209 protein-coding genes and 7 pseudogenes (1 of these 216 running past the window's edge) are annotated in these 227,639 nt (G+C 60.2%); 100 read left to right on the plus strand and 116 right to left on the minus strand.

What is annotated here, in order from left to right; all coding sequences use genetic code 11:
* Positions 1-436 precede the first annotated feature (436 nt).
* Positions 437-844: a cupin domain-containing protein gene (locus C5J26_RS15160; protein WP_172745870.1), complete on the minus strand. Its 408-nt coding sequence runs from the start codon at positions 842-844 to the stop codon at positions 437-439.
* A gap of 98 nt (positions 845-942) precedes the next feature.
* Between C5J26_RS15160 and C5J26_RS15165 the strand changes: the two genes are divergently transcribed.
* The gene (locus C5J26_RS15165) at positions 943-1,836 is read left to right on the plus strand and encodes a LysR family transcriptional regulator (protein WP_105402506.1); all 894 of its coding nucleotides are present in this window, start codon (positions 943-945) and stop codon (positions 1,834-1,836) included.
* A 235-nt stretch (positions 1,837-2,071) separates the two neighbouring features.
* Here C5J26_RS15165 and C5J26_RS15170 read toward each other — a convergent pair whose 3' ends face one another.
* The gene (locus tag C5J26_RS15170) at positions 2,072-2,290 is read right to left on the minus strand and encodes a hypothetical protein (protein WP_105402507.1); all 219 of its coding nucleotides are present in this window, start codon (positions 2,288-2,290) and stop codon (positions 2,072-2,074) included.
* A gap of 85 nt (positions 2,291-2,375) precedes the next feature.
* Here C5J26_RS15170 and C5J26_RS15175 point away from each other — a divergent pair, with 85 nt between their 5' ends.
* Positions 2,376-2,993, plus strand: a complete 618-nt coding sequence (locus C5J26_RS15175; RefSeq protein ID WP_105402508.1) for a TetR/AcrR family transcriptional regulator — start codon at positions 2,376-2,378, stop codon at positions 2,991-2,993.
* 35 nt (positions 2,994-3,028) lie between these two features.
* Here C5J26_RS15175 and C5J26_RS15180 read toward each other — a convergent pair whose 3' ends face one another.
* Positions 3,029-3,355, minus strand: coding sequence for an isochorismatase family protein (locus C5J26_RS15180; protein ID WP_105402509.1), 327 nt, complete (start codon positions 3,353-3,355; stop codon positions 3,029-3,031).
* 27 nt (positions 3,356-3,382) lie between these two features.
* Between C5J26_RS15180 and C5J26_RS15185 the strand changes: the two are divergent.
* Positions 3,383-4,386 (plus strand): annotated as a pseudogene (locus C5J26_RS15185) (GlxA family transcriptional regulator).
* Between the two features lie 44 nt (positions 4,387-4,430).
* On the opposite strand, the gene C5J26_RS15190 reads toward C5J26_RS15185, so the two are convergent.
* The 4 genes from C5J26_RS15190 to C5J26_RS15205 form a co-directional block, all read right to left on the minus strand.
* Positions 4,431-5,687: a sodium:proton antiporter gene (locus C5J26_RS15190; protein WP_105402510.1), complete on the minus strand. Its 1,257-nt coding sequence runs from the start codon at positions 5,685-5,687 to the stop codon at positions 4,431-4,433.
* 64 nt (positions 5,688-5,751) lie between these two features.
* Complete coding sequence (locus C5J26_RS15195; RefSeq protein ID WP_105402511.1) at positions 5,752-6,483, minus strand: alpha/beta fold hydrolase; 732 nt, start codon at positions 6,481-6,483, stop codon at positions 5,752-5,754.
* Positions 6,484-6,621: 138 nt separating this feature from the next.
* A complete protein-coding gene (locus tag C5J26_RS15200) occupies positions 6,622-6,840 on the minus strand; it encodes a hypothetical protein (RefSeq protein WP_105402512.1) in 219 nt (72 codons plus the stop codon).
* The gene (locus tag C5J26_RS15205; protein WP_105402513.1) at positions 6,837-7,139 is read right to left on the minus strand and encodes a hypothetical protein; all 303 of its coding nucleotides are present in this window, start codon (positions 7,137-7,139) and stop codon (positions 6,837-6,839) included. The genes C5J26_RS15200 and C5J26_RS15205 overlap by 4 nt, the downstream gene beginning before the upstream one ends.
* Before the next feature lie 794 nt (positions 7,140-7,933).
* On the opposite strand from C5J26_RS15205, the gene C5J26_RS15210 reads away from it, so the two are divergent.
* The gene (locus tag C5J26_RS15210) at positions 7,934-8,293 is read left to right on the plus strand and encodes a response regulator (protein ID WP_105402784.1); all 360 of its coding nucleotides are present in this window, start codon (positions 7,934-7,936) and stop codon (positions 8,291-8,293) included.
* A gap of 87 nt (positions 8,294-8,380) precedes the next feature.
* On the plus strand, positions 8,381-9,454 hold the full coding sequence (locus C5J26_RS15215; RefSeq protein ID WP_105402514.1) for a sensor histidine kinase: 1,074 nt from the start codon (positions 8,381-8,383) through the stop codon (positions 9,452-9,454).
* Positions 9,455-9,726: 272 nt separating this feature from the next.
* Here C5J26_RS15215 and C5J26_RS15220 read toward each other — a convergent pair whose 3' ends face one another.
* Both C5J26_RS15220 and C5J26_RS15225 read right to left on the minus strand, forming a co-directional pair.
* Positions 9,727-10,716: a TIGR03885 family FMN-dependent LLM class oxidoreductase gene (locus C5J26_RS15220; RefSeq protein WP_105402515.1), complete on the minus strand. Its 990-nt coding sequence runs from the start codon at positions 10,714-10,716 to the stop codon at positions 9,727-9,729.
* Positions 10,713-12,356 (minus strand): alpha-amylase family protein, encoded by a 1,644-nt coding sequence (locus tag C5J26_RS15225; protein ID WP_245441180.1) that lies wholly within the window; start codon positions 12,354-12,356, stop codon positions 10,713-10,715. The genes C5J26_RS15220 and C5J26_RS15225 overlap by 4 nt, the downstream gene beginning before the upstream one ends.
* A 1,185-nt stretch (positions 12,357-13,541) precedes the next feature.
* Here C5J26_RS15225 and C5J26_RS15230 point away from each other — a divergent pair.
* Positions 13,542-14,765, plus strand: coding sequence for an ATP-binding protein (locus C5J26_RS15230; RefSeq protein ID WP_105402517.1), 1,224 nt, complete (start codon positions 13,542-13,544; stop codon positions 14,763-14,765).
* A 139-nt stretch (positions 14,766-14,904) separates the two neighbouring features.
* Here the strand turns inward: C5J26_RS15230 and C5J26_RS15235 are convergent, their stop codons facing one another.
* Positions 14,905-15,825 carry a LysR family transcriptional regulator gene (locus C5J26_RS15235; RefSeq protein ID WP_105402518.1) on the minus strand — a complete coding sequence of 307 codons (921 nt, stop codon included), beginning with the start codon at positions 15,823-15,825 and terminating at the stop codon, positions 14,905-14,907.
* 193 nt (positions 15,826-16,018) lie between these two features.
* Between C5J26_RS15235 and C5J26_RS15240 the strand changes: the two genes are divergently transcribed.
* The 8 genes from C5J26_RS15240 to C5J26_RS15275 all read left to right on the plus strand — a co-directional run bounded on the left by C5J26_RS15240 (position 16,019) and on the right by C5J26_RS15275 (position 25,840).
* Positions 16,019-17,482 carry an MmgE/PrpD family protein gene (locus C5J26_RS15240; RefSeq protein ID WP_172745871.1) on the plus strand — a complete coding sequence of 488 codons (1,464 nt, stop codon included), beginning with the start codon at positions 16,019-16,021 and terminating at the stop codon, positions 17,480-17,482.
* 78 nt (positions 17,483-17,560) lie between these two features.
* A complete protein-coding gene (locus C5J26_RS15245) occupies positions 17,561-19,141 on the plus strand; it encodes an ABC transporter substrate-binding protein (protein WP_105402520.1) in 1,581 nt (526 codons plus the stop codon).
* Between the two features lie 63 nt (positions 19,142-19,204).
* Positions 19,205-20,176: an ABC transporter permease gene (locus C5J26_RS15250; protein WP_105402521.1), complete on the plus strand. Its 972-nt coding sequence runs from the start codon at positions 19,205-19,207 to the stop codon at positions 20,174-20,176.
* Entirely contained in the window at positions 20,176-21,090 is a 915-nt protein-coding gene (locus C5J26_RS15255) for an ABC transporter permease (RefSeq protein WP_105402522.1), read from the plus strand. Before C5J26_RS15250 ends, C5J26_RS15255 begins: the two co-directional genes overlap by 1 nt.
* Positions 21,090-22,091, plus strand: a complete 1,002-nt coding sequence (locus C5J26_RS15260) for an ABC transporter ATP-binding protein (RefSeq protein WP_105402523.1) — start codon at positions 21,090-21,092, stop codon at positions 22,089-22,091. Before C5J26_RS15255 ends, C5J26_RS15260 begins: the two co-directional genes overlap by 1 nt.
* An 8-nt stretch (positions 22,092-22,099) precedes the next feature.
* Positions 22,100-23,116 carry an ABC transporter ATP-binding protein gene (locus C5J26_RS15265; protein WP_245441181.1) on the plus strand — a complete coding sequence of 339 codons (1,017 nt, stop codon included), beginning with the start codon at positions 22,100-22,102 and terminating at the stop codon, positions 23,114-23,116.
* Between the two features lie 2 nt (positions 23,117-23,118).
* Positions 23,119-24,366 carry a M20/M25/M40 family metallo-hydrolase gene (locus C5J26_RS15270; RefSeq protein WP_105402525.1) on the plus strand — a complete coding sequence of 416 codons (1,248 nt, stop codon included), beginning with the start codon at positions 23,119-23,121 and terminating at the stop codon, positions 24,364-24,366.
* A gap of 16 nt (positions 24,367-24,382) precedes the next feature.
* On the plus strand, positions 24,383-25,840 hold the full coding sequence (locus C5J26_RS15275) for a M20 family metallopeptidase (protein WP_105402785.1): 1,458 nt from the start codon (positions 24,383-24,385) through the stop codon (positions 25,838-25,840).
* A gap of 104 nt (positions 25,841-25,944) precedes the next feature.
* On the opposite strand, the gene purU is transcribed toward C5J26_RS15275, so the two are convergent.
* From purU to C5J26_RS15305, 6 genes are all read right to left on the minus strand, one after another.
* Complete coding sequence (gene purU / locus C5J26_RS15280; RefSeq protein WP_105402526.1) at positions 25,945-26,829, minus strand: formyltetrahydrofolate deformylase; 885 nt, start codon at positions 26,827-26,829, stop codon at positions 25,945-25,947.
* 114 nt (positions 26,830-26,943) lie between these two features.
* Positions 26,944-28,026: an ABC transporter permease gene (locus C5J26_RS15285; protein ID WP_105402527.1), complete on the minus strand. Its 1,083-nt coding sequence runs from the start codon at positions 28,024-28,026 to the stop codon at positions 26,944-26,946.
* Between the two features lie 21 nt (positions 28,027-28,047).
* On the minus strand, positions 28,048-29,601 hold the full coding sequence (locus C5J26_RS15290) for a sugar ABC transporter ATP-binding protein (RefSeq protein ID WP_105402528.1): 1,554 nt from the start codon (positions 29,599-29,601) through the stop codon (positions 28,048-28,050).
* Between the two features lie 63 nt (positions 29,602-29,664).
* Positions 29,665-30,588 (minus strand): sugar ABC transporter substrate-binding protein, encoded by a 924-nt coding sequence (locus C5J26_RS15295; RefSeq protein WP_105402529.1) that lies wholly within the window; start codon positions 30,586-30,588, stop codon positions 29,665-29,667.
* Between the two features lie 112 nt (positions 30,589-30,700).
* Entirely contained in the window at positions 30,701-31,513 is an 813-nt protein-coding gene (locus tag C5J26_RS15300; RefSeq protein WP_105402530.1) for a TIM barrel protein, read from the minus strand.
* Between the two features lie 157 nt (positions 31,514-31,670).
* Complete coding sequence (locus C5J26_RS15305) at positions 31,671-32,702, minus strand: LacI family DNA-binding transcriptional regulator (RefSeq protein WP_105402531.1); 1,032 nt, start codon at positions 32,700-32,702, stop codon at positions 31,671-31,673.
* Positions 32,703-32,874: 172 nt separating this feature from the next.
* On the opposite strand from C5J26_RS15305, the gene C5J26_RS15310 reads away from it, so the two are divergent.
* The 4 genes from C5J26_RS15310 to C5J26_RS15325 are packed head-to-tail and all read left to right on the plus strand — an operon-like array spanning position 32,875 to position 36,367.
* Entirely contained in the window at positions 32,875-33,966 is a 1,092-nt protein-coding gene (locus tag C5J26_RS15310; RefSeq protein WP_105402532.1) for a fatty acid desaturase family protein, read from the plus strand.
* A 44-nt stretch (positions 33,967-34,010) separates the two neighbouring features.
* Positions 34,011-34,325: a MocE family 2Fe-2S type ferredoxin gene (locus C5J26_RS15315; RefSeq protein WP_105402533.1), complete on the plus strand. Its 315-nt coding sequence runs from the start codon at positions 34,011-34,013 to the stop codon at positions 34,323-34,325.
* A 1-nt stretch (position 34,326) separates the two neighbouring features.
* Entirely contained in the window at positions 34,327-35,547 is a 1,221-nt protein-coding gene (locus tag C5J26_RS15320; protein ID WP_105402534.1) for an NAD(P)/FAD-dependent oxidoreductase, read from the plus strand.
* Positions 35,548-35,572: 25 nt separating this feature from the next.
* A complete protein-coding gene (locus tag C5J26_RS15325) occupies positions 35,573-36,367 on the plus strand; it encodes a 3-methyl-2-oxobutanoate hydroxymethyltransferase (protein ID WP_105402535.1) in 795 nt (264 codons plus the stop codon).
* Positions 36,368-36,563: 196 nt separating this feature from the next.
* Here C5J26_RS15325 and C5J26_RS15330 read toward each other — a convergent pair whose 3' ends face one another.
* From C5J26_RS15330 to C5J26_RS15360, 7 genes are all read right to left on the minus strand, one after another.
* Complete coding sequence (locus tag C5J26_RS15330) at positions 36,564-37,412, minus strand: transporter substrate-binding domain-containing protein (RefSeq protein ID WP_105402536.1); 849 nt, start codon at positions 37,410-37,412, stop codon at positions 36,564-36,566.
* A 42-nt stretch (positions 37,413-37,454) separates the two neighbouring features.
* Entirely contained in the window at positions 37,455-38,237 is a 783-nt protein-coding gene (locus C5J26_RS15335) for an ABC transporter ATP-binding protein (RefSeq protein ID WP_105402537.1), read from the minus strand.
* Positions 38,234-38,956: an ABC transporter permease gene (locus C5J26_RS15340; RefSeq protein ID WP_105402538.1), complete on the minus strand. Its 723-nt coding sequence runs from the start codon at positions 38,954-38,956 to the stop codon at positions 38,234-38,236. The genes C5J26_RS15335 and C5J26_RS15340 overlap by 4 nt, the downstream gene beginning before the upstream one ends.
* Entirely contained in the window at positions 38,956-39,675 is a 720-nt protein-coding gene (locus C5J26_RS15345; protein ID WP_105402539.1) for an ABC transporter permease, read from the minus strand. The genes C5J26_RS15340 and C5J26_RS15345 overlap by 1 nt, the downstream gene beginning before the upstream one ends.
* Positions 39,676-39,769: 94 nt before the next feature.
* On the minus strand, positions 39,770-40,615 hold the full coding sequence (locus C5J26_RS15350; RefSeq protein WP_105402786.1) for a transporter substrate-binding domain-containing protein: 846 nt from the start codon (positions 40,613-40,615) through the stop codon (positions 39,770-39,772).
* Between the two features lie 41 nt (positions 40,616-40,656).
* A complete protein-coding gene (locus tag C5J26_RS15355) occupies positions 40,657-42,333 on the minus strand; it encodes a M28 family peptidase (RefSeq protein ID WP_105402540.1) in 1,677 nt (558 codons plus the stop codon).
* Positions 42,326-43,747, minus strand: coding sequence for a M20 family metallopeptidase (locus C5J26_RS15360; protein ID WP_105402541.1), 1,422 nt, complete (start codon positions 43,745-43,747; stop codon positions 42,326-42,328). The genes C5J26_RS15355 and C5J26_RS15360 overlap by 8 nt, the downstream gene beginning before the upstream one ends.
* A gap of 120 nt (positions 43,748-43,867) precedes the next feature.
* Between C5J26_RS15360 and C5J26_RS15365 the strand changes: the two genes are divergently transcribed.
* Positions 43,868-44,497, plus strand: a complete 630-nt coding sequence (locus tag C5J26_RS15365) for a GntR family transcriptional regulator (RefSeq protein ID WP_105402542.1) — start codon at positions 43,868-43,870, stop codon at positions 44,495-44,497.
* Between the two features lie 295 nt (positions 44,498-44,792).
* On the opposite strand, the gene C5J26_RS15375 is transcribed toward C5J26_RS15365, so the two are convergent.
* From C5J26_RS15375 to C5J26_RS15390, 4 genes are all read right to left on the minus strand, one after another.
* Positions 44,793-45,152 carry a DUF4189 domain-containing protein gene (locus C5J26_RS15375; RefSeq protein ID WP_105402544.1) on the minus strand — a complete coding sequence of 120 codons (360 nt, stop codon included), beginning with the start codon at positions 45,150-45,152 and terminating at the stop codon, positions 44,793-44,795.
* Positions 45,153-45,690: 538 nt separating this feature from the next.
* A complete protein-coding gene (locus tag C5J26_RS15380) occupies positions 45,691-46,608 on the minus strand; it encodes an RNA polymerase sigma factor (protein WP_105402545.1) in 918 nt (305 codons plus the stop codon).
* Complete coding sequence (locus C5J26_RS15385) at positions 46,605-47,348, minus strand: SDR family oxidoreductase (RefSeq protein ID WP_105402546.1); 744 nt, start codon at positions 47,346-47,348, stop codon at positions 46,605-46,607. Before C5J26_RS15385 ends, C5J26_RS15380 begins: the two co-directional genes overlap by 4 nt.
* A 550-nt stretch (positions 47,349-47,898) precedes the next feature.
* Positions 47,899-48,852 carry an aldo/keto reductase gene (locus C5J26_RS15390; protein WP_105402547.1) on the minus strand — a complete coding sequence of 318 codons (954 nt, stop codon included), beginning with the start codon at positions 48,850-48,852 and terminating at the stop codon, positions 47,899-47,901.
* A gap of 173 nt (positions 48,853-49,025) precedes the next feature.
* Between C5J26_RS15390 and C5J26_RS15395 the strand changes: the two genes are divergently transcribed.
* The 3 genes from C5J26_RS15395 to vapC all read left to right on the plus strand — a co-directional run bounded on the left by C5J26_RS15395 (position 49,026) and on the right by vapC (position 50,943).
* Positions 49,026-49,925 carry an AraC family transcriptional regulator gene (locus C5J26_RS15395; RefSeq protein WP_105402548.1) on the plus strand — a complete coding sequence of 300 codons (900 nt, stop codon included), beginning with the start codon at positions 49,026-49,028 and terminating at the stop codon, positions 49,923-49,925.
* A 374-nt stretch (positions 49,926-50,299) separates the two neighbouring features.
* Complete coding sequence (gene vapB / locus C5J26_RS15400) at positions 50,300-50,530, plus strand: type II toxin-antitoxin system VapB family antitoxin (RefSeq protein WP_105402549.1); 231 nt, start codon at positions 50,300-50,302, stop codon at positions 50,528-50,530.
* Positions 50,530-50,943, plus strand: a complete 414-nt coding sequence (gene vapC / locus C5J26_RS15405) for a tRNA(fMet)-specific endonuclease VapC (protein WP_105402550.1) — start codon at positions 50,530-50,532, stop codon at positions 50,941-50,943. The genes vapB and vapC overlap by 1 nt, the downstream gene beginning before the upstream one ends.
* Before the next feature lie 660 nt (positions 50,944-51,603).
* Here vapC and C5J26_RS15415 read toward each other — a convergent pair.
* The gene (locus C5J26_RS15415; RefSeq protein WP_172723923.1) at positions 51,604-51,834 is read right to left on the minus strand and encodes an RloB domain-containing protein; all 231 of its coding nucleotides are present in this window, start codon (positions 51,832-51,834) and stop codon (positions 51,604-51,606) included.
* A 376-nt stretch (positions 51,835-52,210) separates the two neighbouring features.
* Between C5J26_RS15415 and C5J26_RS33665 the strand changes: the two are divergent.
* Positions 52,211-52,340 (plus strand): annotated as a pseudogene (locus C5J26_RS33665) (IS3 family transposase); the annotation flags it as partial.
* Positions 52,341-52,435: 95 nt separating this feature from the next.
* On the opposite strand, the gene C5J26_RS15420 reads toward C5J26_RS33665, so the two are convergent.
* From C5J26_RS15420 to C5J26_RS15445, 6 genes are read right to left on the minus strand one after another with little or no spacing between them, the layout of a single operon-like run.
* Positions 52,436-53,881, minus strand: coding sequence for a hypothetical protein (locus C5J26_RS15420; RefSeq protein WP_105402553.1), 1,446 nt, complete (start codon positions 53,879-53,881; stop codon positions 52,436-52,438).
* Between the two features lie 9 nt (positions 53,882-53,890).
* Positions 53,891-55,495, minus strand: coding sequence for a GMC oxidoreductase (locus tag C5J26_RS15425; protein WP_105402554.1), 1,605 nt, complete (start codon positions 55,493-55,495; stop codon positions 53,891-53,893).
* Complete coding sequence (locus C5J26_RS15430) at positions 55,495-55,947, minus strand: hypothetical protein (RefSeq protein ID WP_105402555.1); 453 nt, start codon at positions 55,945-55,947, stop codon at positions 55,495-55,497. Before C5J26_RS15430 ends, C5J26_RS15425 begins: the two co-directional genes overlap by 1 nt.
* Complete coding sequence (locus C5J26_RS15435) at positions 55,944-56,633, minus strand: phytochelatin synthase family protein (RefSeq protein ID WP_105402556.1); 690 nt, start codon at positions 56,631-56,633, stop codon at positions 55,944-55,946. The genes C5J26_RS15430 and C5J26_RS15435 overlap by 4 nt, the downstream gene beginning before the upstream one ends.
* Positions 56,630-56,968, minus strand: coding sequence for a c-type cytochrome (locus C5J26_RS15440; RefSeq protein ID WP_105402557.1), 339 nt, complete (start codon positions 56,966-56,968; stop codon positions 56,630-56,632). The genes C5J26_RS15435 and C5J26_RS15440 overlap by 4 nt, the downstream gene beginning before the upstream one ends.
* A gap of 2 nt (positions 56,969-56,970) precedes the next feature.
* Positions 56,971-58,506 carry a multicopper oxidase family protein gene (locus C5J26_RS15445; protein WP_172724475.1) on the minus strand — a complete coding sequence of 512 codons (1,536 nt, stop codon included), beginning with the start codon at positions 58,504-58,506 and terminating at the stop codon, positions 56,971-56,973.
* Positions 58,507-58,660: 154 nt separating this feature from the next.
* Between C5J26_RS15445 and C5J26_RS15450 the strand changes: the two genes are divergently transcribed.
* Positions 58,661-58,864 carry a hypothetical protein gene (locus C5J26_RS15450; protein ID WP_105402558.1) on the plus strand — a complete coding sequence of 68 codons (204 nt, stop codon included), beginning with the start codon at positions 58,661-58,663 and terminating at the stop codon, positions 58,862-58,864.
* Positions 58,865-58,971: 107 nt separating this feature from the next.
* Here C5J26_RS15450 and C5J26_RS15455 read toward each other — a convergent pair.
* Positions 58,972-59,445: pseudogene (locus C5J26_RS15455) on the minus strand (methyl-accepting chemotaxis protein); the annotation flags it as partial.
* Between the two features lie 867 nt (positions 59,446-60,312).
* On the opposite strand from C5J26_RS15455, the gene C5J26_RS15460 reads away from it, so the two are divergent.
* The 9 genes from C5J26_RS15460 (at position 60,313) to C5J26_RS15500 (ending at position 70,202) form a co-directional block, all read left to right on the plus strand.
* A complete protein-coding gene (locus C5J26_RS15460; RefSeq protein ID WP_105402560.1) occupies positions 60,313-61,500 on the plus strand; it encodes a lactonase family protein in 1,188 nt (395 codons plus the stop codon).
* Between the two features lie 228 nt (positions 61,501-61,728).
* Positions 61,729-62,862, plus strand: a complete 1,134-nt coding sequence (locus C5J26_RS15465) for a transporter substrate-binding domain-containing protein (RefSeq protein WP_105402561.1) — start codon at positions 61,729-61,731, stop codon at positions 62,860-62,862.
* A 1-nt stretch (position 62,863) separates the two neighbouring features.
* Positions 62,864-63,487, plus strand: coding sequence for an ANTAR domain-containing response regulator (locus C5J26_RS15470; protein WP_105402562.1), 624 nt, complete (start codon positions 62,864-62,866; stop codon positions 63,485-63,487).
* A gap of 188 nt (positions 63,488-63,675) precedes the next feature.
* Positions 63,676-64,521: a nitrilase family protein gene (locus C5J26_RS15475; RefSeq protein WP_105402563.1), complete on the plus strand. Its 846-nt coding sequence runs from the start codon at positions 63,676-63,678 to the stop codon at positions 64,519-64,521.
* A 29-nt stretch (positions 64,522-64,550) separates the two neighbouring features.
* Positions 64,551-65,699: a substrate-binding protein gene (locus C5J26_RS15480; RefSeq protein WP_105402564.1), complete on the plus strand. Its 1,149-nt coding sequence runs from the start codon at positions 64,551-64,553 to the stop codon at positions 65,697-65,699.
* A gap of 51 nt (positions 65,700-65,750) precedes the next feature.
* The gene (locus tag C5J26_RS15485; protein ID WP_105402565.1) at positions 65,751-66,584 is read left to right on the plus strand and encodes a branched-chain amino acid ABC transporter permease; all 834 of its coding nucleotides are present in this window, start codon (positions 65,751-65,753) and stop codon (positions 66,582-66,584) included.
* Positions 66,577-68,331 (plus strand): ATP-binding cassette domain-containing protein, encoded by a 1,755-nt coding sequence (locus tag C5J26_RS15490; RefSeq protein ID WP_245441182.1) that lies wholly within the window; start codon positions 66,577-66,579, stop codon positions 68,329-68,331. The genes C5J26_RS15485 and C5J26_RS15490 overlap by 8 nt, the downstream gene beginning before the upstream one ends.
* Positions 68,324-69,028: an ABC transporter ATP-binding protein gene (locus C5J26_RS15495; protein WP_105402567.1), complete on the plus strand. Its 705-nt coding sequence runs from the start codon at positions 68,324-68,326 to the stop codon at positions 69,026-69,028. Before C5J26_RS15490 ends, C5J26_RS15495 begins: the two co-directional genes overlap by 8 nt.
* A gap of 13 nt (positions 69,029-69,041) precedes the next feature.
* Positions 69,042-70,202: an amidase family protein gene (locus C5J26_RS15500; protein WP_105402568.1), complete on the plus strand. Its 1,161-nt coding sequence runs from the start codon at positions 69,042-69,044 to the stop codon at positions 70,200-70,202.
* Between the two features lie 113 nt (positions 70,203-70,315).
* Here the strand turns inward: C5J26_RS15500 and C5J26_RS15505 are convergent, their stop codons facing one another.
* The 7 genes from C5J26_RS15505 to C5J26_RS15535 all read right to left on the minus strand — a co-directional run bounded on the left by C5J26_RS15505 (position 70,316) and on the right by C5J26_RS15535 (position 77,846).
* The gene (locus C5J26_RS15505; RefSeq protein WP_105402569.1) at positions 70,316-71,275 is read right to left on the minus strand and encodes a dihydrodipicolinate synthase family protein; all 960 of its coding nucleotides are present in this window, start codon (positions 71,273-71,275) and stop codon (positions 70,316-70,318) included.
* 86 nt (positions 71,276-71,361) lie between these two features.
* On the minus strand, positions 71,362-72,138 hold the full coding sequence (locus C5J26_RS15510; protein ID WP_105402570.1) for an ABC transporter ATP-binding protein: 777 nt from the start codon (positions 72,136-72,138) through the stop codon (positions 71,362-71,364).
* Positions 72,135-72,992, minus strand: coding sequence for an ABC transporter ATP-binding protein (locus C5J26_RS15515; protein WP_105402571.1), 858 nt, complete (start codon positions 72,990-72,992; stop codon positions 72,135-72,137). Before C5J26_RS15515 ends, C5J26_RS15510 begins: the two co-directional genes overlap by 4 nt.
* Positions 72,989-73,921, minus strand: a complete 933-nt coding sequence (locus C5J26_RS15520) for an ABC transporter permease (protein ID WP_105402572.1) — start codon at positions 73,919-73,921, stop codon at positions 72,989-72,991. The genes C5J26_RS15515 and C5J26_RS15520 overlap by 4 nt, the downstream gene beginning before the upstream one ends.
* 5 nt (positions 73,922-73,926) lie before the next feature.
* Positions 73,927-74,955, minus strand: a complete 1,029-nt coding sequence (locus tag C5J26_RS15525) for an ABC transporter permease (RefSeq protein ID WP_371681925.1) — start codon at positions 74,953-74,955, stop codon at positions 73,927-73,929.
* Between the two features lie 91 nt (positions 74,956-75,046).
* Positions 75,047-76,630: an ABC transporter substrate-binding protein gene (locus tag C5J26_RS15530; protein ID WP_245441191.1), complete on the minus strand. Its 1,584-nt coding sequence runs from the start codon at positions 76,628-76,630 to the stop codon at positions 75,047-75,049.
* A gap of 76 nt (positions 76,631-76,706) precedes the next feature.
* Complete coding sequence (locus tag C5J26_RS15535) at positions 76,707-77,846, minus strand: mandelate racemase/muconate lactonizing enzyme family protein (protein WP_105402575.1); 1,140 nt, start codon at positions 77,844-77,846, stop codon at positions 76,707-76,709.
* A gap of 487 nt (positions 77,847-78,333) precedes the next feature.
* Here C5J26_RS15535 and C5J26_RS15540 point away from each other — a divergent pair, with 487 nt between their 5' ends.
* Positions 78,334-79,050, plus strand: coding sequence for a FadR/GntR family transcriptional regulator (locus C5J26_RS15540; protein WP_105402576.1), 717 nt, complete (start codon positions 78,334-78,336; stop codon positions 79,048-79,050).
* Between the two features lie 604 nt (positions 79,051-79,654).
* Here the strand turns inward: C5J26_RS15540 and C5J26_RS15550 are convergent.
* Complete coding sequence (locus C5J26_RS15550) at positions 79,655-80,365, minus strand: TetR/AcrR family transcriptional regulator (RefSeq protein ID WP_210201864.1); 711 nt, start codon at positions 80,363-80,365, stop codon at positions 79,655-79,657.
* Between the two features lie 69 nt (positions 80,366-80,434).
* Here C5J26_RS15550 and C5J26_RS15555 point away from each other — a divergent pair, with 69 nt between their 5' ends.
* The gene (locus C5J26_RS15555) at positions 80,435-81,043 is read left to right on the plus strand and encodes a hypothetical protein (protein WP_105402577.1); all 609 of its coding nucleotides are present in this window, start codon (positions 80,435-80,437) and stop codon (positions 81,041-81,043) included.
* Positions 81,044-81,194: 151 nt separating this feature from the next.
* Entirely contained in the window at positions 81,195-81,911 is a 717-nt protein-coding gene (locus tag C5J26_RS15560; RefSeq protein WP_172723921.1) for a glycosyltransferase family 87 protein, read from the plus strand.
* Here the strand turns inward: C5J26_RS15560 and C5J26_RS15565 are convergent.
* The 6 genes from C5J26_RS15565 to C5J26_RS15590 all read right to left on the minus strand — a co-directional run bounded on the left by C5J26_RS15565 (position 81,893) and on the right by C5J26_RS15590 (position 89,129).
* Entirely contained in the window at positions 81,893-83,449 is a 1,557-nt protein-coding gene (locus tag C5J26_RS15565; RefSeq protein ID WP_105402789.1) for a hypothetical protein, read from the minus strand. The genes C5J26_RS15560 and C5J26_RS15565 overlap by 19 nt on opposite strands.
* Before the next feature lie 17 nt (positions 83,450-83,466).
* A complete protein-coding gene (locus C5J26_RS15570) occupies positions 83,467-85,026 on the minus strand; it encodes a hypothetical protein (RefSeq protein WP_105402579.1) in 1,560 nt (519 codons plus the stop codon).
* Between the two features lie 130 nt (positions 85,027-85,156).
* Positions 85,157-85,906 (minus strand): SDR family oxidoreductase, encoded by a 750-nt coding sequence (locus tag C5J26_RS15575; protein WP_105402580.1) that lies wholly within the window; start codon positions 85,904-85,906, stop codon positions 85,157-85,159.
* On the minus strand, positions 85,903-87,225 hold the full coding sequence (locus C5J26_RS15580; RefSeq protein WP_105402581.1) for an FAD-binding protein: 1,323 nt from the start codon (positions 87,223-87,225) through the stop codon (positions 85,903-85,905). The genes C5J26_RS15575 and C5J26_RS15580 overlap by 4 nt, the downstream gene beginning before the upstream one ends.
* Positions 87,226-87,232: 7 nt before the next feature.
* Entirely contained in the window at positions 87,233-87,664 is a 432-nt protein-coding gene (locus C5J26_RS15585) for a GtrA family protein (RefSeq protein ID WP_105402582.1), read from the minus strand.
* A 10-nt stretch (positions 87,665-87,674) separates the two neighbouring features.
* Positions 87,675-89,129: a UbiA family prenyltransferase gene (locus tag C5J26_RS15590; protein WP_371674249.1), complete on the minus strand. Its 1,455-nt coding sequence runs from the start codon at positions 89,127-89,129 to the stop codon at positions 87,675-87,677.
* A 236-nt stretch (positions 89,130-89,365) separates the two neighbouring features.
* On the opposite strand from C5J26_RS15590, the gene C5J26_RS15595 reads away from it, so the two are divergent.
* The 12 genes and pseudogenes from C5J26_RS15595 to C5J26_RS15655 all read left to right on the plus strand — a co-directional run bounded on the left by C5J26_RS15595 (position 89,366) and on the right by C5J26_RS15655 (position 100,404).
* The gene (locus tag C5J26_RS15595) at positions 89,366-89,665 is read left to right on the plus strand and encodes a DUF1236 domain-containing protein (protein WP_172723920.1); all 300 of its coding nucleotides are present in this window, start codon (positions 89,366-89,368) and stop codon (positions 89,663-89,665) included.
* 744 nt (positions 89,666-90,409) lie between these two features.
* A complete protein-coding gene (locus tag C5J26_RS15605; RefSeq protein WP_105402586.1) occupies positions 90,410-91,420 on the plus strand; it encodes a LacI family DNA-binding transcriptional regulator in 1,011 nt (336 codons plus the stop codon).
* 42 nt (positions 91,421-91,462) lie between these two features.
* On the plus strand, positions 91,463-92,737 hold the full coding sequence (locus C5J26_RS15610) for an ABC transporter substrate-binding protein (RefSeq protein WP_046665849.1): 1,275 nt from the start codon (positions 91,463-91,465) through the stop codon (positions 92,735-92,737).
* Between the two features lie 181 nt (positions 92,738-92,918).
* The gene (locus C5J26_RS15615) at positions 92,919-93,770 is read left to right on the plus strand and encodes a carbohydrate ABC transporter permease (protein WP_046665764.1); all 852 of its coding nucleotides are present in this window, start codon (positions 92,919-92,921) and stop codon (positions 93,768-93,770) included.
* Positions 93,767-94,624, plus strand: coding sequence for a carbohydrate ABC transporter permease (locus tag C5J26_RS15620; RefSeq protein WP_046605761.1), 858 nt, complete (start codon positions 93,767-93,769; stop codon positions 94,622-94,624). Before C5J26_RS15615 ends, C5J26_RS15620 begins: the two co-directional genes overlap by 4 nt.
* A gap of 13 nt (positions 94,625-94,637) precedes the next feature.
* Complete coding sequence (locus C5J26_RS15625) at positions 94,638-95,696, plus strand: ABC transporter ATP-binding protein (RefSeq protein ID WP_105402587.1); 1,059 nt, start codon at positions 94,638-94,640, stop codon at positions 95,694-95,696.
* 19 nt (positions 95,697-95,715) lie between these two features.
* Positions 95,716-96,972 carry a trehalase family glycosidase gene (locus C5J26_RS15630; RefSeq protein ID WP_105402588.1) on the plus strand — a complete coding sequence of 419 codons (1,257 nt, stop codon included), beginning with the start codon at positions 95,716-95,718 and terminating at the stop codon, positions 96,970-96,972.
* A 162-nt stretch (positions 96,973-97,134) separates the two neighbouring features.
* Positions 97,135-97,227: pseudogene (locus tag C5J26_RS15635) on the plus strand (IS5/IS1182 family transposase); the annotation flags it as partial.
* A gap of 226 nt (positions 97,228-97,453) precedes the next feature.
* Positions 97,454-98,614, plus strand: a complete 1,161-nt coding sequence (locus C5J26_RS15640; RefSeq protein ID WP_105402589.1) for an iron-containing alcohol dehydrogenase — start codon at positions 97,454-97,456, stop codon at positions 98,612-98,614.
* A 503-nt stretch (positions 98,615-99,117) separates the two neighbouring features.
* Positions 99,118-99,727 (plus strand): annotated as a pseudogene (locus C5J26_RS15645) (carbohydrate ABC transporter permease); the annotation flags it as partial.
* 20 nt (positions 99,728-99,747) lie between these two features.
* Positions 99,748-100,203: an RbsD/FucU family protein gene (locus C5J26_RS15650; protein WP_105402590.1), complete on the plus strand. Its 456-nt coding sequence runs from the start codon at positions 99,748-99,750 to the stop codon at positions 100,201-100,203.
* A gap of 3 nt (positions 100,204-100,206) precedes the next feature.
* Positions 100,207-100,404 carry a hypothetical protein gene (locus C5J26_RS15655; RefSeq protein WP_105402591.1) on the plus strand — a complete coding sequence of 66 codons (198 nt, stop codon included), beginning with the start codon at positions 100,207-100,209 and terminating at the stop codon, positions 100,402-100,404.
* A gap of 25 nt (positions 100,405-100,429) precedes the next feature.
* Here C5J26_RS15655 and C5J26_RS15660 read toward each other — a convergent pair.
* Positions 100,430-100,645 (minus strand): annotated as a pseudogene (locus tag C5J26_RS15660) (nucleotidyl transferase AbiEii/AbiGii toxin family protein); the annotation flags it as partial.
* The gene (locus C5J26_RS15665) at positions 100,626-101,366 is read right to left on the minus strand and encodes a DUF6088 family protein (protein WP_105402592.1); all 741 of its coding nucleotides are present in this window, start codon (positions 101,364-101,366) and stop codon (positions 100,626-100,628) included. The pseudogene C5J26_RS15660 and the gene C5J26_RS15665, both read right to left, overlap by 20 nt.
* A 189-nt stretch (positions 101,367-101,555) precedes the next feature.
* Here C5J26_RS15665 and C5J26_RS15670 point away from each other — a divergent pair, with 189 nt between their 5' ends.
* From C5J26_RS15670 to C5J26_RS15680, 3 genes are all read left to right on the plus strand, one after another.
* Positions 101,556-102,146, plus strand: a complete 591-nt coding sequence (locus C5J26_RS15670) for a TetR/AcrR family transcriptional regulator (protein WP_105402593.1) — start codon at positions 101,556-101,558, stop codon at positions 102,144-102,146.
* Between the two features lie 74 nt (positions 102,147-102,220).
* Positions 102,221-102,850: a hypothetical protein gene (locus tag C5J26_RS15675; protein WP_206051192.1), complete on the plus strand. Its 630-nt coding sequence runs from the start codon at positions 102,221-102,223 to the stop codon at positions 102,848-102,850.
* 114 nt (positions 102,851-102,964) lie between these two features.
* Entirely contained in the window at positions 102,965-103,540 is a 576-nt protein-coding gene (locus C5J26_RS15680; RefSeq protein WP_105402594.1) for a DUF308 domain-containing protein, read from the plus strand.
* A gap of 80 nt (positions 103,541-103,620) precedes the next feature.
* On the opposite strand, the gene C5J26_RS15685 is transcribed toward C5J26_RS15680, so the two are convergent.
* A complete protein-coding gene (locus tag C5J26_RS15685; RefSeq protein ID WP_105402595.1) occupies positions 103,621-104,262 on the minus strand; it encodes a dihydrofolate reductase family protein in 642 nt (213 codons plus the stop codon).
* 148 nt (positions 104,263-104,410) lie between these two features.
* On the opposite strand from C5J26_RS15685, the gene C5J26_RS15690 reads away from it, so the two are divergent.
* Together C5J26_RS15690 and C5J26_RS15695 are read left to right on the plus strand one after the other, a co-directional pair.
* Positions 104,411-104,767, plus strand: coding sequence for a helix-turn-helix transcriptional regulator (locus C5J26_RS15690; RefSeq protein ID WP_105402596.1), 357 nt, complete (start codon positions 104,411-104,413; stop codon positions 104,765-104,767).
* Positions 104,751-105,230: an SRPBCC family protein gene (locus C5J26_RS15695; RefSeq protein WP_105402597.1), complete on the plus strand. Its 480-nt coding sequence runs from the start codon at positions 104,751-104,753 to the stop codon at positions 105,228-105,230. Before C5J26_RS15690 ends, C5J26_RS15695 begins: the two co-directional genes overlap by 17 nt.
* Positions 105,231-105,462: 232 nt before the next feature.
* Here C5J26_RS15695 and C5J26_RS15700 read toward each other — a convergent pair whose 3' ends face one another.
* The 3 genes from C5J26_RS15700 to C5J26_RS15710 form a co-directional block, all read right to left on the minus strand.
* The gene (locus tag C5J26_RS15700; protein ID WP_105402598.1) at positions 105,463-105,954 is read right to left on the minus strand and encodes an SRPBCC family protein; all 492 of its coding nucleotides are present in this window, start codon (positions 105,952-105,954) and stop codon (positions 105,463-105,465) included.
* An 83-nt stretch (positions 105,955-106,037) separates the two neighbouring features.
* On the minus strand, positions 106,038-106,709 hold the full coding sequence (locus C5J26_RS15705) for a hypothetical protein (protein ID WP_105402599.1): 672 nt from the start codon (positions 106,707-106,709) through the stop codon (positions 106,038-106,040).
* Complete coding sequence (locus tag C5J26_RS15710) at positions 106,706-107,230, minus strand: TetR/AcrR family transcriptional regulator (RefSeq protein ID WP_245437558.1); 525 nt, start codon at positions 107,228-107,230, stop codon at positions 106,706-106,708. Before C5J26_RS15710 ends, C5J26_RS15705 begins: the two co-directional genes overlap by 4 nt.
* Positions 107,231-107,353: 123 nt before the next feature.
* Between C5J26_RS15710 and C5J26_RS15715 the strand changes: the two genes are divergently transcribed.
* The 3 genes from C5J26_RS15715 to C5J26_RS15725 all read left to right on the plus strand — a co-directional run bounded on the left by C5J26_RS15715 (position 107,354) and on the right by C5J26_RS15725 (position 108,697).
* Positions 107,354-107,731 carry a nuclear transport factor 2 family protein gene (locus C5J26_RS15715; protein ID WP_105402601.1) on the plus strand — a complete coding sequence of 126 codons (378 nt, stop codon included), beginning with the start codon at positions 107,354-107,356 and terminating at the stop codon, positions 107,729-107,731.
* 128 nt (positions 107,732-107,859) lie between these two features.
* Positions 107,860-108,225, plus strand: coding sequence for a nuclear transport factor 2 family protein (locus C5J26_RS15720; RefSeq protein WP_105402602.1), 366 nt, complete (start codon positions 107,860-107,862; stop codon positions 108,223-108,225).
* A 103-nt stretch (positions 108,226-108,328) separates the two neighbouring features.
* Positions 108,329-108,697, plus strand: a complete 369-nt coding sequence (locus tag C5J26_RS15725; RefSeq protein ID WP_245441183.1) for a putative quinol monooxygenase — start codon at positions 108,329-108,331, stop codon at positions 108,695-108,697.
* Here C5J26_RS15725 and C5J26_RS15730 read toward each other — a convergent pair.
* Entirely contained in the window at positions 108,644-109,408 is a 765-nt protein-coding gene (locus tag C5J26_RS15730) for a GntR family transcriptional regulator (protein ID WP_105402603.1), read from the minus strand. The genes C5J26_RS15725 and C5J26_RS15730 overlap by 54 nt on opposite strands.
* 116 nt (positions 109,409-109,524) lie before the next feature.
* Here C5J26_RS15730 and C5J26_RS15735 point away from each other — a divergent pair, with 116 nt between their 5' ends.
* From C5J26_RS15735 to C5J26_RS15765, 7 genes are all read left to right on the plus strand, one after another.
* Positions 109,525-110,838 (plus strand): M20 family metallopeptidase, encoded by a 1,314-nt coding sequence (locus C5J26_RS15735; protein ID WP_105402604.1) that lies wholly within the window; start codon positions 109,525-109,527, stop codon positions 110,836-110,838.
* Positions 110,839-110,857: 19 nt separating this feature from the next.
* Positions 110,858-112,408, plus strand: a complete 1,551-nt coding sequence (locus C5J26_RS15740) for an ABC transporter substrate-binding protein (RefSeq protein ID WP_105402605.1) — start codon at positions 110,858-110,860, stop codon at positions 112,406-112,408.
* A gap of 61 nt (positions 112,409-112,469) precedes the next feature.
* Entirely contained in the window at positions 112,470-113,417 is a 948-nt protein-coding gene (locus C5J26_RS15745) for an ABC transporter permease (protein WP_105402606.1), read from the plus strand.
* Positions 113,410-114,234 carry an ABC transporter permease gene (locus tag C5J26_RS15750; RefSeq protein WP_105402607.1) on the plus strand — a complete coding sequence of 275 codons (825 nt, stop codon included), beginning with the start codon at positions 113,410-113,412 and terminating at the stop codon, positions 114,232-114,234. Before C5J26_RS15745 ends, C5J26_RS15750 begins: the two co-directional genes overlap by 8 nt.
* Before the next feature lie 10 nt (positions 114,235-114,244).
* Positions 114,245-115,876: an ABC transporter ATP-binding protein gene (locus tag C5J26_RS15755; protein WP_105402608.1), complete on the plus strand. Its 1,632-nt coding sequence runs from the start codon at positions 114,245-114,247 to the stop codon at positions 115,874-115,876.
* A gap of 22 nt (positions 115,877-115,898) precedes the next feature.
* Positions 115,899-117,119 carry a M20 family metallopeptidase gene (locus C5J26_RS15760; RefSeq protein ID WP_105402609.1) on the plus strand — a complete coding sequence of 407 codons (1,221 nt, stop codon included), beginning with the start codon at positions 115,899-115,901 and terminating at the stop codon, positions 117,117-117,119.
* 2 nt (positions 117,120-117,121) lie between these two features.
* Positions 117,122-118,255 (plus strand): Xaa-Pro peptidase family protein, encoded by a 1,134-nt coding sequence (locus C5J26_RS15765; RefSeq protein WP_105402610.1) that lies wholly within the window; start codon positions 117,122-117,124, stop codon positions 118,253-118,255.
* Between the two features lie 57 nt (positions 118,256-118,312).
* On the opposite strand, the gene C5J26_RS15770 is transcribed toward C5J26_RS15765, so the two are convergent.
* A complete protein-coding gene (locus C5J26_RS15770) occupies positions 118,313-119,335 on the minus strand; it encodes a LacI family DNA-binding transcriptional regulator (RefSeq protein WP_105402611.1) in 1,023 nt (340 codons plus the stop codon).
* Positions 119,336-119,501: 166 nt separating this feature from the next.
* Here C5J26_RS15770 and iolG point away from each other — a divergent pair, with 166 nt between their 5' ends.
* The 6 genes from iolG (at position 119,502) to C5J26_RS15800 (ending at position 125,566) form a co-directional block, all read left to right on the plus strand.
* The gene (gene iolG, locus C5J26_RS15775) at positions 119,502-120,494 is read left to right on the plus strand and encodes an inositol 2-dehydrogenase (RefSeq protein ID WP_105402612.1); all 993 of its coding nucleotides are present in this window, start codon (positions 119,502-119,504) and stop codon (positions 120,492-120,494) included.
* Between the two features lie 147 nt (positions 120,495-120,641).
* Positions 120,642-121,565 carry a sugar ABC transporter substrate-binding protein gene (locus C5J26_RS15780; RefSeq protein ID WP_105402613.1) on the plus strand — a complete coding sequence of 308 codons (924 nt, stop codon included), beginning with the start codon at positions 120,642-120,644 and terminating at the stop codon, positions 121,563-121,565.
* 66 nt (positions 121,566-121,631) lie between these two features.
* On the plus strand, positions 121,632-122,738 hold the full coding sequence (locus C5J26_RS15785) for an ABC transporter permease (RefSeq protein ID WP_105402614.1): 1,107 nt from the start codon (positions 121,632-121,634) through the stop codon (positions 122,736-122,738).
* Position 122,739: 1 nt separating this feature from the next.
* Positions 122,740-123,519, plus strand: a complete 780-nt coding sequence (locus C5J26_RS15790; protein ID WP_046635831.1) for an ATP-binding cassette domain-containing protein — start codon at positions 122,740-122,742, stop codon at positions 123,517-123,519.
* Positions 123,520-123,530: 11 nt separating this feature from the next.
* Positions 123,531-124,664 (plus strand): Gfo/Idh/MocA family protein, encoded by a 1,134-nt coding sequence (locus C5J26_RS15795; protein ID WP_105402615.1) that lies wholly within the window; start codon positions 123,531-123,533, stop codon positions 124,662-124,664.
* Between the two features lie 113 nt (positions 124,665-124,777).
* Positions 124,778-125,566, plus strand: a complete 789-nt coding sequence (locus C5J26_RS15800; RefSeq protein ID WP_105402616.1) for a TIM barrel protein — start codon at positions 124,778-124,780, stop codon at positions 125,564-125,566.
* Positions 125,567-125,656: 90 nt separating this feature from the next.
* Here the strand turns inward: C5J26_RS15800 and C5J26_RS15805 are convergent, their stop codons facing one another.
* Positions 125,657-126,442 carry an AraC family transcriptional regulator gene (locus tag C5J26_RS15805; protein ID WP_245441184.1) on the minus strand — a complete coding sequence of 262 codons (786 nt, stop codon included), beginning with the start codon at positions 126,440-126,442 and terminating at the stop codon, positions 125,657-125,659.
* Between the two features lie 60 nt (positions 126,443-126,502).
* Here C5J26_RS15805 and C5J26_RS15810 point away from each other — a divergent pair, with 60 nt between their 5' ends.
* A complete protein-coding gene (locus tag C5J26_RS15810; protein ID WP_105402618.1) occupies positions 126,503-127,039 on the plus strand; it encodes a peroxiredoxin-like family protein in 537 nt (178 codons plus the stop codon).
* 75 nt (positions 127,040-127,114) lie between these two features.
* Here the strand turns inward: C5J26_RS15810 and C5J26_RS15815 are convergent, their stop codons facing one another.
* From C5J26_RS15815 to C5J26_RS15840, 6 genes are all read right to left on the minus strand, one after another.
* Positions 127,115-127,402, minus strand: a complete 288-nt coding sequence (locus C5J26_RS15815; RefSeq protein WP_105402619.1) for a YciI family protein — start codon at positions 127,400-127,402, stop codon at positions 127,115-127,117.
* Between the two features lie 36 nt (positions 127,403-127,438).
* Positions 127,439-128,020, minus strand: a complete 582-nt coding sequence (locus tag C5J26_RS15820) for a TetR/AcrR family transcriptional regulator (RefSeq protein WP_105402620.1) — start codon at positions 128,018-128,020, stop codon at positions 127,439-127,441.
* Between the two features lie 233 nt (positions 128,021-128,253).
* On the minus strand, positions 128,254-128,751 hold the full coding sequence (locus tag C5J26_RS15825) for a DoxX family protein (RefSeq protein ID WP_105402621.1): 498 nt from the start codon (positions 128,749-128,751) through the stop codon (positions 128,254-128,256).
* Positions 128,748-129,530, minus strand: a complete 783-nt coding sequence (locus tag C5J26_RS15830) for a DUF2063 domain-containing protein (protein WP_105402622.1) — start codon at positions 129,528-129,530, stop codon at positions 128,748-128,750. The genes C5J26_RS15825 and C5J26_RS15830 overlap by 4 nt, the downstream gene beginning before the upstream one ends.
* The gene (locus C5J26_RS15835; protein WP_105402623.1) at positions 129,527-130,408 is read right to left on the minus strand and encodes a DUF692 domain-containing protein; all 882 of its coding nucleotides are present in this window, start codon (positions 130,406-130,408) and stop codon (positions 129,527-129,529) included. The genes C5J26_RS15830 and C5J26_RS15835 overlap by 4 nt, the downstream gene beginning before the upstream one ends.
* A gap of 63 nt (positions 130,409-130,471) precedes the next feature.
* On the minus strand, positions 130,472-130,759 hold the full coding sequence (locus tag C5J26_RS15840; RefSeq protein WP_046665609.1) for a DUF2282 domain-containing protein: 288 nt from the start codon (positions 130,757-130,759) through the stop codon (positions 130,472-130,474).
* Between C5J26_RS15840 and C5J26_RS32735 the strand changes: the two genes are divergently transcribed.
* Positions 130,758-130,940 carry a hypothetical protein gene (locus C5J26_RS32735; RefSeq protein ID WP_172723919.1) on the plus strand — a complete coding sequence of 61 codons (183 nt, stop codon included), beginning with the start codon at positions 130,758-130,760 and terminating at the stop codon, positions 130,938-130,940. The genes C5J26_RS15840 and C5J26_RS32735 overlap by 2 nt on opposite strands.
* 18 nt (positions 130,941-130,958) lie before the next feature.
* On the opposite strand, the gene C5J26_RS15845 is transcribed toward C5J26_RS32735, so the two are convergent.
* From C5J26_RS15845 to C5J26_RS15855, 3 genes are all read right to left on the minus strand, one after another.
* Positions 130,959-131,417, minus strand: a complete 459-nt coding sequence (locus C5J26_RS15845) for a hypothetical protein (protein ID WP_105402624.1) — start codon at positions 131,415-131,417, stop codon at positions 130,959-130,961.
* A 173-nt stretch (positions 131,418-131,590) separates the two neighbouring features.
* Positions 131,591-133,639, minus strand: a complete 2,049-nt coding sequence (locus tag C5J26_RS15850; RefSeq protein WP_105402625.1) for a TRAP transporter permease — start codon at positions 133,637-133,639, stop codon at positions 131,591-131,593.
* 95 nt (positions 133,640-133,734) lie between these two features.
* Positions 133,735-134,718, minus strand: coding sequence for a TAXI family TRAP transporter solute-binding subunit (locus C5J26_RS15855; protein ID WP_105402626.1), 984 nt, complete (start codon positions 134,716-134,718; stop codon positions 133,735-133,737).
* A gap of 552 nt (positions 134,719-135,270) precedes the next feature.
* Between C5J26_RS15855 and C5J26_RS15860 the strand changes: the two genes are divergently transcribed.
* The 6 genes from C5J26_RS15860 to nhaA all read left to right on the plus strand — a co-directional run bounded on the left by C5J26_RS15860 (position 135,271) and on the right by nhaA (position 142,448).
* A complete protein-coding gene (locus tag C5J26_RS15860) occupies positions 135,271-136,653 on the plus strand; it encodes a cache domain-containing protein (RefSeq protein ID WP_105402627.1) in 1,383 nt (460 codons plus the stop codon).
* Positions 136,650-137,318 carry a response regulator transcription factor gene (locus tag C5J26_RS15865; protein WP_105402628.1) on the plus strand — a complete coding sequence of 223 codons (669 nt, stop codon included), beginning with the start codon at positions 136,650-136,652 and terminating at the stop codon, positions 137,316-137,318. The genes C5J26_RS15860 and C5J26_RS15865 overlap by 4 nt, the downstream gene beginning before the upstream one ends.
* Before the next feature lie 98 nt (positions 137,319-137,416).
* Positions 137,417-137,965: a TRAP transporter small permease subunit gene (locus tag C5J26_RS15870; RefSeq protein WP_105402629.1), complete on the plus strand. Its 549-nt coding sequence runs from the start codon at positions 137,417-137,419 to the stop codon at positions 137,963-137,965.
* A 15-nt stretch (positions 137,966-137,980) separates the two neighbouring features.
* Positions 137,981-139,606, plus strand: a complete 1,626-nt coding sequence (locus C5J26_RS15875) for a TRAP transporter large permease subunit (protein WP_105402630.1) — start codon at positions 137,981-137,983, stop codon at positions 139,604-139,606.
* 77 nt (positions 139,607-139,683) lie between these two features.
* Positions 139,684-140,799 carry a TRAP transporter substrate-binding protein gene (locus C5J26_RS15880; protein WP_105402631.1) on the plus strand — a complete coding sequence of 372 codons (1,116 nt, stop codon included), beginning with the start codon at positions 139,684-139,686 and terminating at the stop codon, positions 140,797-140,799.
* Between the two features lie 425 nt (positions 140,800-141,224).
* Complete coding sequence (nhaA, locus tag C5J26_RS15885; protein ID WP_105402632.1) at positions 141,225-142,448, plus strand: Na+/H+ antiporter NhaA; 1,224 nt, start codon at positions 141,225-141,227, stop codon at positions 142,446-142,448.
* 86 nt (positions 142,449-142,534) lie between these two features.
* Here nhaA and C5J26_RS15890 read toward each other — a convergent pair whose 3' ends face one another.
* The 3 genes from C5J26_RS15890 to C5J26_RS15900 form a co-directional block, all read right to left on the minus strand.
* Complete coding sequence (locus C5J26_RS15890; RefSeq protein ID WP_105402633.1) at positions 142,535-143,791, minus strand: glycosyltransferase; 1,257 nt, start codon at positions 143,789-143,791, stop codon at positions 142,535-142,537.
* A gap of 168 nt (positions 143,792-143,959) precedes the next feature.
* A complete protein-coding gene (locus C5J26_RS15895; RefSeq protein ID WP_105402634.1) occupies positions 143,960-144,601 on the minus strand; it encodes a 3-oxoacid CoA-transferase subunit B in 642 nt (213 codons plus the stop codon).
* Positions 144,601-145,314, minus strand: a complete 714-nt coding sequence (locus C5J26_RS15900) for a CoA transferase subunit A (RefSeq protein WP_105402635.1) — start codon at positions 145,312-145,314, stop codon at positions 144,601-144,603. The genes C5J26_RS15895 and C5J26_RS15900 overlap by 1 nt, the downstream gene beginning before the upstream one ends.
* 77 nt (positions 145,315-145,391) lie before the next feature.
* Here C5J26_RS15900 and C5J26_RS15905 point away from each other — a divergent pair, with 77 nt between their 5' ends.
* Positions 145,392-145,982 (plus strand): PAS and helix-turn-helix domain-containing protein, encoded by a 591-nt coding sequence (locus C5J26_RS15905; RefSeq protein WP_245437561.1) that lies wholly within the window; start codon positions 145,392-145,394, stop codon positions 145,980-145,982.
* A gap of 144 nt (positions 145,983-146,126) precedes the next feature.
* On the opposite strand, the gene C5J26_RS15910 is transcribed toward C5J26_RS15905, so the two are convergent.
* The 5 genes from C5J26_RS15910 to C5J26_RS15930 form a co-directional block, all read right to left on the minus strand.
* Positions 146,127-147,791, minus strand: coding sequence for an iron ABC transporter permease (locus tag C5J26_RS15910; RefSeq protein WP_105402636.1), 1,665 nt, complete (start codon positions 147,789-147,791; stop codon positions 146,127-146,129).
* A 62-nt stretch (positions 147,792-147,853) separates the two neighbouring features.
* Positions 147,854-148,876 carry an extracellular solute-binding protein gene (locus C5J26_RS15915; protein WP_105402637.1) on the minus strand — a complete coding sequence of 341 codons (1,023 nt, stop codon included), beginning with the start codon at positions 148,874-148,876 and terminating at the stop codon, positions 147,854-147,856.
* A 123-nt stretch (positions 148,877-148,999) separates the two neighbouring features.
* Complete coding sequence (locus tag C5J26_RS15920; RefSeq protein WP_105402638.1) at positions 149,000-150,055, minus strand: ABC transporter ATP-binding protein; 1,056 nt, start codon at positions 150,053-150,055, stop codon at positions 149,000-149,002.
* 406 nt (positions 150,056-150,461) lie between these two features.
* On the minus strand, positions 150,462-151,469 hold the full coding sequence (locus tag C5J26_RS15925) for an aldehyde dehydrogenase family protein (RefSeq protein WP_371681923.1): 1,008 nt from the start codon (positions 151,467-151,469) through the stop codon (positions 150,462-150,464).
* 201 nt (positions 151,470-151,670) lie between these two features.
* Positions 151,671-152,585, minus strand: a complete 915-nt coding sequence (locus C5J26_RS15930; protein WP_105402639.1) for a LysR family transcriptional regulator — start codon at positions 152,583-152,585, stop codon at positions 151,671-151,673.
* Between the two features lie 106 nt (positions 152,586-152,691).
* Here C5J26_RS15930 and C5J26_RS15935 point away from each other — a divergent pair, with 106 nt between their 5' ends.
* A complete protein-coding gene (locus C5J26_RS15935) occupies positions 152,692-153,861 on the plus strand; it encodes a mandelate racemase/muconate lactonizing enzyme family protein (RefSeq protein ID WP_105402640.1) in 1,170 nt (389 codons plus the stop codon).
* A 9-nt stretch (positions 153,862-153,870) separates the two neighbouring features.
* Here the strand turns inward: C5J26_RS15935 and C5J26_RS15940 are convergent, their stop codons facing one another.
* Entirely contained in the window at positions 153,871-154,674 is an 804-nt protein-coding gene (locus C5J26_RS15940; protein WP_245437571.1) for a substrate-binding domain-containing protein, read from the minus strand.
* A 48-nt stretch (positions 154,675-154,722) separates the two neighbouring features.
* A pseudogene (locus C5J26_RS33245) lies at positions 154,723-154,905 on the minus strand (LacI family DNA-binding transcriptional regulator); the annotation flags it as partial.
* A 228-nt stretch (positions 154,906-155,133) separates the two neighbouring features.
* Between C5J26_RS33245 and C5J26_RS15945 the strand changes: the two are divergent.
* The 4 genes from C5J26_RS15945 (at position 155,134) to C5J26_RS15960 (ending at position 158,944) form a co-directional block, all read left to right on the plus strand.
* On the plus strand, positions 155,134-156,114 hold the full coding sequence (locus tag C5J26_RS15945) for a tripartite tricarboxylate transporter substrate binding protein (RefSeq protein ID WP_105402641.1): 981 nt from the start codon (positions 155,134-155,136) through the stop codon (positions 156,112-156,114).
* 58 nt (positions 156,115-156,172) lie between these two features.
* Positions 156,173-156,652, plus strand: coding sequence for a tripartite tricarboxylate transporter TctB family protein (locus C5J26_RS15950; protein ID WP_105402642.1), 480 nt, complete (start codon positions 156,173-156,175; stop codon positions 156,650-156,652).
* Between the two features lie 39 nt (positions 156,653-156,691).
* Complete coding sequence (locus C5J26_RS15955; protein WP_172723918.1) at positions 156,692-158,191, plus strand: tripartite tricarboxylate transporter permease; 1,500 nt, start codon at positions 156,692-156,694, stop codon at positions 158,189-158,191.
* Positions 158,192-158,380: 189 nt separating this feature from the next.
* On the plus strand, positions 158,381-158,944 hold the full coding sequence (locus C5J26_RS15960) for an FGGY-family carbohydrate kinase (protein ID WP_105402644.1): 564 nt from the start codon (positions 158,381-158,383) through the stop codon (positions 158,942-158,944).
* A 408-nt stretch (positions 158,945-159,352) separates the two neighbouring features.
* Here C5J26_RS15960 and ehuA read toward each other — a convergent pair whose 3' ends face one another.
* The 11 genes from ehuA to C5J26_RS16020 form a co-directional block, all read right to left on the minus strand.
* Positions 159,353-160,135, minus strand: coding sequence for an ectoine/hydroxyectoine ABC transporter ATP-binding protein EhuA (gene ehuA / locus C5J26_RS15970; protein ID WP_105402646.1), 783 nt, complete (start codon positions 160,133-160,135; stop codon positions 159,353-159,355).
* Positions 160,132-160,824 (minus strand): ectoine/hydroxyectoine ABC transporter permease subunit EhuD, encoded by a 693-nt coding sequence (gene ehuD / locus C5J26_RS15975; RefSeq protein WP_105402647.1) that lies wholly within the window; start codon positions 160,822-160,824, stop codon positions 160,132-160,134. Before ehuD ends, ehuA begins: the two co-directional genes overlap by 4 nt.
* Positions 160,825-160,837: 13 nt before the next feature.
* A complete protein-coding gene (ehuC, locus tag C5J26_RS15980) occupies positions 160,838-161,503 on the minus strand; it encodes an ectoine/hydroxyectoine ABC transporter permease subunit EhuC (RefSeq protein WP_105402648.1) in 666 nt (221 codons plus the stop codon).
* A 59-nt stretch (positions 161,504-161,562) separates the two neighbouring features.
* Positions 161,563-162,414 (minus strand): ectoine/hydroxyectoine ABC transporter substrate-binding protein EhuB, encoded by an 852-nt coding sequence (gene ehuB, locus C5J26_RS15985; RefSeq protein WP_105402649.1) that lies wholly within the window; start codon positions 162,412-162,414, stop codon positions 161,563-161,565.
* A 59-nt stretch (positions 162,415-162,473) separates the two neighbouring features.
* Entirely contained in the window at positions 162,474-163,490 is a 1,017-nt protein-coding gene (doeB, locus tag C5J26_RS15990) for a N(2)-acetyl-L-2,4-diaminobutanoate deacetylase DoeB (protein WP_105402650.1), read from the minus strand.
* A gap of 4 nt (positions 163,491-163,494) precedes the next feature.
* Entirely contained in the window at positions 163,495-164,673 is a 1,179-nt protein-coding gene (doeA, locus tag C5J26_RS15995) for an ectoine hydrolase DoeA (protein ID WP_105402651.1), read from the minus strand.
* Positions 164,670-165,683, minus strand: a complete 1,014-nt coding sequence (gene eutC, locus C5J26_RS16000) for an ectoine utilization protein EutC (protein ID WP_105402652.1) — start codon at positions 165,681-165,683, stop codon at positions 164,670-164,672. Before eutC ends, doeA begins: the two co-directional genes overlap by 4 nt.
* Complete coding sequence (eutB, locus tag C5J26_RS16005; RefSeq protein WP_105402653.1) at positions 165,680-166,699, minus strand: hydroxyectoine utilization dehydratase EutB; 1,020 nt, start codon at positions 166,697-166,699, stop codon at positions 165,680-165,682. Before eutB ends, eutC begins: the two co-directional genes overlap by 4 nt.
* 68 nt (positions 166,700-166,767) lie before the next feature.
* A complete protein-coding gene (locus C5J26_RS16010; protein ID WP_105402654.1) occupies positions 166,768-168,216 on the minus strand; it encodes a PLP-dependent aminotransferase family protein in 1,449 nt (482 codons plus the stop codon).
* 143 nt (positions 168,217-168,359) lie between these two features.
* Positions 168,360-169,763 (minus strand): aspartate aminotransferase family protein, encoded by a 1,404-nt coding sequence (locus tag C5J26_RS16015; RefSeq protein ID WP_105402655.1) that lies wholly within the window; start codon positions 169,761-169,763, stop codon positions 168,360-168,362.
* Between the two features lie 14 nt (positions 169,764-169,777).
* A complete protein-coding gene (locus C5J26_RS16020; RefSeq protein WP_105402656.1) occupies positions 169,778-171,256 on the minus strand; it encodes an NAD-dependent succinate-semialdehyde dehydrogenase in 1,479 nt (492 codons plus the stop codon).
* A gap of 120 nt (positions 171,257-171,376) precedes the next feature.
* Here C5J26_RS16020 and C5J26_RS16025 point away from each other — a divergent pair, with 120 nt between their 5' ends.
* Entirely contained in the window at positions 171,377-171,844 is a 468-nt protein-coding gene (locus tag C5J26_RS16025) for an Lrp/AsnC family transcriptional regulator (RefSeq protein WP_046666233.1), read from the plus strand.
* Between the two features lie 319 nt (positions 171,845-172,163).
* Here C5J26_RS16025 and C5J26_RS16030 read toward each other — a convergent pair whose 3' ends face one another.
* The 5 genes from C5J26_RS16030 to C5J26_RS16050 all read right to left on the minus strand — a co-directional run bounded on the left by C5J26_RS16030 (position 172,164) and on the right by C5J26_RS16050 (position 176,736).
* The gene (locus C5J26_RS16030; RefSeq protein WP_105402657.1) at positions 172,164-172,454 is read right to left on the minus strand and encodes a type II toxin-antitoxin system RelE/ParE family toxin; all 291 of its coding nucleotides are present in this window, start codon (positions 172,452-172,454) and stop codon (positions 172,164-172,166) included.
* On the minus strand, positions 172,451-172,696 hold the full coding sequence (locus C5J26_RS16035; RefSeq protein WP_105402658.1) for a CopG family ribbon-helix-helix protein: 246 nt from the start codon (positions 172,694-172,696) through the stop codon (positions 172,451-172,453). Before C5J26_RS16035 ends, C5J26_RS16030 begins: the two co-directional genes overlap by 4 nt.
* A gap of 187 nt (positions 172,697-172,883) precedes the next feature.
* Positions 172,884-174,542 (minus strand): GMC oxidoreductase, encoded by a 1,659-nt coding sequence (locus tag C5J26_RS16040; protein ID WP_105402659.1) that lies wholly within the window; start codon positions 174,540-174,542, stop codon positions 172,884-172,886.
* 129 nt (positions 174,543-174,671) lie between these two features.
* Positions 174,672-175,661, minus strand: a complete 990-nt coding sequence (locus C5J26_RS16045; protein ID WP_105402660.1) for a sugar phosphate isomerase/epimerase — start codon at positions 175,659-175,661, stop codon at positions 174,672-174,674.
* 142 nt (positions 175,662-175,803) lie between these two features.
* Entirely contained in the window at positions 175,804-176,736 is a 933-nt protein-coding gene (locus C5J26_RS16050) for a LysR family transcriptional regulator (RefSeq protein WP_046665616.1), read from the minus strand.
* 396 nt (positions 176,737-177,132) lie between these two features.
* On the opposite strand from C5J26_RS16050, the gene C5J26_RS16055 reads away from it, so the two are divergent.
* The 5 genes from C5J26_RS16055 to C5J26_RS16075 all read left to right on the plus strand — a co-directional run bounded on the left by C5J26_RS16055 (position 177,133) and on the right by C5J26_RS16075 (position 181,958).
* Positions 177,133-178,491, plus strand: coding sequence for an ABC transporter substrate-binding protein (locus C5J26_RS16055; RefSeq protein ID WP_105402661.1), 1,359 nt, complete (start codon positions 177,133-177,135; stop codon positions 178,489-178,491).
* A gap of 62 nt (positions 178,492-178,553) precedes the next feature.
* Positions 178,554-179,522 (plus strand): carbohydrate ABC transporter permease, encoded by a 969-nt coding sequence (locus C5J26_RS16060; protein WP_105402662.1) that lies wholly within the window; start codon positions 178,554-178,556, stop codon positions 179,520-179,522.
* Positions 179,523-179,524: 2 nt separating this feature from the next.
* Complete coding sequence (locus tag C5J26_RS16065) at positions 179,525-180,415, plus strand: carbohydrate ABC transporter permease (RefSeq protein WP_105402663.1); 891 nt, start codon at positions 179,525-179,527, stop codon at positions 180,413-180,415.
* 86 nt (positions 180,416-180,501) lie between these two features.
* Complete coding sequence (locus tag C5J26_RS16070) at positions 180,502-181,560, plus strand: ABC transporter ATP-binding protein (protein WP_105402664.1); 1,059 nt, start codon at positions 180,502-180,504, stop codon at positions 181,558-181,560.
* Between the two features lie 185 nt (positions 181,561-181,745).
* Positions 181,746-181,958, plus strand: a complete 213-nt coding sequence (locus C5J26_RS16075) for a hypothetical protein (protein WP_105402665.1) — start codon at positions 181,746-181,748, stop codon at positions 181,956-181,958.
* A 215-nt stretch (positions 181,959-182,173) separates the two neighbouring features.
* On the opposite strand, the gene rfbA is transcribed toward C5J26_RS16075, so the two are convergent.
* Genes rfbA through rfbC form a run of 4 tightly spaced genes read right to left on the minus strand, consistent with a single transcriptional unit; the run spans position 182,174 to position 185,622 of the window.
* Positions 182,174-183,037, minus strand: coding sequence for a glucose-1-phosphate thymidylyltransferase RfbA (rfbA, locus tag C5J26_RS16080; RefSeq protein WP_105402666.1), 864 nt, complete (start codon positions 183,035-183,037; stop codon positions 182,174-182,176).
* Complete coding sequence (gene rfbD, locus C5J26_RS16085; RefSeq protein ID WP_371681926.1) at positions 183,034-183,978, minus strand: dTDP-4-dehydrorhamnose reductase; 945 nt, start codon at positions 183,976-183,978, stop codon at positions 183,034-183,036. Before rfbD ends, rfbA begins: the two co-directional genes overlap by 4 nt.
* Positions 183,978-185,039 (minus strand): dTDP-glucose 4,6-dehydratase, encoded by a 1,062-nt coding sequence (rfbB, locus tag C5J26_RS16090; protein WP_105402668.1) that lies wholly within the window; start codon positions 185,037-185,039, stop codon positions 183,978-183,980. The genes rfbD and rfbB overlap by 1 nt, the downstream gene beginning before the upstream one ends.
* Positions 185,040-185,049: 10 nt before the next feature.
* Positions 185,050-185,622 carry a dTDP-4-dehydrorhamnose 3,5-epimerase gene (gene rfbC, locus C5J26_RS16095; protein WP_105402669.1) on the minus strand — a complete coding sequence of 191 codons (573 nt, stop codon included), beginning with the start codon at positions 185,620-185,622 and terminating at the stop codon, positions 185,050-185,052.
* Between the two features lie 372 nt (positions 185,623-185,994).
* On the opposite strand from rfbC, the gene C5J26_RS16100 reads away from it, so the two are divergent.
* Positions 185,995-186,948, plus strand: a complete 954-nt coding sequence (locus C5J26_RS16100; protein ID WP_105402670.1) for a hypothetical protein — start codon at positions 185,995-185,997, stop codon at positions 186,946-186,948.
* Positions 186,949-187,030: 82 nt separating this feature from the next.
* On the opposite strand, the gene C5J26_RS16105 is transcribed toward C5J26_RS16100, so the two are convergent.
* From C5J26_RS16105 to C5J26_RS16145, 9 genes are all read right to left on the minus strand, one after another.
* Positions 187,031-188,350, minus strand: coding sequence for a glycosyltransferase family 4 protein (locus tag C5J26_RS16105; protein ID WP_105402671.1), 1,320 nt, complete (start codon positions 188,348-188,350; stop codon positions 187,031-187,033).
* Positions 188,347-190,617 (minus strand): glycosyltransferase family 2 protein, encoded by a 2,271-nt coding sequence (locus C5J26_RS16110; RefSeq protein ID WP_105402672.1) that lies wholly within the window; start codon positions 190,615-190,617, stop codon positions 188,347-188,349. The genes C5J26_RS16105 and C5J26_RS16110 overlap by 4 nt, the downstream gene beginning before the upstream one ends.
* Before the next feature lie 17 nt (positions 190,618-190,634).
* Complete coding sequence (locus C5J26_RS16115) at positions 190,635-191,366, minus strand: hypothetical protein (protein ID WP_105402673.1); 732 nt, start codon at positions 191,364-191,366, stop codon at positions 190,635-190,637.
* Positions 191,363-192,625, minus strand: a complete 1,263-nt coding sequence (locus C5J26_RS16120; protein WP_105402674.1) for a glycosyltransferase family 4 protein — start codon at positions 192,623-192,625, stop codon at positions 191,363-191,365. Before C5J26_RS16120 ends, C5J26_RS16115 begins: the two co-directional genes overlap by 4 nt.
* The gene (locus C5J26_RS16125) at positions 192,622-193,461 is read right to left on the minus strand and encodes a class I SAM-dependent methyltransferase (RefSeq protein ID WP_105402675.1); all 840 of its coding nucleotides are present in this window, start codon (positions 193,459-193,461) and stop codon (positions 192,622-192,624) included. The genes C5J26_RS16120 and C5J26_RS16125 overlap by 4 nt, the downstream gene beginning before the upstream one ends.
* Positions 193,458-195,713: a glycosyltransferase family 2 protein gene (locus tag C5J26_RS16130; RefSeq protein ID WP_105402793.1), complete on the minus strand. Its 2,256-nt coding sequence runs from the start codon at positions 195,711-195,713 to the stop codon at positions 193,458-193,460. The genes C5J26_RS16125 and C5J26_RS16130 overlap by 4 nt, the downstream gene beginning before the upstream one ends.
* A 65-nt stretch (positions 195,714-195,778) precedes the next feature.
* Positions 195,779-196,438 (minus strand): calcium-binding protein, encoded by a 660-nt coding sequence (locus tag C5J26_RS16135; RefSeq protein ID WP_105402676.1) that lies wholly within the window; start codon positions 196,436-196,438, stop codon positions 195,779-195,781.
* 272 nt (positions 196,439-196,710) lie between these two features.
* The gene (locus tag C5J26_RS16140) at positions 196,711-198,111 is read right to left on the minus strand and encodes an HlyD family type I secretion periplasmic adaptor subunit (protein ID WP_105402794.1); all 1,401 of its coding nucleotides are present in this window, start codon (positions 198,109-198,111) and stop codon (positions 196,711-196,713) included.
* 17 nt (positions 198,112-198,128) lie between these two features.
* On the minus strand, positions 198,129-199,889 hold the full coding sequence (locus tag C5J26_RS16145; protein ID WP_105402677.1) for a type I secretion system permease/ATPase: 1,761 nt from the start codon (positions 199,887-199,889) through the stop codon (positions 198,129-198,131).
* A gap of 255 nt (positions 199,890-200,144) precedes the next feature.
* Between C5J26_RS16145 and C5J26_RS16150 the strand changes: the two genes are divergently transcribed.
* The 7 genes from C5J26_RS16150 (at position 200,145) to C5J26_RS16180 (ending at position 209,851) form a co-directional block, all read left to right on the plus strand.
* Entirely contained in the window at positions 200,145-200,657 is a 513-nt protein-coding gene (locus tag C5J26_RS16150; protein WP_371674243.1) for a MarR family transcriptional regulator, read from the plus strand.
* Between the two features lie 43 nt (positions 200,658-200,700).
* Positions 200,701-201,948 carry a glycosyltransferase family 4 protein gene (locus C5J26_RS16155; RefSeq protein ID WP_105402678.1) on the plus strand — a complete coding sequence of 416 codons (1,248 nt, stop codon included), beginning with the start codon at positions 200,701-200,703 and terminating at the stop codon, positions 201,946-201,948.
* Between the two features lie 179 nt (positions 201,949-202,127).
* Positions 202,128-203,609 (plus strand): DUF6212 domain-containing protein, encoded by a 1,482-nt coding sequence (locus C5J26_RS16160; protein WP_105402679.1) that lies wholly within the window; start codon positions 202,128-202,130, stop codon positions 203,607-203,609.
* Positions 203,599-206,277 (plus strand): glycosyltransferase, encoded by a 2,679-nt coding sequence (locus C5J26_RS16165; protein WP_105402680.1) that lies wholly within the window; start codon positions 203,599-203,601, stop codon positions 206,275-206,277. Before C5J26_RS16160 ends, C5J26_RS16165 begins: the two co-directional genes overlap by 11 nt.
* 39 nt (positions 206,278-206,316) lie before the next feature.
* Complete coding sequence (locus C5J26_RS16170) at positions 206,317-207,495, plus strand: polysaccharide pyruvyl transferase family protein (RefSeq protein ID WP_105402681.1); 1,179 nt, start codon at positions 206,317-206,319, stop codon at positions 207,493-207,495.
* Positions 207,496-207,549: 54 nt separating this feature from the next.
* A complete protein-coding gene (locus C5J26_RS16175) occupies positions 207,550-208,722 on the plus strand; it encodes a polysaccharide pyruvyl transferase family protein (RefSeq protein WP_105402682.1) in 1,173 nt (390 codons plus the stop codon).
* A gap of 22 nt (positions 208,723-208,744) precedes the next feature.
* Positions 208,745-209,851: a glycoside hydrolase gene (locus tag C5J26_RS16180; RefSeq protein ID WP_172745878.1), complete on the plus strand. Its 1,107-nt coding sequence runs from the start codon at positions 208,745-208,747 to the stop codon at positions 209,849-209,851.
* A 64-nt stretch (positions 209,852-209,915) separates the two neighbouring features.
* On the opposite strand, the gene C5J26_RS16185 is transcribed toward C5J26_RS16180, so the two are convergent.
* The 10 genes from C5J26_RS16185 to C5J26_RS16230 form a co-directional block, all read right to left on the minus strand.
* Positions 209,916-210,674: a GGDEF domain-containing protein gene (locus tag C5J26_RS16185; protein WP_105402684.1), complete on the minus strand. Its 759-nt coding sequence runs from the start codon at positions 210,672-210,674 to the stop codon at positions 209,916-209,918.
* A 268-nt stretch (positions 210,675-210,942) separates the two neighbouring features.
* A complete protein-coding gene (locus C5J26_RS16190; protein ID WP_105402685.1) occupies positions 210,943-212,319 on the minus strand; it encodes a M20/M25/M40 family metallo-hydrolase in 1,377 nt (458 codons plus the stop codon).
* A gap of 1 nt (position 212,320) precedes the next feature.
* Positions 212,321-214,369, minus strand: a complete 2,049-nt coding sequence (locus C5J26_RS16195) for a hydantoinase/oxoprolinase family protein (protein WP_105402686.1) — start codon at positions 214,367-214,369, stop codon at positions 212,321-212,323.
* Positions 214,356-216,242, minus strand: coding sequence for a hydantoinase B/oxoprolinase family protein (locus C5J26_RS16200; protein ID WP_105402687.1), 1,887 nt, complete (start codon positions 216,240-216,242; stop codon positions 214,356-214,358). Before C5J26_RS16200 ends, C5J26_RS16195 begins: the two co-directional genes overlap by 14 nt.
* Complete coding sequence (locus C5J26_RS16205; protein ID WP_105402688.1) at positions 216,239-217,246, minus strand: NADPH:quinone reductase; 1,008 nt, start codon at positions 217,244-217,246, stop codon at positions 216,239-216,241. The genes C5J26_RS16200 and C5J26_RS16205 overlap by 4 nt, the downstream gene beginning before the upstream one ends.
* Positions 217,247-217,258: 12 nt before the next feature.
* Complete coding sequence (locus tag C5J26_RS16210) at positions 217,259-218,263, minus strand: ABC transporter ATP-binding protein (protein ID WP_105402795.1); 1,005 nt, start codon at positions 218,261-218,263, stop codon at positions 217,259-217,261.
* Positions 218,260-219,276 (minus strand): ABC transporter ATP-binding protein, encoded by a 1,017-nt coding sequence (locus C5J26_RS16215; RefSeq protein WP_105402689.1) that lies wholly within the window; start codon positions 219,274-219,276, stop codon positions 218,260-218,262. Before C5J26_RS16215 ends, C5J26_RS16210 begins: the two co-directional genes overlap by 4 nt.
* Positions 219,273-220,187, minus strand: coding sequence for an ABC transporter permease (locus C5J26_RS16220; RefSeq protein WP_105402690.1), 915 nt, complete (start codon positions 220,185-220,187; stop codon positions 219,273-219,275). Before C5J26_RS16220 ends, C5J26_RS16215 begins: the two co-directional genes overlap by 4 nt.
* Positions 220,180-221,157 (minus strand): ABC transporter permease, encoded by a 978-nt coding sequence (locus C5J26_RS16225; RefSeq protein WP_105402691.1) that lies wholly within the window; start codon positions 221,155-221,157, stop codon positions 220,180-220,182. Before C5J26_RS16225 ends, C5J26_RS16220 begins: the two co-directional genes overlap by 8 nt.
* A 121-nt stretch (positions 221,158-221,278) precedes the next feature.
* Complete coding sequence (locus tag C5J26_RS16230; RefSeq protein ID WP_105402692.1) at positions 221,279-222,931, minus strand: ABC transporter substrate-binding protein; 1,653 nt, start codon at positions 222,929-222,931, stop codon at positions 221,279-221,281.
* A 285-nt stretch (positions 222,932-223,216) separates the two neighbouring features.
* Here C5J26_RS16230 and C5J26_RS16235 point away from each other — a divergent pair, with 285 nt between their 5' ends.
* From C5J26_RS16235 to C5J26_RS16245, 3 genes are all read left to right on the plus strand, one after another.
* Positions 223,217-224,017, plus strand: coding sequence for an IclR family transcriptional regulator (locus C5J26_RS16235; protein ID WP_172745873.1), 801 nt, complete (start codon positions 223,217-223,219; stop codon positions 224,015-224,017).
* A gap of 178 nt (positions 224,018-224,195) precedes the next feature.
* Positions 224,196-225,917 carry a M28 family peptidase gene (locus C5J26_RS16240; protein ID WP_105402694.1) on the plus strand — a complete coding sequence of 574 codons (1,722 nt, stop codon included), beginning with the start codon at positions 224,196-224,198 and terminating at the stop codon, positions 225,915-225,917.
* A gap of 289 nt (positions 225,918-226,206) precedes the next feature.
* Positions 226,207-227,639, plus strand: partial view of an SARP family transcriptional regulator gene (locus tag C5J26_RS16245; protein WP_205412833.1) — the 5' portion only. The gene runs 520 nt beyond the window's last position; 1,433 of the gene's 1,953 nt are visible here — the first part of the coding sequence; it begins with the start codon at positions 226,207-226,209; the stop codon falls past the right edge of the window.

Consider the following 227,639-nt stretch of genomic DNA (forward strand, 5'->3'; position numbering starts at 1 on the left):
GCTCGCGAAGATCATTGGATAAAGGTGCCGTCATGAGATGCTGGCCTCCATCCAGCCAGCACCAATGAATCAGATCAAAACTGATTTGGGAATCGACCACGATTCAGAAAAAGGCGGAAACGCTCTAGAACCTCCGCGCTCGTTTCGGGACGGGGAGAAATATCATTTGGATAGGCAACAGGTAATCCTTGCAATCCCTTGTGCCGGAGCTTCGACTTCGGTGGAAAGCTTGGTGGAAGCATGGGGGGCGGGTCTCAGAGGCGCGCAGTATTTGGTCTCAAGGAAATCTGGACCGTCAAGTTGCAGCGGCAGATCGCGAATAGCAACTTGATGGCTGCCCTGATCGAAGCCGGCGGGGGTCGCGAGGGCATATTCGTGGGGAGCGAACAATCTAACGTGGGGACGGGGTTTGCCCTCGCGACTTCAAGCTCGGCAATCAGACCGGATCGGCAAACGGCGTTTCGGGGTCGCTGATGTAGAACAGAACCATAACCGCCGGACTGTCGGAACTGAGATTCCGGCCCGTCATTCTCACGCCCGAGGGTTCGACGAAAACTTCACCTGCTCCGATAGGGATCGGGTCGTGGCCGTCCAGCTCGAGGGTAAAGACCCCCTCGAGCATGTAGACGGTGACTGGAAAACGATGGGAGTGGTACGGGGTCCTGTCGCCGGGCTCGAGCCTGGCGATGATCACCCGAATTTCCTGAATGCCCCCGGTCGGGAGTGCATCCGTCAACTGCTTGTGGAGGACCGTGAGTTTCGCCACACCGGTGATCCCGGCGGAGGTGGTCACCCCCAGCTGTGTTCCGGCAATTGCTTTGTCGACGTCCATAACCTTGTGCATCGCGTGTCTCCCTGAGTGTGAGACAAATCTACGCCTGATCCCAGGATACCGGGAGCCGCAGACTTGCAAAGGCTCGCCGCAAAAGCGCATAACGAAACATGTTCGACTGGAACGATCTCAAATACTTTCTTGCCGTGGCCCGTCATGGCAGCACGACGGCTGCCGCCAAGGCAACCGGAGTCAACCAGTCAACGGTGCAGCGCCGAATGGTCGAACTCGAACGCCAGATAGGGCAGCCTCTCGTCCACAGGCACGCCAGCGGCTACCAGCTCACGGAGTTCGGGCAGCTGCTTCTGCCGAAGGCGCAAGAGTTGGAGCAGGCGGCGCTCGCGATCGAGCGGCAGACACAGCTTTATGTCAGCGAATTGAGCGGCGTTGTCCGGCTGACCTGTCCCGAGCCGCTGGTGTCACGCATCAACGGATCGCAACTACTGGAGCAGTTTCAACTGCAATATCCGGAAATTCGCGTGGAGTTCGTGATGAGCGATGGCTATCTCGATCTTTCAAAAGGAGAGGCCGATGTCGCCTTGCGCTCGGGCGAACCTTCAGATGAAAATCTTGTAGGCAGGAAAATCGCCGACTCGATCTGGGCGGTCTATGCGAGCCGGACCTACGTCGAGCATCACGGCGCGCCGAATACCGCAGCAGACATTGGGCGACACGCCATTGTCGGATTCGACGGGGCGCTTGCCAACCATCGGGCTGCGAAATGGTTTGCGTCAGTGGCTCCAACTGCAAGAGTCGGCGCGCGGAACAACAGCGTTTTGGGTGTGCTTCACGCGGTCAAGTCGGGATTGGGCGTAGCCCCGCTGCCGACCACGATTGCGCAAATGCATGATGACCTCGTGCAGGTGCTTCCTCCGGTAGAGGAATTGAACCGGGGCTGGTACCTTCTGGCTCATCCAGACATCCGGAAAACGCCGCGGGTTAGAGCCTTCTTCGAGTTCGTCAGCAATCATAATTCGCTGGTCCGCCCCATACTCATGGGCTAGGTTCACGGGATCCTGTTGGCCGGGCGACAGACGAGATGGAATAGCCATAGAGCTTCAAATCCTGAGTCTCGATGTTTTTCTCCGGTTCTCAAGATCGTTTTCATCGGTATCTCCACAGGCTGAATTCGTGCGTCCGCTAATTGAGAATTACCGTCATGTGTCGTGGTCCAGGGCCACAACCTCCATCTGAGCGTTGGCAAATCCGGACATGAGTTCAGAGCCGCGCGAAAGGAAGCTAAATCGCGCAGCACGCTGCCCCAATGGGACGGTCGTTTCTCGACGAAGCTCGGGTTACCGTGGCATCGAGGTCGCCGGGCTCACGCTTCAGCTCTTTCGATGCCCAAATCATCTCCTCTCGAAACTCGGCCGTCGACCATCCGTCCGCGCGAGCCAATAAGAGGATCATCGGGTCGGAGAGGATTTGGTTGAGCGTCAGATCGTCATGTCGTGCCATTTTCAATCCTCTCCCGATCCTTGACTGAGCTATGGTGGGGTGTTACCGGTAAGTAACATCAGAACGTTACCGACCGGTCACACCCATGTCAAGTTCGAAATCTCCAGATAAAGCCGCCGATCCTTCCTCTCCGACGGCCATTCCTCCCCGTGAGCGCATCGTGTCTTCAGCAGCGGACCTTTTTCGAAAATTCGGGATTCGAGGGATTGGCGTAGACGCCATTGCGGAGGCCGCCCAGACGAACAAGATGACGCTCTACCGAAAATTCGGTTCAAAAGACGAGCTTCTTTGCGCAACTCTGCGCCAGGTGACGCAACGGGCGGGGGCCATCTGGGACGAGCTGGAGAGAGATTTCTCAGGAGACGCTGCCGCGCAGTTGAAGCGATGGGTCGAATTCCAGGTGGACCGTCTGGAGCAGGAACCCGGCGGTTGCGACCTGGCGAACGCTGCCGTCGAGTTGCGTGACAGCGATCACCCAGCCCACGCGGTTGTTCAGGAATTCAAGAATTCCCAGCGCAACCGACTCGCGGCGGTGTGCGAGGCAGCAGGTTCGTCGAACCCAGAGCTGCTGGCGGACACGTTATCCCTTCTGCTTGAAGGCGCTCGCGTCAGCGTCCAGACAAGTGGGCCTGAAGGGTCGAGCCGACGGTTCAGGGAGTCGTGCGAGGCGACTATCGCGGCGTTTCATCGAAGTAGGGTTTGACGACAAGTTCTCGATCGCCGTCAACTCAGTATCGACTAGTTCGCCAGATATTCTTCGGTTGACACTACCCGCCCGTAACCAAAGGCCAGCGCGGACATGTACGCGGCGTGGACCTTGTCGGCGGACACGACTTCGCCTCTGAACTCCAGGTCGCGCTCCGCTCCCTCCGTGCCCACGGCAAAGAAAGGGCCGTCGGCTGCGCTCTCGTGGCGAACATTGATGACGAGATCACCGGACCGGCGAGCGGCGTCGACGACGCGTGCTGCGTTTTCCAGTGCTGCATCTATTCCTACCAAAGGAAACCTTCCCGCCGCCAGATAGTCATTCTGCAGGTCAACAACGATGATTGCTCTCTTGCTCATAGGACGTCCTTTCAAAGAAGCGGGCGTATGGACAAACCAGTAGATTTTACGGAAATCGCAATTCTCGCCTACGAGGGCGCTCAAACTGCGGCTGTGCTGGGCATGACTGATTTGCTGACTGCCGCCGCAGGCATCGCCTGTCAGCGACATGGCGTCAGCGAGCCTGCCCTCGGTGTGAGCCATTGGACACGTGCAAACGGAGATGATGCGCCCGCGAGAGTGTTCTCTTCCGACCCTGCCGGACAAGCGGGCCATCCGACTGTAATCGTAGTCCCTCCGGGCCTGGGGGATCCCTTGCCGGAGACGGAGGCGCGGTACTACGCAGCTTGGCTTCGCTCCGAGCATTCGCGAGGAGTGGGCCTGTGCTCAATCTGCAAAGGCGCATTCTTGCTAGGGGAGACAGGGCTTCTCGCCGGCCGAACGGTGACGACCCACTGGACCTACGAGGAGAACTTCGTCGCGCGTTTTCCCGACGTCAACCTGAACACCGACCGTCTAATCATCGACGATGGAGACATACTAACGGCTGGCGGCGTAATGGCCTGGGTCGATCTTAGCCTGATACTGATCGAGCGGTTTCTCGGATCGATGATCATGCTCGAAACCGCGAGAGCTTTCCTTGTTGATCCGCCCGGCAGAGAACAAAGCTACTACAGCGCCTTTTCTCCTCGGCTCAACCATGGTGACAGTGCAATCTTGAAGGTTCAGCACTGGCTTCAGGCCAGCGGCGGCAAGGAAATGAGCCTCGCTGGCTTGGCAGGCCATGCTGGGCTAGATCCGCGAACCTTCATGCGAAGATTCAAGAAGGCAACTGGTCATATAGCAGGCGAGTATATTCAGCGTTTGCGTATAGAATCGGCTCGTGACCTTCTCCAGTCTTCTCGCGAGCCGGTGGACGCCATTGCGTGGAAGGTCCACTACAGCGATCCCAGCTCCTTCCGGAAATCTTCACCCGCATTATTGGTCTCACCCCCGCCGAATATCGTCAGCGTTTTCGCATGCGCTCGCTTCGGAACCTGGCTCGGGGTTGAAGGTGCCTCCGCTGTCCGAGCAATGCCTGTAGATAGACATGAGCTCAGTCAGCCTCCCGGCCGTGCCGCCGATCCAGCCAACGCATCGCGGGCGTCACAGTGAGCCCGTGCATTAGGATCGAGACGAAGACGACGAGCGAGAGGATGACCCACAACCGGCCGCCGTCCTCGAACCGCCCGTGATTGAGGCCATAGGCGAGATAATAGAATGAACCGACGCCCCGAATGCCGAAGAAGGCGATGGTGATTTTCTCGGTGAGCGTCGCGCGAACCCCGATAAGCGCTAGCAAGCCGGTTACAGGGCGAACAACCAGCAATATGAGCACGACGGCGACAATCTCTATCCAGCCGATACTGGACAGCAAGCCATTGACGATAGCGCCGCCAAAGGCGAGCAGCAGGAGCATCATTGCGATGCGTTCGATCTGCTCGGTGATGTCGTGCATGTCGCGCTGGAAGTCGTGGCTCCGATGGGAGTTGCGCAGTGTCAACGCGGTAACGAAGACGGCGAAGAAGCCATAGCAGTGCAGCAGCTCGGACACGCCATACGACACGAAGGTCGCTGCTATCGCTACCAATCCGTCGCCTGTCTTTGCCAGCGTATCACCGGGCATTTTGAAGGTTGCCCAACCAAACACACGGCCGACAAGCCACCCACAGCCAACGCCAGCGATCGTCTCCCAGAGGACATTCAAGGTCAGCCAGCGAGCGAACCAGGGTTCTCCCGTTGTGGCCGCAAGGCTTAAAACGATGGCCAGATGCACGAATGGAAACGCGAAGCCGTCGTTCAGGCCCGCCTCCGACGTCAGCGCAAAGCGAACAGTGTCTTCACCCCCTTCCTGTGGGCCTGCAACCTGGATGTCGGCCGCAAGAACAGGATCGGTGGGCGCAAGGCTTGCTGCCAGCAGCAGCGCGGCCACAACGCTTAGGCCAAGGATTGTCGTGCCGATGAACGCTATCGCGATGATGCTCATCGGCATCGTGATCAACAACAGCCGCCAAGTGGTTCCCCACCCTTTAAATGAGAACCGGCGGTCAATCTTCAGGCCTGCGCCCATCAACGCAACAAGAACCACGAACTCCGTCAAACGTTCGGTGGCGTAGGGGTATGCACCTGGCGATGGGTCCAACGTCACATACGGGGAGGTAAAGATCAGGCCACCAATCGCCAGACAGACGATTGGAAGCGAGAGCGGAAGTCGGCGAAGAGCCAGCGGCAGCCACGCCACCAATGCGATGAGAAGCCCCGCGCCTGTAAGCGCCACTGCATAGGGGTCTGGTTCCCAGCCGTGAATCAACAAGGGTTGGACCTAACTCGCCGTTGCATGAGGTGTGACCCCTTGGGCCATGCAAACCGTGAAATGGTCACTTGGGGGCAGCATCAAGACGTTGCTTCAACAACCAGTCCCATAATTCTGGATCGTTTAGAGTCGCCCATTCGATGTCCGAGTGGTCCACGCCTTCCAGGACACTCAGTCGAGCACTACGTTTCAGCGCCTTGAGGCGTTCGTACATGATGACGGAATCTGATAGGAGGATGACGTCGTCGTCTGTCCCGTGGAAGACCCAGAAGGCAGCCTTCTCATTCGTCCTGCTGAGATAGTGACGATTGCCACCACCTGCAATCGGAACCACTGCGGCAAACTTGTTCGGAAACTGTTCTGCCATGGCCCAAGCCCCAAAGCCGCCCCGACTGTAGCCGACGACGTAGATACGGGAGCGGTCAACCCGGTACTTTGAGATTACCTCCTCAAGTGCCGCTTCTACCTTCTCGATGGGGTAGAGCAGTTCCTCGCTCGGGTTTTGAGGCGAGAAGACCAGGAACGGGAACTGCTTGCCGTCTTCGATCAGTTTCGGCATGCCGCTCGATTTGACCTTCTCGATATCGCCTCCACCTTGGTCACCTCCATGAAGCCATACGACGAGCGGGTAGGAGTCGTTGGACGTCTCATATCCGTTCGGCGTGTACATCAGATACTTGAGGTCGTTTTTCACGGTTGCTGTCGAGGTCATGGCAATTTGATCAGCATGTGCCGCACCAAGCGTACATATCGCCAGCGCGGCGACCAAAGCTGTAGACAAAATCCTTCTCGTCATCCGTTCACTCCTCAATGGCGGTTAACAATGGTCGCATGTGGACCTGCACCCGAACACTCAGCCTCCGTAGGTTGCTTTCCCGGACTTCGACTAGTCATACGGGAAATCGATTATGCTGCCGACAACCCGGCTAGGTCGTTACCCTGGGTTTATGTTCGGGAGGTTCGTCTCAATCTCTCGACGTTTGCTTTCCGGCAAACTGTCGATCTTGTCACGCCAGAAAGCTGCCGCCTCGTCCGGTTCGTCATCCCACAGTCTGGTGTCGACGATGTTGTCATCGAGCTTGGCTCGGCGCTTACCACCAAGCCGAACATATTCGGCAGCGAGGCGAGCGGCTTCCGTCGATGGCCCCGTCATCGTGCAATCCCATAAACAAAGCCGACGATTGCCGCCAAGGCAACCGACGCTATTGGCTGAAGGCGAATCTGATACTCCACTTCCTCACGCATTGTGCGTGGGGCACCGGCAACGGCTGGTGACCGTGGCGTGATTGGACGGCGACGCACTGCCCTCTGCAGACTCCGAAGCTCGGCCTGCAACTCTTCGAGTTCCTTGCGCTGCTCGTAGGCAGGAGATGTGCCCGCCTGCGTTCCCATACTTTCATCGACTTCGTTTGAGGAGGCGGTGACGATTGTCTTGTCGGAGGTACTAGCCATTTCGAACCCTTCCTGAGCGTTGCGTGGAGAACGGTGCTTCGAGCGGAGAGTTCCGGGGACGGAACGCTTCTTCATACAGGGACGGATTGGTGCTACCCCGGATGTGGCTCCCCGCGATGGGAAAACATTCACGACCGCCTATAATGGAACAGAGAGGGATGCCGTTTCGATTGAAGAACCCATTCGATCTCGATAGCAGTTATACACGCTGGCGACGGGATCGATCGGCTCAAGCAGCCCTCAGGTAGAGGTTAGGCAGATAAGTCAGAACTGCCCGATTTGCCTTCATTTCTGGTCGAGCCGGGTTCGCATCCAGGGCGAACTTGGTCACCTTGACGGTCTAGTCCGCCGTGACCCTATCCGCAACCCGAGCCATGGACTCACCATCGCCCGCGTCGTCCTGAAGACCTGCCTGTGTTTGACGCTCTGACGGGGCGGTCCTCATCGTTGACGGCTTATGGGCACGCAACAAAGCGGATATTTGTGTCGTGACAGACGGTATCGAAACGGAGTCACAACCCAGCCGGCTTTCCCTCATTTGGTAGATGGGACAAATGGATGCGAACCCTTCGGCAATCACTCCGGGCTCGGCCTTTGAAGAAGTTAAAGTTACAACACGGTGAGCGCCCCTGCGGCAATCAAAGCTGAATTGCTTGCCGCCGGCGATCACGCAATGACGGTTACCTCGCACGTCCAGTTGAGCTAAACGCTGTTGCAGTCGAACAGGAACATGTTGCTCCGCCAGAGAGTTTGCTTGCGTGACACAGATCAGATCGGTGCAAATGGTGCAAATAATGTCGCGGACGACCATACTGGTGATCGAAGATGAGCCATTGATACGCATGGCGATAGCGGACGATTTGCGCGACGCCGGCTTCCACACCCTGGAGGCAGCAAATGCTGACGATGCCCTTGGTATTCTTTCTACCGAGGCATCGATCGGCGCGATCTTCACCGACATCGATCTGCATGGCGAGTTGGACGGGTTGACGCTTGCCTGGATTGTCAAGGATCGGTGGCCGCCGATCGGGATCATCATAACATCTGGAAAGCGGCGGGTAGAACGGGACCAGATGCCGGACCAGTCGCTTTTCTTTCCGAAGCCCTATGCCCATCGAGCAATCATTGCGGCATTGGCGCGGCTAGTGTCGTAAGCCACCGATCGTTGTGCGATAAATCCCCTAGCCCTTTCTTTTGATGGCGTGTTATGGACTCCCGCTGCCCGACACTGCGGATACTCCATGACAAAGCCCGACGATCCGAACCCGCCGTCTCCGACCCCTTCCGATCTCCCGCATCTCGCGGAAGCGCTCGACGACAACCGGTTTCGGCAGTTTCTCGATCACGTCCCTTTCGCGGTCGCGGTCGCGGAACTTGGTCACAATGAAACCCTCATCTATGGAAACATCGAATTCGAACGCCTGACCGGAATTTCGGCTGAACAGCTGCAGGGGAAAACCTGGTCTGTCCTTCCCCCGGCTGCCCCCCTTGCAAATGGACCGGAACTCGCTGAGGCTTTGCTCGAAACCGAAGAATACCTCGGTGCTTTCAGCCTCCCGGGCGCCGCGGAAAACCGGGTCGTCGACGCCTGGTCGAATACGATAGTCGATGACGCCGGCCAGCCTCTCTTTCGGCTGTTGGCGATGTCGGCGCGCGACCGCTCCGAGGACCAAGCGGCCATGACCGAGGCGCTGGCGGAAAAGGATGTTTTGCTGAAAGAACTTCAGCATCGTGTCAAGAACAACCTGCAGATGATCACGGCGTTGATCCGGATGGAGGCGCGAAACGCACAGCGTCTCGAAGAGAGTGAACGCTTTCATGGCCTAGCGGGGCGGATCGAGGCGCTGTCGATCCTGTACCGGTCACTCTATGCCGGCAACGACACCGAAACCGTCGATCTCGGAACTTATGTCAGCCAGATAGCTTCATCGGTGATGGCGGTCCATGCGGTCGAGGGCATTCGCCTGGACATGAAGGTCGATACGTGGCCGGTCTCGGTCAATGTCGCCATGCCGGTAGGCCTTGTTGTCAATGAGCTCATGACAAATGCCCTGAAACACGCTTTCAGTGGTCGTGACGGCGGTGAGATCAAGGTGCGCTGCACCGTCGATGATGAAGGCTGTAAGGTTCTCGTCGCTGACGATGGTGTTGGACTTTCGGATAAAGCCGATTGGCCGAGACGAGGCAAGCTCAGCGCCATGATTGTTCAGTCGGTTAAGCACAACGCGAATGCCGAGATAGAAGTAGATTCTGGACCCGGCAAGGGCATGGCGGTAACGATTGCGTTTAGACGGCGGGACGCTGTAGACGCCTGACTAGGGCATCCTCCGTCCATCGCGGGTGCAGTGGATCACGCGGCGGTTCGCCATGCCGCGCGCGCTTCTAGCAGTTTATACGCTGCTCCTAAAGATATCATGATGCGCCAATTTCCAATCGCCGCCGCCCCTGTCTTAGTCAAGGAAGCGGGCGAGAGCGCAAAAGTCTGATCCACGCGGCGCAACTCTCATGTTCGAATCCGGACAGGAAGCGGCAACTGATCCCGCAGGACGTTCTGCCTTACTGAAGGACCCCGCTCGCGGGCGACCGCTCATCTGCCAGTATCGCGTGTCCCGCTGAACTGGTTCAAGACGCTCTTCCCGAAAATATTGATGAATTCACGCTGATTGCGCCCGACATTGTGGATATAGATCTGTTCGAAACCCATGGCGATATCGGCCTCCAGCCACTCGACATGCTGCCGCAGATCGGCCGAGATGCGTGCATGCTTGTCCATGTCCTCGGGCCGCACATTCGCACAGGCACCGTCGAACTCCTCCGGCAACCGAAGCGTTTGCGACACGGCTGCAGACACAGCATTGCTTCGCCATTGATCGAAGGCGTTCGCCCGGGCCTCATCCTCGGAATCGGCATAGGATACATGGACCTGCAGGTAGAGCGGCTTTCCTATCCCGCCCCCTCTCCGGAAGGCATTGATGATGTCGCTGAGGTTTTCCCGCGGCTGGTTGATCGTGATCAGCGCATCTGCCCAGCGTCCCGCCCATTCCGCGGTCTCGGGCGACAAAGCGCCCGCCACGAGGCGAGGCAGCTCCCCGGGAAGAGTGTGAATTCGCGCCTCGTCCACCTTGATCGGACCATCTCGGTTGACAAGCTTGCCCGACCACAGATCGCGTATGATCCCGACTGCAGATTCCAGCCGTTCATTGCGCTCCCGTTTTGAAGGCCAGCGCTCGCCGGTGACGTGCTCGTTCATTGCCTGGCCGCTGCCGACAGCCATCCATGGCAACCTTCCGGGAAACATCTCCGCAACCGTGGCGGCCGCTTGCGCCGTAATCGCGGGATGATAGCGCCAGCCCAAGGGAACGGTGATGATGCCGAATGGAATGGATTGCGTTGCCTGCAGCGCTGCACCCAGCCACGCCCATGCGAATCCCGATTGACCTTGTCGCTCGCTCCAGGGTGTAAGGTGATCGGAGGACATCACCGCTTTGAAACCTGCGGCTTCCGCAGCCTGGACATAGGTGACGAGTTCGCTTGGCGAAAACTGCTCATGGGAAGCGTGATAGCCAATGAGCGTCATGATCCGTTACCCTCCGAAATAAGCCAGCGATAAGCATAGGGCTCAAGTTCCAGGCGCGGATTCTTGGCGATGTCGAATTCAAAGTAACCAATCAGATCACGGAAATGTCTGGGCTGCATGCCGCCGAAATTGATTTCGACCCTGCTCGTTCGGCCAGCCAGATTGTGCACGAGCAACAGCAGGTCGCCCGCATCCTCAAAGCCGTGAACGAGAACTGCTGGATCGGTCGCGCCGAGCCTCACCGACCGTCCCTTCGCGAAAATCGGCTGGTTTCGACGAAGCGTGATGAACCGTCGAACCCTGTTCAACAGAGAATTGGGGTCGTTCTGCTGATCGGCTACATTCACTTTCCGGTAGCAAAACGGTCCGTCTGTCAGCACCGGCTGACAAAGCTTTCCGGAATTCGCGGTTGAGAATCCTCCATTTTTCCCACCCGACCACTGCATCGGTACCCGAACCGAATTCCGTCCGGTTTGAGAAAGATCCTCGCCGATACCGATCTCATCCCCATAAACGATAAGAGGCGGTCCCTTCAGCGAGAAAATGATGCTCAAGGCCAGTTCGATCCGGCGCTGCTCGCCATTCAGCATCGGGGCGACACGGCGCCGGATGCCACGTCCGAAGACCTGCATTTCTTCTTTCGAGGCGAAGGCTTCGAATACCGACTGCTTCAGATCAGAGGGGACGCGAGAAAAATCGAGTTCGTCGAGATTGCGAAGGAAATTGACCCAATCGCAACCGGGTGGCGGCTCCGGAAGAAGGCTCAGCCCTTGGTTGATGGGGGCGGCTTCTTCTCTGGCAAACCCTGCGAACAGATAGCAGGCAAGCATGAAGTTGAGCAGAAGCTGGAGCTGCTCACCCTCACCAAAGAAGGAGTCGGACGCCTGCGGCGGAAGATTGACCTCTCCGAGAAGAACCCCACCCGGTCGGCGGTCCTGAACGTACGCCCCGATTTGCCTAAGAATGCCGTGCGGATCGCGGGGATTGGCGTGTTCAAGCCCCTTATCCGCAATGATAAGCGGAGCTGCATCCAGCCGAAACCCGCTGACGCCGAAGGCAATCCAATAATCCACGATGCGGAGGATTTCTTCGCGCACCTGGGGATTGGCGGCGTTCAGCTCCGGCTGAAATTCGTAGAAATTGTGAAAATAGTAGGCTCGCGCTACCTCGTCATAGGTCCAGAGACTATCCACCTCGCCGGGAAAGATTGACTTGGCGCCTGCTGCGACGGGCGGAGGGTCGCCGCTCCAGACGTAATAATCGCGATAGCGTGTCTTATCGTCTCGCCGGGCCGCCTGGAACCAGGGATGCTGATCGGAGGTGTGATTGACGACCAGATCGATGATGACGCGGATGCCGTGTTCCCCAGCGTTGTGCAGAAAGGCCAGGAAATCATCAAGCGATCCGACCTTGGGGTTAATGCTATAGAAATCGCTGACGTCGTAACCGTTGTCGCGGTCGGGGCTGCGGTAGAACGGCAGGAGCCAGATGCAGGTGATGCCAAGTTCGGAGAGATAAGTCACCTTCTCGGTGAGCCCTATGAAGTCACCGATACCATCACCATTTCCGTCGGCGAACTTCTCGACATCGACGCAGTAGATAACGGCTTCCTCATACCAGCTGTTGCCTCTGTCCGGCACGCCTCCGTCTCCTGTCATTCTCTTATCGAAAGTGCTTAACGGCCGGGAGGTTGGCATGTTCCATGGGGACGTTCGCCCATGTCGATCAATGCCCTGCTCAGGCCTGGAGCCAAGGTGGCCAGAAAATGTTCTCCGCTCAGGCATGGTTCCCCAAGACAGAGGAATAATCAGGCCTCGGCGTCCGGCTATGGAGCAGTTCGCCCCGCTCCTTCAGAACCAAGTAGGCTGCTGCAGCAACCAGATCTGCCTGAGATCGCGGATCAGTCGAGATGCAGAGAACTGCGCAGAGAACCCGGCCGGCCCCGCCATCGCCTGCATCGACGCAGCAATCGCGCTGGCAGAATTCTTGAGCCACTACCCGATCAAACAGCGAAGGCGGGCGCATCCAAAGGATTCGTGGTGCTGCGCGGTATCGGACCGAAGTCGCAGAGCGCTGGGAAGCCTTGCGAAGCAAGTAGCTGTGTCTAGAGCCGATTGGGTTTCAGACTCCACACCCCGGCAGCAGCACTGGAGCCATCCTCTGAACGGCAGCGGACGATCGAATTTGTTTCTCTCATCCGTAGGCCACTGCTGGAGCGGTGATCATTTGAAGCAAGACCTATAGTCCGCATTGACTAGTAGTAGCATCTCCGCGATTTCGCGCTACTAGATCTTCGCGAAAAGCGTTGACGAGCCGGCGGCCGGGGGAGTGTGGATCCTTGGGTCGCCGATCCATTTTGGCGTTAGCCTGCACTCCAGCACCTTTAAGCAAAAGCGCCTTCGGCAACGACGCCCACGAGATCGGTTGACGAAGGCCGACGCTGATGCTGGTATCAGCCAGTCGGTCATTCAGTAGCTTAGGAAAGTGACGAGTGGGTCGACGGTTCGAGTCGGTTCAAGAACTTGGATTCCTTCCATTTGTCAAAAGCTGCTCGGCTTGGCGGTGTGATGGAAAGATGCACAATTTTGTTTTCGCTTCGCTCCGGATACCCCTCCGCTGAGGATCAACTAAGCCAGTTCCGGTGCCAATGAGCGAAGGTTCAGCAGTGCCTGCGTGACCTCACACCTCCTCCATGCCGCAATCCGGCGTGCTACCTTGTTTTGGTTCTGGTTTCAATCAGTCGCCATGTGGATTTCAGATAGTCATTCCTTGACTTTCAATCGGTCATCTCCATAGTTTCAAACGGTTATCGAAGGAACGAAGCTATGCCGCTGTATCCAAGGCTCGTTGAGCAACGCGTTGCCGACGCCATGTCAGACACGCGAGTCGTGCTGATCGTGGGTCCCCGACAATCCGGAAAAACAACGTTGGCGAAGAAGATGGCCAACGAAGGGATGGAGTATTACACGCTGGACAATGCGACGACGCTCAGTGCCGCGCGACGGGATCCAGTTGGCTTTGTAAGAGGAATGGATCGCGCCATTCTCGATGAAATTCAGCGCGCTCCCGAGCTGTTGTTGGCGATCAAGGAAAGCGTGGATACTGACAAGCGTCCAGGGCGTTTCCTCCTGACCGGTTCAGCCAATCTCATGACGCTGCCACGCGTCGCAGACTCGCTCGCGGGGCGTATGGAGGTCGTCCGCTTGCTGCCGCTCGCTCAAAGCGAGATCAGAACGGCCGGTGGGAGTTTTTTGGTCGACGCCTTCCGAAACGAAGCTAAAGCCGGACAACCAACCGTCGGTGACGACCTGGTGGCTGCAGTTCTGGCAGGTGGATATCCGGAGGCATTGGGTCGCAAAACCTTGAACCGCAGACAGGACTGGTATGGGGATTATATCCAAGCGATCGTTCAACGCGACGTTCGCGATGTCGCGCAAATCGAGCAGATCGCGCAGATGCCGCGCCTGCTACGCATTCTGGCGGAACATTCGGGACAACTCGTGAACTATTCCGGAATTGGCGCCGCCATCGGGATGAACCACGTCACCACGCAAAAATACGTTGCCATATTCGAAAGCCTATTCCTCGCCAGAACGATCCAACCCTGGTTTTCCAACAAACTGAAACGCCTGACTAAGACCCCCAAAATACATTTCCTCGATTCTGGTCTTCTCGCCTCCCTTCGCGACCTCTCTCTCGAGAGACTCCGGGATGACAGAGGGCCGTTCGGAGCGTTGCTAGAGACTTTCGTCTTTGCCGAGGTCCTTAAACTCGCCAGCAGCGGACATACCCGCTTTGAGTTTTCACACTTTCGCGACAAGCAGCAGAACGAAGTCGATATCGTCATCGAAGACAGAAGAGGGAGGGTTGTCGGTATCGAGATAAAAGCGGCAGCATCCGTCTCGACTTCCGATTTTTCCGGATTGCGAATGTTAGCCGAAGCATGTGGAGAGCGGTTTGTTTCAGGCATGGTCCTGTACGACCATGACAAGGTGGTCCCGTTCGGGGAGCGCCTGTCCGCCGTGCCAATTTCGGCATTGTGGCGTTAGCGCGTAGGAATTTAGCTTCAGCCTCCAGACTAGAGCATTCTTGAAACTTCGACCGTTTCGATAAAAAATGGACCTCCGGTTCGGTTCCCGTCAACTGCAAGCAAGATGTAGAATGACGGGGTCGCAAGTTCTACTCCCATCAAGGTGGGAGATAGTCTTGTCGGGGTGATTTCGCGCAGAGTGCTTCCAGTTCCTTGGCAAAGGACATCACCACCGGCCGCAGGACGCTCCGGCGTCGGTAGGCTATGCCGATATTGCGGGTCCACGTCCGGCTGTCGAGCTTCAGGGCCACAAACTGCGCATCGCGTCCCTGCACAAACACGCTGGTGCGGGTGAGATAACTGAGCCATTTTGAGCCGGCGATCATCGACATCTGGAATGTCGATGAGGTTGTTTCGCAGATCGCGAGAGGGCGAGGAAGCTGCGCGGTAGCAAACAGGGCCTCGAGCGCCAGCCGGTCCGGTTCCGGCCGGGCAGGGATCACCCAGCGATATTCTATCAGATCGACAAGGCTCACTTTGGCAAGCTTCACCAGTTCATGATCGCGGTCCGCGACGATGTCGACTGGAATTTCAAGCAAATTGAGAAACTCGATCTCTTCGGAAATCTCCTTCGGCCGAGCCATCACGGCAATGTCGATGGCGCCATTGAGCAGGGAAGCGTAAAGCGCTGAGCTGAGTTCCTCGTTGAGTGAAACATCGACTTCCGGCTGGGCTTTGAGAAATCGCTTGATCGCGGTCGGCACGATTTCCCGCATTGCCGTTGCAACCGCACCGATGCGTAGCCGGCCTCGACGGGCACCCCGCATCGCGTCCAATTCGTTCCGCGCCTCGTCCGTCAAGGAGAGCACGAGCTCTCCATATTCAATCAGCCGCAGTCCGTAGTCAGTTGGTTTGACGCCCCAGGGACCACGATCCAGGAGACGAACGCCCAACGACTCTTCCAGTGCGCGAATGCTCTTGCTGAGCGCGGGCTGTGTCACATTTAATCTCTCGGCTGCGACCCCGAAGCTGGCATAACGCGCCACCAGAACCAGATTTCTCAACTGCCTCAGATCCACGGTCTCTCCAATCGCATGTCCAATAACTTCCGGTTATCCAAATAGCTTCTGGCATCGTCTATTCTCTCGAAGGCCGCAGTTCTTGTGGCGCGTCGCTCTCATATTGGGAGGTTCAAAGCCCGTCCGCAGTCATTCTATTATAACTAAAATTCATCATGCACGACCATTTAGTTTCTTGCCGATGCCTATCCCTTTGGCCAAGATCGACCTCAATAACCGGCAACAAGGCCGGATGGGAACGACGATGCACGCGGTGACGGCGCAAAGAGCCTCTCAAATGGGCGACCAACGAAAACCAGCATTTCGGGCATTGTCCGAATGGGCGGCCGGTGCTTGCCACTTCAGTCCGTCTGCCTACCGTCGCGGTGAAGGCGCGTTCTTGGATATCTCGGCGTGTATGATCGCCGGAATGAATGACGTTTCGACCCGTTCCGTCGTCAACGTGATAGCCGAAGATGGCCTGGGGCAATGCTTCGCGTTCGGAGCATCCGGCAGAGTGAGCGCGCCCTGGGCGGCCCTGATCAATGGAACCGCGGCGCACGCACTCGATTTCGACGACAATTTCGCGCCAGCTTTTACTCATGCGACGGCGGTCCTCGCTCCCGCGCTTCTATCTTTGGTGAACGATCGTAAGGTCGGCGGGACCGCGCTCATCGATGCATTCATCGTCGGGTTGGAACTCCAGGGGCGCATTGGCCGCCTGATGCAGCCTGCCCACTATGAGCGCGGCTGGCATTCCACCTCGACAATCGGAGCTATCGGCACTGCCGGAGCTTGCGCGCGGCTGCTTGGCGCCACTCCGGACCAGGTGCTCGCTGCAATGAGCGCGGCAACCAGCATGGCTGCCGGTTCGAAGCTGCAGTTCGGTTCCATGATGAAGCCGATCCATGTCGGGCTCGCAGCGAAAAATGCCGTTCTTGCGGCTCGGTTTGCCATGGCTGGCATCAGCGCAAATGACGACCCTCTTGCCGGCGACTGGGGTTTTGCCGCGCTGACCGGGGCGGGCGACATTGGCGCCGAGGTCATGATCGAGGGTCTGGGCGAAACGCTGGAAATCGAGGTGAGCGGATTGCTCGTAAAGCGTTTCCCCTGCTGCGGAGCGGCCCATCGCAGCGTCGATGCCTTGGAAGTCCTGCAAAGAGAGCCGGGTTTTTCGATGGAGGCGATCGACCGGATCGAGACGTCTCTGCCCGAGATGGCAAAACGGAACCTGCGCTTCGACAGTCCCACCGATGAAATGGAAGCGCGGTTCAGCGGCACCTATTGCATGGCGCGAATGCTGGTCGACGGAGGGCTGGAACTCAAGCACTTCACGCCGGAAAGCGTTAGGGATGAGCGGATTGCCGCGTGGCTGCCTCGCATCCGCCTGATCGCCTACGACAATGCCCTGATGGTCGACGGCGCGAATTTCAAGACGATCACACGAGTATATCTGAAGGACGGCGGGGTCATGGAGGCGACGGTCAGCCATCCGAAAGGTTCGCCGGAGAACCCGCTGAACGAGGATGATCTCTTGGCAAAGTTTCAGGCGTGCTGCGCCTGGAGCGGCCACGCCGCAGCGGCTGAACCGCTCTTCGAGCTCGCCAGCGCGTTGGGAGCGGCGACCGACGTCGGTGACGTCATGGCGAGGATTGAAAGGATCCTGCGCATCCAATAGCCGGCCCATCCGGGTCGATCGGTAAAGGGAACTTCTTCGAAGAAATACAAAAACGAAGACAGAAAACGGAGTGAAATCATGAATAGCGTGAAAACCAGGCTGGCCGCTTCCGCAGTCTTCCTGCTTATGGGTGCATTTTCTCTTTCTGCGGCGGATCTGAAGATCGGTGTCAAATCGGAGCCCTCTTCGCTCGATCCGCAGTTCCACGTTCTCGTGCCGAACGTGCAGGTGACCTTCGCCATGTTCGATCCGCTTGTGATGATGGACCCGAAGCTGGTGCCCCAGCCTGCGCTGGCCGAGAGCTGGAAGCCGACCAGCGACACGGTCTGGGAATTTACCCTGCGGAAGGATGCAAAATTCTCCGATGGTTCGCCGCTGACCGCCGATGACGTGGTTTTCACGTTCGACCGCATTCCGAAAGTTCCGAACAGCCCCACGGCTTTCACGCTGTTCACCCGCCAGATCGCCAAGGTGGAGGCAGCGGATGCGCACGCGGTGCGCATCACTACAAAGCAGCCCTATCCGCTGCTGGTCACCGACATTGCCAACCTGCCGATCCTGTCAAAGGCCGCCGCATCCGGCCCGGCTCCGGAAGGCAAGACGACCGTCGAGTTCAACCGCGGCGAAGGACTTGTCGGCACCGGGCCGTTCAAGTTCGTTTCCTGGCAAAAGGGCGCGGATCTGGTTCTGGAGCGCAATCCGAATTATTGGGGCAAGCCGGCGGCATGGGACAACGTGATCTATCGTCCGATGACCAATCCGGCGGCCCGCGCGGCTGCCCTCCTGTCCGGCGACATTGACATGATGGAAGACCCGCCGACGACGGACCTGGAACAGTTCAAGACGAACCCCAAGCTCTCGGTCGCGGAAGCTCCCGGCACCCGTATCGTCTATATCGCTCTGGACCAGAAGGGCGAACCAAGCCCCGGCATCCCCGGCCAGGGCAACAAGAACCCGTTGATGGACAAGCGGGTCCGCGAAGCGCTTTCGCTGTCCATCGATCGCAAGGCGATCGCCGAACGGGTGATGGGCGGGGTCGCCGTCGCAACGGGAGACCTGCTGCCCGAGCCGATGTTCGGCGCGGTCAAGGCACGGCAGGCCGCACCGGCGGTCGACACCGCCAAGGCCAAGGCGCTGCTTGCCGAAGCCGGTTATCCCAACGGCTTCCAGATCACGCTCGGCACTCCGAACGGCCGCTACGTCAATGACGCCCGCATCGCGCAGACGATCGCCGCCATGTGGACGCGTGCCGGCGTCAAAGCCGAAGTCGCCGCCGCCGCTCCGCCGGTGTTCTTCAAGAGCCGCGACAATTTCGAATACAGCGCCTATCTCGCCGCCTGGGGAAATTCCACGGGCGAGATCTCTACGACGCTGCGGTCGCTGGTCGGAACCCGCGAACCGTCCAAGGGATCCGGCACGTCGAACGGTGGGCGCTATTCCAATCCGGACCTCGACGCGCTTCTCGACAAGGCATCCGCCACGATGGATGACAAAGCCCGCAAAGAGCTGCTGCAGAAGGCCGACGAGATGGTTCTGTCCGACTACGGCATCATTCCGGTACATTTCGAAGTGCCGGTCTGGGCGCTGCGCAAGGGCCTGAGCTACGCTGCCCGCGCCGATCAGTATACCCTGCCTCAGGACGTCACGTCCGCGAAGTAATCAAGTTTCCGGCCTGCTTCGCGATGCGCAGCAGGCCGGAACACGCGAAAGAAGGACAGGCGAGTGCCCGTTTTTATCATCAACAGACTGTTTCAGGCGCTCGGCGTGATCCTTGTCATGTCGGTCCTGGTCTTCGTCGGCCTTTACCTGATCGGTGATCCGACGTCGATGCTGGTGAGTCCCGAGGCAACGGAGATCGAACGGCAGGCGCTGCGCAAGGCGCTTGGTCTCGATCAATCGATATGGCTTCAATACCTGACGTTTCTTGGAAATGCCGCGCAGGGTGATTTCGGTCGCAGCTTTCTCACCGGCCAACCGGCGCTGCAGCTGATCATCGAGCGCATGCCCGCGACCGTCGAACTCGTGATCGTCGCCATGACATTTTCCGTCGTCGGCGTTCCCCTGGGCATACTGGCCGGGTTGCGGCCAAAGGCGCCGTCCAGCAAGGCGATCATGACGGGCTCGATTCTCGGCTTCAGCCTGCCGAATTTCTGGATCGGCCTCATGCTGATCATGCTGTTTGCGGTCTATCTCGGTGTCCTGCCGGCCTCGGCACGCGGAGAAACCGTCAATGTCGGTCCGGTCGCATTCAGCATATTGACGATCGATGGCTGGCAGCATCTGGCGCTGCCGGCGCTCACGCTCGGTCTGGCCAAAGCCGCGCTGATGATCCGCGTCACCAGAGCTGCCACCCGCGAAGTCCTGCCGATGGATTACATCAAATTCGCCCGCGCCAAAGGACTGCGCCCCTCTCGCATTCTCAACGTCCACCTGCTGAAGAACATCCTGATCCCGATCATCACTGTCGCAGGTTTGGAATTCGGCCAGGCCATCGCATTTGCGGTGGTCACCGAGAGCGTCTTCTCCTGGCCCGGGATGGGCAAGCTGCTGATCGATTCCATCATCACCCTCGATCGTCCCGTGGTCGTCGCCTACCTGATCATGATGGTGTTTTTCCTGGTGATCCTGAACCTCGTCGTCGACATTCTCTACATGGCGATTGACCCGAGTGCCCGCGAAAAGGTGCGCGACTGATGAGCACGCCAACCACCGTTTTACCCACGACAACCGTCGAGGAATCGCCCTTCCGCCGTTTTGTGGTCCAGTTCAGGGAAAACAAGCTGGCTATGGCGGGACTGATCCTGATGATCCTGCTTGCGATTCCAGCCTTTGGGGCGCCGTGGATCGCTCCTCAGAACCCCTATGATATCGGTGCGCTTGATATTCTGGATTCGCAGATGCCGCCAGGCAGCGTCGCCGAGGTTAGCGGCATCACCCATTGGCTCGGCACGGACAGCCAGGCCCGCGACGTCCTCTCCGCCGTTCTCTACGGCATGCGGACGAGCCTGCTGGTTGCGTTCTTGTCCGTCACGGTTTCACTTCTGATCGGCTCGACGGTCGGCCTCTGCGCGGCCTATTTCGGCGGCTGGCTGGACGCCCTGCTGATGCGCATCGTTGACATCCAGCTTTCCTTCCCGGCGATCCTCGTGGCGCTGGTGATGCTTTCGGTCCTCGGCCAGGGACTGGACAAGGTGATCATCGCGCTCATCATCGTGCAATGGGCTTATTTTGCCCGGACCGTGCGCGGCACCGCCCTTGTGGAGCGCAATCGCGAGTACGTTCTCGCGGCCCGCTGTCTCTCGCTCGGCTGGCGGCGCATCATTGCCCGCCACCTGTTGCCGAACTGTCTTCCGCCGCTGATCGTCATCGCCACGATCGATCTTGCGAACGCCATCGCACTGGAGGCGACGCTTTCCTTCCTCGGCGTTGGCGTTCCGGTCACCCAGCCGTCGCTTGGCATGCTGATTGCCAACGGTTTCGAATTCATGCTGTCCGGTCAGTATTGGATTTCGTTCTTCCCGGGGATCGCGCTCGCTCTCGCCATCGTCGGCATCAATCTCGTGGGCGATCATCTCCGCGACATTCTCAACCCGAGGAATGCCCTGTGATGGACGTAAGCAGCATGCAAGCAACTGCGACGGCCAGACGGGAGCCGCTGCTCTCGATCAAGGGGCTGAAAACCCATTTCACCACGAGAACAGGCGTTGTGAAAGCAGTCGACGGGGTCGATATCGAACTCGGTCGCGGCGAAATCCTCGGCCTTGTCGGCGAGTCCGGTTCCGGCAAGTCGATCACCGGCTTCTCCATTCTGGGTCTGATCGATCCGCCCGGCCGTATTGTGGACGGCAGCATAGACTATGACGGCCTCAACCTGGTTTCGATGGGCGAGGAGGCGCGCCGGCAACTGCGCGGCAACGACATCGCGATGATCTTCCAGGATCCGTCGATGACGCTCAATCCGGTTCTACGCATCGACACGCAGTTGATCGAAACGGTCCAGGCCCATGCGCAGGTCAGCACGGCGGAAGCCCGGCAGCGGGCCAGGGATGTGCTCGTGCAGGTCGGCATTCCATCTCCCGATGAACGCCTGAAAGCCTATCCCTACGAACTCTCCGGCGGCATGCGGCAGCGTATCGCCATCGCCATCGCTCTTATCAACAAGCCGAAGCTCATCATCGCCGACGAGCCGACGACCGCGCTCGACGTGTCGATCCAGGGCCAGATCATCTATGAGGTGAAGCAGCTTTGCCGCAAGACTGGCACCGCGCTTATCTGGATCACCCACGACCTCGCGGTCGTTGCCGGTCTCGCCGACCGTATCTCGGTCATGTATGTCGGCCGCATCGTCGAGACGGGCGCTACTGCCGACGTAATCAAGAGGCCTTTGCACCCCTACACGCAAGGGCTGATCGATTCCGTCCCTTCGCATGCCACGCGTGGCCACCGACTTCACCAGATCAAGGGCATGACCCCGTCACTGCTCAACCTGCCACAGGGCTGCGCCTTTCGCGAACGATGCGAGAAGGCGACACCCGAATGTCTGGTCGCACCCGAACCGACGCCGTTGCCGGGCGGGAGATCGGTGCGTTGCTGGAATCCAGCTCTATGAGACAGGACATGACGACAGAAAAAAACCAGCAGGAACCGATGCTGGAACTTCGTTCCCTCGCCAAGACGTTCACCAAGCCGGTCGGCGTGGCCGGGCACATCGCCAACCTCTTTGGCGCCGGGGTCAAGAGGATCGACGTGCGCGCCGTCGCAGGCATCGATCTTTCCGTCAGAAGGGGGGAGGTCGTCGGGATCGTCGGCGAGTCCGGCTGCGGCAAGTCCACCGTCGCAAGGATGATCGCCGGTATCAGCAGTATCAGCGCCGGCACCATCAGCTACAAAGGGGTTCCGTCCGCGACGATGACGCCCCAGCAGCGCCAGGATTTTGCGCTGAGCGTCCAGATGATTTTTCAGGACCCGTTCGCCTCGCTTAATCCGCGCATGCGCGTGATCGACATCATCGGTGAAGCGCCCGTCGCCCACGGGTTGATCCGCAAGGCCGAGCAGCGGGCCTACGTCGTCGACCTCATGGAAAAGGTTGGACTTTCCGGCGCCTATGCCAATCGCTACCCGCACCAGTTTTCCGGCGGTCAGCGGCAGCGCATCGGCATTGCCCGTGCTCTTGCGGTCAAGCCATCATTGATCATCTGCGACGAGGCGGTCGCGGCACTCGACGTATCGATCCAGGCGCAGGTGCTGAACCTCTTCATGGATCTGCGCGACGAGCTGGACCTGACCTATCTGTTCATTTCGCACAATCTCGGGGTCGTCGAACATATCTCCGACCGTGTGGTCATCATGTATCTCGGCCGGGTGGTGGAAATCGCACCGACGGAAGAGCTCTTTTCCACGCCCAGCCATCCCTATACGCGGCTGTTGCTGGAGCAGTTGCCGGTGCTTGAAGCCGGGGAACGCGACTACAAGCCGATCCAGGGCGAGCTCCCGTCGCCGCTCAATCCTCCATCGGGTTGTCCGTTCCATCCGCGCTGCCCGCGCGCGATGGATCGCTGCAAGCGAGACATTCCCGAACTCAAAGCGATTGGCCCTGGGCGCCTTTCAGCCTGTCATCTCAACGAAGCGGCCTGACCATGCAAATCTTTAAAACCACCCCGCTCGCCGGAGACACCTTGATCCCGGCGCTCCTCGTCAGCGCGCCTTTCAGGGCTGCAGTCAATTCACTCGCACAAACGCATGATCGTTTCATCAGCGAGCTCGTAACACTCACCGAAATTCCGGCACCTCCCTTCAAGGAAGAAGTCCGCGGGCGGGCGTACCGGGACATGCTGGAGGCTGCGGGCTTGAAGGATGTCGCGATCGATTCCATCGGCAATGTCACGGGCGTTCGCCGGGGAAAGGCTTCGGGCGGGCGTATGATCGCGGTTTCCGCTCACGTCGATACCGTGTTTCCCGAGGGGACCGATGTTACCGTCCGGCGTGAGGGTTTTCGTCTTTCCGCACCGGGCGTGGGCGACAACACCCGTGGCCTTGCCGCCATCCTGGCCTATCTCCGTGCTCTCGATGCCGTCGGAATGGAAACTCGGGACGACATTCTCGTTCTGGCGAGCGTTGGCGAGGAAGGCGAAGGCGATCTGCGTGGCATGCGGCACTTCTTTGCCAACAGCGCCTATCGTGGCCGAATTGCCGCTCTCATATGCCTTGATGGCCCGACGCCGGCCGATACTATCGTTTCCGCGGGAACGGGATCGAAACGCTACCGGGTGACGTTCCGAGGGCCGGGTGGCCATAGCTTTGCTGATCATGGCATCGTCAATCCGATGATTGCCGCAGCCCGTGCTGTTGTCGAACTCGGGCGTCTTTCCTTGCCGGACGACCCGAAGACCACGTGCAGTTCCACGGTCATAAAAGGCGGCAGTTCCGTCAATGCCATCCCTGCTGAGGTTTCGCTGATGGTGGACCTGCGTTCCAATTCGGCATCTGAACTGGTGGACCTCGATACCCGTTTTCGCCAGATCGTGCTGCAATCCTGCCATGTCGAGAACGATAGCCGCTCTATCGAGAAGGGCTCAATTGCTGTCGAGATCGTGCTGATAGGCGATCGGCCGGCCGGGTTCACCACCGATGGTGAACTGACGCGATCTGCAGCGGCCGCCATCGCAGCGATTGGCCAGACCCCGGTGTTCAGCTCGTTTTCGACAGATGCCAACGTCGCCATGAGCCTCGGCGTTCCAGCCGTTACCCTTTCGTGGGGAGGGAAGGGCGGCGACGCCCATACGCTGGGCGAGTGGACGGACGTGGATCCGGCGACGACTCTTCCGGAAATGTCCGTCGGACTGGCCGTGCTGCTCGCCTGCGCGGGCGCCGATATTCTGAAGTGATCGAGGAATGACCGATATGCAGGACAAGGCTGACGCGACACGGCGCAACGACGTTCTCGACGCCGACCATATTTCACGCTGCGCCGACGCCAAGGCTCCGGCCTTCATCGATCTCAGCGATCGCGTCTGGGGCATGCCGGAGCTGCGTTTCGAGGAGTTCCGATCGGTGGAGGAGCATATTGCCGCTATGGAAGCCGAAGGCTTTCGTGTCACCCGCGGGATCGCAGGAATGAAGACCGCCTTCGTGGCCCAAGCAGGCGAAGGTGACGTCACGATCGGGTTCCTTGGGGAGTTCGACGCTCTGGCCGAGCTTTCCCAGGAAGCCGGCATCACGGAGCAGCGGGCTGCCGAGCCGGGCGCCAATGGCCACGGATGTCATCACAACCTCCTGGGCGCCGCATCGCTTCTTGCGGCAGTCGCCCTCCGGGACGCTTTGGCCGAAAGCGGTGTGAAGGCACGGGTTCGATATTATGGGTGCCCTGCCGAAGAGGGGGGATCGGGTAAGACCTATATGGCGCGCGCAGGCGCATTTGATGATCTGGATGCCGCCTTCTGCTGGCACCCTTGCGTCTACAACGCCGTCATGTCCTCTTCGACGCTCGCCAATATCCAGGCCTATTTTCGCTTCAGCGGTCGTGCGGCGCATGCCGCGATGAGCCCGCAGGTCGGTCGCAGCGCTCTCGACGCCGTCGAGCTGATGAATGTCGGCATCAACTATATGCGCGAGCATATGCCCTCGGACGCCCGTGTGCATTATGCGATTACCCAGACTGGCGGCATTTCTCCCAATGTCGTGCAGGCTTCCGCAGAAGGTCTCTACCTGGTCCGTGCGCCAAGCCTCGGTGATGTCCGCAGCCTTTTTGAGCGGTTGCGCAAGATCGCCGAGGGTGCTGCGCTCATGACCGAGACGAAGGTCGAGATGGTGTTCGACCGCGCCACTTCGAATATCCTCCCCAACCGTACCCTGGAGGAGGTGATGCATGAGCAGTTTACGAGGCTGGGTGCCCCCGATTTCGATGAGGCGGACTTCGACTTCGCCGACAGGTTACGGGCCGCCGCACTGACGGATGACGACGTCCGCGCGAGCGCCGAAGCCTTTGGCGGGCCGGCCGATTATCCGAAAACTCTGCATGATGGGATTCTGCCGCTGCCAGAAAAGCCCGGCCTGCTCTTTGGTTCGACGGATGTGGGCGATGTCAGCTGGGTTGTGCCCACCGCGCAGTGCCTGACAGCGACCGCGGCGATTGGCACGCCGTTTCATGCCTGGCAGACCGTAACACAAGGCAAGCTGCCGGCCGCCCACAAGGCCATGGTCACGGCCGCCAAGGTGATGGCGGCAACCGCTGCAAGGGCGATTGCCAATCCGGCATTGTTGTCGCGCGCCAAGGAAGAATTGCACGGACGGCGTGGTGGGCTGGCGTATCGGACCCCGCTCCCCAAAGACAGTGAGCCACCGATCCGAGCCGACCGATAGGTAGTTCTAAATAGAAGCGGCTCACCTGGTCGCCGGCAGCTCGTGAGGTTTCCGCTTCGATCACGGCAGCAGCGGTGGTCGTCCCTCGATGACAATGGCCACGTTCACCCCATGCGCTCGGAGGCATAGGAACCCGGGCTCGCCGGGAAGACGACGGTGCGATGTCCGTTAATGAAGGTGCGGTGGTGGATATGGGCGTGGATGGCGCGCGCCAGCACCTGGCTTTCGACGTCGCGGCCGAGAGAGACGTAGTCATCCGGAGACTGCGCATGAGTGACGCGCACGGTGTCCTGTTCGATGATCGGACCTTCGTCGAGATCGGCGGTGACGTAATGGGCCGTGGCGCCAATCAGCTTTACGCCACGTTCGAAAGCCTGCTTGTAGGGATTGGCGCCCTTGAACGACGGCAGGAAGGAATGATGGATGTTGATGATCCGGCCGGACATCTTCTGGCACATCTGATCGGACAGGATCTGCATGTAGCGGGCAAGCACGATGAGTTCGGTGCCGGTCTGCCCGACGAGGTCCATGATGCGCGCTTCGGCCTCAGGCTTGTTGGCCTCGGTCACCGGAATATGATGGAAGGGGATATCGTGATTGACCACGACCTTCTGGTAGTCGAAGTGGTTGGAGACCACGCCGACGATCTCGATCGGCAGTGCGCCGATCTTCCAGCGGTAGAGCAGGTCGTTCAGGCAGTGGCCGAAACGCGATACCATCAGCAGGACCTTCTCCCGCTTGGCGGCATCATGCAGGCTCCAGGTCATGCCGAAACGCTCGGCGATAACGGGGAAGCCCTGTGCGAGCTTCGCTTCATTGGCCTCTTCCTCGGAGATGAAGGAGACGCGCATGAAGAACCGACAGGTGCCGAGGTCGTCGAATTGGGATGAATCCACGATGTTGCAGCCCTGATCGGCGAGATAGCCGGAGACCGCAGCGACGATGCCGCGGGTCGACGGACAGGAAATGGTCAAAACATAGGTCTTCATGGTCATCTCGCGAATGGCCTGTGACGGCGTCATCTGAATTGTAGGACGGGTGCATAGGGGGAGGCGGTGCAGGTTGCTCGCAACCAGCACCGCCTCGGCGCCTGGGGAGGTTCTTCAGGCGCGGGATTTCTTGCGTTGGCGGTGCACGTCGATGACGACTGCCGCGACGATGATCGCGCCCTTGACGATCTCCTGGTAGTAGGCGCCGACCTTGAGGAAAGTGAAGCCGGAGGTCACCACACCGAGAATAATCGTACCGATTACCGTCCCGGTGATCCGGCCGACGCCGCCGGAGAGCGAAGCGCCGCCGATGACGGCCGCCGCGATGGCGTCGAGTTCGAAGGAGACGCCCATGTTCGGCTGGCCGGACTGGGCGCGGGCAGCGAGCATGACGCCGGCGAGGCCGGAGAGCAGGCCGGCCACCGCATAGACCTTGATCAGGTGCTTGCCGATATCGATCCCCGAGACGCGTGCAGCCTGGCTGTTGGCGCCGATGGCATAGGTGAACTTGCCGTAGCGGGTATAGGACAATGCGACGTGGAAGATGATTGCCACGGCGAAGAAGACGATGACCGTTCGCGGGACGGGAAAGCCCCAGAGACTGAAGCTCTGGCCGAGCCAGGCGAAGTTTTCGTTGAGCAAAGCGACGGGTTGGCCTTCGGTATACCATTTGGCCAGGCCGCGGACTGAAACCATCATGCCAAGAGTGGCAATGAAGGGCGGAATGCCTGTCTTGGCGATGAGAAGGCCGTTCAGATAACCCAGGAATGCGCCGAGCAGCACGCCGACCAGAAGCGGCCAGAACGGGCTTGAATCGATGAACCAGTCCAGGCCGAAAGCGGCGTATTCCGGTTGCAGGAAAACGGCCCGAGCATTCAGCGAGGTCTGGGCGAAGCTCGCAGCCACCATGGCGATAAACCCGACCATGGAGCCGGACGAGAGATCGACCCCGCCGGTGATGATGACCTGCGTCACGCCGACGGCGATGATCCCCGTGACGGCGACCTGCAGGACGATGATGGACAAGCGCTGCTTGTTCGCCAGAAAGCTTTCGCCCACGACGTACCAGCCGATCACTTCGAAGATAAGGGCGATCCCGATCAGGACGGCCAGGATCGAGAATTCCGGTGGAAGTCGCCGAATTTTCTTCAAGCCCGTCTTGGAGGTCTCCCCCAGTTCGTTGATGGCATCAGACATGATATCCTCCCGGCTGTGCCGTCAGCGCGACGCCAGCTCCATTATCTTGACTTGATCGGCTTCGGCCCTGTCCAGGATGCCTGTGACCCGCCCCTCATGCAGCACGACGATGCGATCACTCATGCCGAGCACCTCAGGCATCTCCGACGAGATCATGATGATCGCCACACCCTGGCCCGCGAGCTGCGAGATCAGCCGGTGGATCTCGGCCTTGGCGCCGACATCTATGCCGCGGGTGGGTTCGTCGAGGATCAGGATCTTCGGATTGGTCATCAGCCAGCGACAGATCAGGACTTTCTGCTGGTTGCCACCCGACAGGTTGATGATCGGCTCCCGCATGTCTGGCGTGCGAACCCTGAGGCGGTTGGCCATGTCGGTGGCCGCCTTCCGCAGCTTTTCCTGCTCTACGAAGCCGAGCTGCACATAGCGCTGTTGCAGCACCGCCATCTGCGCGTTTTCCTGGATGTCGAGCAGCAGGAAACAACCGGTTTCCTTTCGATCCTCCGTCAGAAACGCCATGCCGTGCGCCATGGCGACGGACGGCGAGGAGACGGTCAATTGCTTGCCGAAGAGCTCGATCGTCCCGGAACTTGCGGGCGTCACGCCGAAGATCGTCTCCGCGACGTTGGACCGGCCCGAGCCGACGAGGCCGGCAAAGCCGAGGATCTCGCCGGCCCGGAGATCGAACGACACGTCGCGGAAGACGCCGTTCAGCGTCAGCCCTTTTACCGACAGCACGACGTCGCCGATCTGCGCCGGTTCTTTCGGGAACATCTGGGTGATCTCGCGCCCGACCATCATGCGGATGATGTCTTCGCGGGTCACCTCCGAGGAATTGCAGGTCGCAACGTACTTGCCGTCGCGAAAGACGGAGAACTCGTCAGCGATCTCGAAGAGTTCGTTCATCTTGTGGGTGATGTAGATGATGCCCTTTCCTTCCTCGCGGAGGGAACGGATGATCCGGAAGAGGTGGTTCACCTCCCTCTCGGTGAGGGCCGATGTCGGTTCGTCCATGATGAGGACATCGGAATCGAAGGATACGGCCTTGGCGATCTCCACCATCTGGCGGTTGGCCACGCTGAGCTTGCCGACCTTGATTTCAGGATCGATCTCGATCCCGAGGCGCTCAAACAGCGCGTCCGTCCGACGGTTCATTTCGGCATGGTCCACGATACCGAAACGTCCGAGCGGCTCACGGCCGATCCAGATGTTTTCCGACACGGTCATGGGCGCCATCAGATTCAGTTCCTGATGGATCATCGCGATTCCGTTCTGAAGCGCGTCGAGCGGATTCTTGAGGCGGATGTCGACGCCACGCAGTTTGAACGAGCCGCTGTCGGGCGTGTAGATGCCCGCGAGGATCTTCATCAGCGTGGACTTGCCGGCGCCGTTCTCGCCCATGAGGGCATGCACCGTCCCGCGTTTCAGCTTCAACTGCACGTTGTCCAGAGCAACGACCCCTGGAAATTCCTTGCGCACGTCCTCGACTTCGAGAAGATATTTGCTGCCCGGAACAGCGCCGCTCCTGCGAACGGCCTCCATGGTCTGGGGACTGATGATGCGTTCAGCCGACATGGTGGTCCTCCTCCACGAGAGTGATCCGCTGCCTCGCAAGGCAGCGGATCGGCCCATTCTCGGTCAATTCTTCGTCGTGAACTTGGTCATGTTTTCAGGCGTCACGAGCTGGAACGGGATCCAGACCTTGGCGTCCACCTTCTCACCCTTGGCGAGCTTTATGGCAGCGGCGACCGCACCCGAGCCCTGGCCGAAGGCATCCTGGAACACGGATACATCCAGATTGCCTGCCTTCATGTAGGCGAGCGCTTCCTGGGTGGCATCGATGCCCGCAACGACCACGTCCTTCATATTCCAGCCGGCGGATTTCATGGCGTTGATCGCGCCAATCGCCATGTTGTCGTTGTTGGCGATGACAGCCGCCGGCTTGTGACCGGCCGCGATCCAGTTGGTCATCAGGTCCTGCGCCTTGACCGGATCCCATACGGCGGTCTGCTGGTCGAGGATCTTGATGCCCTTGCAGTCCGGCGTTGCGATCACGTCGTGGATGTCCTTGGTGCGCTGGACGGCAGCCTGGTTGGCAAGATCGCCGACCATGACAAGGATATCGCCCTTGCCGCCCAGGAGGCGACATACTTCCTTGGTCTGCAGCGTGCCGGACTGAACTTCGTCGGAGGCGACGAATGCCCCCTTGGGGCCAAGCTTGTCGACGTCTGCCGGCATCCGGTTGACGTAGACGATCGGGATGCCGGCATCGTTCGCCAGCTTCGTCATCGGCGCCGTTGCCGTGGTATCGACGGCATTGACGATGATCGCATCGGCCTTCGAGGCGATGAAGTTCTGGATCTGGGAAAGCTGCTTCTGAACGTCATCATCCGCGATTTCGATCTGGACCGGCTGTTTTGCATCGGCCGCAGACTTTTCGATACCCTTGCGCAGAACGGTCAGGAACGTGTCGGAGTTGGCCATGGACACGCCAATATTGCCCGCATAGGCGCTCGATGCCATCAGAACGCCGAGCGCGGCACCCGCCAAAAATTTCTTCATCTCTTCCTCCTCTGAAACGGTGCCCGGCGAACACCTCAAAAAGCCGGTCGCCTCCTCCCCGAAGGCAATCTCACGAACCAGTCCGGTCACTGCCACCGGATCGGTGAAGACGTCAAAGTCTGTCCCGGATCCGCTCCATGCTATTGCGGACCATCGCTTGCGGATCGCTCGATGCGTGAACGGATGACGCGAACGGTTCGAACGAGAACGGGCCGGGATAACCAGCGTCGACGAGCGCACGGATTTGACCGATATTGTCCAGCCGGTCCCGTGCCGTCACCATCACGCGATGCGGGTCGCGCATGGCGTCGATTCTGACGTCCTGGTCATCGACGCCTGAAATGTGCACCAGCCCCGTCAAATCCGGGAAGATATCCGGCTCGCCAGCCAGCACGTGGTGGAAAGTATCATGAACCAGCTTGAAGCTCTGGCGGCCATTGATCGCGGCAATCGCTTCCGCTGCTTCTTTCTTGGAGCGAAGCGAGCAGATCTGGAAACCGAGCGGCTCCACGAGGCCGATGAGGTTATTGGCCTGCAGGATGGGTTTCAGTGCCTTGAGCGCAACGCGCAAATTCCCCTGACGCTCACCCTCCAGCCTGCCGCTTCCGTCGTTGACGGGTACCAGAACCAGAGCTTTTGCGCCGCAGGCAGCGGCATAAGCGGCCAGTTCCCGGGCTTCCGCTTCCCGTTCCGGCGTCCATTCGTTGAAGCGCTGCAGGGCATTGATCGAAATGATCTCGGTTCCGCGCGTCTTTGCCAGGTCGCGGACCGTCTCGGGTGAAGTCCCGTCGAGTACGGCATTACCCGCAAGATCGTTGCGGATTTCGAATTGCCGAACACCGAGCGACATGCCCAGTTCGAAAAAAGCGCCGAGCGGCATGTGTGGCGCAACCATGTGGTTGAGCGCGAAGGTAAGCGCGGCCATGAGTTCTCCCGAAGTTTGGCGCGGCCGGCTTTCCTCCTCCGTCCCGCCGAACGAAGTCATCAGGTTTCGTGGCGTTGGTCAAAGAAGAAATAGCAATATTCTATTTCATTCATGAAAGAATTTGCAGATTGTTATGATGGATTTCCATCATCGCGGCTCAGATGTTTTCCGGCACATAAATTTCGAGCGGCAGGAAAGTCTGGCCTGGCGCCGTCGCGGGGCCGGTATCCACCGCCTCGACCATCAGCTGGACGAGTTCGCGGCACAGATTGGCAAGCGGTGTCGCAATCGCCATGGTCACGATCTCATCGGCCAGCGCTGCGCGGGAAATTGGCGTCAGTTCGTTGACGACGATAACATGCTTGCCGCCGAGCTTTTCTTCCCGGATGGCGGAAATGGCGCCTTCCATTCCGCCGCCGGCAACATAGAAACCCACAAGATCCGGATGGCGGTGCAACAGATCCAGCGTTGCCTCGTGGGTGATTTCCACCGTTTCCAGGTTCACCAGCGTGTCGAGAACCTCGAAGTCGGGGGCGTGTTCGCGGAAGTAGGACCGAAAGCCGATCTCGCGCAATTCGTGACCGTGAAAGCGGTGACTGCCGACGAAAACAGCCACTTTCCCAGGGTTTTTTGCAGCCCTCGTGATCATCCAGGCTGCCGTCCGGCCGGCCTTGCGGTTGTTGAGCCCGACATAGCCCTCGCGGATGCCGGAGGCGAAATCGGACAGGAGTGAGAATACCGGGATGCCCTTTGCCTTCAGTTCTTCCGCTGCCACCGTCAGGGCCGGATAGTCCGGGGATGTCATGGCGACCGCCTGATTCCTGACACCTACCTCTCTCAGCTTGTCGGCCAATTCGCTCGGTGTCTGGTTGGCGCAGAATTCGATCTGCGCCACGCCGCGAATGCCGGGATGATTCTGGACGGCGATCTCGAGTTCCCGCTTGAAGCTCTGGTAGAAATGGTGGTTGGGCTTCTGCAGGATGAAGCCCAGCCGGTATTGCGGCAGCCCCTCGAACACTCGCTGCCGCAGCAATCCTACGGCATGGAAGCCAATCTCGTTTGCCGCGTCATAGACGCGCCGCGCCGTGTCCTCGCGCACCTTGTGCCGCCCGTTCAGCACGCGGTCCACGGTTGCGACGCTCACTCCCGCAGTCTTGGCCAGATCCGCGATCGTCGGTCTTGATCCCATCTGTTCCTCCCTCAAGTGAGAGGTTTCTATCATGGAATAAATCAAGAATGATAGCTTTTGATAGAATATATCATGCGTGGATTGTGATCCGTCAGAACAACGATAATCCTCAAGATCAGATTCCATGCGGCGCCTTTGATGGCGACCGCATCGAAACCGATGGAGGAGATCTATGGCGAGGACAGCGGCAAAGCGTGACTACAGCCTGCTTGGGCGCGATGCGCAGGCGGCGGTGGCCAATGGGCTCGCGGCGGCGCAGTGGTATCATACCGAGGTTCCGCGCAAGCAGATGAAGGAATTGATGAAGCGGGAGGATGGGCCAGCCCTCCGGGACACGGCGATCTGGCTTGGCTGTATAGTCGTCTTTGCAGCGCTTGGCATCTATTTCTGGGGCAGCCTCTGGGCGATCCCTTTCTTCCTCGCCTACGGCGTGTTCTACGGGTCCGCCTCGGACAGCCGCTGGCATGAATGCGGTCATGGCACGGCATTCAAGACGATGTGGATGAACAACTTTGTCTACCAGATCGCCTGTTTCATGATCATGCGCAATCCGGTGACCTGGCGCTGGAGCCATACCCGGCACCACACCGATACGGTCATTGTCGGCCGGGATCCGGAAATCGCGGTGATGCGTCCGCCGGATCTCCTGCGGCTGATCCTCAATTTGTTCGGCCTGCTGGATGCCTGGCATGCGGTGATCGACATGGTCCGAAACGCGTTTGGCGTCATCAGCGCCGAAGAGAAGATCATCATTCCGGAGACGGAGCAGCCGAAGGCGATCCGCGTCGCGCGCATCTGGCTCGCGATCTATGTGGCGACCGTTGCGCTCGCGATCGCCCTGAATTCGATCCTGCCGCTGATGCTGATCGGCATGCCGCGCCTTTATGGTGCCTGGCACCATGTCATGACCGGCCTGTTGCAGCATGGCGGCCTTGCCGACAACGTCACCGACCACCGGCTAAACAGCCGCACGGTCTACATGAACCCGATCAGCCGCTTCATCTACTGGAACATGAACTATCACGTGGAGCATCACATGTTCCCGATGGTGCCCTATCACGCGCTGCCGAAGCTGCACCAGACCATCAAGGACGATCTGCCGGCACCCAATCCGTCGATCCTCGACGGTTATCGCGAGATGATCCCTGCCTTCCTGCGCCAGCTCCGAAACGAGGATTATTTCCTGAAGCGCGAGTTGCCGCCGACGGCAAAGCCCTATCGCGAAGACTTCCACAGCGACGCAATGGCGCCAGCGGCGGAGTGACGCCGGCATCCGACAAAATAAGCTATAAAGGGGAGGAGAGCTCGATGAGCACCTGGATCGACGTCTGCGACAAGGACGAGATCGACGAAGAGGATGTCATCCGCTTCGATCACGCCGGCAAGAGCTACGCCGTCTATCGCAGCCCGGAAGACAGTTTCCACGCGACCGACGGACATTGCACGCACGAGAATGTCCATCTGGCCGATGGTCTGGTGATGGACGATATCATCGAATGTCCGAAGCACAACGGCCGCTTCAACTACAAGACCGGCCAAGCCAAGGGCGCGCCTGTCTGCGTCAACCTCAAGACTTATGCGGTCAAGGTCGATGGTGGCCGCGTCTTCATCCAGGTCGGCTGAGATGGGTGACAAAGGCATGGTGATCGTCGGCGCCGGCGAAGCGGGCGTGCGCGCGGCCTTTGCCCTGCGGGAGCGGGGTTACCAGGGGACCGTCACGCTGATCGGCGACGAACCGCATCTCCCTTACGAACGTCCGCCCCTGTCGAAGGGGGGCGAGGAAGCCGGGACCGTCCGGGCGATCGTCGCAAGCGAACGTTTTGCCGAGGCCGGGATCACCTTCCTGCGAGGGCAGCGGGCTATCTCGCTCGACCTGGCACGCCATGCGCTGCGACTGGAAGCGGGCGAAATACTGTCCTACGAACGGCTGCTGCTCGCAACCGGCGCCGCGCCGCGCCGGTTTCCAGGCCTTGCCACGAGCGATCGTATCCATGTGCTGCGGACCGTCGAGGACGCGTCCGCCATTCGTCGCCACATGCGGGAGGATGGCCGCGTGGCCATTCTCGGCGGCGGCTTCATCGGGCTCGAACTGGCCGCGATGGGCCGGAAACTCGGGACGGCCGTCACCTTGTTTGAGGCGCAACCGCGCGTGTTGATGCGCGGTGTTCCCGAAAAGCTTGCGCTCGCCTTGCAGGCACGGCACGCGGCAGAAGGCGTGGAACTCCTCTGCGGCGTGGGGATCGAGACCATCGCCGATGGCGAGAGCGGCGTTACCATCGGGTTCGCCGATGGTCGCCGGATCGAGGTCGATGCGGTCGTGGTCGGGATCGGTGCCCAGCCCAACACCCGTCTTGCCGCAGAAGCAGGGCTTGCGATCGACAACGGCATAGCCGTCGATCGCCATCTGGCGACCAGCGATCCGCACATTTTCGCGGCCGGCGACTGCTGCTCCTTTCCCGTCACCGCCTATGGCGGCCGGCGCGTCCGGCTTGAATCCTGGCGCAACGCACAGGAACAGGGCAGCGTCGCGGCGGCCAACATGCTGGGAGAGGCCGCATCCTTCGATGCGGTGCCCTGGTTCTGGTCGGACCAATACGACCTGACGCTGCAGGTGGCCGGCCTGTCCGACGGCGCGACATCGACCGTCGGCCGGACGCTGTCGCCGGAGGCCGAGATCCTGTTTCACCTCGACGCGGAGGGGCGATTGCTGGCAGCCAGCGGGCTTGGCCCCGTCGGTGCCGTTGCCCGCGACATTCGACTGGCCGAAATGCTGATCGCCAGGGGCACGCGCGCCGATCCTGCGGCACTCGCCGATCCTTCCGTCAAACTGAAATCCCTTCTGTGAGCGCCTGGCGCCAAAGGATGCATCGATGAAATCCAACCGTCCCACCGTTGCCGATATCCTGGCGCTCAAGGGCAAGCGCCAGCTCAGCATGCTTCGTGTCGTCACGCTCGAGGAGGCGGAAGCCGCCGATAAGGCCGGGATTGAAATGGTCTCCGCGCCGCCAGCGCTCCTGGGGCCTGCGTTCCGCGAGGTGGCGCCAAGTGTCTTTGCCGTGCCGGGGCTCGAATATGGCGACTTCGTCACGACGGAGGAATATCTGCGGGGGGCCTTCAAAGCGATGCGCGCCGGTGGCGACGCCGTCTATTGCGCGGCGAACCTCCGGATCATCCGCGAGCTCAGGGACGAGGGCATTCCCGTCTGCAGCCATGTCGGCCTCATTCCCTCGAAGGCGACCTGGACCGGTGGCTTCAAGGCGGTCGGCAAGACCGCCGACAGCGCGATGGCGATCTGGAATGCCGTCAAGGCCCTCGAGGAGGCTGGCGCCTTCGCCGCCGAGATCGAGGTGGTTCCTGCCGAAGTTGCCTCGCTGATCAGCGCCCGGACGTCTCTCTTCATGATCTCGATGGGGGCGGGCGCCGGTTGCGACGCGCAATATCTCTTTGCCGATGACGTGCTCGGACAGAACCGCGGGCATGTGCCCCGACATTCGAAGACCTATCGCAACTTTGCCGCAGAGTTCGACCGCCTGCAGCACGAGCGCATCGCAGCGTTCCGGGAATTCCGTCAGGACGTCGAGAGCGGAGCCTATCCGGCAGAGCCGCACAATGTCGGCGTGGCGAGCGAGGAACTTGCCCGCTTCCGCGATATGATCAACGGCTGATCGGACGCCGGCCGCCTACGCGCTCCAGAAACTCCTCGTGGCTCTACGGCGCTCGCGGCGTTACGAACGGTAGCTGATCCGGAACGCGCAGCTTCCAAGTCAAGCAACCGAAACCAGCCTCGTGTTCGTGACTGCCGTAACACGAAGGTCCGGTTGTGAAAAGGCCGCGGGATGCCGCGGCCTTCTGATTAGAAGATTATTGCGGTGTCATGTCGAAGCCGAACCACTTCATGGACAGCTTCGTCGTCGTCCCGTCCGCTTTGGCGGCGGCGATCGCCTCGTCGAATTTCTGCTTGAGCCCAGTATCCCCCTTGCGAAGACCGACCGAGCTGCCGGCGCCGAGGAAACCACCCTGGAAGCGAGGGCCGACAATCGTCAGGTCGCTGTTTGTCGGCTTCTGCACGGCGGTCATCAGGTAACCCATTGATGCCATGACAAAATCGACGCGGCCGGAAACGAGATCGAGGTCATGCTGTTCCGTGGTCTTGTACTCGCGAACCTGCACGACGCCCTTCAGATATTCGTCGATGAAGCGTGCGGCGATCGAGGCCGTCTGGACGCCAACCGTCTTGCCCTGCAGCAGCGGCTTCAGCTGTTCGACAGCCTTGCGGGCGCCGGCCTCATTGGAGGCGAGCGAAAAGAGTTCGTCCTTCAGGGGCATTTTTGCCAGGGGGCTGTCCTTGAGCGTCGCGAAGGACTGGCCGGTGCTACCGTAGGACATGGAGAAGTCGATGACTTCCTTGCGCTTTTCCGTGGCCGACATGCCGGCCATGATGGCATCGAACTTGCCGGCATTGAGGGCCGGGATGATGCCGTCGAAGGCTTGCGCGACGAACGCGCACTTGATTTTCATGCGCTCGCAGAGGTTCTTGCCAAGATCGATGTCGTAGCCGTCCAGCGTGCCGTCCGGTCGGGTCAGATTGTAAGGCGGAAAGGCGCCCTCCGTGGCGATGACGATTTCCGTTTTGTCCTGCGCCGCGGCGGCCGTCGCCATCAGCGTCATGGCGGTGAAAGCAGCGGCGATTGCCGTGTTGACGAATTTCATCTGTCAGTTCCCTCTCTTTGTTTGGGTAGAATGTCGAGCGGCTCAGCCGCTGATGAATTTCCGGAAGCGCTCGGACTTCGCGTTGGTGAACATGTCCTGCGGCCGGCCTTCCTCCTCGATCGCGCCCTGGTGCAGGAAGATGACCCGGCTCGAGACATCACGCGCGAAGCCCATTTCGTGCGTGACGACCAGCATGGTCCGGCCTTCTTCGGCAAGCGCCCGCATTACACGCAGCACTTCGCCGACAAGTTCCGGGTCAAGCGCCGAGGTCGGCTCGTCGAACAGCATCACCTTCGGCCGCATGGCGAGCGCGCGGGCGATGGCGGCCCGTTGCTGCTGCCCGCCGGAAAGATGCGCCGGATAGTGATTGCGCTTTTCGGCAATGCCAACCTTGGCAAGCAGAGCTTCCGCCTCCTCCAGGCATTCGGCGCGCGAACGCTTCTGCACGTGCAGAGGCGCTTCCATGATGTTTTCGAGCACGGTCTTGTGGGACCAGAGATTGAAGCTCTGGAACACCATGCCGAGTTCGGAGCGGATACGCTCCACCTGCCGGCGGTCGGCAATGCGGCTCTTGCCGGAGCCGGTCGGCTTCATGCGGATGGTTTCGCCGGCAACGGTGATTTCGCCGGCATCGGGTGTCTCCAGCATATTGATGCAGCGGAGCATGGTAGACTTGCCAGAGCCGGAGGAGCCGAGGATCGAGACGACCTCGCCCTCGCATGCTTCCATGTCGATACCCTTCAGCACTTCGATGGGACCGAAACTCTTGCGAAGCCCGCGCACGGTGATCGCCGCCGGTGCGGGTGGATTGGTCGAACGCGTCATCTAGTGGCTCCCGTGGACGTGCTGGGCAAGGCCGCAGGCTGGCGCAGGTGCGGGCTCAATTGATACTCGGCGAGGGCGACAAGCCGGGTGAGGATGAAGTTGATGGCGAGATAGATGGCGCCGGCGACGACGAAGACTTCGATCGCCCGATAGGTCTCGGAGATCAGTTTGGCCGCGACGCCGGTCACCTCCATGATGGTGATGATCGAGGCAAGCGACGTCGCCTTCACCATCGAGATCATCTCGTTGGAATAACCGGGCAGAGCCTGGCGGATCGCGAGCGGCAAGGCAATGCGCCGAAAGGCCATGAAATGGGACATGCCGCAGGCGCGCGCCGCTTCGATCTGGCCGAACGGGACCGAGAGCAGGCCGCCACGAATGATTTCGGCGGAATAGGCGGCGGTGTTCAGCATCAAGGCGATGACAGCGCACCAGTAGGGATCGCGCAACACCACCCACAGCATGCTCTGGCGGACATCACGGAACTGGCCAAGGCCGTAATAGATCAGGAAGATCTGGACGAGCAGTGGCGTGCCGCGGAAGACGAAGATATAGGCCCTCGCGAACCAGTCGAGCGGCAGGATACCGGACAGCCGGCTGAGTGCCAGGCCAAGGGCCAGGAACACGCCGAGTACGATTGCGCTCGCGGCAAGCTGCAGCGTCAGCGGTACGGCAGCAATCAGGCTGAGGAAGGTTTCCCAGAGAAACGGCAGATCCATCAACCCCTCCTGACGCCGCGCGTGAAGCGCTTTTCGCTGAATTGCAGGAGACCGCCGGAAACCGTTGAAATAGCCAGGTAGACGGCAGCGGCGATGACATAGAAATTAAAGGGCAGGCCGGTGGAGCCGGCGCCGATCTGCGACTGCCGAAGGAGCTCGACGACGCCCGTAACCGAAACCAGCGCGGATTCCTTCAAGACGACCTGCCAGACATTCCCCATGCCGGGAATCGCGTGGCGCAGCGTCAGCGGCGCGAGGATCCTGCGAAACCGCAGGGAGCGCGACATGCCGCAGGCGATCGCCGCCTCCAACTCGCCGGAATGGACCGCTCGATAGGCGCCGCGAAAGACCTCCGTCTGCTGTGCGCCGGAGGTAATGCCGACAGCGAGCGCGCCGGCCAGGAAGCCCGGAAACCCGATGAATCCTTCAGCGCCGAATAACCTGCCGATCGCTGTCACTGCGGCACTGCCCCCGAAATAGAAGAGATAGATGACCAGAAGATCGGGTATGCCGCGCAGAACGGTGGTGTAGAAACCCGCGATCCCGCGCGTCAGCGGGCCGCCCGAAACTTTTGCCCAAGCACCGAAGACGCCGATCACCGCACCGATCGCGAAACCGGCGATGGCGATCAGGACGGTCATGACGGTGGCCGCGGCGAGCGCCATGCCCCAGCCATTCGGGCCGGTTCCGATCAGATCCAGTATTGTCGGCTGGTTCATGGAGACCTCATCCACATGGAGGTTTGTTCGTATCCAGACGCCGGCGTCACGGCACGGGGACGCAACTTTCGTACCCCGCGCCGGGTCCACAGGGTCAGAACGATGGCGTCAGGTCCAGCTTGCTCCATTTTTCGGAGAGCTTTTTGATGACGCCATCCGCGGCCGCCGACTTGATGGCTGCGTCGAACTTCTCCTTCAGATCGGTCTCGCCCTTGCGCATGCCCATGGCGACCTCCGTCGCCAGCATGGCGCCCTTCATCAGCGGTCCGGCCATCGCCAGATCCTCGTTCCCAGGTTTGGCAAGTGCGGTGGTGCCGTAGACGCCGCTATCGAAACCGGCGTCGATGCGGCCGGCCTTGAGGTCGAGATCGCGTTCGCCGGAATTCTTGTAGGTGCGAACGGTGACGCTTTTGCCGAAATAGGCATTGATCAACTGCTCTTGGCTGGTCGATTGCACGACGCCGATCGTCTTTCCGGAGAGAACACCGCCGATCGTCTTCATCACTGGATCGGCCTTGTCCTTGTCGTTGAGGCTCAGTCGTTCGCCGGTCATCGGCAGCTTGCTGACCGGGCTGTCCTTCAGCGTGATGAAGGTCGCCACGCCGCTTGCATAAGGCACCGTGAAATCGACGACTTCCTTTCGCTTTTCGTTGATGCCGAGCGTCATGATAAGATCGAACTTGCCGGCATTGACGCTGGGGATCATGGCGCTCCATTCACCGGCGATCAGCTCGCATTCGACCTTGGCGCGCTGGCACAGGTCGTTGATGAGGTCGATATCGAGTCCGGTCAGGTTGCCCTTGGAATCCAGTGCGTTCCATGGCGGAAAGGCGCCTTCGATACCGACCTTTACACGGGTCCAGTCCTTGGCTTCTGCGCCCGGCAGCATGATGGTGAGAGTGGCAGCCAGCGCGGCCGCCCAGAGTTTCCCGGTTTTCATGTCGTTGTTCCCTTGTTTGTTCGTTGTGCTGGAGAGGAAGGTCATACTCCTTCGAGTGCAAGCACCGCGCAGGCTTGTCGGAGCACGGAGAGAAGCCGGTTGCGCGTCTGGCGCCCATGAACCGTGAAGAACGCGATATCGGCATGCCCTTCCGGCAGGGCGGCCAGTTCGCGAAGCCCTGATAGCGACGGCCAGGCCGGATGCGGAAGCGCATTGTCGTGATGGAAACGGTCACCGTACGTGTAGTTCAACGGAACGAGGAGGCGGGACGCCTGCCGAAGGCGGTCGTTGATTGCATCTGCGTTCGCCGTTCCCTTACGCGCGGCCTCATTGATGGCATCGGCGCGCCGATGCAGTTCATCGGCCACCGATATCAGCTTGTCGATATCCAGCCGGCCAGCGAGTTTGCCGTTCAGGCTGCTCAACTCATCCTTGAGCGACGCTGCGTAGGCGGTGTAGTCGAGCGGCAGAACGCGGGCATCGAGCAATTCACCGAGCACGCGCAACACGATCTCGGTGTCGCGCTGAAGATTGGCCGGATCGATATGCTCTTCCGTATCGTGCGGCGTGTGCCACCACCACCCGAGCGCCGTCAGCATCTTCACAGGCCCTGGGGGCTGATGGCTGAGGCTGCCGAACATCGAGGGAATACCGACGCCCCAGAAGGACTGGTCGGCAGCGCGCCCGTGACGACGGCCGCGATGCACCTGGCCGGTCACCGTTTCGACGGCCCTTGCCGCGACCGCCTTCAATTCGTCGATGACGGTCGAATTCGTCAGGATGTCCGCGCCTGCACCGCCGGTGGAATCGACGTTCACATGCGCCACGCAGCGCTGTTCCAGCTCATCCCAATATTCGTCCGCGTACCAGGCGGAGCCGGAATAACGGCCGTGGGAATGGCCGGACCAGAAGCAGATGCGCAGGCCCCGCTGCCAGTTTTCGCGCCGCTCGGCCAGGAGACGCGCGGCCTCCAGCATCGTGGCGTTGGCTCCACCATTGTCCATCACGCCGTAATGCCAGGTATCGTGATGGCCGGAAAACAGGATGAAAGGTGCATCCGGCCGGTTTTCCGGGAAAAGCTCCGCGACCAGGATAGGCGTCTTGCGCCAGCCCGTATCCACCTCGGTCGTCAGGCGGGCGACAGGCGCCTTGCGTGCGCGGCAGGCCTGACGGAGCCGTGCGCCGTCGTCGTGGGCGATCGTGCAGATCGCGGTCCTTGGCAGCTGCTTGCGGGTATGTTGCGACGGACTGCCCCAGACAGGCGAGACGCACATTTCGTAAAGATGTTCGTTGGGGCTGACATGAATCTGTCCGATCGCGCCGCGGGCACTTGCAAGGGCCGCGACGTCTTCGGTCGCGATACCGTCGACAAGGATGATGTGCCCCTCGACATCGATCCCCTCCAAATCGGCTTCAGCGCCTTCTGCGACATAGATGACTTCCGCCGAGATGCCTTCTCCAGGCGTCGAAACCGACATGGAATGGGTGATGCAGCGGACAGCGTTTCCACCGATTTCGACCGCTGCGCTGCCCGGCAGGCTAATATAGGCGTCGTGCAGGAGAAGCTTGGTCCGATAGCCGTAAGAGGCTATCTGCCTTTCCAGATATTTAAAGCTTTCCAGCTCTTCCGCCGTGCCCGAGAGTTTCACCCGTTTGCCAAACTCGCGGATGTGGCCCATCAGGATCTGGCGGTCGGGCTGGAGCGGCGCGTCAGACATCCCGCTTCTCCCGAATGTCGGGCTGAACGTCATCGGGAATCGGATTGATGAAGGGAGTACCTTCGAGCCGCGCCGTAAAGTCGGCTTTCGCTTCTGCGATCAGTTCCGGCTTCAGGATGAGATCGACGGCGGTCGATGCCATTACCTTGGCCGCATGTGTCATGCCCTTGTGCGCGGGCAGCTTGCCCTGGGCGACGAGCTGCCAGGAATGCCCGGGCGTGCCGATCGCATAGGTGGCGCCGCGCATCTGGACGGTTGGCACGACCCAGCTGACCGTTCCGACATCGGTGGAGCCGACCAGCGTTCCGTCGCCGCTGTCCGGCGGGAAGATGACATCGCAGAGCGACACGCCCTTGCGGACCTTCAGTCCGAACCGTCCGAAGGACGTGGCGATATCCGCCTGGCTGAAGGTTTCCTGGAATTTTGCGGCGGTCGCCTTGTCCGCCTCGTCGAAAGCCGGCAGGCCGACGCGCTCGATGTGGCTGTGCATCAGCGTTTCGAGCGGCGTGTTGCCGACCAAGTTCGCATCGCCGCTGACGATCCGGCTGCGCACGGAGGTGCCGGTCATCAGGGCCGCGCCGGCCGCCACATCCTTCACTCGGGCCACCAGTTCCAGAAGTTCGGGAAGCGTGCGCGACCGGATCAGATAACGCACTGAGGCTTTCGCCTGCACGACGTTCGGGGCATGGCCGCCCGTATCGGTAATGGCATAGTGGATCCGCGCCGTCGACGGCATATGCTCGCGCAGGTAATTGACGCCGACATTCATCAGCTCGACTGCGTCGAGTGCGCTGCGTCCGAGATGCGGCGAGGCGGCGGCGTGCGACGCACGGCCGGTGAAGTGGAAATTGAGCTCGTTGCAGGCAAGCGAGATCGGATTGTTGACGCCGACGAATGCGGCCGGATGCCAGGAAATCGCGATATCAACATCGTCAAAAACGCCGGCCCGGACCATGAAGCCCTTCGAGGAGCCGCCCTCTTCGGCAGGACAGCCATAATAGCGGACGCGGCCCTGGAGATTGTTCGCCTTGAGGTAATCCTTGACGGCGGCGGCGGCCAGCAGGGAGCCGGAGCCAAGCAGGTTATGGCCGCAGCCGTGCCCATTACCGCCTTCGGTGACCGCTTTCTGTTCGGCAAGGCCCGCGACCTGGCTGAGGCCCGGCAAAGCGTCATATTCGCCGAGAATGGCGATGACCGGACCGCCTTCGCCAGCCTCGCCCATCACCGCCGTCGGGATGTTTGCGACATTGCGGGTGACCCTGAACCCTTCCGCTTCCAGAAGTTCCGCATGGGCCGCCGAGGAGCGATATTCCTCGTAATTGGTCTCCGGGACGTCCCAGACATAGTCGCTCAGTTCTGCAAAGCGAGGCGCCTTGTCGTCAACCAGATCTGAAATGTCGTCAGAATTTTTCATCGCTGCCTGCTTATTTTATCCAATATTGGTACCAATTTATGGGAAGATTCTTCTTTCAGCAACCGGAATTTATGGCTAGTTATTGGGCAAATTGCCCGCAGATGATCAAGGCTTTTTCAGATGGACAACCTGCCCGAAGAAACAATCGCGCATGACGAACCCGACGCCACGCAACTTATTCTGACGGATATCCAATCCGGCCTATTTCCGCCGGGCGTCTGGTTGAAACAGGTCGATCTGGAAACACGTTACGGGCGCGGGCGCAATGAGATCCGCCGCGCACTCGACCGCCTGGCGCAAAAGCGTGTTGTCGAGCACGTGCCGAACCGCGGCTATCACGTTTACAAGGCCGACGGAAAGCTAGCGGATGACATTGCCGAGATCCGCATCATACTGGAAACCGGGGTGGTGCCGAAAGTTGTGGCGATGGCGACTGACGACGATCTCAGCAGCCTGCGCGTCCTGGCCGAGCGGTTCGAAAGCCTGATCCTGCACGGGACCGTGCTGGAACTGTATGAAGCCAATCTGAACTTCCATCGGGCCTTCGTGCAGCTATCTGGTAACGACGAACTGGATGGGATTATCGCCGAACTCCGACAGCGCACGTCTTCCGCTCCCGTTTCCCAGTGGAAGACGCGGGCGCGAATCGAGCAATCGGCTCGGGAGCATCATGAGATGGTTGATCTTCTGCAGGCGCGCGACGGGAAGAGGCTGAAGGCGCTCATTGAAAGACACATCCGACAAAGATGACGCGGTGATAAGGCAACCTCTCAGCGCAAGTGTAACGCCGCGGCCGCCACAAAGATGGACAAGCAGTCTGACGGCGGCCATCTATCCGGCAGCTGTCACTCAAGCAAGATTTCGTCCGGCCAAAAGACTGTCGAGGCGTCGAACCGAAAAAACGAGTGAGCCATCTTCTTTTGAACCTGCGCACCTGGCGCATCAGTGTGGCCTTGTCGGTTTGATAAACAGCGGAGGAAAGAGGCCGCAAAACGCAATAGGTTGTCTGGCAGCCCGCCGGTTTGAAGCCAGGGGGCTTGCTCCATCAATGGCAGTCAGAGACGATGAGCTTGCACTCGGGGCATTCGGCCTTCGCAGCCTTCTGCGCTGCTGCTTCTGTGCTACCCACGCCCGTCGCGTAGCTCGCCTTGTTGCCTACATAGGCGCCGCACTGTTCGAAGGTCAGCATGACCTCGCACGTCGCATTACCGGCGGCCTTGCATTCCTTCATGGCATTCGAAGATGCTTCCTTCTTCGAACCACCATACCCAACGGCATAGCCAGCATCTTCCGCTGCCGTGCCCGATGCGTCATTCACAGCAATAGCGCCGGTAGCGAGAGCTGATGTCGCGCAAGCGCAGGAAAGAACTGCGGCGGCGAACGCGGCGCGGATAGCGAATTTCATTTTTGGAAGTTCCCCTAGGCCACCGAATTGCGGCGGGTGAGGAATATCAAAGCTGCTCAATGCTTCAAGCGGTTATGCCCGTTAGTGTTAACTTAGAGCCCGCATCCGTTGGTGCGCCGGCGATTGGACCTGAGGTAGGTCAGCGCCGCGTCCCACGAAGATTTAGCGCACGCATGTCGGCGGCACGCGCCTCAAGCTTATTACTCGAACACGTCCACCACAGAAGCTTTTGTCTGGCGCCTACAGGGTTGGGCCTGAAGACATGTTTCGAGCTCGAGGCTTGGGCCTTGTCGAGCTGGATGCAAAGTTCGCGAACTCACGGCTAAACTGACGGTTGCCGGAAGCGACCACCACCGGGAAACAGAGCTAGGTCACGAAACAGGTAATTTCGAGTATTGGCGGTTATTCGAATCTCATCAAGAGCTTTACGACAGCTCAGCAATGACAACCTCGCACCTTCTTGTTGGTCATAGAGGCAGTTGTTGCCTCGGTCGAAAGCGGTCATCGCATTGGTTTGACACAACGAGACCATCAGGCACTAATATTCGCGTTGCGATGTGGCCCGCGTCACAGCCGCGTCCTCCATGACGTAGGTCGCATATCGATGGTCGCGGATCAATGTTATCTTTTGGTCCTTCCATTCAAGCAGCATGAAGTAAGCAGGAGCAGCGGACGGCGCGGCCGAGACCAGCAATATTTCCCTGCCCTCCAGACAAGCCGGTTCGATCCAAACCCGCGGATAATCCGCATAATAGGAAAAGAATCGGCCAACGTTCGCCGCACCGGAGACCTGCGGCCGCCGTGCCTGACGAAGCCGAACATCCTCGGCAAGCAGGCTGCGCAGGGCCGTCCAATCCCTCGCGTTGAAGAGCGCTGCGAAATTCAGAACCTCGGCACTTGGGGGCAGCGGAACTTCGGACTCTGCCACGGCGATGGATCGCAATCCTGCCCGACCACGTGAGAGATGGGCTTTGACAGCATCGATACTCAGGCCCAATAGCGCGGCGATGTCTGCGATAGACTCTCCCAGCACATCCTTGAGGATCACGGCGCTACGCTGCGGCACCGGCAATTTGGCAAAGTGAGCCATGGCGATCCGCACCGTGTCCTGCCGGATCAGGGCATCCTCTGGATCCGCAGCTCTGACATCAGCTAGATCAAAGGCCGTCTCCAGCGGCTCCGAACGGCGGGTATTTCGCTGGCGCAGAGCATCAATGGCGCGATTGTGAACAATGCGAAACAGCCAGGGTCGCAGCGGCGTGCCGGACGAGATCGAACCGACCATCGCGAACGCACTGACCAACGCGTCCTGTATCACGTCCTCGCCGTCGATCACCGAGCCGACCAATCGGGCAGCATAGCGATGCAGTTCCGGGCGAACTGCATCCGCCTCCTTGGCCAGCGCCGCGTAGAGTGTGTTCTTCGCTTCCGCTTCAAAGGCAGCGTCATCCATCATTCGATGACCGTCACGCCCGTATCTCCACGCACGGCGTAGATCATAGCCTCTTCCAGCGGCGTGTTGCCAATCAGTTCGGCTACCGTATCGCCAAAGCCACGCGGTGTCATGTCCGGCCAGGTAGCGGCCTGTTCGGCGAATGTCCGGCCCGCCGCCGCCGCGTAGCCGGAGATTCCGGCGTTGCCCACGCCGGTTCCTGCGAACATCTGCCGGGGGACAATGACCCGGAAACGCAGACCCAGGCCGAGCTGGGTCGACAGGCCCTCAGCATATTTTGCGATGAACCACTGCGCCCGTTTTGCTCCCGCATAGCCTCCCGATAGCGGCGAACCCTGCACCGCGGCTCCGCTGGAAATGAGAACGACCAGCCCGCCTGATGCCATCGGCAACGTCAGAGCGGCCTGGACCCAATGCAGGGCGGCCTTCACATCGACGTTCCAGTTGGTCGTGAACGCCTCCCAGCCAACACGGTCGATACGTTCCATGGGCGGTTCCGCGCCGGCGTTCATGATGACAACATCAGGTCGTGTCTCTGACATGATCCTCTTCGCGGCGTCGGCATTGGTCGCGTCAGCAGACACAGTTGTCACGGCTAGTTGCTCTCCCAGCGTTTGCAAAGTCGTCGTGTCGCGAGCCACGACGATCACTTTAGCTGCGCGCGCTACAAACGCCTCGGCCATTCCGAAGCCCAACCCGCGGCTACCACCGACGACAACTATTCGTTTTCCATCCAAATCCATGTTCTTTCCTCATTCGATCCAACCGCGCAAAGGCAGTCGCGACAAGGACGTTCGAATGAGCTGAAAAGAGTCATCATTTTCGCGCCTGGGCGTGGACAATGAAAAGTTTGATTGGGCGCGACTCAACTCAGACAGATTTCGGTCTGTGCCGGCTCCAGCTGCAAATGTGAAATGTCAATTCCTCAACCATGCGGACGTTCGGGACGGAAAAAGCGAAACCACTCTGGGCCGCTTCAGGATCTTGATAGGAGGAGGGTAACTTCGCACTAGCCGCCGCCAAGACCCCACGGCAACTTTGGCTCGAACCTCACACATTCGGTCCAGCCTTGCTATCGCTTCTCGGGCACCAAAAGCCGACCGCCCGCACTCAGCTCGGTTCCGCCGTCGAACTGCCCGTCAGCAGAGCGCCTCCCTTCTGGTCATTGAGCAGGCGGCGGACCGAGCCCGAAAGCGGCATCTGGCACAAGTAGGCCTATCGGCCCATTGCGCCAGAGGCGGACGCGAGATCGCCCTGTCATATTGCCCAGAACTGCAGTCCGAGGACTTAGACTTACATCTCTTGTTCCCAGAAGCCGCGGGTGTTCACGTTAGCGGCGTCGGCAAGAGCTTCCAGCTCGGCGATGTCATCGCTGGTGAGCGTGATGCTGCTGGCGCGGACCAGACCATCGATATAGTGGGGCTTGGTGACGCCGATGATCGGCGTCGTACCCTTGGTGATGGCCCACGCTGTCGCGACATCGGGCGTTGCTGCATCCTGGCTCTGGCCGATCGAGGCGAGCTTGTCCGTCAGGCCCTTCAACTGAGCCAGCATGCCGTTGTAAATCTTCGCCCGGCTGCTGCCTTCCGGCAGCGGGTTCTCGGTATGGTACTTGCCGGTCAAGGCGCCCTGTTCGAGCACCATATAGGCGAAGAAGCGGATTCCTTGGCTGCGGCAGTGATCCAGGATGCCAGCATCCTCAGAGTTCCGGTAGAGGAGGCTATAGTGGTTCTGGACGGCTTCGACCCGGAACCCGGCTTCGCCCAGGATCTGGTCGGCAAGCTTGATTTCGCTGAGGTTGTGGTTCGAGACGCCGACATGTCTGACCTTCCCGCTTTTCAGCAACGGGATCAGGTGCGGAGTCCACCGCGGCACATCGGCTGGATTGTGAATCCAGTAGAGGTCGATGTAGTCGGTGCCGAGGTTGGCGAGACTCTGCTCCAGCATGTTCGCCATCGGCGTGTCGCTGGTTCCCGCGATCCGCGGGTTGAACTTCGTGGAGAGCTGGTAATCGCTGCGAGCGTAGCGCTTCAGTACCTTCCCGAGCACGGTCTCTGAACGGCCCATACCGTACACAATGGCGGTGTCCCACAGGGTAAACCCGGCCGCATGTGCCTTGTCCGCGACCTCTTCCAGGCCAGCCTGGGTGAGGCTGCTGCCGAAGTAACCGTCGCCAGTCTCGCCGCTGTCGCCCCAGGCCCAGGTGCCCAGTGCAATGGTGGGGCTCTTCATTTTTTCGCTTGTCATGTTTACTCCATCTTGTTCTGCGGCCAGGGTTGCTGTGACCCCGGCGCCGCTGACACTGTGACGCGCGGCGACGCCCAACCGTTAGCCTGATGCGCCGAAATTACTGCCCGATCCTCCAGAGGTCGCGTGGATCTGCCTTGCCGACTTCCGGCGCGGGTGCGATGGTCCGGTACATGGAAACACTGACCGAAATTGCCGCCGTGATTGCCCGCCACGTCTCGAAGGATGGCTTCCACGCCACCCCCATCGAACGGGTGACGCTTGTTCAATCCTCCACAGTGACGATGCCGATGCCGAATGTTTATCGGCCGCAACTATGCCTCGTCGCGCAGGGGCGCAAGGAGGTCACGCTGGGCGACCATGTCTTCAGATATACGCCAGGGCGCTATGGCGTCGTGACCTACGATCTGCCCGTGATAGGCCATGTGGTCGAAGCGACGCCTGACGAACCTTATCTGTGCCTGTACCTCGATTTCGATCCGGTCATGCTGGGGGACTTGGCGTTGCGCGTGCCGCCTCCGCCGGGAGCGCCATCTCGGCCCATAGGCAAGACGGTGTCCGACGCCGGTGCCGCTCTGCTCGACGCAGCGCTACGCCTGCTGCGCTTGCTCGACGATCCGGTAGCGCTGCCCGTGCTCGGGCCGCTTGTCGAGCAGGAAATTCTCTATCACCTGCTCGCCGGCCCGGACGGCGCCAGGATGCGCCACATCACTTCCGGCCAAGGTCCTGTGGCCCAGGTCGGCCGCGCCATAGCCTGGATAGGCAAGAACTTCCGGGAAAGGTTCAGCATCGAGCGGCTTGCCGCGGAAGTCGGCATGAGCCCGTCGAGCCTGCACGAGCATTTTCGCGCCGTGACGGCGATGACGCCGCTGCAGTTTCAGAAGCAGCTCAGGCTGCAGGACGCGCGCAGCCTGATGCTGGTCCAGAACATCGACGTCACGACCGCCGCCTTCCAAGTGGGTTACGAAAGCCCGTCGCAGTTCACTCGCGAATATCGCCGCCACTTTGGAGAACCGCCGGCGCGCGACATAGCCCGCTTGCGCGCTTCGCCGGGCTTGGCAGTGGTAGCTTAAATTCAGCTTGAGAGAAGTCGGCGTCGTGACGTTTATTAAAATATTCTGAGGGTGACCGACGAGAACGCGTTCGAAAGGGCGCGCTATCGTTTTTCCTGATACCATAAGCTGCCGGCCCCCTTTCGGCCCCATTTCGGCGCTCACAGCGGTCATTCGTACAAGCCAAGTTCAAGCGGCGCCTATAGAAGCCGCTTAAAATCGGGAAATGAACAACAGGTCGTTGGTTCTGCCCGGTTCGAGAGCGCCTCAAGTGCGTCTGCGAAGCCGTCCAGCGCGTACGACCATTTGGCCAACATGATGTATATCCCATTGACATATCCCAAAATGCCGAGCTAGATGAATAAAGCGTTTCTTAGATGTCGGAAGGATTAGAGATGGAGCAAGGCGCCGTATTTCAAAGCAATCGTAGCCAGGCAGTTCGACTACCGAAGGCCGTTGCTCTGCCTGATGATGTTAAACGCGTCGACATCGTTGCAGTCGGACGCACTCGGATTATAGCTCCTGCTGGTGAAGTTTGGGACAGTTGGTTCGAAGGTGAAGTGGCAACATCTGATTTCATGGGCGAACGTGATCAGCCAGCCTTGCAGGAGCGCGAGGCATTTTAATGCTGAAGTACATGCTGGATACCAACATCTGCATTTTTACGGTGAAGAACCGACCGCAGCAAGTACGCGAGGCTTTCAACCGCCACCATGGTCAACTTTGCATTAGCTCTGCCAGCTTGATGGAGCTGATCTACGGCGCGGAAAAGTCAGCAATTCCAGAACGAAATCTGTCCGTTGTCGAAGGCTTTGCCGCTCGGCTCGAGGTACTTGCATACGACCAACTGGCCGCAAGCCATACAGGTCAGTTGCGCGCCGAACTTGCACGCAGCGGAACCCCGATCGGGCCCTACGACCAATTGATTGCCGGTCACGCGCGCTCAACAGGCCTGATATTGGTTACCAATAATCGGCGTGAGTTCGATCGCGTGCCGGGCTTACGTGTGGAAGACTGGACAGCTTCGGCGCCTAATTGATGTGAGGGTCGATCGCAGACCCTGTAAGCAATGTAACAAACTCAGAAATCGTTGGAATCTGCCTCGATCTAGATAGCATAGCCGCTGGTTCAGATCGCATGAAGGCGACCGTTCTGCGGTGGGACCAGCTCCTCTTTTGGGTCCCAAAGAGGACACGTGAGAGCAAGACGCTGGACGGCTTGATTACCAGTTGGAACGGGGGCGCGAAGCGCCTGTTTGGCTTCACAACGGCGGAGATGATAGGCAAGCCTGCCATGAGTTTTTCAGATAATAGCCTAGAAGGTCAGCCGCATCGCCACGGGCGCTCCCCGGGGAACCACTGAAGGCCGATCGGCAACTTGTCCGACGGCGTCCGTTCAATCGCGGCCCGAAACGCCGCGGCCGCTTTTGCAAGCTCGTCCATCTAGGAGAACCGTCCGGCAATCTTCATAAGCTCGCCGGTTAGCACGTCGGCGTCCGTGTATGGATCCGTGCCGCTATGTGCGGTTAAACTGCGCGCGAAGATTGACCGCGCGGGCCGTGGCGGCAGGAATCCGGTCCTTGGTGTCTTCGTATACTGTCTTGCTGTTCTTGGCGCGCGTAGTGCGCCGGCTTTCGCAACTCGGCATAGACCTCGGCCCGGTGGATGGGAGCGAGAACGTCGCGGAAGTGCAACAGCACCTACAGCTCGAGATTCGGAACCGACGGGATGGCGGTAAACGGAACCGCTTTCCCCTCGACGCTTTTCAGCTTTTTGTCAGTGGCCTCGGCTTTGGCGAGGGCATTGTGGTAGCTCAGATGGTCGTCCCGGTCGAAGACGACGTAGACGTGGTCGAAGGCCCTGGTTTCGTTGAACAGGTCGATCGCATACTTGAGGATGTTTAACGGGGAGGTTCCGTAGTCGGACGGCACAATACGGATATCGGCGTTGGAGAGCCGTTTTCGCGGCGGATCGCCTCGAAATAATTGACCTCGGTCTTTTCGCCTTCGCACACGATCAGCGTCCGGTCATAGGACCTCTTGCGACCCGGTCGGCGTGTCAGGCGTGCTTCGGGACGTTCAAAGCGGTGCTTCTTGCCCGAATCTTACTCTTTACGAAAGTGAAGTTCGAGCCCGCAGCCCGCGCTCAGGTTCGGCAGAGGCAAAGCTGCCTTTCGCTCGCGATCCGGCAGTCCGGCGAAGTGAATGGTTTGGCTTGCCGTGGCAATATCTCCTAGATTGCCAATATAGCGTCCGCAGCCAGTAACTGCATGAACTGAAAATTTACGAAAATTTGATCGACTGAACGGAATTCGCCACTCCGGAATGGGTCGACTGGTTCAATCACCGGCGATTTCTGGAGCCAATCGGGAATAGACCCGTCGGCCGAAGCTGAAGAGCGGTATTGCGCCATACCGGACGAACCAGCCATAACCGCATATGGGACGCTAACCGTATGGGTTCGCGAGGCGTTTCTTGAGACCAGCAATTGCCGCGATCAAACATCTATGACGGCACCGCTCTGGTCGCGGTCTCAGGCGGCCGGGCCGCCCGAAAGTGCCGATGGCGGCAGGCCGGGTGCGACGCGTTTGCCTGTCAGCCAGTGCAGCATCAGTGCAATGGCCACGAGCACAGCGACGATCTGGACGGCAAACACCACCTCATAGGCGCTGTTGATATCGAGGCCGGCGAGCTTGCTCGACTGGAAGACGATCTCGAGGATCTCGATCCCGACTTCGGTGCCGAACATGATGATGAAGGCCGGCGCCAGCGCGACGATCTTGCTTTGCGCGCCCAGCCCGGCGACGACGCCGATGACGGCCGCCGTCGCCGTGCCCATGCCGATGCTCGACAGCATCTTGGAGATGTAGAACAGCGGAACGTTGATCTCCTGATAGGGGTAGAAATAGATCGCCACCATGCCGGCCAGCAGAAACGGCAGCGACAGGCCCACCATGCGCGTGCCCCAGTGTGGGTAACGCACCAGAATCGCTCCGGTGGCAAACACCGAGATGATCTGGCTGGCGGCAGAAAGCGTCGCGCGGTTGTCGATCAGATCCGCCGAGCACAGGTGCCGGACCAGATAGGCGGTGTCGTAAAGGCCGGTGGTCGGGATCTCCAGCACGAACAGGACGCAGAGCAGGAAGATCGCCAGATGCGGGACCTCGCCGGCGCCGCGGGTCAGGTGCTTGCGCTTCAAGAACAGTGCTACGACGATCGCAACGAACACCGCCATCAGCGTCAGACTGATGATGCTGTCGATGCCGACGAAGGAATTGGCGGCGGTCCAGGCCTCGAAGGCGATAACGGCAATGATCAACGGCAGCGCCCGCTTCCAGGCCTTCGGGGCATCGGCGGGTACCGGTGCAAGCGTGTCGTCCGCTTTGCCCTTCTCGCCGAAGACGAAGGGAATGAAGATCAGGAAGACCAGCGGCAGGATGGCCATGATCAGGAAGTAGTTGCCGGTGCCGATGTCGAAGGCGACGTATTTGACCAACTGTGGCGTCACCAGGAATGCGATCGGCTGGGCCGAGATCCACACCGTGGTGAGCCGGGAGCGCATCGCCGGGTCCTTCTCGTCGTTGATCGCCAATTGCGCCAGCGGCGCGAAGAAGGCGACGGAAAAGCCGCTGAAGGCAAAGCTCGCAATCACCACGGCTTCGCGGATCTCCAGCGCCGGATCGACCAGCATGGTCACGCCGACCAAGGCATAGCATGCCGTGGTGATGACGGCGAAGATAACGGCGATCTTCTTGGCGCTACGCACCGAGATGACGAACGGAGCCAACGCCAAAGCCAGCACCGCGCCGCCCAGCAGCAGCTCGATCAGTACGTCGGTCTTTTCCACCGAGATGTTCAGGAAGCTGGCGAACTCGCTCTGCGACACCGATACCGTGGTGGTGCTGATTGAGCGCAGTCCGTTACCGAGCAGCACGAACATCGCCAAGATGAGACCTTCAAGCGCTAGGAGCCTGTGCATTCTGTTCTCTCAGTTCTTGAGGTTCTGGATCATCCGGCCGGCGGCGCGGATCGCCAACGCGGCGATCGTCAGCGACGGTGCGTTGACGGGGGCGGTGACATGGGCGCTGGAGCCGAGGATGTAGAGATTGCGGTGATCATGGGCGACGAGGTCGGTGTCGACTACGGATGTCTTAGGGTCGTAGCCCATACGGGCGGTGCCGCCGATGATGGCGTTGGAAAGGTAGGGATCGTTGCTCTCAACGTCGGTCGCACCCATTGCCGAAAAAATCTGCCGGTTGATCTTCAGTGCCTTGGCGAGCCCCGCCTTGGTGTAGTCGTCCATCGTGAAGGTGACCTTGGGCTTCGGCACGCCGGAACTGTCCATCACATCGGCCAGCTCGACCCGGTTATTCCAATCCGGCAGGACTTCGGCGGACGAATTCAGGCGCAAATGGCGGGCGACCTGGCGGTTGATGCTGCGGGCCAGTTCTGCCCCGGTCATGCCTTGGGCGATCAGTTTCCTGGCGAGCCCCGTGGCATCCGAATTGCCCGCCCAACCGCTGTTCATGAAGGAGGTACCGGCGGCGGCATACTGGCTGCGGAACGCGCCGTCGCGCAGCTCCAGCAGCCCGCCGGTCTGCTGCGGACCGCGATAGGGATAGACCGGCTCGGGCATCATCGCCCAGGCGTCCTGATTGGCTTGGGTCAGCAGATAGCGGCCGACGGCGCCGGACGAATTGGCGACGCCATTTTGCGCACCCGCCTGCTTGGAATTCAGCAACAGCCGCGGATTTTCGATCGCGTGGCAGCAGAGCGCAAAGACGTCGCCTTCGACCCAGAATGTTTCGCCATCCGGCCGGCGGACCTTTACCCGTGTGACATTGCCGTCAGGGCCGAGTTCTATGTAGGTGGCCAGGGCGTCGGTGAGAAATTTTGCGCCCGCGGCCTCGGCCTTTTCGGCATGCACCGAGGCATCGTATTTGGCGCCGATCGGACAGATCGGCACGCAGGTATTGTTGCCGCAGCAGGCCGGGCGGTCGTCGAAAATCTCGGAATTGCGGGCATGGGAAAAGCGGCCGGCATGCAGGCCGAGCGTATCCAGCGCCTTGATCACCTGGTGGTCCATGTAGCTGTGCGGGATCGGCGGCATCTGGTACGGGGTGTCGCCGCGCGGCGCGCCCCAATTGAACGCCGGATCGCCGGCCACGCCCCAGCGCTTTTCCGCTTCCTCGTAGAAACCGACGAGCGACTCGTAGGTGATCGGCCAATCTTCGGCCAGCGCATAGTCGGTCTTCATCCGGAAGTCGGCCGGGCGAAGACGGTCGGCAAAGCCGGTCCAGTGCCAAGTGGTGCCGCCATAAAGCCTGAGATAGGCGCCGATGAACTTGTCGGCGCCGGCCTGGACGTAGAAATCGTCGTATCGGCCGTCTTCCGGATGGGGGGCGGAAGGCGCGCTCGGATAGGGCGACTGCGGACCCTTGACGGGATTTTCGTAAAACGTCTTGAGATTGCTGGAACGGTCGCGGCGCGGTCCGGCCTCCAGCACCAACACGTCGACGCCTTTGAGCGCAAGTGTATAGGCCAGATGCGAGCCGGCCATGCCGGAACCGATGACGACGACCGTGGCGCGCATCACATGGCTCCCGGAATAGGTGCGTTTTCCCAGTGGCCGAAGCCCGGGCCGCCGCAGGTGCCGGGGGCGGAAGCAAAGGTCACCGCTTTCCAGGACAGGCACCAGGGGTAATATTTGGCGCTGGTGACGCCGTCGCGGACGACTTCGCCGGTATAGAGAAAGGTGGCGACGAAGGCCGCCTGTGCCTGCAATGCCGGTTCGGCATCGGCGATGCGGTCCAGCAAGGGGCCGGTGTCGAGCGCCGTCACGAAGATGCGCTTGGCATCGGGACCATAAGCCAGCACGAATTCATACTCCGCCGCCTCGATCAGGTAAGGCGAGACATCGGTAACGCCGCCGATCTGGCGGGCGATGTCGGCAAAGGCCCAATCCCGATTGCCGAGCGCCCGTGCCTTTGCAGCACCGGGGACCAGCGGCAGGATGCCGAGGAACATGCGGCGGCTGAGCTTCATTTGCTGACCACCACGAAACCACGCATAGCGTTCGAGCCGGTATCGGTGGTGGCCATTCCCTTGTAGAGGTCGGCAATCGTCAGCCAAACCGGCGGATACTTGTACTTCGCCACGTCGAGCACCAGCACACGGTCGCTGTCGGCGTCATAGGCGGCGACAGGCGAGATGTGGCCGTCACCGTTCTGGCCGATCGGCCTGCGCGAATAGTTGATGACGAGACGCTTCGACGGGTCGGCCAGCACTGCCTTGACGGTGTCGCGCAGGGTGTTGGCGTCGAAAGTGTCGGCATGCTTGAATTCGGCGGTGGCGCCGAGATTGGTGAAGAACTGCGCCAGCTGGCTCAGCACCAGACCCTCGTGCTCCACCATCGGATAGGGTTTCACCTTCTCGTTCTCGGCGGTAAAAATGTTTTCCTGGGTGAAGAACGGCCAGGGATACAGCCGCTGGGACACCAGGCGCGGCCCGCCGAGGCTGTTCATCACCGCGGCGATGGTCGCCGGGCCGCAGAAGGTGAGGATGTGCTCGCTGTCGAGGGCGCTTGCCAGCGCGAAATACTGGGCTTCCAGTTCGGCGCCCTTGAACAGTTCGATGCCCTTGGCATCCGGCAGGTAGATCAACTCGTCGGCATTAGCTGTGAGCGGCGCCAGCAGGACGAGGCAGACGGAAGCTTTGAGAAGGCGGTTCATTTCTGATCTCCAAACCAGGCGGCCAGGGCGGCGATATCGTCGTCGCTGAGGCGTTTGGTAATTTCACGCATGACGATGGCCCGGCCGCCGCCGCGAAGGCCGCTGCGATAGGCGTTCAGGGTGTTTTGCAGGTAGACCGGCTGCTGGCCGGCGATGATCGGCACATCGGCAAGGCTCGGATGGCCCTCAGCGCCGTGGCAGGCGAAACACTGCGATGCCTTGTCCGGCGGCGAAGCCGGTGCCGCCAGTCCTTCGGCATGGGTGGCCGTTGCCATGCCCGCCAGTATCATCGCCAGCCCCAACCGATAGTTCGCCTTCGCCCCAAGCCGCTGCATGCTCAGTCCTCGATATTGATGTTGATCATCATGCCGGTGTCCTCGTGCGGCAGGATGTGGCAATGCATGACGTAGCGCCCGGAAAAATCGGTAAAGCGGGTGCGGAAGCGCAGCGTGCCGGCCGCCGGCACCGCGACGGTGTCGAGCCAGGGCTTGCGCGGATCAGGCACGCCGTTGACGTCGATCACCTGGAACGGATTGACGTGGATATGCAGCGGGTGCGGGTAGGGCGTAGTGTTGACCAGCGTCCATTCCTCGACCGCGCCGACTTTGGTGACGACGTCGTCGCGGCGAGGATCGAACGGTTGACCATTGATGGTGAACTCGGTGTCGTGGAAGAAGCCCTTGACATCGGAGACGCCGAGCACGAACTGCCGGTGGCCGGTGATCTCGCTATCGGCGATATCGGTGAGGATGCGGTTCTTCGGCAGCCGCCCGGTCGGAAGATCCCGGCCGAAGGGGATATGTTTGGCGACACGCGCGTCGTCGGCGGCAATTACGACGATTTCGGCCAGCATCATATCGGGCAGCGGTTGCTTTCCCTGGCTGAAGGCGGGGCGGCGCAGCTCGTAGGTGCCGACCTTCGGCGCCTTGACCAGGATATTGGCCCGGTTGCCCGGCGCCAGGTCGACATTGGTCACCAGATCGGGCTTGGGCAACGGATTGCCGTCGCGCCCGACTTCATAAAGCTCCAGCCCATCGGCGGTCAGCGGCAGGAACTGGGCGTCGCCGGCATGCAGGACACGCCAATGCTGGACTTCACCCTCGCGCATGTAGATGCGCGGGCGGTAGCTGCCGTTGATCAGGAAATTGCGCTCGGCATCCAGTGCCCAGATCGGCTCTTCGCTGGTCAAAAGGTCTTCCAGCCCCGGCACCGGCGCCTGGATGACCATCACCCGTTCGACCATTGCGGCAATTTCAGGGACCGTGTCGAGCGTCCCGCCAATGATGGCCATACCAGCGGCACCCGACGCCACCTGGGCTGCGACCGAACCATGGCGATGAGGGTGGTACCAGTAATTGCCGGCCGGATGATCGTGTGGGATCTTGACGACATAGTTGAAGCGCTGGCCCGGATCGATGTTCAGATAGACGTTGTCGCTGTTGCCGCGCGGGCTGACATGGAAGCCGTGGTAGTGGACATTGGTGGTGTTGAAGCGGTTCGGCGTGTTGGTGACCATCTGGTCTGTATCGGAATTGGCCGGCATGCGGTTTTCGAAGGCGACCTCCAGGGTGTCGCCCGGCATCAGCCGCAGGGTCGGCGCCGGCAGGCGGCCGTTGAAGATTCTAAGCTTCGCCGGGCCCGAGGGCAGATTGACCTCGGTGATGTCCATGTGGAGTTTCGCCTTGAGGCGCCCGCTCTGGCTGCGGATCTCCGAAGGATTGATCAGATCGTCGGCAATGCCCAGCGGCGAGGCTTCCGGATAGGTCTCGACGGCACCGGCCAGCCTGCCGCCCAGAAGCGCGCTAGCGGCGCCGCCAATCAAGGTTGCCGCGACGGAACGTTGCAGAAAATTGCGCCGTGAAAATATCTGCATGAAAAGCCCCCTTCAGAAGGCTTTCAAGAGCGGCGCGAGACCTTAATTTTACGCTAATTCGGCGCGCAAGCAGTAGCTTTTCTGTGACTTTTCTGGGCGGCAGTCATCCACTAGACCTGGACAAGGCTTTATAGGCGACGACGAAGTCGCTCAGATGCTGGCGAAGCTGATCATCGCGTCCTTAATAATAGCCTTTGATGGTTGCATCTTTGATCGTTCGGTTCATTCGCTTGAGCTGATCGTTGGTCCGGGAGTGTCTGGGCTTGGTCGTCCCGTGTTCAATACCGTTTTTTGCGCAGGTATCTTCGAAGGCGTGAGCGCGGAATATCTCGTCATTCGCAATCTCTCGCAATCCTAAGCGACGGCAATGATCCCCTGCCGGCAATGTGACGAAGTCACGGGTCGCAAGTTCGGATCTCTTCAAGAGCACCACCGTTAAATTATACGCCAGGCAAAGCTGGGACATTACCGTCGCGCCGACGCACGCTGAACGGTTGGGCCAGCGGCAGGTTGAGCTATCGCGATCGCCGTCGGGCGAACTCTGGACTGGTCGGGAACGGCATCGGCGAGCTTGAACTGCCTGACGAGCTCGCGGAGTTTCTGGGCTTCCTGAGCCCGTGAGGCGGAGGCGGCCGTGATTGCTCCACCATGGCCGCATTCCGCTGCGTGGTCTGGTCCATTTGATTGATTGCAACGTTGACTTCGCTCAGGCCGACCGACTGCTTCTTCGGAAGAGGTTGCGATTGCATCCATATGCTGGTTGATCTGGGTGATTAAGCTGACGATGGCCTTGAGAGCCTGGCCTGTATCCCGCACAAGCTTAACTCCACTCTCCACCTCCTTGGAGGAGTTCTGGATGAGGCCCTTGATCTCCTTGGCCGCGCTGGCCGAACGCTGTGCAAGTTCTCGCACCTCCTGAGCAACGACTGCGAAGCCCTTAACTTCAGCGACAATGATGGCGTCTTCTTCCACCATGTCACCGCCGTCCCACAGGGCTTCTGCAGGGGCGTTACGGTATAAGGTGAGACCGCCAAAGCGTGGTGTCAGGTCCTCGCGCACTTGGTTGATGCGCGCATGAGACGTACCGTCGCCGGTGTTCACGCGCCTGCCTCGTGCCCTGCCAAAACCGACAACTCATATTATCGATTGGTTCCACATTTCATGCGGGTCCAGCCCAAGCAGCAGATCGCGGACTGCATGGTGCGATCCGGTCTCTCCAAAAGACTTTGTGGCAGAATCTTACGTTAAATGCAAAACAATCTTCTCCTAAAGATACCGTTTCGACGTAGAACAGGTCATACGATGATTACGCTATTTTTGCGCGATCTACAGTGTATAAAGTATGATGTCTGACGCTGTGAACCGCGTCTTCTGACGGGACGTGAACCTCAATATTGCTCGAAGCGCAAGCCGGGTTTGCATGCCTTCGACAGAAACCGGCTCTTTCCTCGGGGTCGTTTGATGACGTTCCGCCGAAAGAGCGCAAATTTGAAATTTCTTTATAAACCCGGGGGTAAGTAAACTATTTGCTTAGTTTGGGGTGCTTCGGGCTCGATATGGCGTCTCCGGATTATCGTGGGTTTCGTAGGGGAAGAAAGCGCTGGGTTACAGTAGCACGTCGAGAAAAGAGTACGGGTGGAATTCAAACCTCAAAAATTATCGCAACTCGACAATCCACAAAGGAGGTATTATCTCTTTACCAGAATTGGGAGGAAAAGCATGTATGTAGGGAAGCAGCAGGCTAATTATCGAAAATACCTGAACCCCGCCGTAGGTGGAGCACTTGGAACACGGAGACTTATGCAAATGCAGAAGGTTATATTAGTGGCTGCAACCTGCCTGACAGTCGCGGGTGCCATGTTTACGACGACAACGCCATCGCTGGCCAAAACAATGGTTTACGTATCCGCTGCAACGGACGGTGAGATCAACACCTATAGTATGGACGATAAAACAGGAGCTTTGACGCCAGCGGGCAACGTCAAGGCTGGCAACTCCGTGATGCCGATGACAGTCAGCCCTGATGGAACGCATCTTTATGCGGTCATCCGGTCGCAGCCTTATCGCGTATTGTCCTATGAAATTGATCCCAACACGGGCGGACTGACGGAAAAGGCAGTGGCGGCATTACCGGATAGCATGCCTTATGTTTCGGCCGAAAAATCCGGCCGACTTTTGTTCTTCGCGTCCTATGGCGGCAACAAAATTGCATCATTGCCGGTGGGAGCTGATGGTCTGGTTAAAGACGGTGCCAAGCAGGTTGTCTTGACAGGGCGAAATGCCCACTCAATCGCCAGCGACAAAACCGGAAAATACGTTTTCGTGTCGAACCTCGGTTCCGATGTGGTTCTGCAATATACTCTGAATTCCGAAACCGGCCTGCTGGAACCCAACGCTCCGGCGAGCGTCTCAACAATGGCAGGACAGGGTCCACGTCACATCGTGATCTCGCCAGACAACAAGTCGGTCTATATCGTCACTGAACTCAGCGGTGAAGTCATTCACTATGCGCTGGATGCCGCCAAGGGAACTTTGACGGAAAAAGACGTCGTGGCCGTTTTGGCACCAGATGCCGGCCTTGAAAAGGGCGTCGCGCCAGCCGCACCGGCTGCGTTCAATGTGCCACAGAAACCAGCGGCGGCACCTGCAACTGCCCCTGCCGTAGCGCCGCCAGCAAAGATTTGGGCTGCTGATATCGGCATCACGCCCGATGGAAAGTTCCTCTACGCGTCGGAGCGTTCAACCAGCACGATTGCAATCTTTGCAGTGGCTTCCGATACCGGTGCGCTGGCCCGTGTTGGCTTCGTTGAGACCGAAAAGCAGCCGCGTGGCTTTCGCATCGATCCGACAGGCCGGTTCCTGATCGCGTCTGGGGAGAAGTCGGAGCAGCTTTCCGTTTACGGCATTGACCAGAAAGATGGATCGCTGAAAAGGGTTGGTCGTTACCCAGTTGGCAAGGGCGCAAATTGGATCGAGATCGTCGATCTGCAATGACATAAAACGCAGCTAGTCTCATAGTGAGACTAGCTGCCTTCACTTTAAAATCGCATACGAGTGATGAAAAGACACTGTCGGCTGACACATGTGTGTCTGATTGCCAAGGTGTGGTTGCCCGTGCCGCTTGCGGGATCCCATGAAAAAGCACTAAGGGTATGGAAATCGAAAGCGCAGACCTGAGGTCTTCACCGCTTCCGAACCTCCAGCACGTCGGAAAAGGCAAAGATGACAAGCTCGGAATGGCGGGTGGGAGTGCTGTTTTCCAGAAGCGGAATTAGCGAAATTACGGAAACCGAGCACTTTCTTGGCACCGCACTTGCAATCGAGGAAGTCAACGCAGCGGGCGGCGTGCTTGGCAAGCCCATCGTTCCGATTGCCTATGATCCGGGCGGAGATCAAACCGCCTATCGCAATCTGGCACGGCGCCTTTTGGCGGACGACGACGTCAACATCATTTTCGGCGCGTCGATGTCGGCCAGCCGAAAGGCAGTGCTTCCCATAGTCGAGCGGCACAACGGACTGCTGTTTTATCCGTCGATGTACGAGGGCTTCGAATATTCGGAAAACGTAGTCTATACCGGCGCCACCCTCAATCAGAACACTTTCGCCCTCGCGGAATACCTTCTTCGCCACCACGGGCGCCGGATCTTCTTCGTTGGCGCGGATTATATTTATCCGCGCGAATCCAATCGGGTCATGCGGGATGTGGTAGAGGCCAAGGGCGGTGAAGTCGTCAGCGAGCGATATCTACCTCTTCATGCCGACGAACAGGTCTTGCGTTCGGTTATCTCTGATATCGTCCGTCTTCAGCCCGATGCCATCTTCTCGACCATCATCGGCCGGCCGGCGCAGCGTTTCTATCGCATGTATGCCGAGGCCGGGATCGATCGAACGCGGGTTCCGATTGCGAGCCTGACGATGGCCGAGAGCGAGATTCGCGCAATCGGAGCCGACGCCTGCACCGGCCATATCCTTTCGGCGACTTATTTCCAGACGGTCGAGAACGAGGCGAACGAGCGCTTCGTGGGGGCTTTCAAAGCCCGTTTCGGCGAGGAGTACACCACGAGCGTATGGTCGCAACCGGCCTATGCACAGGTTCACCTCTTCGCCCGCGCGCTTGCCCGTGCCGGCTCGCTCGAGACCCATCGCATTTCCGAAGAAATTCTCCTGGAAGATTTTCTTGCTCCGGAAGGTCGGATCAATTTCGACGCCGATACCCGTCATCTCTGGCTGCATCCCCGCATCGGTGTGGCACGCGCCGACGGCTTGTTCGACATTGCTTGGCAGGCGCCCGGACCCATCCGACCGGATCCCTACCTGACGGCCTCGCGGTTCGAAGACGTTTGGCTGGAGGCCTGAGATGGCGGGACCGAGCAGGATCGTTCAGGATCTGCGGCGCGCGCGCGTTCTAGTTGTCCATCCGCGCGACGAAGACGGAAACGTTCTGATCGCCCACCTCAAGCGCCTTGGCTGCGAGGTTCGGGCGACCTGGCCCCTTCCACCTTCGTTGCCTCCGGACGTCGACACCGTCTTCCTGCATGTCGAGGATATGCATGTCGAGCACGCGCTTGAGATCATCGATCTTCAGCAGACGGCGATCATCGCCATCGTCACGTATGAGAGCCCGACAGCACTTCAGGCGATCATCGATCTTAACGCCCACGGCGTGATCAGCAAGCCGTTGCGGCCGCTCGGCATCCTGACGCAATTTACGCTTGCACGTTATAGGCAGAGCTACGAGAAACGGCTCGCCGGCAAGGTTCAGAAACTCGAGGAAACATTGAAGGGTCGCCGGTTGGTCGACAAAGCCGTTTCGGCGCTACGGGTCATGAATGGTCTCGATGAGGAGGCGGCCTATAGGCTCTTGCGTGATCAGGCAACGTCGAAGCGCGTTCCGATGGCAACGGTCGCCGAATCGATCATTGCCGCACAAGAGACTATGAAAAGCCTCGGACTTTCCGTCGGCGCAAAAGTTCAACCTTAAGTAGGCGGAGCCAAATGCCCTGACAATGCCTGCTGAACCGGCTTGACGGTCCCGTCCTTTCGTGCAAGCCTAAGGGTAACGAGCAGGTTTGCTCAGCGGCAGGGCTGCCGCATTCACATCATGGCTATGTAGCCTCTGGTTCACGGATTGAATTCCGTGCCAGAGGTTTTTTGCGTTTGGAGACAAGATTGAGCGTCAAGGCCTCAACCACACGGACGGTAATCGTCGCAACCGTCCAATTCGAGCCGATCATCGGTGATCGCGCCGGTAATCTTGCGACCATTGATCGGCTGGTAAGGGCGGCAAAGACCAGGGGCGCGGAGATCGTCGTGCTGCCGGAACTGGCCGACAGCGGATATAACTTCCTTGATGGCGATGAGGTTGCGGCATTGGCCGGCGCGGTGCCCGATGGCCCGAGTGCCGAGACGTTCTGCCGCCTTGGCCGAGAACTTGCCCTTTACATCGTCAGCGGCATAGCCGAGCAGGATGGCGATCGGTTCTACAACAGTGCGCTTCTCTGCGGACCCCAGGGGTATATCGGCAAGTACCGCAAGCTTCATCTTTGGAATAACGAAAACCGTCTGTTCAGAAAAGGCGATCTCGGGCTGCCGGTATTCGATCTGCCCTTCGGCCGTATCGGCATCGCTATCTGCTACGACGGCTGGTTTCCGGAAACATTTCGTCGGTTGGCGCTGGCCGGCGCCGAACTGGTCTGTGTACCCACCAACTGGGTACCGATGGCCGGTGCGGAAAGCGCTGCCGAGCCGATGGCAAATATCCTCCACAAGGCGGCTGCCCACACCAACGGTCTTTACATTGCTTGCGCCGACCGGATCGGCATCGAGCGCGGTCAGTCCTTCATCGGCCGCAGCCTTATCGTCGGCCCGCAGGGCTGGCCCGTATCCGGTCCTGCAAGTGCAGACCGCGAGGAAATCCTCCTTGCGCCAGTCGATCTGTCGAGCGTGACGGAAACCCGCACACTCAACAGCTTCAATAATCTGCTCGGCGACCGCCGGGCCGATGTCTACGGGTAACAACAACCCACTTAAGAAAGGGGAACAAAATGCAAATGAAAACCGTGATCCTTACACTCGCAACCTCCGCATTCGCCACCGCAGCTTTCGCCGAGGCTCCGATCAAGATCGGCGTGCCGGTGGGATTGTCTGGCGCAAACAGCGTGGTCGCGCCGTCTGTCGTCCAAGCCGCAGAGCTCGCCGTCGAAGAGATCAATGCCAAAGGCGGCGTGCTCGGGCGGCCTCTACAGCTGGAGATCGCGGACGACGCATCAGGGGCGGCCGGAGCGCAAAAGGCCTTCGATTCGCTGGTTTTCCATAAAGAGGTGAACGTCGTCATCTCCATGGAGACGAGTGCCGCGCGCAATGCTGGCCTGCCAATCATTTCCAAGGGCGACGTGCCGTACATCTACACGTCCTTCTATGAAGGCAAATCCTGCAATGCCAATCTTTTCGTCGATGCCTGGGTTCCAGAACAGCAGGTGCCGCCTGTCGTCGACAATTTCATCATCAAACAGGGCGCAAAGAAGTTCTTCCTGATCGGTTCGGATTATGCCTTCGGACGCGGCATGCTGTCCTTCGCCAAGGGCTATATCAAAAAAGCCGGCGCCCAGATTGTTGGCGAGGAGTATCTGCCCATGGACGGCAGCGACTGGACGGCCATCATCTCCAAGGTCCGTTCCTCCGGCGCCGACGCCATCATCACCTCGACGGCCGGCGGCGCACCGAACGTGACCCTGACCAAGCAGTTGCGCTCCTCTGGCGTTACCCTGCCTTACGGCAATCTCGCGGTCGACGAAGGTACTGCCAAGAGCATGGGTGCCGACGCCAAGGACATCTTCCTCTCCGCATCCTACGTCACCGGAATCGACAGCCCGGAAAACAAGGCCTTCCTCTCGGCGATGGGAAAGAAGTTCGGCAAGGATTTGCGCACGCCGAACGATCTTTCCGTGCCGCAGTATGAAGCGATCTACCTTTACAAGGCAGCCGTCGAGAAGGCGGGCAGCACGGATACGGCGGGCGTGCTCAAAGCTCTTCCTGACGTATCCTTCACCGGTCCGCGCGGCAAGATCTCCATGAACAAGCAGCATCACGCCCCCCTGACGATGTATCTTGGCCAGGTAAAGGGCGACGGAAGCGTGGCCGTTGTCGATAGCTTCAAGGACGTCGATCCCGGCAATCAGTGCCCGAACCTCTGAAACCAGCGTGGCGGGGCAGGGCGCCCCGCCTCCATCATCGGAGTTCTAGAAATGACGCTCTTTCTCGATGTCGTCAGCACCGCGGCCATTCTCTTCATCGTTGCCGCCGGGCTGCTTGCGATCTTCGGCGTGCTGAAGATCATTAATTTCGCGCATGGCGCATGGCTGACCATTGGGGCCTACTGCGCTGTCGTCGTCAGCGGGTTCGGCCTCAATCCATGGCTTGCCATTCCCTTTGCCTTCCTGATCGGCGCGATCCTCGGTGGTGTGGCGGAACGGTTCATCGTGCGACCTCTCTATCGCCGGCCGCTCGATGCCATTCTTGCAACCTGGGGCCTTGGTATCGTCATCGGCCAGTTGATCACGCTCTGGTTTGGCCGCGACGTGCAGTTCACGCCGGCGCTGCTGCCCGGCACCTTCGATCTCTTTGGCGCCGGCTATTCGGCCTACCGTCTTTTCGCCATTGTCGCGGCCATCGCTCTGGGGCTCGGTTTCACCTTGCTGCTCGATGGGACACGGCTTGGTCTTTCCGCCCGGGCGGTCATCATGAATGAAACGCTGGCGCGGGGTCTCGGTATCGATACCGAAAAGGTGCGGCTCACGACCTTCATGATTGGCACCGGCCTTGCGGCCCTTGCCGGCGTGTTGCTCGCGCCGCTGACCAGCGTCGATCCCAATATGGGCGTCGCTTGGCTGACAGGCGCCTTCATGCTGGTGATGGTCGCAGGCTCTTCTTTCGGTGCGCTTGCTGTCGCCTGCCTCATCTTCGGGGCCGCCCAGGTGCTCGTCAGCATCTATTTCAGTCCAATCCTCGGCGGCATCACCGTAGCCGTCCTTTGCGCAATCACACTGCGCATACGTCCGAAGGGATTTGCCCGTGCGTGACAGACAAAAACTCCGGCTCGTCCTTCTTGTGGCGCTGGCGCTCACAGCTCTCCTGTTGATCGTCTTCGGACCGATGTTTCTCGGCCGCTTCAGCCTCAACGTCCTGACGCGTTCGATGATCTACGCGATGCTGGCGATCACCGTCGATTTGCTGTGGGGCTACACGGGTGTTCTCACCTTCGGACAGGCGGCATTCTTTGGCGTGGGCGCCTATGCCACCGCCATGGTCCTCACCCATATCGGCGCAAGCCCGGCGCTTTTCGTCGTTGCCCTTGTCGCTTCCGTGCTGGTTCCGCTCATGCTTGGGCTAGCGGTCGGCTGGCTGTCGTTCTATCACGGCTCGACACCGCTCTATGCCACCGTGATCTCGCTCGTGGTGCCGATCGTCGTCACGCAGCTCGTCTTTTCCGGCGGCACCTGGACCGGTTCCTCGGGTGGCCTCGTCGGTTACGAAACCCTCCCGCTCGGGCTTCCCGGCTATTTCCGCCTGTCGGGGGCGTGCCTGCTGGCCTTGGCCGTTCTTGCCATCGTCTTTGTCCGGTCGGACGCCGGCCGTCTGCTCGTCGCAATCCGCGACAACGAAGCCCGCGTGGCTTATCTCGGCATGAACCCCGCCCGGCTGAAGATCGTCCTGACGGGCGTTCTGGCTGGCGTATGCGGCCTGGCGGGCTTCCTCTTTGCCAATGCATCCGGTGTCGTCGCCCCTGAAAACGCCGGCTTCGTATTCGGAACCGAGCTCGTCGTGTGGACGGCGCTCGGTGGCCGGGGAACGATTGTCGGACCCTTGTTCGGCGCAATCGGCATCGATTATCTGAGCGCCAGTCTTTCGGGCGATCTGCCCTTCCTGTGGCAACTGATCGTCGGTGCGCTCTTCGTTGCCATGATCATCCTCTTGCCGGGCGGCCTCGCCTCCCTGGTGACGCGATTCCTGAAGTCGGCGAACTCCAGCAGCACTCTGAAGTCCTTGCCGACGCGCATCGTCAAGGATGGTGCGTTGGCAAGCAAGAGCCTCCTGTCGATCCGCGGTCTCGGCAAGTCCTATGGCAGCTTCGCCGTCCTCAAGGGTATCGACCTTGAAATCGGCGCCGGAGAACTCGTCAGCCTGGTCGGCCCCAATGGCGCCGGCAAGACCACGCTGATGCGCTGTCTCTCGGACGGCACCCAGCAGATCGAAGGTCAAGTGGATATCATCGGCACGAATATTGCCGGTCGTGCACCTGAGCGGATCGTCGCCCTCGGTGTCGGCCGCAAATTCCAGGTTGCCAGCATCTTCGACAGCATGACCATCGGCGAATGCCTGAAGATGGCACGGTTCAGCCGCGAGAGACCCAACCCAATGCGGTCGCTTGGCGAGATCATGCTGCCGGCAGCGGCAGCCGAGATCCTGACGCTCACCGGCATGGCGGATATGCTGGACAAGCCGGTGTCGCGGCTGTCGCATGGTCAAAGGCAGGCTCTCGAACTCGCGATGGTCGTCGCTCTGGAACCGCGCATCATTCTTCTCGACGAGCCGACTGCGGGTCTTACCAAGACCGAGCGCATGACCATCGGGACCATTCTCAAGAAGCTGACGGACGAAATGGGTTTCGCCGCCATTCTGGTCGAACACGATCTGGATTTCGTGCGCGACATATCGAGCCGCATCGTGGTTCTCCATCAGGGCAAGCTCGTGCTCGACGGCACGGTGAATGACGTGGTCAACTCCGAAACGGTTCGCACCATCTACGCAGGAGGCGTCCATGGCTGATACGTTCAAACTCAAGCTCAGCGGCGTGTCGAGCGGATATGGCGCAGTCGATGTGGTCAATGGCGTGTCGCTCGCCATCCGGCCGGGCGAGATCTTCGCGCTCATGGGCAAGAACGGCATGGGCAAGACAACACTGTTGAAGACGATCCTTGGCTTCCTGCGTGGCAAAGGCACGATCGAGGTCGACGGTGCCGTCATCGCCGACAGAAAACCCGCGGAGCTGATCGCTTCTGGAATCGGCTATGCCCCTCAGGAATTGCCGTTGTTTCAGGATCTCTCGATCCGCGACAATCTGCGCCTCGCGCTCAAGGGCGATCGGGATCTGGCATCCGCACTGGAACGGGTCTACGGTTATTTCCCTTTCCTGAAGGACCGGCTGGCACAGAAGGCCGGCACGCTATCGGGCGGGGAGCAGAAAATGCTGATCCTCGCGCGAGCGCTGATGCTGCGGCCAAAATTGCTGCTGATCGACGAAATCTCCGAAGGCCTGCAGCCCTCCGTCGTTCAGAATATCGCCAAAGCATTGAGAGACGAACGGGAAAAGCGCGGCACGACCATTCTGCTCGTCGAACAGAACCTGGATTTCGCCCTTTCGGTGGCCGACCGCTGGGCCATTCTCAAACTCGGGGCGATCGAAGACGAAAGCCCCAATGGGCCAGATAGCCGCAGCCGTGTGCTGCAACATCTGAAGATCTAGGGAGCCGGGGCGAGTGCGAGACCCATGGAACGCTTTCATGCCCTATCCGGATGCGGATGTCGGGCACGCGGCCATCGGTCCGCTTTCCGGCCTTCGACTGGCCGTCAAGGACCTTTTCGACGTTGCCGGCTATCCGACCGCGGCCGGCAATGCCGCGGTGCTCGCTGCCTCCGGCATCAAGACATCGACGGCGCCTTTGGTCCAGACGCTGCTCGATACCGGCGCCTGCTTCGTCGGCAAAACCAATACGGATGAGCTCGCCTATTCCCTGATCGGCGGCGACATCCATTTCGGTATGCCGATCAATCCGCGCGATCCCGACCTCATTCCCGGCGGCTCGTCGTCGGGCTCAGCCGTCGCGGTTGCCGCTGGCCTCGCGGATGTCGGGCTTGGAACAGACACGTCCGGTTCCATCCGGTTGCCCGCCGCCGTCAACGGCCTTATCGGCTGGCGGCCAACACATGGAGGCCTGAACAACAGGGCGCTGCGTCCGTTGGCGCCAAACTTTGATGTGCCGGGCTTCATGACGAGAAGCCTGGAACCAATGGCCGCGGTGATGAGCGCCGTCGGCATGCACGCGGCAAGTGACCGACCACAATCTATTCTTATTCCCGAGGATATCTTCGCAACCATTGACGACGCGGTCGCCGACCAGATGATTGCCAGCCTTCGATCAGCGGGCATACCTGTTCGCGAAGTCGGCGCGATCAGTTGGTTGAACTTGGATGAGCTTGCTTGGGCGTTCACGACCATCCTCCAAAGAGAAGCCTGGGAAAGCAACAGATCGCTTCTCGAGCGAAGCATGCATGCTATCGCGCCCGACATTGCTGCGCGGCTCCTGTCAGGATCACGGCTGAGCGAGGAGGAGGTGCTCGAGGCGCGTCGGATTCGAGAGCAATTTTCCAAGGAGATTGATCGACTTTTTGGCGAGGATGTCCTCGTCGCTCTTCCGACATTGGCCGCGAAACCGCCAAGGCGCGACGCCGCACCGCGATGTCTCGCAGCGTTTCGCTCCGCCTGCATCAAACTTCTGTGTCTCTCCGGACTTAGCGGTTGCCCGCAATTGGCACTTCCTATTGCCCGACCCGGCGGGAACATCTCATTATCATTGCTTGGCAAAAGGGGCGCGGACAGGATGCTACTGGATGTGGCGAAGCTACTGCGTGTTGAGTGAGAAGGGAACTCGCCGTTTGATATTAAGGTATGTCTGTTCTCTAACTTGCGGGTCTTTGGTTCGAATCCGATCAAGGCGATCGTGTCGCTGCCCGCGCAGGTGATGCCGGAACCTTAGGCCCGCTCAACCTGCTTCTCGACCTGACCGGATTGATATGCCCGATCCGCCGCCAGCAGTTTCTGCGAGGCTTCCGTTATGGCAGAGAGCACCTTGGCATCGGTGATATTCTCCAGGAACGGCAGCATCGGGCCGGTATCCGCAATGCCGGCGGTCGCGACCGCTTCATGCAGGACGCGGAGCGGCGATATGCCGTCGCGCAGGTCTTCCAGCCCCATGAAGAAGGCCCGCAGCCGTTCCGCCTCGGCGACGTTGCCGGCCTTCAGTGCTTTCAGGATACCGGTGGACATGGCGGGTGCGACGCAGACGGAGCCGGACGTGAAGCCCTGCAGACCGAAATCCATCAGGTGGCTGATCGCCGGCCGCTCGCCGATGCCGGAGATGATGATCTTGCGATCGACCTTCTGGACGAGTTCGGAGAGGTAGGCATCTTCCTTCGGGTTCTGCCGGACGACTGCGTATTTGATCGTGCAGATCGCCCCATCCGCAACGACGGCCGCGAGATCGGCCGCCGAAATGTAGCCGAGCGATTTCACATAGGCGATGATCGGCCGCCCGTAGGCGTCCGCGATGCGGCGAAGGCCCGTTGCGACGCCGGCCGAAGTCACCGGGAAATTCAGGGGCAAGACCATCGCAGTCGGCAGGTCGTAGTCCTTGAGAATTGCGATCTGGTCCAGCGACTTGCCATAGTCCGGACCGACCGAAGGGATAAGCCAGGTGCCGGAGGGGGCGATCTCCTTCAGCAGGTCGACCATCTCCGCGAATTCGCGGACGGAGATGTTGTAGAGGTTGGCGTTGCCGCCATAAAGCGCGGTGGTCACGCCGCCTTGCGCCAGATGCGCCAGGATCTGGCGGTTGCCTTCGCGGTCGAGCGTGTAGTCGGCCTTGCGTGCCAGGGGCGGCACGGAGAGGACCGATTTCGCAAGCATTTCGGGTGTCACGGAAAAATTGGGCATGGCTTCAGGCTCCCGGTTCAGGGGTAAGTGGAAAAGCATTGAGGAACGGTCTTGCCCAGCGTCCAGGCGCTGGACGACCGTTGGAATCAGGCCGAGTTCATGACCTCGACCGGGCGCATTTCCTGCTTGCCGTAAGCGCGGCTGGCGGAAAGAAGCCGTTGGGAATAGGGGTGCTGGACATGGCCCGAGCGGATCTGCTCGATGCCGGTTTCCTCGACGATCTCGCCGCCGTTCATGATCGCGACGCGGCTGCAGAGATGCGCAATGACGGCCATGTCGTGGCTCACCAGCAGGTAGGTCAACCCGCGTTCCTTCTGCAGGTCGGCGAGCAGGTTGAGGATTTCCGCCTGCACGGAAACGTCGAGCGCCGAGGTCGGCTCGTCGAGCAACAGGACAGGCGGGTCGAGGATCAATGCGCGGGCGATCGCGACGCGCTGCCGCTGGCCGCCGGAAAGCTGATGTGGGAACCGATAGCCGAGGCCGGGATCGAGACCGACTGCTTTCAGCACGTCGGAAACAGCGTTTTCCTTGATCGGCAGGTGCTGATTGCGCAGTGGTTCGATCAACTGCGAACGAACCGTCTTGCGCGGATGCAGCGAGCCGTAGGGGTCCTGGAAGACCATCTGGACGTCGCGGAAGAAGGCTTTGCTCCGTTCCGGCTCCAGCGGCTTGCCATCCAGCGAAATCCGTCCGCCGTAATTGCGGTTGAGGCCGGAAATCGCGCGGAGCACGGTGGATTTGCCGCAGCCGGATTCGCCGACGAGGCCGAAGGATTTCCCGCGTTCGATGGTGAAGCTGATGCCCTTCACGACGAGCGGCGTGCGCGGGCCGAACCGGACGGTGAGGTTTTCGACGTCGATCATGACGGCACTCCGATTGTGGGTTGCGTCAACCAGGACGGATCCCGCGTCAGCGTCGGCAGGCGTGCCGGCGGGTTTTCAATGGACGGCAGCGAGGCGAGCAATCCTTGGGTATAGGGGTGCTGGGCATTGTCGAGTTCGGACGCCTTCAGCACTTCGACGACGCGTCCCGCATACATGATCAGCACCCGGTCGCAGAATTTACGGATCAGGTTCAAATCGTGGCTGATGAAGATCAGGCCGAGGTTGCGCCTGGCGATCAGTTCGTCGAGCAGCGCCAGAACGTCGAGCCGCACGGTAACGTCGAGCGCCGACGTGGGTTCGTCGGCGATCAGTACTTCTGGCTCGGCGATCAGCATCATGGCGATCATGATGCGCTGGCCCATGCCGCCGGAGACTTCGTGCGGATAGAGCCGGAAGACGCGCTGCGGATCGCGGATCTTTACCGCTTCCAGCATTTCCAGCACCTTCTTCTCAGCGGCCTTCCTGCCGGCTTTCGGATAATGCAGCCGATAGGTCTCGGCGATCTGCTCGCCGACGCGCATGACCGGGTTTAGCGAATATTTCGGGTCCTGCAGGATGAGGCCGATCTGCTTGCCGCGGATATCCATCATCTGCTTTTCACTGGCGGCCAGAATATCGGCGCCTTTGAACGTCATCCGGTCGGCGGTGACCTTTGCGGTCGGCGGCAGGAGCCGCATGATGGCCCGGCCGACAGTCGATTTGCCAGAGCCGGATTCGCCGACGATGCCGAGCTTTTCGCGGCCAAGTTGGAAGCTCACGCCGCGCACAGCCTTCACGAAGCCGTGGGCGAAGGAGATTTCCATATTTCTGACATCGATGAGCGGTTCGGTCATTCGCCACCTCTTGGGTCGAGTACGTCGCGCAGGGCATCGCCGACGAGATTGAAGGCAAGGCTGACGACTGCGATTGCAATGCCGGGCGCGGCGATAACCCAGGGGCTGTCGAGCATGAACTCGCGGCCGGTGGCGGCCATCGCGCCCCATTCCGGCCATGGCGGCTGGGCGCCAAGGCCGAGGAAGCCGAGGCCGGCGGCGGTCAGGATAATGCCGGCCATGTTGAGCGTCACGCGGACGATGACCGAGGGTACGCACATCGGCAGGATATGGCGCATGATCACGGCGGCCGAGGATGCGCCTTGCAGCCGCACCGCGGCGATATAGTCCATTTGCCTGAGGCTCAGCGTTTCGGCGCGGGCGAGGCGGGCGATGGGCGGCCAGGCAGTCAGCGAGATCGCGATGATTGCGTTGGTGATGCCGGGACCGAGAGCTGCCGCAAAGCCGAGCGCCAATACGAGACCGGGGAAGGAGAGGAAGATATCCGTGATGCGCATCAGCACCTCATCGACAATGCCGCCGAAATAACCGGAGCAGGTGCCGATCAAGAGCCCGATCGGTGCGACGATGATCGTCACGAGGATGATGATGTCGAGCGTCGTGCGTGCGCCGTAAATGATGCGGGCGAAGACGTCGCGACCGAAATTGTCGGTTCCGAGAATGTGGTCCCAAGAGGGGGGCGACAGGCGGATCGCCATGTTCTGAGCGATCGGATCGTATTGCGTCAGAATAGGGGCGGCGGCGGCGGTTATGATGAGGATCAGGATAACCACTAGGCCGACGACGCCGAGCGGATGTTCACGGAATTTCAGCCAGCCCTGGTAGAATTGCTGCACAGACGCATGCAGCGTACCCTTGGGTTCAGGGGCGAGAAGCCAGCCGCGAATGCCGGGAGGCGTGGGGCGAGATTGGGAAATGGGTATCGCCATATCTATCACCGTGTTCTCGGGTCGAGGATGCGGTAGAGCACATCCGACGTGATGTTGATGATCAGGAAGACGATCCCGATGGTGAGAACCGCGCCCATGACGACATTCATGTCGTTCATCTGCAGGCCGCGGGTGAGATACTGGCCGAGCCCCGGCCAGGCGAAGACGGTCTCGATCAGCACCGCGCCCTCAAGCAGACCGCCGAGTGTCAGCGCTATGATGGTCAGGAGCTGGACGCGGATGTTGCGGAAGGCGTGGCGCCAGATCACCTGGCGGGAGGCCAGCCCCTTGGCGCGCGCCGTGATGATATATTCCTGGCTGAGCTGCTCCACCATGAAGCTGCGCGACATGCGGCTGATATAGGCGACGGAATAATAGCCAAGGATCGAGCCGGGCAGGATGATGTGGCCGAGCGCATTCTGGAAGACATCCCAGTTGGCTTCCATGGCGGAATCGAGCAGCAGGAAGCCTGTCACCGGCGTGACGATGCCTTCGTAATAGACATCGACGCGCCCCGATGCGCCGACCCATTGCAGCTTGGCATAGAAGATAAAGAGCGCCATCAGACCCATCCAGAAGGTCGGGATCGAATGGCCTGCAAGACCGACGATACGGGCGACATGGTCGATCGGCTTGCCGCGATGAACCGCAGCCGTGATGCCAAGTGGCACGCCAACGATGGTGCCGACGATCATCGCCACCAGGGTCAGTTCGATCGTTGCCGGAAAGATCGACAGCAGGTCGGTGACGATGGGCTGGCCGGTGATCGCGGAGACGCCGAGATCGCCGGTCAGCACTCTTTTCACATAGCTGAGGAACTGTATGTAGACGGGCTGGTCGAGGCCGAGTTGCTTGAAAACCCGGTCATAGACTTCCTTGCTGACCTCGGGTCCGGTGATCGCCAGAACCGGATCGGCCGGCAGCAGGCGTCCCATCGAGAAGGTCAGGAAGAGCAGCCCCAGCAGGGTCGTCACCACAGCGACGACGCGACCGATGAAGCGACGGACGGCAAGCTTGATGCCATCATCCGGCATGTCATCGACCGGGCAATCGGTGGCGGGATCAGTCGTGGTCGGTACGGGCGAGTTGTCTCGTGTCGTCATGTCCACGCTGGCCACGTCAATCCTACTCCTTGGTTTTCGTCACGTCGTGCCAACGGGTCGACCAGGTCGTATGTCCCTGATAACCCTTGACATTGGCGCGCATGACATAGGGGTCAGTGCGTTGGAAGAAGACGATCAGCGGCGGGTTCATGCCCTTGTAGATCTCATCGATCTTCTTGAACATTTCCGTGCGCTTGGTCGTATCGCGTTCCTTCATCGACTGATCGACAAGGGTGTTCAGCTCCGGAACCTGCATGGCGGTGCGCCACAGATAATAGCTGCCGAGACGGGCCTCGTCGCGATTGTCTGGGTTGTAGGCATATTGGGTGGCGACCGCGAACGGATCGGGCAGGCGGGCACCAGAATTGCCGAGCAGGATTTCGTATTTGCGCTCGCGGAAGGCTGGTGTGTATTCGCCGGGCACAAGGTTAAGGTCGAAGCCGGCCGCACGGGCGCTTGCCTGCAGGGCTTCGGTGAACGGCAACGTTGCGGCACCCGATGGGTTCAGCACCTTCTTGAGGCCATTTGGATATCCGGCCTGCGCCAGCAAGGCCTTGGCCTTGGCCGGGTCGTAGTCATAACGGGATGTATTGTCAGCCGGCGCACCGATCATGCCCTTCGGCACGACGGACTGCCACGGAAAGCCGGTATAGCGCATGATATTGCCGGAGATCGCCTTCCAGTCGAAAGCATGCTGGAATGCTTGGCGGACCAGGGGCTTCTGCAGATCGGGGTCTTTCTGGTTCAGTGCGATATAATAGAAGCCGAGACCTGGCACGTTGTCGATCACCATTTTCTTGTCGTTCGCCAGCGCATCCAGGTCGCCGCTTGCGAGATACTGGCCGACATCCACGTCGCCGGCCTGCAGCTGAAGACGCAGGTTGCCGGATTCGGGGATATGCCGGGTGATGACGCGGGCCATGGCCGGGACACCGCCCCAGTATTTCTTGTTGGCTTCGAAGACTGCGATGTCGTTCGGACGCCATTGCGAAAGCGTGAAAGGACCGCTGCCGGCCGAGTTGGCGGCAAGCCAGGCAGCGCCGAAATCGCCGTTCGCCTCATGCGACATGGCGGTCTTCTTGTCGATGATGCCAAGCGAAGAGCTGGCGAGCGAATAAAGCACGAGATCGGTGCTGACCTGGATCGGCAGCTCGATTTCGAGCGTCTGCGCATCCTTGGCCCGCACCAGCTTTTCGACATTGTCGGCCGTAAAGCCCCAGAGCGCGATATCGGTCGAGCCGACCTGACCACGCTTGATGACGCGCTGGATCGACCAGGCGGCATCTTCGGCGGTCACCGGATTGCCGCTCTGGAATGTAGCGTCGCTGCGCAGCGTGATGGTGATCAGCTTGCCGTCGGCCGAGGCGCTCCACTTGGTCGCGAGCATCGGCTGCAGCTTTTGCAGGTCGTTCTGCGGCAGCCGGACGAGGTTGTCGTAGATATTGGAAATGAGCTCCGAAACCGTGCGGGCATTGTTGTCTGCAGGGTCCAGAGTGCGGATGCCGGTCAGGTTCGTGCCGATCACCAGCATGTTCGGCGGCGATGCGGCGAGCGCTGCGCCCTGCGGGACCGTCAGCGCTGCAGCAACTAGAAATGTCGCCGCCATAAGATGTTTCATCATGTTCAACCTCCCAATTGAAATCTTCGAGCTCTTCAGTTCGTTCTGCTTGCCGTCTTCCGTCTCACGGATAACCGAACGCGCCGTCCGGCTTGACCGGCAGCTTGCGTTCCCAATGCACGTAGCCATCCTTTGCCAGCACCTGTTCGTCGATCTCGACGCCCCAGCCGGGACGGTCGGGGCGGAGCTGCAGGTATCCGTCCTCCGGCAGGTAGGGGTCCTTGACGTAGGGCGCGTCGAGCGGCAGCCGGTATTCGAGGATCTTGAAGTTCGGGGTAGCTGCGGAGAAATGCAGGTTGACGGCGGTCGCTAGCGGTCCCATCGGGTTATGCGGTGCGATCGGCACATAATGCGCTTCCGCAATCGCCGCGATCTTGCGCATTTCGAGAAGCCCGCCGACGACGCAGATATCGGGCTGGGCGATATCGCAGCCACGTGCCGAGAGGAGGTTCAGGAATTCGTAGCGGTTATAGAGGCTTTCGCCGGTAGCCAGCGGGCAGTTAAGCTTCGCCTTCATCTCTGCCCAGGCAGGGATGTGCTCCGGTCGGATAGGCTCCTCGAAGAACATCGGATCGTAAGGGGCCAGAGCATTGCCGAGCTGGATTGCCTGCCAGGGATCGTAGATCTTGGCATGTGCATCGAAAGCGAAGTCGTAATGGGATGGCGCCCGCTCGCGGATGGTGCGGAAGAATTCCGCACCCGTTCGGATCACCTCGCCCCAGCGCTCCTTGTGAAAATCCACGCGATAGGGATGCATCTTGAATGCCGCGAGGCCGTACTTCTCGTTATGACCGGCGATCACATCGAGGAATCCCTCGGCATCCTTGTAATTATGCACGCCGAGATAGACGCGCACCTTGTCGCGGACCGCGCCGCCGATCAGCTGATAGACCGGCAGATCCACCGCCTTGGCGGAAATATCCCAGAGGCAATGGTCTATCGCCGAAAACGCCGCCAGATGCATCGCGCCGCCCGGAAAGCGCGCCTGCTGCTGCATCTTCAGCATCAGGAATTCGATCCGTCGCGGATCCTCGCCTTTGATCTGTTCATAGAAATATTCGAGGATGTGCGGCAATGCCTTGTCGGGACCGTGGTTGTAGCACTCGCCCCAGCCGGTGATGCCTTCGTCCGTGTCGATTGCCACGATCACACGGGGGCGCTTGTCGTCGTGGCTCATAAAGCTTCGAAGGCCGGTAATGCGCATGGTCGCAATGTTCCTCTGTCGAAAAAGGCATAAATGAGCCAGCCGACGCGCTGGCGTGCCGGGCTTGAAGAAATGTACTGTCTGTCGACCGATGCCTGACGCGGGCAAAAACTCCCTGTTGCCGAAGCTTCGTGGCTTACGGCCCAGGGTGCGACAGAAATGGCGTTGAAGTTTGGCCTTGCGACCTCAGCTGCGTTTCTCGCGCCAGCAATGATGGTCGATTCGCGCCGTGTGCTGCATCTGAATATCTCCTCCCTGAGATGACCGAATGCACTTCGACAATTTCGAATACGCTAACACGGTCACCTAAGTTGTCAACTCTCATCTCAAATTTTGTAAAAAAGGCTCCAAAAGAAGTAATTTTTGATGACATCTTTGAAATTGTGCCTATCGATAGATAGGCAGGCTCGAGCCATGGTCGCGACTGCCATATCGCGCGCCGGGAGGGCCGCGGGGACGAGAGATTTGGGAGTTAAGGGGGTGTTGAATGGCGGAACTGCAATTAACGCCGCCGCGCAAGGAGAGGCTGGCGGACAAACTATACGGCCAGATCCTCGAGCAGATTTTGAATGGCGCCTTCAAGGAAGGCGATCGGCTGCCGGCGGAAAACGATATCTGCTCTGCTTTTTCCGTATCGCGCCCTGTGGTTCGCCAGGCCTTGATCCGGTTGCAGGCTGATGGCCTTGTCTATTCGCGGCGCGGTTCCGGCACATTCGTGCGCGCCGTGCCGCCCTCGGCCATCACCCGCTTCGTGCTGCCGTCCAATGTCGCGGGTTATCTGAAGTCCTTCGAGGTTCGTTTCGCGCTGGAGGCTGCGGCAGCGTCGCTGGCGGCGGAGCGCCGCTCCAGCCAGAACCTTCACAATCTCGACCAAGCCAACGAGCTGCTGCGCGAAAAAATCATGAGCGGCCAGTCTCCCAGCGAGGCGGATTTCAATTTTCATCGCGAGGTCGCTGTCGCGAGCGGCAACGACCTGTTCGTATCGCTCTTTGAACACCTGCGCGGGGAGATCAGCGGCTCTATGGGCGTGGCGCTCAACCTGACGAAACTGGGCTCGGACGAGCGACGTATCGCCGTGCTGCGCGAGCACCAGCAGATCGTCGAAGCGATCCGGGCGAGAAACGGGGAGCACGCGGCGCTCTATATGCGTTACCATCTGGTGCGTGCCCGTGAGCGGATTACCGACGCGCAACGTGATCCCTGACGAGGGCGGTATGTTGCCACGACGGCGGCATTGTTGCGGTAGGGCGGCGTTTTCTTGGAGCAAACTCGTTGCCAGCCCCTGTCCACACAAGACAAGGGCTGGCTTTGACGGTTCCGATGGCGACAACAGGTCGGCACCGTCAAACGTCAACAAGCCATATCTCGATCGGTCGATGCCGTTCATCGATGCTGGCTGTCGTCGTTTCAACCCCGAGAGTGCGTTCCGTCACAGGAGATAAGGACCGTGCAGTTCTTGGGGCGCTTGAGGGACACCTCCAGGAGGTGGGTTCGCTCCACCGCCCTGTCAAATTCGTGCCGCAGGGCAGGCTTCGCGAGATGGGCATGGCCGGATAACCGCCATCCGGCCATGCGCGAGAAGGGGATGTTTCGAAAGATGGTACTGACGGGGAAGGACCGGAGCGTCGGTAAGGACCAGTCCGCCGGAAAACCTTGCGTCGCCCTCGAACTTTCGCGCCAGGCTTTTCGTTGGAAGATTATGCGGCAAAATCATTCGGCGTCTACCAAGACCCGAAGCAGTATGACGAGGTCATCTGGCGTTTTGCTCCATACGCCGCAGCAAGGGCTGCCGAATGTTGCCAGTATCCCTACCTATCGCGTTCAGGTGCCGGCGGTGATATTTGCCCCACCTGAGCGCCGATAGACAGAATGAACATATCAAGTGCTGCGGACATTGCCGCCTCGGCGGGGCGTTCAATCCGCCACTCCGGGAAATGCCCATCGATCCACATTCTCGCCACGCCATATATAAATGCTCGCGAGGAGAAGATCAGATCCTCGCTGCTGATGCCGTCACGAAGCAGGCCGAGCCTTCGAGCATCGTCGATCAACTGGACCATGATCAAGCGAATAGCTTCATTTTCCGCGACGAGCTTCTCAGAACCGTGGAAGTCGATCAGCGTGCGCGAACTTATCACCTGAAAATGTGTGGGATTGGCCAAGACCCAGTTGAGATAGCCTTGGCCGACTGCGCGCAACGCAGCAATCGGATCGTCGTCGCCTGCTCTTTGCAATTCCGCAGACACAGCTTCGGTCAGGCGGCTCATTGCCTGTTCGGCAACAGCCGTCAACAATGCCGTCTTGCTGCTGAAATGCCGGAATGGTGCGCCGGGCGAAACTCCGGCGCGTTTGGCCACTTCACGCACAGACAGCGATTCCACGCCCTTGTCCTCGATGAGTACGATGGCAGCCTCAAGGAGAGCTTCGATCAGGTTTCCATGGTGGTAGTTAGCGCGAGCTGGCAGTGATTTTGGCGTCATTTTGCGACGATAGCCGATCCGTCCCTCGAATGTAATCATTGATTATAATTGCCCTTGCAAAACGCCTTCCTTTGAAGTAATCAGTGTTTACATAAACGGGAGGCCTACATGTCTGCGAAGGAAAATTCAGTCTGGAAGGGTTGGCAACTTACGGCTCTCATCTCGCTGTCGTTGCTGATCATGGCGGCGGTCGCCGCCGCGATGAGCCCGTCATCTGTCGAGGCGGCGCGTCTAGTGATCCGGCTGACGGCCCGCACGTCGCTGGTGCTCTTCGCGCTGGCTTTCACGGCGTCAAGCCTGGAGCGCCTTTTCCCGTCTCCTGCAACGCGGTGGCTGCGACAGAACCGTCGTTACCTCGGCGTGTCGTTCGCCGTGTCCCATGCGATCCATGCCGCGGCGCTGTTCGCTCTCGCCAGGCTTGACCCAACGCTCTTCCTGCAATTGACGAACATTGGTAGCTACATTGGCGGTGGTATCGCCTATGCCTTCATCATCCTGATGACGCTCACCTCGTTTGACCGAACGGCCGCCTTTATTGGACCGGTAACTTGGTATTGGCTCCACACTTTGGGCGCTTGGTACATCTGGGTGTCGTTCTTGCTGAACTTCGGAAAACGCGCCGCGGTGAATTCGATGTACTGGCCCGCAATGGTCGTTATCGGATTGATGCTGGTTGTCCGGCTTGTCGCAATTCTACGCCGCCATCGCATGGCTTGACGTTAGGGGAAGCAGAGGTCGCTGATGAAACGATGGGGTCTCATGGTATCCTGCGGATTGTCGTCCCAGTGGTGCAACGACAGTTGCTCTTCCGATGCGATCTTGCAGCCGCCGGCGATCCCGGCGGATCTCCTCCACCCAGCCGACGACCTTGCTCTATCTCGGCCAGATCTACACGCCGCTTGTGCTGGCCTGCATCGTCGCCTGGCTCCGACTGGAAAAGGGTGACCATTTGGTTGCCGGCATCATGATCGGTTTGTTGATCTCGATGAAACCGAATTTTTCGGTCTGGCCCGTGCTGCTTTTTCTCGCGGGCCACCGCATGCCGAGCGTCGTGACGATTGCAACGGCCGTCGTCATAGCCGCGGTCCCTTTAGTCATCTTCGGGCCCGGAATCTACCTGGATTGGCTGCATTTGGTGGCGACGGACGGCGGGCGGGCGGTGTTCTTGACGAACGCTTCGTTTGCAGGACTTGCAGCACGGGCGGGCCTCCCGGCCGTGGGCACCGCTCTTGCTGTCGCATTGTTGCTTTCGCTGGCAGCGTGGGCTTTTTTCCGCCGGCCGCCAGTGATCGTCGTCAGCGGATTTGCGCTCTTGGCGTCCCTCCAGGCGTCGCCGCTTGGCTGGATCCACTATACGCTCTTCCTCCTTCCGGTGTTTTTGCATCATTGGCAGCGGCCTTGGACATGGCTGTCGGCCGCACCTCTGGTGATACCGGTCCCAGTCATACTCGGTTACTTCGGTGCTCCCCGCCTAGCGCAATTAGGGGTCGGCTCGGTCTACGCCTGGGCCCTCGTCCTGCTCCTCATCGGTCTGATCGCTGCTGAGCGAGGGAGGCAGTCTGCTGCTCATGTTTTCCTGCGGTAGATTCGCCAGTTCGTTGTCTCCCGTACCTTATCGAAATGGCGGGCGATGTAGTGAGCAAAAACGTCGCGCATGCCATTCGCCGTCCAGATCTCGATTGGCCATTTGGGATCGAGGATCAGGTCGACATCTGCAAACATCTCCTCCGCGGGTGGATGGTAGTCGGGACCGAGCGTCCGTCCCCAGTGATACCAGGCGCTATCGCCCACGGGCGGCCGGAGCGCCAGGCCGGCCGAGAGCGGATTGACGAAGTCCAACACGGCGACAGTCGCTTGGCGAGCGCCCAACTGGGACAGCACGTCCGCGGCCTCGACCAGAGTTTGATTATACTGCACAAAATAGTCGTACTGACCAACACTCCATGTCTCGACAAGCCGAACTCTCGAAAATGCCGGCAGCGGCATAGGCTCGCCCCGCCCGGCAATGGCGTAACGGGCATGAATGGCAACAGCCGCGGCATTGCTTATCGCCGCCGGCACAAGCAGAAATGCCAACAGTAGCGCCAAGACAAAGGGAGCCTTCCGGTGCAGTCGAGCGAGCTCGGCCTTCAGAAGATATTGCGTGATTACAGCTGCGCTCGGAACCAGCGTCAGGATGCCCCGGCGTTGAAAGTTCTGTTCAATGAGCAGCACACCGGTTACGCCGCAAAAAACTATAAAAAAAAGATGCCGGTAGCTGGGTGCGAGGATAAGAAAGATGCCAGCGACAAGTACGTAAGCAGCCAAGTCGGCGAGATTGTTCAGAAAGACGTGCCCCAGAGCGCCGAGTGTCGGGAGCCCGCCGCTGTTCTCGCCTGCAAGGCGCAGATCCGCGAGATAGTTGAGGCTGCCGCCCCAGAGAAGATCGATTGCAACGACGCTGCTCGCGATCATCCCAAGCGCCAGCGCCGCCCACCCGATTTGGCGTCGGTCGGTTGCCAGGAAGACCAAAAATGCGAGCTCTACAACGCCATAGGTGATCTTTGTGTAGAGCATGAGCAATACGAGGAAGCTTGCACAGGCGGCGTCTACGACCTTGCTCCCAGCGCTGGATAGGCGGGGCAGATACATGACCAAAAGAAGACCGAGCGAGGCCCAGCCCAGCCGATTGTAGAACATCGCAAATGTGAGATCGCCGATCCGTTCTCCCGGATTGGCAGGAGCCGCGACGAGCAAAAGCAAAAATGCTGCCAAGGGCAAGCCGAGCGCCTTGTGCATACGGCTGCCGAGAATTGCCGCGGCAACGGCCGCGAACAGGGGGATAACTATAGCCATGCCCACTGGCATCGCGCCGCCCATACTTCCCGAAAGGCCATAGCCGGCAGCGGGAATATAGAAGGTGAGTGCTCCAAGCGAGGTGTGGAAATCGACGTTCGGAACTTGTCCCGACCAGATGCGATGCGCACCGTCGAGAAAGACGAAGAGATCGTTGACGTATTTGCTGGTGATCGTCTGGCTGGGCAGAGCGAGAAGAGCTGAAAGCACCAGAGCAAACGACACGACGGTGGCCCACCAGATGTATTGGCGGCCAGCCCGTGGCGATGCGCCTTCCTGCTCCGGCATCGACCTCACTGCCTGCGTCACCGCGCCTCGCTTTCCAACCCGGCCTGCGGTCGCTGGTAAATCGTCCATTCCGGCGTTTTCTGCACCATGTCGAAATTCTTCGAAATGAACGGGCCATACAGCTCCTGTAACGGCAGGCTGTTGATGCCAGCCTGCGGCACCATCACAATCTTCACGTCGGCGAACAGTGCTTCCGGTGGGATATAGGCCTTCTCATTGATGTTGCGGTTCCAGTGGAACCACGCAGTGTCACCTGTGGGAGGGCGTATCCCGAGCCCTGCGGAAAAGGGGTTGACGAAATCGAGCACGAATACCCGCTCCAGCGGGATCGGCAGGGCCTGTAGTAGGGCCGTTCCGCTTTCGATACTATCGAGGTAGCACTGAATGAAATCAGGCTCCCCACCGGGCGGATCGACTTCCCGGACGTCCTCAAATAGCGGAGGGCCAAGGGGCTTGCCCACGTTCTCCGCCGCAAGTGCCGTGTGGAGAGCGATCGCCTCAGCGTGGTGGACGATGGGCGGCAAGAGAAAGAAGATTAGAAGCAGCGGCAGTGCAGCGACAAGACGAGCAGGCCTCTCGATTTGCGCGCTTGGGTCGACAGATTGAAAGCGCCGTGCCTTTTCCGCCAGCACTGCCGCGCCGCAATAGAGGGTGATGATACCCCAGCTGTGGGCGTTCTGGTTGATGATTGCCAATCCTGCACCCACGCAGAAGCCACTGTAGAGCAGGTCTCGAAGGCTGCGGATGCGCCAGAAGGCGATCAGCGCAAAGATCGTGAAAACCACCAGATCCGAGAAATTCTCACGGACATTTTTCAGTATGCTGCGGACGTCATGATCACCGCTGACCCGTGCGGCGGCCCGCAGATCCTCTATGTGCTGAAGCGTGCCGCGCCAGAAGAACTCGATGACGATCATTGCCAGTGCAGTCAGGAACAGACTGAGCAGGATCCAGGAGCGCTGCTGCCGGTCCAACAGCAGGAAGATCAGAAAGGCTAGGCCGCAGAGCCCGTAGGTCGCCTTGGTGTAGAATTGGACAAGTAGAAGAAAGGCCGTCGCGAGACTGTCTGCAACGTCGTTGCGCGCGGCGTTGGATCTCGGCTTCAGGTACATCACCAAGATGAGCCCGAGAGCGACCCAGCCGATGCGATTGTAGAACATCGCGAAAGAAAGAAGCCGGACCGGACTTCCGAGATTGATCGGGACCGCGAGAATAAGAATCAGGAATATGCCCAAGGCGATGGCTGAGGGAGAGCTTAGGCGCGAAAGAAGGATACGGATCATCGCAGGCATGAACGCGATGACCAGGAGTGCCATTCCCATCGGTATCGCGGCGCCGAAATCTCCGGACAGGAGGTATCCCAAGGCAGGGATATAGAAGACCAACGGTCCGAGCGCCGTATGAAAATCACGGTTTGGCACCTGCCCGACAGCGATACGATGCGCTCCATCAATGAATATCAAAACGTCGTTGATGAAAGCGGTGTTGATGGTCCGTCCAGGAATGGCAAGCATCGCGGCACAAATTGCCGCGACCACCAGGAGCGCAACCTGTGTGGAAAAAAGGCGGCGCCTCATCTAGACCCCGTCCTTCCCGAGGACAGGTCTTGATCCGCATCGGCGTGCGGAAAAAGCGGATCAACAAGATGGAACATACGGACGACGAAGCGGCCAGGGCAATCTCTATCTTCTATTCCCCAGGTTTCGATCACAGCCGCAACCTCTTGAAGATCGGTTCCGGTATGCTTCGGATTATCGCCATGAGCGGATACCAAATGCGCCGGACATAGACGACGTCCCCTCCCTTGCTGCCATCGGCCACGGCAAAGATCCTTTGAGCGACCTCTGCAGGCTCGGCCGTAAGCACTGGTGGAAGCTTCATTCCATCAGTCATCCGCGTTCGGACAAAACCGGGTTTGATGGTGAGGACGCGTACCCCGGCTGTGGATAGTCTGTTTCTGAGACCGGACAAGAACGCCGTCAGGCCAGCTTTCGCGGCGCCATACACATAGTTGGATCCTCTCCCGCGGTCGCCCGCGACCGAACTTATGCCGACGATGGTGCCGGACCCGCGCGCGGCAAAGCGGCTAGCCAGGAGGCCGAGCATCAAAGCCGGTCCTTCGAAGTTTGTCCGCATTACCATGGCTGCGTGTTCGAGTTCCCTTTCGGCGCGGGCCTGCTCGCCGAGTTCGCCGACGACGCAAACGGCCGTGTCAGGCAATGGCGACACGGTGCTCAGAAAGGCTTCGAAGCGGTCGATATCAAGAATATCCAGTTCATGGGCGGTGACGGCGGCGCCGGTGCGCGTGACGATGTCATCGGCTTCACGTTGGACAAGCTCACGCCTGCGTCCGACCAAATGGATGTCCCAGCCCGCCTCGGCATAGACCAGGGCAGTCGCACGACCAATATCCGACGTCGCGCCAATCAGGAGCAGTGCCTTGCCGATGGCTTTCATATGCCAAGCCTTTTTCCCAGCTGGGAACTAAAGTGACGGTCGGCCCCCGTTGTTCGTCGCACCTCTTTGAACGCCTGCAGTCGGGGGTAACCGGCTTCGAAAGTATGACGGGATTGCCTCGCATCCTTGGCGAGATAGAGTCGCCCTCCCGCCGCGACAACCAGCTTGTCAATTTCGTCTAACAACTGGAACACGTCGGGCGCGACCGGCAGATCGAGTGCGAGAGTATACCCTGGCGCCGGAAATGACAGAAGGCCTGCGCCACCCCTCAGCCTTTTCAGAACGGCCAGGAATGAGGCTTTCCCAGAACGAGCGAAACGATCGAGCATACTGCTCAGAACCGCAAGTGCATTTTCGTCAGGCACTACGCATTGATGCTGCAGGAAGCCGCGCTTGCCGTAGAGGCGATTCCATTCGAGCAGACCATCAAGCGGAAAGAAGTAGCTGTCCCAGTGGACCAACGAGGCTCGGGCTGCTTTGCGGGCACCCAGCCGATAGTAAAGGTCGTTGAATGCGGAAACACTCGCCCTGTTGAGCGCCCAACCAGGCAGGTCGACCGGCAGCGAAAGACGGGCGGCCTTGGAGGGAGGGAATTGCGCTGCTTTCGGCATTTGAGCGATGTCGCTCGGGCTGGCGTGCTCGCCGACAAAGATCAGCGAGCGGCCGAGCGAAGCGCCCCGCGAAAGGCAATCAATCCAGGCAACGGAATAGGTGGCGTCGTCTGTTTGCTTCAAGGCTTTCAGCGTATCGGCGAGGTTTTCTGTCACGACCGTCTTTTGAACAATCCAGCCGGTAGTGATGGGCCTCAGCGTAAAGGTGGCTTCAGCGACGACGCCCGTCAGGCCCATACCGCCGAGCGTCGCGAGAAAAAGCTCCGAATTCTTGGCTCTGCTGCAGGTAACAATCTCACCACCGGCAACAACCAGTTTGATTTCGCTAACGTGCTCGCCGAACCCACCGTCGCGATGATGGTTCTTCCCGTGCACATCGGATGCGATCATTCCGCCAATCGTGACAAACTTCGTACCCGGGACCACCGGGGGGAAATAGCCCCGGGGGATGAATGACCTGAGTATGTCTGACAGCATGACGCCACCTTCGACGGTCAGCGACGCGTTCATTTCATCGAAGCTTTTCATCCGACTCAGTGCACCGCAGGTCAACGTGAGATGCTCACCGATCGCGGCATCGCCATACGAGCGGCCGTTGCCGCGAGCAATCAGACCCGCTCCCGACGATACCGTTCCAGACAGCGTTTCCGGCAGCCTGCAAACAAGCACTTCACTTTCATGGCGCGGATAACGTCCCCATCCCTCCATCGGTCTGTCACGCCCCCTCCAACTTGAACACGAATTTTCGATCGAGCGCGAATTTTGAGACGTAGCCTATCGTCAGACCGACCGCCCCGCCCGCATACTTCGCAATATCCGATCTCCAAACGGTCCAGAAGACGATTTCGAACCCCCAGAATATGACCGTCGTCACGACGCTGAACAGGCCGTAAAGGACGATCTTGAGCAATTCGTCACCATGCGACTCGTATCGGTCAAAGAAGATCCACCTTTTATCGAGGAAGTATTTGAGCCCGAACCCAGCGGCGGTGCCCGCGAACATTGACGGCACAAGGCTTTGCGACGGGTAGATTTTCACGACAGTCGCCTGAACTGCAAAATTCGCCAAAGTCGAGAGGATCGCGAACGCGACATAGCGAACTGCGATGCGGGTCGTAGTCCCTTCACGCATATGATAGGAACGCATCTCGCTCACCTCAAAGCGCGGCGACCACAAAGGCGCCGGCAACGCCCAGAGTCGCGAGGCTTACCCTGTCTTTGATCGCAAATACGACCGGATCGTCATGCATCTGCCCCCTATGGGCCAGCAACAGGATGCGGGCAATCCAGCAAGCCAGGATTGGTCCCGCCAGCCATAAAATCCCTGGCCGTGTATAGAGATCCTGCACGCTGTCGCTTGCAGCGTAGAGAGCATACAATGTCAGCGCGTTCATCCCGGCCCCCGCCGCCAACGCGCCGATCATGCCGACGTCTCCATTCTTGTAATCGCGGCTCTTGGAGTCGGGTAGGTTCGCGGCTCGGCGTGAAATGAGCTCCGTATATCGCTTGACGAGTGCAAGCGAGAGGAACCAGCTCATCATGAAGGCGAGCAGCCAAGGAGAAGGCCAAACGGAAATCGCCGCCGAGCCTCCCACCACGCGTGCGGTGTAAAGAGCGGCAAGGGTGACGACGTCGAGGATTATCTTCCGCTTCAGAAAGAATGAATAGGCGGTGGTCAACGCAAAGTATCCGGCGAGAACCAACATGAAGGCGGGTGAAATCGTGACGGCAACCATAAACGACAGCAGCAGGAGAACGGGGATTGCCATGAGCGCGTGTGAGAGCGGGATATCGCCGCAACCCAGCGGCCTGCTGCATTTGCTGCGATGTCCGCGGTCGTCCTGCAGGTCGACCAGGTCATTCAGCACATAGACGCTCGACGCGCAAAGCGAGAAGGCGACCAAAGCCAGAGCGGCATTGGCGAGACTGTGGACGTCGAAGAGCTGATTTGTCAGCAACGGGATAAAGACGAGCCCGTTCTTGACATATTGATGCACCCGCAGCAACCGCGCCCAAGTGCGCCAGGTCGGCTTGTCGTGCGCAAGATGTTCGACATTGTCGCATTGACGTGACAGTTGCCGGGCCACCCTGGCGGACGTCCGAATTGCATATGACTTTCCGGCATGACGCCATACAGGTAGATCTGCGGCGTCGTTGCCAACATAGTCGAAGCCGCCATTGCCAAAGGCCGCTACGAGCTTTTCCGCCTTCACCTTGGCAGCGCAGTTTGTCATCTCGTCCGTTGCAAACCAACCGGTGAAGACACCTAAATGATCGGAAACGCGGGAGACAAGGCGCTCGTGCGTCGCGGACGCGAGATAAACCTGACGTCCCTCTTCCCGCGCCGTCTGGATCAAGTTCAGAACCTCGAGATCAAAGGGCAGGATAGCCGGATCGAAATCCGCCGGTGCTGAAAGGCGGTGCTTGAGGCAAGCCTTTCCCCTGCACATCGAGAGGACAAGGTCAACGACGGAAAAGGGGCGACGCCTGAGTTCAGAGAACGCGGTCTCGATCAGGAGGTCGGATCGGACCAAGGTGCCATCGAGGTCGATGACCAGCGGCCGCGATGACTCCGAACTTTGCGGTGTCGACGAACCACCGACCGTTGATATCGTTCGGCGAGGTAAAATCCACTCGTCCTCCTGGCCCGTCGGCAGAAAATCTCTTCGAAGCTCAAACTCCTGGCGCAATTCGCTCAAAGGATTTCCCTTTTTACTTTGGGTCGGTGGAAATCGCCGAACAACGGCTAAGCCGCTTAGTTCCATGGCCCAATCACTTGCGTCTGACGGCTTTGCTCGACCTTCACCTCCAAGTTTAGATAAGCAGCGGATATCCTTGCGCGAAAAGAGTGGTCTCCAGTGAACAGAAGACCGAAATTCGAAACATCATCGTGGAGAACAAGGTCGATCCGACCAAGCCGAGCTTCAGCGTATCGGTCGGGGTTGCGGTCCCCAAAACGGTGGAACTGCATCCGCTTCCGCCGAGGGTCGTCGAAATTCTCCCGGCCTATCGCTCGTACCGCTACTTCGTGCTTGCCGACAATCGCATCGGGATCGTCGAGCCGGATACCCTACGAGATCGTCTACATTCTGATGATCTGACTTCGGTCGCCACGTCTGCAGGGAGCGTCGCTGGCCGGGGAGGGTAGCGGCGCTCTTTCTCGTTCGGGCCGCGCGCCGACCACTGGCTCGGCTCCGGGAGAATGTTCATCACCATTTTGCCCCCGCCCCATGTTGCTAGGTCAGCCCTTGCGAGGGAAGACAACGTTGGAGGACTCGATTGCAATCGGCAAAAACCTTCTCGAGTTTATAGCTTCCAGGAAGCTTCCATCGGCCTGCAGGATGAGCAGCCGAGAGGTTTGATGGCCGTCGATGTAAAAGTACCGATCCCCTTTTTGATCGGGGACGCGGAGCACCTTTATGACATGTCCTTGGGCGTCCTGACATAGGATTGCTTGAGTAGGATCTGGTGCCATCTCCACGATTCTCCCGCCTCGCCGAGGATGGAACAGCGGTTCGTGAGAATCAACAGGTCCTCCCATCGAGATACCACCATGGAAAAGTTGTACTTCCCGCTTTCTCCAGTGCCGCGCTAGGCGTGACGCGATCTTCATTTGCGGCAATGTTCAGGTCGTTAGCTGCGCACGCAGATGGCCCAACATAGCGCGAAACTACTCGGTTCTCTGTCCGGCCGCTCTACTGGTGCTGCTGGCACGACTTTGGCTGGACGCTGTCTCAGCCGTCATGTTCGCCAAGATGGCGACGTACGAGGGGCCGCTTCACCGGAGTAGGGAAAGTCCTCACCGAGCTGAGGCGCCCGATGATCTCCAAAACGTTTTGGTTGACTCCCAAAACGTTTTGGAGAATGCTTATTTCAATTCGGGAGGAAGATTTTGGCTAATCTGAAACAGCTGGCGCATTCGCTCGGACTGTCGATTACCACTGTGTCCCGAGCACTTGATGGTTATTCCGACGTGTCCGCGGCCACCCGCGCGCGGGTTCGTGAGGCAGCAGAGACCGCAGGTTATCGGCCGAATGCCTCCGCTCGTCGGTTGCGCAAGCAGCGCGCTGAACTGGTCGCCGTGACGCTGCCGAGTGATCCTGGCCACGTCGGCCCCCCTCATTTCCTCGACATGTTGTCAGGCTGCGCCGAACATCTCGCTGCGGCCGGTCTCAATCTCGTCATCGCGCCTGTGCCGCGGGGTGTCAGCGAACTTGAGATATGCCAGCGCTTCGTCGATGGGCGCCGCGTCGATGCCATGCTGCTGGTTCGCACCAAACGCAAGGACGAGCGCGTCGAATACCTCCAGTCGCGGGGCATTCCCTTCGTCACCAACGGCCGCACCGAAAGCCTGGTCCCCCATCCGTTCATCGACGGCGATGGTTTTGCCGGGTTCCGCGCCGCGACGCTGCGCTTCCATGCGGCGGGGCATCGGCGCATCGGCCATATCGCCGGGCCCCAGGAATATTACTTCGCGCATGTCCGTCGCCGCGGCTGGCAGGCGGCGATGGAGGAATGCGGGCTTGCGATCGATCTCTGCGCCGAAGGGGCGCCGCTCGAGCAGGGCGGTTATCTCGCAGCCCTGGAACTCCTGCGCCAGCCGTCGCGTCCGACGGCCCTCGTCTGCGCCACCGACGAAATGGCGATCGGAGCGTTGCGGGCACTGCGCGAAGTCGACGGTGGCAGCCAGATCAGCATCGTCGGCCATGACGACCTGCCGATGGGTGCCTTCACCAGCCCGCCGCTCTCGACCATGCGCATGACCGGCGAGAACCTCGGTGCGACCTTCGCCTCGCTGCTGTTGCGCGCCATCGCCGGCGAGCCTGCCGAAGATCTCCAGGAGCTTCACGCGGTTGAATTCGTCGACCGCGACAGCCATCGCCGTCCGCCCCTGGCGGCATAGACAGCCGTGCATTCACGACAAAGAACAATGAAGGAGGAGAAGATGAAACGTATCGTGTCACTTACAATTCTGGCTTCGACGGTGGTGGCGTTCGCCTCGCCGGTGCTTGCCCAGACGGTTTTCGTATCCACCCAGCTTCGCCCGATCGAGGAGGCGACCGTGGTCCGGCAGGACCTTTTGAAGGATGCCGGCAAGGTCGACTACGTGGTGGAGGAGCCGCCGCAGTTTGCAGTCCGCATGGAAGCCGAAGCGCAGGCCGGCAAGCACACCGTGAGCCTCGTCGGTGCGCTGCATGGCGAGCTTTCGCCGCTTGCCGACAAGGGCCAGCTTGAACCGCTCGACGACCTTGCCAAGAAGCTCGCCGCCAGCGGCATGCCGCAATCGGTTCTTGATCTCGGCAAGCTCGGCAAGCCCACGCAGCAGTATATTCCTTGGATGCAGGCGACCTATGTCATGGCCGCCAAGAAGGAAGCCCTGCAATACCTGCCGAAGGGCACCGACATCAACGCGTTGACCTACGACCAGCTGATCGAGTGGGGCAAGAGCATGCAGGCTGCCACCGGCCAGCCGCAGATCGGCTTCCCGGCGGGTCCGAAGGGCCTGATGGCGCGTTATTTCCAGGGCTATTTCTATCCGTCCTTCACCGGCGGCGTGGTGCGTACCTTCAAGAATGCGGATGCCGCAGCCGGCTGGGAGAAGCTGAAGGCACTCTGGGCCTATGTCACCCCGAACTCGACCAATTACGACTTCATGCAGGAGCCGCTGGCCTCGGGCGAAGTCATGGTCGCCTGGGACCATGTCGCCCGCCTGAAGAGCGCCATCTCTGCGGCGCCGGATGACTATGTCGTCTTCCCGGCACCAGCCGGCCCGAAGGGCCGCGGCTACATGCCGGTTCTGGCCGGGCTTGCGATCCCGAAGGGCGCACCGGACATGGCAGGCGCCACGAAGGTCATCGAAACGCTGACGACCCAGAAGACCCAGCTGCTGACGGCTTCGAAGGTTGGCTTCTTCCCGACCCTCAACGTGCAGCTGCCGCCGGACCTCGACAAGGGCGTGGCGCTCCTCGCCGGTGCGGTCACCAAGACGCAGGGCTCCAAGGATGCCGTGATCTCGCTCCTCCCGGTCGGCCTCGGCGACAAGGGCGGCGAATTCAACAAGGTCTACATGGACGCCTTCCAGCGCATCGTGCTGCAGAACGAGCCCGTCGCAGACGTGCTCGCCAAGCAGGGTGCCACCATGGCCAAACTGATGACCGACGCCAAGGCGCCTTGCTGGGCTCCGGACGCCAAGAGCGACGGCGCCTGCCCGGTTCAATAAGGCACCATCCGACAAGCCTCCCAAGGCTGATGGCATCCGGGCGCGAATGCCCGGATGCCAAATCCGAAGGAGCGGGAGCAGCGGATCGCAAGGTGGCTGCATTCCGTCGCGATACGGATGGCGGAGAGAGGAACAAGTCGATGTATGATCAATTCTCAAAGCCCCACGGCGAGGGCGATCGATGACCCAGAACCGACCCTGGATCCCCTATCTGCTGATCCTGCCGTCAGTCGCCTTTCTGGCGCTGCTCTTCGTCGTGCCGCTGGTGCAGACGATCTGGCTGGCTCTCTCGGACAACGGCGCGCCGTCGCTGGCGAATGCCGAACGCATGGTGACCGATATCAATTTCACCCGTTCGGTCAGGAACACGTTCCTTTTGACGATCGTCGTCGTGCCGGTACAGATCGCCATCGCGCTTGCCATGGGCGCCATGGTCTCCAAGGTCGGCCGCGGCCGCGAGACCATTCTCTGGATCTGGACCATCCCGCTTGGCATTTCCGACCTCGCCGCCGGCCTTGTCTGGCTGTCGATCCTGCAGAATACCGGCTATTTCAACTCGCTCCTCTTCAGCCTCGGTGTGATCGGCCGGCAGGCGAGCTGGCTGTCCTACCAGACGCCGGTCGCGCTTTTCATCGCCATCGCGGTTGCGGAAATCTGGCGCGGCACGGCGATCGTCATGGTCATCATCGTCGCCGGCCTCAACCAGGTGCCGAAGGAATTCAAGGAAGCCGCCGAGATCTTCGGCGCCGGCCCATGGACGCGCTTCTGGCGTATCACCCTGCCGCTGATCCGGCCCGCGCTGCAATCGGCGCTGATCCTGCGCACGGTACTCGCCTTCGAGGTGTTCGCAGTGGTCTATGCGCTCGGCGGGCGCAATTTCCCGGTCCTCGTCGGCGAGGCCTACAACTGGCAGAACCAGAACCAGAATTACAGCGTCGCGGCGGTCTACGCGGTGCTGATCATGATCATCTCGCTTGCCGCGACGCTGATCTATCTGAAGGCCCTGAAAGTCGATCCGGAGCGCCTGCCATGAGTACGGAAACCATGAGCGCGACGGAGACAGCTTCCCGTCCCGCAAGCTTCGCCTCCTCCCGCCGCTGGCTCCTCTGGAGCGGTATCGCGGCGCTCTGCGCCTGGGTTCTGGTGCCGATCTATCTGGTGGCGTTGGGGGCACTCGGCGGTCGCCAGGGCGTCTATATCTGGCCGAAGACGGGCTTGCCGACCGGGATTTCGCTCGAACCCTTTATTCTGTTCCTGAAAACAGAAGGCGTCGTACAGTCTTTTCTCAACTCACTGGGGGCAGCCGGCATCACGGTGGCGCTTTCCATCCTGCTGGGCGCCCCGGCCGGCTATGCACTGGCCCGCTACGATTTCCGGGGCAAGGACAGCTACCGGCTTCTGGTCCTGCTCACCCGCGCGTTCCCGCTGGCGATCCTGGCGCTGCCGCTCACCGTCTCCTTCATCCGGCTCGGCCTCTATGACACGATCATCGGCGTCGGTCTGATCCACACGGTTTTGGCGTTGCCCTTTGCGGCGCTCGTTACCCAGGGCATATTCCTCGGCGTTCCGAAGGAACTCGAAGAGGCCGCCTGGGTGTTCGGCTGCACCCGCGTCCAGGCCTTTTTCAAGGTGGTCGCGCCGCTGGCTTTGCCCGGCATCGTCGCCACCGCCGTGTTTGCCTTCGTCATCTCCTGGAACGAGGTGTTCGCCGCCTCGGTGCTGACGGTGCGCAACCGCACGCTCACGGCCTATCTGCTGACGGTGCTGTCAGAAAGCCCGATGCATTACCGCTTTGCCGGCGGCCTGATGCTCATTCTTCCATCCGTTGTCTTCATCTTCGCGGTCAGGCGTTACCTGTTCGCGATCTGGGGCATTTCCTCCAAATAACGGGACCATCGACATGGCCGATATTGTCATTGACCGCATCCGCAAGAGTTTCGGCGCTTTCCAGGCGCTGAAGGAGGTCTCGCTGACGATCAACGATGGCGAGTTCGTCTCGCTGCTCGGGCCATCGGGCTGCGGCAAGACCACGCTCCTGCGCATCATCGCCGGTCTCGAAACCTCGACCTCGGGCGATGTTCGCATCGGCGACAGGTCGATCATTGGACTGGCGCCCAAGGATCGCGGGCTGGCGATGGTCTTCCAGAACTATGCAGTCTTCCCGCATATGACGGTCTACGAAAACGTCGCCTTCGGCCTGCGCATGCAGAAGGCGGACGATGCGCGGGTGAAGGCGCAGGTGGAGAAGGCGGCCGGCCTGCTGCATATCGAGCCGTATCTCGACCGCTATCCGAACAAGCTTTCGGGCGGCCAGCGTCAGCGCGTGGCGGTCGCCCGCGCGCTGGCCGTCGAGCCGAAGGTGCTGCTGATGGACGAGCCGCTTTCCAATCTCGATGCCCTGCTGCGGCTCGAAATGCGCACCGAACTGAAAACCGTGCTGCAATCGGCGGGTACGACGACGATCTATGTCACCCACGACCAGACCGAGGCGATGGGCCTGTCGGATCGTATCGCGGTCATGCACAACGGCGTCGTCGAACAGGTCGGTCATCCGGTCGAGATCTATAATCATCCGGCGACGCGTTTCGTCGGCGGTTTCATCGGCAATCCTCCGATGAACTTCATCAAGGTGCCGGTCTCGAACGGCCAGGTGGCGGCCGGTGCGGAACAGCTCGCGGTGCCGGACGATGTCGGCAATGAAATCGTGCTTGGCCTGCGAGGCGAAGCGGTGGAACTGGCGCCGCTGCCGCAGGGGATCGAGATGAAGGTGCGGGTCGCCGAGCCGATGGGATCGCATCTGCTCCTGACCGGCTCGATCCACGACCAGCCGGTGCGAGTCATCCTGCCGGCGTCCGAAACCGTGAAGAGCGGCGACACGATCGGCCTGAAGCTCGACCGCAGGCGCATCACCTGGCTTTCGCCCGAAAGCGGCAAGTCGTTTCCGGCCGTTTCGGCCTGAGCATACCGGAGTACCCGACATGAACGTGCATATCACCGAGGCGAAGCGCATCCTCGTCGCCAACGACCGCGGCGGTTATACGGTGCCGACCGACCGGCTCTACCCCTTCCAGTGGAACTGGGATTCCGCCTTCGTCGCCATGGGTTTCGCGCTTTACGATACCGACCGTGCCTATCGCGAACTGGAGCGGCTGATCGAGGGCCAGTGGGCGGACGGCATGATCCCGCATATCGTCTTCCACCAGCCGAGCGACACCTATTTCCCGGGTCCGAACGTCTGGCGCACCCGTCACACGATCCCGACTTCCGGCATCACCCAGCCGCCGGTCTTTGCGATCGCGCTGCGCAAGGTCTTCGAGGCGACTGGAAGCGGCGCCGAGGCGCGCACCCTGCCGCTCTACGAGGCGGCGCTGAAATGGCATCGCTGGTGGTATTCCGCCCGCGATCCGGAAGGCACCGGCCTAGTCGCTTTGCTGCACCCTTGGGAAAGCGGCAGCGACAACTCGCCGGCCTGGGACATCGCGCTCGCGCGCGTGCCGACTACCACCGATACGCCGGTCGTGCGCAAGGATACCGGCCATGTGAACGTCTCGATGCGCCCGCGCGACGAGGACTATAACCGCTTCATACATCTGGTCGACACCTATGCCGCCTGCGGCTGGGATCCCGCAAGGCAATGGGAAAAGGCACCGTTCAAGGTCGCCGAGATCCAGACCACCGCTATCCTGCTGAAGGCCGGCGAGGACCTCGAACATCTCGCCCGCGAATTCGGCCGGATGGAGGACGCCGCCGAGATCGCCGCGTTCAACGACCTCACCCGCAAGGCGATACTCGCGCAGTGGCGCCCGGCCCTGTCACGCTTCGTGTCGCGCGACCTGATCTCCGGCGAGGATGTCGAAGCCGCGACACAGGCAGGCTTCATCCCCCTCCTGTCGCTCGACCTGGAGAAGGGCATCGCCAATGCGATGGTCGATGAGATGAAGGCTTGGTCGAAGGGCCTCAAGGTCGCCTTTCCGACCACCAAGCCGGGTATCGCAGGCTGGGAACCGAAACGCTACTGGCGCGGCCCGGCCTGGGCGATCATCAATTGGCTGCTGATCGACGGCTTCAAGCGCAACGGTCATCCGGAAGCGGCGGAAAAGCTGCGCAGATCGACGGTCGCGGCGATCGAGGCGGAAGGTTTTGCCGAATATTTCGACCCGGTAACGGGCGAAGGCTGCGGCGGCCTCGGCTTTTCCTGGACGGCCGCCGCCTATATTTGGCTTGCTTGGACATAAGGTTCACAATTCTGGACCTGCTGCGCCATCGGGCGGAGCTGGTCCGAGTTGCCGACACCCAATCTTGATAACCGGCTGCGGCGGTTGCGCTTTAGGAAGGGTTGGCTCTTGGGTTTCCAAGGCTGCACAAATCAGATTCATGACTGTCTTTTGGAGACAGTCATGGGTGTTTTGGATCGTGTAGTCCTTCAGGACGAGCAGTGGGAGCGGATATCGCAGCACATCATTGGTGACGGGCATACGCGCGGTTTGTCCCCGGGGGCCAAATTCGCGGACATTTAAATCCGCGCATGCGCTCCGCCAGTAAGGCGATGTCAAAAAAGAAAAGGTTTGCTGCGATCTCCGGCTATCGGCCTACAAGATCCTGGACCGTGTCGGCATCGGTATTGAGATACTCGTACAGGCTGGAGAAAAAGCCTGCAAAGACAAACGTGGCGACGGCATCCCATGGCGTAGGCTCAAATCGGCAAAGGAAAAATGCATGAATCCGTTTGTCTTCAGTACGACTGCACAGATCGTCTTTCGACCTGGCGCTGCAACTGCGATCGGCGATCTCGTAAAGCAGAAGCTCGGCCGCCGTATTCTCTTCGTGACAGACCCCGGATTGCGACGGCTTGGCCTCTGTGAACCCGCTCTTGCGTCTCTCACTGCCTCCGGCATCGAGACCACTGTGTTCGATGGAGTCGAAGCCGACCCATCGCTCGCGACCGTGATGGCCGCGGCAGGCGCCGCCAAGGCTGACAATGTCTCCGGGGTCATCGGCTTCGGCGGCGGTTCTTCACTTGACGTGGCCAAAGTCGTCGCATTGCTTTGCGGTTCAGGTGAGCCCCTCGACGAGGCGTGGGGCGTGGGGAATGCGAAGGGGCCGCGGCTGCCGCTGGTTCTTGTTCCCACCACGGCCGGAACAGGATCGGAGGTCACCCCGGTTTCCATTATCACGGTCGGCGGCGACGAGAAGCGTGGCGTGTCGTCGACCATCATCCTGCCCGACATCGCGATCCTCGATCCCGATCTGACCTTAGGCCTTCCCGCTCACATAACGGCCGCCACCGGCATCGACGCCATGGTCCATGCGATCGAGGCATATGCATCGAAGAGCGCGAATAACAACCCTCTTTCAAAGATGCTTGCGCGCCAGGCGCTGCAGCTTCTGGGCTCGAATATCGAGAAGGCGGTCTTTGACGGAAAGGACCGTGCCGCCCGCGGCGCAATGCTTCTCGGCTCGATGCTGGCTGGACAGGCCTTCGCGAACTCGCCTGTGGCGGCGGTTCACGCGTTGGCCTATCCGATTGGCGGAACCTTCCACATTCCCCACGGCCTTTCAAACGCGCTCGTGCTCCCGCACGTCCTCCAGTTCAACGCGCCGGATGCTGCGTCGATATACGCTGAGATCGCAGCCGACGTCTTTCCGGAACTCGCTTCGGAACAGGGTGACCAGGGACGATGCGCCGCTTTCATCGAGCGACTTGCCGGGTTGTCGCTTAAGCTCGGGCTTCAGCCGCGGCTGCGAGACGTGGGTATCGGAGAAGAGCACCTGGCCGGAATGGCGCTGGACGCCATGAAACAGACCCGGCTTCTTGTCAACAACCCCCGCGAGGTCGGTGAGGCGGACGCACTCTCGATATACAGGGCGGCATGGTGATGGCGGAACGAGCAGCTCCTGAGCGGTCCACGATCCGATTGTGCTGGGTGAAGACCGCTGTCGGCGATGCGGAAACGTACAACTCCTTCCTGCCGATCCAAACAGTCCTACCTTGGCATGTCGTCACAGGCAGAAACGTGCGAAAGGGCGAAGACTTGAGAGCTCTTCGGTCCACCAGAGAATCTTATAGACGCTCCCAACAAGCACCTACCCGCATGGCCCCGGACTAACTTTTGAAGATGTGAGCAGATTTCAATGGCCGAGGCAAAACGCGACAAAAGAGGGGCAAGCGCACCTACGCGGCGGACCAGCAGCGAAAGGAAGGTCCTTCCCCGCCACGCTGACCGTAGAACAACCTCCAGGCGTTCCCGCCGTTTCTGACGATGCAATGCCTCGATGAAGAGATCAGGCTGCTGCTGGACCAGCTGGCGCGCAGGCTTCAGCAGCAAAATGCACAACTGAGAGGGTGCTGGAGCGGTTCGAACGCTGAACGTATCGTGGCGTCCGCTGAGGCCTCGTTCCTGGCGGTGCTTATTGGGTCTCTGGCGGCCTACGGGCTCAGCTGGGTCTCCTACAAGTTCCTTTGGATGGCGAACAAGGACATTTCCTTCTTCTTCCTGTCGCAGTTGATCCTGCCGCCGGTCGTGCTCGCCATGTCGTTCCTGGTTCTCTACAAACACCTGCTGCTGCTCGATACGCTGATCGGTCTGATCCTCGTCCATACGCTCATGGTATTGCCAATCGTGATCTGGATCATGCGCGACCAGTTCGGCACGATTCCGGTCGAGCTGGAACAGGCGGCACTGGTGGATGGCTGCTCGATCTGGGGCGCCTATCTGCCGATCGATGTGCCAATCGCGCTGCCCGGCATGGTGGCAGCTTTCATCCTCTCGGTCATTCTGCGCTGAAACGAATATCTCTTTGCCGGCACTACTGACGAGTTCGAATGCCAAGACACTGACGGTGATGGTGGAAAGCCAACCGGGGTCGCAGGGGATCAACTGGTGGTCGATGGCCGCCATCGCCACGGCTGCGATCATGCCCTTGGTCCTCGTCGGCATCGTTCTGGAGCGCTATATCGTCAAGGGGTTGACGGCGGGTGCCGTCAAATAAATGCCAATGAGGAGGACACTATGCTTAAGAACATTCATCCGGCGTTGAACGCCGACGTGCTGCACGCGCTTCGCTCCATGGGGCACGGCGACACGCTGGTCGTCTCCGACACCAACTTCCCGAGCGACAGCGTCGCCAGGCAGACGGTTGTCGGCCGGCCGCTCAGCATGGCCAACCTCCCTGCACCGCAGGCGATCCGTGCCATTCTCTCGGTGCTGCCGCTCGACACGCCGCTGCAGAATTCTGCCGGCCGCATGGAAGTCATGGGCGCGCCGGGCGAAATTCCGACGGTGCAAAGCGAGGTGCAGGCCGAGATCGACCAGGCGGAAGACAGGCCTTCACCCATGTACGGCATCGAGCGCTTCGATTTCTACGATCTGGCCAAGAAGGCCTATTGCGTGATCTCGACTGGGGAAACCCGCTTCTATGGATGCTTCCTGTTCACCAAGGGTGTCATCCCATCTGCAGGCGGGTGAGGTATGGCCATGGGAACCGGAATTTCCATTCTCGGAATTTTTCAAGGCCGCCCAATGGCATGTGCCCAATCCAAACGGATCAATGACGCCTATATCGCAGCGACGGCCTTCACCTGCCGTATGACGCTGGTGACGCGCAACATCAAGGACTTCGAGGGCATGGGAGTGCACGAGCACTTCGGTAGAACGTTCTCCTGGTGATCGATCGATTTTAGGACTTCGCCTTCAGGCCATATGCTTTGCTGAGGCTGGTACCGCCCTTAAAATAGATGCCGATAGCATCGTCCCTCCGTCGGTTGAACAGGAAGTCGAGCACCCAGCAGACGTAGAGATCCTTCTCGATATTCTCGGCCCGCGTCTCCAGATCGGATGCAGCGGCGGAGAATAGTGCTCTCCACTCGTCAGCGCTTGAGCGAAGGACATCAATGAAACTCTGGCGCATGTTCATCCTTTCCGTCGTGGCCCAGCGGAGTGCCTTCATCCTCCGGGGGCGGCGGATCGCTTGTTATGGTCTCCACCGCCTGGTACATCCAGGCAGGGATGGCGTGGATGTTTTCGCGCAGGTCCTCGACGATCGGCTGCCTGTGGGAGCTTCGTGCCAGGTAACGGACGATACCATCGACAACTGTCTCTAGATTGGATCGCTCGTCGCGAAACCAGTGGAGGGCCTGGATCACCCGCATTGCCGGCCGACCGGCCCAAAAAGCGGTCTTTGCCGAAATGCGCTTGAAGTCCAGGATGTAGATGACCGGTTTTGTGGCCTTGGCGTCGCCGGCATTGGCCTCGATCTTGATGGTTCGGGGGTATGTGTCCGCATAGATTGTGGACCGGGCTGGACCGGCCGTCGTCAGGCCAAGATCATTGGCAGCCGTCATGCCATCGACGCAAACACGAAGCTTGTCGCGCCGTGCGATCGCATCGATGAATGAGGCGCGTGGCGGAAACACCATCTTGCCGGTCAGTTGGCCGATAGCCGGCTTGTCGTAGAGACCACGATGAGGGCGTCGGATGTCGCCGCGGCTGGTCAGTCTCTGCAGCGCCTTTTCGACGGCGTTCGGTGTCGCGATATCCAGGAAATCGGAGCGCGACCAAACGCCCGAAGGCGCCGCGCTGGCAATCCTTTGGTGGATGCGTTCGAGAGTGTTCGATGTGGGATCCGGCATAGCTATCCTATCTTCTGACCGGAGATTATATACAAACTTTGGTCACTGGCAATAAATCTCATCCTACTGACCAATATTTATATCTAAATATTGGTCAGTAGGATGATTGCTCACGCTTGGGCGGGCGCATCAGGAAATTGATGACACCATGCCGTTGACAGCATCCCTACTAGAAGGTAGACAACAAAAATGAGCAACCTTCTGACAACCGCCGACGAAATCCTTGCTTCTGCGCGAACCTTGATCATGAGCGGAGGTTATAACGGTTTTAGCTATGCCGATATCGCTGGGATCGTTGGAATCCGGAAGGCCAGTATCCATCACCATTTCCCGAGCAAGGTCGATTTGGTTCGCACGCTTGTACAGCGATACCGTGAGGAGGGGGAGGCAGGCGTGGCGGCGCTGGAGCAGAACGTGCAGGACCCGCTCGAACTCCTCAAGATCTACGCGGGCTATTGGGCCCAATGCATTGAGGACGCGAGCAGGCCTTTTTGTGTTTGCGCTCTGCTTGCGAGCGAGCTGCCGTCTCTACCGCCGGAAGTCGCAGCAGAAGTAAGAGCTTTTTTCCGCTTTGTCTCGACGTGGCTGACCTCGGTCATGGAGCGCGGCTCACAGCAGGGGGCTTTGAGGCTTTCGAGCGAGCCTCGCGTTGAAGCGGAAGCGTTCATGGCATCCGTCCACGGAGCTATGCTGTCCGCGCGTGCCTACGGCGCTCCGGAAATGTTTGCCGCCATTCTGGCGCCCACTCTGGAGCGTCTGTCTCCGGCGGTCGTCCAATAACGTTCCGGGCGGAGACAAACCGCCCGGGGGATTTCTATGGCAAGGGAAACTACCAACTAGTAGGAAGTGTCGGCATGATGAAGAATATTCTCCCCGCCCTCGTGCTCGGGCTGTCTATTGTCGCATCGCAGGCCTATATGGCGGCGCCTGTCCATGCTGAGGACGCAAAGGCCGGCCGGCTTAATGTCCGCGGCAGCATCGTCAACTACGGCGGATCCAGCCTCAAGGTGAAGACCCGCGAAGGAGAGACCGTCGATATCGCCCTCGCTGACGACTGGAAGGTTTCCAGCGTGGCAGATGCGAAGGTTACCGACATCAAGCCTGGTGATTTTGTCGGCATCGCGTCCCTGCCGAAGGACGGCGGTGGTGACGGTGCCCTTGAGGTGCTTATTTTCCCGCCGGCATTGAAGGGAGCAGGCGAGGGAAGCTACGGCTGGGACCTCAAGCCCAACAGCAACATGACCAATGCGACCGTGGCGGATGCCGTCAAGGGCGTCGACGGCCGGACGGTCACCGTGTCCTATCACGGCAAAGAAAAGAAGATCTCCATCCCGGACGGCACGCCCGTTGTGACCTTTGCTCCGGCAACACAGGATGATCTCGTTCCCAGCGCTGTCGTCTTCGTGCCTGCCGAGAAGGCAGCAACCGGCCTCGTCGCTCACCAGCTCGTTGTCGGAAAGAATGGCGTGGTTCCCCCAATGTAAACCACGTCATCGTAGCTGGTCGGATCGGCCGCCCTCCGGTTCGACCGGTTGCTTGCGATCTCCAACACGCCTCGGCGTGTAAGCCACTTATTCAAATCAGATAAGGATTTCACCATGGCACACTACCAAACGAGCTTCGCCGTGAACGGCAAGGATTATTGGTTGAAGCGATACTATTTTGCGCGAGCCGCCTTCTCCGTCATCTGGGTCGCGGCAGCATTGACGGTTGGCCGCCAGTCCTTCTCCGCAGCGGCGGTCTTGCTGATCATCTATCCCGCCTGGGATGCTGCCGCCAACTACGTCGATGCCAAACGAAACGGCGGTCTGGCACATAACAGGAGCCAGGCGATCAACGTGGCGGTCAGTTCGGTGATGACCGTTGCGGTCGTCGTCGCTCTTACAATGAGCATGAACTGGGTCCTTGGCGTTTTTGGTCTCTGGGCAATATTCTCCGGCTTCTCGCAGCTTGGCACAGCGGTTCGGCGGTGGAAGACAAGCGGGGGACAGTGGGCAATGATCCTGAGCGGCGGTCAGTCCGCCGTGGCGGGCGCATTCTTCATCGCGCAAGCGCTGAAGCCCGACGCACCTTCGATCGCCAATGTTGCGGGTTATGCTGGTCTCGGTGCCTTCTATTTTCTTGTCTCAGCCGTTTGGCTCACCGTCAGCCATATGCGGCAGAAGACTGTCTGACCCGGTTGTGCCTGCCGATTGCTGGAAAGGTGAATCCTCGAACATCCATTTCGCAAATCACCCAGGTCACAGACGAGCGGCTAGCGTTGGAAGGTCAGGTGGACGGTGCCACTCGGTGCCGTTTCTGCCTTGACTGTACAGCCAGCTTCCAAGCCGCGCAGATCGTCCCACAGGCGTATACCGCGCCCCAGCAAAATCGGAGTGATAGCAACATGAAGACGATCGACAAGGCCTGCCTTGAGGAAGTCGCGAACGACGGTGGGGCCGCCGCCAACCCGCACGTCCTTGTCGCCCGCCACACTGACAGCCCGCTGGAGCGCATCAGCAGGCGTGGTGTCGATGAAATGAAAAGTCGTCCCGCCGGCCATCTCCAAGGAAGGCCGTGGCCTATGGGTGAGGACGAAGACCGGAACCCGGAACGGTGGCTCGTCGCCCCACCAGCCACGCCAGTTCGGATCATCGGGAAAGTTGTGGAGTCCGAACATGCCGGCGCCCATGATCTCGGCACCCACATTATCGAAATACGCCCTCGCGTATTCGTCGTCGACACCTGTGGTCCCTGCTCCCGTCGTATCCTTTAACACGCGCTCGCGAAACGTTCGCGTTGCAGCATATGCTCCGACGAGACGCGGCCAGTCCTCGCCGAACGGAGCTTCGGGCGTCTGGTCCGTTGTTGTCGCGAAACCATCGAGCGAGATCATGAGATCGACACGAACTACCACTGGAGTCCTCCTTGTGAGTGGCTGCATAACCGCCTCATTATCAAGCGGGGCCGGATACTAAGGTAAGTACCTTCATATCCAAGGTTAAACACTAAGGCAAGTGCCTTTCTGTTCTTGACCAGAGCCCCAGGCTGTTTTAATGAGTCGCATGCCTTACCATTCGACTCCGCTCGACCTCGCCTTTCATGCTCTCAGCGACCCGACCCGCCGCGCGGTGGTATCGCGGCTGGCTGAGGGCGAGGTGCCGGTCAGCGTCCTGGCCGAGCCTTTCGACATGGCACTGCCCTCCTTCGCCCAGCATCTCAAGGTGCTGGAAGATTGCGGGCTGATTGCCAGCGAGAAGCGCGGGCGCAGCCGCTGGTGCCGGCTGGTGCAGGCGCGCTTCGACGAGGCGGCGGACTGGATGGAAACGGAGCGCCGGCGCTGGACCGAGCGGTTGGATCGCCTGGAAGTCTACTTGGACAAGACGGAAGAGGACGTTGAAAGACATGGCAAGCCTGTTTGAGACCTGGTCGCTCGATCGCGAAATCGTGCTGGTCAAGCTGCTGAATCACCCCCGCGAGAAGGTCTTTGCCGCCTGGATGGACCCCAAGGCGCTTGGCGAATGGTACGGCCCGGCCGGCCTTAGCATAGAGACCCACGAAGTCGATATCCGCGAGGGCGGGGTCTGGCGGTTCGACATGGTGGGCGTGTTCGAAGGCAAGGAGCAGCGCTTCCCGAACCTCATGCGCTTTCTGGAGATCGTGCCGAACGAGCGGATCGTGATGGACTATGGCACACCCGACCCTGACGACCCCGACCGTTTTCGCGCCACCGTGACCTTCGATGAGCAGGCCGACGGCAAGACCGTGCTGACAATGCGCCAACTCCACCCCAGCGCCAAGCGGCGCCAGGTGGTCATCGGCTTCGGCGCGGTGGAATACGGGCTGCAGACGCTGGACGGCCTCGCTGCCTGGCTGGACGGCTGACGAGATCTTCCTCAAGAAACGCCTGCATGTCTTGCCGGTTTCGACGATGCGCCCGAAGTCGTTGGGGCCAACGACATTTTGGGGCGTCGCCAGCGGTGACGCGCGGGACATAGCCAAGCTATTTCTGGTTATGCATCTGCTCTTCACGTTGGCCTTCGTGATGGCGGCTGCTCGCGGAGGTAAAATTCTGAGGTTCTGTAACCGCGTCCGCCGGGACCAGTGCTGCTCGGCCTCATTCAAACTGTTGGTCTTCGATACCCTTCGGATAACGATCGAGCGTCAGGTTCAACTGGATACCGTGCTCAAGCCATGCCTTTAACCCCGCAAGCAAAAGCGTGAAGCCTTGCGTGGAATCAGCGACGTAGCGCATGAGCTTATCGGCATCTCCCGTCCATCCGGACTCCTGCACGCGTACAAAAGTCGTACCATCCGGAATGGATTGAAACGTCCATTCCACAGTTGTTGGGCCGCTATAACCAGGCCATTCTATCACGACGCACTTGTTGGGCTCTACGACCTTTGGCGTGACCTCGATGGAGACGTCATGGCTCTCCCAATCCCACTTGGCGGCCTTACCGGTCTCCAGCCTTCCGCTGCCTTTGCTGAACCAGAATTTCGTCGTGATGTCCGGGTTCACGATCGCTTCGAACACATGCTCGACCGGCTTGCGGACGAGCATTCCGGTCTTGGCGATCGGCATACGGGTGATCTGAGGATTGTTCATCACTCTCTTCCACTATCTGGCGAAAACACTATTTCATATGGCTAGCTCCTCCTCGCAGCCAAGGGTCTGTCCTGGGTGGCTATTCAGTATTGCTCATCGCTCAGCATGTGATCCGCCAGGCTGTAGCAATGGCTCGCCTGATAGGCGTTCCGGCCGCGGTTCATGTGCGTGAGGTTGAAAGCTCGGATGGCCTGCAAAGCACGGCGCGTCGTCAGGAACTTGCTGATTGAGGAGAAACCGCGGATCTTGATGCCGAACATGTCCTCGCCGCGGGGGAAAAAATAGCTGAGGTCTTCCGGCGTCACGATACTGCTCTCAAGAAAAGCTTCGTCCACCCGGCCGTGATCGAGCGAACGGTCGGTGGTGAAATCGGAAAGATGCACCACGAAAAGCGCGCGGATGTCCTCGCCGTCCGCATAGAGCGAGAACAGCTCCATCCAGCTCGCATTGATGCGAACGAGAGCCTTGCCCGCCGTCGAGGGCAGGCAGGAAACGGACCAATAGTATCGCTCGGTCCGGCGCGGGATGGGAATGCAGTCGCGGCCGTAGCGCCCGAGGATCTCCAGAACCTCCGGCGCCTGTGGGCGGCGCAGCAGCTTCTCAAATCGCGCGATATACTTGAAACGCAGCTCGAGGGATTCCGAGCGCTCGTCGGCGTCGCGCAGGATCGTCTTGCCCTCCATCCAATCGTGCTGGAGCTGGAGATCCAGGAATCGGCGCAGGCCGGTGCTGCTTGGGCTGCGAGCGGCGCTCATCGGCGGTCCAGCAGTCTCGCCACCGCCTCGCGGACAAGGGCGGGGACGCTTTCGGCATCATCCAGATAGGCACTTTCCAGCAGGCCGTCCGAAAGCGCGACGAGGAGGGAAGCGGTGACGGGAGGAGCGGGATCGCCGTCCTCCGCGAGAAGGTTTTCAAGGCTGTTGTGATACCAGACGCGGCGCGCATTGATCGCCTGCCGCACAGGGCTGGCTGGATCGGGGTATTCGGCCGCCGCGTTGAGGAACGGACACCCCCGCCAGCCTCCCGCGGTCACAGCTTCGCTGATACGCCCCATGACAGCCGAGATCATTTTCCGAGGCGATTGCTTCGGAAGCGCGGCCACTGCCGCCCGCCCGAGCCGGTCTATCTCTTCGAGATAGGCGACGACGAGGTCATCCTTGGACGGAAAGTGCTTGTAGAACGTCGCCTTGGCCACGCCGGCTTCCGCGATGATGCGGTCGATGCCGACAGCGTGAATACCTCCCTGGTAAAAGAGCCGGGTCGCAGTGTCGAGCAAACGGCGACGTGCGGAACCTGATTCGGCGGGGCTGAGAGAAGTTTTCTGATCCATCGGTTGACTATAACAGACAGGTCTGTATATTGCAATTGGCAGACAGACCGGTCTGTATAGGAAGACATTATGAAAATCGGCAAAACATCTGAAATCGTTCACCGGTTCAATCGGGCCTTTGAGGAGCACGATCCTGAACTCCTCGATGACATCATCGGCCAGAACTGCGTCATGGAGTCGATCCAGCCAGCACCGGATGGCACCCGGTACGAGGGCTACGATGTGAATCTGGCATTCTGGCGGGCCATGGCGGCCGACCGCGCCAACCGCTTCGAGTCGGAAGAGATCTTCGTGATGGGTGATCGCGCCAACATCCGCTGGCGCTTCCATTTCGGCGACGGCGGCTCGCTGCGCGGGGTCAGCCTGATCCGTGTCCGTGACGGTCGGATCGTCGAAGCCCTGGCTTATGCCAAAACACCCGGTCAGTCGGCGCCCCTGCCTGAGTAGTTTGTGGCAAGGACGACAAGACAAACGAGAGTCGCAATCATCTTCATTTTTTGTTCAACCGGAGCCTGGTTCATCATCGGCCACACGCAGGGGATCGACGGCGGCTCCATCGCTCTATGAGGTGAGAAATGACCAGTGACAGCAAAGCTACCCGCCAAATCGTGGAACGCTTCCACAACGCATTTGAGAAGCATCGCCCCGAAGACCTTGATGATCTCATCGGCGACGGCTGTGTTCTCGAAAATACGGCGCCGGCCCCGGATGGAGCGCGCTATGAAGGACGCGAGGCTTGCCTCACCTTCTGGAAGGGAGTCGCGTCGTCCGCCAACCTTGTCTTCAAAGCTGAGGAAATCTCCGTGATGGGCGATCGCGGGATCATCCGCTGGCAGCTTCGCTGGAGCGAGCGCGAAGCGGACCGGGTTCGAGGCGTCAACATCATGCGCGTCCGGGACGGAAAGATCGTCGAGGGCCTGGGGTACGTGAAGGGGAGTTGACGTTTCCGATCACGAACCGGCGATCCCAGCGGGTCGCTATCCAGGACCACGCACTGCGGCGGGCTGCCCGAGCAAGGCGCCAGCCCAAAGGAGGAGTAGACCCATGATCATCATAGCCGGCTACACCCGCACCGATGCCAAGAAGCGGGACAGCACCGTGGAAGCCTTCAGCGGCATGGTCGAACGCGCGAGGGCGTATGACGGCTGTCTCGACTTCTCCATAAGCGCGGACGCGGTCGATCCGGAGCGCGTCAATCTCTTCGAATGCTGGCGCGACCAGACCGCGCTGGACGCCTGGCGCAAGATCGCGAAGGGGCCCGCGCGGGAAACCTCGAGAGGTCGCCGTGAGCCTCCATCGCGCGGACAAGGCCGAAAAACTTTTCTGAGGACCAGCGATGTCGACTGCGAAGACACCGCCTTACTGCACCTCGTTGACATAGCGGTGGTTGGCGGTGGTTGCCCGGTGCGCTGAAATCAAAACCGGTACAGCCATCTGGTCATAGGCCACTTCGTCGATCGTTAGGACCGCTGCTGGCCGGCTCAGGTCCAGCCAATGGGCATCGCACTCGGCCGCAAGGTCGGCGCCGATCTGCTCGCGTATGGCCGAGATGCGGATCCCATAATTTTCCAGCAGATGCAGGTAGAAGAGCTGAGGGATTTCCTCCGGCCTTTCCGGGAAGTCCGGAACCCGTTCGCGGGAAAGCGTCAGCGTCTCGTGCATGATCGGGCGCTCGTCGACGTAACGCACCCGGTGGAAGGTGACGATCGGCGATCCTTCGTCGATCTGAAGTTTTCGTGCATCGGCCGCGGAAGCCGAACTCCTGTCGAGCGAAGTCACCTTCGTGACCGACTTGCTGAGCGAACCATCCAGCCCGTGCAATCGAAAATACTGAAAAAACAGGCGCAGGCTGTGCTGCGGCTTGCGGCCGGTCACGACTGTGCCGGTCTTGCGACGGCGGCTGAGAAGGCCGTCATTGGTGAGATCCATCAGCGCCCGCCGGATCGTGCCCACGGCCACGCCGTAGGTTTGCGACAGCGCCACTTCGCTCGGCAGAACCGCACCCGGTTCCAGTTTGCCGAGCATGATCGCTTCGGTGATCTGTCGTTTGACCACTTCATAGAGCGGCAACGACAATTCCGTCAGCTTGATCACTCCTGATGAATTATTGGGCAGTTCCGGCAATGATTTGCCTCTTCTTTGGAGTTGACTCGGGGTCTCGATCTACGCAGTATTACTATATAGTTTATATTAAAGCGCAAGCTGGGGAGGCCGGCGCGACGGGTACCGAGGACACTGCCATGAACGCGCCGCAGCCACCTTCTTCGCAACAGATCCTTGGACCTGCCATGGCAGCGATTGAGCGGGATGTCGAGGTTGCTGTCGATGATCTGGCCCGGATGATCGAAGTTGACACCTCATTCCCGCCGGGCCGGGGCTATGACGCTTTTGCCGATCTGATGGCAGAACTGCTTTCGCCCTTTGGGTTTGCGTTTGAGCGGGTCGTCGTGCCGCGTGATCTTTGGTACGTGGCCGGTGGGCCGGCATCCGGCGAGCGGACCAACCTCATTGCCACCCGCGGAACGGGAAAGCCCGTCTGCGGTCTTTATTATCATGTCGACACGGTCCCGGCCGCGCCTGGCTGGGCACGCGATCCGCTGAAGCTGACGGTCGAAGGTGACGATCTGTTCGGGCTCGGCGCAGCCGACATGAAGGGCACGATCGCAGCAACGCTGCTGGCGTTGCGGGCTGCCAAAAAATGCGGGCTGCCTCTCTATTACGATCCGATGCTGCTGCTGTGCACCGATGAGGAAGGGGGCCTCTATCCCGGCATTCGCTATCTGGCGGAGCAGGGCATGTTGAAAGGTCATATCCTCAATTTCAACGGGTCCGCGGCGCCGCGCATCTGGGCTGGCTGCTTCGGTGTCTTCCATCTGCAGGTGACGATCAGGGGGCACGCTGTTCATGCGGGCGAAGGCAATCGCACCGGCATCGGCATCAATGCTATCGAAGGCGCCTTGCCCATGCTCAATGCCTTGATGGCATTGAAGCCGGACGTGGCCAGGCGGGCATCCGCGCTGACTCCGCCGCCGCACGCATCAGGTCCGCTGCGACCGCAGCTTTCGATTTCCGCCGTCAACGGCGGAACCGCCGGCGGACAGGTGCCGGCGGAGATCAAGATTCTCGTGAGCCGGCGTTACGCTCCGGAAGAAAACTATGAGGTCGCGCGCGACGAGATCGAAAGCCTGATCCGCGACAGCATTGCCGGCACGGGGCTGGGGCTCGAAACGGACCTTGTCGGCCACCTCATCCCGACGGACGATCCGGAAGGTCCGCATTGGCCACGCTGGCAGAAGGCGCTGTCGCTGGGCTTCGGCTACAAGCCGGAAGACTTTCAAAAATGGGGCGCCGTAAGCTGCTCCGATTTCGGCTACGTGCAGAAGTCCGGCTTTGCACAGGAGGTGCTGCTGGGCGGGCTCGGCCGCCCAGAAAGCTGCATCCACAGTCCTGAAGAGCATACCACCCGCCAGGACATCATCGCCCTGGCGAAAAGCATACTGGCCTATCTCGCGGCGGACTTTGCCGCCGACGCCATTCCTGAAAACCGCGCCTGAACCATAAGGGAACTGAAAAATGCTGGAAATGAAACGTCGCTTCTTCCTCGCCGGCACCGCCGCCGTCTTTGCTGCACCGGCGCTTGGCCTGGCGCAGACCGCAAAGCCGGCCAAGGGCGGCACGCTGCGCATCTCCGTTGACCAGGCTGCAAGCGTCATCCATCCGCTTTTGACCCGCGTCAATCCGGAATACCTGGTGACCGAACTGCTCTACAGCAACCTGACGCGCCTGAAGGTCGACATGTCGGTCGAGCCGGATCTGGCCGAAAGCTGGACGCCCAATGACGGCCTGACGGAATGGACGTTCAAGCTGCGCAAGGGCGTCACCTTCCATGACGGCTCGCCGTTCACGGCAAAGGACGTCGTCGCCACCTTCAAGGCAATCCTCAATCCGGCAACCGCGTCGCCCGGCCGCAACAATGTCGGCCCGATCTCCGACATCGTCGCCGTCGACGATACGACGGTGCTGTTCAAGCTGTCCGGCGCCTATGCCGACTTGCCGGTCGCCATGGCCTACACCAACGCTCGCATCATTCCGGCCTCGATCGCCACCGGTGACCTCAAGAGCCTTTCCACCAAGGCTGTGGGCACCGGCCCGTTCAAGCTGGTATCCTACGAGCCGGACCGCCTGATCGTCGTCGAACGCAACCCGAACTATTACGACCCGGCACGCCCCTATCTCGATCGTATCGAGGTCCAGGTATTCCCGGATATCTCCGCCGAAGGCTCGGCGATGATCGCCGGCAATGTCGACATCATCTCGACGCTGCAGCCGACCGAATACCTGCGGCTTGACGGCAATGACGGCGTCGAGGTCCTGCGCACGCCGTCCGGCCAGTTCTGCAACATCAACTTCGGTTGCGACACCGCACCGTTCAACGACGCGCGCGTCCGCCGTGCGATCGCGCTCACGGTCGATCGCGAGGCGATGGTCAACTTCGTGACCGAAGGATTTGGCACGCCGGGCAACGACACGCCGCTGAACCCGTCCTACCAGTTCTTCAAGGCTGCCAAACAGCGCCAGAAGAATATCCAAGAAGCCAAGAAGCTGCTTGCGGAAGCCGGTTTCCCGAATGGCCTGCAAGCGACGCTCATCGCCTCCGACCGCCCGGCGGTGCGCACCCAGCTTGCGGTCGCCCTCAAGGAAATGGCCAAGGAAGCCGGCATTACCATCAACGTCCAGACGATGCCGCATGCCACCTATCTGGAGCAGGTGTGGAAGAAGGGCAGCTTCTATGTCGGCTTCTACAACATGCAGCCGACCCCGGACGGAATCTTCAAGCTTCTCTATACCTCGGATGCCTCCTGGAACGAGACGCGCTGGAACAACAAGGCCTTCGACGCCCTGGTCGCCGAAGCCCGCGGCACGATCGACGCGGCCAAGCGCACCGAGCTTTACACCAAGGCCCAGGAGCTGATGAACGAGGAAGTACCCTCGATCATCCCGTCCTTCTTCGATGTGCTGTCGGCCAAGCGTAGCTGGGTCAGCGGTTACCAGGCGCATCCGCGCGCCTCGGTCTTCCGCCTCGACTACGCCTCCCTGACCGACAAGGCGCCCAAGCGCGGCTGACCACCCCGAACAATGCCGGGCGCTCTTTGGGCGTCCGGCCAGTCGAACAAGGAACACGACCGTGTCGCCGAACTATATAGCCAAGCGGCTGGTGATGATCGTCTATACGCTCTTCATCGTATCGCTCATCGTCTTCGCCATCACCCAGATCCTGCCGGCCGATGCGGCCGTCATGATGCTGGGCGAGAATGCGACACAGGACGCCCTCGCGGCGTTGCGCGAAAACATGGGGCTCAACGCTCCGGTGTGGCAGCAATATGCAATTTGGCTCGGCCACGTGCTGCAGGGCGATCTCGGCACCTCGCTGCGCACCGGCCAGCCCGTCGGCCCGGTCATGTTCGAGGCCCTCGGACGCTCGCTGCTTTTGGCCTTCCTGTCGATCGGCCTGATGCTGGTTCTTGCCATTCCGCTCGGCATCATCGCCGCCGTCCGTCGCGGCAAGATCGCCGACATGGTCGTCAGCCTGATCTCCTATGCCGGCGTGGCGCTACCCGAATTCGTCACCGCAACGGTCGCCGTCCTCGTCTTCGCCGACCTGATGAAATGGTTGCCGCCGACCGGCTATGTGCCGCTTACCGAAAATTTTGCGGGCGGCATCGCCCATCTGGTCCTGCCGGTCTGCGTCATTTCGGTGATCCTGATTGCTCACGTCTCGCGGATGGTTCGCTCGGAACTCGTCGATGTGCTGCACACCGATTATATCCGCGCCGCCCGGCTGAAGGGGATTTCACGCGGACAAGTCCTGCGTCGCCACGCGCTGCGCAATGCGCTGTTGCCGACCATCACCATCGTTGCGCTCGATGTGGGTTACCTGCTCGGTGGCGTCATCGTCGTCGAAGAGATCTTTGCCATTCCCGGCATCGGCCGCCAGTTGATTGTGGCGATCCAGGCGCGTGACCTGCCGGCCATCCAGGCCGGCGTGCTGATCATGGCTGCCACCTATTCGATCGTCAATTTCATCGCCGACATCCTCTATGCCTGGCTCGACAAGAGGATCCAGTATGACTGATTTCATCAAACGCCTCCTGCGCACGCCGCAGGGCGCGATCGGCGTGTTGCTTGTCCTGCTGGTGCTGGTGATCGTGCTGTTCGGACCAATGCTCGCGCCGCACGACCCGGAAACTCTTGCACCGCTTACGCGATACAAGGGCCCGAGCGCTGCCTATTGGCTGGGAACTGATCAATACGGCCGCGACATCTTCAGCCGCCTGCTGATCGGCGCCCGCGCCACCGTCGTCATGGCCGTGCTCGCAACCATCGCCGGCACGCTGCTCGGCGCCTTCGTCGGCACCACCTCCGCCTTCCTCGGCGGCCGGGCGGACGAACTGATCATGCGCACCATCGACGCCGTCATGTCGATCCCGAGCCTGCTGTTTGCGCTTCTGGTGGTCAACCTCCTGGGGTCCAGCACGGTCAACGCACTGATCGCCGTTGCCATCGCGTTCGCGCCGGGCATGGCCCGTATCACCCGCAGCGTCGCGCTGTCGGTGCGCAAGCAGGATTATGTCAATGCGGCGGTCGCTCGTGGCGAAAGCTCTGCCTACATCATCCTGCGGGAAATGCTGCCGAACGTCATTGCGCCGATCATCGTCGAGATGACAATCCGCATTTCCTTTGCGGTCATGCTGTTTGCGACGCTCAGTTTTCTCGGTCTCGGCGCACAGCCGCCGGCGGCCGAATGGGGCCTGATGGTCTCGGAGGCGCGCCGCTACATGCACCTGAGTGCCGGCATCCTGATCTGGCCGAGCGTGGCGATCGCCGTCGTCGCCGTCGGCTTCAACCTTCTGGGCGACGGTCTTCGCGATGCCCTCAATCCGCGAACCTGAGGCCACCACCATGACGACAAAACCAGAAACTCCGGTTCTCGCGATCGAGAATTACTCGTTGGATTACGACACGGCCTCCGGCGTCTTCCATGCGCTCAAGAACATCGACCTTTCCGTCCACCGCGGCGAAATCCTCGGCCTGGTCGGTGAATCCGGTTCCGGCAAGACCTCGCTTGCCTGGTCGATCATGCGCTATCTGCCCAAGAACGCGCGCGAACCAGGTGGCCGTATCCTGCTGAGCGGCGAGAACCTGCTCGAAAAGACCGATGCCCAGATCGAGGCCTTTCGCGGCCGGCGCATCAGCATGGTGTTCCAGGATCCGAGCACGTCGCTCAACCCGACTCTGTCGCTCGGCACCCAGCTCGCCGAAGTGCTGGTCCGTCACCGCGGGCTGACACGGAAGCAGGCCTGGAAAGAAGGCGAGGCGATGCTTGATCGCGTTGGCCTGAAGACGCCGGCAGCGATGATGAACCGCATGCCGCACGAGGCATCGGGCGGCGAGAAGCAGCGCGTCGTCATCGCATCCGCGTTTGCGTGCAATCCCGAATGCATCATCTTCGATGAACCGACGACGGCGCTCGACGTCATCACCTCATGCCAGATCCTCGACCTGTTCGTGGAATTGCAGGCCGAGACCGGCGTCGCCTCGCTCTACATTTCCCACGATCTGGCGCTGGTGTCGCGCACGGCCAGCCGCGTCGCCGTCATCCGTCGCGGCGACATCGTCGAGCAGGGCGCGGTGCGCGATATCTTTGCCAATCCGCAGCAGGATTATACCCGCGAGCTGATCGCGGCGGTTCCCGATCCGGCCCGCAGGCTGGTCGGTGACATTGTCGTTGACACGGACAAGCCGCTGGTGCGGGTCGAAAACGTCAGCGTCCATTATGGCCGCAAGCCGTTTCTGGCAGCACTCACCGGCCGCGCCACCGAACGCGTTGCCGGCAACAATGCCATCAGCCTCAGCATCAATCCGGGGGAGGTTCTCGGCATCGTCGGTGAATCCGGCTCCGGTAAATCGACCCTGGCGAAGGCGATGACCGGTCTCAACCGCTTCGAGGGCAAGATCTGGTTCGACGGTCGCGAGATCAGGAACCTTGGCGACATGGACAATGCCTATCGCAAGGATGTGCAGATCATCTTCCAGCACCCCGACGCCTCGCTCAATCCCCGCCAGAAGATCAGCGAGATCCTGTCGCGGCCGCTGAAGCTGTTCGGGGACGCGTCTCATCTCGACCAGAAGGTGGGCGACATGCTGGAGCAGGTGCGCCTGCCGCGCACCCATGCCCAGCGGTATCCGCATCAGCTGTCGGGCGGCGAGAAACAGCGCGTGGCGATCGCCCGTGCGTTTGCCTCCAAGCCGAAATTGGTGATCTGCGACGAGATCACTTCCGCACTCGACGTGTCGGTGCAGGCGTCCATCGTCCAGCTGCTGCTGGAGCTGCAGAAGGCCAGCGGCACCGCCTATCTGTTCATTACCCACGACCTCAACCTTATCCGCCAGATCGCCCACCGGATCGCCGTGATGTATCGCGGCAATCTCGTCGAGATCGCACCGGCAGCAGACATCGATAGCCAGGATCGCGCCGAATATACCCGCCGCCTGATCGAGGCGGTGCCGCGCGCGGCGGGCCAATACCTATGACAATGCATCAAGGAGCATGACAATGGACCCGAAATCCCTGGTGGATCGGATCAACGAAAAGGCCTGCCTCGATTTCCTATCGAAGATGGTCCAGCACAAGAGCCATTCGGAAACCGATGGCGAGCGTGATCTTGCGCGCTACATGGCCGGCGAACTGGAAAAGATCGGGGTCGAAGCCGAATTGCAGCCATTCGACGAAGGCCGCCGCTTCAACACGATCGGACGCCTCAGGGGTACCGGCGGCGGCAAGAGCCTGCTGTTCAACGGCCATCTCGACACCAATCCGGTCACCGAAGGCTGGACGGTCGATCCCTATGCCGGCCTCGTCGATGACAAGTTCATCTACGGTATCGGTGTGTCGAACATGAAGGCCGGTGATGCCGCCTATTTCTGCGCGGTCAAGACGCTGCTCGATGCCGGCGTCAAGCTCAAGGGCGACGTTATCCTGACCTTCGTGGTCGGCGAGTTGCAGGGCGGCGTCGGCACGCTTGCGGCGATCAGACACGGTGTCAAGGCGGATTATTTCATCAACAGCGAACCGAGCGATCTCGTCGCCGTCACCATGCACGCGGCAGCTCTCAGCTATGTCATCGAATTGACCGGCGACACGCGCCATCTCTCCAAGCGCGAGGAATCCGTCGATGCGATCGCCGCGGCTTGCGACATCATCCCGCGCATCAACGCCATGACCTTCAGCGGCGCCAGGAGCGACGTGCACCGGTCGATCAACCGCGGCCATGTCGGCGTCGTCCATGGCGCCCTCGGGCGCAGCCTCGAAGAATGGCGTCCGCCGCAGGTGGCGGATTTCGTCCGCCTCAAGGGCTCGTGCCGTTATGCGCCGGGGCAGACGCAGGAGGGCGTGCTGGCCGATCTCGAAAAGGAGCTGGTGGCCCTCGAAGGCCGCTTCCCGGGCCTCAAGGCAAAGCTGGTTCCGGAATTGATCGAGGGTCGCCCGCTGATGCCGCCCTTCGAGGTCTCGCCGACATCGCGCATCGTCAAATCGATCAACGCGGCCTATGAAGCCGTGCGCGGCGAAAAACAACCGACCGGCGCGATCACACCGACGCGCTTCTACGGTACCGATGCCGGCCATCTCTACAAGGAACTCGGCATGGAAGGTATCGTGTGCGGCCCCGGCGGCCGTTACAACACCATGCCCGACGAGCGTGTCGACATCGTCGACTATCTCGACATGATCCGCGTCTACATGCTGACCATCCTCGATATCTGCGAGGTTGCCTGATCATGTTCTCCCGGGCGGAATTCGATCGCCGTATTGCACGCGCCCGGGACGCCATGGCATCCGCCGGCGTCGATCTGCTGCTCGTCGATAGCGGCGAACTGCTAGCCTGGCTGACCGGCTACACCGTCTCCGAAACCATGTACCGCGCCGCCTTTTTGCCGCGCGAGGGCGATGCCTGGTTTACGCTGCGGGCGCTGGACCAGGCGCCCTGCCGGGAAAAGAGCTGGATTTCCGACGTGGTCGGTTTCGTCGATACCGACGAAGCGCAAGCGGCCGTCGCGGCAAGCATCCGCGAGCGCCGGTTTGCCGGTGCGCGCATCGGCCTCGATACCAATTCCTACAGCATGAGTGCTGCGACCTTCATGCGGCTTTCGGCGCTGCTGCCGGAGGCGCGCTTCATTCCCATGCCGGGGCTCAGCGACAGCCTGCGCTGGGTCAAGTCGGAGGAGGAGATTGCCATCCTCCGCCAGGCATGTGCAATCGCCGACAAGACGATGCTGGAGATCGCAAGGCAGGCTCGTCCGGGAATGACCACCCGCGATGCGGCGGCAATCGCCTCGCAGGTCTTCCTGCGTGAAGGTGCCGATACCGGGGAAGTGGGCCCGGTCGTCAAGGCCTCCGGCAGCCACGAGTTTCTGCACGGCGCGTTCAAGACCGAAACGATCGCGGAGGGCGACGTCCTGCATGTCGAACTCATTCCGCGCGTCGGGAACTATGGGGCGCGGATGATGCGGCCGATCGTCGTGGGTGCTCCCTCCGCGGTACTTACCGCTACGGCGGGAAAGCTGATTGAGCTGCAGGATCGGCAGATCTTGGCGATGAAGCCGGGTGCCATAGCGCGGGACGTTGACGCGATCATGCGCCGAGGTGCCCTCGACACGGGCCTGCGACCGACCTACGAAAACGTCACCGCCTATACGCTGGGCCTCTATACCCGCACGCCCCGCACCAGCGACTTTTCGCGGGTTCTACTGCCCACATCCGACTGGGCGCTGGAGGAGGGGATGGTGTTTCACCTTTATGCGACGGCTCAAGGCCTGGGTTTCAGCGAAACGGTGGTCGTCAATAAAGAGGGAGGGGCTCGGCTCACGAACACGCCAAGACTGGTTTTGGCGCCTAACCCGGCTGGTCGTTAGTCAGAGGTGGTTTCATCGCGGGGGCACCTTCGCGGCCTCTTATTGTCAAGTTAGTCCCTAAGCGCTGTGTCGCGGTATCAATCTTCCCGTGAAAAGACGATTGAGATCCCGCTCTTCCGGATCCGCCAAAACCTTGACGAGGTATTCAACCATTTCCGTAAGGGGCTGCCGATAGGTGGTGAGGCGGTAGTTTGGATTGTCCGCCTGGGGCACGTCGTCAAAGCCTGTGATGGCAATATCCTTGGGAATTTCCAGTCCCAGCTTGTGCCGAATAACGTCACTTGCCCCCATGGCGAGGGCGTCATTCTCGCAAACGATCACATCCGGCAAGTCTGATGGCCCTCGATGGCTTAACGTTTCCATCACGATAGTTCCGGCCAGCGCGGGATCGTAGGCAGGAACCGTCACCGACTCGGGTCGGAACGAGAAATGTTTCCCCCAGTATTCGAGAAATGTTTCTTTCCGGAGCAGATGTGCCGAATAGCTTTGCGGCCCTGCAAGGAATAGAGGACGTCGATATCCGCGTCGATGCACGTAACGCGCCAGTTCGGTCATTGCTCCGACATCATCGACCGCGATCGAGATAGTGTTCGGATTCTCCGAACTGCGGGCGAAGACGATCAGCTTGCGGAAGCGGCGAGCCTGGAGCGCGGTTTCCAGTACGTCGTCGTCAAACTGGATGCCGATCAGGATTACCGCGTCGACGCGCCGCTGGCTTGCATTCAAGAGCGCATGGCCTGCATCGTCTCTGTTCAGCGTATTTACCAGCAGGATATCCCAGCCCTCGCGCCGCAGGATACGGGTGAGGCGCTCCATCATGACCAGTTTGTGCGGATTGGCGAAGTCGTCGATCAGCAGCGCTACCAGGTTGGATCGGTCCGAGGCAAGGCTTGCGGCACGCAGATCAGGCAGATAGCCGAGGCGTTCTGCCGCAACCATCACTTTCTGGAGGCTTTTCGGCGAGATGGATGCATCCTTGCGGAAGGCGCGATTGACCGTCCAGCGCGACACGCCTGCGGCGATTGCGACATCGTCCGCCGTGACGTTTTCGGCAAAAGGGGGTCTCTTTTCGTTTGGCATTCCGATCTCCCGTCTCTGTTTTGTATTGGTTTAGCCTCCATTGATAGCGCCTTTTTCGTTTATCCGATCTTTTTTGCTCGCGGGAGCAGATTTTTCTTGCTCGCGCGAGCAAATGTAGAGATAGTCCATTCCAAGGCGGCGGGAGGCCGCTTTCAGGAGGATATCAGTGCTGAGAATTGGACTGCTCGGTGCCGGCCGCATTGGCCGTGTGCACGCCATTAATATTGCCGGTCATGGCAGGAGCGAACTGGTCGCCGTGTCGGACGTCAACCAAGAGGCTGCGCAGTCTCTAGCCAGCTCCTACGGTGCGAAGGCACTGAGTTCCGAGGCGATCCTCAAGGACGCTTCGATCGACGCCGTGCTGATCGCGACCTCGACCGATACCCATTCCGACTTGATCGAGGAGGCTGCGAAGGCCGGCAAAGCCGTGCTTTGCGAAAAGCCGGTGGATCTTTCGCTGCAGCGGGCCAAGGCATGCTTGGCGGTGGCTTCGGCCACCGGCGTTCCGGTCATGATCGGCTTCAATCGTCGCTTCGATCCGAATTTCGCAAGGATCAAGGCGGCATTGGACGCCGGCGAAATCGGCAAGCCGGAATTGCTTTCGATTACCTCGTTCGACCCGGCTCCGCCGCCGGTCAGCTATATCAAGGTGTCGGGCGGACTATTTCGCGACATGATGATCCACGACTTCGACATGGCGAATTTCCTGATGGGAGATGCGCCGAAGACCCTTCACGCGACTGGCACGTCGATCGTCGATGCCGAAATCGGCGCGGCCGGCGACGTCGATACCGCCGTCGTGACGCTGACTTATGCCGACGGGCGCATCGCGGTCATCAAGAACAGCCGCCGCGCCGTCTACGGTTATGACCAGCGTGTCGAGTTGCTGGGCGCTGAGGGCCTGCTGTCGGCGGCAAACGTGCTCGAAAACACGGTGTCCAAGGCGACGAAGGCCGGCGTGACAAGCGCCAAGCCGGAGTTCTTTTTCCTTGAGCGCTACATGCGCGCCTATGCTGCGGAATGGGATGCCTTCCTGCACGCCATTCTCGACGGTGCCTCCATCCCGGTCACGCTGGCGGACGGCGTTGCGGCGCTGGCGATGGCCGAGGCTGCGACCGAATCGGCACGGTCGGGCCAATCGGTCGATCTGGCGCCTTAAAACATCAGTGCGGTGGCCGCGGCCATCGTGCACGCATTGCCACGGCGCACGGGAGGTGTCGCCGCCGGCTTTCGGTTCCGGCCTGCCTGGCCGGAGGAATGGACGTACGGGAGTGACGTCCAAGGGGAACTTAAACGGGAGGTTAGCATGAAGAAATTATTAGCATCCGTCGCCATCGCCGCGGTAGTCGCGATGGCCGGTCCGGCCCTTGCGACCGACATCATCGTCGTGGCTCACGGCCAGGCGAACGATCCGTTCTGGTCGGTGGTAAAAAACGGCGTTGAAAAGGCGGCTAAGGACACAGGCGTTAAAGTCCAGTTCCGCTCGCCGGAAACCTTCGACATGGTCCAGATGGGCCAGATGATCGACGCCGCCGTCAACCAGGACCCCGACGGTCTCGTCGTCTCGATCCCTGACGGCGACGCGCTGGGTCCGGCGATCAAGCGCGCAGTTGCCGCCGGCATTCCGGTCATTTCCATGAATTCCGGTTCGGACGTCGCGCATAAGCTCGGTGCGTTGCTGCATGTCGGTCAATCGGAATTCGACGCCGGAAAGGTCGCCGGCCAGAAGCTTGCCGAGTTGGGCGGCAAAAAGGCCATTTGCGTCAACCAGGAAGTCGGCAACGTTTCGCTCGACCTGCGTTGCGCCGGCTTCAAGGAAGGCTTCGGCAAGGCAGTCAAGGTGCTCCCGACCACCAACGATCCGGCAGAGGTCGAAGCCAAGGTGCGCGCAGCGCTGGAATCCGATCCGGACTTGAATGTAATCCTGGCACTCAACGCCTCGCTCGTTGGCGAGCCCAGCGTCAAGGCGGCGCAGGCGGTCGGACGCAACGGCGTGTTGATCTCCACCTTCGACCTGTCGGCCGGTTTTCTCAAGTTCATCGCGGACGGCAAGGCGGCATTCGCGATCGACCAGCAGCAGTTCCTGCAGGGTTATCTGCCAGTCGCCTTCCTCGCGCTCAACGCGCAGTATGGCCTTGTTCCAGGTGGCGACGTTCCGTCCGGGCCGAACCTCGTGACCAAGGAGGCTGCCGCCAAGGTCATCGATCTTTCGGCCAAGGGCATCCGTTAACCGCAGTTGATTGCCGGGCCGCAGCGTTCCACGTCGCGGCTCGGCCACCGATCAGGAGACAGGTCAATGTCGACAGAAACGCTGGCGCGAGCGGACGAACGGGTCAAAACCGAGTCCTTCGCAACGAAACTCATGAAGCGGCCGGAACTGGGGGCGATCGGAGGGGTCGTTCTCGTCACCGTGTTCTTTTTCCTGACCGCAGACCGCACCATGTTCACGCTATCCGGGATCATGAACTTCATGACGCCGGCCGCACAGCTTGGCATTCTCGGCATCGCCGCGGCCATGCTGATGATCGGCGGCGAATTCGATTTGTCGATCGGCTCGATGGTGGCCTTTGCGGGCATGGTCTTTGGCGTCTTCGTCGTCAATGTCGGCATGCCGCTCATCATCGCAATACCATTGACGATGGGGCTCGCCGCGGCACTTGGCGTGACCAACGGGCTGATCGTGCTGCGCACCGGGCTGCCTTCATTCATCGTCACGCTCGCAGGTCTGTTCGTGCTGCGGGGCGCATCACTGGTCGGCCTGAAAATGTTCACCGGCGGTTCCACTCAGCTGCGCGGCATCCGCGAAGCGGTCGAGGGGGATTTCCTGGCGCCGATCTTTTCGGGCGACGCCTTCGGATTTATTCTGACATGGCTGGCAAAGGCGGGTCTTGTCGACAGCTTCAAATCCGGCGTGCCAAAGGTGCCGGGCATCCCGGTCGAGATTATCTGGTTCATCGCCTTTGCGCTGGTTGCAACCTATGTCCTGCTGCGCACGCCGGCCGGCAACTGGATCTTCGCCACGGGCGGTGACGCCTTGGCGGCGCAGAATTCCGGTGTGCCCGTACGTCGGGTCAAGATCTCGCTGTTCATGCTGACGGCCATGGCCGCCGCGCTTGTTGCCATCATCACTGTGATCGATGCCGGTTCCACGGATGCCCGCCGCGGCTTCATGAAGGAGTTCGAGGCGATCATCGCCGCGGTCATCGGCGGCTGCCTCCTGACCGGCGGTTACGGTTCCGCGATCGGTGCCTTCTTCGGTGCGATCATCTTCGGCATGGTCACCATCGGGCTGACCTATACCCGCTTCGACCAGGACTGGTTCCAGGTCTTCCTCGGCGCGATGCTGCTGCTCGCGGTGATCTTCAACAACGTCATCCGCCGACGTGTGACCGGAGAACGCTGAGATGTCCGCCCCTATCATCCATATGGAAAACATCAAAAAGCACTATGGCAACGTCATCGCGCTCAATGGCGTGACCTTCGACCTGCTCGCCGGGGAATGCCATTGCCTGCTCGGCGACAACGGTGCCGGCAAGTCGACCTTCATCAAGACCATGTCGGGCGTGCACAAGCCGACCGAGGGCTCCATCACGTTCGAGGGAAGGCCGCTTTCCTTCGATAGCCCGCGCGACGCCATGGAGGCCGGCATCGCCACGGTATTCCAGGATCTGGCAATGATCCCGCTGATGTCCGTGACCCGCAACTTCTTCATGGGACGCGAGCCGACCAAGGGACGGGGCCTGTTCAAGCGCTTCGATATCGACACCGCCAACGAGATCACCATGGCGGAAATGCGCAAGATGGGCATCAATCTGCGTGGCCCCGATCAGGCGGTCGGCACGCTTTCGGGTGGCGAGCGGCAGACGGTGGCGATTGCGCGCGCCGTCTATTTCGGAGCCAAGGTGCTGATCCTCGACGAGCCGACCTCGGCGCTTGGGGTGCGACAGACCGCCAATGTGCTTGCGACCATCAAGCGCGTGCGTGCTCAGGGAATAGGCGTCGTGTTCATCTCCCACAACGTCCGCCATGCGCTTGCCGTGGGCGACCGCTTCACCGTGCTCAACCGCGGGCAGACGCTCGGCACCGCTACGCGCGGCGAAATCACTGCCGCCCAGTTGCAGGACCTAATGGCCGGTGGTCAGGAAATGGCCGAGCTTGAAGGCTCGCTCGGCGGAACGATCTGAGGTAACCCCGAATGGATAAATCGTCTTCATTGCCTCAACGTCCGCTCGGGGTTGCCCTCATCGGCACGGGCTTCATGGGCAAGTGCCACGCCATGGCCTGGCGCAGCGTCGCCGCGGTATTCGGCGGCGCGCATCACCGGCTCGAAATCCTGTCGGATGCCACGCCGGAGAGTGCCGAGGCCTTCGCCCGCCAGTTCGGCTTCGCCCGCGCCACCGCGCGCTGGGAGGAAGCGATAGCCGATCCCAAGGTTGACATCGTCTCGATCACGGCCCCGAACGGCATGCACCGCCCGATGGCCGAGGCAGCGCTCAGGGCCGGCAAGCACGTGTGGCTGGAAAAGCCAATGGCGCTGACGCTCGTAGACGCCGAGGCGATGGCGGCGACGGCGGCCGCACATCCGGGCCAGGTGACCATCCTCGGCTACAACTATCTTAGGAGCCCGGCCTTCCAGGCGGCGCGCGGCCTGATCCGCGACGGCGCGATCGGGCGGCCGGTCGCCTTCCGCGGCGTCTATGACGAAGACTATTCGGCCGACCCGCTCCTCCCGTGGTCGTGGCGGATGACTCACGAGGGTGGCGGACTGGGCGCACTCGGCGACCTTGGCTGCCACCTCGTGAGCCATATGCTGGCGTTGATGGGGTCGGTCACCGATGTGGTCGCCCAGACCCAGGTCACTATCCCCACGCGTCCCTCTCCGGATGGGCCGAAACGGGTCGAGAACGAGGACAGTGCTCTGGCGCTCCTGCGCTTCGCCTCGGGCGCGCAGGGTTCGTTCGCCACCTCCAGGGTGGCGCGGGGCCGCAAGTGCCGGCTGCAATGGGAGGTGCATGGCAGCGACGGCACGATCGTGTTCGATCAGGAGAACATGAACGAATTGTGGGTGCATCGCGCCGGCGAGGCCGGCTTCGTGCGTCATCTGACCGGACCCGGGCAACCGGACTTTACCGCCTTCTGCCCGGCGCCGGGGCACAATTTCGGCTTCAACGAGCAGAAGGTGGTCGAGGCGCGCGACCTGCTGGTGGCGATCGCTGGCGGTCCGAACGCAGGTCCCGATTTCGTCCAAGGGCTCGACATCGAGAAGGTCATTCACGCCATGGCTACCTCGAATGGTGCTGTCATCCGCATTGAAGGGCAGAAACCGTGAGGGCGTGCCCGATGTCATCGGCATCCGGCACGCTTGCCGACATAGCCTGCGGCAGCGCCAGGCCTGATTGAAGACGCACCTTCTTGCGCCCCATAACAATCGAGAGAGTAAACATGGATCAACCCTTCACGCTCGCCGCCTGCGCGGAAATGCTCTGGCGCGACAAGCCGATCGAGTGGCGCTGCGCGCGGTTGGCCGACCTGGGCTTTCAAGTCGGCCTATGGAACTGGCCGGACCACGATCTCGCCGGGCTGGAGAGATCGGGGGCCACGTTCTCGATCATGAACGGCTACCTTACCGGCCGGCTTGCCGACGACGAGGGCGCCGACGAGCTTTTGCGTTCCGCGCGCCAGACGGCCATGGTCGGCAAGCGGCTCGGCGTCGCGCGTCTCAACCTGCATGGAACCGGGCTTGGCGAGGGCGGGCTGCCGGCCCGCCCCAGCGATGTGGTGACAGGACGGATGTGGCTGAAGGCAAGGGACACGCTTTGCCGCATCGCAGACATGGCGGAGGAGGAAGATGTTGTCTTCACGCTGGAAAACCTCAATCTGCCGGTTGATCATCCCGGCACGCCGTTCGGACGTGCCGAGGATACCTTGGCTCTGGTCGCGTCGGTCAACCATCCGCGTTTACGCCTCAACCTCGACCTCTATCACGTGCAGATCGGCGAGGGGAACCTGATCGAAACCTGCCGTGCCTGCCTCCCATGGATCGGCGAGGTGCAGGTGGCCGATGTGCCCGGTCGGTGCGAGCCAGGTACCGGCGAGGTCAATTACCCGATGATAGCGCGCGCGCTCCACGAGATGGGTTATCGTGGGCCTGTCGGCATGGAGGCTTTTGCAAAGGGCGATCCGGAAATTGCCCTCGAGGCATTTCGCGCTGCGTTTACCCTTCGCGGCTAGGAGAGTTTCCGTCCCCGCCTGGCGCCTTTGCCGTCCGACACCAGTCGATGCGCGAAGACCATAGGAACAGGCGGGCGCTTGATCCCGCACCTAGGATCGGACTGATGGCCAGTCGCCAAATTTTCGAAAGAAAGCGCGAGAGAATGCGGCCGCACTGCCAAATCCGACCTGACGCGCCACTGCCTTCACTTTCGCTCCTTTATCGAGCTTCCGTCGAGCAAGAATCAGACGCCATCCGGTCAGGTAAGCCTGCGGCGTCGTGCCGACCACGTCGCGAAACAGGGCCATGAAATGGCTTCGCGACATCCCCGCAGCCGAAGCAAGGTCATCGCTGTTCCAGGCTCGCGCTGGCGCATCATGCATTGCCACTAACGCCCGGTGTAACGCTGGATGGGACAGACCCGCCAGCAAACCCGGTCCAGTCGCCCCGCGGTCGATCGCTGACCTCAGGATAAGCAGGACGATGACTTCGCAAAGCCGGTTAAGGGCGGCGCTTCGTCCGCAGCGCGATTCCAGCGCTTCCGCCATGAAGGCGGCGGTGGTGTCGCGAAGGGTAGGAATGTCATTGACGTCGACGACGACCCGGTCCGGCAAAGCGTTCATCAGTGGGTTATGCGTCCCCTCGAAATCGACCGCCGCGGTTATCAAAGCCGATGGCTCGGGAGACATGTCGCCCCGTGGGTGGAGGGCGATCCGTTCGGCAGGGCCACCCGGTTCTCCAATTACAAACAGCCGGGCACGGCCATCGCTGATCGGTGGCGGTTCCAGCGAGGCTTCCAGCTCGAACGCATCAAAGAAGGCCGTTAGGCGATCGACTTTCGGAAGAATTTTCAGACTTTGGATCATGATTTCTGGACCAATAATGATCGTGATCATGGGATGCACACGCTGTGACGTCAACATGGCGTCAGAAGTTTCACCTAAAGGAGTTGATCGATGTTGGTCCCGAGAACACTGGCCCCCAATTTGACCGTCAAGACTCTTCAGCACGGAGAATTCGATCTCACGCGCGAAAACCCATCGCTCATGACGCTCGTCTGCTTCTATCGAGGCCTTCACTGTCCTGTCTGCGGAAACTATCTCAAGGAATTGGAACGGCTGACGCCGGCCTTCCAGGAGCGTGGCGTGCGCACAATTGCCATGAGCTCCGATGGGGAGGACCGCGCCCGGCAAATGGCAGACAAGATCGGTGCAGAACATCTGCGTATCGGTTATGGCCTGCCCTTGAGCACGGCCCGGCAATGGGGTCTCTATATCTCCGCCTCGCGCGGAAAAACGTCGATCGGCATCGAGGAGCCGGAGCTTTTTTCAGAGCCGGGCGTATTCTTGATCAGACCGGACCAGACCGTCTATTGGCTCTCGGTGCAATCCATGCCGTTTGCGCGGCCGATTTTCGCCGAGATGGTGCAGGCTTTGGACTTCGTGATCAAGAACGACTACCCGGCGAGAGGCGAATATACGGGTGAGGTTTAAGTCCGCTTGGTCGCAGTCAGCACACCAACGGCAGCGCGGCTGCCCGTCCGGGTCCGGGATCGTCGCGCTCATACCTCAAACTTTGAGAAAAGCCAGGCGGTCATCCGTGCGGCCGGGTGCGATTTCGAGGATGTCGGCGGTGACGACATCTTCCACAACAAAGGGGTCTTGCCGAACGCGTGTTTCCAGATCGGCGCGGGAGGTATTGTGGGCGAGAACCGCGCCGCCGGCGCTTGGCTGAATGCTTCCGCTCAGGAGGAAAATGCCGTCGTCGAAGCCTCGCTTGAGCCAGGCATTGTGCCCTTCCATCAAGGCAGGCGCTTTGGCCTTGTTGGCAGAGAATTTGAGTGTAACGACGAACATAGGCGACCCCTCGGAAATTCTGGACGGAAACGGGTTCTACTTGGGTGATGACGTGGGTTGCTGCGCTGCCAGCCATTGGCACATGTCTTCAACCTCACGGTGCACGAACGCCTCATCGCGAAACGCGGTCGCGAGCGCGGCCACACCCTGGCTGCGCATGAGAATGTGCATGGCGAACTCATCGGCGCCGGTGTCATGGCCGATGTCTCTGAACTGGCGCGACAGCCAGTCGCGGAACAAAGTGAACAGCTCGGCCGCCCTGTTCTTGGCAACATGATCGAGCTTGGCGAGTTCATTGCATAGCGTTCCGACCGGGCAGCCATGGGCCATGATCTTCGCCTGGTTCATGATGAGGATGTTGATGAAGCTGCGGATGCGGTCGGTCGGCGTTTTCCCCTCAACCTCCCACGCATCGAGCATCGCCCTTGTCTTTGAAAGGCGATGGGCGATCACGGCTTCGAGAATCTCGTCCTTGGTCTTGAAGTGATAGTAGAAGTTCCCACGCGAAAGCCCCACGACCGCCGCGATGTCCGCGAAGGACGTCGTCTCGAAACCTCGCTCGTAGAAGAGCTTGTCGGCTGCTTCAACAATCTGCTCTCGCGTAGTCGTGGCGACCAAAATTCCGCTCCTCTGAATGCGCTTTGCTAAAAGCGCATTCATTTCCTTAGGACGATTGACCTAGAGCCTTTTAGGACATTTGACCTACAAATATCAAGAATTTTTTTGGGCGGAATGCATAGTTGCGAGAGTGGAGCTGTCGAACAGCTTAGCCGATTGACGCGGCCCCTTGGGACGTCTCCAGGTTAGGCGGATTGAGAGTATTCAACCGGTTCGAGATGGGCCGAGCTTCGTCATTCGCTGCGAAGTTTGACCAAGGGATCAAGTGCGATCCTGCCGCCGCCGTACACGACAAGGGTCAGCGCCATGGCGGCCCATGGAAGATGGAAGTTGGCCCAGCCGTCCGGGATAGTGAGCTGGATCACTGCCGTCATCGCCAGCAGGCCAAGAGCCGCATAGCGGGTGAAAAGGCCGAGAACCAGCAGGACGGGCAGGGCAAGTTCGGCAATCCCGGCCGCCGCCGCCATGGTCAACGGCATAGGGTAGGAGAATTGGCTGCCGAATATATGCAGCTTGAATTCCTGTTCGAACAGAAATCTGGCCCCGGTCGAGAGGGTCAGGAATCCGTCCCACTTCGTCAGCCCCGATTTGAAGAACGGGATGGCCAGGCCGATGCGCAGCGCCAGCAGCGGCAGTGACTGCGGAATTGATGCGAGCAGGTGTTCGGCACGATGATGAAGCGAGACAAGTGCCACGCCGAGACCGCGGGAGGAAGCACGTTCGATGGTCATGGAAGTTCTCCTTCAATAGGTTCAAAGGCGCTGAATACGCCAAGGCCGATCAGACCGATCAAAGCCGATCCGAAATCGAAATCGGGCGCGGCGGCGAATGCCGCCTGCGCTGCCTCGCCGAGGGTCGCCCCCTCAAGGAGGCAGGCCGCGAACGCCGCGTCCCGCGGAGGTAGGACATGTATCTCGACGTGCATTGCCGGCCGCACGATCAGCACGGTCTCGGCCTGCCAGTCGGCTACCGTTGCCACGGTCTCGCCCTGGTGGGCGCTCCAGATGGTGCCGGCCGGAAAGCCCGACTGCACGAGCCGGGCCGAGGGATGCGGAACGAGCGCCATGTCGGAAATTCGTTCTGGCGCCACGCTGGCAAGTGCGGCGACGCCGAGCGGCAATCTGTCCGCCGCATGATAGGCCCGGGTCCAGGCAACCTCGATGCGGGCGACATCGGGAAGATAAGGGAGAGAAGCCGCGGGCGGAAATGCCGCGATGAAATCGGGGAAGTCATCGCCATAGTGCATGATCAGTGGCGAGGCCGGCTTGTGATCTGCGGCGTAGGCGCGGGCCATACCGGCAAAGAATTCGGAGCCGACGAGCCGCTTCGTCACCGGGAAGCGCTGGCCGAGTGCCGTCGTCAGCCCGACATAGACATTGTTGCGGTAGACGGCGAAACGCGATGGATCGGCTGTACCGCGGGCGGTGGTGATGCCTTGCGGAAGCGGCTGATCCGGATGCAGCAGGGCGACGGCGAAGGCATCCTGGCTTTCGATGAAACCCATGGTCATGCCGCCCGGTTGGCACGGCGTTTTACGGCCGCAGCGTTCAACATGGCATCGGCGCGAACCGCCTCTGCCCGAAGGGAGGCAAAATCCGGGACGTCGTTGTCCCACTCGATCAATGTCGGCAGGGGACCGCTCCGGGACAGAGTGTGTCGGTAAAGCTCCACCACATCGGTTCTGACGGTGCTGCCATGGGCGTCGATCAGCAGCCGGTCACCCACGCTGTCGACGGTTTCGTTATAGCCGGCCAGGTGGATTTCACCAACCAGTTCGATCGGGAAACGGTCGATATAGGCGACTGGATCGAGACGGTGGTTTACGGCCGAAACCATGACATTGTTGACGTCGAGGAGCAGCCCGCAGCCGGTGCGGTCGGCGATCTCCGTCAGGAAATCCACTTCCTCGATCGTGCTCTCGGAGAACAATAGATAGGTCGACGGATTTTCGAGCAACATTTGCCGGCCGAGCCATTGCTGCGTCTCATCGACATGGTCGACGACCCGCGCCAGCGTTTCGGCCGTATAGGGCAGCGGCAGAAGGTCGTTGAGGAAGCCGGTCTCGTGGGTCGACCAGGCCAGATGTTCCGAAAAGCTCTGCGGCCGGTAACGATCGATGAGGTCACGAAGCCGCTTCAGATGTTCTCTGTCGAGGTCGCGCGCTGCACCAATCGACAGGCCGACGCCATGGAGGGACAGCGGATAGAGGTCGGCGACTGCCTCGAGATAGCGGTGCGGTGGCCCGCCAGCACCCATGTAGTTTTCGGCATGGACCTCGAAAAAGCCGACATCCGGCTTGATGGCGAGAATGGTTTCGTAATGCTCCGGCTTGAGGCCGAGGCCGGCGCGTGGCGGCAAGGCGGTGGAGCGGTTTGCGGAAACGGTCATTGCTGTTCTCCCTGTATCGACGGATAAGGCGGAGGCCCGGCCAAACCGGGCCTCCGCCGGGGATCAACCCTTCATGGGCTGCAGCATGCCTTTGTGGCCGTTGACATTCATCGAGGTGCAGGTGCCGGCGGGGACGGCCTTCCAGGCATTGCCCTGATAGTCGGCCGTCGAGGTGCCTGCGCAGGTGGTGCCGGGGCCGGCGGCGCAATCGTTCTGACCCTTCAGTGCGATGCCATAGCATTTCTCGTTGCCGACCATCTTTTCCGGCGCCAGCGGTGCGGCGAAGGAAACGGATGCGATTGCCGATGCGAGCGAGCCGGCGAGGGCGAGGGTGAGCGTGGAACGGTTCATGGATGATCTCCTCTTTGAAGTCCGCAGGCCGGTGATCGGCTGCGTAACCACCCATTCGATGGGGAGAGCCCGACGTTACGCTTTGCCGCGAACACAAGTTCGTGATCGCTTTTTGGTCTTGACGCCCGACACCACCTTGGTGCGCGTCCACCAGCAGGCCGCCGCCGGAAAAGGGGGATAAAACTTAGGTGCTGGCGGCTTACGGGCTTGCAAACCGGGTGAGGGAAGTTTCGCCCGTCCAATCCAATTCCCGCGGGTCATAGCGGACAGTGCGGATCGCAAAGGAAAGCGGGTTTAGTCCGTAACACGTCGAGAAGGTATCTCCCGGCGCGATGGCTTCACCACTCGTATGGGACGCCCTGTAAACGATCGCATTGCGTTGCTTGGCAACCAGGCTGAACGAGACAGTCTCAAGGGCTCTGTCCGCATGGTTGGTAATCCGGACCGAGACCGGCATATCTGGATTTGGGCACAACTGGGGATCGGAGTTCGCCAAGATGGAGACAGACTGGTTCGACGGCTCTTGCTCGCTTTTCCGATCCGTGGCGAGCCAAAACCCGACCCAGGCAACGGCGAGCAAAGCGACCACAACGGCGCTAGCTCTGCGCGAAAACAAAAAGATTATCAAAACTATCGCGCCGCCGATCAGCCAACCCATTGTGGCCTCGCGACATTGTGGCTGATGATTGTCTTCATCGCTCCTACCTAGGTTTGAAGCAGGTGCAACGCAATGGAAGGAATTGGCATGGGTATTCTTTCGCTGCCCTGATGTCAGACGCCGCTACGTGTTGACCACTCCTCAGCGGTCTCGGTTGGGGTGCTGGCCGCCTCTTAAGCGTGCACCCGGCGGACCGCAGTGAGCTGCCGACCCAAGACAGGGACGACCAAAAGCAGCCCCACCAGCGACGACACAAGTTCAGGAACGACCAACAGGATCGCGGCTAAAATCAGGAGTGTTCGTTCCCACCAGACGGTTCTGACAAGCAAGAAGCCGGAAAGGGCGGAACCGAGGCATGTAATCCCCAAGACGCACCCGACGAAGGCGATCGTGAAGTTGCTCCAGGAGAAGTTGGCGGTCACAAGCAGAAGGGAAGGCGAGAACACGAACACGAACGGTACGAGCACTTTTCCCAAACCGAGGCGAAATGCGGTGTTGCCTGTCTTGAAGGGATCGGCGCCCGCCATGCCGGCCGCGGCATAGGCCGCGAGCGCTACGGGAGGTGTGATGTCGGCCAGCACCCCGTAATAGAAGACGAAGAAATGCGCGACGATCGGCTCAACGCCGAGCAAGCCAAGTGTCGGGGCGGCAATCGTTGCCATGATGATGTAATTGGCAGTCGTCGGAATGCCGCAGCCCATCAGAATGCAGACGACACCGGTCATGATGAGGGTGAATAACAATGTCAGTGTCTGCGGCCCGAACCAGGCGGCCGGAACCATCGTACCGACCCAGCTTGCCATTTCCGCCGCCGTCGTCGTGACGATGTAGGAAATCTTGAAGCCGACGCCGGTCAGCGTCACGACCCCCACGATGATGCCAACCGTTGCCGCCGCCGCGCCGACGGCGAGCGCATATTTTGCACCGTCCCGCAGGCCCTCGAAGACTTCCGTCACCGACATGCGCCGGCGCGGATTGATGAGACCAACGGCGATGCAAAGCGTGATGCCCCAGAATGCAGCGAGGTAGGGTGTGTAGCCGGAAAGCAGGATGCCAATCAGCACGACAAGCGGGATGATGGTCGGCCAGTCGCGCTTTAAGGCTTCCTTCAGATCCGGCATTTCGTCATCGGTCATGCCTCGAAGGCCCTCCCGCTTCGCCTCGAAGTGAACCTGAACCAGAACGCCGAAGAAATGCATGAAGGCCGGAACGATCGCCGCCAGGATGATCGTCGTGTAGGGGAGATCAAGGAACTCGATCATCAGGAATGCCGCGGCGCCCATGATCGGCGGGGTAATCTGGCCACCGGTGGAAGATGCGGATTCGACGGCCGCTGCAAATGTGCGCTTGTAGCCGAGCCGGATCATTGCCGGGATCGTCAGCGAGCCGACAGTCACCGTGTTGGCGACGGACGAGCCGGATATCATGCCAAACAGTGCCGATCCGAAAATCGATATCTTGGCCGGACCACCGGCGTAGCGGCCAGCAACCCATGCCGCGCAATCGAGAAAGAGCTGGCCGAGCCCGATACGTGTCGCAAACACCCCGAACAGCACGAAATGGAAGACGTAGGTGGCAACGACGCCAAGCGCGATGCCGTAGATGCCCTGGCTGGTCAGATAGAGGTGATTGATCAACTGCGAGAAGGTCGCGCCGGGATGGACCAGAATTCCCGGCATGGACGGCCCGTACAGAGAGTAGACCATGAACAGGACGGCGATGATCGGCAAAGGCCAGCCCACCGAGCGGCGCGTTGCTTCGAGAAGGACCAGAACCAGCACACCACCCAGCACAACATCCGTCGGCGTCGGATTTCCGACACGGAAGGCGAGGTCATCGAGCGGAATGAATGGCACGTGCATGACGGCGACGACCGCACCGATTGCCAGTGCCCAATCGAAGAGCGAGATGCCGAGTGGCCGCAGCACAGTCGAAGGTGCCGGCTCGCCGTAACCGCGCCTTGAGAAGGGAAATACCAGGAATATCAGTCCAAGGACGAAAGACAGGTGGATGCCGCGATGCAGCACCTCAGACAGAAGGCCGAAGCCGGCGGTGTAATAATGAAAGAGGGACAACGCGATCAGCAGGGCCCCGACCAGCCGCGCAACAAGTGGCGCCAGCGGCCGAAACCGGATTTCCGCATCGAACTGCTCTTCGAGCTCGCGCGCCTTTGCTTCGTCAAGCTCCATCGGAGAGGTCTTGCCGGCTGTGCCGTCGCTCATGTCGGAAATCCTTAGCGATAATACTGCTATAACGGTCGATGCGGCGGCCTGCCTCAGCCTGCCGCCGCATCACCAATTACATGTTAGGTGCCTGTTTACTTCAGGACGCCGGCTTCCTTGTAGAATTTCTCTGCGCCCGGATGGAGGGGAATGCCAAGGCTGGTCGTTGCATTTTGAAGAGTGATCATCTTGCCCTTCGCATGTCCAGCATCGAGCGCAGCGCGCGTCGCTCCGTTCCACATGACCTTGGTGATCTTGTAGACCAACTCGTCCGACTGCTTGGCGCTGGTAACCCACTGTGCCGCAACCGAGATCGTCGGTGTTTCAGCAACACCCTTGTAGGTGTTAGCCGGGACAGTATCCTTCGAAAAAAAGGTGTAGTCCTTGATCAGCTTGTCAACTTCCGGACCACTGATCGGTACAAGCGAGATGCCACTGGACGTGGCCAGTTCGGAGATAGCCCCGGTCGGATAACCACCAACAAAGAAATACGCATCCAGTCCCCCGTCACGCAGGCGGTCGCCGGCCGGGCCAGGCTTGAGGTGCTCGGCCTTGATATCGCTTTCCTTCAATCCGTAGGCACCGAGCACGATACGGGCGTCGACGATCGTCCCCGAGCCTGGTTCATCAATGGAAACGCGCTTACCCTTAAGGTCTGCAACCGATTTGATGCCCGCATCCTTGCGCGCAACAAGATGGATGGTTTCCGGATACAGCGTGGCAATCAGGCGAAGGTCTTCGACTTTGCCCTTTCCTTCATAGAGGCCCGTGCCGCTGTGCGCCCAATAAGCGACGTCCGACTGGGTGAACCCCGATTCCATCGATCCGCCCTGGATCGCGTTGATGTTGGCCACGGACCCATTGGACGCAACAGCTGTGGAAACGAGGCCGGCAACACCCTTGTCGCCGGCGCCTGAAATTGCGTTGGCGATCAATCCCCCGATCGGATAGTAGGTTCCAGCAGTCCCGCCCGTACCAATTCTAAAAAAGGCCGGCGCCTGCGCGCCTGCCAAGCTGGCACCGAGAGCGAGCACCCCCACGATGGCGCCGATCGACATGAAACGTTCGCTGATGTTCATCGATGTCCCCTTTTACCTGTTTCGGTGAACATGATGAATGTGCCCAGTGGTTGTCAACCAAAAGTGATGCGGTCAGGTTCGATCAACCTGGGGCTAGATCTCAAGTGCCAGTCTCGCCTCGGGTCTGACGTTTGGCGGCGGCCGGAGCATCCACACGTCCCCGGCCGCTTTGCTCGCCACAAGTATCTCACCACGTGTACACGAGCGGACCGAACCTACGAACAAGGCGTTGTCAGTCAATAGGGCCTTAAGGCTGAAGATGAAGCGGCCGTAATCGCCAGTTGCAGTCACTGTGATCTAAGGGGCAGGGCAAGGCTGATTGCTGGATCGATGGCGGCATTGAGGATTTCGCCTGCGTGGCCGGCAGTTACTGGAGTCTCGCAAGCTGATGGTCTGCTCGTCCTGGAGAGGATGCGAGGCGGATGTTGCTCTTTTGCATTGGTGTCAGCCGATGATCCTGATAATGCTGCGAGCAAGCGTCGACGGCTCGAACAATCTCTGATCGCCCGGCGGCCTGTATTCGCCCATCTATGGCTCGTCGGGGGAAACGCCTTGCACCTGCGTCATCAAATCGTGGCCCTGGCAATCGTGCCACTCATCGTCGCGATCCTGACCGTCACGGCGTTTATCACCTGGCAGTCCACAAGGCTCGCCCAGAGCAGTATCGAGACGTTCGAGCGCAACATGCTGAAGGCGAAAGAAACCGAGCTTCTTAACCTTACGAACCTGGCAATTTCTGCAATTCAGGACATTTATGCCGATGCCGGACAACAGGACGAGGCTGCCAAGGAGAGGGTCAGATCGATCCTGACCGCGTTGGACTACGGGACCGACGGTTATTTCTTCGTCTACGATTATGACGGCAACAATGTTGTCCATCCGCGCCAGACCTTCCGTCCAGGGCACAATTGGCTCGATCTCACCGATCCTGACGGAGACAAGGTGATCGCCAATCTCATTGCCAAGGCAAAGGAAGGCGGTGGATTGCATCAGTACAAGTGGGAAAAACCATCAAGCGGCGAGATAGCGGATAAACTCTCTTTCGCTGTCGGTCTCGAGAAGTGGAAGTGGATGGTCGGCACGGGCGTATATCTTGATGATGTTTACGCGCAGACCGCTGCCGCGAATGCCGATACGCGGAGGAACATCCGGGGGACATTCACGATTGTCGCTCTGATTGCGGTACCGGCCGTTCTCCTGGTCTTTGCGACCTGCCTATGGATCACCCTTCATGAGCGCCGCCTCGCCGATCACAAGCTCACCGCCCTGACCCAGCGGGTCATCGATGCCCAGGAGGAAGAGCGGACAAGGCTTGCACGAGAGCTGCATGACGGCATTTCACAGAGCCTTGTCGGCGTTCGATACGCAATCGACCTCGCCAGCCGAAAAGCGAAAGGTAACGCAGACGATGCGTCTGCCGCGATTGATCGTGGAGCCGAGGCTCTGACCCAGGCGATCAAGGAGGTAAGACGTCTTTCGCATGAATTGCGGCCAAGGGTGCTGGACGATCTGGGACTGACGCCGGCGCTGAAATCACTGGCGCAAAATTTCGGCGAGAGAACCGGTATCGAAATCGACGTGCAGGCGGACGGGCCCGACGTTTTGAAGGCCGAAGCAAGTACTGCGCTTTACAGAATAGCGCAGGAAGCTTTGACCAATATAGAAAGACATGCGGGGGCCAGTCGGGTGAACGTTCGGCTTTGGCGGGAACGCCAACGCGTTCGGATGACCATTTCCGACGATGGCGGCGGTTTCGACGGGAGCTCCGCTGGCGCTTGGCCCAAGAGTGGCGGCTTGGGCTTGAGGAATATGCAGGAACGCATGTCCCATTTTGGAGGTATGTTACTGGTCAAATCCTCGGCGGATGGGACAACTTTGACCGCTATGCTTCCGAAATCCGCCAATCGACCGGAAGATAAGCAGGTGGCGGCTTGACGGTCCCGGATCGAATTAAGGTCCTTCTCGTGGACAATCACCCGCTCGTACTCGAGGGGCTAAAGGCGCTGCTCGAAACCTACGGGCACATAGAAGTCGTGGGAACGGCCATTCAGGCCAGCACAGGCTTAGACGCGGCACGGCGGACCTTGCCGCACGTCGTCCTGATGGATATCAACATGCCGCAATTGAACGGCGTCGAGGCCATCGACCTATTCAAGGCGGCGGTTCCCGAGACCCGGATCCTGATGCTCTCCATGCATGAAAACCGTGAGTATATCTCGGCCTCGGTCTTGAGGGGGGCCGCCGGATATATCCTGAAGGATGTTCCGACGGAGGAGATTGTCGCCGCGATCGAAGCCGTTGCTTCCGGTGGCAGATATTTCTCGTCAGGGGTTTCCGAAGCGCTTCTTTCACGCAAGGGCACCGAGGGTTCCGACGGTCTGACAGCGCGGGAACGGGACGTGCTCATCAAGATCGCCGCCGGAAGCAGCAATCGTGATATTGCGGATGTGCTGGCCATTTCAGCCGCAACTGTTGAAACCCACCGCAAGAACATAAAGAAAAAGCTCGGGATCGCTACGACGGCCGGGCTGATCCGGTATGTGATGGAGAATGGCGTGTCGTCGCCTGACGTTTCCTCGGCTCTACCCACTTCTGGGTAGCCTCGTTCATTTCACCTCACCACGCTCTTGTTCGCTCCTCGCCGGCGACGTAGCACTGCCTCCCAGTTCCCGCGAAATCGGGCTTGGGAGGAAATTTCATGTCCAACTTGCTGTCGCTGTCGCGTCTCATAGACGCGGCGAACACGATCATCGGTAAGGCGGTTTCGTGGCTCATACTGCTCGCCATCGTGATCAGTGCGGCGAACGCCACCACGCGAAAACTGTTCAATCTCAGCTCCAACGCATGGCTTGAGGCTCAGTGGTACCTGTTCTCTGCGGGGTTCCTGATTGCGGCCGGCTACACGCTTCTCAACAACGAACATGTTAAAGTCGACCTCGTCTACGGGCGTCTGTCGCGCAAATCACAATTGTGGATCGAGATCCTCGGCACGCTGTTCTTCCTGTTCCCGTTCTGCCTCATCACAATCTACCTGTCATGGCCAAGGGTGACGTCAAAGTTCATCAGCGGCGAGATTTCCAACAATACCGGAGGGCTGCTCCTCTGGCCTGTGTGGGCGATGATCCCGCTCGGATTCGGCCTGCTGGCTCTGCAGGGGCTTTCCGAACTCATCAAGCGGATCGCAATTCTTCGCGGCGACATACCGGACGCAATCGCGCTGGCTGACGCTGAAGCACATACCCTCTAAGGCCGAGGCATCCGAATGTTTGCATTTTTCGCGGAAAACCTCGCGCCGATCATGTTTCTTTCACTGATCGTCGTGCTGTTGATAGGCTATCCGGTCGCCTTCGCACTGGCCTTTGTCGGTTTCGTTTTCGGCTTCATCGGCATTGAGATGGGGCTTCTGCCCGTCAATCTGTTCGGCGCCATTCCCGACCGCATTTTCGGCCAGATGTCGAACGAGACACTGCTGGCGATCCCGTTCTTCACCTTCATGGGTCTGATCCTGGAGCGAAGCGGCATGGCCGAGGAGTTGCTGGATACCATCGGCCAGCTTTTCGGACCCGTCAGGGGTGGGCTCGCTTTTGCCGTCATCTTCGTTGGCGCGATCCTGGCGGCAACGACAGGGGTCGTTGCCGCCTCGGTCATTTCCATGGGCCTGATCTCACTGCCGATCATGATGCGCTACGGCTACGACCGGCGAGTCGCGGCCGGTACCATCGCGGCTTCCGGAACGCTGGCCCAGATCATTCCGCCAAGCCTCGTGCTGATCATCCTCGCGGATCAGCTTGGTCGATCAGTCGGCGATATGTACAAAGGTGCACTTGTTCCGGGCCTGCTATTGGTGGCAGCCTATGCCGGCTATATCATCCTGATGTCGTTCATTCGGCCGCTGAGTGTCCCGGCTTTGCCGATCGAAGCGCGCTCGCTGCGTGGCTGGAAGCTGCTGCGGAAGGTGATCATCTCGCTGGTTCCGCCGCTTGTCCTGATCTTCCTGGTGCTTGGCACGATCTTCATCGGTCTCGCGACGCCAACCGAGGGCGGCGCCATGGGAGCAGTGGGCGCCCTTGCACTTGCGGCTATCAATCGCCGTCTCAATCTGGCGATGGTCAAATCGGCACTTTATGCGACGGTGAAGCTATCGTCGTTTGTGATCTTCATCCTGCTCGGGGCTCGCGTGTTCTCGCTGACCTTCTATGGTGTTAACGGCCACATCTGGGTCGAGCACTTGATGACATCGGTGCCAGGTGGTGAGATCGGCTTTCTGATTGTCGCCAATCTTCTGGTCTTCTTCCTGGCGTTTTTCCTCGACTACTTCGAGCTTGCCTTCATCATCATACCCTTGCTGGCGCCAGTGGCCGACAGCCTCGGAATCGATCTGATCTGGTTCGGGGTCATGCTGGCGATCAATATGCAGACCTCGTTCATGCATCCGCCATTCGGGTTTTCCCTCTTCTACCTTCGTTCGGTTGCGCCCAGCCGCGCTTACAAAGACCGGCTCACGGGCGCGACGATCCAGCCCGTAACGTCCGGCCAGATCTACATGGGAGCGCTGCCTTATCTCGCAATCCAGCTGGTGATGGTCATTGTCGTGATCGTGTTCCCGGGCCTGGTGACGCACTACAAATCCGGAGCGGTGGCGGTCGATCCGAATACCATTCAGATCAACGTGCCGATGCCTGGAGAGGGCGGACTTAGCCCATTTGGAACGCCGACCCAACCATTCGGGGCACCGGAACCATCTAGTGGCGGTTCAGCCCCGCCAAGCTTTGATTCGCCGCCGCCAACCTTTGGAGTTCCGGCACCGGGTGCCGAGCCTGCACCGCCAAGCTTCGGTTCACCGACACCCAGCTTTGGCGCTCCACCCGCGAGCGGAACCAATCCCTGACGACACCCGACGAACGTCGGCGTCTATGCCCCTGGCCTTAGGCCTGGCCAGAGAAACAACAACCGAGGAGGACTGACATGCCAAATGACGTAAGCCGCCGTGGCTTTTTGACCAAGGGTGCGATCGCCGGAGCTGCCACGGCAGCCGGCGCGACGCTTGCAGCGCCTGCCGTCGCACAGGAAATGCCGTCGATCCGTTGGCGCTTGACGTCGGGTTTCCCAAACAACCTCGACACCATCTATGGCGGCGCGGTCGTCATGTCCGAGGCGCTTTCGAAGATCACCAATGGCAAGTTCCAGATCCAGGTATTCCAGGCAGGCGAAATCGTGCCCGGTGCCCAGGCGATCGATGCCGTCAAGGAAAACACCGTCGAACTCGCCCACACCTGCGGCTATTATTTCACGGGGAAGGACCCGACGTTTGCGATCGGCTCGACCATTCCCTTCGGACTGAACGGCCGACAGCAGAACGCCTGGCTTTACCATGGCGGCGGCAACCAGGCCTATAATGAATTCCTGTCGAACTACGGCGTGGTGGGTATTCCCGGCGGCGCAACGGGCGCTCAGATGGGCGGTTGGTTCCGCAAGGAGATCAAGAGCGTCTCTGACCTCAAGGGCATCAAGATGCGGATCGCCGGTGTCGCCGGCGAAGTCATGTCACGTCTTGGCGTCGTCCCGCAGCAGCTTCCAGGTGGGGACATCTATCCAGCTCTTGAGCGCGGCACGATTGACGCCGCCGAATGGATCGGCCCCTATGACGACGAAAAGCTCGGCTTCTACCAAATTGCCAAGAATTATTATTATCCAGCGTACTGGGAAGGCGGTTTGACGATCCACTTCTTCATCAACCAAGGTCAGTATTCCGCCCTTCCGGACGCCTACAAGGCAGCGCTCGACACGGCGTGCAAGGCGGCCAATGTCAATATGCAGGCGCTCTATGACGTCAAGAATACCGCCGCGATCCGCTCTCTTGTGGGCAAGGGTGTGCAGCTGCGTCCGCTGCCACGCGACGTCATGGATGCAGCCTACAAAGCATCCTTTGAACTATATGCCGAATATGCGCAGAAACACCCGGCATGGGCAAAGATCTATCCTGGCTGGAAGAAGTTCCGTGACGAGAGCTTCGAGTGGTTCCGGGTCGCCGAGTATAGCTATGACAGCTACATGTATGCAGCCCAGGCAGCAGGGAAATAACTGAAGGCGCTATGGTTATCTCAGTTCGGTGGCCGCTGCGTCGAAGGCCTGCGTCGGAGCTTGGCCGAGGCTTTCTCGCGACACCGGGATCGCAAGACCAACCAAAAGGCCGCGTCGATTTGGACGCGGCCTCTTTTGGAACCATGACGCGGTCAGCCGCGGCGCACCATGTCGGGAGGTGACCGGGATCTAGGAACTCTTTTTTGGCGGTAGCTGCCAGTTTGCGCCATGCCCGTTGGATTATTTAGCGGCTCTCATCCCCATTGACGCCTCACAGAGGTCGTTGACTGACGCCGATTGCTGGCGCGGAGAGTTGGCAGTGAACTTATGATCATATAGACACGATCCGCTTGGCGTGTGCTGCGTGCGCCAGGGTTTTCCCAAAATTACGGAGACTTGAACAACCTGAGCAGGATCGCGTAGCTATGTCTTCGAACAAAAAACAATCGATCTTCACGACGGGAAGAATAAACTCCACACTTCGCAAATTCCTCCATAGCGAAGCGTCAGGCGGATTGCTTTTGATGGCGGTTGCGGCTGTGGGTCTTGCCGTGGCGAACTCGCCGTTCGCACCAACTTATTTTTCCTTGATGAAGAGCTACATCGGTCCGCTTAGCGTCCAGCACTGGGTCAATGACGCCCTTATGGCCATATTTTTTCTGATGGTGGGCCTGGAAATCAAACGCGAGATGCTCGATGGCCAGCTCTCAAGCTGGCCGCGCCGAATTCTCCCCGGTGTGGCGGCACTCGGTGGCATGATGATGCCCGCGGCAATCTACGTGTTTTTCAACATCAACGATCCCGCTGCAACACGAGGTTGGGCGATTCCGACTGCGACTGATATCGCATTTGCGCTCGGAGTCCTTTCACTGCTTGGCCCACGTGTTCCGGTGACGCTCAAGGTCTTCCTGACAGCGCTTGCCATCATAGACGATCTCGGAGCAGTGGTGATTATCGCTCTGTTCTACACTGCGGATATAAATCTCTGGGCTTTGGCCGGAGCCGCCTTGGTGTTCCTCAATCTCTGCCTCTTCAGCCGGATCAAAGTCGTGGCACTATGGCCCTACCTTATGCTGGGGGCTGTTCTTTGGTTTTTCGTCCTGAAGTCGGGTGTTCATGCAACGATTGCCGGTGTGCTTCTCGCACTCACGGTTCCGATCAAACTAACGCCGGGTACTCCTGAGGCCAACCAGGATGTGTCCCCGCTTCATAAGCTGGAACACGCGCTCCATCGTCCGGTATCATTCATTGTCATCCCTATCTTTGGGTTTGTGAACGCAGGGGTGTCGTTCTCGGGACTATCGCCGTCCGTTATCCTTGAACCCTTGACCCTTGGTATCGGCCTCGGCTTGGTCCTCGGCAAGCTGATCGGGGTTCTTGGCTCGGTCTTTCTTCTGGTGAAAGCCGGTATCGTGGAGATGCCGGGATCCGCCAGTTGGGCCCAGACTTTCGGCGTTTCGCTTCTCTGTGGCATCGGTTTTACCATGAGTCTGTTCGTCGCGCTGCTGGCGTTTGATGATCCGGTGATGCAAGATCGGGCAAAGCTCGGCATTCTTGCGGGATCAATCATCGCAGGTATCGCTGGATATTTCATACTGAGGTTTGCGCCCCGTCGGCAGGGGCGCCAGTACGCCGATGTGATTGAATAGCCAGAAACCTGGTTCTCGTCGCTCCGGCATTCTGGCGACATTGAGACCAAGTTCCCTTCTGCGGTTTTCCACGCGCCGGGGGGCTATCAGGATAAGGATCTGCCGAGGTCCTGGCCTAGACGCTCGAGCAAACGAACCGCCGTCGCGGTTCCAGTCTCTTGTGTAACCAGGTTCCCCAGTGTGGTCGCTCGTTCCCGCATCCTCGGATTATCCATGGCGCCGATCGCCCGAGCGAGCCGATCGGCGCTCAAATGCTTTCTCGAGAGTTTTGCCGGAGCCACTCCCATGTTCCGCATTCGCAGAGCCCAAAACGGCTGGTCACCCATGAATGGGCAAATGGCCGCCGGGATACCCGCCCGTGCGCATGCCATGGTCGTCCCAGCGCCGCCATGATGGAGCGCCATCGCGGTGAGAGGCAGTACCCGATCATGAGGAAATTCATCCAAATGCATAATAGTCGATGTTGGAAGAGACGCCGAGAGGGCGCCACCGCCGGTTGCAAGCAATCCTCGGCGACCGGCCAGAGCCAGTCCGTTAACAACGATCTCCGTCAGTTGTTCTGGGTCCAGCCCGGGCATGCTGCCGAAGCCCACATATACAGGGGCCTCACCACCGGCAATAAAAGCTTCCAATGTACTTGGCATTTCCCACTCGGGGCTATCCAGGAACCAGGCCCCGGTAACGTGGACATCAGGCGGCCAGTCGGATGGCGCGGGAACGATATGTCTGCTGAACGCGTAGAGCGTCATCGACGGACGCGGTCGCCGTGCTGGCCGGCCAGGTAGCTTCAGGCAGCTCTCTCTCCAACGGGCGATAGTTCCGGCGAAGAGAAGCTCAGCGCCATTTGCCACGAGGCTATGGCTCAGCCGGTTGAGCGGTCCCAGGGTTCTCACCGGAAAGACCGGACTGGGAAAAGCAGAGGTCGGTGTCGAGATCGGCAAAGGTGAGCCGAGAACGGCGCTACATCCCAATCGTTCTGCGATGTGAAGCGACGCAAGTGACTTGGGGTGATAGACAATCAGGTCGGGCGCAAAATCGCGCGCGGTTTCCCATTCATGTCTTAGCAGATCCTCCATAAGAGGCCTTACGTGCTTGAGTAATTTGAACCCGGCAAGAAAGCCGCCGCCCTCGGCGATGGCCTTCTTGCCCTCGCGCGTTTCGATCAGGTTCAACATCTCCGGCGGGAGACAGTGAAAGGGAACAGATCTGGCGACAGCAAGTGGAGCATATGGTGCCGGCCCCGCGAACTGGACCTCGTGACCCGCGGCCAGGAGCGCAACTGAGAGCGCCACAAAGGGCTGAACGTCTCCTCTCGTGCCATATGTATGGATCGCGATCCGCATCACGCCCGTCCTTCCCTCGATAGCGCCCGAAGCTTCCAAGCCTGACGCGAACTTTGCCTGGCGTCCGAGTTCAGAGAGTGACTTAAGCAGCGCCAGAGAGACGATCAGTTAGAGATCAGCTCCGACGTGAGGCGAACACGTCATGGGATGTATTGCCCTATACGCCGATCAAAGACCGACCCTGAAGTCAGCTCTGGTCTTTGCCTTGATTTCCTCGAGGGTCACCCCTTCGGCGATTTCGACCAGCACCATTTCCGGAGCGCCCGTCCTTGCGATCGTGAAAACGCCGAGGTCGGTGACGACGAGATCCACGACGCGCTTGCCGGTGAGCGGAAGATCGCATTCCGGCAAAAGCTTCGACTCGCCCTTGGCCTCGTGCTCCATCAGTACGACGACGCGTTTGACCCCGGCGACGAGGTCCATCGCGCCGCCCATGCCCTTGGCCATCTTGCCCGGGATCATCCAGTTCGCGAGGTCGCCGTTGCTGGCTACCTGCATGGCGCCCAGGATCGACAGGTCGATGTGACCGCCGCGGATCATCGCGAAGCTGTCTGCCGACGAAAAGAAGCTCGTCATCGGCAGTTCGCTGACGGTCTGCTTGCCGGCATTGATGAGGTCGGCGTCGACTTCATTGTCGAGTGGGAAAGGGCCGATGCCGAGCATACCGTTTTCGCTCTGCAGGACGACATTGATGCCGGCAGGAATGTGGTTAGCCACCAGCGTCGGGATGCCGATGCCGAGGTTGACGTAGAAACCGTCCTGAAGCTCACGCGCGGCGCGCGCAGCCATCTGATCCCGTGTCCAGGCCATTACACCGCCTCCGTCTGTGCGGCTCTCACGGTCCGCTGTTCGATATGTTTCTTCGCATCGGGAACGTGGAGAATTTTTGACACGAAGATGCCCGGCGTATGGATATGGTCGGCGTCAATCTGGCCGACGTCCACGAGATGTTCGACCTCGGCAACTGTGAACTTGCCGGCGGTCGCCATCATCGGATTGAAGTTCCGGGCCGTCTTGCGATAGACGAGATTGCCTTCGGTGTCGCCTTTCCAGGCATGGACAAGCGATACGTCCGCCGTCAGCGCCATTTCCATGACGTATTGCTCGCCGCCGAACTCCCGTATCTCCTTGCCCTCCGAAATGATCGTACCGACACCCGTCTTTGTAAAGAACGCCGGGATGCCTGCGCCGCCTGCGCGTATCCGTTCCGCAAGCGTACCCTGCGGATTGAACTCGAGCTCGAGTTCGCCGGAAAGGAACTGTTGGGCGAAGAGCTTGTTCTCGCCGACATAGGACGAAATCATTTTCCGAATCTGGCGCGTTTCCAGCAACAGGCCGAGGCCTATTCCATCGACGCCAGCATTATTCGAGATGACAGTGAGGTCCTTTACGCCGGACAGCTTGACCGCCTCGATCAGGATTTCGGGTATTCCGCAAAGCCCGAACCCGCCCGACATGATCACCATGCCGTCCTTCAATACGCCTGCCAGCGCCTCAGTGGCGCTTGATACTATCTTTCGCATCCTGACCCTCCCACGGAATTCCGCTAGCGCGAAACTAAGGCTTGATCGACCTTGGCGGCTAGCCGTATTAATACTGCATGCCTGACGCTCCAGCATCAATTCCGGATCCGGATCAGATCCATCGTTTTCCGCTGGCGGATATGCCGGTGCCCATGGTTTATGCAAGGCATCGCATCATTCGTGATTGTAACGTCGAATTCGCTACGCTTTTTGGGCTTCGCCGGGAAGAGATCCTGGACACCAGTTTTGCACGTCTCTATCCGAAGATCGCGGACTTTGTGCGCATCGGTCATTTGTGGCGCAGTCATCTGCCCGCCGGGCAGGTCTTTTATGACGAGCGGATCATGACGAGGGGGGATGGCGGACGCTTCTGGTGCAGGGTGAACGGCCGGAGCCACAATCTCGCCGATCCGTTTGCCGAAGCACTCTATTGTTTCCAGGCGATCAACCGGCCGATCAAAAGCTCCGACCCGACCTTTACTGATCGGCAGCACCAGATCATCACCCTGGTTGCGCAGGGAAAGAGCAACGCGATGATCGCTGACGAACTCGGACTTTCGAAGCGTACGATAGAATCCCATCGCGCGCGGCTTATGCAAGCCGTCGGCGTACGCAATTCGGCTGAGCTGGTAGCATGGTTTACGGCAGGCCATAAACGGCAAGGATGAGTTCATTTAATCTGGCTGAGTAGAGATCCTATCCTCAATCGGTTCTTTTCCAAACCACGAGGTTGACGCATCATCCATGCGTCCGACGGATAGGCATCGCCCATGCCTAGTCAGTCTGACTGACATCGGCTTGCTCGGGCAACGTCAACGATCCGAGCGACCGATGCGGGAGAGCAGGATGACCGGTAGCATGCCGATCAGAAGGATGGCCAAGGCGGCGACAGAAGCCTCCTCGTAGGTTCCTCTCGCGGCCTCGCCATACAGGTGGGTGGCAAATGTTTCGATGTTGAGCGGTCGCAGCAGGAGCGTGGCCGGGAGTTCCTTGACGCAGTCGACAAAGACTAGCAGGCCGGCTGCGGTTAATGCCGCTTTGGACAACGGCAGATGTATGTGGCGCAGGGTCCCGGCCGGAGACTGGCCGAGCAAGCGTGAGGCTTGGTCCAGTGACAGGGGAATGCGTGCAAGCCCGGCGTCAATGCCTCCCGCCGAGATAGCCAGAAACCTCATCGTATATGCGTAGATCAGTGCAGCGCCCGAACCGATGAACAACAGGCCGGTGGAGACTCCGAACCAATCGATGGCGGTCTGGTCAACCAACCGATCTGCCGTCGCCAGCACGATCAGAACGCCGATGGCAACCACCGTGCCGGGGGCCGCATATCCCATTGTCGCGAAACGATAGGACCAAGACGACACCGCGCCCGGGCGAAGGCGGTTCGCATAGGCGACGACGAGGCCAAATGCGATGGTGGTCGCGGTTGCGATGACGGCTAGGGCAATCGTGTTTACCGCCTCGTTCAGCAGGTTCGAGGATATGCCGGCGAAACGGATGCGTTGCCATGCGGATGTCGACAGGTACAGGGCCGGTCCGGCAAAACCGATCAGGATCGGGGTTAGGCCGAGCATCAGCAAAAGCAGGCCTTTCGGCGACGAAACTCGGAGCGGCTCAAAACCACGATTGCGCTGCGCAGTTGCAGAATAGCGCTGCCTTCGCCTCGCCCACCGTTCGAACGACACCAGAGCGACGACCATAAGCAATAGCAACAGGGCGATCTGTGACGCGCCGGGCAGGTCTGTTCGCGTGATCCAGGTCGTATAGATCGACACGGTCAGCGTGCGAACACCGAGAAATTCCGAGGCGCCGACATCATTCAGGGTTTCCATCAGCGCCAGGCTGACACCGACGGCGACCGCCGGCCTTGCAAGCGGCAGAGCGACGTTCCAGAAGATGGCGCGGCGGGAGATACCAAGCGTTCGTGCCGCGTCGATGAGATTGGCTGATTGTGTCAGGAACATCACGCGTGTGGGCATGTAGACGTATGGGTAGAGAACGAAACCCAGAAGAAGAATGCAGCCGGGCATCGAGCGCACGTCCGGCAATCGGAACTCGCGCGGGCTCGAATAACCAAGCAACCAGCGGATTACGCTCTGTACGGGACCGATCGGGTGCAGAATGTCGAGATAGGCATAGGCGATGATGTAGGTCGGCACGGCGAGCGGCAGCAGCAGTGCCCATTCCAGCGTCCGCCGACCGGGAAAGGAATACGCTGTAACCAGCCATGCCATTGTTGTGCCGATGACAGCCGAAACGATGCCGACGCCCAGGAGAAGGATGATGGTGTCGACCATGGAAATCGGCAGGATAGTGGTTGCCAGATGCTGCCAGAGGCCGGGAGAGCCCTGAATGGCCTGTAGGAAAAGGCCCACGACGGGAAGCGCCACAAGTGCTGCGACCATAACTGTGCAGATCAGCCAACGGTTGCCTGGACGCCGTTTAGGCCAAGCGATCGCGGCGATAGGGGAGGTCATGTTATTCACCAACTGGCCAGACGAAAGGCGCCCGCAAAGACAAGGGCGCCTTTCTGTCCATGTTAGTTGTCGAAGCCAACCTTATCGACCAGCGTGCTTGCTTGCTTGCGATGGCCGACGATCTCCGTCAACGACTTGGAATCGATCTTCAATTGACCGAAGGATGCGATGATCGGATCGGTGGCCGCGCCGGCCTTGACCGGGTATTCGTAATTGGCTTCGGCGTAAATCTTCTGGGCTTCATCGGAGACGAGATATTCCAGGAGCTTGACTGCTTCGGCCTTGTTTGGCGCATTTTTGGCGACAGCTGCGCCACTGATGTTGACCTGCGTGCCGCCATTCTTGAAGGTCGGAAGAATGACCTTGATGGCCTCGCCCCACTTGACCTGATCCGGACCGCCCTTGCCCGATCGCATCAGGCCGACATAATAAGAGTTCGCGATTGCAATATCGCAGATACCGCCAAGGATGTCCTTGGCGCCGTCACGGTCGCCACCACCGGCCTTGCGGGCCAGGTTGGCCTTAACGCCCGTCAGCCACTTTTCTGCTTCAGCCGCGCCGTAATGGGCGATGTAGTCAGCGAAGAGAGCCGTGTTGTAGGGGTGCTGGCCGGCGCGAATGCATACCTTACCCTTCCATTTGGGGTCGGCAAGCTCTTCGTAGTTGAACGATTTCAGATCCAAGTCCTTCGCGGCATAGAGCACGCGTGCCCGCATCGAAAGCGCGAACCAGTTGCCTTTGGGGTCGCGCAGCTGCGCGGGAATGGCAGCATTCAGCACCGCCGACTCGACGGGCTGGGTGACACCTTTCTCGACCAGGTCGACCAGGCTACCGGCATCGACGGCCATCAGAATATCGGCGGGCGAGCTGGCGCCTTCTGTCGCAACGCGTTCCGCAAGGCCATCCTTCAGGAAAACGGTGTTGACCTTGGTGCCTGTGGATTTGGTGAATGCATCGAGAAGCGGCTGGATTAGCCCCGCCTCACGCGTCGTATAGATGTTGATCTCGGCGGCAGTGGCCGCGCTTGCACTCAGGAAGAGCGAGGCGACGAGAAAGGTCGATGTTGCGATGGCATGCGTGTTCATGAGTCCCTCCATGTTTGGCATGCTTGCAGCAGTTTATGACCATTTTCGTCAAGTTTAATGTTCAACTTGCAGTCACAATCACGGTTTGTTGATCCGCATTTCCCACCTAATACAATCTTCGATTTAATCGCTCGGAAATGCCAGCACTTGGTCGTTGGCGATGGAGACTCGCACCAGATCGACATCCGGCGGCAGCCGTTTTGTCGATCTCACTCGCAATGGTGTTTCAAGGTTGTCGACACGAACAAGGAACTGCTCGAATTCTCCATGAAAGCTTCGCCGCTCGATGCGGCCGGCAAAATCTCCGTCATCCCGCGAAATCGAAATCGCCTGGGGACGGATGTAAATCGTCGACGGACTGCCTTCCGGGATAGCCATGGCCTGTGAGAAGGCGCCCATCGCTGTTTTAATCACGCCGCCCTTGTAGACGCCCGGCACCTTGTTGAAGTCACAGAAGAATTCTGCCGCATACGGGGTGAGGGGTCGATCGTGTAGATCGTAGCCTGAGCCCGCCTGAACGACTTCGCCAGCCTTCATCAGAACCACGCGGTCCCCGGCCGAAAGCGCCTCGTCGGGGTCATGAGTGACCATGATCACGGTTGTACCCAGCGTTTTCAGAAGCGACAGCGTGTTGTCGCGCACCCTGTCCCTCAGGCTCTGATCCAGATTGGAAAAAGGTTCGTCCATCAGCAGGATGTGGGGCCGGGGAGCAAGCGCCCTTGCCAGCGCTACGCGCTGTTGTTCGCCACCGGACAGCATATGTGGAAAACGGTCGATGAGATGCGTGATACCTATCCTGCCAATCACCTCCGAGGTCCTCCTGATGGCCTCGGCTCTATTGTAGCGCTTGAGACCGAACAGGATATTCTGCTCCACGGTCAGATGCGGGAAGAGAGCATAATCCTGGAAAACGAAACCGACATTGCGCGCCTCGGGCTCGATGAAAATCGATGGGCCCGAAATCTCCTTGCCAGCCAGAAGAATACGGCCGCCGTCCGGTGTGTCGACGCCGGCGATCAATCTGAGCAGTGTTGATTTGCCGCATCCGGAGTGACCGACGAGGCAGATAATTTCTCCTTTGCGGACCGATAACGAAATGCCACCGACGGCTGCCGTCGGTCCGAAACGTCGTGTCACGTCTCGGATCTCCAGCGCAAACTCGTCAGTTTCGGCAACCATTCTGATCTCCTCTCGATCGTAGGGCGATTGGGGCTGGTGCCTTGATACAGAACCCGGGTAGCGCTGCAAACCATTGGCCTGCCATTCTGATGGCGGTTGCGGATCTGAAGCGGCAGATTCAGACGATTTCCCTCGTCCTTTGCGTCGCTGGCCGACCTATTCCCGCCCGTTCGATTTGCTTGTCAAAACCAGAGCGCAACCCAGTAGTCGCATACGTAGCCGTTCCCAACAGTCCCCTTGATCCGCCCGTGGACGGTAGCGGAACTGGAAGACAGCTTGTCGGCGTTGGCAATCGGCGTGACTCTCGAAGAGGCTCGATGTCTGGAAGACGGCACATGAGCGAAAAGAGCGGATGGAAACGTTAGGGGTGGGCCCGTAAAGACCCACCCCTTGGCAAATCCTCGGCTCAGAAGAACCCAAGTTTGTTTGGGTTGTAGCTGACCAGCATGTTCTTGGTCTGCTGATAGTGGTCGAGCATCATCTTGTGCGTCTCGCGCCCAAAGCCCGACTGTTTGTATCCACCGAACGCGGCGTGGGCCGGGTAAGCGTGATAATTGTTGATCCAGACGCGGCCGGCCTGGATTGAGCGACCGAAGCGGTAGCAACGGTTGGCGTCGCGGCTCCACACGCCGGCCCCAAGGCCGTATATGGTGTCATTAGCGATTTGCAGCGCCTCCGCCTCATCCTTGAACGTCGTGACAGAAACCACCGGGCCGAAGATCTCTTCCTGGAAGACCCGCATCTTGTTGTGGCCCTTCAGGATCGTCGGCTGAACGTAGAAGCCGCTGGAAAGGTCCCCGTCAAGGCGCGCGGCATCCCCTCCGATCAATACTTCTGCTCCTTCATTCACGCCGATCGTCAGATAGGACAGGATCTTGTCCTGCTGTTCCTGGCTCGCCTGTGCCCCCACCATCGTCTGCATGTCGCGAGGGTCACCCTGTTTGATCGCGCGCACCCGCTCGATGCAGCGTGCGATGAACGCCTCGTAGATGTCCTCATGGATAAGCGCACGACTGGGGCAAGTGCAGACCTCGCCCTGGTTGAAGGCAAATAGGACGAACCCTTCGACCGCCTTGTCAAGGAACGCGTCATCCTCTGCCATCACATCGGAGAAGAAGATGTTCGGGGACTTGCCGCCCAATTCCAGGGTCACGGGGATCAGGTTTTCGGTTGCCGCCTGCATGATGATGCGCCCGGTCTCGGTGGAGCCGGTGAAGGCGATCTTTGCAATGCGGGGAGATCTGGCCAGAAGAACACCGCACCCTGAGGCACCCACCAGGCCAAAGAGATGATCAAGCCTTGCTGTTGCAACCCTCATGAAGCGATCCAGGCAAGCTCGTCGGTGGTCGAGTTCCGCCTCATCGACCCGATCGTTCGGTCGGCGCGCCGACGGATCCAGCCGGTGATGTTCCATTGATCGTCGCCAGGACGCTGCAAGCGGACTCCGCGCCGCGTCCGATCCGGACGCGATAACCTTTGCGACCCTGTTCACGTGATCGGTTTCGCCGCGGATAATATGTCCTCCCTGGCTGTAAGCTTACCACCTCCTCGGGCTGCGGCAACATGAAATCCCACCGGCATGCCTGTAGTCGACGCACCGGTTTCCGACGGTCATTCAAAGGCGCCTTCCGGCGAGATCACCGTCACGGCCTGCCGTTTGCACTGCTACGTCGCGAATATCCTGCAGCAAGCGATTGCGATTATCCGGTCTCCAGATGGCGTGGAGTTCGGCTATGCATTCTTCGCGGAGATCGATCGGGCGAAATACGACACTGTCGAAGCAAGCGGTCCGGGTCTCGCCGGGCACGATTGCCAAACCTATACCAGCGCTCACCAATGACAGAATGGCCTGTGAATGCGTCATGTGCTGCACGATGCGCGGGGTGATCCGGGCTTCGGCTAGTAGCCTGGCCAGCTTTTCGTGCAAGTATCGCGCCTGGGCGGAAAACATGATGAACGGCTCGCCATCGAGCTTGTTCAGCGCGGGACGGCGATTTGCGGCCAGGGGATGAGCCCGAGGTATCGCAAGCATCATGGGTTCGTGCGCCACGCAGGCGCTTTCGAGATAATGCGAACCTATCAACGGGCGCGACAAGCCCAGATCGATACGGCCGGTGTTGATTGACTGGAGTTGTTCCGCAGTCTCCATCTGCACCAATTCCAGCTCGACCTGAGGAGCGGTGGTGCGCGCGGCACTGATGAACTTTGGCAAAAAACTATAGGTTGCTGCTCCCACAAATGCGATGCTCACCGATCCCGCGCTGCCGCGTGCCGCTCGCCGCGCCGCTGTTGTGGCCGTATTGCCCTGCTCGATCAACTTCTGGGCTTCCACCAAGAATACCATGCCGGCAGGGGTCAGGACGACCCGCCGGCTCGTCCTTTCCAGCAGCGTGACGTCCAGCTCCTGCTCCAAGAGTTTGATCTGCCGGCTGAGGGGTGGCTGCGTGATATTCAAGCGCCGGGCGGCACGGCTGAAATTCAACTCTGACGCCAGCACGACAAACGACCTGACCTGCGTCATATCCAGCATCTATCCAACTCCGGTATAGATTCTCTACAAAAATCAATCTGGACTTAAATGGGTGAGATCGGTAACGGTCAAGACCAGACGCGAAACCTTTATGGGCGTGAGACGAATGGATACGCACTCGACAACGGGCTCAACCCAACAAATCGGCGGTGCAGACAGCATCGCCTGGATCAAGCTTTCCTCGATCTTCCTGCCGCTGAAAACGCCGATCAGCGATGCAAAGGTGCTGACCGGCCGGCAGAAGCCGCTGACCGAGGTTGCGTTCCTGTTCGCAGAAATAGAGACGCAGCAGGGGCATAGCGGCATCGGGTTCAGTTATTCCAAGCGTGCAGGCGGTCCCGGCCAGTACGAGCATGCAAAGGAGATCGCCGAGGTTTTAATCGGTGAAGATCCGAACGATATCGGCAAGCTCTGGAACAAACTCTGCTGGGCCGGAGCCTCCGTCGGTCGTAGCGGTCTTGCCATCCAAGCGATCGCCGCTTTCGACGTGGCCTTGTGGGATCTCAAAGCCAAGCGCGCGGGTCTGCCGCTCGCAAAGCTGCTGGGCGCACACCGTGATTCCGTCAGATGCTACAACACCTCCGGCGGGTTTCTTTCTTCTCCGATCGAAGAGGTTCTCGAAAACGTCGAGCAGTCGATCGCGGCCGGCATTGGCGGCATCAAGATCAAGGTCGGTCAGCCGGACATGAATATCGACCTGAAGCGCGTGGCGGCAGTTCACGACCGCATCGGTGGCCGGGCAGCGATGATGGTCGACGCAAACCAGCAATGGGACCGACCGAGCGCCGTGCGCTTCGGTCGCCTGATGGAGCCTTATAACCTTACCTGGATCGAGGAGCCGCTCGACGCATATGATGTCGAAGGGCACGCGGCGCTTGCGGCGCAGTTGGACACGCCGATCGCGACCGGCGAAATGCTGGCAAGCGTTCTTGAGCATGCCTCTCTTATCCAGAACAATTCCGTTGATTTCATCCAGCCGGACGCGCCGCGGGTAGGCGGCATTACCCAGTTCCTGAAGATCTGTGCGCTGGCGGAGGCGAAAAAGCTGCAACTGGCGCCGCATTTTGCCATGGAAATCCATTTGCACTTGGCGGCAGCTTACGAGCTTGAATCTTGGGTCGAACATTTCGACTGGCTCGATCCGCTGTTCAACGAGCGGCTGGAGATCAAGGACGGCCGCATGGCGGTGCCGACCCGTCCGGGATTGGGAATCACGCTTTCCGAGCAGTCGCATCATTGGACAAGGGGAACGGCGGAGTTCGGCAAGCGACCTTAAGGTCGCATGTCAGGCAGTTCCCCGCGCGACGATGTGGAAATCGATATTGATCATGGCGCCCACATCCTCGCTGCCGGCGATTTTTTTCAAGATCGATTGCGCCGCCTTGGTGCCGATGTCGCGGCGATCGATGCGGACGGTCGTTAGCGGAGGATGCGTGTGCGGAGCAAAATCGAAATCGCCAAAGCCGATGATCGCCAGGTCCTCCGGTATCCTGCAGCCTTGGAAATGGGCTTCGGCCAGTGCCCCGTGTGCTACTACATCCGACGAGCAGAAGACGCCGAGCGTGCCGTGTCCCCGGTCCAAAAGCCGCGCCATCGCGGCCCGTCCGTCGCTAAACGTCGATGGAGAGTTCATATCGAGCGCCGGCAACTCCACCTCCGCAATTCCCGCCAGACGATTGACGAATCCGTCGCGGCGTTGGACTGCGCGCGGGTCATTCGCGCCGATCTGGGCATAACGGTCATATCCCTTGGCCAAAAGATGCTCGGCGACCAGGGCGCCCACGGCCAGGTGCGAGAAACCGACGGCCGTATCGAGCGGCGACGGCGTCGAGTCCCAGATCTCGACGATCGGCAATCCTGCCCCGGTCAGCATCGTGCGCGTCTCTTTCAGATGGGAGATTCCAGTCAGGATAATGCCGTCGGGACGGCGGGCGAGGATTGCGCGGGTCAGTTCGAGCTCTCGTTGGGCATCGTAGCCGGACAATCCAAGCAAGAGTTGGTAGCCGGCGGAAACAAGCTCGGCGTTGAGGCCCTCTATAGTCTCTGCGAAGATCGTGCTGGCGACCGACGGCACGATCGCAGCGATCAACCTCGTTCTTCGTGAGGCGAGCCCCCCGGCCAGGAGATTGGGCACGTATCCGGTCCTTGCGATGACGCGGCCGATTGCTTCCAGCGTTTGCGGCTTGACCAGATTTGGCGTGTTGATGGCTCGTGAGACGGTGACAGGAGATACGTTGGCAAGCCTTGCGACATCGGCAAGCGTTACCGGCCCATTCGTCGGATTTCTTCTGTTTTTATCGTGACCTGTCATATTCGCCATCCCTGCCAAATGAGTTACGCTTTCATTGGACTCACAGGCAAGTGCCTAAGCTGCAGAATATTCAAGGAAACTAGATAACACACTGAATTAACGTGATATAAATTTTGCCACTCATGCTTGCGGAGCAGGATTTTGAAGTTACAATGAAAGCGCTTCCATTACTCTCCGGGAGGTGTGGAGAGAGTGGGTTTATGAGGCTGGCTGGAGGCCAAGCAAGGAGGAAGTTCTATGCACTTCAAGCGTTTCACGACGTTTGCGGCCGTTGTGGCTGCAATATGCGCGACAAGCATGCAGTCGAGCCGCGCCGATGACTATCCATCCAGGACCGTGACGGTGGTCGTGCCGTTCGCCGCGGGAGGGAATACCGATACATTCGGCCGCCTCGTGGCCGAACAATTGGACAAGCGGTTGGGGCAGCGATTTATCGTCGAGAACAAGCCCGGTGCGGGCGGCAATGTGGGTCTTGGCGATCTCGCGCGGTCGAAGCCGGATGGCTATACGATCGGCATGGGCACGGTAAGTTCAAACGCCATCAACCAGACGCTTTACAAGACCTTGCCTTACGACAAGGAGAAGGGTTTTGCGCCGATCTCGCTCATCGCGACCTTGCCGAACGTTCTGGTGGTCAATCCGGACAAGATCAAGGCGACCTCCGTCGAGGAGCTTATCGAGCTTCTCAAGAAGGAGCCAGGCAAGCACACCTATGCTTCGTCGGGCGTCGGCACGTCGATACATCTAGCCGGCGAGCTTTTGGCCACCAAGGCAGGCATCAAGATGACCCACATTCCCTACAAGGGAAGCAGCCAGGCCATTCTCGATGTGGTTGCGGGCCATGTTGACATGATGTTCGACAATATTCCGACGGCAGCGCAGCAAGTGAAGGCCGGCAAGGTGCGCGCACTCGCTGTGACCAGTCTCGATAAAGCGGCTCTTCTGCCGGAAGTGCCGACAATGGCGAGCATCATTCCCGGGTTCGATGCAACGTCCTGGCACGGCATCTTTGCGCCTCCCGGCACGCCGCCGGAAATCGTCGAGAAGCTCAGCAAAGAGGTTCAGGCTATTCTTGCAGAGCCGGCCATGAAGGCGAAGCTGGAAGGCATGGGTGCGACCCCGGTCGGCAACACGTCGACCGAGTTCAAGGCCTTCATCGCCACGGAAACGGCAAAGTGGGCCGAGGTGATCAAGGCCGCCAACGTTCCGCCTCAATGAGTAGGCGCCGGTCGGGCTAACGCCCGACCGGCTCATCTTTCCACGCGAGTGTCATGCCATGTTGAAGATAAGAAATGGCCGCGACTTCGTCGGCGGCGTGACGATGATCTTTGCGGGTCTGCTATTTATCTGGTTCGGTCGCAACCTGGAGGTTGGAAACTCCTTCCAGATGGGGCCGGGCTATTTTCCCACGGCGCTGAGCCTGGTTCTGATGGCGATAGGCGCGCTCATCATCCTTCAGTCCCTGGTGGTCGAGGCTGAGAGAGTGGAGCCCCAGAGGCCGAATTGGAAGGCTTATTTTCTGGTCATCCTCGCGCCAATAGGATTCGGTGTGCTGCTCTCCGGACTGGGTTTGGCGCCGACAATGTTTTTCCTGATCGTCGGCGTCGCGACTGCCAGCCGATACGCCAACTGGCGCCATTCCATCCTCCTCGGCCTGTTCCTGGCGGTCTGCTCGGTCTTGCTGTTCACGCGGCTTTTGTCGCTCCCCATCAGCGCGTTCGGACCGTGGGTCCCTTTTCTCGGCGACCTTTCATAACCCTCCCAGCGAGGCCGACGAAACCGGATTGGATTGCTTATGGACATCTTCTCGAACCTCTGGCTCGGCGCCTCGACCGCATTCTTGCCGATGAATCTGCTCTACGGCTTCGTCGGGTGCCTGCTTGGGACAGCGATCGGCGTGTTGCCGGGGCTCGGGCCAACGGCGACGATTGCCATGCTGCTGCCGATCACGTTCGGACTGCCGCCGGAATCAGCACTCATCATGCTTGCGGGCATCTTCTACGGCGCGCAATACGGCGGTTCGACAACGGCCATTCTCATCAATCTTCCGGGCGAGAGCTCGTCCGTCGTGACCGCGATAGACGGCTATCAGATGGCGCGAAACGGGCGTGCCGGTGCGGCGCTGGCGACGGCTGCACTTGGCTCCTTCTTCGCCGGGACGGTGGCGACAATCCTACTCGCGATGGCAGCCCCCCCTCTGGCTGCGGTCGCATTGAATTTCGGGCCTGCCGAGTATTTTTCGCTGATGGTCCTGGGGCTGGTTGCCTCTGTGGCGCTCGCCAGCGGGTCGTTGCTCAAGGCGATGGCTATGATCGTTTTTGGGCTGATGCTTGGCACCGTCGGCACCGACGTCGAGAGCGGTACCCCACGTTATGTCTTCGACATCCCCGAACTTTATGACGGGCTCAACTTCGTCGCGGTCAGCATGGGCATATTCGGGATCTGCGAGATCCTTCGCAATCTCGAAAGCGAGCAGGAACGTTCGGTTGGCGTCAAGCGCGTGACCGGCCTGATGCTGACGATGAGCGATTTTAAGCGCATTATCGCCCCGGTTCTGCGCGGCACGGCGCTCGGATCCTTTCTCGGTGTTCTGCCCGGAGGCGGCGCGATGCTCGCATCCTTCGCATCCTATGCAATGGAAAAGCGAATATCCCCGAACCGGGCCGAGTTCGGCAAGGGGGCGATCGAGGGGGTCGCGGCGCCCGAATCCGCCAACAATGCTGGGGCGCAGACTTCGTTCATTCCGATGCTGACGCTCGGAATTCCCGGTAACCCAGTCATGGCTCTGATGGTGGGGGCCATGATCCTGCAGGGCATCACGCCCGGCCCCAACGTGATCTCGGACGAGCCGGCATTGTTCTGGGGCATGATCGTTTCGATGTGGTCGGGCAATCTCATGCTTGTCATCCTCAACTTGCCGCTTATCGGGCTATGGGTGCGGATGCTGACGGTACCTTACCATCTGTTGTTTCCCGCAATTATCGGCTTCTGCTGCATCGGCGCCTACAGCATCAATAACAGCGTCTTCGACGTGTTCGTCATGGCAGGTTTCAGCGTCATTGGCTTTGCGCTCAGCAAGATGCGATTCGAGCCGGCGCCGCTGCTCCTAGGCTTCATTCTGGGGCCGATGCTTGAAGAGAACCTGCGGCGTGCCATGCTCATCAGCCAAGGAGATCCGTCGATCTTCTTGCGCAGCCCGCTCAGTCTCTCGCTGTTGATCTTCGCCGTCGTTGTCCTTGCGCTGGTGCTGTCGCCGAGCATCAGCCGTAAACGGGAAGAGGCCTTTACGGAATAGCGCCGAGCGTGATCAGGAAAGTTGCCGATCGGCACAAGGAAGCCCTTATGGCGATGAGTGAGACTTCCGACCAATTGCGCCCGGCGGGCTGGATGATGTCGATCGGCCCAGTTCGTTATTGGCTATTCCGATCGGGCATCACAGCCGGGCCGTGCAGGCGAAACCAGGACAATTCAATTCGCTAGCCGAATGAGGCTTTCAGGGACGATCCCAAGAGGATCGCCCTTCTCATCCGACCTCTCGATCACCGACATCGTAAAGGGGCTGCATATCGTGCCCGAATTCCTCGGCAATCGTGCACCTCTTGCAGACCCGCAGGCTCGGGCCGTCATCGCCGGGCTCGGCCTTGATGCGGACGAGCTCAGCCTCGTGCGCCTCTATCTTGCCGGTCTGGCGTCCATTGGTTACGGCCTCAGGCAGATCCTCGATGCGCTCCGTGCCAAGGGCATCGCCATTACAACGGTCGTGGTCAGTGGAGGGGCGGCACGAAGCCGGTTGGTCCGGCAGATGCTCGCCGATGCTGCCGGCATCGCCATCGCCACCGTCGATACGGACGAGCCGGTCCTGCTTGGCGCAGCCATCCTGGGTGCGGTTGCGGCGGGGCACGTGCCCAGTCTCGAGTCAGCCATGTGCAGAATGTCCAATCTGGGTGAGAGTATCGGCCCCGATCTGTCGGCGCAGGACATTCATGCAAAGCGCTACAGGACGTTCCTCGACCTGCAGGACACCTACCGCGGCATGCGCGATCATTGATGCACATTGGTCCTTGACGCGATTTAGCACTGAATGCCGACCGGCGATCGGATTGCTAGATGCGAGCGCCCGGTCGGCTCGCTGATGCCGAGCAGGTCTGCCGCCTCTTTCTCGCCCAATCCCCGGGCAAGTGCCATGTGGCGGGACTGTCGGATGCAATTGCCGCAGGACCAGACGATCGCGAACGAACATGCGAAGCGCTTCCCAGAGCATTCGTTCGCTTACGTCCTTGATCCTATCGAGCCGCGCGTGAAAGCGAAGGGGCGCGCGAAGTATCCTGACCGGACGCCTACGAAGATATGGATTGTGGCCCACAGGATCGTGGGTTCCAACCCTATCCAGAGCTTCTTTCCAGCGGTTTTTTTCTAAGCCTTCCGCCCCTGTCTCTCCCCCTGCGGGGTTTACTGGTTACCCTAGAACCGATGACAGAAATTCGCGCGTCCGCTCCATTCGCGGCGCGCCGAATATCTCTTCAGGTGCACCCTGTTCGCAGATGCGCCCCTTATCGAAAAAGCAGACGCGATCTGACACCTCTCGGGCAAAGCGCATCTCATGGGTGACCATCAGCATAGTGAGATCATGTTCATGCGCCAGAGCGCGGATGACCGAAAGCACTTCGCCCACCAGTTGCGGATCAAGCGCGGATGTCGGCTCATCGAAAAGAAGAACCCGTGGGCGCATCGCAAGCGCACGGGCAATTGCCACACGCTGCTGCTGCCCGCCGGAAAGCTGGACCGGATAGTGGTCCTTCTTGTCCGCGAGCCCCACCATCTGCAGCAGGTCCAGCGCACGCCCTTCGGCTTCCGCGCGCGCCATTCCCAATACCCGCACCGGCGCTTCGACAACGTTGCGAAGCACCGTCATATGCGGAAAGAGATTGAAACTCTGGAAGACCATGCCGACATGATTGCGGATCTGGCGCAGGTGTTTTTCCGAGGCCTGGAACCGGCCCTTGCCGCCCTGCTCGTGGTAGGACGTGCCAGCAAGCGTTAGCTTGCCTTCCTGGAACGGTTCGAGTGTCATAAGAATGCGCAGGACCGTCGATTTACCGGAGCCTGACGGTCCGATAAGCGTGACTTTCTCGCCCTTCGCGACGCAGAAATTGAAGTGGTCAAGCACCGTCAGAATCCCGAAGCGCTTGGTGACATCGGAAAACTCGATGATGGGCGGCGGATCGATATTGTTGGTCATCGCAAGGGTATTCCTGCCTTTGGAAGAGCTTTATGCAAGCGGTGGAGGCCTGCTGAGCAGATCAGCGTCAGCAGAAGGAAGATCAGGCCGACAAGCGTCAGCGGCACGAGATATTCGAAGGTGCGTTCGCCGATCATGTTGGCAAGCCCCATCATCTCAAGAACGGTGACCACCGAGAGAACCGGGGTTTCCTTGATCATGGCCACGAGATAGTTGCCCATGGCAGGGACTATTCGCGGAACGGCCTGGGGCAGGATGATGTCGCGATAGGCCTGCATGCGCGTCATATTGAGGGCGGTTGCCGCTTCCCATTGCCCGTGATGCACCGCTTCGATGCCGCCGCGATAGACCTCCGACGTGTAGGCCGCATATTGCAGACCAAGCGCCAGCGCACCGGTCAGAAAGGCGGGGAGCACGATACCGAAATCGGGCAGCACGTAGTAGAGGAAGAACAGCTGCACCAAAAGCGGCGTATCGCGCAGGAACTCAACGATAACGGCGGTCGTCCACGAGATCACCTTGACGCGGCTTCGGCGCAAGAGGGCGAATACCAGGCCGAGCACCAGTGCAATCGCGAACCCAGCGGCTGCAGCCTTCAACGTGACGGTCAAACCAATCAGAATGATTGGCAGGATCGAGGTCGTGTAGGTAACCCAGGTTGTCGTGTCCCATTCGTAACCATACATCATGGCGGTAAGATCCTCACGAATGAGCCGAGCGAGGGAAGACATCGCCGCGCCGCACGAAATGCTCGATCACGCGCACGGCTGCCATCAGGACGAGCGACATGGCGAAGTAGCATACGAGCGTGATCGAATAGATGCTTGCGCTGTCCAGCGTGATGTTGCGAATGGATTGGGCCGCGAAGGTGAGATCGGCGATCGAGATCAACGACACCAGCGAGGACAGCTTCAGCGTTTCGATGGCGAGGTTTCCGAAGGCCGGCATCATTTCGACGATGGCTTGTGGCAGCGAAATGCGAAAGAGGGTCTGGGCACGGTTGAAATTCAATGCCCGGGCGGCCTCCAGTTGCTGCACGGAGACCGATGCGAGGGCGCCTCGAACGATTTCGGCCCCATAGCCGCCGACATGGGCGGCCAATACCAGAATGCCGGTGGTGATCGGATCGAAGCTGAGACCGACCAGTGGCAGCGCGTAATAGAACCAGAACAGCTGAACGAACAGCGAGGTCCCACGAAACACCTCCGTGTAACAGAGCGCGACGGCCGACAAAATCGGTCCTCCCTCGACGCGCAGGATGCCGAAAACGAAGGCGAGCATCGCGCCGCAGACGATCGCTGCCAAAGTGATCGTCATCGTCACGGTAGCGCCTTGCCAAAGCATCGGCAGATAGGCTGTCCAGCTCATCTGGCAATCTCTCCGAATGAAAGCGGGGAGCGCCCGGTCCGGGACCGGGCGCTTTTTTGTTACTTCCCGGAGCAGAGATCAGCGACTTTCTTCTCCGCTGCTGCCGCAATGCTCTGTTCCGACAGGCCATACTTCATCAGGGTCTTCTTGTAGCCATCCGTCTTTCGGAACGCGATGAGTGCGGTGTTGAACGCGTCGCGCAATTCCTTGTCTTCCGGACGGAAGGCAAAGCCGCCATAGTTGCGGACGGGTGCGCCCTTGACGATCGGATCCTTGAACGGCGCAACCTGCTCGACATTGGCCTGCCCCTTGGCGAGTTCGGAAACGGTCAACTCGGTCGCCGCATAGGCATCGACCCGGCTCTGCACGGTCGGGATCGCATCGGCATTCGCCGGAATGAAGACGATCTGCTCGTCTTTGACGCCGACGGCACGCAGGAAGTCGACATTGTTTGCACCGGAAACCACGGCAACTTTCAAGGATGGATCTTTTGCAATGTCGCCATAGGTCGTCAGGCGCTTCGGATTGCCTTTCTTGACCAGCAGTCCCTCACCGTAGGACGAGTTGGGCTCGGTAAAGGCGACCTGCTTGCAGCGCTCGGGGGATATGTTCTGCTCTGCGGCGGCAAAATCGAAGCGACGAGCCTTAAGACCTGGAATGAGCGTGCCGAAGGGCGTTACGGTCCAATTGACCTCCTCAATGCCCATGGACTTTAGAACGGCATTGGCGACGTCGGGGCCGATACCGGCAGAGGTGCCGTCCGGCTGCATATACGAGTAGGGTACCTCGTTGGCCGTCGCGGCACGGATAAATCCCTGTTTCTTGGCTTCTTCGACGGTCAGTGCGGTGGCCGACGTGACGCCGATGCAAAGCGCAAGTGTGGAAAGGCAAATGGTTTTAGAGATGCGCATTCGAATTCTCCTCTGGTTAAGGTTCTTCTGGTCCGTTTTCGGATCTCAGATGGTTGCGTTTATTTGATCTTCTCCGTGATCGTCGCGATCACGGAAAGGCAGTCGCCGGCCTTGATGAGGCCGGGCACGTGGCGAGCCGCCAGAACGCCATCCATGGCAGCGCGGCAGTGGATCGGCGCAACACCGGTCTTTCCGACCGGGTAGATGCTGGCGATGATATCGCCGGCAATGATCGGATCGCCGAGATCGTGCGCGAACGCCACCAGTCCGTCATCTTCAGCGAATGTGAAGCAATCGCTTGACGGCATATCGAGCCAGCGGGTCGGCTGGGTACAGGGCGCGCCCTCCAGGATTCCGACGTGGCGCAGGAGGTTGAGACTGCCCTTTCGCGCGATCTCGATCGTTCTTGCGCTGGCAGTGCCAGCACCGCCGAGCTCGGTGGTCACGAAGACCTTGCCCAGTTCCTCGACCGTCGTATCCAGCATGCCGACCGCATCGATCTCCAGCATTTTCATCGAGTAGGGCGCAGCGAAAGCCGCAACGGCATCAAAACAACGCGCCTCCTGATCCTTGTCGGGCAGTTCGTGTGCTGCTGCATAGGGAAGAAAATCGAGCGTCTTGCCGCCCGAATGGAAGTCGAGCACGATGTCGGCGAGCGGTACCAGATTGCGGGTGACATAGTCCGCGATCTTTTCCGTCACCGTTCCATCCGGGCGACCTGGAAAGCTACGGTTCAGATTTCCGCGATCGATCGGCGACGTACGGGTTCCGGCGCGAAACGCGGGATAATTGAGCGCCGGGACGATGATGACGCGCCCACTCACCTGCGAGGGATCCAGCGTCCGTGCCAGTTCGAAAAGAGCCGCCGGACCTTCATATTCGTCGCCATGGTTGGCACCGGTGAGGAGCGCGGTCGGGCCTTCGCCGTTGGAGATGACGCAGACCGGGATCATCACCGAACCCCAGGCGCTGTCGTCACGGCTGTAGGGCAATCGCAGATGCCCGTGCTGCACGCCCTTCCCGTCGAAATCGACGGTCGGCGTTATCGGCGAGGGGCGGGGCGCACTCGTCAGCATGGCCTCAGCCTTTCACGAACAGCTGGCGCGGCACGTTCGACAGGCATTCGACGCCCGTTTCAGTAATCGCGATGCTTTCGGTGATTTCCAGCCCCATGTTTTCGAGCCAGAGACCGGTCATAAAATGGAATGTCATGCCGGGTCTCAACTCCGTGCGGTCGCCTGGGCGCAGGCTCATGGTGCGTTCACCCCAGTCCGGCGGATAGGACAGGCCGATCGGATAGCCAGTCCGGTTGTCCTTGATAATCCCGTATTTTTTCAACACGGCGAAGAAGGCGTTGGCGATGTCCTCGCACGTATTGCCAGGCCTTGCCGCGGCAAGGCCCGCCTCCATGCCTTCGAGCGTCGCCTTTTCCGCGTCGAGAAAGGCCTGCGTCGGCTTGCCCAGGAAAACGGTCCGCGACAATGGGCAATGATAACGCTTATAGGCGCCGGCGATTTCGAAGAACGTCCCTTCACCCGAACGCATCGGCTTGTCATCCCAGGTCAGGTGCGGCGCGGAAGCGTCTGCGCCCGACGGCAGGAGCGGCACGATCGCCGGATAATCGCCGCCGAATTCCGGCGTACCACGAATGCCGGCATCATAGATCTCGGCGACGAGATCGCATTTGCGCATGCCGGGTTCGACAACCTCGACAATGCGCTTGTGCATCAGTTCGACGATCGTACCTGCCTTGCGCATATAGTCGAGTTCGGTCGTGCTCTTGACCGCGCGCTGCCAGTTGACGAGGGCAGCCGCATCCTTGAAACGGGCATTTGGGAGATGCTTTTGCAGAGAGGCGAAGGCTGCTGCCGAGAAATAATAATTGTCCATCTCGACGCCTATCGCGAGGCTGGACCATGCGCGCTCGCCGATGATCTGCGCCAGAAGATCCATCGGGTGGCGTTCGCTCGACTGAACGTAGTGATCCGGGTAACCGATGATATTGTCATGGTTCAGATAAGCGGTGCGCTTGGCGCCGTTGGAATCCTGCTTGCGGCCGTACCAGATCGGCTCGCCGCCCGGTGGCACCAGCACGCATTGATGCACATAAAAGGACCAGCCGTCATAGCCGGTAAGCCAGTGCATGTTGGATGGATCGGTGACGATCAGGAGATCGATCCCCGCCTTTTCCATCGCGTGACGGGTTTTGGAAAGGCGAGCGGCATATTCCTCGCGGGTAAAGTTCAGCGTCACACTCACGCTGCATCTCCCATTTTGATGTCGTTTTCGATTGTCTGGCCACGTCCGGCATCTGTCGCGCGGGCAAGCGCCAGATTGGCGATGGCTGTGTCCTGCACGCCGGTACCCGTAAGGTCGGCAAAGGTTATTTCGTCTGCGTTCAAGCGGCCAATTGCCTTGCCGGCGATGACAGCTCCGAGTTCCGCAAACTGCCGGTCCGGCATGACTGCGCCGGTCTTGATGGCATGGTATAACTCGCCGAGGATGCGGGTCTGCGATAATCGATCCGGGACGTAAATCGCGCGAGCAAAGACGGCCGGATCAATCTCGTTCTTGTGCTCTGCATCCGATCCCATCGCGGTCAGATGCTGACCGGGTTCAAGCCATTCGGCCATCAGGATCGGCTTTTCGGCCGGCGTCGTTGTGACGACGATATCTGCTCCGCGCACGGCCTCGCGCGGATCGGCAATTGCGGTGGTCTCTATTCCGTGGCTGCGCGCGAAATCGACAGCAAGCGTCTGCGCCTTTGCGTGGTCGCGTGCCCAGATGCGCGCCGATTTGATCGGGCGTACAAGCATGAGAGCCGCGAGTTGCAGCTGTGCCTGAACACCTGCACCCAGGATCGTCGCGACGCAGGCGTCCTCACGCGACAGATGTCGTGCCGCGACGGCACCGGCCGCTGCGGTGCGCACATCCGTGAGATAGCCGTTGTCAAGAAGAAGGGCTTCGACCAATCCGGTCTTCGCGCTGAGCAAGATCATCAACCCGTTCAGGCTTGGCAGACCGATCTTGGGGTTGTCGAAGAATCCGGGACTGACCTTGATGGCGAAGCCGTCTAGGCCCGGCACATAGGCTGTCTTGACGTCCACTTCACCCCGAAATTCCGGGATGTCGAGGCGCAGGATCGGCGGCATCGCAACGGCTTTGGTGGCGAGCGCCGCAAACGCCTGCTCGACGCAATCGACCGCGGAGACGTCGAGCTTGACGATGGCGTGAAGATCCTTTTCCATCAAAATAGTGATGCGGCTCATAGGGTGGCCCCCTCGACGATTTTCTGGTGCATCTTCGGGTCGATGTTGCCGCCTGAGACGATGACGGCGGTGGGGCCGGACAGCTCGGCCTTGTCTGCGAGGATAGCGGCAATGCCGACCGCGCCGGCGCCCTCGACGGTCACGCTCTCATTGCGCGCCGCATGGCGGATGCCTTCGGCGATCTCGTCCTCGCTGAGAAGGATGACGTCGTCGAGAAGATCGCGGCAGAGCGCAAAGGTGACATGGTTTTGGAGGCCGATGCCGCCCCCAAGCGAATCCGCCAGCGTTTCCTCTTCGCGGATTGCGACAGGCTTGCCGGCGGCAATCGCTGCATGCATGGCTGCCCCGCGCTTCATCGATATGCCGATGACCCGGGCCTGTGGCCTCAAGGCCTTGACGGCAACGGCAATGCCACCGGCCAGGCCCCCGCCGGAAAGGGGAACAAGCACGGTCGCAAGGTCAGGCAGGCTTTTCACAATCTCGAGGCCGATCGTGCCTTGACCGGCAACGACGTCCACATGGTCGAAAGGCGGGATCGGCGTGAGGCCGCGGCTCTTGGTCAGGCGTTCGACTTCCTCTTGTGCATCGTCCTGCGACAGGCCGACAATGCGGATTTCGGCGCCGAGCAAGCGGATCGCTTCGACCTTGTTGGCCGGAACGAGCGACGACATGCAGATGACGGCGGGAACGCCAAGCGCGCGTGCGGCGTAGGCCACGGCGCGACCATGATTGCCTGTCGAGGCGGTGACGAGACCGCGTTCGCGTGCCGCATCATCCAGCGACAGGATAGCGTTCATCGCGCCGCGCAGCTTGAAGGCGCCGACGGGCTGGCATGTTTCGAGCTTCAGGTGGACGGACTGACCGGTGTATTCAGAAAGCGTGCTGGAGCGAACGAGCGGCGTGCGCGCCACCCTGTCGGCAATGCGGGTCGCAGCCTGCTCAATGTCTGCCAGGATGACTGGCTGCACGTTTTCTTCGGTCAATCTGGACTGGACGTCGCTCTTCATGATTGTCATGTTGTGAGCGAAGTAAAATCATGTCAATTATTATATTGTAATGATTCAATGATTGTCGTGGGGGCGCTCTAGCCGATCGAACCGACGTCATAGACCGGCGGCAGTTGCTCAAAGGCCTGCCGCACGGTTGTCAGCGCCTTGGCCAGGCTTGCATGGTTCAGGCGTCCGCCCAAACAGATACGAATGCCGCCACCATGACCCGGTCCGGCAATGAAGGGTTCGGACGGCGTGACGGCGACTTTCTGGTTGGTGAGCGAACGGACCAGACCTTCCTCGGACCAGTGCGGCGGGACCTTGAGCCAGGCGCAGAGCGAGAGCGGATGACTGGAGGCGATATGGTCGCCGAGAATTTCCGTCGCGATGTTTTGGCGTGCCTTTGCTTCGTCTCGCTGAATTTCGAGCAGACGCTGCGCCGTGCCGTTCTCGACCCATCGTGTTGCGATTTCGCCGGTCAGATAGGTGCCGCTCCAACTCGATACGCGCAGGATTGAGGCGGCGCGAATGGAATAGGCGGGTGGAACAACGAGATAGCCAACGCGCAACCCCGTCAGCACCACCTTGGTGAAGCTCGTGACGAAGAAACCGAGATCAGGCAGCATTTCCGTGATCGAAGGCAGATCCTCTTCGATCAGTGGTCGATAGACCTCATCTTCGATGACGAACACGCCATGACGTGCCGCAATCGCGGCTATCTGACGCCTGCGTTCCGCACCCGCGACGTGACCTGTTGGATTATTGAGGGTTGGAATAAGCACCAATGCCCGGACACCGCCTGCCGCGCACGCGGCTTCCAGTGCATCGGGCAAAATGCCCTCATTGTCGGTAGGCAGGCCCTTCAGGCTGAAGCCGAGTATATTGGAAAGTCCGATGATGCCGTGATCGGTGAGATTTTCGCTCAAGACGACATCGCCGGAGCGGACAATGCAGCTCAGGGCGAGAAAAATGCCGTGGGCGGCGCCGTTGGTGAGGAGAACGCGTTCCACCCCGGCCGTGACGCCGAGCGTGCGTAACCAGATGCGCGCCGTCTCCCGATGACGATCAAGGCCGGCGATCGGGCGGCATGGACGCATGAAGCTTGCATTGTCGCCTTCGGAAAGCTCACGAAGGATCTCGCGAGATGCGGCCTCATGCGCATCGAGATAGACGCCGCGAATAATGGAAAGATCGTGCACTTCGTTGGCACTATGGTCAAGCATCATGCGGCCGGCGCGGTCGGTCACGCGTGTCTTGACGAAGGTGCCGCGACCGATCTCACCGCTTAGATAGCCGAGCCGCTCAGCCTCCTTGTAGGAGAGGCTGACCGTCTGGACCGAAAGGCCGAGTTCGCGCGCCAGATCGCGATGCGTCGGCATGCGATCCATTGGCTTGAGAACGCCAGCATCAATATCGGCGATGATGCGCTCGGTGAGCGCCGCATGTTTCGTCTCACCCCTCTGCTTGGAAAGATGCGGCCGCCATGCCACCGGCTTGGTCGCCGCGATCGGAACAAGGTTGAGGGGATTGGCTTGACGTCGCATGAAATTGGCTCGTTTTGAGGACGGCTATTTCATGACATTATGCACGCTTCGTCTCAAAGATGAAGCATTATGCAGCCTGGGCCTTGATTGTATCAGGAATAATGGCCGGGCGGGACTTGTCCCGCCCGGCAGTGATGCCTGCGTCAAATCGTTTCGCCAGCCTGGACCAAATCGTCCATGACCGAGCGCACAGCGGATTCGGCGATGGCAATGATCTCGTCGACCTCTTCCTTCGTCGTGACGAGGGGCGGCGCAAAACCCAGAATATCGCCATGCGGCATGGCACGGGCAATCAGCCCACGATTGCGCGCTGCCTTCGAGATACGTGCTCCGACAGCAAGGCCCGGCGCAAAGCGCGTCTTCTTTTCTCGATCCGCCACAAATTCGATGGCGCCCATCAAGCCGACGCCTCGCACTTCACCGACGATGGGAAGCTGAGCGAACTTTTCCTTCAGCTGTGCCTGGAAATAGGTGCCAACCGTGCGTGCATTCCCCGGCAGATCCTCCTTCTCGACGATGTCGAGAACGGCGTTGGCTGCTGCAGCGCCGATCGGGTGGCCGGAATAGGTGTAGCCATGCGAAAAAGCGCCGACGCGGTCGGCTCCTTCTTCCATCACCTTGTAGACCTTTTCGCCGACGATGGCGGCCGACAGCGGGAAGTAGGCCGAGGTGAGGCCCTTGGCGACCGTGATCAGATCAGGTTCGATGCCGTAATGCTGCGACCCGAACATTGAGCCGGTGCGTCCGAAACCGGTGATGACTTCGTCGGCGATGAGCAGGATGTCGTATTTCTTGAGGACCTTTTGCACTTCGTCCCAATAGCCCTGCGGCGGTGGAGTGATGCCGCCGGTGCCAAGTACGGGCTCGGCAATAAAAGCGCCGATGGTGTCGGGGTCTTCGCGCAGGATCAGCGCTTCGAGTTCGTCGGCGCGGCGCCCGGAGAATTCGAGTTCCGTTTCGCCTGCGTCAGCGCCCCAATAATGATGCGGCGCGCCGGTGTGAAGAATGCCGGCACGCGGCAGGTCCATGTGGTCATGGTAAAAACTCATGCCGGTCATCGAGCCGGAGACGACGCTGCAACCATGATAACCCCGTTCGCGGGAGATGATCTTCTTCTTGTTCGGTGTACCGCGCAGGTTGCTGTAGTACCAGACGAGCTTGGCCTGGGTTTCGTTGGCGTCGGAACCCGACATGCCGTAGAAAACCTTGCTCATCCGGCCTGGCGCCATTTTCACCAGACGGTCGGAAAGGATTGCGAGTTCATCCGTCGTGTGGGCGGCATAGGTATGGTAATAGGCGAGGCGATAGGCCTGGCGCGAGATGGCCTCGGCAACCTCGGTGCGGCCATAGCCGACATTGACGCAGTAAAGACCGGCGAAGCCGTCGATCAGCTGGTTCCCCTGCGCATCCTGAATGCGGATGCCCTTGCCGGTTTCGACGATCGTTGGATCGCCCAATTTGCCGCTGGCGAAATCTTTGATCTGCGTAAAGGGATGCAGGACCGATTTGCGGTCCATCTCGGCGATCTGATCGAGGTTGGTGGTCATAGCAGCGGATCCTTTCATGCAGCGAGATTGCCGAAGCAGACATATTTTGCTTCGAGATATTCCAGGAGGCCGTGGCGCGAGCCTTCGCGACCAAGGCCGGATTGCTTCCAGCCACCAAAGGGTATCGAGGCGCCGGTGAATTTCGGCGTGTTGACGGCGATCATGCCGTATTCTAGCCGGTCGGTAAGGCGCATCGCGCGGCCAAGATCATTGGTGTAGACGTAGGCTGCGAGCCCCATTTCGGTGGCATTGGCACGGGCGAGCACGTCCTGCTCGTCATCGAACGGCAGTATTGCGGCGACTGGGCCGAAGGTCTCTTCGCGTGCGATCAGCATGTCATCGGTGACATCGGCAAGCACGGTCGGCGTGACGAAATTGCCGCCAAGCGGGCTGTCCTGTCCGCCGCAGACGAGACGTGCGCCGGCGGAGATTGCCTGCGCAATCTGCTGGCGGCATTTTTCGGCTACGGAGGGGCGGGTCATCGGCCCGATATCGGTGCGGGGTTCGAGGCCGTGACCGACTTTAAGCTCCAGGGTCGCCTTGGCGAAGGCGTCGACGAACCGATCGTAATGCCCGCGTTGGACGTAAATCCTGTTGGCGGCGAGGCAATCCTGCCCTGACGTGGCAAATTTTGCGCCGATACAGCCCTTTACAGCGTCGGAAAGCTTAGCGTCGTCGAACAGGATGAAAGGTGCATGGCCGCCAAGTTCCAACGAGGCCTTCTTCACGGTGGCGGCCGACTGCGTGAGCAGGATGCGCCCGACCTCGGTGGAGCCGGTAAAGGAAAATGCGCGCACGTCGGTGTGTTCCAGCAGACGGCGTGCAAGCGGTGCAGCTTCGCCGGTGAGAACCTGGAATACGCCGGCGGGCATCCCGGCCTCCTGCGCGAGCTTTGCCAGAGCAAGCGCCGATAGCGGTGTTTCCGGCGCAGGCTTGACGATCATGGTGCAGCCGGCCGCGAGAGCCGCGCCCGCCTTGCGGGTAATCATGGCGGAGGGAAAGTTCCACGGCGTGATCGCAACGGTGACGCCAAGCGGCTGCATCTGTACCGAAAGGCGGCTGCCTGGCAGGTGGCTCGGGATCGTTTCGCCATAGGCCCGCTCGCCTTCGGCGGCAAACCACTCGAGGAAATTCGCGGCATAGGAAATCTCGCCAAGCGCCTCTGCCAGCGGCTTGCCCTGTTCGGCCGTCATGATGACAGCGAGGTCCTGCGCGTTGTCGCGCATCAGCTTGCCCCAGATGCGAAGGATCTGGCCTCGTTCGACTGGAAGCTTGTCACGCCAAGCCAGAAAGGCGTTCTTCGCAGCGTCGACGGCAGCATCGGCGTCTTCAAGCGAGCAGGCCGCCACATCGACGAGGTGTTCGCCGGTTGCAGGATCGACGACGCCCAGCGTCTCTCCGCGTGCAACCCATGTGCCGCTCAGAAAGGCACGGCGCTCGAGCAGATCCGGTCGTTGCAGGTTTTTCAGCGCTGCGCTGGCAATACCTTTCATGCGGGGCTCCAAATTGGGTTTACAAGGAGACTAGTCGTAGGACATGATCGTCTGGCTGCATTGATTGACCTTCGGTGCAGGAATTGTGCTCAATTTTGGCTCTCAGCGCAGGATTTCTGCATGACTACTCTCGATAGAGCGGACAGGGCGCTGCTTGAGGCTGTTCAAAAGAACAATCGCATGACGTCAGAAGAGCTGGCGCAAATTGTCAATCTCTCACCGACGGCTTGTCAGCGACGCCTGAAGCGGTTGCGTGAAGAAGGGGTGATCGAGGCAGATGTATCAATCGTCTCGCCCAAGGCCGGGGGCCGCGGCATCACCATGATCGTGCTTGTCTCGCTAGAGCGCGAACGCGCCGACATCGTTGATCGATTCAAGGCAGCGATCCGCGCCACTCGGGAAGTCATGATCGGCTACTACGTGACGGGCGATGCCGATTTCATTCTGGTTATTACCGCCAAGGACATGGAGGACTACGAAGCCTTCACACGTCGGTTTTTCTATGAGAACCACGATATTAGAGGTTTCAAAACCATGGTGGTAATGGATCGAGTGAAAGCTGGCTTTGCTTTCCCGATCGAGGACTGACCGCCGTCTGCGCACGGCCTTGCACTGCGACAAGATATTTTCCGTCCCGACGATGTAGTTGAGAATCGCCCACATGTAGCCGCTCGCCGGCCCCATTGACCAGGCCGGCGGCGGCGCCACCGAGGGCTCGACAGATGGCTGTCTAGTCGAGTTTTACGCAACGTCCAACGCTTATAACCAGCCCATCAATCCGAATTGAATCCGTAGTGCCAGCTATCTCGAGACAGCGGATCTGAGGTTCAAATCGGTTCAGGAGCAAGATATACATTTCGCATGTTCGCTTGGCGTTTGTTGGATGTTGCCTACTCGAGGCACGGGCTTACAGCTTCGTCGGCCACTTCTGAGAAGCATGCATTACAGTGATAATTTCAATGTCCTCGCGAATACGGTAAGGGATGATGTAAGGAATGTCCGACAGTACAACTTCGCGCGTGCCTGGGATGCGTCCCGTGCGTCCAGCTGCAGGCATCTCTCCCAGAATATCAACGGACGCGACAATTCGGGCAACGACCCGTGCCGCAGCATCTGGGTTGTCATGTTCTATGTACGCACCAATTTCGTCAAGCCGCCGCAACGCGCGCAAGGTCCACCGGATGCGCCTCTGCTTCATGACCGGGAAGTTGTCTTGACGTATTTGCCAACTACGCGTGCCAAGTCGTCATCACTGGCGAATTCGCCGCGGTCCGCCTCAGCAATTCCGGCTTCAATTTCTTCTAGCTGCCATTCTTCGCGTGATACGAAATCTTCAATGGCCTGTGCTGCCACATAGGAGCGGGAACGGTCTAGCTTTTGGGCAAGCTGGTTTAGACGGTCGGCGACATCGTCTGGGACGCGGATTGTAAACGCAGTCATAAAAGCCCTTTCTGGTTCCCTTGAATATCAGTGAACCACTTTGGTTCGTCAAGGTTCAAACAGTCCTACCTCCAAGTCCTCGTCTTGGCGCGAACAAGCATTGGCCAATTGGCCGCTATGTTGTCAGTCAGGCTTGGCTGAAAAGCGCAATGATCGTAGAGCCGCAATTCGGCTGGAACGGTCGCGGTCACGTTGGCCGGCCATGACCATGCTGAGCGAGGCGCCGGCATGCACGTGTCGTGAGTGCCATGACCGTGAGAGTCGTTCCGGCGACACCGCTCGTCGGAAAGGAACTTGCGTCCGTAACGAGAAGGTTGGGAACATCCCAGCTCTGGTTCCACGCGTTCAGGACCGACGTCTCAGGCGACGTTCCCATCCGTATACCGCCGGTCTCATGAATAGCGGCGCCCATCGACATGCTTCGATGGAACATCTTTCGAAACATCAGGCGGCTGAAGAAGTCAGCATTTGGATAGGCGCCCTTTCCCATTTCCTTGAGGCCGAGCGGCGATCCTATGAACTCCAGGTCGCCACCGGCTTGCCTGACGATTTCAACCAAGGTTTCTTCCTGCCTGGCCAGGAGTTCACGCTCTCTGGCACTCATGACACAGCGGATATGCGGGACGGGAATGTTCCAGGTATCCGTCTTGCGGCTATCCAGGGTCACGCGGTTGTCGGCGTGGGGCAGCATCTGGCCGTAGCCGAAAAACGCCATGCGAGCCGGCGTATCGCTCGAAACGGGCGCCCTGCCGACAGCCCCTTGATAAGCGAAATCGCTGCTTTGGCCTCCGGTCCCGGAGGGTTCAAACCGCGGGATGAAGATGCCGCCGGAGGCATTGTAGAAGGGGTCTGCCGGCGCGGAATCATCCTTCATCCATCCGGGGGCCGATGGAAAGGACCCCATTGCCAGGCATGGCAGCTGGTCCATGAAGTAACGCCCCAACGTCCCCGAACTGTTGCCAAGGCCTTGCGGATGCCGGGACGAGGCGGAGTTCAGGAGAAGCCGGATGCTCTCGATCGGCGAGGCGCAGACGACGACGTTCGAAGCCCGGACCGTTTCCGTTGTTCCGGTGTCGCTGTCGGTAAATTCCGCACCGGTCGCCATCCCGGTCCGACTATCGGTCGTGATACGACGCACGACCGCATTGTAGCGGATGGCGAGGCGGGAGGTCGACTGTGCATCACGAAGGGCGCGGGGGATGCGTTCGGCTTCCGGAGCGATATAGCGCCAAGATACGACGCGCCGTTCTGGCCATCGTCCCTCAACGGCTGCCTTGAACGATTGCTCGGCCGGCGTGAGAGTTGCTCGTTTCGAATAAATTCCGTCGGGTAACGTTGAGACATGGTCTTCCTGGCCGTAGAGGCCCAGACAGGATTCGACCTCGGCATAGAAAGGATCGAGTTCCTCATATGACAAGGGCCAGTCGACGGCCTGACCGGTCCGGGCATGCAGCCTGAAATCGTCGTCACTCCAGCGGAGCAGGACGCGACCGAAGGTGTGCAGCCTCCCGCCGGCCTGCCGCCCTCTGATCCAGAGGAACGGAGCATCCGGCGGCGTCGTGTAGGGGTTTCGACGATCGTTGACGAAGAGGTGGCTCATCCACTCCTTGAAGAAGACCGCGCGCGCCTGTACGGCCTGCCCGTTCGCCGTCGCGCGTGCCCGTTCCCAGATGTTGATGTCCTTCTGTGCCGCCTTCTTGCGAGCCGGGTCGAAGTCCTTAGGACCGACCGAAGGTCCGGCCTCGAGGAGCAGGACCGACAGACCTTGGGCAGTCAACTCCTTGGCTGCAAAGGACCCGGCTGCGCCGGAACCGACGACCAGTGCATCATAAACGGTTTGAGACATAGCTTTCAGTATCCTGCCTGCGGCAAAGAGATTTGTCCCGAGAGATCAACGGAATTCCGGGTGTTGGTCGGGCCGGAACGACCGCCATGCAGCGATCCGATCTGATGCGGGGCGCCCCGCCGTATCGGCTCAACGGGAAGAGGAGACGGCGCGCCGCAGATCTGCCAGCCACTCGGCGCTGGCTTGAGCACATTCGAATGGCGGAAGCGTCGGAAAGTCCACTTCGGCAATCAGCCAGCCGTCAAAATCAGGCCCCAGTGCAGCGAGCATCCCTTCAAGATCAAGTTCGCCAGTTCCGGGTTCCGCCCAAAGCCCGGAAACGACGGTTTCCTGATAGCTCTTTCCGGCAGCCTTGGCCGCGTCGCGCACACTCAGCCGGCAATCCTTCACATGCACGACTCGTGTCCGGTCGCGGTAATCGCTCATGAGACCAATGATATCCGCCCCAGCCCATGACAGATGCCCCGTGTCAGGGCCGAAACCGAGCTGATCTGAACTGATATTGTCCAGCAGGCGGCGGGTTTCAGCCTCGCTCTCGATCCAGGTCCCGATATGCGGATGCAGCGCCGCCTTGACGCCTTCCTCCTTCAGAATTGCCGAGGCTCGCTCGACGAGGTCGAAGATCATGACAAAGCGGGCCTCGTCGAACTCCGCCCCGACACCCGGGCGTTTGACGCGCGGTGCATCCTTGGTCATGCGGGTGGAGATGAACATGTCGGTCAGGCCGAGTTGTGCCTGTTGCGTGGCGCTCGTACGTGCCGTTTCCAGTGTTGTCGCTATATCGACGCCGTGTTCCGGCAGCGCCATCGACAGGTAGCCCGGGGCAGGTTGCAGGCCTGCATCCTTCAGGGCGTTCTGATAGTCCTCTGTCGTCCATCCGGCTGGAACCTGGGCGTGAACGGCGTGAAATCCGGAGCGCGCGATTTCTTTCAGCAGATCCCGCGGCGTCGGTCCTTTGGTCGGATCGAGCCAGCCGTCCTCCGTCGCGAACCACTGGATGGGATTGAGAGCATATCTGTAGCCGCCGGAAGCAAATTGGGAATCTGTCATCAAGAATGTCCGCTTTTGGTTATTCCGCGCCGCTCGTCCCTCTATCTTTGGACATGCCTTCACCAGCATCCGGACACATATATCCGGATGACGCGAAATGCCCTTACTGCGCGTGTTGTCGATGAGACGAGTACGTTTAGAGGTACATGAGCGCGCTCATCGAATAAAATAACTTCGACTGGCGAAGGTATAACTGATCGTCATAGCGGACTTATTGCGGCGAAAGGGATCCGCCCATACCGCTGGATCGTTCGATTTCTTTGAGAAGTACCGAGACTGTTGGACGGACCTCCCCCTTGCGGCGAAACACCGCATATATGTCGCGCGCCAGTGAAATCTCGTTGAAGTCGAGAGCCACTAATCCCAACCCACTTCCTTGAAGGTTCGCGCGTGTCAGATAGGCCAAATGGTGGGTGCGCGAGATCATCGACGTGAGAAAATTTATCGATGTCGTTTCCACGGCCACCACAGGTTTTGGCAAGCCGGCACTGCGGAAAAGAGACTCGAGCAGCAGCCTGTCGGTCTCGGGTAGCGGTGGCAGGACCCAGCTGTATTTTGCGAGATCAGAGACTGTGAGATTTTCACGATTTGCAAGCGGATGCGATTGATGCGCAACGATTTGCACGGGCTCCCTCGCGACAAGCCTCCACTCAAAATCCTCGTTTAGGATCTCGCTGGGTTTTACGGTAAAAACGACGTCGAGCTTTCCGGCGAAGAGCTGAGGAAGCAAGACTTCATTTATACCCTCATGCACCATCAGGCCCACATCTGGGCGTGTTACCGCGAAGTGGTTCAACGCATCGGGGATAAGTTGTCGCAAGGCGGCAGCCATGCTTCCAATTCGGAGCGAGCCACGACGCGCACCGCGTAGCGCGTCAATTTCATCAATGGCTTCGCTGGCCAATGACAGCAGCAATTCGCTGTAACCGATCAGGCGCTGTCCGAAGATGGTAGCCTGAACTCCGCTCGGTCCCCGGTCGAGCAGGCGGACGCCAAGCGACTGCTCCATGCTACGGATGCTCTTGCTGAGCGCAGGTTGGGTTAGCCGCAGGTTCTCGGCCGCCATGCTGAAACTGCCCGTATGCACGACCGCAATGAAATGCCGGAGCTGTCGAAGATCTAGGCGGTGCAGGTTTTTGTTCATGGGGGCCTTGCTGCGAAACGCGTTTATAGGGGGCAGTATGACTAAAGGTTATATCTCGGGCAATGTTAGTTGTTTGACTTCGAGCCGCGGTGAACGGAGTGTCGTGTCACAAAGGCCGGGCAGAACCCCGCCATGGCATATCGACACCGGATCGGCATGTCTGTGATTGTTCTGCTAAAATCGGCCGCATAGGGGAACACGGTGACTGCGCTGGATAAGCCTGGAAGCTTGGCGTCATAAGTCACGGAAAACGGAAACGGCGGGCCGGAGCCGCGCCGGGAATATGTGCACACGTTCGAGCCGTAAGCATCCTGCATTTCGGGGAGATGCCGGCAGCGGTCGTGCGCGCAAACGCAAGAATTTGCGAATGGCCGTCTAACAGGAGGTAAATACATCATGGTGTTGCTAAAAACTGAGAAGACGTCGCGCGTGCCGACACTGCTATCCATGGGTTTCGTGGTGGCGATGGCGTTGGCATCCTCCGACAGAATGGTGCATGCCCAGGCGGTGGAGCTTCCGAAGCCTCTCATCGATGCGGCGCAGGCTTATGCGTCGAAACTGACCGGCGGGCAGAAGATCGGTGGCAAGGTGTCCATTCTCGGCGTCAACGGCGGCCGGGAGCTTGATATGCTCAAGGCGGCCTGGGCGCCTTTCCAGGCGGCGACCGGCATTACCGTTGACTATACGGGCACGACCGATTTTGCCGCGGTGCTGCAGACCCGCGTCCAGGCGGGTGATCCGCCGGATCTTGCCGGTTCCACCAATATCAACAACCTCATGCGTTACGCCAAGCAGGGCGCTTTGAAGGATATCGGCGCGATGGTCGGCGAAGCCGCCATCAAGGGTAAATTTGATGCCGGACTTGTCGATGCGGCAAGCTTGAACGGCAAGATCTACGGGGTCTGGACCGAACTCAACAACTTCATGGTCTGGTACAACGCTCATACCTATGACGGCCCGAAAGATTCGCCGACCTGGGAGCAATTCGACGCATGGGCCGTTAAGCGCGCCAACGCCGGCAAGACGCCCTGGTGTTATACCGACGAGCGAGGTGCTTCTTCAGGAGCGCTCGCCGGCAACTGGATCCAGGCCTACATCCTCAAGAACTCCGGCCAGAAAACCCTCAAAGGTCTTGCCGATGGCTCGGTTTCCTGGACCGCTCCCGAAGTGAAGGCAGCCTTCGAGGCGTTCGGCAAAGTCGCCCACGATCCGAAGATGGTTCCGGGAGGGCCGGTTGCTGCCATGTCGACGCCCGCCGTCAAAGTCGGTACCGGACTTTTCTACGAGCCGCCGCAATGCTCGGTTCTTCTTTGGGGGACGTATGCAGGCAGCCTGACCACCTTGATCTATCCAAAGGTCAAGCCGATCGAGGACCTGGACTTCATGCCGGTGCCGGGCACGCCGGAAAATGCGGCCTATGAGACCTTCGGCGGAACGCTTTATCTGGCATTCAAGGATACGCCGCAGGTCAAGGCATTCTTGTCCTACCTCGTTTCGGACGAGGCGCAGAAGCTCGTAGCTTCCGCTGGTAACTGGACCGTCGCCAGTCAGGCGGTTCAGCCGAGCGACTATTCCAACCCGGTCCTCAAACGGGCTCGCGAGACGCTGCTCAAGCCGGGTGTGACACTTGTCGCCCAGCCGACCCAGGTTGTCGATCCGCCAGTAATCCAGGCCTTGTGGAAGGGTATTGTGCAATATGTGCTCGATCCCGACAGCCTCGACAGCGTCCTGCAGTCCATTGACGCTGCGAGATAACTCGGACGATCAATCCCGGGAGCGGCCTGAGGTCGCTCTCGGCACAAGACGGAATAAGCACCATGACTAGTCAGATCCTGCAGCTTGTCCTCGGGCTTCTCGCAATGCCCGCGATCGTCCTCGCCATCATCCTGCCGGGCGAACTGGCGATTAGGAGGTTTCCGCAGAAGCGCCAGAGCAGCCTGCGGCCGTGGATCTGGCTCTCGCCTGTCCTTGCTCTGGTCGGGCTTGTCATCGCCTATCCGCTTGCCGCATCGATCGTTTTCAGTTTCCGCGATGCCACGGCCAGCAAGTGGGTCGGATTCAGCAACTTCGTTTGGGCATTCGGGAGCGCCATGCGACCCGTTCTGTTCAACAATGTCCTGTGGATCGTCGTCTTTCCCCTGCTGACAGCCGTGCTTGCGCTTTCGGCCGCTATCATGCTGGACCGGGTCAAGTACGAACGCATCGCCAGAACCTTCCTGATCCTGCCGACCGCAATGTCCTTCGTCGCCGGCGCCGTGATCTGGAAGATGATGTACACTTACGAGCCACCGATGCAGCCCCAGACCGGGACGCTCAACGCCATCTGGACGGCGATTACCGGCCGGATGCCGATCGCCTGGCTGATCGACCGAAGCGTCAACAACTATGCGCTGATCGTCGTCGCGGTGTGGATGAGTATCGGCGTCGCCACCCTGATCCTGTCCGCGGGCGTCAAGAACATGCCGCGCGAACTGGTCGAAGCGGCCCGCATAGACGGAGCGGGGGAGTGGGCGATCTTCCGGTTCGTGACGCTTCCCTCGCTGTGGCCAACGATCCTCGTAGTCCTGACGACCCAGGCGATCTTCTCACTCAAGGTGTTCGACATCGTCTACGTCATGACCAACGGCTCCTTTGGCACCGATGTGATCGCCAACAGAATGTATACGGAGCTGTTCGTGAAGCAGAATCTGGGAACGGCCAGCGCCATCGCTGTCCTGCTCCTCATCCTGGCGTCCCCCGTGATCTTTATGAATATCAAGCAGATCAAGTCGGGGGGAGGAGAGTGACGATGTCCGCAATCGAAAGCCACAGAACCATGTCCGCACCGATGCAATCCACGTCGAAGCTCGGAACCCGGCTGAAAGGTGTAGCACTGCACACCGCGGTCTTCTTGCTTTGCCTGGTCTGGTTCACGCCTGTCCTGTCGCTTTTCGTGACGACCTTCCGATCGGAAAGCGACTCGTCGCGGACAGGGTGGTGGCACGCCTTCATCGAGTGGCGGCCAGTGCTGTCGAACTATGTCGAAGCGATGTACCTGACCGGCGTTGGCCGAAGCGTCGTGAACTCGATCGTCCTGACGGTCCCGACCGTCCTGGGCACCGTGCTCTTTTCCGCGATCGGGGCGTTTGCGCTCGCCCGGATGCGGTTTCGAGGGCGCATCGCCTTGTTTCTCGCCATGGTCGGGTTCCAAGTGCTTCCACCCCAGCTCGTGTTGGTGCCGATGCTGAAGTTCTTTCTCGCGCTCGGCCTTACCGGGACCTTCATCCCGGTGTGGATCATAGAGATGGGGCTGACGGTGCCGTTCGGGATCTTTCTCCTTTACGGCTTCTTCGCCAGCATTCCATCCGATCTTGTGGAAGCCGCACGCATCGACGGCGCTTCCGAACCCCGAATATTCTTGCAGATCATCCTGCCGCTATCCGGAGCCGTCCTCGCATCGCTGGCAATCCTGCAGTTCATGATCGCCTGGAACCACCTCCTGATCCCGCTGATCTTCCTGGGCTCCGGCTCGCTTTCGCCGCTGACGGTGCAGGTCGCAAGCCTGGCGCAGACCAATGCAGGTGGCCTCAACACGCTCACTGCGGCGACCTTCATCTCGGTGATCGTGCCCCTGGTCCTGATCGTCACCCTTCAGAAATATTTCGTACGCGGCGTACTCGGCGGCGCTGTCAAAGGATAACCATCAACGGCTTGCGATCCGCCTGGAGCGGAAGGCAACCGCTGCGCCCGACGGGACAGTCGGCGCGCGCAACGAGGAATGGAAGCATGGCCAACGTAAATCTTCGCGATGTCAGAAAGATCTATAATCAGACTCAGGTCATTCATGGCGTGAACGTCGATATCGACGACGGTGAGTTCGTGGTTCTGGTCGGACCGTCGGGATGCGGAAAGTCGACACTGCTGCGGATGATTGCCGGGCTGGAGGAAATTAGCGACGGACAGGTCCATATCGGATCGACCATCGTCAACGACATGTCCCCGAAGGACCGGGATATCGCGATGGTTTTCCAGAGCTATGCGCTCTATCCGCACATGACCGTTGCCCAGAACATGGGTTTCTCCCTGCAGATGCGCGGCAACGCAAAGGCTGAGATCCGCATCGAGGTCGAAAAGGCCGCCAAAATTCTCGACCTCGAAGCCCTGCTCGAGCGTTATCCACGGCAACTTTCGGGCGGCCAGCGGCAGCGCGTTGCGATGGGGCGGGCGATCGTGCGCAATCCGCAGGTGTTCCTGTTTGACGAGCCTTTGTCCAATCTGGACGCCAAGCTGCGCGTTATCATGCGCGGCGAGATCAAGGCGCTGCACCAGAGGCTGGGCAGCACTATGGTCTACGTGACGCACGACCAGATCGAAGCCATGACCATGGCAGACAAGATCGTGGTCATGCGCGACGGTTTCGTCGAGCAGGTCGGTTCTCCTCTTGCCCTCTACGATCGGCCGGCCAATCTCTTCGTTGCAGGTTTCATCGGTTCGCCGGGGATGAACTTCCTGTCAGGCAGATATGCCGCAGGCGCGGTCTGGATCGGCGATGTCCGGTTTCCGGTTTCCGATCTTCCAGTCTCCGCCAGCGAAGGGCGGCGGGTCATTTATGGCATCCGCCCCGAAAACCTTGCCATTAGCGATGACGATGGCCTGCCCCTTGTCGTCGACGTCATCGAGCCGACAGGCGCCGAAACGCATGTCGTTGGGCACATATCCGGGCAGCGGGTCATCGGTGTTTTCCGGGAGCGATTTGCGACGCGGCCAGGAGATGTTCTTCGCGTCAAATTCGATCCTTGGAAGGTCCATCTCTTCGACCAGCAAAGCGAACAGCGGATAAACTGAAGGGCAGGCGGACGAACAACAATGAACGCACCTCAGATCGAATTATCTCGAGAGGCGAAGGTCTTTCAGCTAACGGAGACATTCAGTCCGTCAATGCGGACATTCCCTCAGATGGTCTCCCTTCAGGCCGAGCGATACGGCGACCGGCCGCTGGGGCAGCAGGTGTCAAAGCCGGCGAATCGATAATGCTAAAAAAAGGCTTCGATCTCAGTGCCTCGGAGTTGATTGACTTCTGTCAGCCCCGGATGGGTTATTTTTCCGTGCCGTGCTTCCTGGATTTCATTGAGGCGCTGCCGCTGACTGAAAGCGGCAAAGTTCAGAAATTCAAGCTGATTGAGAAAGGCGTGACGAACACGACCTGGGACAGGGAGAAGGTAGGGTACAAAGTGGCCCGATGACCGAGAGGTGGCGCTTATAGCTGGCGATGGAACTCATACCACGTCTTTATGTTAAATTCGCTGATGCCGGGCGAGAGAATGTCCGGCAGGCTCAAGCAGTTCCGGCGCGCCTCCACCCGCTACGACAAGACCAGGAAATCCCTTCGGGATTTCTTGCCTTAGCGGCCGCCAAAATATGGCTGCCATACTTTGTTCAACAGGGCCTAAGCTTGAATTTAGGTACAAAGCGTTTGTAGATATCTACCATATTCGCTCTTGCCCAGCTTCTTGCCGACGGCCTCCAGTTGCTTGTCATCTATAAAGCCCCTGCGCCAGGCGACCTCTTCAGGGCTGTTGATTTTGATGCCCTGCCGCTTCTGCAGAGTGCCGACAAAATTGCCTGCTTCCAACAAACTCTCGGGCGTGCCGGTGTCGAGCCAAGCAAAACCGCGGCCCATTTGTTCGACGTTCAACTTGCCGCGTTCAAGATAGACTCGGTTGACATCGGTAATCTCCAGTTCACCGCGCAGCGACGGCTTGAGGTTTGCGGCAATGTCGACCACGTCCTTGTCGTAAAAATAGAGTCCGGTAACCGCCCAGTTGGATTTCGGGACAGTCGGCTTTTCGACGATCGAGATCGCCTTCATTGCCTTGTCGAACTCCACGACGCCATAACGTTCCGGATCGTGGACATGATAGGCGAACACTGTCGCGCCATCGTTGCGCGCCGCGGCGCTTTCAAAAAGCTCCGTGATGCCATGGCCGTAGAAAATGTTATCACCGAGGATGAGGCAGGACTGATCCGATCCGACAAAATCGGCACCGATGATGTAAGCTTGAGCAAGACCTGCAGGTGAAGGCTGTTCCGCATAGGAAAGCGAAATTCCCCAGGCCGAACCGTCGCCTAACAGGCCGCGAAAATCGGGCAGATCATGCGGCGTGGATATGATGAGGATGTCGCGTATTCCGGCCAGCATCAACGTCGAGAGCGGATAATAGATCATCGGCTTGTCATAGACGGGCATGAGCTGTTTCGACGTGACAAGCGTCATCGGATGCAGCCGCGTCCCGTTGCCGCCAGCCAGAATGATACCCTTCATCGACAATTCTCCTCAAAATGCCTTTTCCATGCCGGCCTGTTTTCCGGCGCGCCGCTGGCCAAGAGCCGTTGCACCGTAGTCGCGGTCGCGATTTTCCAGACTGGCAGTCGAACGCCGTGAATCTGTTCGAGTTTGCTGCAATCCAACCTCGAATTGGTTGGCCTCAGAGCCGGTGTCGGATATTGCGCAGTCGGGATCGGATGGACGATCGCAGACGGGCCACCCATCTCGGCAGATATGCGGAAGATCTCGGAAGCAAAGTCTGCCCAGCTGGCCTCACCGCTTCCCGCCATGTGGAACATGCCGCGCAGGCGCTGGTCCCGTGACGACAGCAAATTGTCGGCAACCGTTAATATGGCATCGGCGATATCGAGTGCAGATGTTGGATTGCCGTATTGATCGGCGACGACAGCGAGTTCGTCATGACTTCCGGCAAGATGTAACATCGTGCGCAAAAAGTTCTTGTTAAAGGGGCTGTAGACCCATGCGGTCCTGAGGATGACGTAATCCGCCCCCGACGCGATGAGACGATGTTCGCCCTCAAGCTTCGACCGCCCATAAACACAGAGGGGGGCGACAGGGTCGCTCTCCTGATAAGGCGAAGACTTGTCGCCGTCGAAGACATAGTCCGTCGACAAATGAATAATCGGCACGTTGAGCTTGGATGCCACGCGACCGATCTCGCTTAGGGCCGCGCCGTTGACGACGAAAGCTTTGGCGGCGTCGCTTTCCGCTTGGTCGACGGCAGTATAGGCGGCAGCGGAGATGATCAGTTCAGGTCTCGCTTCCACAAGAGCTTTTTCGATCGTTCCGATATCGGCAAGGTCGAGATTGGGTCTTGCTAGCGGAATAATTTCTATCTCGCCGTGGTGCTCGGCTCGCTCGATCAGAGACTGCGCGACCTGCCCGCCACGTCCGGTGACCACATACCGCCGCGCCATCATTTGCCTCCGGACCGATGAAGGAGGCCGAGCCGGCCACCGCCGTATCCTTGACGAAGCGGCGCCCACCACCATTCGTTTTCCAGGTACCAGTTGACGGTCTTTTCGATCCCGGTATCGAAGTTTTCTTCTGCCTTCCAACCCAATTCCGCCTCGAGCTTGGTGGCGTCGATCGCGTAACGCGCGTCATGCCCGGGCCGGTCCGTGACATATGTGATCAGTCGCTCGTGGGGGGCTTTCTGCGGCCGCAGAGTGTCCATGATCGAGCAGATGCGCTTGACCACCTCTATGTTGCTCCGCTCATTGCGGCCGCCGATATTGTAGGTTTCGCCAATCCTCCCGCGTTCGGCGATGAGGTCCAGCGCCCTTGCGTGGTCCTCGACAAATAGCCAGTCGCGGATATTGGCGCCGTTACCGTAAACAGGCAGCGATTTGCCCTCAAGAGCATTCAGCACAATCAGCGGGATCAGTTTTTCAGGGAAGTGATAAGGGCCGTAATTGTTCGAGCAGTTGGAGACAATAACCGGCATGCCATAGGTGCGGGCCCACGCCTTGGCGAGGTGATCAGAGGCTGCTTTGGACGCTGAATAGGGAGAAGAGGGATCGTAGGGGGTTTCTTCGGTGAACAATCCGCCCTCGCCGAGAGAGCCATAAACCTCGTCGGTAGAGACGTGGAGAAAGCGAAAGTCTGTTTTAGCTTTGCCGAAGAGATCCTGCCAGTGGTGCCGGGCTGCCTCCAGCAAGGTAAATGAGCCGACGACGTTGGTTTCGATGAAGTCGCGGGCGCCAGTTATAGAGCGGTCCACGTGGCTCTCCGCCGCCAGATGCATGACTCGGTTAGGTTTGAAACTGTCGAACGCCTCCTGCATCGCCGCTCGATTGCAAATGTCTGCCTGAAGGAAACGATGCCGCGGATTGTTTTCGACGGTGGCGAGCGACGCCACGTTGCCGGCATAAGTCAGCTTATCTACGGTCAAGACGTCGTAGTTTTTAACGAGAACCAGATGACGCACGACAGCCGATCCGATGAACCCGGCGCCGCCGGTAACGAGGACTCGCATTGCATGCTCCCTAGCTGCCACCAGCTATTGTGAATGAAGTCGTCTCAAGCTCGGCGAGACACGGTTGCATCCGATCTCTCTGCGAAAGCACGGCGCTTTCTGCTGTCACCGGCCACCTGATGTTGAGCTCTGGATCATTCCATAATATTCCGCGGTCATGGTCGCGGCTGTAGTAGTCCGTTACCTTGTAGGAGATGATGCTGTTGGGCTGGAGAGTGCAGAACCCATGTGCAAACCCTGCGGGAATCCAGACCTGGCAACCGTTCTCGGCGGTCAGCTCCGCTTGGACATATTGTCCAAAAGTCGGTGATCCTCTCCGGATGTCGACTGCGACATCGAGGATGGAACCGGCGATGCACCGGACCAGCTTTCCTTGAGCGCGAGGTTCAATCTGAAAGTGCAATCCTCTCACCGTGCCAGCTTCTACGGAAAGCGATTGGTTATCCTGGACGAAATTGAAGGCGCCGATGTTTTGGCCAAAGACGTCAGAACGGAAAGTCTCTGAAAAATATCCGCGATGGTCTCCATTTTTTTGGGGCGTCACCAGCACGACGTCGGCGATTTTCGTCCGTTCAAATTGCATGTCTTCCTCGCACTCAGATCGCTCGATCATTTCAACCACGTGATGGACACATCCGGCCGCGTTCACTGGATCATTCGTGACATCTCCAAAGGGCTTTTTGTTTTGTGCCGTTGCAACGAAGCCGTCTCGGTGTCTCCAGGGTAACGAATGCAGGCGAGAAACATCTTGTGCGGACGTTGAGGCGTGATTGGTATTTTCGCAGCCAGGTAAAATTCCTATAGCCAAAAATAGGAGCTTAACGAATATATTTTCAAATCGTACGCGTAAATATGTTATTGATGTTAAGCAACATTTACGTATGATTACATCATGGAGCAGATATAGTTCAAAATTTGAATTAGTTTTATTCCAGAACCGCTTAATGGTGACCGTATGATCATATTTTCAGATGAAAATTTGGAGGTGATACATCATTCTGGATCGTCTCCCTACCTTCTCGTCACATTTAACGAAATGGAAATGAGGGCGAACGGCAGTCGTTTCTGGGGGCAGCGATTGTGCGAGAAGGCCGGCATTTCGGCGCTCGGCTTCATCAGCAGGCGACCGAACTGGTTTCCAGCGGCGAGCGTCGTCAAGGCCGTCGAGGCGGCCGCGCCCATACTTCACGCGACATCGGAGCGGATCCTCTACGGGCATTCGCAGGGCGGATATGCGGCGTTGCGGTACCGGAGGCGCTTCAACGCCACAGTCGCCGTCGCCTTTTGCCCGCAAGTCTCGATCGATCCGAAGGCGGTTCCCTTCGATGGCAGGTTTGCGCGCCATTTCTCGCCCGCCCTTCACGCCAATATGGGGATCGCACCTGATCATGCGGCAGGCCGGGCCTATCTGTTCTTCGATCCGTTTCACACCGTCGATCACCAGCACGCGGTTCGGATCACGGCGCAACAGGAGAGGACCCAACTGGTGCCTGTCCATATGACCGGCCATGGCACCGTTCGCGCCTTTACCGGGACGGCGCGCGCGCTGTCGCTGATCGAGGCCTGCCGCGCAGACGATCTTCCGGGTCTGCGCGGTCTCGCCCGTGCAGCGCGCGTGACCGCGCCAATGCGGCCCTATCAGATCGCCATGACGGCGATTGCCCGGCATCGGGCCTGGGCCGACCGGTTTCACGCGCGCTTCGGCGCAAATTTCTCTCCTGTCGAGCGGGCAAACTTCCTCTACCATCGTGCCAACCGCCATATTCGCGACGGTGAGCTTGTGACGGCGCGGGCCATGCTTGCAGACGCCGTGGCGTATCAGCCGGACAATCTCGGCTTCGGCCGCCGGCTGGAGGAATTGGACGGCCGCATCGCGCGGCTCACAGCGGCAGGCGCCGCGCATTCGTGATCCAAATTTTGCCGAGCCTGCCGCGGCAAGGCAGCCTTCGCGAAGAAGGACGGCCCTCGAGCTTTTCGCGACGCGAGTGTCTTTAAAGCGCGGGCGAGAGAAGTTTTGGGCTTTCGGCGATCGCGGCATCGAGTTTCCGCCGTAGCAATGTGCGATAGAGTTTGACGTGTTCGCGCGCACAGGCGGCGCGGTCGGCGGGTTGGCGCATGGAAACGCGCAGCCGTTCCCAGATCTTGCCATCGCCCAGCACTTCAACGATGCGATCCGCGAGATCCTGGCTGCTGCCTGCGCGGAAGTGCAGGCCGTCCTTTCCGTCGCGCACCTTCTCGGCCATTCCGCCGATATCGGAGCAGATCATCGGCCTGCGGTGGAGCAGAGCTTCCTGAATGACAACGGGCGAGTTTTCCCACCAGACGGACGGCTGAACCACCCAGTCGACGGAACGCATGAGACGCGGCACGTCCGCATTCTGGTAGGCGCCGTAGAAGCGAACGCGGTGGCCGGCCTCGGCGATGAGCTTCTTGATACGTTCCTGGAACTCGGCCGGCTGTCGCTCGAGATTGCCGCCAAAGATCATCAGGCAGGAGTCTTCGCCCCATATTTCCTTCGGGATGCGCGAGACGGCCTCGATCAGCAGATCGGCGCCCTTGAACGGCGTCATTTGTCCGAAATAGGCAAACCGGTTGCGGCGCGGCTTGGCACCTTGAACCTCGCGCGCGGGCGCCGCCGTTTCCATGGCGATGCCGTTTTCGATCACGCTGATCTTGTCTCTTTCGATGCCCCATGCGGCATAGCGATCCGCCAGGAACCGGCTGGGGGAGATGAAAGCGTCGGCAAGGCCGAGCATGCCGCGGGCGAACAATTCCCGCTTCAGGAAACGCGAGACGGGAATCTCGGGAAAGCAGCCGTGGCAGGCGACCGGGGACGCGGTTTCACAGAGCTGGCCGGAAGGCCGTTTCACCATCTGCCCGTGATTGTGGCAGATCGACAGATATTCATGGAACGTGACGATGATGGCGGCGTGCGGAAACGCTTCTCGCAAAGCATAGAGCGCCTCGAGACCGATGCCGAGAACATGATGGAAATGGATGACGTGGGGCCTGAGATCGCGCGCAAAACGCAAGAGGTCCCGGCTGATCGCCTGCGTATCGCCGTTGGACAGGAAGAAGTGGTCGTAATCGTCGGTGTGGAACAGCAATTCGTCCTCGACAAGGCGCAGGCTCATCAGCGCGGATGCGGCGTGCCGCGGCACCGGGTGTCCGATCCGGGCCAGATAAACCGATTCCACGTTCGGCAATGCTTTCAGGCCGAGATGCAGGTTGTGGGACGCGATTTCCGCCCCGCCGAGCGAGACCGACGGATGTGCATGCGAGACGACAAGGACGCGAAGCTGCTCGTTCATGCGGGCCTCTTTTCCAGGTGCTTTTCAACGGTGAGGATAGGCAGCCATTGGCTCTTGAAGATCTTTCGGTCGATCTCCTCCACCAAAGCCGCCATCGCGGGACTATCGCCGGCGCGTGCGTCGTCGCAGCCCCACATCTGCACGGACGGCAGCAAGTAGGAGTCGAATCCTGACCGGCTGAGGCGGAGGCCGAGATCCAGACCCTTTTCCTGCGTGCCGAGATAGCCGCCGGAAAAGCCGCCCGCGCGCGACAGGGCGTCGCGGGGCATGATGCAGCATTCGAGCGATGCCGCCGCGATGCCGGTCACCTTCATGTCGGTCACCGCTTTGAGCGGATATCCGGCGTAGCGGCCCACAACCGGTTGGTCGTCGTTGCCGTCGTCAATCCAGCTTCCCGCCCAGCGAACCGAATGGTCTTCGTAAGCGAGGACAGGCGAGATGATGCTTCCTTTCATCGTGGAAGCCGCGGCCACGAGCTTGCCATACCAGCCTGTCCCATGCGGGATCAGCGAGGCGGAGAGCGACACGACCGTTTCACAGGAAAGCGCCTGCGTGCCCGCTTCCAGCATGTCGTAAACGTCGCCCATACCCTTCGTCGACACCATTCTGACCGAAAGGCGATAGAAACGTGCGAGCTCCTTGAGGCGGGTGGCCTGCCTGCGAAACCGCTCGGCGGGCATGGCGATCACGATCGGAGCGCCCCGGGTTTCCGGATCGAGCGCAAGCAGGGCGAGCAGCGGGGAGATGTCCTCCTCGCTCTCGCCTACTGCGATGATGATCGGTGGGCCGTTTTCTTCATCGAAGAATCCGGCATCTATGATCGTTTCTATGACCGGCGCTGATCTTCCTGGTGATTGGTTGAGGAACGGAACGATGTGTGTATCGACGATCCCTGGCAGTGCGCTGTTGGCGGGATCGATCGAGCCGATCTGGCGCAATGCCGCCGAACGTGCCGAAAGGCGTGTCGGTTTTACCGGCAGAAACGCACGGCGCGAATCCTGCAGCGTCAGTTCAAAATAAGTGGGGGCACCGGGATCTTCAGCCGATAACGGGGCGTGGGCGATGAAGCCGTGGGCACGCTGATCTCCCCGCAGACCCGGCACAAGATGCCCCTGATCGCTGAAACTGTCCGTGACGTCGGGGCGATCGAAGCGCGTCCAGTGTTCGTCAAGGCGGGTCGCAGCATCGCGTCGGCGCAACCTAACCGTCGCGACGTGGCCATCGGGGTCGTAAAGCCAGCCGGAGATGAGGAGATTTCCCACATCGGCCTCGAATATGCTGTCTACCCCCATCCGGACGGGATAGGGCAGGCCGGAGACGGTTTCCTTGCCCTCGAAGCTGTTGGCGGCGGCCCGCAGCGACAGGAGCACGTCCGGCGTGCCATGGGTGCGCATCAGGACAGACCGGATATGTTCGGGGGTTTCCTGCGGATCGGCGATGCGCTTGCGAGGATGGACCGCAACATGCCTCCAGCCGGTGCGCCCTCGAAAGATCAGACCTTCAATGTCGGCCGCACGGGCAGCCTCGTCCGTCTCCAGAAGGCCGACAAAACCGGTGGCGCCATCAGGAGCGTCGGGCCGTGCAAAGGTGGCTATACCGCATTCCACGACCACCGGTGTCGCCCTCCCGATCAGGGACATCCGGCAAGGCCCGGGTGTCATGCCGCGGCTCCAGCCCTGCAGGAATGTCACGCCATCATGGCTCTCGCCGATCAACTCGACGAAGCCATCAGTGGCGTGGGTCGCCTGCAAAAGCGCGGTTATGGTGAGAAGCCTGCGGCGGCTGAGATCGCCGGTCATCAGCGCGTCCACGAGCCGATTTATGACGGTGGCCGACTGAGATCCGGCGGACTCCCGCATGAGCGCGACTGCTTCCTCCGTTGAGGCAAGACGGGACGCAAAGATGTAGGGCGCGCTCGTCTCCTTCTCTCCGAAGCGTATCGTGGTCATGGCAAGGTCCGTGTCCCCTGCCGGGAGGAGCGCCGCAAAGCCGTGCTTGGCCCGCGGTGAGGATGCGGCCGATCGCCATTCCGAGACAAATGCATTTCGCGTGTCGGCCTGGTCTTCGCCGACACAAACCGTCACGTCACCGGCCGGGACATGACCGAGGCCGATAAGGAGCAGGGTGGTCTCGTCGACGCGGCAGCCGATCACCCTTCCGGAGCGCATCGCCCTGCTCGTCCCCTGCTTGGCGGGCGTTGGCTTGGCGACCAGGGGGCTGGTGACCGGAGGATTGGCAACCGTGGGAGATTGTTCCGTAACCAGCATGCCTTGCACTCCCTCCATCAAATCCTGGCAATCAGCGCAAGACCGGCGCCAGCGGCAAATCCGACGAGAACGAACAGCAGCAACAGCATGGGTTTGAATTCAGCGCTCGCCCGCTTCTTCAGTGTATTCAGGTTCTTCTCCATCCCCGCCACGACCCCGTCCAGCCGCATCAGGTGGACATCGAGGTCATTCAGTCGTTGGCTGACCTCCACCTTGAGGTTTTCGACGGCGTTGCCCATTTCGGTCAGGCCGGTAGTTTCGGCCTTGTCCCCATCGATTTCCGGTGCGCGCTGCAGGGAGCGCTGCGAGACCTGCAACTGCCGCTGCGACGCCATCAGCACATCGAGTTTGTCGAGCACTTTTGCCAGCGGCGCTGCGATCAGGGCTTCGGCCGCCTGCTCGTTCGGCTGCGGAACACGCAGAGCCTGTTCGGAGCCGCTTTCATTGCGCGCCATGACGACGATATCGTTGGCCCGCGAATGGAGGGGATCGGGCAGCGCGATTTCGAACGCGTGTTTGCCGTCGCCGATACCGTTGCGCCGCAGATCGGGACGGTTGCGATCGGCAACGGCCTCGGCAATGACCTTGCCATCGAGAAGGACACGAATGGACAGCCGTTGATCCGGCGCCATCGGGTCGAATGCCCAGCCGAAGATCGTACCCATGTCGACGGCGTCCACCCGGCCGTTCATCGGCTTGACGTTGTCCTGTTCGGATGCGGCATCCGGTCGTTCGGCGGGACTGGTCATGCGCTCTCCAATGCCTGAACCTGTGCCGTCTCCATCCACTTGAGATAGCGGCGGGCAGTCGTGTCGATGTCGTCGGGCTTGCGGGCGTTTTGCGCGAACAGGTGCAGCAGTTTGGGGTCTTCCACGATGTCGCGCATCGCCGCGGCGAGCGCCCGGGCATCATTGGGTGGGACGGTCAGGCCGTTGACCCCATGCTCGACCATTTCAGCCATTCCGCCGATATTGCTGGCGATGACCGGGCGGCCTTGCGCCTGGGCTTCTTGAATGACCAGCGGTGCGTTCTCCCACCAGACGGAAGGAACGATGGTGCAATCGACCGCGGCCACCAGGTCGCCGATATCTTCGCGTCGATAGGGGCCGCGGGCCTGTACGGATCCTGATGTTTCGGCAAAGCGCCGATTGATCTCCTCGATGAACGTCTCGCTCTGGAAGGGCGCGCCGCCATGGACGCGAAGTTCGAAATCCAGGCCGTCGGCAAGAAGCTGACGCGCCGCCTCGAGCAAGACGGTCACCCCCTTCCAAGGGTTGAGATTGCCGAAATATCCGAAGACCGGCTTGCCACCCTGGAGCAGATCTCTTCGCACGCCGGCCTTGCGGACGGGGATGCCATTGGGAATGACGCTGATCGTATCTTCGTCCAGGCCCCATTGCACGTAGCGATCCCGCAAGAAGGCGCTTGGCGAGACGAAGTGGTCGACCGTGCTCAACAGGGCCTTCAGGTGGCGTTCGCGCAAGGCAAAGCGATCAAGCGGAATGTCCTTGAAGCAGGCATGGCAGCGGTCCGGGCTGGACTGGTGACAAAGCTCCTTGGTGCCAGTGCGCACCATCAGGCCGTCATGATGGCAGATGGGGTAGTAGTCGTGGAGTGTCATGACGATCTGGCAGTCGGGCAGAGTGCGGCGGACGATGTGGGGAAACTCGGCGCCGAGCAGCAGCATGTGATGGAGATGAACCACATCCGGCCGGAAATCGCGCAGCAGTTCCGCTATGTCAGGCACGACGCCATAGAGGTCGATCTGGCTCATGAAGAAGCGGTCGAAATGTCCGGACCACAGCAGGATTTCGTCTCCCGCCGAGCCGATGCTCTGGAAGCTCGTGCCTGGTCTCGCTTCGCGATGAATATGGTTTGTGGCACCGAGAAACAGAGCTTCATGGCCCGCGCGCTGATAGGCGCGAAACAGGTCATGGGCGAATATCTCGGTGCCGCCCGGGTGAAGGGACGGATGGTTGTGGGCAGCGACCAGAATGCGCTTGCTCATCGGCCATTTCCCCGACGCTTCGCCACAATGAAATCCTGATGGTGAGCCGCATTGGTACCGCGCCAATGGCCCAGCGATTTCAAGGCGACGGAGAGGCCGGCCCGTTCGAGCGCCCTGTCGAGAAAGCCGTCTTCGAAGCCGACTGCCGCAAGTGGCGCCTGGTTGGGCACGAACCAGAACGGGCTTTCGCCATAACGGCGGAACGCAAGGCGCGGATCGCGCCGCCCGTGCTCGTTTGCCGCCGCGATCCGGTCGACCACGAAGGCTGTCATGAACAATCGCCCGCCGAATGCCAGGACCCTGCGAACCTCGGCGAGATAAACGAGGACTTCCGCAGGGGGCAGGTGAGTGACCACCGACGTCATGATGACGAAGTCGAAATGGTGATCCGGAAAGGGAAGCCTCAGGGTCTTGCCGCTGACCTTGCCGGTCGGATTGTAGAGTTCGTGCGCGATATCCAGTCGCTGGAAGGCGAAATTGGAATAGGCGGGCGTGATCGTCCGCTGGCACCAGTCGATGCCGCCCTCGACCGGATCGATGCCATCGTAGCGGCTCGTCTGCGGATCGAGATACTGGGTGAGCGGCACGGCCATCCGGCCGATACCGCAACCGATGTCGAGCACGCGGGCCTCTTCGCGCAGGCCGCCGATACGGATGAAGTGCCCGAGGAATTCTGCGCCGATCGCACGAAAATCACCGTCACCCACGAAGACATTGGTGGGTTCCGGCTGCGGCAGAAATCGGTTGCCCCGAACGGCTTCGAGCAGCCAGCGAACACGGTCCTCGTCGACCAGCCGAGCCGGCTTGGGAGGGTGCACGAGTGCTACCTGTGTCACGCTGCGTTCCTTTCCTGGCTTCTGCCGTTTGTGGCGGCGGGGCGATCTTGAACTCTGCCGACCTGGTTCGCCATCAAGTCGGTGATGTCGTCTTCCCAGCGCTGGGTGTGCAGCCAGGAATTGTATTGGCTGGCGACGCCGCGCATATAGTCCTGGCTACGGCGGATCGAGCGGCGCTCGAAGTGATACAGACAGGCGGCCGGCTCATAGGTGATCTGGAGCCCGAGACGGCGGATCTTGAGGCAGAGGTCACTGTCCTCGTAGTCGCCGATTATGTAGTCCTCGGTGAAGCCGCCGACACGCTCGTAGATGGCCCTGCGGGTCACGAGGCAGGCGCCGGTGACGCCGGGAACCTCGCGGGCTTGCTGGGCGGGAGCATAGTCGCCGGGCATGCCCTTGTTGAAATGGTGGTTCAACCAGATCCCGCGCTGGTCGCGGCCAAAATACAGGCCGGCATGCTGCAGCGATCCGTCTTCGAAGAGCAGTTTAGGGCCGATGGCGCCGAGCCTGCTGTTTTCCAGAAGCGGCCGCGACAGCACCTGAAGCCAACCGGGTCCCTTTGGCACGACATCCGAATTGAGCATGACCAGAACGGCGCCGCGGGCAAAACGTGCGCCGGCATTGCAGGCCCGTGCGTAGCCGCTGTTGCGGTTCATGATGACCAGCTTCATCGGCAGCCCGTGCAGCAGGTGCAGGCCGCCCAGCATATGCTCCGTCTCATCCTGGATTTCCGGTGAATCGAGGACAAAGATGATCTCGGCATTGGCAACGAGCCACGGATCGGTGGCCATTCCCGACAGTTGGAAGCGCAGGAAATCGAGGACCTTGTAGAGAGGTATGACAATCGAAACGAGGGGTGTGGTTTCGGACAGGCTGTAGTCCTTGGTGGAATCGACCTCTATGGTCTTGCCCAATCGCCGTTCTATGTCCTGCAGGGCGGGCGCGAGGATCGCGCGGAAGGCACTGTCGACCGCATGCTGCGGCGGCACGGCGCGCAGGACATGGTTTCGCTGCGTTGCGGGCTCGAATGGCTGCAGCTTCGGTATCAGCGGCCTGACCGCTCCCGAAGCAAGGCGCAACTGAAATCGCGGCTGCAGGAGCGGGCCGGGGGATTCCGGCAGCGGAATCCAGGCAACGAAGCCGGTCACATCGGTCTTGCTCTTTTCATCCTTGCCTTCCGCCCATGCCGGGAATTTGTAGCTGTTTGCGTCAAGTGGCACGGCAGTGCCGTCCTCCTTGACATAGTCGATACCGGCGAAGGCGGATGATGGTGCATGGAACCAGCCGCCTGCCAGAAGGCCGTCGTCGAGCGCCAGGGCGAGATCGATCTCCCCCGACGGATGCATCGACGACTTGGCAATACGGGTTGCAGGCAGCGGGGCGTTGACCTGAAGGTCGATCGCCGTCGCGGCGCTGCCTTCCGGCAAGCTGGCGAGACAACGGACGACCATTTCGCGCAACTCCACGGCCTCACGGTTCTTGCTCCACCAGGCCTGAAGGCTGGGATGGCGAGGCTTGTCGTCAGCAAGCTGGCGGATTGCAGCACCATTCTTGCTCAGGAGGACGATCAGAAACGGAGGAGAGGGAAAAGGCGCCTCGGCGATGAAATGGCAGGGTTGCAGTCCGCTTTTCGCTTTGCGTCCGAGGACAGGCCTTGCGGCCATGCGTGCGATCGAAGTCGCGCCGATCGAATAGATCGCTACGATGTCGCCGAGGTCCGGATGGATCGCCGTCTCGATCAGATGGCGTCCCTGGGCAACCTGGCAGACGATGCCGGCGGCCTGCGGTTCGGGCACGAGCGCATGAAGGGCGTCTTCAACGATCATATGGAAAAGATGGTCACCGGTGATGCGAAAGGCGCTTCGCCAGACGGTCAGCAGGTTGTTGACGAACTTGATACGGGAACCCGGCGCAAGATCGGTAAACAGCGCTTCCACATCGAGGGGCGTGAGCATGCGTGCCGGCGGCATCATGACGGTTTCGACGATGCCGCCGTGTTCCGTGCAGATGTCCACATTCACCGGCTGCTGTTCCGGCCGCATCGCCCAGAACATGCGTTGCCTTCCGTGGCCGAGCGGAAGCATCATGCTGACCAGCGGTACCGGCGACCGATCCATCGACAACAGGCACTTGGTGGTTGCGGGAAGGGCCGGGGGGAGATCCCAGACAAGGATGGCCAAATCCGTGCCGAGCCGAAAGATTTTTGCGTTTCTAAAAACGCCGGTGGCGTCTATCGCTTCGTCGAACGTCACACGCTGCCCCTTTGGATCGGAGTTGCGCGCCCTGCGGGAGGAGGCAGGGCGCGCAGAAATCATGCTCAGTGAACGGTGAAGTAGTTCTCGGGATTGGCATGAATGTCGTCAGCGTCGACATTGACCAATGTGAGCGTATCGCCATGGCCGAGATCCACGACGACATTGCCGCCGACCTGCGTGATGCGCGAGGCCAGATCGTCCGGCGAAGTCACGTCGAGGCCATTGATGCCCTTCGAGATCTGCAGGATATCCTCGCCAGCGGTGAAGTCGAGAATGACGTCATTGCCGCCGCCGCCGCCGAAGACGAAGACGTCATTGCCAGCACCGCCGACAAGGAGGTCGTTGCCAGCGCCGCCATCGATGATGTCGTTGCCGTCGCCGCCGTAGAGGATGTCTGCACCCTTGCCGCCGGACAGAAGGTCACTGCCATGCCCGCCGAGCAGGGTGTCATTGCCCTTGTCGCCGTAAAGAAGATCATCACCCCAGCCGCCGACAAGATTGTCGTCGCCAGCTTCACCGTTCAACAAGTCGCTACCCTCGCCGCCGAACAGGGAATCATGTCCCTTTCCGCCGAACAGGATGTCGTCACCCTCACCGCCGAACACCATGTCGTGTCCGTTGCCGCCGTTTACGAAATCATCGCCCGCATGGGCGCGGATGAAGTCGTTGAAGCGGGAACCGAACAGGGCATCGTCGTATGCTCCGCCTTCCAATGTGGCCATCTGCCTCTCCTCTTCAGGTTTGTATGAGTGCGTTGTCGGCGCAGGGTGCGACGATTTCGCGCTTGAAATGTGCACTGCAAAAAACAGAAGCGCAAGCATAACCCGGAGCTAAAATGTCAGATGTTGGGAAATATATTTCCTGAATTGAATATTAATGGCACATTGTTTCGATAATGGGCCATCTTATAAATTAAAATTGCCGTATTTTACTTTGAAACAACTTCAATATTTGAAACAGTTTCTGCTATGCAGCATTTCTTGCGGCGTAGACACTAGTCTTCCCTGAAAGCGCGATGGAAACTCTCGAGGACGGGAGAGGTGATGTAGTCGATCGCGCGGCGTGACGCGTGAATGATCAGCACCTCTGCCGGCATGCCGGGATAGAGGCGCACATCAGGGTTTGCCTCAAGCGATGCCGGGTCGAGTTTGGCGCGCGCGACGAAAAAGGCACTGTTTGATTTCTCATCGACCGACTGGTCTGCGGCGACATACGTGATTGTACCTTCCATCGGCAGGCGGGACCGTTGGTTATAGGCCGTCAGCCGGACCTGGGTATGCGAGCCGACGGCGATGCTGTCGACGTCGCGAGGATTGACGCGCATCTCGACCAGCAGCGGCTCGTTTTCCGGGACGATCTCAAGCAGCGGCTGGCCGGGCGTGACCGCGCTGCCGGGGGTGCGCAACAAGATGTTGCTGATGATGCCATCCTGCGGAGAGCGGATTTCAAGCCGCCGCAGCACGTCCTTCGACGCGGTGATCTGTTGTTCGACGTCGGCGAGATCGACGCGTGCGGTGGTGATTTCGCCGGCAATCGTCGACTGAAAATCGCTTTCGATCCCGGTCAGCGCAAGCTGTGCACCGGCTGCGGCCTTTTCGGATTGGGCCTTGTTGCCGACGAGCTCGCCCCTTTGCCTCGCGAGATCGCTGAGTCTGGAGTCGATCTCGATGACCTGGGTACGCGGTACGGCGCCTATCTTCACCAATGAGTCCATCGCCGCGCGGTGCTCCCTGATGAAGCCGATTTGCCGGTCGATCGCCTCGATCTGGATATTGTATGACGCCGCCAGTTCGAGGTGTTCCTCGATCGTTTTTCTCTGGACCTCGACGCGTCCGACCTTGGTCTCGCGCCGCTTTTCAAAAAATATCGTCTCCGCCCTGACGGAGTCATCCATCGCAACATCCCAGGCGTCCCCGAAATCGTTAGGAAAACTGATTTGCGGCGCGTCGTTCTGTTCGGATTTCAGTCGAGCCAGTTTGGCGATCAGGCCGATGCGCCGGGCCTGGAGCGACCGGAGGCTGGAACGGGCGCGCGTATCCTCCAGTTCGATCAGGGGCTGACCGACTGTGACCTTGTCGCCCTCCTGGACGAGCAATCGGTTCATCACGCCGCCTTCGAAATGGCTGATGGTTTTTCGTTTCGAATCGACGATGATCGTGCCGTTGGCGACCGTGGCGCTGCTGAGCTCGACCGAGAACCCCCAGGCAAAAAATCCCCCGAACGACACGAGGATCGTGGCAAGCCCCGCAATGACGAGACCGCGCAGCGGTGAACGGTTGTCGAATTGGTCGGACTCCACGTTCGACGAGGCGGCATCCGGCAAGGCCGGCTGATATCGTTGGATTTGGCGCTCGGAAAGATCGGCGCGGATCGCGAGCGGTTTTTTCTCAACCAGGAGGGGTTTCTGCGCGGTCATATTGCGGATACCTCCCGGGTTGTTTCGCCCGGCGCCGCTACCGGAATCACGGACGTACGCGGTCCGAACTGGGTGATGCGGCCGTTTTCAAGCACGAGCAGCTTGTCGGCGACCTGCATGATGGCCGGCCGGTGAGCGATAATGATGACGATGGCACCACTTTCGCGGGCGCGCTCGATCGCGCGGATAAGGGCCCGCTCGCCGATCGCGTCCAGATTTGCGTTCGGCTCGTCGAGCACGATGAGGCGCGGCTGGTTGTAGAGGCAGCGCGCCAACGCGATGCGCTGCCGCTGGCCTCCGGAAAGGGTCAGATGTCCGTCGCCGACCGGCGTGTCGTAGCCGAGCGGCAGGCGCCCGACCATTTCATGGATGTCGGCCAGTCGCGCCGCCTCCAGGACCTTGTATGGATCGCTGTCTGCCATTCGCCCGATGTTTTCCCGGATGGTGCCTTCCAGAAGCGAGACGGATTGCGGCAGGTATCCGACAACCTGGCCGAACGAGCTACGCTCCCAGAGAAAGGTATTGTTGCCGTCGAGGAAGACGCCGCCGGACGTGGGGCGCAGGATGCCGACCAGCAGGCGCGCAAGCGTCGATTTGCCCGCGGCGGAAGGGCCGATCACGCCCAGAACCTCGCCCGGAGAGAGGGAGAAAGAAATGCCCTTGATGATCGGCACATCCAGGCCGGGGGCTGCGTAGATGAGCTTGTCGACGACGATGTCGCCCGACGAATGCGGCGTCGGCATCGTCTGGCGGATTGCAACGTCCGCCGTGAGGAGGGCCTCGAGACGATGCCAGGCCCCTGCCGCCAGTACCCACTGCCGCCAATTGTCGATGAGCGAATCGAAAGGGATCAGGAGGCGCCCGACCAGGATGCTCGATGCCATCATTGCGCCGGGCGTGATTTCCTGCTGCAGCACCAGATAGGCACCGGCCGCGAGCGTAATGATCTGGATGGAATAGCGCAGGCTGCGGGTAATGGAGGACATCGCCTTGCTCCTGCTCCCGCTCGTTTCATACGCGCTGAGGGCTTGCAGCTGCAGGGCACGCCAACGGGCCGCCAGGGCCGGCAGCATGCCCATTGCCTCGATTGCCTCGGAATGTCGCAGCGAAGCGCCAATCTTGGACACCGCCTCGATATTCGTCTGATTCGCCTCCTTGGTGAGTTGGCGTGTCAAAATGTCCGTAACCAGTCCGCCGCAGAGAAGCAGAGCGGCGGAAACGGCTCCGATGAGGCCAAAGAGCGGATGCAAAAGGAAAAGGGCGCCGAGGAAAATCGGTGACCACGCCGCATCGAGGGGCGCAGTGACTGCCGACGAGGTCAAAAAGCTTCGCAATTCCGAGATGTCCCGAAGCGACTGCGTCGCGCGCGACAGGCCCTGGTCGACCGAGGCCTGAACGGCGGCCGCCAGGATGGGCATGTTCAGTCTGCGCACAAGCGCACCTCCCATGGCCTGGAACGAAAGGGCGCGGATGAATTCCAGAACACCGAGCACGATCAGGGCGCCTATGGCCAGGATGACGAGCATTCCCAGCGTGTCCATGCTCTGACTGTTAAGCACCCGGTCATGAACCTGCAGCATGAACAGAGGCATCGTCAGCTGTAATAAATTCAGACACACGCTGAGCGCTGCGGCATAAAGCAGTCCCGACAAAAATACACGCTTGGCTTGCGATACTAGCAACCCTGGGCTGCTTTCTTTCCGACCTCTGCGAATTTGCCCCTTGATTGTTGTCTCATTTTGAACAGTATCGCGCATGGCAATTTGCCTCAGGTTAACGTTAGATCAATCAGTCGGAGGACGTTTTGGTTATAGCTAAACCGAAGGATAGTATTGCTTCCTCCAATCTGGCACATAACGGAGGGCTTGTGCAAGCTCATGGCGATTGGGGGGATTGGGCGTAGTTGAATATTACTTCAATTTTTGAAGTAGTTTCCTGAAGCGGAGATTGGGATGAAAGAAGAAGTTGTGCTTAATTTGCCTGTAGAGCTGAGTGGCGAACTAACAGTTCAAATGGGTCAGGCGGCACAGACAGACCCCAAGCATTCTCAGGATGCCGAGTTTGGGGCCCTCCAACAGGTTACATATTTCGAACTCGCTCGCCTCATGGAGCGGGCAAGCAGGCGGTTCTCGGGTCTGATCCGTGCGGAGCTGACCAAGCTTCGGGTTGACGATATCGGGCCGGCACAGGCGATGATCCTGCTGGCAATCGGCGATTCGGAGCTCTCGGTCGCCGAGCTGCTGGATCGGGGCCATTATGTCGGCTCCAACGTTTCCTACTATCTGAAACAGCTTGGTGATGGTGACTACATCGATCGGGTTGCCTCCCAGCGCGACAAGCGGTCCGCACGCATCAAGTTGACGGAGAAGGGGCGGCAGCTCAGAGCCAATCTCCGGGAGGCCGCGATGACCTATGAGCGCGCGGTGAATCGTGGCGACCAGGAGCAACGGATGCTTGAAACGGCCTTCCAGACACTGCATCAGCTCGAACTGGCCTGGGGCAGCACCTCACGGTACGGCGTTTGAGTGGTGGTGAGGCCGTGCGCCTGGCCGTGGGGGAATAGACGCGATGCACGTGGCGTTTGTTCATCGACGGGGTTTCGGCCAGTTCGCTGCCCTGGCCGCCCAGCTTGCACAGCTGGGCAATGAGGTCAGCCTCATCACCGAGACCATAGATCAGAAGATTCCTTCCGTTCGCGTCATTCGACATCGAGCGGAAGCGGGCCCGCGTGCGGATCCGCATATGGCCCGACACATGGCTACTCCCGATCACCATGCGCGAATCGGCCATCGCGTCGCCGAGACGCTCGATGCCATGGTGCGGCAGGGGCTGGTGCCCGATGTCGTCGTCGGCCATATCGGCTGGGGAAGCATGATGTTTCTGAAGGATGTGCTCCCGCAGGTGCCCGTATTGGGATATTGCGAGTTCTTCTACCGGTCGGAAGGGGCGGATATCGGGTTCTCCCCTGACGATCGGCCCGATCTGGAGACCCGCAAGAGACTGCGGCTGCGCAATATCGCGCAACTCCTGTCCCTTGAGGCCATCGAGGCCGGCATCAGCCCCACCCATTGGCAGAGAAGTCTTTATCCTGCCGACGCCCAGGGGCGCATTTCGGTGTGCCACGAGGGGATCGATACGGCGCGGTTTCGACCCGACCCGACGGCTTCGGCCACGCTTCCGGATGGACGCGTGCTGAGTGCCGATGGTCCTCCCATCGTCACCTTTGTCGCGCGCGATCTCGAGCCGTATCGCGGCTTCCCGCAGGTTCTGGAGGCTGCCGCCAAGGTCGTGCGCCAGCGCCCCGATGCTCTGTTCGTCTGCATCGGAGGAGACGGTGTCAGCTATGGCGTGCCGCCGCCGGGCGGCGGGGCGTGGAAGGATCATCTCCTCAAGTCTCTGGACATACCGCGGGAGAATATCGTCTTTCCCGGGGCGGTGCCGCATTCGCTCTTGCGGCAGATCTACCAGATCTCCTCCGCGCATCTGTACCTGACCTATCCCTTTGTCCTGTCCTGGTCGGTGCTGGAGGCGATGGCCTGTGGCGCGCTGGTCATCGGGTCCGATACCGCACCCGTTCAGGAGGTCATACGTTCCGGCAAGAATGGTCTTTTGGTGCCGTTCTTCGATACGGATGCACTCGCCGAGGCGATTCTCGGCGCCCTCGCGAGTCCGGAACATTACTTCGGGATGCGCGCTGCGGCCCGCCGGACAGTCGAGAGGCGTTTCCGGTTAGCGGAATGCCTCAACCGGCAGCAGAATATCATTGAAAAGCTGACCGGAAAGTCGTTTAGAGGCGATCAAGGAACGGCTGCATAATTATTACTTCAATTTTTAAAGTATATTTGGAGTTTATTTCTTTATATCGGTTGAATTTTGTTATTGTGCACTGCAATGTTAGTTGTTAGGCTTCCCCAGAAGACGCAGGATGACTTTGATAAAATTCGGTTATCCGGAATATTGTTCTTTGTTGCAGGGTAATTCTTCAGGGGCGGTGCGTGCTAAATTTGACGTCTTCCGGCATTGGGAAACAACTGGTGACGAGAAAGCTGATCGCGGCATCGGCCCGGGATCGCTCCTGCTTCGAGGGAAGCGATATCGAACATCAGGTCGTTTTCCTCGATGCCGATGGCCTTCCTCCGGTGACATTGCAGAATGCTTTTCCATTGGTCGCCGTCGCCTATTCGGACGAGGGCGAGGCGGATCTGCAGGCGGGTTTGGCGCTGCTTGGACCATTGGGGACGATCCCGGCCGTTCCCATCCGGCGGCTTGATCCCGCAAACAGGCCGGAAAGCCTCCCGCTTCTGCAGGCTCTGACCGAAGGCAGTGTCGGCCGGCTTGCGCGATACAGCGCCTCGATCACGTCCGAGCTTGCGATCCTGCGAAGGGAACGAGAAACGCTGCTGGAAAACTACCGAGCGCTCGAGGATGCGTTCCAGGCGCGAAACTGGGAGCCGGTTTCGGAGATTTTCTCCCACGATCCCTATGCCGATCCGAAGGACGAAGGGATCGGGCCGCTGCTTGCCGCAGCCTTTATCGAACAGCTTCTGCCGGTATCCAGCCTTGGCGTGGCGGGGTTTGCCCTTCACTTTCACTCGGTGCCCAGGATCAGCGGAGAGCTTGTCGTCGCGCTGAGCTATCTCGAGAGCGGTGAAGGGGTTGCCGAATGGACCGTCCCCTATGCGCAGCTCGTGCCGAACTGGAATTTCTTCTCGCTGCCCCGCGCCTGTGGGGGAGCTGCCCGTACGTTGCGGCTGCGGATCTCCGCGACCGGGCCGGAGACCGTCGGCCTTTCGCTCGGCTATCCGATCGCCGGCGAGCGTTATTCGGCGCGCTCGGAGCTGCCGCATCCGGATCTCGACCTGCGCCCGCTGGCGTTCAAGGTGTTCACGGGGTTGCCCGGGGTCAAGCCGACCAGGACACCCAACATGATAGCGCCGAGCAACCTGCTCGAAGGCCAGTACACTGTCGACTATCGCCTGGCGGTCGCGACCTTGAGCCAGGTCGCCGACGTTTCGGTCACGCCCATCGTCCCGGAATTCCAGACGGTGCGCTTCCTCGAGCACGAGCATGCGATCGTCTGCCACCCGTTGCCGAGCGGCATATCGGCCGGCGCGGTCAGTGGCGCCGTCGAGACCGGAACGATATCCTTTTCGGTGAGTGCCTTCATCGATCATCCGGAAGGCAAGCCCGCGGCGGTCAGCTTCCTGCTTGCGCCGGCAAATTCGAATGCGCGTTCCGAAGTGGCCGAGATCGCGCGAAAGGGCACGGCCAGACCGTCGACATTCTTCAGCGGATGGCGCGAAGTCAGCTCCAGTGAGGTCGTCAACATCAACATTCAGCTGGACGAGCCGGTGCGCGGCCCGATGGATCTGATGATCCTCAGCCGCGCGGTGACGGATTCGGTCGATTTCTCCTGGCTTAAAGTCTCCGGCTTCAGGATGGTCAAGCAATTTACGGAGGCCGCCGATGTCCGGTAACAGGGAGCCAGCCGACCTGATCGCCGTGGCCATGCCTCTCTACGGTCACGCGGCACTTGCCCTTGAGGCGATCGAGTCGGTGCTTGCCTCGAATCCCGGCAACTGCCGGATCGTCATCGTCGTCTCTGTCGACGGCGATCCGCGGCATGAGACGTTCGATCAGCTGCTGCTCTACGCCGCGGCCCATCCCTGCGTCCATGTCATATTCGGCCGGAACGCCGGCCCGGGCGGCGCACGCAATCGCGCCATCGATTACGTCATCGAGCACTTTCCGGAGGCGAAAGCCCTCTATTTCCTCGATGCCGACAACCGCATCCTTCCCGGCACGATCAAGACGCTTTACCAGCAGCTCGTCTCCAGCGGCTGCGGGTGGGTTTACACGAATATCGACACATTCTCGGTCAGCTGGCGCGCCCATTACGGCAATCGCTATTCGCGGCTGGTGCACTGCATCACCGACAATATCTGCGATACGGGATCGATGATCTCGATCGAGGTTTTCAAGGACAGCGTCCGCTTCAATGACGACCGGCAGAACGGTTTCGAGGATTGGGAATTCTGGCTGTCCTGCATCGAGCACGGTTTCGTCGGCACGCCCTGCCACGACACCGTCTTCGAATACAGGCTGAGGGCGGAAAGCCGCTTCAAGGAGGCGAACCGCGACCGCGCCACATCGGTCAGCTTCCTGCGCAAGCGCCACATGCCGTTGTTCCAGCGCCCGATGCTGGTGGATTTCGAGCACGAGGATTGCCCGCGCTACCTGTTTGCGCGGACGGAGGATACGGCGATCTCCTTCTTCACCGATCCCACCAAACCACCGACGATGCTTCGCCTCGACGACATCATCCCGGCCTTCTGGGGCAATATCGGTGAGCCGGACAATGAACATTTTCCGCCATTCCTGGTCGCCGGAAGCGGCGCGGCGCTCGACCTACTGCGGCGCTCGCGCATGCTGCCGAACGTGCTTGCTCATCTCGAGCGCCTGAGCGAGGTGAGCAATGTCGTCTTCGTCCAGCTCGCCAACGATGCTTCCCAGCGCAAGATCGAGCCGGTCATTCATGGTCCGGGCGCACAAAAAATCGGCCCCGCCGACCTCGTCTTCCTGTCGACCCGGATCGCCCAGGACGTGGTCCAGAACAATGCCGTCGACTGGTTCGCCTCGATCGCAAGCCAGCAGGTATGGCCGACATCGGCCATTCTGAAAGTGCGCTTCCCTTTTCCAAGAAGCCTGCCGCGCCGCTCCCTCATCACGCCTCAGCAGGTGATGATCAATTGCCTCAACGCGATTGCCTCGAGCCCCCTCCGCGAGACGGCGGGCAGGCGGTGGACCTGGCGTCCCGCGCGGCTGGTGCCCTATACCGATCTCCACAAGGCGTTGCGCAAGGAGATCGGAGGATCGCCGGTCCTGCCGCTCGGGCATAACGAGGGCAAGCGCACCGTGGCACTGCTCGTGCCGAACGCCTCGTTCGGCGGGGCTGAAAAGGTCGTTTATGCCGCGGCCCGGGAGTTGAAGGCGGCCGGTTACGAAACCCACCTCTTCGTGCTCGGCACGTCCCGGATGGATGTGATCGACGAATTCGATTCCTGTTTCGATTACATCCATTTCTGGGAGACGGGCATTCCGGCCTGGGGAGGGTCTGGTTCTTTCCTGGGACAGGACTTCATCGCCGAGGAGCATTCGGTCGACTGGCAGGCGCTCAAGGGGCAGCTTTCCGGCTTCGACCTGGTCATCAACAACCACGTGATGGCCGTCCATCCCCTTATCGCGCGACTGCGCTCCGAAGGCACGCGCACGGCCTGCTACCTGCACGTCGTGGACAACACGGCCTTCAAGAGGCCCGCCGGCCAGCCCTTCGCAGCGATTGCCCACGAGCATTGCTACGATGCCTTCCTGACCTGCTCCGAACAGCTCAAGATCTATCTGCACAGCTACGGCGTCCCGCACGAGAAGGTCTTCGCCGTTGCGAACGGCGCGAGCTTCTCGGTGCCGCCCAAAGCCTTGGCGGAGGTCCTGGCCGTCAGGCGTATTGAGCGCAAGGATGACCGCTTGCGGATTCTTTACATGGGCCGGTTTGACCAGCAAAAGGGCATCGACAGGCTGGCGGCAGTGCTCGCGGAATTGCGGGCCTCCAACCTCGCCTTCGACGCCCGGGCCATCGGAGGGGAAATCCTCGCCGATTCCAGGGTCTCCTGGAGTGAGCGGCTGAAGGACCTCGGTGTCGACGTGCGTCCGCCGGTCTTTGCGAGCAAGGATCTGATCAAGGCGCTCGGCTGGGCCGATGTTCTCCTCATGCCGTCACGGTGGGAGGGCGCGCCGCTGATGATCGCCGAGGCACAGCAGCTCGGCTGCGTGCCCATCGCGACCGCGGTTGGCGCGGTGGACGAGCTCATTTGCGACGGCGAGGACGGCATACTCATCGACGCTGCTTCCGATCCTCAGATGGTGAGGGAGATGGCACGCATCATTGAAGAGGTCGCGCGCAATCGCGCACGCCTTGCGCCGCTCATGGAGGGCTGCATCAGAACCGCCGCGCACCGGTCTTGGACGTCCTCCTTCTCGGATTTCATCGCCTGGAGCGATCGGTCCGTAAAAAATTCGTCACTGTCCCGCGCCGCGATCTTTCGCGAGCAGGCGACGGCAAATCCCGTGGTCGCGGCAGCTGGCTGATCGCCGAGCCGCTTCTTTGAAACAGAAAGGTCTAGTCGAATGCGTCCGCGAATTCTCGTGACGGGTATTCCTGGTCACTACACGCGCCTTGCCAATGGCGCCCATGGTTCGTCCGTCTCCTATTCAGAGCGGCAGAAGCAGCCGGAAACGAAAGAGGAGTTCCTGCAGGAGCTGAGCAACATCAGCAATACCGGGAACTACCTCATCGGCGAAGGCGCCCTGCGGGCACTCGCTCCGCATGCCAAGCAGGTTCCGTTCTGGCATCTCTACAATCTGAGCAAGAGCGGCAGCGGGTTCGATGAGTTCAACGCCAATTTCGATATCTGCGTCTTCACCTGCGCGAACCTGTTGCGCAAGGGGCTTTCCGCAGATGCCGAGGCGGATGTGCTGAGCCGGCTCAACATGCCGATCGTCATGCTGGGTATCGGATTGCAGAACCGCAAGGACCTGGAAAACAATCTTCCGGAAGGAACTAAGCGGCTTCTGGCCGTCCTGAAGGAGCGAGAGCATTATTTCCTGACGCGCGGCTACGAGTCCGCCGGCTTCCTGAAGGATCAGGGCTTCTCCTTCGTGCGCCCGACCGGCTGCCCCTCCGTCTATTTCATGCCTGACAACATGCGCCGGTCGATGAGGAAGCTTCCGAGCGTCAAGATCGGCCAGGCGAAGACCATTTTTTCGGGCTATCTCGGCGGCAATCAGGATGCGATCGTGGATGCGAACGCGCTCGCTCCGCAAGATACCGTACCGCCATACGTCGTGCAGGACGAGTTCCTTCACTTCGATATGAAGGTAGAGCCCAATGACGAGGGCCGTGTCTATGATTCCGCGTCGGGCCGGATGATCGGCGATCTGACTTATCCCGGCATTGAGCGGGAGAAGCAGCGGTTCGAGGTTCGCACCTTCTTTGACAACAACCAGTGGCGCGGCTGGGCCTCGTCGATGGATTTCAATTTCGGCCGGCGTTTTCACGGCTCGATCATCGCCATGCAGGCGGCCGTGCCCAGTCTGATGGTGGCGGTGGACGACCGCATGCGCGAGATGCTGGGCTTCACCGGCCTGCCGGCTGTCGACATCATGGAGGTCGACAAGGCGGAGAACCGCGCCGAGTTCGTGGCCGACCATCTGTCGCAGCTCAACACGAGCGAACTCGTCGACCGGTATTCCGATCGCGAGAGCGCCTTCCGCACCACGCTTCGCGAAATCGGCATCGGTCTCTAGCGAGGCCCTATCCAGGGGCCTGCGGGCCATCACCCTTCGGTTCAGAGGACAGTCATGCGTATCTTGCTTACGGGCATTCCCTCCTATCTGCAGCGAACGATTGCGGACGTCTCCGGCACGACCGTTATCCATCGGCCCTATTTCGACGAGACGAGGACAAAAAAGGACCTGATCGCGCAGGTCAGGAAGATCGCCAATACCGGCAACTACCTGATCGGCGAGGGAGCGGCCGAGAGCCTGCGCGGCCATAACGTCACCTATCTGCCGTTCTGGCACCTGGCCAACAATCGGGACTCGAACGAGATTTTCGAGCAGGTGAACCGCGAGTTCGATCTGTGCGTCTTCGCCTCCGCCAATCTGCTGCGCCCCGGCTATTCCGCCGATCTCGAGGCGGAAATCTTTGCGAAGCTGACGATGCCGGTCGTGGTGATGGGCATCGGCATCCAGCGCAAGGAGGGCCTCAAGGATCAATTGCCGGCCGGTACGCTCAAGTTCCTGGACGTGTTGCGGAACAAGGAGAGTTTCTTCCTCACGCGCGGTTACTTCACCGCCGAATTCCTCAGGGAGCAGGGGATGAAGTTCGTCAAGCCGACGGGCTGCCCGTCACTGTATTTCTCCCCGAACGATATGAAACGCTCGCTGACCGCGCTCGCCAACCCGGCGCTGGCGGAAGCCCAGAAGATCGCCTTCGGCGGTTATCTTGGCAGCGTTGCCGATACGATCGTCGACGCTCACGCATTGCTCAAGCCCGACAGCGTCGCAAGCTATGTCGTCCAGGACGAACTTGTTGCCTACAATCTTTCCCTGACCGGTGGCGACAGTGACATCGCCTATGACCGGTCGAGTGCGCGCATCATCGGGGGCACGGAATACAAGCATTCGGAGAAATGGCAGCGGAAATACGAGTTGCTGGTCTATTTCGATACGAACCAGTGGCGCGGGGCGATGTCCGAGCGCGATCTCTGCTTCGGCCGCCGCTTCCATGGCTGCATCATCGGCATGCAGGCCGGCACGCCCGCACTGATGATCGCCGTCGACGACCGCATGCGCGAGATGCTGGAATTCATCGGCTTTCCTTATATCGAGGCCTCCACCTGGAATAGGGAGACGGATAAGCGCGCCTATCTCGCCAACTTCCTCGGCAAGATCGACACGCAGGCCGTGATCGACCGCTATTCCGCTTGCGAGGCGAATTTCCGCAGTGCTCTGGGGCAGATCGGACTTTGAGCGGATGACGGTCGCGGTGCAGATGCGCGCGATCCTTGCCTGTGTGCTGGCGGTGTTCTGGGCGTTTGCCCCGGTGCCGCCGGCGGGCGCGCGCGATGTGGCTACCGATCGCATCGGCGTCAACCGGGTCAACCTCGCCTGGCTTTCTCGCGCCGACCAGGAGCGTATACTGAAGGAAATCGCGGCGAGTGGCATCACCCATGTCCGGCTTTCGCTGTCGAGGCCGGTGGACAAGAGCATTGATGCGCTTGAGATCGCCGACCGGTTGGGGCTGAAAATCCTTCTCGAGATCCAGCTCGGCAACAAGGATTATTACCCCCCGGGGGCGCGTCCCCGCACCGGTTTTGGCCGTATCTGGGATGTTCAGCGGCTTTCGGATCTCGACCTCGATCTTTACCGGTCGCAGTTGCGCTCGGCCCTTCGCCGCATCGACGGCATGGGCATCCGCATCGACGCCGTAGAGCCCGGAAACGAGATAAACTACAGCGCCTATAACGGCGACCTCGTCGTCTACGAGAAGCCCGGGCGACGGACGCCGCGCAACGTTTCGGAAGTCGCAGACCGCACGGCCTTCGGGCGCGGGCTGGACGTCTATGTCGGTGCCGTGCGCATCACACGGGAGGAATTGCGGGCGACTGTCCATAGCCGCGATGCGCTTTTGATTTCGGCCGGGCTGTCGGACGTCGGAACCGGCGAGGCCGATAGCCGGGGCATGGAACGGCTCGACCCCGGCGAGTTCATTTCACTCCTGCGGGAGCGAAATATCGACGCGCTGGTCGATGGTTATGGAATTCACCTCTATCCAGGGCGCAAGGACGATGCGGCGCTGGCACGCTATGTCGGAACGCTTCTCGATTTCTGCCGGCCTGAGGGGGAGGGCAAGCCGTGCTGGGTAACCGAGTGGGGCATTGCCAACACTGCACTTTCCTGTCCCCTGGACGATCGCGCGCGGGAAGTGGCGGTTCGTGCCGTGCGCCGCAGCTTTGACGAACTGATGGATGAAGGAAGGCTGAGAGCGGCCTTCTATTATGACTGGGACACCCAAGCGGTCTATAGCGTCTGGCGTTGCGGCACCTTAAGCCCGGCCGGCGTCGCAGCCACGAAAACGGGAAAGGTTGACGCGAAGTAGGAAAATCCACGATCTGAAAGATCGCAAAGGCCGGATATGCGCGGAAGACGCTAGAGTTTCCCGTTCAAGAAAACCGCTCCCGGAATAGGGGCGAGCCAGCTTCCTCCTCCGCGATGGCGGCGCGGTTGGCAGCCTCGCGCAGCGCCTGAAAGTCGGCTTGCTGCTCGACCCTGGTGCCGCCAAGCCGCACCGTCACCAATATCTGGCGCTCCTGCCCGGCTGTGAATGTGGTTTCCTTTATCTGCCCGCGGATGCGCTCGCAGATGTTGCTGGCATTTTCCATTGTCGTGCCGGGCAGATAGATGCCAAGTTCGTCTGAGGCAAGGCGGGCGACAAGGTCACTATGGCGCACGGAAGAATATACGATCCGGACCATCGATTGAAGCAGCGTATCAGCCCATTGTGGACCGTAACGGCGGTCGATTGCATCGAAATCATCAACCTTGAGAACGAATAAGACTCCATCGGAGCTTTCGGTGCTGCTTGTACGCCTGCGTTCTATCGCATGCTCGACCGAATTCGCAAATTCGCCGGCGCGCATTGTGCCTGTGACGGGGTTGCGACTGAGCGCGTGCCGTAGCTCTTCTTGGGTATCCCGAAGCGCTTGGTTACGCAGATAAAGCGCCAATTGGAGCGGAAATGTAACCGCCGCCGATATCAACGCCACGGCTGTCAATTCCACCCAGAGCGGACGTTGGGGAACAAGCAGGCTTAATAACCAAGCAATCGCGATCGCTCCAATTGCGGCGGCGAGGGTACGGAGCATTGCCATCTTGATATGCGGTACGTCTAAAGCTTGGCGAAAACGAAAATTCAGGGTCATCGGTTGAAGGAGCTTTTGCGGTGGAGTGTATCTTTGAAATATTGCGTGAAAATACCACGTGAACAAACCTTATGGTATTTTAACAATGGGCACGAAGAATTTGATCGGAAGGCGATCGGGCCGCAGCGGCGGAATGGCTAGGCGCGGTTGGTATCGATGCAGCGTCGCTACAACCTCTTCCACAGGGAGGAGGAGCGCGAAATGCCGCCGTCCTGCCTTAGCGCCCGGCAAGATTTGTCTCGGCACAAAAGCAGAGGGACTTTTCGCATTACCGCTTCATCTCACCCAGTTTCGTCAGCAGCGCCGCCCCCGTCCTGATGCCTGCAATGAACAAATCCAGCTTGAGGTTCTCGTTCGGCGCATGGTTCGCCTCGTCCGCGTTGGCGTAAGGCACGACGAACGCAGGTTTCTTCAGGATCTTCGTGAACACGTAGTCCGGAAGTGATCCGCCAACGGTTGGGTAGAGCAGCGGCGCGACGCCACGGGCGGTGAAGATGGCGTCCTGGATGATCGGCGCGAATGGGCTGTCCATCGGCGTTTTCGACGGCAGCATGGCGTTGAGCGGTACGAACTCCACGTCCGGCGCATGGGTGGCGACATGCGCCCGTACCTTCTCGAACACGTAATCCGGCGTCAGGCTTTCGACCAGGCGGATGTCGCATTTGGCAAATGCCTCGCAGGGCAGAACCGTCTTCTGTCCCGGCCCGCCGTAACCGCCATGCAGGCCGTTGATGGTCAGCGTCGGGTGGAACATCAGCCGGTCAAAATAACCGCGGTCGAGCGGCTGGTCGAGTTCCTTGATACCGAGATCGGCCTTGATCGCATCGAGATCGAGCGGCAGCTTGTTGACCGCCTCACGCTCCATATTGGTGGGAGGAACGACGACATCATGCAGGCCGTCGATAGTGATCTCGCCTTTGTCGTTCTTCATCGTCGCCAGCAGGTGCACGAGCTTCCAGATCGCGTTCGGCATCACCCCGCCGAAATTGCCGGAATGGGCATCGCGATTGGCGGTCTTTGCGCGTAGTTCGAAGGATGCGACACCGCGTACGCCAAAGGTAATGATCGGCGTATCGGATTCATGCAACGGACCGTCGGAGGTGACGACCAGATCGGCGGTATCCAGCTTGTCGGCGTGTTCGGCGACGAACTCGGCGATATGCGGGCTGCCGATCTCTTCTTCGCCTTCCAGCAGGAAGATGACGTTGCAGGGCAGTTCGCCGGTCACCTTTAGATGCGATTCCAGCGCCATCAACTGAGCGAAGTGCTGGCCCTTGTTGTCGCCGATGCCGCGGGCATAGATGCGCCCGTTGCGGATGGTCGGCTCGAAGGGCGGGCTGTCCCAGAGTTCGTAGGGCTCCGGCGGCTGAACGTCGTAGTGGCCATAGAGCAGGACAGTCGGCTTGCCCGGCTGCTTTTCCATGCGGCCAAGCACCATCGGATGGTTTTTCGTGGAAATGGTGGTCGCCTCCATGCCCATGCCGTTCAGCATGTCGACGAGAATTGCGGCCACTTCCGCTATTCCGTTGTTCTGGGCGCTGATCGACGGGTGGCGGACATAATCCATCACCCGTTCGATGAAGCTCTCGCGGTTTTCCTCGATATGCGCGAAGACGCGCTCCAGATCGCTCTTTTGCTCAGTCATCTCATGCATCCTGCTTGGCTGTCAGAAGAACGGCACCGGAGCCGTGAACCGTGCCGGTCCAGCCAGGTGCAACCAATGTCGTCGTATCGAGCTGGGTGAGGATCATCGGTCCCTGGAAGGTGGCACCTGCACCAAGCGTCGAACGGTCGACGACCGGAACGCTCGTCACGCCGCTTTCGAAATGCACCGGCACATGGTCGACCGGGGTGACGTCGGAACCCTTCTCAAGAACGGCCGGCGGCGGTTCCACCGTTATACCGGCGGCCTCGACGCGCAGGGTCACCAGCTCGATCGCCGCTTCCAGCGCAAAACCGTAGAGCGCCTTGTGCTCGGCGGCAAACGCAGCTTCGACAGCCTCGCGGGTCTCACCCCAGGTAACGGCAAGCTCACCGCCCTGGCCTTGGTACCGCAGCAAGGCGACGGTCGCGATGCGGCGGTCCTTTTCGGCCACGCCTTCGGTCTCGAACCAGGCGGATGCCTGGGTCTTGAGCTCGGCGATAATGCCGTTGGCGATCGCCACATCCACGGCACCGGCTTTCGGCAGCGTGCGGCTGAACTCCGCCTTGAGGTCGGCGGCGAGCAGGCCGTCGGCGCAGAGAATGCCGGGAGCCGGCGCGATCATGACGCGGGAAATGCCGAGCAGTTCGGCAAGCGCGCAGCCATGTAAGGGACCGGCGCCACCGAACGGCACCAGCGTGAAGTCGCGCGGATCGTGGCCGCGTTCGACCGAGACGACGCGCACCGCGCCGACCATGTGGTTATCGACGATCGCCAGAATGCCGCGGGCGGCCGTCGCCGTCGAAAGACCGAGCGGGTTCGCGACCTTGCCGTCGACCGCCTTGCGGGCGGCTTCGACATCGAGCGCCATGCGGCCCCCGAGCAGGCGAGCCGGCAGATGTCCGAGCACGACATGGGCGTCGGTCACCGTCGGGTTCTCCCCACCATGGCCATAGGCGGCCGGGCCCGGCCGGGCACCGGCGCTCTGCGGACCGACGGTCAGCGTGCCGTCAGCAACCTTGGCGATCGAGCCGCCTCCCGCGCCGATCGTCACCATGTCGACCATCGGCAGCGGCAGCGGCCATTCGCCGACCTTGCCGTGTTGGGTCAGCCCGATCTTGCCATCCTTGATGAGGCAGATATCGGCGCTGGTGCCGCCGATATCGACGGTGATGATATCCTTGATGCCGCAGGCGGCGGCAACCGAGCGCGCACCGACCACGCCGGCGGCGGGACCAGACAGTGCCGTCAGCGCCGGAGCCTGGCGGATGGTGGCCGCGCCGGCGACACCGCCATTCGACTGCATCAGCAGCAGCGGGGCTGCGACCTTTTCGTCCTCAAGCCGCTTTTCCAGCCGTCCCACATAGGTGGTGACGCCGGGCATGACGGTGGCGTTGAGCACGGTCGTCAGCGTGCGTTCGAATTCGCGCACAACGGGCAGCACGTCGGTCGAGGTGGTGACGGCGAGATGCGGCAGTTCTGCGCGAAGAATATCCGCGGCGCGCTTTTCGTGCACCGGATTGGCAAACGCATGCAGCAGGCAGACGGCGACGGCCTCCACGTCCATGCCACGGATCGCCTCGGCCGCAATCCGCACGCTGTCCTCGTCCAGCGCATCGAGAATAGCGCCGCCCGCGGCAATGCGCTCGTTGATCTCGACGATGCGCGAGGCCGGCACCGGCCGCTCCGGCTTCACCCAGGTGTAAAGGTTCGCCTTGCGGGGAATGTCCTGGCGGCCGATGTTCAGCACATGGCGAAAACCCTTGGTGGTGACCAGCGCCGTGCGGGCGCCCTTGTCCTCCAGGATCATGTTGGTCGCGACCGTCGTGCCATGCAGGACCTGACCGAGCGAGGAGGCCTCGCGGCCGGCATCGGTCAGCGCCAGGCGGATGCCGTTGAGGAACGCTTCCGAAGGATCGGAAGGCACGCTCGGCGTCTTCGCCCGCCAGACCTTGCCCGTGGCACGGTCGAGAAGCGCAACGTCGGTGAAGGTGCCGCCGATATCGATGGCGACGGAAAGGGACGTATCGATAAAGCTCTCAGGCGAGGACATCGACATACTCCTGACGATGGAATGCACGGGTAGCGGGACGGTTGGCGCGCAGTGCGGCGGTAGCCGCGTGGTCAACCTTGGTGCCCTTCACGACGACGCCGTAGAGGCGTTCGGCGGCCTCGGCGCTGACGAAACCGCCGAGCACGTCTTCGAGAATCGCATCGAGATTGCGATCGAAGGGATGGCCATAGCCTCCGCCCCCGCCGGTCTCCATGCGCAGCACGTCGCCCTTGATCAGCCTGTTGCCGTCCGACAGCGGCGGAACCATACGCTGGTCTGGCCGGCCCGGATTGATGGTGACGCGGCCGGTGCCGCCGCCCATGCCGCCATTGATGCCCCAGGGCGGGTTCTTGACGCTGTCGATGCGCACCGCAAGCATCATGTCTTCCGCGAGGATTTCGTATTCGCGGATGATGCCGCAGCCGCCGCGGAACTTGCCGGCGCCGCCGGAGTCCTTGACGATGCCGTAGGTGCGCAGGCGCACCGGATACCCGACTTCCAGGAACTCGACCGGGTAGTTCTCCTGCGCCACGAAATAGACCGCGTCGATGCCATCCGAATCCGGCCGCGCGCCGTAACCGACGCCGATGCCGTCGGCGAGCAGGAAGCGCTTCAATTCGCCCGCGTCATCCTTGTAGTTGCCGCGCATGATGGTGATGACATAGGCCGAATTGGAAGCCGGCGCCTTGCCGCCCGCCGTGTTGACGAGGCCGTTCAAGGCCGACAGCACGCGCATCATGGTCAAGCCACGCATGCCGAGTGCCGCGGGGAAATTCGGCTGCAGGAAGGAGCCCTGGCGCAGGTTCACGGCGTCCAGCGCCTGCGGGCCGCCGGCATTGCACACCTGGCCCGGATCGCCACCGAGGTAGAAAAGACCGAGCGCCATGCCCGGCACACCGCGGTTCATCAGGAAATTGACCGGACCGGGCGCCTGATCGTCGGACTCGGTCGCATCGAAGGTGAACTTGTCCTCGCCATTCGCCAGCTTCTCGCGGGTCAATGCGAGGCGCATCTTGAACGGGCCGTTGCCATGGCCGTCGCTGTCGATCGCGTCGGTGAATTTATGGGTGCCGTAATCGAAGGTCTCGGCCAGCTTGGAGCGCACCAGCTTGCGGGTGCGGGTCAGAAGCTGTGCCAGCGCATCTTCCACGACATCGGAGCCGAAGCGGTCGAGGATCTCGCCGATGCGCTTGACGCCCACATCGACGCTCGCCATCAAGGCGCGCATGTCGCCGACGCTCTGTTCGGGAAAGCGGGAATTGCGGTGGAAGATATCAAGCGTCGCCTCGTTGGTGACGCTCCCATCCATCAGCTTGGTGACCGGAATGATGATGCCTTCCTGATAGATGTCGGTCGCATCCGGGCTGATCGAACCCGGCCGCATGCCGCCGATATCGGCGAAATGCGCCCAGCTCATCACGAAGGCGCAACGCTTGCCATCCTTGAAGACCGGCGCCAGCAGAACCTGGTCGTTGGAATGCGAAACGGCACCGCGCGAACCGTAGCAGTCATTGTACCAGTAGAGATCGCCAGGCTTCATCGTATCGGCCGGGAACTTGTCGAACACCGGGCCGGTCATGTCGCCGAAGACAGGCACCATCGACCCGACCGCCATCACGCCGTCGCCATCGAAGAGCGCGGTGTAGAAGTCTTTTTTCTCGCGGATAAAGGCGGAGATCGCGGTGCGCTCAAGCAGCGCTTCCATTTCCGACTGGGCGGCAGCGATCGCGCCACGGATGATTTCGAGCGAGACGGGATCGCAGACGGACCCTTCCGGTTTTACCACCCTGGCGGGCGTGCTTTCGCTTTCCTTGGGATTGTACATCTTGGAATCCTCGTTGGATGCTGTGGAATGGATCGATCGGGTGCTCATTGGGCAGCTCCGATCAGAACGACGACATTGCCAAGGCCACCGCGCTCGACGCGCTCATGGGCCTTGGCGATGTCTTCGAGTGGGAATGTCGCGCCGATGGCGACCTTGAGCCTGCCGGCATCGGCAAGCTCGGCGATCGTTCTTTCACCCGCCAGCCGCTGATCCTCCGGGATCAGAAAACCCTGGATGAAGCGCAGGTTGGCGCCCTTGGCTGCAAAGGCGTAGTAGGGAAGCACAGGCGTCGGATTGCTGCTCGACGAATAGGAGGCAACGGTGCCGTTGCGTTTCAGCACGGCCGCGTCGAGCTCCAGGTTTGCCCCGAAATCGACCTCGACGACGCGATCGATGCCCTGGGCCCCGGTCAGTTCGAGGATGCGGGCGGATACGTCTTCGCACTTGCGGTCGATCGTCGCAAAAGCGCCGGCTTGCCTTACGTGGGCCGCAGCTTCCGGCGTGCTGACCGTACCGATCACCCGCGCTCCGCCGGCAACAGCCATCTGCACCGCGAAATGGCCGACCGCACCGGCCGCACCGTTCACGAACATGGTCTGGCCGGCAACCGGGCCATCGGCGAAGACGGCGCGATAGGCGGTCATGGCCGGCACGCCGAGATTGGCACCGTCGGCGAAACTCAGGCTATCGGCAAGCCTCACCGCCTGATGGGAGGCGATTGCGATAAACTCGGCTGCGGTGCCGAACGCGCGGCCCGCTTCGCCATATCCGCCCTGGGCATTCCACATCCAGACCCGTTCGCCGATGCGCGCCGGATCAACGCCCGCGCCGACACCGACGATTTCGCCGGCACCATCCGTATGCGGGATGATCAGCTTGTGATCCATGCCCATGCCGCGCCAACCGCCCCGGCGTTTCACGTCGGCCGGATTGATGCCGGACGCATGCACGCGTACCAGCACCTCGCCGGGACCGGCGATCGGTGCAGCCATCTCAGCCACGGAGAGAACCTCCGCGGCAGGACCGGTGCGTGTGTAGGAGGCGGCAAGCATCAACAACTCCAATCAGTACAGGTGGCAGGCCACGGTGCGGGTGCCGACCAGCTTCGGCAGAGGTATCTCGGCCGCACAGCGTGCATGGGCCGCCGGACAGCGGTCGCGAAAAACGCAGCCGGAGGGTGGATTGCGCGGGTCCGGCGCGCCGCGGCCGATCGGCAACGGCTCGTGGCTCTGGTCGGGATTCGGCACGGGGACGGCGGCGACCAGCGCCTTGGTGTAGGGGTGCAGCGGCTCGCGGACGATATCCTCGGTCGGCCCGTCCTCCATGATACGGCCGAGATACATGACGATCGTCCGCTCGCAGACGTAACGCACCAGCGCCAGATCGTGGCTGATATAGATGGCGGTGAGGCCCAGCCGGTCGCGGACGTCGCGGAAGACATTGAGCACGCCGGCGCGCACGGAAACGTCGAGCATCGACACCGGCTCGTCGGCGACCACGAATTCCGGCTGCAGGATCAGTGCCCGCGCCATGACGACGCGCTGCAACTGTCCGCCGGACAGGTGATGCGGATAACGGTCGAGGAACTGCGCAGGCTCCGGCAGTTTCACCAGTTCAAGTGCGGTGATGATCCGGCCTTCGCGCTCGCGCCTCGGAATGTCGGCATTTTCCAGCGGCTCGGCCAGCGTCTGGCGGATGGTGAAGCGCGGATTGATCGCATCGAACGGGTTCTGGAAGATCAGTTGCGCCTTGGAGCGGAATTTCTTCAACCCGCTGCCGCGCACGGCGCCGATTTCCTCGCCGTCGAAATGGATCGTGCCGCCGGTCTTTTCCTCGAGCTTCAGCAGCAGCCGGCCCATCGAGGTCTTGCCGCAGCCGGATTCACCGAGCAGGCCGACGCTCTCGCTCCGCCGGATATCGAAGCTGACGCCGTCGACGGCTTTCACCACCGTCGATTTGCCGCGCATCGCCGCAAACGCACCGCCGACGGCATAATGCAGCTTGGCATCGAAGACCGAGACCAGGACATCCGGTTTCTTGTTGACGTTTTTTTCGGTGGCGGGATTCATGCCGGGGCCATCCATGTCTCCGTCTTGGCGGCTTCGATACGCAGCGCAGCGCTCTCGTTAGCACGATGGCAGAGCACCGGGTGATCCGGAGCAACGTCAACGATCGGCGGCTCGGTGCCGCAGATGTCGAGCGCGAAAGGACAGCGCGGCTTGAAGCGGCAGCCGGCCGGCGGAGAGGCGAGGTTCGGCGGTGCGCCTTCGATCGGCGTCAGGATGCCGGCTGCGGCTCCCTGCAGATCCGGGAAAGCGTTGCGCAGGCCCATCGTGTAGGGATGCGACGGTGCCGTCAGCGCCGCCTGCATCGTGCCGGATTCAGCCACCTTGCCCGCATACATGACGACGGTACGGTCGCAGATATAGGCGACGACCGAAATGTCGTGGGTGACGAGGATGACCGAAACGCCGAGCCGCGTCTGCAGCTCTTTCAACTGGTCGAGGATCTGCCGCTGCACGATGACGTCGAGCGCCGTCACCGGCTCGTCGGCGATGATCAGCTTCGGGTCGAGGGCGAGTGCCAGCGCGATCGCGACGCGCTGGCGCATGCCGCCGGAGAACTGGTGCGGATAGTCGGCCAAGCGATTGGCATCGATGCCGACCATCTCGAACAGTTCTTCGGAACGGGCACGTGACTGTTTGCGGTTCAGGCCGCCGCGGCGGCGCAGCACTTCGTCGAGCTGGTATTCGACCGTGTAGACCGGATCGAGGGAGTTCATGGCGCTCTGGGGAATGAAGGCGATGTCGCGCCAGCGCAGCGCATTCATCTCCTTTTCAGGGATCTTGGCCAGATCCTTGCCGTCAAACAGAATCTGGCCACCGGTGATTGCCGCATTCTCGGCAATCACCCGCGTCAGTGCCCGGGCAACCGTCGTCTTGCCGCAGCCGGATTCGCCGACGAGCCCGGTGATCGAGCCACGTGGAATGTCGAAGCTCGCGCCATCCACGGCATGGACGAAATTGCGCCCCACCTGATAGCTGACCCGAAGATCTCTGACGGAAAGAAGAGGTTCGCTCATCGGCTCAACTTCGGGAAGAGGATGTTTTCATAACCGCGGGTGATGAAGAAGCCCGCGCTGACGACGAGGATGATGCAGATGCCCGGAGGCACGAACCAGTAGAAGGCCTGTTTGGCGAGCGCCTGGCTGGCAAACGCATCCTGCAGCATGTAGCCCCAGCTGATCGAGTTTGGATCACCGAAGCCCAGGAAACTGATCGATGCCTCGGTCAGGATCGCCCAGCCGATCGCGATCGATCCGTAAAGGAAGGACAGCGGCAGGATGTTGGGCGCGATATGGCGCAGGATGATCTTGACGTCGGAAGACCCCGCCACCCGCGCCGCCTCGACATAACCACGGGTGCGCAGCGTCAGCACCTGGCTGCGGATGACGCGGGCGGTATCGCGCCACAGCACCAGTGCCATGGCGATGACGACGTTCCAGATCGAAGGTCGCAGGAAGGCCGCCAGCACGATGACGAATGGCAGGAAGGGAATGCCGAAGGCGATATCCGCAAGCCGCATCAGGATGGCATCCACCCAGCGACCGAAATAACCGGCGACGAGACCGATGACCGAGCCGATCAGTGCCACCATGAACGCGGCGGTGATGCCGATCAGCAGCGCCGAGCGGCTGCCATGGACGAGTTGCGAGAAGATGTCCCGGCCGAGGCTGGTGGTTCCCATGAGGAAACCATCTTGCCCCGGCCGGAGGTCCGCCGCGAGATCGTAGGCTGGCGTGTAGAGAATTTCGGTCGGGTCATGTGTGGCGATCTGATCGGCGAACACGGCGACGACGACGAACACCAGATAGATGAGGAGACCGGCGACCGCGAACGGGTCGTTCATCGGCAGTCTCAGTGCGCGAAACATCCGGGCAATAATATTGGGGCGTCTCGGCTTGGTGATGGCGGGTGCGGCGATCTCAGGCATGGGAAATCCTCGGATCGAGGAACGCATAGAGCAGGTCGGCGAGCAGATTCATGAAGATCACCACGAGCGCGATCATCAGGAAGGCACCCTGCGCCAGCGGATAGTCGGAAGCGGCAACGGCGTTGACCAGTTCGCGGCCGAGGCCTGGCCAGGAGAACACCGATTCCACCACGACATTGCCCTGCAGCTGATAGCCGACGGCGATCGCAAACGAGGTCATCACCGGCAGCAGCGCGTTGCGGGCGGCGTGACGCACCACCACGGTCCAGGTCGACAAGCCCTTGATGCGGGCCATGGTGACGAAATCCTCCTTCATCACGTCGAGCATGTTGGAGCGCATCAGGAGAAGCGGCAGGCCTTGGCTGTAGATCGCCAAGGTCGCCGCCGGCAGCGCCAGATGGGCGAGGAAATCGCGCGAGGTATAGAGATCGAGAAAGCCGGAATATTCGTTGCCCGGGGCGCGCGTGCCGCCGGCCGGCAGCCAGCCGAGCGAAAACGAGAAGATCGCCAGCATCACCATGCCGAGCCAGAACTCCGGCATGGCGCGGGTGGTGAGCACCAGCGGAATGGCCGCCTGCTCCACCCAGCTGCCGCGGCGCCAGGCGAGATAGGCGCCAGCGAGAATGCCGAAGACATAGGCGACGATCAGCGAGGAGAAGGTGAGGATCAGTGTGTTCGGCAGCAGGATCCAGATGCGCTGGCCGACCGGCTCGCGATAGCGAAAACTCTGGCCGAGCTCGCCCTGCAGAAGATTACCGAGATAGATCAGGTATTGATGCCACAGCGGTTTGTCGAGGCCAAACTGGGCCATCAGCTGCTGCTGCTGCTCGAGCGTAAAGGTCGGGTCGATATAGGCGGCCATCGGATTGCCCGGCATCAGCCGGAACATCAGAAACAGGATGGTCACCACCGCCCATAAAACAAGTGCGAGCTGCAGCAACCTGCTGCCCACAGCCTTGAAATTCTTCATCTGAAAAAATTCCTTCTCTTGGCTCGGCGCCGCCTTGGGAGGACAAGGCGAGGCTGCCGATGTCAAGCGTCAGGCAAAAAGGGAGGCGGCGCCTGGGAGAACTCACCGCCTCCCATGAAGATTACTTGGCGGCGATGGTTTCCTTGGTGTCACCCGGATAACGCAGCTTGCCGCCTTCCAGCGTATAGCCGGCATCCTTCAGGGTCTTGGCCGCAACGGCCTGACCGGTCTTGAAACTGTCGACGACCGACTTGTCATGCCAGAACTCGAGCGCCGGCGAGACGATGGAGTTCGAACCGACCGCGAAGCTCTTGTAGGCAGCCTTGACGATCAGCTGGCGGTCGACCGCTTCGGAAAGTGCGCGACGGAAGGCCGGGTCGTTGAAGGGCGCGCGACGTTCGTTGAAGGCGATGTAGCGGAAGCCCATGTCGACGGTGGAAACCACTTCCAGGTCGCCATCTTTCTTGGCCGCATCGATGAGCACCTGCGGATCGCCGGTGAACTCGCCCATGAAGTTGATTTCACCCGAGCGCAGCATGCCGAGCGCGGCTTCGGCATTCGGTACGATACGCAGGATCCAGCGATCGACTTTCGGCGCCGCGAAGTGATCCTTGTTGGCTGCAAGCGTGACGGATTCGTTTTTCGCCCAGCTGGTGAACTTGAACGGGCCGGAGCCGATCGGCATCTGTTCCTGATAGCTTTCGGCAGTCTCTGGCTTGGCGGCGAGGTCCTTCAGGATCGGTTCCCAGATGTGCTTCGGGATCAGGTTGACCTTGGCAAGGCTGGACGTAACGAAGGAGGCGGCCGGCTTCTTCAGCTTGAAGGTGATGGCGTCGCCATTCGTGGTGATCGAGTCGATGTTCGTCGCGAAGGGCTTGTACATCGGGGCTTCGCCGCCGACCGCCGCCTCGAACGAGAACTTGACGTCATCAGGCGTGACCGGCTTGCCGTCATGCCACTTCATGCCGGACTTCAGCTTCACGTCGACCGTGGTGCCGTCCTTCCAGGTGAAGCTCTCGGCGGCCCACGCCTTCGGCAGGCCATCCGGGCCGACGCGCAGCAGGCGGTCCCAGACGAGTTCGGTGATCCAGCTGTCGACGCTGCCCGAGATATAGAGCGGGTTGATCGCCTTGATATTGTCGGACGAGTTGATGATCAGGTCCTTCTTGGCACCCGCGGGCTCGACACCGAGGAAGGTCCAGGTGTTGCGGATGCCGATACCGCTCTGGTTGACGACCGATTCCGGCTTCCAGACGGTCTTGTCGAAAGCAAAGGTCGACTTCGGATGCACGAGCATCATGTAGGGCTGATCCTTGGAAAGAATCTCCTGCGCCTTGAAGACCAGCGCCTTGCGCTTGGCCGGATCGATCTCGCCGCGCTGGGCTTCGGCGGTCGCATCGTAGTCCTTGTTCAGGTAGCTCGCGAAATTGTAGCCGTCCTTGGCGGTCGAGGAATGGAAGAGGTTGAAGATGAGCTCGTCCGGATCTGAGCGCTCAGGACGGCCGACCATCTGCCAGGCGGTGGAGTCCCACTGGTCGCGCTTGTACCAGACCTCGTCGGACATCTGTTCCCAGGGGATCGCCCGGACTTCGACATCGAGGCCAAGCTTGCGCCATTCCTGGGCGATCAGCTGGACGGACTGGAATTCTGCCTGCTGGCCGGCCTGCGGACGGGACAGGACGGTGATCTTGCGGATCGGATCGCCGGCCCATGCGGGCAGTGCGATGGCCGTCACCACAAAAGCTGCGAATGCACTTCTCAAAAGGGACTTCATGGTCGTTCTCCTCTGAATAGCTTGACTATTTTCTTATGTGGCAAAGGGTTTTCTCCCTCCGCATCGCAAATCCGAAATCGGCCTTCGAACACGTTTCCCGCGCGTTCAATGCCGATACTCAATCCACAGAATAAATCCATGAGCGCCTTTGAAGGGTTTGCAACCCGGCTCTCGTTGTTTTATTGTGTGAAACATCGTTTCGCATTGAGAGCGAGTAAAACACATTCCAAGAAGATTGCAAGAAGCTTCAAGCAATCCAAATCAGATGCCGGAGGAGACCATCCGATGACCGAACCAAAAGACTACAAGATCGCGGCCGTGGACCGGGCGCTGGCCCTTCTCGAAGCCCTTGCCGATCGTCCGGACCAGGGCGTCACGTCGCTTGCCAAATCTCTGGGGATGACCAAATCGCTGGTCTTCCGCCTGCTCTACACCCTGGAGGAGCGCGGCTTCGTATCGCGCGATCCGGAGCGTGCCGAATTCTCGCTCGGCTACCGCATCGGCGTACTCGGCGAGCGCCTTGGCAAGGACGGCGCCCTGCTTTACGCTGCCCGGCCGGTCATGGATGCGCTCCGCGACCAGACATCCGAGAACGTCAACCTTGTTGTGCGCGAAGGCCTGAAGACCTACGTTCTGGCAACCCGCGCCGGCCGCCATTCGATCCGGCTTTTTGCCCAGGCGGGACGCAACGGCCCATTGCATGCGGGCGGCGGGTCGCTGCTTCTGCTGGCTTACGCAGATCCGTCGGTCATTGATGCGGCCCTTTCCCAGCCGCTTGAAGCCTTCACGCCCTACACGATCACCGACCGGGCTAAACTACGCCAGGCACTCGAACGCATCCGCGCCAACGGCTACAATATCGTGCTCAACGATCTCGACGAGGGCGCCTTCTCCGTCGCCGCCCCGATCACCGGCGCCGACGGCACCATCATCGCCTCGATCTCGGTCGCCGGCGCTGTGGCCCGTTTCGACGAGGAGCGGCGCGAAAGCCATTTGAAGGCCGCCCTCGACGCCGCTGCGGAAATATCCGATCGTCTTTCGATCCATGGCCCGGGCGAAAACGGCCTCGTGAAATCAAGGGCTTGAGGCCCGATAGAACCTGTCTCCAATCATCCGGAAATTCGCGGGCGCTTCGGCGCCCGTTTTCGTCAGTGCGATTTCTAGCCCTTCGAAGCCGCTTGCGGGGTCCCCCAACCTCTGTTAGCGTTTTCAAGTTTTGTGAAACATCGTTTCACTAGATAAAACAAGTTGGGGAGTGCCGGATATGAACGAGATCGAATCTGCCGTTCTGGGAGCGGTGAAGCTGGATGAACCCTGGGCTCTGGTAGAGAGCTTTGTGACCTACAAGCGTGAGCATCCGACCGATGTGAACCGCGCCATGGACGAGGTTGCCGCGCGGCTCGCCAAGCACGGCGTCGAAGTCAAGATGCATGAGGCCGACCTCTTCCTCAGTTTACCCGGCCTCGCCCGCGTCGAAGCAGGGGATAAGACCTTTCGCGCCAAGCCGCCGTCCTATTCGCTGGACGCATCGAGCGGAGTGAGGGGCGAGATCGTTTACATCGCCAGCCTGCAGCCGAAGGCGATCTCGACCATGTTCGAGAAGACCGTCGACGGCACCGGCGAACTCGCCGCCCGGGTCCGCGGCAAGGTGGTTCTCTCGGAAGGTTTTGCCAATCCGGGTCTCGTTTCGCAGTTCACGGAACTCGGCGCGGTCGGCGTCATCGCCATCAATCCCGGCGTCGACATCCACTGGGGCACCTGCACCACCGTCTGGGGCACGCCCGATCTCGACGACCTGCCGCGCAAGCCGTCGATCCCGGCCGTCGCCGTCAACCGTGAGAGCGGCGATGCGCTGATCGAGCTCGCCAGGACCGGCGCCGAGGTCACCATCTTCGCCGACATGGAAGAGGGCTGGTTCAAGTCGAAGCTGCCTGAAGTGTTCATCAAGGGCACCGAGGAGCCGGACAGATACGTCTTCCTGCACGGCCATCTCGACAGCTGGGATGTCGGTGTCGGCGACAATGCCACCGGTGACGCGACGCTGCTCGAAATCGCCCGCGTGCTGTGGGCCAACCGCGACAAGCTGAGGCGCTCGATCCGCATCTGCTGGTGGCCCGGCCATTCGACCGGCCGTTATGCCGGCTCCACCTGGTTCTCGGACAATTTCGCGCTCGATCTCGACGAAAACTGCGTCGCCTCGGTCAATTGCGACAGCCCCGGCTGCCGCTGGGCGACCGAATTCATCAATCTCTGCATGATGACCGAGACGGAAGCCTTCCTCTCCGACGTCATCGAGGAAGTGGCCGGCAAGAAAGCCGAGGCCGAACGCCCGCATCGCGCCGGCGACTATTCCTTCAACAATATAGGTCTGTCGAGCTACCTGATGCTGTCCTCGACCATGACGGAACGCGACCGCGAGGAAAAGGGCTACTACACGGTCGGCGGCTGCGGCGCCAATATCGCCTGGCACACCGAAAACGATACGCTGGAGATCGCCGACAAGGACATCATGCTGCGCGACATCAAGGTCTATCTGCTGGCCGTGCTGCGCAATGCCAATGCAAAGATCCTGCCCTTCGACTGGCGTGCGACGGCACGAGAGTTGATCCACACGGTCGACACCTACCAGAAGAAGGCCGGCGACCGCTTCGACCTTTCGCCGAGCCGCAAGGCGGTCGAGTCCCTGGCCGAAGCACTCGCCGCATTCTACGCCGGGATCGACAGCGGCAAGATCGAAGCGAAGAGTGCCAATCACGTGATCCAGAGGCTCGCCCGCATCCTGGTGCCGCTCAACTACACCCGCGAGCAGCGTTTCCGCCACGACCCGGCCCTGCCGATCCCGGAACTGCCGGCCATCTCGACGGCAGCCGATCTCGACAAGCTCGGCCCTGAGAAGCTCGGTTTCGCCAAGACCCAACTCGTGCGTGGCCAGAACCGGGTGATCTCGGCGCTGCGCCAAGCAGAACAGCTGGTTCGCGCTGCCTGATCGTCAACACCTGGACAAAAGCCCGCGCCGGGAGACTGGCGCGGGCTTTTTTTGCTCACGGCTTCACCTCGACGACCTAGCATCTGTCATTCTCTCCTCACGACTGCATCTGCCGGCTGCTCTTGCCAGCCTGGTGGCAATATAGAGTTGCATTTGTCTGAGTTGAATTCATGGATTCGTGTCTGTCGCCGGCATTCGCAAAGCTCGACGTCTCGACTTTAACGCTGTTTTGACGCTGCTTTGACAGCGGCGCGCTAGGGCAGATTTGCGGTTTCCAAGGATGCTTTTTATGCTTCAGTTCGTCGATGGTCACAACGCTGACATGCGCTGCCGAATCGCAGGTGCGCCTGTAGCGCTCTTGTCAAGGGCCGCTTTTGTGTCAGACTGTCTGCTGGACGGGCAGCCCAGGTTCGATGAGATGATCGAGAGGGGCACAAGACGAGTTGGGCCAATGGATCGCATGGATGCAAAACATGCAGTGTTCCGGATGTACCTGCTTGGCCCGTTCAGTCTCGTCGACAGCAAAGGGAAATCGGCCACACCCAGGTCCCAGAAGGCTCAGGCAATTCTTGCAATGCTTGCTCTGTCTGCGCGGGGATCGCGCTCGCGGGTTTGGCTGAGAGACAAATTGTGGAGCGACCGGTCCGAGGATCAGGCGGCTGCCAGCCTGAGGCAGGCCCTGCTCGATATTCATAAAGCCCTGGGTTCGTCTCGAGATCTGATCATCGCTGACAAGAACACCGTGTGGCTGGACATGGACCGCATCACGCTCGACACCGAGGAGATGCTGCGCAGCGAGCGCCTGGTCGATCAGATCACCGACGAACTGCTCGAAGGCATGGATATCCGCGATCCTGAATTCGAGGACTGGCTGACGGTCGAGAGACAGAACTGGTACCGACGCATCGAAGAAGGGCGCGTCGATGATGTGTTCGAACCTCGGCAGCAACCTCGCCGCGACGTCAGCACGCTGTCAGCACTCTTGCCTTTGACAGGCCTGCCTGACCAGCGCCCGACCAATATCCCCTCGGCAGCTGCGGGCAATGATCCGGACAAGCCGCCGTCGCCGGACAATATTCAGTGGACCATCGCTCTCCAGCCGCCGATCGTCCTCGGCGCCGGAGATGGGGGGCAGATCGCGGCATTGCAGTTTCAGAACCTGCTCGCCAAGGCGATCTTCGACGGATTGGGGCTCGGCATCACCGATCTCTCCTTCGACCCGCATCTTGGGCAACCGGATCGAAAGATGGGCCTTCCGCTGTGCCTTCAACTGCGGCTGACGTTCGATGGCAGTCAGGTGCTGGTGGAGCTGGCGATCAAGCATCTGCTCGACAACCGGATCATATGGCTTGGCAGCCGTATGATCGGTCGCACCCAGATGGAGCGGTCCGAATACGGCGTCGCCGCGGCTCTGATCAGCCAGGCGGTCGACCAGTTGTCGCTGTTTCATGAGTTGAGCGCCGGCGACGGCCGCCTGACCCGCGATGGTCTCTTCATCGATGCGGTCAACGCGATCTTCCGGCTTTCGAGAGGCGATCTCGAAAAAGCGGAAAAGCGGCTGCAGGAGCAGATTCAATATCAGCCGCGAGCATCTGCCTTCGCCTGGCTGTCCTTCATCCGTACATTCCAGGTCGGCCAGCGCTTTAGCGCGCTGGACGCGCATGTGATCGAAGAGGCCCAGGCCTATGCGCGAAAGGCTCTCGAACTCGATCCCAACAACTC

Origin of the sequence: Neorhizobium sp. T7_12 (genome assembly GCF_002968535.1) — a bacterium.
GTDB lineage: Bacteria > Pseudomonadota > Alphaproteobacteria > Rhizobiales > Rhizobiaceae > Neorhizobium > Neorhizobium tomejilense.

What these genes read in the sequence shown, in the direction of transcription:
- C5J26_RS15160 (WP_172745870.1), bottom strand. Translation starts at nt 844, where the DNA reads ATGCACAAGGTTATGGACGTCGACAAAGCAATTGCCGGAACACAGCTG.
- C5J26_RS15165 (WP_105402506.1), top strand. Translation starts at nt 943, where the DNA reads ATGTTCGACTGGAACGATCTCAAATACTTTCTTGCCGTGGCCCGTCAT.
- C5J26_RS15170 (WP_105402507.1), bottom strand. Translation starts at nt 2,290, where the DNA reads ATGGCACGACATGACGATCTGACGCTCAACCAAATCCTCTCCGACCCG.
- C5J26_RS15175 (WP_105402508.1), top strand. Translation starts at nt 2,376, where the DNA reads ATGTCAAGTTCGAAATCTCCAGATAAAGCCGCCGATCCTTCCTCTCCG.
- C5J26_RS15180 (WP_105402509.1), bottom strand. Translation starts at nt 3,355, where the DNA reads ATGAGCAAGAGAGCAATCATCGTTGTTGACCTGCAGAATGACTATCTG.
- C5J26_RS15195 (WP_105402511.1), bottom strand. Translation starts at nt 6,483, where the DNA reads ATGACGAGAAGGATTTTGTCTACAGCTTTGGTCGCCGCGCTGGCGATA.
- C5J26_RS15200 (WP_105402512.1), bottom strand. Translation starts at nt 6,840, where the DNA reads ATGACGGGGCCATCGACGGAAGCCGCTCGCCTCGCTGCCGAATATGTT.
- C5J26_RS15205 (WP_105402513.1), bottom strand. Translation starts at nt 7,139, where the DNA reads ATGGCTAGTACCTCCGACAAGACAATCGTCACCGCCTCCTCAAACGAA.
- C5J26_RS15210 (WP_105402784.1), top strand. Translation starts at nt 7,934, where the DNA reads ATGTCGCGGACGACCATACTGGTGATCGAAGATGAGCCATTGATACGC.
- C5J26_RS15215 (WP_105402514.1), top strand. Translation starts at nt 8,381, where the DNA reads ATGACAAAGCCCGACGATCCGAACCCGCCGTCTCCGACCCCTTCCGAT.
- C5J26_RS15220 (WP_105402515.1), bottom strand. Translation starts at nt 10,716, where the DNA reads ATGACGCTCATTGGCTATCACGCTTCCCATGAGCAGTTTTCGCCAAGC.
- C5J26_RS15230 (WP_105402517.1), top strand. Translation starts at nt 13,542, where the DNA reads ATGCCGCTGTATCCAAGGCTCGTTGAGCAACGCGTTGCCGACGCCATG.
- C5J26_RS15245 (WP_105402520.1), top strand. Translation starts at nt 17,561, where the DNA reads ATGAATAGCGTGAAAACCAGGCTGGCCGCTTCCGCAGTCTTCCTGCTT.
- C5J26_RS15255 (WP_105402522.1), top strand. Translation starts at nt 20,176, where the DNA reads ATGAGCACGCCAACCACCGTTTTACCCACGACAACCGTCGAGGAATCG.
- C5J26_RS15260 (WP_105402523.1), top strand. Translation starts at nt 21,090, where the DNA reads ATGGACGTAAGCAGCATGCAAGCAACTGCGACGGCCAGACGGGAGCCG.
- C5J26_RS15265 (WP_245441181.1), top strand. Translation starts at nt 22,100, where the DNA reads ATGACGACAGAAAAAAACCAGCAGGAACCGATGCTGGAACTTCGTTCC.
- C5J26_RS15270 (WP_105402525.1), top strand. Translation starts at nt 23,119, where the DNA reads ATGCAAATCTTTAAAACCACCCCGCTCGCCGGAGACACCTTGATCCCG.
- C5J26_RS15275 (WP_105402785.1), top strand. Translation starts at nt 24,383, where the DNA reads ATGCAGGACAAGGCTGACGCGACACGGCGCAACGACGTTCTCGACGCC.
- purU (WP_105402526.1), bottom strand. Translation starts at nt 26,829, where the DNA reads ATGAAGACCTATGTTTTGACCATTTCCTGTCCGTCGACCCGCGGCATC.
- C5J26_RS15285 (WP_105402527.1), bottom strand. Translation starts at nt 28,026, where the DNA reads ATGTCTGATGCCATCAACGAACTGGGGGAGACCTCCAAGACGGGCTTG.
- C5J26_RS15290 (WP_105402528.1), bottom strand. Translation starts at nt 29,601, where the DNA reads ATGTCGGCTGAACGCATCATCAGTCCCCAGACCATGGAGGCCGTTCGC.
- C5J26_RS15295 (WP_105402529.1), bottom strand. Translation starts at nt 30,588, where the DNA reads ATGAAGAAATTTTTGGCGGGTGCCGCGCTCGGCGTTCTGATGGCATCG.
- C5J26_RS15300 (WP_105402530.1), bottom strand. Translation starts at nt 31,513, where the DNA reads ATGGCCGCGCTTACCTTCGCGCTCAACCACATGGTTGCGCCACACATG.
- C5J26_RS15305 (WP_105402531.1), bottom strand. Translation starts at nt 32,702, where the DNA reads ATGGGATCAAGACCGACGATCGCGGATCTGGCCAAGACTGCGGGAGTG.
- C5J26_RS15310 (WP_105402532.1), top strand. Translation starts at nt 32,875, where the DNA reads ATGGCGAGGACAGCGGCAAAGCGTGACTACAGCCTGCTTGGGCGCGAT.
- C5J26_RS15315 (WP_105402533.1), top strand. Translation starts at nt 34,011, where the DNA reads ATGAGCACCTGGATCGACGTCTGCGACAAGGACGAGATCGACGAAGAG.
- C5J26_RS15320 (WP_105402534.1), top strand. Translation starts at nt 34,327, where the DNA reads ATGGGTGACAAAGGCATGGTGATCGTCGGCGCCGGCGAAGCGGGCGTG.
- C5J26_RS15325 (WP_105402535.1), top strand. Translation starts at nt 35,573, where the DNA reads ATGAAATCCAACCGTCCCACCGTTGCCGATATCCTGGCGCTCAAGGGC.
- C5J26_RS15330 (WP_105402536.1), bottom strand. Translation starts at nt 37,412, where the DNA reads ATGAAATTCGTCAACACGGCAATCGCCGCTGCTTTCACCGCCATGACG.
- C5J26_RS15335 (WP_105402537.1), bottom strand. Translation starts at nt 38,237, where the DNA reads ATGACGCGTTCGACCAATCCACCCGCACCGGCGGCGATCACCGTGCGC.
- C5J26_RS15340 (WP_105402538.1), bottom strand. Translation starts at nt 38,956, where the DNA reads ATGGATCTGCCGTTTCTCTGGGAAACCTTCCTCAGCCTGATTGCTGCC.
- C5J26_RS15345 (WP_105402539.1), bottom strand. Translation starts at nt 39,675, where the DNA reads ATGAACCAGCCGACAATACTGGATCTGATCGGAACCGGCCCGAATGGC.
- C5J26_RS15350 (WP_105402786.1), bottom strand. Translation starts at nt 40,615, where the DNA reads ATGAAAACCGGGAAACTCTGGGCGGCCGCGCTGGCTGCCACTCTCACC.
- C5J26_RS15355 (WP_105402540.1), bottom strand. Translation starts at nt 42,333, where the DNA reads ATGTCTGACGCGCCGCTCCAGCCCGACCGCCAGATCCTGATGGGCCAC.
- C5J26_RS15360 (WP_105402541.1), bottom strand. Translation starts at nt 43,747, where the DNA reads ATGAAAAATTCTGACGACATTTCAGATCTGGTTGACGACAAGGCGCCT.
- C5J26_RS15365 (WP_105402542.1), top strand. Translation starts at nt 43,868, where the DNA reads ATGGACAACCTGCCCGAAGAAACAATCGCGCATGACGAACCCGACGCC.
- C5J26_RS15375 (WP_105402544.1), bottom strand. Translation starts at nt 45,152, where the DNA reads ATGAAATTCGCTATCCGCGCCGCGTTCGCCGCCGCAGTTCTTTCCTGC.
- C5J26_RS15380 (WP_105402545.1), bottom strand. Translation starts at nt 46,608, where the DNA reads ATGATGGATGACGCTGCCTTTGAAGCGGAAGCGAAGAACACACTCTAC.
- C5J26_RS15385 (WP_105402546.1), bottom strand. Translation starts at nt 47,348, where the DNA reads ATGGATTTGGATGGAAAACGAATAGTTGTCGTCGGTGGTAGCCGCGGG.
- C5J26_RS15390 (WP_105402547.1), bottom strand. Translation starts at nt 48,852, where the DNA reads ATGACAAGCGAAAAAATGAAGAGCCCCACCATTGCACTGGGCACCTGG.
- C5J26_RS15395 (WP_105402548.1), top strand. Translation starts at nt 49,026, where the DNA reads ATGGAAACACTGACCGAAATTGCCGCCGTGATTGCCCGCCACGTCTCG.
- vapB (WP_105402549.1), top strand. Translation starts at nt 50,300, where the DNA reads ATGGAGCAAGGCGCCGTATTTCAAAGCAATCGTAGCCAGGCAGTTCGA.
- vapC (WP_105402550.1), top strand. Translation starts at nt 50,530, where the DNA reads ATGCTGAAGTACATGCTGGATACCAACATCTGCATTTTTACGGTGAAG.
- C5J26_RS15420 (WP_105402553.1), bottom strand. Translation starts at nt 53,881, where the DNA reads ATGCACAGGCTCCTAGCGCTTGAAGGTCTCATCTTGGCGATGTTCGTG.
- C5J26_RS15425 (WP_105402554.1), bottom strand. Translation starts at nt 55,495, where the DNA reads ATGCGCGCCACGGTCGTCGTCATCGGTTCCGGCATGGCCGGCTCGCAT.
- C5J26_RS15430 (WP_105402555.1), bottom strand. Translation starts at nt 55,947, where the DNA reads ATGAAGCTCAGCCGCCGCATGTTCCTCGGCATCCTGCCGCTGGTCCCC.
- C5J26_RS15435 (WP_105402556.1), bottom strand. Translation starts at nt 56,633, where the DNA reads ATGAACCGCCTTCTCAAAGCTTCCGTCTGCCTCGTCCTGCTGGCGCCG.
- C5J26_RS15440 (WP_105402557.1), bottom strand. Translation starts at nt 56,968, where the DNA reads ATGCAGCGGCTTGGGGCGAAGGCGAACTATCGGTTGGGGCTGGCGATG.
- C5J26_RS15445 (WP_172724475.1), bottom strand. Translation starts at nt 58,506, where the DNA reads ATGCAGATATTTTCACGGCGCAATTTTCTGCAACGTTCCGTCGCGGCA.
- C5J26_RS15450 (WP_105402558.1), top strand. Translation starts at nt 58,661, where the DNA reads ATGCTGGCGAAGCTGATCATCGCGTCCTTAATAATAGCCTTTGATGGT.
- C5J26_RS15460 (WP_105402560.1), top strand. Translation starts at nt 60,313, where the DNA reads ATGCAGAAGGTTATATTAGTGGCTGCAACCTGCCTGACAGTCGCGGGT.
- C5J26_RS15465 (WP_105402561.1), top strand. Translation starts at nt 61,729, where the DNA reads ATGACAAGCTCGGAATGGCGGGTGGGAGTGCTGTTTTCCAGAAGCGGA.
- C5J26_RS15470 (WP_105402562.1), top strand. Translation starts at nt 62,864, where the DNA reads ATGGCGGGACCGAGCAGGATCGTTCAGGATCTGCGGCGCGCGCGCGTT.
- C5J26_RS15480 (WP_105402564.1), top strand. Translation starts at nt 64,551, where the DNA reads ATGCAAATGAAAACCGTGATCCTTACACTCGCAACCTCCGCATTCGCC.
- C5J26_RS15485 (WP_105402565.1), top strand. Translation starts at nt 65,751, where the DNA reads ATGACGCTCTTTCTCGATGTCGTCAGCACCGCGGCCATTCTCTTCATC.
- C5J26_RS15495 (WP_105402567.1), top strand. Translation starts at nt 68,324, where the DNA reads ATGGCTGATACGTTCAAACTCAAGCTCAGCGGCGTGTCGAGCGGATAT.
- C5J26_RS15505 (WP_105402569.1), bottom strand. Translation starts at nt 71,275, where the DNA reads ATGCCCAATTTTTCCGTGACACCCGAAATGCTTGCGAAATCGGTCCTC.
- C5J26_RS15510 (WP_105402570.1), bottom strand. Translation starts at nt 72,138, where the DNA reads ATGATCGACGTCGAAAACCTCACCGTCCGGTTCGGCCCGCGCACGCCG.
- C5J26_RS15515 (WP_105402571.1), bottom strand. Translation starts at nt 72,992, where the DNA reads ATGACCGAACCGCTCATCGATGTCAGAAATATGGAAATCTCCTTCGCC.
- C5J26_RS15520 (WP_105402572.1), bottom strand. Translation starts at nt 73,921, where the DNA reads ATGGCGATACCCATTTCCCAATCTCGCCCCACGCCTCCCGGCATTCGC.
- C5J26_RS15525 (WP_371681925.1), bottom strand. Translation starts at nt 74,955, where the DNA reads ATGCCGGATGATGGCATCAAGCTTGCCGTCCGTCGCTTCATCGGTCGC.
- C5J26_RS15530 (WP_245441191.1), bottom strand. Translation starts at nt 76,630, where the DNA reads ATGGCGGCGACATTTCTAGTTGCTGCAGCGCTGACGGTCCCGCAGGGC.
- C5J26_RS15535 (WP_105402575.1), bottom strand. Translation starts at nt 77,846, where the DNA reads ATGCGCATTACCGGCCTTCGAAGCTTTATGAGCCACGACGACAAGCGC.
- C5J26_RS15540 (WP_105402576.1), top strand. Translation starts at nt 78,334, where the DNA reads ATGGCGGAACTGCAATTAACGCCGCCGCGCAAGGAGAGGCTGGCGGAC.
- C5J26_RS15550 (WP_210201864.1), bottom strand. Translation starts at nt 80,365, where the DNA reads ATGATTACATTCGAGGGACGGATCGGCTATCGTCGCAAAATGACGCCA.
- C5J26_RS15555 (WP_105402577.1), top strand. Translation starts at nt 80,435, where the DNA reads ATGTCTGCGAAGGAAAATTCAGTCTGGAAGGGTTGGCAACTTACGGCT.
- C5J26_RS15565 (WP_105402789.1), bottom strand. Translation starts at nt 83,449, where the DNA reads ATGCCGGAGCAGGAAGGCGCATCGCCACGGGCTGGCCGCCAATACATC.
- C5J26_RS15570 (WP_105402579.1), bottom strand. Translation starts at nt 85,026, where the DNA reads ATGAGGCGCCGCCTTTTTTCCACACAGGTTGCGCTCCTGGTGGTCGCG.
- C5J26_RS15575 (WP_105402580.1), bottom strand. Translation starts at nt 85,906, where the DNA reads ATGAAAGCCATCGGCAAGGCACTGCTCCTGATTGGCGCGACGTCGGAT.
- C5J26_RS15580 (WP_105402581.1), bottom strand. Translation starts at nt 87,225, where the DNA reads ATGGAGGGATGGGGACGTTATCCGCGCCATGAAAGTGAAGTGCTTGTT.
- C5J26_RS15585 (WP_105402582.1), bottom strand. Translation starts at nt 87,664, where the DNA reads ATGCGTTCCTATCATATGCGTGAAGGGACTACGACCCGCATCGCAGTT.
- C5J26_RS15610 (WP_046665849.1), top strand. Translation starts at nt 91,463, where the DNA reads ATGAAACGTATCGTGTCACTTACAATTCTGGCTTCGACGGTGGTGGCG.
- C5J26_RS15615 (WP_046665764.1), top strand. Translation starts at nt 92,919, where the DNA reads ATGACCCAGAACCGACCCTGGATCCCCTATCTGCTGATCCTGCCGTCA.
- C5J26_RS15620 (WP_046605761.1), top strand. Translation starts at nt 93,767, where the DNA reads ATGAGTACGGAAACCATGAGCGCGACGGAGACAGCTTCCCGTCCCGCA.
- C5J26_RS15625 (WP_105402587.1), top strand. Translation starts at nt 94,638, where the DNA reads ATGGCCGATATTGTCATTGACCGCATCCGCAAGAGTTTCGGCGCTTTC.
- C5J26_RS15630 (WP_105402588.1), top strand. Translation starts at nt 95,716, where the DNA reads ATGAACGTGCATATCACCGAGGCGAAGCGCATCCTCGTCGCCAACGAC.
- C5J26_RS15640 (WP_105402589.1), top strand. Translation starts at nt 97,454, where the DNA reads ATGAATCCGTTTGTCTTCAGTACGACTGCACAGATCGTCTTTCGACCT.
- C5J26_RS15650 (WP_105402590.1), top strand. Translation starts at nt 99,748, where the DNA reads ATGCTTAAGAACATTCATCCGGCGTTGAACGCCGACGTGCTGCACGCG.
- C5J26_RS15655 (WP_105402591.1), top strand. Translation starts at nt 100,207, where the DNA reads ATGGCCATGGGAACCGGAATTTCCATTCTCGGAATTTTTCAAGGCCGC.
- C5J26_RS15665 (WP_105402592.1), bottom strand. Translation starts at nt 101,366, where the DNA reads ATGCCGGATCCCACATCGAACACTCTCGAACGCATCCACCAAAGGATT.
- C5J26_RS15670 (WP_105402593.1), top strand. Translation starts at nt 101,556, where the DNA reads ATGAGCAACCTTCTGACAACCGCCGACGAAATCCTTGCTTCTGCGCGA.
- C5J26_RS15675 (WP_206051192.1), top strand. Translation starts at nt 102,221, where the DNA reads ATGATGAAGAATATTCTCCCCGCCCTCGTGCTCGGGCTGTCTATTGTC.
- C5J26_RS15680 (WP_105402594.1), top strand. Translation starts at nt 102,965, where the DNA reads ATGGCACACTACCAAACGAGCTTCGCCGTGAACGGCAAGGATTATTGG.
- C5J26_RS15690 (WP_105402596.1), top strand. Translation starts at nt 104,411, where the DNA reads ATGCCTTACCATTCGACTCCGCTCGACCTCGCCTTTCATGCTCTCAGC.
- C5J26_RS15695 (WP_105402597.1), top strand. Translation starts at nt 104,751, where the DNA reads ATGGCAAGCCTGTTTGAGACCTGGTCGCTCGATCGCGAAATCGTGCTG.
- C5J26_RS15700 (WP_105402598.1), bottom strand. Translation starts at nt 105,954, where the DNA reads ATGAACAATCCTCAGATCACCCGTATGCCGATCGCCAAGACCGGAATG.
- C5J26_RS15705 (WP_105402599.1), bottom strand. Translation starts at nt 106,709, where the DNA reads ATGAGCGCCGCTCGCAGCCCAAGCAGCACCGGCCTGCGCCGATTCCTG.
- C5J26_RS15715 (WP_105402601.1), top strand. Translation starts at nt 107,354, where the DNA reads ATGAAAATCGGCAAAACATCTGAAATCGTTCACCGGTTCAATCGGGCC.
- C5J26_RS15720 (WP_105402602.1), top strand. Translation starts at nt 107,860, where the DNA reads ATGACCAGTGACAGCAAAGCTACCCGCCAAATCGTGGAACGCTTCCAC.
- C5J26_RS15725 (WP_245441183.1), top strand. Translation starts at nt 108,329, where the DNA reads ATGATCATCATAGCCGGCTACACCCGCACCGATGCCAAGAAGCGGGAC.
- C5J26_RS15735 (WP_105402604.1), top strand. Translation starts at nt 109,525, where the DNA reads ATGAACGCGCCGCAGCCACCTTCTTCGCAACAGATCCTTGGACCTGCC.
- C5J26_RS15740 (WP_105402605.1), top strand. Translation starts at nt 110,858, where the DNA reads ATGCTGGAAATGAAACGTCGCTTCTTCCTCGCCGGCACCGCCGCCGTC.
- C5J26_RS15750 (WP_105402607.1), top strand. Translation starts at nt 113,410, where the DNA reads ATGACTGATTTCATCAAACGCCTCCTGCGCACGCCGCAGGGCGCGATC.
- C5J26_RS15755 (WP_105402608.1), top strand. Translation starts at nt 114,245, where the DNA reads ATGACGACAAAACCAGAAACTCCGGTTCTCGCGATCGAGAATTACTCG.
- C5J26_RS15760 (WP_105402609.1), top strand. Translation starts at nt 115,899, where the DNA reads ATGGACCCGAAATCCCTGGTGGATCGGATCAACGAAAAGGCCTGCCTC.
- C5J26_RS15765 (WP_105402610.1), top strand. Translation starts at nt 117,122, where the DNA reads ATGTTCTCCCGGGCGGAATTCGATCGCCGTATTGCACGCGCCCGGGAC.
- C5J26_RS15770 (WP_105402611.1), bottom strand. Translation starts at nt 119,335, where the DNA reads ATGCCAAACGAAAAGAGACCCCCTTTTGCCGAAAACGTCACGGCGGAC.
- C5J26_RS15780 (WP_105402613.1), top strand. Translation starts at nt 120,642, where the DNA reads ATGAAGAAATTATTAGCATCCGTCGCCATCGCCGCGGTAGTCGCGATG.
- C5J26_RS15785 (WP_105402614.1), top strand. Translation starts at nt 121,632, where the DNA reads ATGTCGACAGAAACGCTGGCGCGAGCGGACGAACGGGTCAAAACCGAG.
- C5J26_RS15790 (WP_046635831.1), top strand. Translation starts at nt 122,740, where the DNA reads ATGTCCGCCCCTATCATCCATATGGAAAACATCAAAAAGCACTATGGC.
- C5J26_RS15795 (WP_105402615.1), top strand. Translation starts at nt 123,531, where the DNA reads ATGGATAAATCGTCTTCATTGCCTCAACGTCCGCTCGGGGTTGCCCTC.
- C5J26_RS15800 (WP_105402616.1), top strand. Translation starts at nt 124,778, where the DNA reads ATGGATCAACCCTTCACGCTCGCCGCCTGCGCGGAAATGCTCTGGCGC.
- C5J26_RS15805 (WP_245441184.1), bottom strand. Translation starts at nt 126,442, where the DNA reads ATGATCACGATCATTATTGGTCCAGAAATCATGATCCAAAGTCTGAAA.
- C5J26_RS15810 (WP_105402618.1), top strand. Translation starts at nt 126,503, where the DNA reads ATGTTGGTCCCGAGAACACTGGCCCCCAATTTGACCGTCAAGACTCTT.
- C5J26_RS15815 (WP_105402619.1), bottom strand. Translation starts at nt 127,402, where the DNA reads ATGTTCGTCGTTACACTCAAATTCTCTGCCAACAAGGCCAAAGCGCCT.
- C5J26_RS15825 (WP_105402621.1), bottom strand. Translation starts at nt 128,751, where the DNA reads ATGACCATCGAACGTGCTTCCTCCCGCGGTCTCGGCGTGGCACTTGTC.
- C5J26_RS15830 (WP_105402622.1), bottom strand. Translation starts at nt 129,530, where the DNA reads ATGACCATGGGTTTCATCGAAAGCCAGGATGCCTTCGCCGTCGCCCTG.
- C5J26_RS15835 (WP_105402623.1), bottom strand. Translation starts at nt 130,408, where the DNA reads ATGACCGTTTCCGCAAACCGCTCCACCGCCTTGCCGCCACGCGCCGGC.
- C5J26_RS32735 (WP_172723919.1), top strand. Translation starts at nt 130,758, where the DNA reads ATGGATGATCTCCTCTTTGAAGTCCGCAGGCCGGTGATCGGCTGCGTA.
- C5J26_RS15840 (WP_046665609.1), bottom strand. Translation starts at nt 130,759, where the DNA reads ATGAACCGTTCCACGCTCACCCTCGCCCTCGCCGGCTCGCTCGCATCG.
- C5J26_RS15845 (WP_105402624.1), bottom strand. Translation starts at nt 131,417, where the DNA reads ATGGGTTGGCTGATCGGCGGCGCGATAGTTTTGATAATCTTTTTGTTT.
- C5J26_RS15850 (WP_105402625.1), bottom strand. Translation starts at nt 133,639, where the DNA reads ATGAGCGACGGCACAGCCGGCAAGACCTCTCCGATGGAGCTTGACGAA.
- C5J26_RS15855 (WP_105402626.1), bottom strand. Translation starts at nt 134,718, where the DNA reads ATGAACATCAGCGAACGTTTCATGTCGATCGGCGCCATCGTGGGGGTG.
- C5J26_RS15870 (WP_105402629.1), top strand. Translation starts at nt 137,417, where the DNA reads ATGTCCAACTTGCTGTCGCTGTCGCGTCTCATAGACGCGGCGAACACG.
- C5J26_RS15875 (WP_105402630.1), top strand. Translation starts at nt 137,981, where the DNA reads ATGTTTGCATTTTTCGCGGAAAACCTCGCGCCGATCATGTTTCTTTCA.
- C5J26_RS15880 (WP_105402631.1), top strand. Translation starts at nt 139,684, where the DNA reads ATGCCAAATGACGTAAGCCGCCGTGGCTTTTTGACCAAGGGTGCGATC.
- nhaA (WP_105402632.1), top strand. Translation starts at nt 141,225, where the DNA reads ATGTCTTCGAACAAAAAACAATCGATCTTCACGACGGGAAGAATAAAC.
- C5J26_RS15890 (WP_105402633.1), bottom strand. Translation starts at nt 143,791, where the DNA reads ATGCGGATCGCGATCCATACATATGGCACGAGAGGAGACGTTCAGCCC.
- C5J26_RS15895 (WP_105402634.1), bottom strand. Translation starts at nt 144,601, where the DNA reads ATGGCCTGGACACGGGATCAGATGGCTGCGCGCGCCGCGCGTGAGCTT.
- C5J26_RS15900 (WP_105402635.1), bottom strand. Translation starts at nt 145,314, where the DNA reads ATGCGAAAGATAGTATCAAGCGCCACTGAGGCGCTGGCAGGCGTATTG.
- C5J26_RS15905 (WP_245437561.1), top strand. Translation starts at nt 145,392, where the DNA reads ATGCCTGACGCTCCAGCATCAATTCCGGATCCGGATCAGATCCATCGT.
- C5J26_RS15910 (WP_105402636.1), bottom strand. Translation starts at nt 147,791, where the DNA reads ATGACCTCCCCTATCGCCGCGATCGCTTGGCCTAAACGGCGTCCAGGC.
- C5J26_RS15915 (WP_105402637.1), bottom strand. Translation starts at nt 148,876, where the DNA reads ATGAACACGCATGCCATCGCAACATCGACCTTTCTCGTCGCCTCGCTC.
- C5J26_RS15920 (WP_105402638.1), bottom strand. Translation starts at nt 150,055, where the DNA reads ATGGTTGCCGAAACTGACGAGTTTGCGCTGGAGATCCGAGACGTGACA.
- C5J26_RS15925 (WP_371681923.1), bottom strand. Translation starts at nt 151,469, where the DNA reads ATGGAACATCACCGGCTGGATCCGTCGGCGCGCCGACCGAACGATCGG.
- C5J26_RS15930 (WP_105402639.1), bottom strand. Translation starts at nt 152,585, where the DNA reads ATGCTGGATATGACGCAGGTCAGGTCGTTTGTCGTGCTGGCGTCAGAG.
- C5J26_RS15935 (WP_105402640.1), top strand. Translation starts at nt 152,692, where the DNA reads ATGGATACGCACTCGACAACGGGCTCAACCCAACAAATCGGCGGTGCA.
- C5J26_RS15945 (WP_105402641.1), top strand. Translation starts at nt 155,134, where the DNA reads ATGCACTTCAAGCGTTTCACGACGTTTGCGGCCGTTGTGGCTGCAATA.
- C5J26_RS15950 (WP_105402642.1), top strand. Translation starts at nt 156,173, where the DNA reads ATGTTGAAGATAAGAAATGGCCGCGACTTCGTCGGCGGCGTGACGATG.
- C5J26_RS15955 (WP_172723918.1), top strand. Translation starts at nt 156,692, where the DNA reads ATGGACATCTTCTCGAACCTCTGGCTCGGCGCCTCGACCGCATTCTTG.
- C5J26_RS15960 (WP_105402644.1), top strand. Translation starts at nt 158,381, where the DNA reads ATGAGGCTTTCAGGGACGATCCCAAGAGGATCGCCCTTCTCATCCGAC.
- ehuA (WP_105402646.1), bottom strand. Translation starts at nt 160,135, where the DNA reads ATGACCAACAATATCGATCCGCCGCCCATCATCGAGTTTTCCGATGTC.
- ehuD (WP_105402647.1), bottom strand. Translation starts at nt 160,824, where the DNA reads ATGATGTATGGTTACGAATGGGACACGACAACCTGGGTTACCTACACG.
- ehuC (WP_105402648.1), bottom strand. Translation starts at nt 161,503, where the DNA reads ATGAGCTGGACAGCCTATCTGCCGATGCTTTGGCAAGGCGCTACCGTG.
- ehuB (WP_105402649.1), bottom strand. Translation starts at nt 162,414, where the DNA reads ATGCGCATCTCTAAAACCATTTGCCTTTCCACACTTGCGCTTTGCATC.
- doeB (WP_105402650.1), bottom strand. Translation starts at nt 163,490, where the DNA reads ATGCTGACGAGTGCGCCCCGCCCCTCGCCGATAACGCCGACCGTCGAT.
- eutC (WP_105402652.1), bottom strand. Translation starts at nt 165,683, where the DNA reads ATGAGCCGCATCACTATTTTGATGGAAAAGGATCTTCACGCCATCGTC.
- eutB (WP_105402653.1), bottom strand. Translation starts at nt 166,699, where the DNA reads ATGACAATCATGAAGAGCGACGTCCAGTCCAGATTGACCGAAGAAAAC.
- C5J26_RS16010 (WP_105402654.1), bottom strand. Translation starts at nt 168,216, where the DNA reads ATGCGACGTCAAGCCAATCCCCTCAACCTTGTTCCGATCGCGGCGACC.
- C5J26_RS16015 (WP_105402655.1), bottom strand. Translation starts at nt 169,763, where the DNA reads ATGACCACCAACCTCGATCAGATCGCCGAGATGGACCGCAAATCGGTC.
- C5J26_RS16020 (WP_105402656.1), bottom strand. Translation starts at nt 171,256, where the DNA reads ATGAAAGGTATTGCCAGCGCAGCGCTGAAAAACCTGCAACGACCGGAT.
- C5J26_RS16025 (WP_046666233.1), top strand. Translation starts at nt 171,377, where the DNA reads ATGACTACTCTCGATAGAGCGGACAGGGCGCTGCTTGAGGCTGTTCAA.
- C5J26_RS16030 (WP_105402657.1), bottom strand. Translation starts at nt 172,454, where the DNA reads ATGAAGCAGAGGCGCATCCGGTGGACCTTGCGCGCGTTGCGGCGGCTT.
- C5J26_RS16035 (WP_105402658.1), bottom strand. Translation starts at nt 172,696, where the DNA reads ATGACTGCGTTTACAATCCGCGTCCCAGACGATGTCGCCGACCGTCTA.
- C5J26_RS16040 (WP_105402659.1), bottom strand. Translation starts at nt 174,542, where the DNA reads ATGTCTCAAACCGTTTATGATGCACTGGTCGTCGGTTCCGGCGCAGCC.
- C5J26_RS16045 (WP_105402660.1), bottom strand. Translation starts at nt 175,661, where the DNA reads ATGCTGGTGAAGGCATGTCCAAAGATAGAGGGACGAGCGGCGCGGAAT.
- C5J26_RS16050 (WP_046665616.1), bottom strand. Translation starts at nt 176,736, where the DNA reads ATGAACAAAAACCTGCACCGCCTAGATCTTCGACAGCTCCGGCATTTC.
- C5J26_RS16055 (WP_105402661.1), top strand. Translation starts at nt 177,133, where the DNA reads ATGGTGTTGCTAAAAACTGAGAAGACGTCGCGCGTGCCGACACTGCTA.
- C5J26_RS16060 (WP_105402662.1), top strand. Translation starts at nt 178,554, where the DNA reads ATGACTAGTCAGATCCTGCAGCTTGTCCTCGGGCTTCTCGCAATGCCC.
- C5J26_RS16065 (WP_105402663.1), top strand. Translation starts at nt 179,525, where the DNA reads ATGTCCGCAATCGAAAGCCACAGAACCATGTCCGCACCGATGCAATCC.
- C5J26_RS16070 (WP_105402664.1), top strand. Translation starts at nt 180,502, where the DNA reads ATGGCCAACGTAAATCTTCGCGATGTCAGAAAGATCTATAATCAGACT.
- C5J26_RS16075 (WP_105402665.1), top strand. Translation starts at nt 181,746, where the DNA reads ATGCTAAAAAAAGGCTTCGATCTCAGTGCCTCGGAGTTGATTGACTTC.
- rfbA (WP_105402666.1), bottom strand. Translation starts at nt 183,037, where the DNA reads ATGAAGGGTATCATTCTGGCTGGCGGCAACGGGACGCGGCTGCATCCG.
- rfbD (WP_371681926.1), bottom strand. Translation starts at nt 183,978, where the DNA reads ATGGCGCGGCGGTATGTGGTCACCGGACGTGGCGGGCAGGTCGCGCAG.
- rfbB (WP_105402668.1), bottom strand. Translation starts at nt 185,039, where the DNA reads ATGCGAGTCCTCGTTACCGGCGGCGCCGGGTTCATCGGATCGGCTGTC.
- rfbC (WP_105402669.1), bottom strand. Translation starts at nt 185,622, where the DNA reads ATGCAATTTGAACGGACGAAAATCGCCGACGTCGTGCTGGTGACGCCC.
- C5J26_RS16100 (WP_105402670.1), top strand. Translation starts at nt 185,995, where the DNA reads ATGATCATATTTTCAGATGAAAATTTGGAGGTGATACATCATTCTGGA.
- C5J26_RS16105 (WP_105402671.1), bottom strand. Translation starts at nt 188,350, where the DNA reads ATGAACGAGCAGCTTCGCGTCCTTGTCGTCTCGCATGCACATCCGTCG.
- C5J26_RS16110 (WP_105402672.1), bottom strand. Translation starts at nt 190,617, where the DNA reads ATGCTGGTTACGGAACAATCTCCCACGGTTGCCAATCCTCCGGTCACC.
- C5J26_RS16115 (WP_105402673.1), bottom strand. Translation starts at nt 191,366, where the DNA reads ATGACCAGTCCCGCCGAACGACCGGATGCCGCATCCGAACAGGACAAC.
- C5J26_RS16120 (WP_105402674.1), bottom strand. Translation starts at nt 192,625, where the DNA reads ATGAGCAAGCGCATTCTGGTCGCTGCCCACAACCATCCGTCCCTTCAC.
- C5J26_RS16135 (WP_105402676.1), bottom strand. Translation starts at nt 196,438, where the DNA reads ATGGCCACATTGGAAGGCGGAGCATACGACGATGCCCTGTTCGGTTCC.
- C5J26_RS16145 (WP_105402677.1), bottom strand. Translation starts at nt 199,889, where the DNA reads ATGCGCGATACTGTTCAAAATGAGACAACAATCAAGGGGCAAATTCGC.
- C5J26_RS16150 (WP_371674243.1), top strand. Translation starts at nt 200,145, where the DNA reads ATGGGTCAGGCGGCACAGACAGACCCCAAGCATTCTCAGGATGCCGAG.
- C5J26_RS16155 (WP_105402678.1), top strand. Translation starts at nt 200,701, where the DNA reads ATGCACGTGGCGTTTGTTCATCGACGGGGTTTCGGCCAGTTCGCTGCC.
- C5J26_RS16165 (WP_105402680.1), top strand. Translation starts at nt 203,599, where the DNA reads ATGTCCGGTAACAGGGAGCCAGCCGACCTGATCGCCGTGGCCATGCCT.
- C5J26_RS16170 (WP_105402681.1), top strand. Translation starts at nt 206,317, where the DNA reads ATGCGTCCGCGAATTCTCGTGACGGGTATTCCTGGTCACTACACGCGC.
- C5J26_RS16175 (WP_105402682.1), top strand. Translation starts at nt 207,550, where the DNA reads ATGCGTATCTTGCTTACGGGCATTCCCTCCTATCTGCAGCGAACGATT.
- C5J26_RS16180 (WP_172745878.1), top strand. Translation starts at nt 208,745, where the DNA reads ATGCGCGCGATCCTTGCCTGTGTGCTGGCGGTGTTCTGGGCGTTTGCC.
- C5J26_RS16185 (WP_105402684.1), bottom strand. Translation starts at nt 210,674, where the DNA reads ATGACCCTGAATTTTCGTTTTCGCCAAGCTTTAGACGTACCGCATATC.
- C5J26_RS16190 (WP_105402685.1), bottom strand. Translation starts at nt 212,319, where the DNA reads ATGACTGAGCAAAAGAGCGATCTGGAGCGCGTCTTCGCGCATATCGAG.
- C5J26_RS16195 (WP_105402686.1), bottom strand. Translation starts at nt 214,369, where the DNA reads ATGTCCTCGCCTGAGAGCTTTATCGATACGTCCCTTTCCGTCGCCATC.
- C5J26_RS16200 (WP_105402687.1), bottom strand. Translation starts at nt 216,242, where the DNA reads ATGAGCACCCGATCGATCCATTCCACAGCATCCAACGAGGATTCCAAG.
- C5J26_RS16205 (WP_105402688.1), bottom strand. Translation starts at nt 217,246, where the DNA reads ATGCTTGCCGCCTCCTACACACGCACCGGTCCTGCCGCGGAGGTTCTC.
- C5J26_RS16210 (WP_105402795.1), bottom strand. Translation starts at nt 218,263, where the DNA reads ATGAATCCCGCCACCGAAAAAAACGTCAACAAGAAACCGGATGTCCTG.
- C5J26_RS16215 (WP_105402689.1), bottom strand. Translation starts at nt 219,276, where the DNA reads ATGAGCGAACCTCTTCTTTCCGTCAGAGATCTTCGGGTCAGCTATCAG.
- C5J26_RS16220 (WP_105402690.1), bottom strand. Translation starts at nt 220,187, where the DNA reads ATGCCTGAGATCGCCGCACCCGCCATCACCAAGCCGAGACGCCCCAAT.
- C5J26_RS16225 (WP_105402691.1), bottom strand. Translation starts at nt 221,157, where the DNA reads ATGAAGAATTTCAAGGCTGTGGGCAGCAGGTTGCTGCAGCTCGCACTT.
- C5J26_RS16230 (WP_105402692.1), bottom strand. Translation starts at nt 222,931, where the DNA reads ATGAAGTCCCTTTTGAGAAGTGCATTCGCAGCTTTTGTGGTGACGGCC.
- C5J26_RS16235 (WP_172745873.1), top strand. Translation starts at nt 223,217, where the DNA reads ATGACCGAACCAAAAGACTACAAGATCGCGGCCGTGGACCGGGCGCTG.
- C5J26_RS16240 (WP_105402694.1), top strand. Translation starts at nt 224,196, where the DNA reads ATGAACGAGATCGAATCTGCCGTTCTGGGAGCGGTGAAGCTGGATGAA.